Annotated in this window: 176 protein-coding genes, 2 tRNA genes, 1 pseudogene and 1 other annotated feature (1 of these 180 running past the window's edge); of the genes and pseudogenes, 173 read left to right on the top strand and 6 right to left on the bottom strand. The window is 33.5% G+C overall.

Features of this window, described 5'->3' with window-relative positions; translation table 11 throughout:
* Positions 1-352: 352 nt before the first annotated feature.
* Complete coding sequence (locus KQI85_RS04780; RefSeq protein ID WP_216574951.1) at positions 353-1480, bottom strand: glycoside hydrolase family 105 protein; 1128 nt, start codon at positions 1478-1480, stop codon at positions 353-355.
* A gap of 246 nt (positions 1481-1726) precedes the next feature.
* Here KQI85_RS04780 and KQI85_RS04775 point away from each other — a divergent pair, with 246 nt between their 5' ends.
* The 82 genes from KQI85_RS04775 to KQI85_RS04370 all read left to right on the top strand — a co-directional run bounded on the left by KQI85_RS04775 (position 1727) and on the right by KQI85_RS04370 (position 87168).
* Positions 1727-2806 (top strand): type IV pilus twitching motility protein PilT, encoded by a 1080-nt coding sequence (locus tag KQI85_RS04775; protein WP_216574950.1) that lies wholly within the window; start codon positions 1727-1729, stop codon positions 2804-2806.
* Positions 2807-3175: 369 nt separating this feature from the next.
* On the top strand, positions 3176-4711 hold the full coding sequence (locus KQI85_RS04770) for a YifB family Mg chelatase-like AAA ATPase (RefSeq protein ID WP_216574949.1): 1536 nt from the start codon (positions 3176-3178) through the stop codon (positions 4709-4711).
* Between the two features lie 14 nt (positions 4712-4725).
* Complete coding sequence (dprA, locus tag KQI85_RS04765) at positions 4726-5826, top strand: DNA-processing protein DprA (protein ID WP_216574948.1); 1101 nt, start codon at positions 4726-4728, stop codon at positions 5824-5826.
* 28 nt (positions 5827-5854) lie between these two features.
* Entirely contained in the window at positions 5855-7939 is a 2085-nt protein-coding gene (gene topA, locus KQI85_RS04760; RefSeq protein ID WP_216574947.1) for a type I DNA topoisomerase, read from the top strand.
* 178 nt (positions 7940-8117) lie between these two features.
* A complete protein-coding gene (codY, locus tag KQI85_RS04755) occupies positions 8118-8888 on the top strand; it encodes a GTP-sensing pleiotropic transcriptional regulator CodY (protein WP_216574946.1) in 771 nt (256 codons plus the stop codon).
* Positions 8889-9584: 696 nt separating this feature from the next.
* Positions 9585-9989: a flagellar basal body rod protein FlgB gene (gene flgB, locus KQI85_RS04750; RefSeq protein WP_216574945.1), complete on the top strand. Its 405-nt coding sequence runs from the start codon at positions 9585-9587 to the stop codon at positions 9987-9989.
* 77 nt (positions 9990-10066) lie between these two features.
* Positions 10067-10516, top strand: coding sequence for a flagellar basal body rod protein FlgC (flgC, locus tag KQI85_RS04745; RefSeq protein ID WP_216574944.1), 450 nt, complete (start codon positions 10067-10069; stop codon positions 10514-10516).
* 14 nt (positions 10517-10530) lie between these two features.
* Entirely contained in the window at positions 10531-10857 is a 327-nt protein-coding gene (locus KQI85_RS04740; protein WP_216574943.1) for a flagellar hook-basal body complex protein FliE, read from the top strand.
* 46 nt (positions 10858-10903) lie between these two features.
* Positions 10904-12502, top strand: coding sequence for a flagellar M-ring protein FliF C-terminal domain-containing protein (locus tag KQI85_RS04735; RefSeq protein WP_216574942.1), 1599 nt, complete (start codon positions 10904-10906; stop codon positions 12500-12502).
* A gap of 6 nt (positions 12503-12508) precedes the next feature.
* Complete coding sequence (gene fliG / locus KQI85_RS04730) at positions 12509-13516, top strand: flagellar motor switch protein FliG (RefSeq protein WP_216574941.1); 1008 nt, start codon at positions 12509-12511, stop codon at positions 13514-13516.
* Entirely contained in the window at positions 13509-14312 is an 804-nt protein-coding gene (locus KQI85_RS04725; protein WP_216574940.1) for a FliH/SctL family protein, read from the top strand. The genes fliG and KQI85_RS04725 overlap by 8 nt, the downstream gene beginning before the upstream one ends.
* A 28-nt stretch (positions 14313-14340) precedes the next feature.
* Positions 14341-15657 carry a flagellar protein export ATPase FliI gene (gene fliI, locus KQI85_RS04720; RefSeq protein ID WP_216574939.1) on the top strand — a complete coding sequence of 439 codons (1317 nt, stop codon included), beginning with the start codon at positions 14341-14343 and terminating at the stop codon, positions 15655-15657.
* Positions 15658-15667: 10 nt separating this feature from the next.
* Entirely contained in the window at positions 15668-16123 is a 456-nt protein-coding gene (gene fliJ / locus KQI85_RS04715) for a flagellar export protein FliJ (RefSeq protein WP_216574938.1), read from the top strand.
* Between the two features lie 2 nt (positions 16124-16125).
* Positions 16126-16893, top strand: coding sequence for a MotE family protein (locus KQI85_RS04710; protein ID WP_216574937.1), 768 nt, complete (start codon positions 16126-16128; stop codon positions 16891-16893).
* A 202-nt stretch (positions 16894-17095) separates the two neighbouring features.
* The gene (locus KQI85_RS04705) at positions 17096-18655 is read left to right on the top strand and encodes a flagellar hook-length control protein FliK (protein ID WP_216574936.1); all 1560 of its coding nucleotides are present in this window, start codon (positions 17096-17098) and stop codon (positions 18653-18655) included.
* A 27-nt stretch (positions 18656-18682) separates the two neighbouring features.
* Positions 18683-19141 carry a flagellar hook assembly protein FlgD gene (locus KQI85_RS04700; RefSeq protein ID WP_216574935.1) on the top strand — a complete coding sequence of 153 codons (459 nt, stop codon included), beginning with the start codon at positions 18683-18685 and terminating at the stop codon, positions 19139-19141.
* A gap of 29 nt (positions 19142-19170) precedes the next feature.
* A complete protein-coding gene (locus KQI85_RS04695) occupies positions 19171-19575 on the top strand; it encodes a TIGR02530 family flagellar biosynthesis protein (RefSeq protein ID WP_216574934.1) in 405 nt (134 codons plus the stop codon).
* Positions 19576-19673: 98 nt separating this feature from the next.
* Positions 19674-21020: a flagellar hook protein FlgE gene (locus tag KQI85_RS04690; protein ID WP_216574933.1), complete on the top strand. Its 1347-nt coding sequence runs from the start codon at positions 19674-19676 to the stop codon at positions 21018-21020.
* Positions 21021-21336: 316 nt separating this feature from the next.
* Positions 21337-21534 carry a flagellar FlbD family protein gene (locus tag KQI85_RS04685; protein ID WP_216574932.1) on the top strand — a complete coding sequence of 66 codons (198 nt, stop codon included), beginning with the start codon at positions 21337-21339 and terminating at the stop codon, positions 21532-21534.
* Between the two features lie 48 nt (positions 21535-21582).
* Positions 21583-22398, top strand: coding sequence for a motility protein A (locus KQI85_RS04680; protein ID WP_216574931.1), 816 nt, complete (start codon positions 21583-21585; stop codon positions 22396-22398).
* Entirely contained in the window at positions 22391-23188 is a 798-nt protein-coding gene (locus tag KQI85_RS04675) for a flagellar motor protein MotB (protein WP_216574930.1), read from the top strand. Before KQI85_RS04680 ends, KQI85_RS04675 begins: the two co-directional genes overlap by 8 nt.
* A gap of 16 nt (positions 23189-23204) precedes the next feature.
* Entirely contained in the window at positions 23205-23729 is a 525-nt protein-coding gene (locus KQI85_RS04670; protein ID WP_216574929.1) for a flagellar basal body-associated FliL family protein, read from the top strand.
* A 55-nt stretch (positions 23730-23784) separates the two neighbouring features.
* Positions 23785-24762, top strand: coding sequence for a flagellar motor switch protein FliM (gene fliM, locus KQI85_RS04665; RefSeq protein WP_216574928.1), 978 nt, complete (start codon positions 23785-23787; stop codon positions 24760-24762).
* A gap of 5 nt (positions 24763-24767) precedes the next feature.
* Positions 24768-25946, top strand: a complete 1179-nt coding sequence (fliY, locus tag KQI85_RS04660) for a flagellar motor switch phosphatase FliY (RefSeq protein ID WP_216574927.1) — start codon at positions 24768-24770, stop codon at positions 25944-25946.
* Positions 25947-26042: 96 nt separating this feature from the next.
* Positions 26043-26405 (top strand): response regulator, encoded by a 363-nt coding sequence (locus tag KQI85_RS04655; RefSeq protein WP_216574926.1) that lies wholly within the window; start codon positions 26043-26045, stop codon positions 26403-26405.
* Between the two features lie 5 nt (positions 26406-26410).
* Positions 26411-26776 (top strand): flagellar biosynthetic protein FliO, encoded by a 366-nt coding sequence (locus KQI85_RS04650; protein WP_253293741.1) that lies wholly within the window; start codon positions 26411-26413, stop codon positions 26774-26776.
* 16 nt (positions 26777-26792) lie between these two features.
* Positions 26793-27674 (top strand): flagellar type III secretion system pore protein FliP, encoded by an 882-nt coding sequence (fliP, locus tag KQI85_RS04645; RefSeq protein WP_253293740.1) that lies wholly within the window; start codon positions 26793-26795, stop codon positions 27672-27674.
* 17 nt (positions 27675-27691) lie between these two features.
* Positions 27692-27964: a flagellar biosynthesis protein FliQ gene (gene fliQ, locus KQI85_RS04640; RefSeq protein WP_216574925.1), complete on the top strand. Its 273-nt coding sequence runs from the start codon at positions 27692-27694 to the stop codon at positions 27962-27964.
* Positions 27965-27967: 3 nt separating this feature from the next.
* Entirely contained in the window at positions 27968-28699 is a 732-nt protein-coding gene (gene fliR / locus KQI85_RS04635; protein ID WP_216574924.1) for a flagellar biosynthetic protein FliR, read from the top strand.
* 43 nt (positions 28700-28742) lie between these two features.
* A complete protein-coding gene (gene flhB / locus KQI85_RS04630; RefSeq protein ID WP_216574923.1) occupies positions 28743-29930 on the top strand; it encodes a flagellar biosynthesis protein FlhB in 1188 nt (395 codons plus the stop codon).
* A gap of 25 nt (positions 29931-29955) precedes the next feature.
* Positions 29956-32007: a flagellar biosynthesis protein FlhA gene (gene flhA, locus KQI85_RS04625; RefSeq protein ID WP_216574922.1), complete on the top strand. Its 2052-nt coding sequence runs from the start codon at positions 29956-29958 to the stop codon at positions 32005-32007.
* The gene (gene flhF / locus KQI85_RS04620) at positions 32008-33195 is read left to right on the top strand and encodes a flagellar biosynthesis protein FlhF (protein WP_216574921.1); all 1188 of its coding nucleotides are present in this window, start codon (positions 32008-32010) and stop codon (positions 33193-33195) included.
* Position 33196: 1 nt separating this feature from the next.
* A complete protein-coding gene (locus KQI85_RS04615; protein ID WP_216574920.1) occupies positions 33197-34075 on the top strand; it encodes a MinD/ParA family protein in 879 nt (292 codons plus the stop codon).
* 33 nt (positions 34076-34108) lie between these two features.
* Positions 34109-34825 (top strand): flagellar brake protein, encoded by a 717-nt coding sequence (locus KQI85_RS04610; protein WP_216574919.1) that lies wholly within the window; start codon positions 34109-34111, stop codon positions 34823-34825.
* Positions 34826-34831: 6 nt separating this feature from the next.
* On the top strand, positions 34832-35968 hold the full coding sequence (locus tag KQI85_RS04605) for a chemotaxis response regulator protein-glutamate methylesterase (RefSeq protein ID WP_216574918.1): 1137 nt from the start codon (positions 34832-34834) through the stop codon (positions 35966-35968).
* Positions 35969-38047, top strand: a complete 2079-nt coding sequence (locus KQI85_RS04600) for a chemotaxis protein CheA (protein ID WP_216574917.1) — start codon at positions 35969-35971, stop codon at positions 38045-38047. It begins immediately after the preceding gene.
* Between the two features lie 16 nt (positions 38048-38063).
* A complete protein-coding gene (locus KQI85_RS04595; RefSeq protein WP_216574916.1) occupies positions 38064-38525 on the top strand; it encodes a chemotaxis protein CheW in 462 nt (153 codons plus the stop codon).
* 11 nt (positions 38526-38536) lie between these two features.
* A complete protein-coding gene (locus KQI85_RS04590; protein WP_216574915.1) occupies positions 38537-39151 on the top strand; it encodes a chemotaxis protein CheC in 615 nt (204 codons plus the stop codon).
* Between the two features lie 14 nt (positions 39152-39165).
* Positions 39166-39663, top strand: coding sequence for a chemotaxis protein CheD (locus tag KQI85_RS04585; protein ID WP_216574914.1), 498 nt, complete (start codon positions 39166-39168; stop codon positions 39661-39663).
* 14 nt (positions 39664-39677) lie between these two features.
* Positions 39678-39989 (top strand): hypothetical protein, encoded by a 312-nt coding sequence (locus KQI85_RS04580; RefSeq protein ID WP_216574913.1) that lies wholly within the window; start codon positions 39678-39680, stop codon positions 39987-39989.
* 32 nt (positions 39990-40021) lie between these two features.
* Positions 40022-40792, top strand: coding sequence for a FliA/WhiG family RNA polymerase sigma factor (locus KQI85_RS04575; RefSeq protein ID WP_216574912.1), 771 nt, complete (start codon positions 40022-40024; stop codon positions 40790-40792).
* A gap of 49 nt (positions 40793-40841) precedes the next feature.
* On the top strand, positions 40842-42440 hold the full coding sequence (locus KQI85_RS04570; protein ID WP_216574911.1) for a DUF342 domain-containing protein: 1599 nt from the start codon (positions 40842-40844) through the stop codon (positions 42438-42440).
* Between the two features lie 114 nt (positions 42441-42554).
* On the top strand, positions 42555-42878 hold the full coding sequence (locus tag KQI85_RS04565; RefSeq protein ID WP_216574910.1) for a hypothetical protein: 324 nt from the start codon (positions 42555-42557) through the stop codon (positions 42876-42878).
* 19 nt (positions 42879-42897) lie between these two features.
* Positions 42898-44106, top strand: a complete 1209-nt coding sequence (locus tag KQI85_RS04560; RefSeq protein WP_216574909.1) for a DUF6115 domain-containing protein — start codon at positions 42898-42900, stop codon at positions 44104-44106.
* Positions 44103-44705 (top strand): hypothetical protein, encoded by a 603-nt coding sequence (locus tag KQI85_RS04555; protein ID WP_216574908.1) that lies wholly within the window; start codon positions 44103-44105, stop codon positions 44703-44705. Before KQI85_RS04560 ends, KQI85_RS04555 begins: the two co-directional genes overlap by 4 nt.
* 153 nt (positions 44706-44858) lie before the next feature.
* Positions 44859-45593, top strand: coding sequence for a 30S ribosomal protein S2 (gene rpsB, locus KQI85_RS04550; RefSeq protein ID WP_216574907.1), 735 nt, complete (start codon positions 44859-44861; stop codon positions 45591-45593).
* A 98-nt stretch (positions 45594-45691) separates the two neighbouring features.
* On the top strand, positions 45692-46627 hold the full coding sequence (tsf, locus tag KQI85_RS04545) for a translation elongation factor Ts (RefSeq protein ID WP_216574906.1): 936 nt from the start codon (positions 45692-45694) through the stop codon (positions 46625-46627).
* A gap of 318 nt (positions 46628-46945) precedes the next feature.
* Positions 46946-47536, top strand: a complete 591-nt coding sequence (locus KQI85_RS04540) for a hypothetical protein (RefSeq protein WP_216574905.1) — start codon at positions 46946-46948, stop codon at positions 47534-47536.
* 195 nt (positions 47537-47731) lie between these two features.
* A complete protein-coding gene (locus tag KQI85_RS04535; RefSeq protein WP_216574904.1) occupies positions 47732-48100 on the top strand; it encodes a hypothetical protein in 369 nt (122 codons plus the stop codon).
* Positions 48101-48122: 22 nt separating this feature from the next.
* Positions 48123-49775 (top strand): HD domain-containing phosphohydrolase, encoded by a 1653-nt coding sequence (locus KQI85_RS04530; protein WP_216574903.1) that lies wholly within the window; start codon positions 48123-48125, stop codon positions 49773-49775.
* A 99-nt stretch (positions 49776-49874) separates the two neighbouring features.
* Positions 49875-50735: an adaptor protein MecA gene (locus KQI85_RS04525; RefSeq protein WP_216574902.1), complete on the top strand. Its 861-nt coding sequence runs from the start codon at positions 49875-49877 to the stop codon at positions 50733-50735.
* Positions 50736-50923: 188 nt separating this feature from the next.
* Entirely contained in the window at positions 50924-51898 is a 975-nt protein-coding gene (locus KQI85_RS04520; RefSeq protein ID WP_216574901.1) for a polysaccharide deacetylase family protein, read from the top strand.
* A 36-nt stretch (positions 51899-51934) separates the two neighbouring features.
* Positions 51935-53467, top strand: a complete 1533-nt coding sequence (locus KQI85_RS16490) for a polymer-forming cytoskeletal protein (protein WP_253293739.1) — start codon at positions 51935-51937, stop codon at positions 53465-53467.
* Positions 53468-53507: 40 nt separating this feature from the next.
* Entirely contained in the window at positions 53508-54212 is a 705-nt protein-coding gene (gene pyrH, locus KQI85_RS04510; protein WP_216574900.1) for a UMP kinase, read from the top strand.
* A 57-nt stretch (positions 54213-54269) separates the two neighbouring features.
* Positions 54270-54818: a ribosome recycling factor gene (frr, locus tag KQI85_RS04505; RefSeq protein ID WP_216574899.1), complete on the top strand. Its 549-nt coding sequence runs from the start codon at positions 54270-54272 to the stop codon at positions 54816-54818.
* A gap of 125 nt (positions 54819-54943) precedes the next feature.
* Positions 54944-55651 carry an isoprenyl transferase gene (locus KQI85_RS04500; RefSeq protein ID WP_216574958.1) on the top strand — a complete coding sequence of 236 codons (708 nt, stop codon included), beginning with the start codon at positions 54944-54946 and terminating at the stop codon, positions 55649-55651.
* 1 nt (position 55652) lies between these two features.
* On the top strand, positions 55653-56468 hold the full coding sequence (locus KQI85_RS04495; protein WP_216574898.1) for a phosphatidate cytidylyltransferase: 816 nt from the start codon (positions 55653-55655) through the stop codon (positions 56466-56468).
* A gap of 146 nt (positions 56469-56614) precedes the next feature.
* Positions 56615-57760 carry a 1-deoxy-D-xylulose-5-phosphate reductoisomerase gene (dxr, locus tag KQI85_RS04490; RefSeq protein ID WP_216574897.1) on the top strand — a complete coding sequence of 382 codons (1146 nt, stop codon included), beginning with the start codon at positions 56615-56617 and terminating at the stop codon, positions 57758-57760.
* A 1-nt stretch (position 57761) separates the two neighbouring features.
* Entirely contained in the window at positions 57762-59048 is a 1287-nt protein-coding gene (rseP, locus tag KQI85_RS04485) for an RIP metalloprotease RseP (protein ID WP_216574896.1), read from the top strand.
* A 71-nt stretch (positions 59049-59119) separates the two neighbouring features.
* Complete coding sequence (gene ispG, locus KQI85_RS04480; protein ID WP_216574895.1) at positions 59120-60178, top strand: flavodoxin-dependent (E)-4-hydroxy-3-methylbut-2-enyl-diphosphate synthase; 1059 nt, start codon at positions 59120-59122, stop codon at positions 60176-60178.
* Between the two features lie 16 nt (positions 60179-60194).
* Positions 60195-64721 (top strand): PolC-type DNA polymerase III, encoded by a 4527-nt coding sequence (locus KQI85_RS04475; RefSeq protein WP_216574894.1) that lies wholly within the window; start codon positions 60195-60197, stop codon positions 64719-64721.
* Between the two features lie 214 nt (positions 64722-64935).
* A complete protein-coding gene (locus KQI85_RS04470) occupies positions 64936-65241 on the top strand; it encodes a DUF3837 family protein (RefSeq protein WP_216574893.1) in 306 nt (101 codons plus the stop codon).
* Positions 65242-65355: 114 nt separating this feature from the next.
* Positions 65356-66273: a hypothetical protein gene (locus KQI85_RS04465; RefSeq protein ID WP_216574892.1), complete on the top strand. Its 918-nt coding sequence runs from the start codon at positions 65356-65358 to the stop codon at positions 66271-66273.
* 351 nt (positions 66274-66624) lie between these two features.
* Positions 66625-66696 (top strand) — tRNA-Glu (locus KQI85_RS04460).
* Between the two features lie 163 nt (positions 66697-66859).
* Entirely contained in the window at positions 66860-68071 is a 1212-nt protein-coding gene (locus KQI85_RS04455) for a DNA polymerase IV (RefSeq protein WP_216574891.1), read from the top strand.
* Between the two features lie 173 nt (positions 68072-68244).
* A complete protein-coding gene (locus KQI85_RS04450; RefSeq protein ID WP_216574890.1) occupies positions 68245-69858 on the top strand; it encodes a GGDEF domain-containing protein in 1614 nt (537 codons plus the stop codon).
* Positions 69859-69965: 107 nt separating this feature from the next.
* A complete protein-coding gene (rimP, locus tag KQI85_RS04445; RefSeq protein ID WP_216574889.1) occupies positions 69966-70433 on the top strand; it encodes a ribosome maturation factor RimP in 468 nt (155 codons plus the stop codon).
* A 28-nt stretch (positions 70434-70461) separates the two neighbouring features.
* The gene (nusA, locus tag KQI85_RS04440) at positions 70462-71511 is read left to right on the top strand and encodes a transcription termination factor NusA (protein WP_216574888.1); all 1050 of its coding nucleotides are present in this window, start codon (positions 70462-70464) and stop codon (positions 71509-71511) included.
* 11 nt (positions 71512-71522) lie between these two features.
* Positions 71523-71801 carry an RNase P modulator RnpM gene (rnpM, locus tag KQI85_RS04435; protein WP_216574887.1) on the top strand — a complete coding sequence of 93 codons (279 nt, stop codon included), beginning with the start codon at positions 71523-71525 and terminating at the stop codon, positions 71799-71801.
* Entirely contained in the window at positions 71788-72105 is a 318-nt protein-coding gene (locus tag KQI85_RS04430) for a ribosomal L7Ae/L30e/S12e/Gadd45 family protein (RefSeq protein WP_216574886.1), read from the top strand. The genes rnpM and KQI85_RS04430 overlap by 14 nt, the downstream gene beginning before the upstream one ends.
* A 25-nt stretch (positions 72106-72130) precedes the next feature.
* On the top strand, positions 72131-74326 hold the full coding sequence (gene infB / locus KQI85_RS04425; protein WP_216574885.1) for a translation initiation factor IF-2: 2196 nt from the start codon (positions 72131-72133) through the stop codon (positions 74324-74326).
* A 14-nt stretch (positions 74327-74340) separates the two neighbouring features.
* Positions 74341-74724 (top strand): 30S ribosome-binding factor RbfA, encoded by a 384-nt coding sequence (rbfA, locus tag KQI85_RS04420; protein ID WP_216574884.1) that lies wholly within the window; start codon positions 74341-74343, stop codon positions 74722-74724.
* A 1-nt stretch (position 74725) separates the two neighbouring features.
* Positions 74726-75682 (top strand): bifunctional oligoribonuclease/PAP phosphatase NrnA, encoded by a 957-nt coding sequence (locus KQI85_RS04415; RefSeq protein ID WP_216574883.1) that lies wholly within the window; start codon positions 74726-74728, stop codon positions 75680-75682.
* An 8-nt stretch (positions 75683-75690) separates the two neighbouring features.
* Positions 75691-76596 (top strand): tRNA pseudouridine(55) synthase TruB, encoded by a 906-nt coding sequence (gene truB / locus KQI85_RS04410; protein WP_216574882.1) that lies wholly within the window; start codon positions 75691-75693, stop codon positions 76594-76596.
* Positions 76597-76601: 5 nt separating this feature from the next.
* Positions 76602-77522, top strand: a complete 921-nt coding sequence (locus tag KQI85_RS04405; RefSeq protein WP_216574881.1) for a bifunctional riboflavin kinase/FAD synthetase — start codon at positions 76602-76604, stop codon at positions 77520-77522.
* Positions 77523-77625: 103 nt separating this feature from the next.
* Entirely contained in the window at positions 77626-78774 is a 1149-nt protein-coding gene (locus tag KQI85_RS04400) for an SH3 domain-containing C40 family peptidase (protein ID WP_216574880.1), read from the top strand.
* 227 nt (positions 78775-79001) lie between these two features.
* Positions 79002-80225: a CobW family GTP-binding protein gene (locus KQI85_RS04395; protein WP_216574879.1), complete on the top strand. Its 1224-nt coding sequence runs from the start codon at positions 79002-79004 to the stop codon at positions 80223-80225.
* A gap of 101 nt (positions 80226-80326) precedes the next feature.
* Positions 80327-81268 (top strand): GTP-binding protein, encoded by a 942-nt coding sequence (locus tag KQI85_RS04390; RefSeq protein ID WP_216574878.1) that lies wholly within the window; start codon positions 80327-80329, stop codon positions 81266-81268.
* 223 nt (positions 81269-81491) lie between these two features.
* A complete protein-coding gene (gene rpsO, locus KQI85_RS04385; RefSeq protein ID WP_216574877.1) occupies positions 81492-81758 on the top strand; it encodes a 30S ribosomal protein S15 in 267 nt (88 codons plus the stop codon).
* A 428-nt stretch (positions 81759-82186) separates the two neighbouring features.
* On the top strand, positions 82187-84271 hold the full coding sequence (locus tag KQI85_RS04380) for a polyribonucleotide nucleotidyltransferase (RefSeq protein WP_216574876.1): 2085 nt from the start codon (positions 82187-82189) through the stop codon (positions 84269-84271).
* A 382-nt stretch (positions 84272-84653) separates the two neighbouring features.
* Entirely contained in the window at positions 84654-85919 is a 1266-nt protein-coding gene (locus tag KQI85_RS04375; protein ID WP_216574875.1) for a pitrilysin family protein, read from the top strand.
* Between the two features lie 793 nt (positions 85920-86712).
* A complete protein-coding gene (locus KQI85_RS04370; protein ID WP_216574874.1) occupies positions 86713-87168 on the top strand; it encodes a hypothetical protein in 456 nt (151 codons plus the stop codon).
* A gap of 29 nt (positions 87169-87197) precedes the next feature.
* Here the strand turns inward: KQI85_RS04370 and KQI85_RS04365 are convergent, their stop codons facing one another.
* A complete protein-coding gene (locus KQI85_RS04365; RefSeq protein WP_216574873.1) occupies positions 87198-87704 on the bottom strand; it encodes a helix-turn-helix transcriptional regulator in 507 nt (168 codons plus the stop codon).
* A 399-nt stretch (positions 87705-88103) separates the two neighbouring features.
* On the opposite strand from KQI85_RS04365, the gene KQI85_RS04360 reads away from it, so the two are divergent.
* The 24 genes from KQI85_RS04360 to dtd all read left to right on the top strand — a co-directional run bounded on the left by KQI85_RS04360 (position 88104) and on the right by dtd (position 117506).
* On the top strand, positions 88104-88925 hold the full coding sequence (locus KQI85_RS04360; RefSeq protein ID WP_216574872.1) for an undecaprenyl-diphosphate phosphatase: 822 nt from the start codon (positions 88104-88106) through the stop codon (positions 88923-88925).
* A 282-nt stretch (positions 88926-89207) separates the two neighbouring features.
* Positions 89208-90935, top strand: a complete 1728-nt coding sequence (locus tag KQI85_RS04355; RefSeq protein ID WP_216574871.1) for a methyl-accepting chemotaxis protein — start codon at positions 89208-89210, stop codon at positions 90933-90935.
* A 161-nt stretch (positions 90936-91096) separates the two neighbouring features.
* Entirely contained in the window at positions 91097-91747 is a 651-nt protein-coding gene (locus KQI85_RS04350) for a ClpP family protease (RefSeq protein WP_216574870.1), read from the top strand.
* A 104-nt stretch (positions 91748-91851) separates the two neighbouring features.
* Positions 91852-92727 carry an undecaprenyl-diphosphate phosphatase gene (locus KQI85_RS04345; RefSeq protein WP_216574869.1) on the top strand — a complete coding sequence of 292 codons (876 nt, stop codon included), beginning with the start codon at positions 91852-91854 and terminating at the stop codon, positions 92725-92727.
* A 115-nt stretch (positions 92728-92842) separates the two neighbouring features.
* Positions 92843-95377: a DNA translocase FtsK gene (locus KQI85_RS04340; protein WP_216574868.1), complete on the top strand. Its 2535-nt coding sequence runs from the start codon at positions 92843-92845 to the stop codon at positions 95375-95377.
* A 59-nt stretch (positions 95378-95436) separates the two neighbouring features.
* The gene (locus tag KQI85_RS04335) at positions 95437-97107 is read left to right on the top strand and encodes a formate--tetrahydrofolate ligase (RefSeq protein ID WP_216574867.1); all 1671 of its coding nucleotides are present in this window, start codon (positions 95437-95439) and stop codon (positions 97105-97107) included.
* A gap of 59 nt (positions 97108-97166) precedes the next feature.
* Positions 97167-98585 carry a UDP-N-acetylmuramoyl-tripeptide--D-alanyl-D-alanine ligase gene (murF, locus tag KQI85_RS04330; protein ID WP_216574866.1) on the top strand — a complete coding sequence of 473 codons (1419 nt, stop codon included), beginning with the start codon at positions 97167-97169 and terminating at the stop codon, positions 98583-98585.
* Between the two features lie 7 nt (positions 98586-98592).
* Complete coding sequence (locus KQI85_RS04325; RefSeq protein ID WP_216574865.1) at positions 98593-99606, top strand: LacI family DNA-binding transcriptional regulator; 1014 nt, start codon at positions 98593-98595, stop codon at positions 99604-99606.
* A 108-nt stretch (positions 99607-99714) separates the two neighbouring features.
* Positions 99715-101472, top strand: coding sequence for a Na/Pi cotransporter family protein (locus KQI85_RS04320; RefSeq protein WP_216574864.1), 1758 nt, complete (start codon positions 99715-99717; stop codon positions 101470-101472).
* Between the two features lie 36 nt (positions 101473-101508).
* Complete coding sequence (locus KQI85_RS04315) at positions 101509-102183, top strand: response regulator transcription factor (protein ID WP_216574863.1); 675 nt, start codon at positions 101509-101511, stop codon at positions 102181-102183.
* Positions 102184-102186: 3 nt separating this feature from the next.
* Complete coding sequence (locus KQI85_RS04310; protein WP_216574862.1) at positions 102187-103515, top strand: ATP-binding protein; 1329 nt, start codon at positions 102187-102189, stop codon at positions 103513-103515.
* Between the two features lie 105 nt (positions 103516-103620).
* Positions 103621-105099 (top strand): UDP-N-acetylmuramoyl-L-alanyl-D-glutamate--2,6-diaminopimelate ligase, encoded by a 1479-nt coding sequence (locus tag KQI85_RS04305; protein WP_216574861.1) that lies wholly within the window; start codon positions 103621-103623, stop codon positions 105097-105099.
* 1 nt (position 105100) lies between these two features.
* Positions 105101-107314, top strand: coding sequence for a primosomal protein N' (gene priA / locus KQI85_RS04300; RefSeq protein ID WP_216574860.1), 2214 nt, complete (start codon positions 105101-105103; stop codon positions 107312-107314).
* A gap of 35 nt (positions 107315-107349) precedes the next feature.
* The gene (def, locus tag KQI85_RS04295) at positions 107350-107820 is read left to right on the top strand and encodes a peptide deformylase (RefSeq protein ID WP_216574859.1); all 471 of its coding nucleotides are present in this window, start codon (positions 107350-107352) and stop codon (positions 107818-107820) included.
* A gap of 5 nt (positions 107821-107825) precedes the next feature.
* The gene (gene fmt / locus KQI85_RS04290; RefSeq protein WP_216574858.1) at positions 107826-108755 is read left to right on the top strand and encodes a methionyl-tRNA formyltransferase; all 930 of its coding nucleotides are present in this window, start codon (positions 107826-107828) and stop codon (positions 108753-108755) included.
* A gap of 15 nt (positions 108756-108770) precedes the next feature.
* Positions 108771-109493 carry a zinc metallopeptidase gene (locus tag KQI85_RS04285; RefSeq protein WP_371820550.1) on the top strand — a complete coding sequence of 241 codons (723 nt, stop codon included), beginning with the start codon at positions 108771-108773 and terminating at the stop codon, positions 109491-109493.
* Positions 109486-110844 carry a 16S rRNA (cytosine(967)-C(5))-methyltransferase RsmB gene (gene rsmB, locus KQI85_RS04280; RefSeq protein WP_216574857.1) on the top strand — a complete coding sequence of 453 codons (1359 nt, stop codon included), beginning with the start codon at positions 109486-109488 and terminating at the stop codon, positions 110842-110844. Before KQI85_RS04285 ends, rsmB begins: the two co-directional genes overlap by 8 nt.
* Complete coding sequence (gene rlmN / locus KQI85_RS04275; RefSeq protein ID WP_216574856.1) at positions 110841-111884, top strand: 23S rRNA (adenine(2503)-C(2))-methyltransferase RlmN; 1044 nt, start codon at positions 110841-110843, stop codon at positions 111882-111884. The genes rsmB and rlmN overlap by 4 nt, the downstream gene beginning before the upstream one ends.
* Positions 111885-111905: 21 nt before the next feature.
* A complete protein-coding gene (locus KQI85_RS04270; protein ID WP_216574855.1) occupies positions 111906-112649 on the top strand; it encodes a Stp1/IreP family PP2C-type Ser/Thr phosphatase in 744 nt (247 codons plus the stop codon).
* A complete protein-coding gene (pknB, locus tag KQI85_RS04265; RefSeq protein WP_216574854.1) occupies positions 112643-114832 on the top strand; it encodes a Stk1 family PASTA domain-containing Ser/Thr kinase in 2190 nt (729 codons plus the stop codon). Before KQI85_RS04270 ends, pknB begins: the two co-directional genes overlap by 7 nt.
* Entirely contained in the window at positions 114832-115710 is an 879-nt protein-coding gene (rsgA, locus tag KQI85_RS04260) for a ribosome small subunit-dependent GTPase A (protein WP_216574853.1), read from the top strand. The genes pknB and rsgA overlap by 1 nt, the downstream gene beginning before the upstream one ends.
* A 3-nt stretch (positions 115711-115713) precedes the next feature.
* Positions 115714-116382: a ribulose-phosphate 3-epimerase gene (rpe, locus tag KQI85_RS04255; protein WP_216574852.1), complete on the top strand. Its 669-nt coding sequence runs from the start codon at positions 115714-115716 to the stop codon at positions 116380-116382.
* Positions 116383-116391: 9 nt separating this feature from the next.
* Positions 116392-117033: a thiamine diphosphokinase gene (locus tag KQI85_RS04250; RefSeq protein WP_216574851.1), complete on the top strand. Its 642-nt coding sequence runs from the start codon at positions 116392-116394 to the stop codon at positions 117031-117033.
* A gap of 20 nt (positions 117034-117053) precedes the next feature.
* Positions 117054-117506, top strand: a complete 453-nt coding sequence (gene dtd / locus KQI85_RS04245) for a D-aminoacyl-tRNA deacylase (RefSeq protein WP_216574850.1) — start codon at positions 117054-117056, stop codon at positions 117504-117506.
* A gap of 135 nt (positions 117507-117641) precedes the next feature.
* Here dtd and ychF read toward each other — a convergent pair whose 3' ends face one another.
* Complete coding sequence (gene ychF / locus KQI85_RS04240; RefSeq protein ID WP_216574849.1) at positions 117642-118745, bottom strand: redox-regulated ATPase YchF; 1104 nt, start codon at positions 118743-118745, stop codon at positions 117642-117644.
* A gap of 254 nt (positions 118746-118999) precedes the next feature.
* Between ychF and mraZ the strand changes: the two genes are divergently transcribed.
* From mraZ to KQI85_RS04185, 11 genes are all read left to right on the top strand, one after another.
* Positions 119000-119428 (top strand): division/cell wall cluster transcriptional repressor MraZ, encoded by a 429-nt coding sequence (gene mraZ, locus KQI85_RS04235; RefSeq protein ID WP_216574848.1) that lies wholly within the window; start codon positions 119000-119002, stop codon positions 119426-119428.
* 10 nt (positions 119429-119438) lie between these two features.
* A complete protein-coding gene (gene rsmH, locus KQI85_RS04230; RefSeq protein WP_216574847.1) occupies positions 119439-120377 on the top strand; it encodes a 16S rRNA (cytosine(1402)-N(4))-methyltransferase RsmH in 939 nt (312 codons plus the stop codon).
* A gap of 25 nt (positions 120378-120402) precedes the next feature.
* Complete coding sequence (locus KQI85_RS04225) at positions 120403-120939, top strand: hypothetical protein (protein ID WP_216574846.1); 537 nt, start codon at positions 120403-120405, stop codon at positions 120937-120939.
* A gap of 8 nt (positions 120940-120947) precedes the next feature.
* The gene (locus KQI85_RS04220) at positions 120948-123065 is read left to right on the top strand and encodes a penicillin-binding protein 2 (RefSeq protein ID WP_216574845.1); all 2118 of its coding nucleotides are present in this window, start codon (positions 120948-120950) and stop codon (positions 123063-123065) included.
* 190 nt (positions 123066-123255) lie between these two features.
* Positions 123256-125049, top strand: a complete 1794-nt coding sequence (locus KQI85_RS04215; protein ID WP_253293738.1) for a penicillin-binding protein 2 — start codon at positions 123256-123258, stop codon at positions 125047-125049.
* Positions 125050-125154: 105 nt separating this feature from the next.
* Complete coding sequence (murD, locus tag KQI85_RS04210) at positions 125155-126513, top strand: UDP-N-acetylmuramoyl-L-alanine--D-glutamate ligase (protein ID WP_216574843.1); 1359 nt, start codon at positions 125155-125157, stop codon at positions 126511-126513.
* Positions 126514-126544: 31 nt separating this feature from the next.
* The gene (locus KQI85_RS04205) at positions 126545-127759 is read left to right on the top strand and encodes an FtsW/RodA/SpoVE family cell cycle protein (protein ID WP_371820549.1); all 1215 of its coding nucleotides are present in this window, start codon (positions 126545-126547) and stop codon (positions 127757-127759) included.
* Between the two features lie 45 nt (positions 127760-127804).
* Complete coding sequence (locus tag KQI85_RS04200) at positions 127805-128545, top strand: cell division protein FtsQ/DivIB (RefSeq protein WP_216574842.1); 741 nt, start codon at positions 127805-127807, stop codon at positions 128543-128545.
* A gap of 184 nt (positions 128546-128729) precedes the next feature.
* The gene (ftsZ, locus tag KQI85_RS04195) at positions 128730-129950 is read left to right on the top strand and encodes a cell division protein FtsZ (protein ID WP_216574841.1); all 1221 of its coding nucleotides are present in this window, start codon (positions 128730-128732) and stop codon (positions 129948-129950) included.
* Positions 129951-130038: 88 nt separating this feature from the next.
* The gene (locus tag KQI85_RS04190) at positions 130039-131256 is read left to right on the top strand and encodes an AI-2E family transporter (RefSeq protein ID WP_216574840.1); all 1218 of its coding nucleotides are present in this window, start codon (positions 130039-130041) and stop codon (positions 131254-131256) included.
* Complete coding sequence (locus KQI85_RS04185; RefSeq protein ID WP_216574839.1) at positions 131228-132316, top strand: helix-turn-helix transcriptional regulator; 1089 nt, start codon at positions 131228-131230, stop codon at positions 132314-132316. The genes KQI85_RS04190 and KQI85_RS04185 overlap by 29 nt, the downstream gene beginning before the upstream one ends.
* A 125-nt stretch (positions 132317-132441) precedes the next feature.
* On the opposite strand, the gene KQI85_RS04180 is transcribed toward KQI85_RS04185, so the two are convergent.
* Entirely contained in the window at positions 132442-132741 is a 300-nt protein-coding gene (locus KQI85_RS04180; protein WP_216574838.1) for a hypothetical protein, read from the bottom strand.
* A gap of 250 nt (positions 132742-132991) precedes the next feature.
* Here KQI85_RS04180 and KQI85_RS04175 point away from each other — a divergent pair, with 250 nt between their 5' ends.
* The 31 genes and pseudogenes from KQI85_RS04175 (at position 132992) to KQI85_RS04030 (ending at position 161354) form a co-directional block, all read left to right on the top strand.
* Complete coding sequence (locus tag KQI85_RS04175) at positions 132992-133720, top strand: YebC/PmpR family DNA-binding transcriptional regulator (RefSeq protein WP_216574837.1); 729 nt, start codon at positions 132992-132994, stop codon at positions 133718-133720.
* 397 nt (positions 133721-134117) lie between these two features.
* Positions 134118-135233 carry an exonuclease SbcCD subunit D gene (locus tag KQI85_RS04170; RefSeq protein WP_216574836.1) on the top strand — a complete coding sequence of 372 codons (1116 nt, stop codon included), beginning with the start codon at positions 134118-134120 and terminating at the stop codon, positions 135231-135233.
* A 2-nt stretch (positions 135234-135235) separates the two neighbouring features.
* Positions 135236-138313 (top strand): AAA family ATPase, encoded by a 3078-nt coding sequence (locus KQI85_RS04165; protein ID WP_216574835.1) that lies wholly within the window; start codon positions 135236-135238, stop codon positions 138311-138313.
* A 34-nt stretch (positions 138314-138347) separates the two neighbouring features.
* A complete protein-coding gene (locus KQI85_RS04160; RefSeq protein WP_216574834.1) occupies positions 138348-139055 on the top strand; it encodes a peptidylprolyl isomerase in 708 nt (235 codons plus the stop codon).
* A gap of 272 nt (positions 139056-139327) precedes the next feature.
* Positions 139328-139585 carry a PRC-barrel domain-containing protein gene (locus KQI85_RS04155; RefSeq protein ID WP_216574833.1) on the top strand — a complete coding sequence of 86 codons (258 nt, stop codon included), beginning with the start codon at positions 139328-139330 and terminating at the stop codon, positions 139583-139585.
* Between the two features lie 111 nt (positions 139586-139696).
* A complete protein-coding gene (nrdR, locus tag KQI85_RS04150) occupies positions 139697-140152 on the top strand; it encodes a transcriptional regulator NrdR (protein WP_216574832.1) in 456 nt (151 codons plus the stop codon).
* Positions 140153-140355: 203 nt separating this feature from the next.
* Positions 140356-140868 (top strand): YqeG family HAD IIIA-type phosphatase, encoded by a 513-nt coding sequence (locus KQI85_RS04145; RefSeq protein ID WP_216574831.1) that lies wholly within the window; start codon positions 140356-140358, stop codon positions 140866-140868.
* 19 nt (positions 140869-140887) lie between these two features.
* Positions 140888-141760 carry a shikimate dehydrogenase gene (gene aroE / locus KQI85_RS04140; RefSeq protein WP_216574830.1) on the top strand — a complete coding sequence of 291 codons (873 nt, stop codon included), beginning with the start codon at positions 140888-140890 and terminating at the stop codon, positions 141758-141760.
* A pseudogene (locus KQI85_RS16480) lies at positions 141753-142241 on the top strand (shikimate kinase); the annotation flags it as partial. The gene aroE and the pseudogene KQI85_RS16480, both read left to right, overlap by 8 nt.
* 39 nt (positions 142242-142280) lie before the next feature.
* Positions 142281-142724, top strand: a complete 444-nt coding sequence (gene aroQ / locus KQI85_RS16475) for a type II 3-dehydroquinate dehydratase (protein ID WP_253293745.1) — start codon at positions 142281-142283, stop codon at positions 142722-142724.
* Positions 142725-142817: 93 nt separating this feature from the next.
* The gene (efp, locus tag KQI85_RS04130; RefSeq protein ID WP_216574828.1) at positions 142818-143375 is read left to right on the top strand and encodes an elongation factor P; all 558 of its coding nucleotides are present in this window, start codon (positions 142818-142820) and stop codon (positions 143373-143375) included.
* Between the two features lie 158 nt (positions 143376-143533).
* Positions 143534-143686: a hypothetical protein gene (locus tag KQI85_RS04125; protein ID WP_216574827.1), complete on the top strand. Its 153-nt coding sequence runs from the start codon at positions 143534-143536 to the stop codon at positions 143684-143686.
* 30 nt (positions 143687-143716) lie between these two features.
* On the top strand, positions 143717-144070 hold the full coding sequence (locus KQI85_RS04120; RefSeq protein ID WP_216574826.1) for a type II toxin-antitoxin system HicB family antitoxin: 354 nt from the start codon (positions 143717-143719) through the stop codon (positions 144068-144070).
* A complete protein-coding gene (locus tag KQI85_RS04115) occupies positions 144067-144297 on the top strand; it encodes a type II toxin-antitoxin system HicB family antitoxin (protein ID WP_216574825.1) in 231 nt (76 codons plus the stop codon). Before KQI85_RS04120 ends, KQI85_RS04115 begins: the two co-directional genes overlap by 4 nt.
* Positions 144298-144594: 297 nt before the next feature.
* Positions 144595-145536 carry a DUF5688 family protein gene (locus KQI85_RS04110; protein WP_216574824.1) on the top strand — a complete coding sequence of 314 codons (942 nt, stop codon included), beginning with the start codon at positions 144595-144597 and terminating at the stop codon, positions 145534-145536.
* 67 nt (positions 145537-145603) lie between these two features.
* Positions 145604-145675, top strand: a tRNA-Arg gene (locus KQI85_RS04105).
* A gap of 94 nt (positions 145676-145769) precedes the next feature.
* Positions 145770-146654, top strand: a complete 885-nt coding sequence (locus tag KQI85_RS04100; RefSeq protein ID WP_216574823.1) for a hypothetical protein — start codon at positions 145770-145772, stop codon at positions 146652-146654.
* Positions 146655-146763: 109 nt separating this feature from the next.
* Positions 146764-148101: a 30S ribosomal protein S12 methylthiotransferase RimO gene (rimO, locus tag KQI85_RS04095; RefSeq protein WP_216574822.1), complete on the top strand. Its 1338-nt coding sequence runs from the start codon at positions 146764-146766 to the stop codon at positions 148099-148101.
* The gene (gene pgsA / locus KQI85_RS04090; RefSeq protein ID WP_216574821.1) at positions 148085-148630 is read left to right on the top strand and encodes a CDP-diacylglycerol--glycerol-3-phosphate 3-phosphatidyltransferase; all 546 of its coding nucleotides are present in this window, start codon (positions 148085-148087) and stop codon (positions 148628-148630) included. Before rimO ends, pgsA begins: the two co-directional genes overlap by 17 nt.
* Position 148631: 1 nt before the next feature.
* A complete protein-coding gene (locus KQI85_RS04085) occupies positions 148632-149888 on the top strand; it encodes a competence/damage-inducible protein A (protein WP_216574820.1) in 1257 nt (418 codons plus the stop codon).
* Between the two features lie 255 nt (positions 149889-150143).
* On the top strand, positions 150144-150707 hold the full coding sequence (locus tag KQI85_RS04080; protein ID WP_216574819.1) for a YcxB family protein: 564 nt from the start codon (positions 150144-150146) through the stop codon (positions 150705-150707).
* A 284-nt stretch (positions 150708-150991) separates the two neighbouring features.
* Positions 150992-152074 (top strand): recombinase RecA, encoded by a 1083-nt coding sequence (recA, locus tag KQI85_RS04075; protein WP_216574818.1) that lies wholly within the window; start codon positions 150992-150994, stop codon positions 152072-152074.
* A 37-nt stretch (positions 152075-152111) separates the two neighbouring features.
* Complete coding sequence (locus KQI85_RS04070; RefSeq protein WP_216574817.1) at positions 152112-152720, top strand: regulatory protein RecX; 609 nt, start codon at positions 152112-152114, stop codon at positions 152718-152720.
* A gap of 170 nt (positions 152721-152890) precedes the next feature.
* Positions 152891-154447 carry a ribonuclease Y gene (gene rny, locus KQI85_RS04065; RefSeq protein ID WP_216574816.1) on the top strand — a complete coding sequence of 519 codons (1557 nt, stop codon included), beginning with the start codon at positions 152891-152893 and terminating at the stop codon, positions 154445-154447.
* A gap of 338 nt (positions 154448-154785) precedes the next feature.
* Positions 154786-155085 (top strand): hypothetical protein, encoded by a 300-nt coding sequence (locus tag KQI85_RS04060; RefSeq protein ID WP_216574815.1) that lies wholly within the window; start codon positions 154786-154788, stop codon positions 155083-155085.
* A gap of 16 nt (positions 155086-155101) precedes the next feature.
* Positions 155102-156529: a DUF2079 domain-containing protein gene (locus tag KQI85_RS04055; RefSeq protein ID WP_216574814.1), complete on the top strand. Its 1428-nt coding sequence runs from the start codon at positions 155102-155104 to the stop codon at positions 156527-156529.
* A gap of 186 nt (positions 156530-156715) precedes the next feature.
* Positions 156716-157912 (top strand): pyridoxal phosphate-dependent aminotransferase, encoded by a 1197-nt coding sequence (locus KQI85_RS04050; protein WP_216574813.1) that lies wholly within the window; start codon positions 156716-156718, stop codon positions 157910-157912.
* A 68-nt stretch (positions 157913-157980) separates the two neighbouring features.
* Entirely contained in the window at positions 157981-158778 is a 798-nt protein-coding gene (gene proC, locus KQI85_RS04045) for a pyrroline-5-carboxylate reductase (protein WP_216574812.1), read from the top strand.
* Positions 158779-159006: 228 nt separating this feature from the next.
* Complete coding sequence (locus KQI85_RS04040; RefSeq protein ID WP_216574811.1) at positions 159007-159546, top strand: NUDIX hydrolase; 540 nt, start codon at positions 159007-159009, stop codon at positions 159544-159546.
* A gap of 309 nt (positions 159547-159855) precedes the next feature.
* The gene (locus KQI85_RS04035) at positions 159856-160389 is read left to right on the top strand and encodes a hypothetical protein (protein WP_216574810.1); all 534 of its coding nucleotides are present in this window, start codon (positions 159856-159858) and stop codon (positions 160387-160389) included.
* Between the two features lie 86 nt (positions 160390-160475).
* Positions 160476-161354, top strand: coding sequence for a tyrosine recombinase (locus tag KQI85_RS04030; protein ID WP_216574809.1), 879 nt, complete (start codon positions 160476-160478; stop codon positions 161352-161354).
* Positions 161355-161628: 274 nt separating this feature from the next.
* Here KQI85_RS04030 and KQI85_RS04025 read toward each other — a convergent pair whose 3' ends face one another.
* Complete coding sequence (locus tag KQI85_RS04025; RefSeq protein ID WP_216574808.1) at positions 161629-162660, bottom strand: 3-deoxy-7-phosphoheptulonate synthase; 1032 nt, start codon at positions 162658-162660, stop codon at positions 161629-161631.
* 448 nt (positions 162661-163108) lie between these two features.
* Between KQI85_RS04025 and KQI85_RS04020 the strand changes: the two genes are divergently transcribed.
* From KQI85_RS04020 to KQI85_RS03990, 7 genes are all read left to right on the top strand, one after another.
* Positions 163109-164287 (top strand): phosphopentomutase, encoded by a 1179-nt coding sequence (locus KQI85_RS04020; protein WP_216574807.1) that lies wholly within the window; start codon positions 163109-163111, stop codon positions 164285-164287.
* 15 nt (positions 164288-164302) lie between these two features.
* Positions 164303-165610 carry a pyrimidine-nucleoside phosphorylase gene (locus tag KQI85_RS04015; protein ID WP_216574806.1) on the top strand — a complete coding sequence of 436 codons (1308 nt, stop codon included), beginning with the start codon at positions 164303-164305 and terminating at the stop codon, positions 165608-165610.
* Between the two features lie 355 nt (positions 165611-165965).
* Positions 165966-166730 (top strand): formate/nitrite transporter family protein, encoded by a 765-nt coding sequence (locus KQI85_RS04010; RefSeq protein ID WP_216574805.1) that lies wholly within the window; start codon positions 165966-165968, stop codon positions 166728-166730.
* Between the two features lie 174 nt (positions 166731-166904).
* Positions 166905-167169 (top strand) — a binding site (T-box leader).
* Between the two features lie 83 nt (positions 167170-167252).
* Positions 167253-168455 (top strand): tyrosine--tRNA ligase, encoded by a 1203-nt coding sequence (gene tyrS / locus KQI85_RS04005; protein WP_216574804.1) that lies wholly within the window; start codon positions 167253-167255, stop codon positions 168453-168455.
* Positions 168456-168593: 138 nt separating this feature from the next.
* Positions 168594-169358 carry an IclR family transcriptional regulator gene (locus KQI85_RS04000; RefSeq protein ID WP_216574803.1) on the top strand — a complete coding sequence of 255 codons (765 nt, stop codon included), beginning with the start codon at positions 168594-168596 and terminating at the stop codon, positions 169356-169358.
* A gap of 73 nt (positions 169359-169431) precedes the next feature.
* Complete coding sequence (gene kduI, locus KQI85_RS03995) at positions 169432-170274, top strand: 5-dehydro-4-deoxy-D-glucuronate isomerase (protein WP_216574802.1); 843 nt, start codon at positions 169432-169434, stop codon at positions 170272-170274.
* 181 nt (positions 170275-170455) lie between these two features.
* The gene (locus KQI85_RS03990) at positions 170456-171253 is read left to right on the top strand and encodes a gluconate 5-dehydrogenase (protein WP_216574801.1); all 798 of its coding nucleotides are present in this window, start codon (positions 170456-170458) and stop codon (positions 171251-171253) included.
* Positions 171254-171535: 282 nt separating this feature from the next.
* On the opposite strand, the gene KQI85_RS03985 is transcribed toward KQI85_RS03990, so the two are convergent.
* Positions 171536-172342, bottom strand: a complete 807-nt coding sequence (locus KQI85_RS03985) for a polysaccharide deacetylase family protein (RefSeq protein WP_216574800.1) — start codon at positions 172340-172342, stop codon at positions 171536-171538.
* Positions 172343-172531: 189 nt separating this feature from the next.
* Here KQI85_RS03985 and KQI85_RS03980 point away from each other — a divergent pair, with 189 nt between their 5' ends.
* The 18 genes from KQI85_RS03980 to KQI85_RS03895 all read left to right on the top strand — a co-directional run.
* The gene (locus tag KQI85_RS03980; protein ID WP_371820548.1) at positions 172532-174034 is read left to right on the top strand and encodes an amino acid adenylation domain-containing protein; all 1503 of its coding nucleotides are present in this window, start codon (positions 172532-172534) and stop codon (positions 174032-174034) included.
* A gap of 5 nt (positions 174035-174039) precedes the next feature.
* Positions 174040-175227 carry an alanine racemase gene (locus tag KQI85_RS03975; protein WP_216574799.1) on the top strand — a complete coding sequence of 396 codons (1188 nt, stop codon included), beginning with the start codon at positions 174040-174042 and terminating at the stop codon, positions 175225-175227.
* Between the two features lies 1 nt (position 175228).
* Positions 175229-175456, top strand: a complete 228-nt coding sequence (locus tag KQI85_RS03970; protein ID WP_216574798.1) for a phosphopantetheine-binding protein — start codon at positions 175229-175231, stop codon at positions 175454-175456.
* 9 nt (positions 175457-175465) lie between these two features.
* Positions 175466-176977, top strand: a complete 1512-nt coding sequence (locus KQI85_RS03965; protein WP_216574797.1) for an MBOAT family protein — start codon at positions 175466-175468, stop codon at positions 176975-176977.
* Positions 176964-177953, top strand: a complete 990-nt coding sequence (locus KQI85_RS03960) for a hypothetical protein (protein WP_216574796.1) — start codon at positions 176964-176966, stop codon at positions 177951-177953. The genes KQI85_RS03965 and KQI85_RS03960 overlap by 14 nt, the downstream gene beginning before the upstream one ends.
* A 324-nt stretch (positions 177954-178277) precedes the next feature.
* Positions 178278-179036 carry a CpsD/CapB family tyrosine-protein kinase gene (locus tag KQI85_RS03955; protein WP_216574795.1) on the top strand — a complete coding sequence of 253 codons (759 nt, stop codon included), beginning with the start codon at positions 178278-178280 and terminating at the stop codon, positions 179034-179036.
* A gap of 38 nt (positions 179037-179074) precedes the next feature.
* The gene (locus KQI85_RS03950; RefSeq protein ID WP_216574794.1) at positions 179075-179989 is read left to right on the top strand and encodes a hypothetical protein; all 915 of its coding nucleotides are present in this window, start codon (positions 179075-179077) and stop codon (positions 179987-179989) included.
* Between the two features lie 62 nt (positions 179990-180051).
* On the top strand, positions 180052-180723 hold the full coding sequence (locus KQI85_RS03945; RefSeq protein WP_216574793.1) for a Wzz/FepE/Etk N-terminal domain-containing protein: 672 nt from the start codon (positions 180052-180054) through the stop codon (positions 180721-180723).
* A 152-nt stretch (positions 180724-180875) separates the two neighbouring features.
* The gene (gene pssD, locus KQI85_RS03940; protein ID WP_216574792.1) at positions 180876-181337 is read left to right on the top strand and encodes a PssD/Cps14F family polysaccharide biosynthesis glycosyltransferase; all 462 of its coding nucleotides are present in this window, start codon (positions 180876-180878) and stop codon (positions 181335-181337) included.
* A gap of 12 nt (positions 181338-181349) precedes the next feature.
* Complete coding sequence (gene pssE / locus KQI85_RS03935) at positions 181350-181832, top strand: PssE/Cps14G family polysaccharide biosynthesis glycosyltransferase (RefSeq protein WP_216574791.1); 483 nt, start codon at positions 181350-181352, stop codon at positions 181830-181832.
* A gap of 18 nt (positions 181833-181850) precedes the next feature.
* Entirely contained in the window at positions 181851-182840 is a 990-nt protein-coding gene (locus tag KQI85_RS03930; protein ID WP_216574790.1) for a glycosyltransferase, read from the top strand.
* 17 nt (positions 182841-182857) lie between these two features.
* Entirely contained in the window at positions 182858-183865 is a 1008-nt protein-coding gene (locus tag KQI85_RS03925; RefSeq protein ID WP_216574789.1) for a glycosyltransferase family 2 protein, read from the top strand.
* Between the two features lie 145 nt (positions 183866-184010).
* Entirely contained in the window at positions 184011-185102 is a 1092-nt protein-coding gene (locus KQI85_RS03920) for a glycosyltransferase family 2 protein (RefSeq protein ID WP_216574788.1), read from the top strand.
* Positions 185103-185108: 6 nt separating this feature from the next.
* Positions 185109-186071 (top strand): beta-1,6-N-acetylglucosaminyltransferase, encoded by a 963-nt coding sequence (locus KQI85_RS03915; RefSeq protein ID WP_216574787.1) that lies wholly within the window; start codon positions 185109-185111, stop codon positions 186069-186071.
* On the top strand, positions 186059-187042 hold the full coding sequence (locus KQI85_RS03910; RefSeq protein ID WP_216574786.1) for a glycosyltransferase: 984 nt from the start codon (positions 186059-186061) through the stop codon (positions 187040-187042). Before KQI85_RS03915 ends, KQI85_RS03910 begins: the two co-directional genes overlap by 13 nt.
* A 99-nt stretch (positions 187043-187141) precedes the next feature.
* Positions 187142-188686 carry an MATE family efflux transporter gene (locus tag KQI85_RS03905; RefSeq protein ID WP_216574785.1) on the top strand — a complete coding sequence of 515 codons (1545 nt, stop codon included), beginning with the start codon at positions 187142-187144 and terminating at the stop codon, positions 188684-188686.
* 30 nt (positions 188687-188716) lie between these two features.
* Entirely contained in the window at positions 188717-189658 is a 942-nt protein-coding gene (locus KQI85_RS03900) for a glycosyltransferase (RefSeq protein WP_216574784.1), read from the top strand.
* Positions 189659-189677: 19 nt separating this feature from the next.
* Positions 189678-189952, top strand: partial view of a polysaccharide pyruvyl transferase family protein gene (locus tag KQI85_RS03895; RefSeq protein WP_216574783.1) — the beginning only. The gene runs 847 nt beyond the window's last position; the window shows 275 of its 1122 coding nt (coding positions 1-275); it begins with the start codon at positions 189678-189680; the stop codon falls past the right edge of the window.

Here is a 189952-nt window from a genome sequence, read left to right as displayed (position 1 = left end):
CCGTAACTTTGAGAATTTTAGAAATAGAATTTTGCTATCAACGACTTAGTTATATTAAAGAAACCTGATGCTTATGCACCAGGTTTCCAATATGGGATTTTACCCCCGCTCTTGACAAAGAGCCGAAAAATCGCTACAATATATGAAAATTCAACTATTGAATAAAAATCATATATTGTAGCATTTTTGCTTGATTAGACAACCCTTTTTAATATTGCTCTTGATAAAAAACTTTTATGTAAAGAACTTTTGTGTAAAAGACTTTTACCTAAAGAACTTTTATCTAAAAAACTTTTATCTATAGAACTTTTATGTAGACATATACATGACTAGTTAATAGTCTATATATGTTTTATTTTTTTAAACGTAAGACTTCTGTATATGCAAGAAGGAATGGACCAACACCTTTGGCATCATCTTTTACGACTGGCTCTGACATATAATAGTCAAATGTTCCGGAACGCATCTGCTTGCCACCAAGTCCGGCAACAAGACATATACCATCAAGGTGAAGACTTCCATCTTCATCAGTTGTAAGATATTTGTCACATATACCATTGAATGCTTTGAGTCCATATTCTGTATAACTCTCAGGAAGGAATCCAAGACGAACACCTTTTAATAAAGCATATGCAAGGATTGAACTTCCACTTGTCTCAAGATAGTTCTTCTCCATATTACCAAGGTTAACAACCTGATACCACATACCACTTTCGTCCTGATATTTTAAAAGTGAATCCATAAGGTCTACGAAGATAGATTTAAGTCTCTCGTATGGTTCACCAACAGAAGGATCACACTTATCAAGTGTATCAAGAAGAGCCATTGAATACCAGCCAAGAGCTCTTAACCAAAAGTTCTGACTAAGTCCTGTAACTGTATCACACCAGAACATCTGTCTTGAAGAATCATAAGCATGATAGTATAGACCTGTCTCAGAATCTCTCATAAGTCTGTTTACATTAAAGAATTGATTAAAGATATCATCATAATTCTTTTTATTATTAAAACGTGTCTCATATTCCATATAGAATGGCTGACACATATATAGACCATCAAGCCATACCTGATTAGGATAGATATTCTTGTGCCAGAAGTTACCTTCTTTGGTTCTTGGCATCTGACCAATCTGGCTATATACAAGATCAATAGCTTTTCTGTATTTTTCTTTGCCTGTAAGGTCATATAATTCAAATAAAGTCTTGCCGGCATTAACATTATCAATGTTAAGTTCCTCAACAGAATATCCGTCAATTGAACCATCTTCCATTACTTTGTGATCAATAAAATTATCAGCAAATTCAAAATACTTCTTATCGCCTGTAATTGAATACATCTCAAGGATAGCTTTAATCATGCATCCATCGATATAATTCCATTTTGATTTGATGCCCTGGAGAATTTTTTCAATATTCCAGATAGGTCTGTCTGGAGTACTTTTTTCCATAAGTTCATCAATATACCTAACAATAGTATCCATATTATAATCTCCTTTAAATAAAATCTACATTAATAATACCCAAACAATAATTTTTTGTAAATGATTTTGTTTAGATTATTTATAAAAAATTCGATAATATAATATAAAGACGTGTTTAGATATACATGAAAGTGGTAATTAGAAATAAAAGCAGGTATTTTTATTGAATTTCAAAAAATAGAACACGAAGCATAATAGCAACTATAGGATGATTACTGACAGTATTAACAAAAATGGGGGATTGAGATGGTAACAATAGAAGAATTACTTAGAACAGCAAAAGAACAGAATGCATCAGATGTACATATTACAGTAGGAATACCACCAAAGATGAGAATAAATGGGTCGCTTGTCAATATGAGTTATCCCTGTCTTTTACCAGAAGACACATCAAAGATAATAAGCGAATTTATGAATAAAAAACAGCAGGAACAGCTTGAAGAAAAAGGACAGGTTGATTTTTCTTTTGCAATTCCGTCACTAGGAAGATATAGAGTAAGTGTATTTAAGCAAAGAGGTTCTATTGCAGCCGCACTTCGAGTTGTTGGAAGTGACATTCCACAGCCGGCATCACTTGGACTTCCTAATGAGGCCATAGAGTTATATAAGAAAAACAGAGGACTCATTCTTATTACCGGACCTGCCGGTGGTGGTAAATCGACAACTCTTGCATCAATAATAGATATGGTTAATGAAAATCGTAATCTTCATGTTATTACAATTGAAGATCCTATTGAATATCTTCATACACATAAGTGTTCAATGGTTAATCAAAGAGAGATTGGTATGGATGCAAGCTCTTATAGCGAAGCACTTACAGCGGCATTAAGGGAAGATCCAGATGTACTATTCGTTGGAGAATTAAAAGATCCGGAGACAATTCTTCTTGCGATAACAGCAGCAGAGAGTGGACATCTTGTATTCTCAACATTATATACAATTGGAGCAGTAGATACAATTGAGAGAATAATAGAAGTGTTTCCAACTAATCAGCAGCAGCAGGTGCGAGTACAGTTTGCAGCAGTAATAAGAGCAATAGTATCACAGCAGCTTATTCCATCTAAAGATAAGACAAAGAGAATACCAGTATTTGAGATGATGTTTGCTAACAAAGAGATAAAGACGCTCATTAAGACTAACCAGTCAGAGAAGATAGAAGATGTGATAAAAAATGGTAAAAAATCAGGAATGAGAAGAATGGATGATTCAATACTTCTCTTATATGCAAGAGGAGAGATAACCAAAGACAGTGCCATTAATTTTGCAAAAGATCCACAGCTTATGGAGAAGACAATCGAGTTACTTGAACAAAAATATAAAAAATAAAAGATAAGACCTGACAGATAATTGGATGATTTAGGAAGTTCTATTATAGATTATAGAATTTCCTAAGTTGTCTTTAAGTCACAAAAAAGAGTTTTTAACCTGTGAAAATATGTATTATGTAAGATAAAAAGATATGATTATTCTAAGTTGTAAAATTATACTTGTTAAGAATGAAGTGGTATGATAGAATAGCAAAGGTATTTTTATAAGCCAGAGTATAAAACCCATACCTTCAGATGATGGGTAGTTCACAATTAACAGTATGTCATAAATATTATACCAAAACTGTTTTCTAAAATATTTCAACATTATCTAAGGATCAAAAATATTCCAAAAAAATAAAAAACAAAAGAACAGGAGAAAAAAATAATGTTATGCAGTGTATTTAGCAGCGTTTTACATGGCGTTGAAGCAATGATTATTAACGTAGAAGCTGACATAAGCACAGGTCTGCCATCATTTGATATGGTAGGATGTCTTGGAAGTGGCGTTAGAGAGGCAAAAGAGAGAGTGAGAACTGCTATCCGTAATTCAGGATATGTAATTCCACCATCGAGAATTACAATTAATATATCACCGGCAGATGTGAGAAAAGAAGGAGGAGGGTACGATCTGTCAATAGCAGTGGCACTTCTTGGTGCAATCGGAATAGTGCCAAAAGAAAGTCTTAAGGATACACTTTTTTTAGGTGAATTAAGTCTTAATGGCGAGATAAGACCGGTAAAAGGAGTATTACCAGTTACAGTAAAGGCACAGGAAAGTGGTATAATAAAATGCTTTGTTCCAAAGCAAAATGCAAATGAGGGAGCTGTTGTTGAAGGAGTTCGTGTAATAGGTGTGGACAGTCTTAAGATGTTAGTAGAAGTACTTAATAATCCATTACTTGAAGAACCGGAACTTATTAATACAGACAGATTGTTTGAAGATGGTATAAGAGATTATTTTGGCAATGGTGATTTTTCAGACATAATAGGTCAGGCTGGAGTAAAAAGAGCAGCAGAGATAGCAGCAACAGGAATGCATAATCTTCTTATAATCGGACCACCTGGTTCAGGAAAGACTATGGTGTCAAGAAGAATTCCGACAATACTTCCAAAACTTACGCTTAGTGAAAGCTTAGAGATTACAAGTATATATAGTGCTGTTGGTGAATCGATTGATGGACTTATAACACAGCGGCCATTCAGAGCACCACATCATACAACTTCGCCAACTGCGATGTCTGGAGGTGGAATTAATCCTAAACCGGGTGAGATAAGTCTTGCACATAAAGGAGTGCTTTTTCTTGATGAATTTGCAGAATTCAAACCGGTTACAATAGAGACACTAAGACAGCCGCTTGAAGACAGAACAATATTAATATCAAGAGTCAATGGTAATTATGTATTTCCTGCAGATATAATGCTTGTTGCAGCGATGAATCCATGCAGATGCGGATATTATCCTGACAGAGTAAAATGTCATTGCACACCGAATGAGATAGAACGCTATTATAATAGAATAAGCGGACCTATAATGGACAGAATAGATATCTGTGTCGAAGCACCGAAGATAGAAGTAACAGATCTTAGACATAATTCATCAGAAGAAGAGACATCAGAAGATATAAGAAAAAGAGTCGAGAAAGCTGTAGCAATTCAAAAGCAGCGGTATACAAACACATCATATAGCTTTAATTCCCAGATAAGTTCAAAAGATATTAAAAAATACTGTAAGATGGAAAAAGAAACAGAAGAGTTTCTTGATAATATTTTTGAAAAACTAAACCTTAGTGCGAGAGCATATTACAAGATAATAAGAGTAGCAAGGACAATTGCAGATCTTGATGAAAGCGAGATTATTAAGACAGAGCATATAAGCGAAGCAGCATGTTACAGACCTGTAGAAAATAATAAGATTAGATAGATGAGAGGACGATTATGACTAGAGAATTATTATGGTACTGGTTTTGCAATATTCGTGGAATCGGAATTGTAAAACAGAGAAATCTGCTTGAATATTTTGAAAATGTTGAAGCAATATTTAATGCAAAGATTAATGAATTATCAAAGGTTAGCAGGATAACAGAGAATGATGTGACCAATATTATTTTGAGCAAAGATATTAAGAAATTGGAGAAGTCATTCGAAAATATGAAAGATTTGGGAATCAGCTTCATTAATATAGAAGAAAAAGAATATCCAGAAAAATTAAAGCAGGTATATGACCATCCCTTTGGCATATACTGTAAAGGAAAAATAATCGACAATACCAGAAAAAGCATAGCAATAGTTGGTGCGAGAAATTGTACAGATTATGGAATATATATGGCAAAGACTATAGGAAAAGCAGTTTCTGATGCAGGCGGACAGGTTATAAGCGGCTTTGCAAGAGGAATAGATACATTCAGCCATATAGGTGCATTAAAAGGGCAGACAGATACATTTGCAGTATTTGGATGTGGGCCTGATATATGTTATCCGACAGAGAATATAGAATTGTATGAAGAACTCATCAATCATGGCGGAATTATATCAGAATATGCACCGGGTGTGCGACCGATAAAAGGCAACTTTCCTATGAGAAATCGTATAATAAGTGGCATATCTGATGCAGTGATAGTAGTTGAAGCGAGAAAGAAAAGCGGTTCACTTATAACTGTAGATCAGGCACTTGAACAAGGAAAAGACGTATATGCAGTTCCGGGGCGTATGACAGATCCACTAAGTTATGGATGTCTAAAACTTGTAAAAAGTGGAGCAGGGCTTGTCACATCTATTGAAGAACTTATAGAAGAACTGGGATTAGACGGGGGTTATAAGCCGGTAAGTGAAGCAGATAAAAACAAAAAAAATAATATTCCTCTTGAAAGCCATAAAAAAATGGTGTATTCTGATTTAGATTATTCAGAAACAAAGAATATTGAGAATATAATTGAAGATGTAGGACTTAAAGCCAAGGAAGTATCAGCAATACTTTTAGAACTTGAAGTAATGGGTCTTGTAAGAAAAGTATCAAATAATTATTATATTAAGATTTGAAATTGAAACAGATTTGGGAGGATTGAGTATGCCACATTATCTAGTAATAGTGGAATCACCTGCGAAGGTGAAGACAATTAAAAAGTTTTTAGGCTCCAATTATGAAGTGTTAGCATCGAATGGACATGTAAGAGATTTGCCAAAGAGTCAGATGGGAATAGATTTTGAGAACAACTTTGAACCAAAGTATATAACTATAAGGGGAAAGGGTGATATACTTGCAAAGTTGAGAAAAGAAGTAAAGAAAGCAGACAAAGTATATCTCGCAACTGACCCTGACCGTGAAGGAGAAGCTATATCATGGCATTTGTCAAAGGCACTAAAACTTGAAGATAAAGATATACACAGAATATCATTCAATGAGATTACTAAGAATGCTGTTAAAGCATCTATCAAACAGGCAAGAAAGATAGATATGAATCTTGTTGATGCACAACAGTCAAGACGAGTACTTGACAGAATGGTAGGATATAGTATAAGCCCTGTTCTATGGAGTAAAGTTAAAAGAGGATTAAGTGCCGGACGAGTACAGTCTGTTGCACTTAGGATAATATGTGACAGAGAAGATGAGATTAATTCATTTATTCCACAGGAGTATTGGACACTTGATGTACCTATAACACCTAAAGGAGAGAAAAAACCAGTAATAGCAAAGTTCTATGGTGATGAAAAAGGCAAGATTGCAATAAACAATGAAAAAGAGATGAATGACATATTAGAAGTTGTTGAAAAGTCAGAATTTAAAGTTGCTGATATTAAAAAAGGTGAGAGAATAAAAAAAGCACCACTTCCATTTACAACAAGTACATTGCAGCAGGAAGCATCAAAGACACTTAATTTTTCAACACAAAAGACAATGCGACTTGCACAACAGCTATATGAAGGTATAGATATTGAAGGAATGGGAACAATAGCTCTTATAACATATCTTCGTACAGATTCAACACGAGTAGCAGAAGAAGCAGATAAAGCTGCAAGAGAGTATGTATCGAACATATATGGTGAAAAATATGTATCAGAGACAGAACAGACAAAGTCTAAGAGTAAGAAGATACAGGATGCACATGAAGCTATAAGACCTACTGATATTACATTAACACCAGTTAAAGTAAAAGAATCATTATCAAGAGATCTATTCAGACTGTACCAGCTTATCTGGAAGAGATTTACAGCAAGCAGAATGGCTAATGCAGTCTATGAGACAACATCACTTAAGATTGCAGCAGACAGATATAGATTTACAGTATCAACATCAAAACTTGATTTTGAAGGCTTTATGTCAGTATATGTACAGGAAGACGAAGAAAAAGAGCAGAACAATGCACTTGTAAAGAGCATAGATAAGGATACAGAGCTTATACCGGGTGAATTCGATAAAAAACAGCATTTTACACAGCCACCTGCACATTATACAGAAGCTGCACTTGTAAAGACGCTTGAAGAACTTGGAATAGGAAGACCAAGTACTTATGCACCGACAATAACTACGATTATACAGAGAAGATATGTAATCAAGGAAGAAAAGTCATTATATGTTACAGAGCTTGGTGAAGCTATCAATACAATCATGAAGAAGGCATTTCCATCAATAGTTGATGTTAATTTCACAGCCAATATGGAATCACTTCTTGATAAAGTCGAAGAAGGAACAATTGATTGGAAGACAATAGTAAGCAACTTCTATCCAGACCTTGACGAAGCCGTTAAAAATGCAGAGAAAGAACTTGAGACAGTTAATATCGAAGATGAAGTTACAGATGTAGTCTGTGAAGAATGTGGAAGAAATATGGTTATAAAATATGGACCACATGGTAAGTTTTTAGCCTGTCCTGGATTCCCTGAGTGTCGCAATACCAAGACATATCTTGAGAAGATAGGCGTAAAATGTCCAAAGTGTCAAAAAGATATAGTCATAAGAAAGACTAAAAAAGGAAGAAGATATTATGGATGTGAAGGCTATCCGGACTGTGATTTTATGTCATGGCAAAAACCATACAAAGAAAAATGTCCTGTATGTGGAGGCTATATGGTTGAAAAAGGCAACAAAGTAATGTGTGCTGATGAGAAGTGTGGTTATGTAGGTAATAAGTCCGATAATGAAGAAAAAAAGTAGTACTTATTTCATAGAAACTAGTACAAAAGAAACAATATATAGTAAAAAAGTACAATTGTGTTTTAATTGTGAAAAAAAAAGAAAAAATGTATATAACTATTGCATAATTCCTTGATGTGTGTTAGTATTTCATAAGAGGAATAAAAAAACCTTTTTTGATATATTAAGGAGGAAAACAATGAGCGTTCAGTTATTGGATAAAACTAGGAAAATCAACAAATTATTACACAATAACAATTCCCACAAAGTGGTATTTAATGATATCTGTGAAGTTTTGAGTGATATTTTGGAATCAAACATTCTTGTCATTAGTAAGAAAGGAAAAGTACTTGGCGTAAGCATTCGTGAAGGTGTTGAAGAGATCAAAGAACTTATTGATGATGAAGTAGGCGGATATATAGACCATATGCTCAATGAAAGACTATTAGGTGTATTATCTACAAAAGAAAATGTTAATTTAGCAACTTTAGGATTTGAAGAAGAAGACATTAGAAAGTATCAGGCAATTATCACTCCTATTGATATTGCCGGAGAAAGACTTGGAACATTATTTATCTACAAATGTGACAGTCAGTATGAGATAGATGATATTATTCTTAGCGAATATGGTACAGCAGTTGTTGGTCTTGAGATGATGAGATCTGTAAAAGAAGAAAGTGCAGAAGAATCAAGAAAAGTTCATATTGTACGTTCTGCAATCAGTACATTATCATTCTCAGAATTAGAAGCAATTACTCATATCTTTGAGGAACTTGATGGTAATGAAGGAATTCTTGTAGCAAGCAAGATTGCAGATAGAGTAGGAATTACAAGATCAGTTATTGTTAATGCACTTCGTAAGTTCGAAAGTGCTGGAGTTATTGAATCAAGATCATCAGGAATGAAAGGAACATATATTAAAGTTCTTAATGATGTAGTATTTGATGAACTCAAAAAAGTAAGTAAATAATATACAGGATAAGATTCATAGAATATAATATGTCAGTCTTTTATAAAGAGATTAGAGAATGATTAATTCTTGAAGTAAACTGTAATAAGAGAGTCATACATAGCAATTATGTATGGCTCTTTTTTGTACATATTTGTAGGCTCTTTGCCAGCTCTTTGTCGACTCTTTGTCAGTTCTTTGCCAATATCAGTTATAAAGGTATCTGATAAATATCCGGCTGTCAGAATGAGGGTGTAATTTTGATTCTTTGTCAATACCAGGGCGAAAATTTTTGAATAGATTGAGGTTTTGCAAAACCTTGTTTTATAAAATTGAGATATGTATTTTATAAAACGTGCATAATAGTAAAAAGTATTAAATTTCTTTAAAAACTTCCATTAAATTAATTGATGCATCTGTCGAAATAGAAAAAGTATAAAAGTAACATAATACAAAAGTAACAGCATAAGGTACTAAAGTACTAGAAAGAAAAACAAAATTTAGTACATTTAACCGACATGAAACCTACAAATTATGATGAACTTATCAAAATTGTGTGAGAAAAACATAAAAAAACCTTGAAAAACAGAATAATTATTTTATAATTAGATTAGGGGTTTTTAAGGTCGAAAAAAGTGGTTTTGAATCGAAAGTGTATATAAAAATAAAAAATGAGAAGTGAAATCACATAAAAAACAAGATATGGAGGATGTTTGTATGATTGATTCAGGAGTATTTAGCTATATAAATGTATTGAATAAGGCGGCTGATGCGAGCTGGACGAGAAATGAAGTACTTGCAAATAATATGGCAAACAGTAGTACACCAAACTACAAAAGACAGGATGTTACATTTGAGACATATCTACAGTCAGCGTTGTTAGGTTCGAAAGCAGGAACTACGGATTATAATTCACTTGATAAGACAGTCAAGAATCTTAATCTTAATACTCTTAATTCAACAACTTATACAGATATGGCAACACTTTCATACAGACAGGATGGCAATAATGTATCAATGGAAACAGAGCAGGCAGAACTTGCATCCAATCAGATTAGATATCAGGCACTTACCGACAGCATGACAGCTGAATTTGATAGAATTAAGTCGGTATTAAGTTAAGAGTATATCTGATATAGAATGTTATATCGCAAAAGAATAATACATCAGTAGAAAAATAAAAGAATGGAGAGGGTAATATGTCAATATTTAATGCATTAAATATTAGCACATCGGGAATGACAGCACAAAGACTTAGAATGGACGTTATCTCAGAGAATATTGCTAACGTTAATACAACAAGGACATCCGATGGAACACCATATAGGAGAAAAGAAGTAGTATTTGCTGAAAAAGCTAATTATCCAACTTTTGCACAGGCATTAAGCGTGCAGATGGGAGCAGACGGAGCAGTTGGAAAAGGTGTAAAAGTATCACAGATAACAGAAGATACTACAACACCTGAAAAGATGGTATATGAACCATCACATCCTGATGCAGATGAGAATGGCTATGTATCATATCCTAATGTTAATACAGTAACAGAGATGACAGACCTTATAGATGCATCAAGAGCTTACGAAGCTAATACAACAGCTTTTAATGCAAGTAAGAGCATCGCATTACTGGGATTACAGATTGGTGAATAAGGGGGGAGATGGACATGAGTTTATTTAATACAGTATCAGGCACACAATTTGATAGTTTTAATCAGATTGTATCAGATATGAATTCTAAGACAACAGTTAATCCAAATAAAAATGATTCTTTTCAAAGCTTATTTAATTCAGCATTAGATATGCTTAATACCACTAATGATTATCAGATTGCAGCACAGGAAGCAGAGATGAACTTTGCAATGGGATTTGATACTAATACGCATACACTTCAGGCGGCACAGAATAAAGCCAACTTATCATTACAGTATACAGTAGCTGTTAAGAATAAAGTGATTGAAGCATATAATCAGATAATGAATTTATCAATATAAACAGAAAGGCATTATAAGTAACTAATTAATGTAAGGGAGAATCAGAATGGGCGATAGACTAAAAAAAATACCGAGTCAGCTTCTTGAAATATGGAATAAATATGAGAAGAAACAAAAAATCATAATAATAGCAGTTGCAGTGGTATTGGTTGCATCACTTAGTATATTGGGATTTGTATTGTCAAGACCATCATATACCCTTCTTGCTAAATGTGAGACGACTAGTGAAACATCAGAAGTAAAAACGCTCCTTGATGAAAATGGGATTAATAACAAAGTCGGTGATGGTGCAATGACCATATATGTAGAGAAAAAAGATCTGATAGATGCACAATTGTTATTAGGATATAATGATATTCCGTCAGCCGGATATACGCTAGAAGATGCGTTAAATGGCGGTTTCAGTGAAACTGAGGCGAATACAAATAGAAAGTATAAAAAATATCTGGAAGAAAAAATAGCAACACTGTTATGCCATATAGAGAATATCAAAGCGGCAACAGTGGAACTTACAATTCCTGATACAACTACATCTATACTTGCAAGTGATGAGGAGACATCAGTTGCAGTAACACTTACACTTAGTGCACCACTTGAAGAGAGTGCTAAGGCAGGTATAGGTAATCTTTTAAAAACAGCAGTTGGTAATGCTACAACTGAGAATATATTTGTAATTGACAGCAATGCCAATGTGATATTCTCTGGCAATGCCGATAATTCAGCAATTGGTAATGCTACAGGCAATCAGGCATACAAAGAAGAGATGGAATCAGCTGTTAATAACAATATAAGAAGTATTATATTAAGTTCGGAGATATATGATGATGTTAAGATAGTATCTAATCTTGATGTTAATTTTGATAAAGTTAATACACAAGAGATTAACTATTCAGTACCAGATGGAATGAAGCAGGGATATTATGATAGTTCATATACAATAGACCAGACAGGCGGAACTACAACAGGTGGAGTTCCTGGAACAACTTCTAATGATGAAGATACAGATTATATGATAACTGATGGTTCAAGCGATAGTACATATAAGCTTGCACAGTACAAATACCTTGTAAACCAGCTTGTTACAACAACAGATAAAGCAGCAGGAACTGTTACATGGAATAATTCAAATATCTCACTGATAGCTACATCATATAGATTATATAAAGAGGATGAAGTTAAAAAATCAGGAGCACTTGATAATATGACATGGGATGAATTCAAGGTAGCTAACAGAGATAAAGTTAAGCAGGATGTAGATGCCGAACTTATAAATGCTGTATCAATGGGATGTGGTATTCCAACTGCGAATATATCATTCTTAGCTTATGAGATACCAGTATTCCAGGATGCACAGTCAAGTGCAAGACCGATATCATTCTATATTCAGATAATACTTGCTGTACTTATAGTACTTATGCTTGGATTTGTAGTATTTAAGACAGCAACACCAGTAGCAGTTACAGAAGAAGAACCGGAGATATCAGTAGAGAACCTTCTTACAGCAACACAGGAAGCTGAGAAGATTGGTAACATAGATGTACAAGAAAAATCAGATACAAGAATTGCCATTGAGAAGTTTGTGGATGAGAATCCGGAAGCAGTGGCATTATTATTACGAAACTGGCTAAATGAAGGATGGGAGTGATAACATATGGCAAAGACTGAATTAGATGGGGTAGCAAAAGCAGCTATATTGCTAATCACATTAGGACCGGAGAAATCAGCAAAAATATTTAAACATCTTAAAGAAGAAGAGATAGAACAGTTAACACTTGAGATAGCTAATACAAATAGCGTATCGCCAAAATTAAAAGATGAAGTGTTAAATGAATTCTATGAGATATGTATCGCACAGCAGTATATTGCAGAAGGCGGTATTACATACGCAAAAGACCTTCTTGAAAAGGCACTTGGTATTGATAAAGCGATGGATGTTATATCAAAACTTACAGCCAGCTTACAAGTAAGACCATTTGAATTCTTAAGAAAAACAGATGCGTCACAGTTACTTAACTTTATACAGGATGAACATCCACAGACAATAGCACTTATATTATCATATCTGTCAGCAGGACAGGCATCTCAGGTAGTTGCAGCACTTCCACCTGAAAAACAGGCAGATGTTGCTAAGAGAATTGCCCAGATGGATAGAACATCACCAGACATTATCAAAGAGGTAGAGAAAGTCCTTGAGAGAAAACTTTCATCACTTGTTAATCAGGATTACACAATCATCGGTGGTGTTGATTCAATCGTTGAAATCCTCAATGCAGTTGACAGAAGTACAGAAAAACATATTATGGAAACTCTTGAAATTGATGAGCCAGAACTTGCAGATGAGATCAGAAAGAAGATGTTCGTATTCGAAGATATTCTTTCACTTGATGACAGAGCAATTCAGAGAGTACTTAGAGACGTTGATAACAATGAACTTGCAGTTGCACTTAAGAATGCTAATGAAGAAGTTCAAAATGTTATATTCAGAAACCTTTCAAAGCGTCTTGCCGCAATGATCAAAGAAGATATGGACTTTATGGGACCTGTTCGTATCAAGGATGTTGAAGAAGCACAGCAGAAGATTGTTAATATAATTAGAAAACTTGAAGATGCTGGTGAAATCGTTGTCGCAAGAGGTGGAGGTGATGATTTAGTTGTCTAATTTATTAAAATATAACAATGTAATTCAAAAATCAAATGCAAGAATTATAGACAGCAATGATCTTGTTAATGAAAAGATTGAATATTACAAGACTCATATGCAAGGACAAGGGTTTGTAGCAGGACTTAATATAAAACAAGTAGAAGTGCTAGACGAAAAACCAAAAGAAGAAATAGAAGCAACAAAGACTGAAGAAGAACTAAAAGAAGAAGCAGATGCCATAATTGAAGAAGCTAAGAAACAGGCAGAGCAGATATTAAAAGAAGCAAGACTTGAAGCAGACAAGCTAAAAGATCTTGCAAGAGAGAATGGCAGAATGGAAGGTTTTGACGAAGGATATAAGGAAGGCACTGAAAAAGTCAAACAGATGGAGTCAGAACTTACAGAAAAAGAAAAACAGTTAGAAGAAGATTACAGGCACAAAAGAGAACAGATGGAACCAGAACTTGTAGATGTGCTTGTAGACGTATTTGATAAGGTAACTCATACAATAGCTGAAGATAAAAAAGATATGATACTTACACTTGTAGACAGCGTAATGAGTCAGGTTGAACTTAGTCACAATTTTCTCATAAGAGTGTCAAAAGACGATTACCAGTTCCTTGTAGATAATAAAGAGAGAATAACAGCTTTAGCATCTGCAAGTGGTAATAGTGCTAACATAGACATATTCGAAGATGTAACACTAAAGAGAAATGAGTGCATAATTGAGACAGATGTAGGTATATTTGATTGCAGTCTTGATATTCAACTCGAGAATCTTATAAAAGATATTAAGCTGTTAAGCTGCGTATAATCATATACATAAGAAGGGTGTGAATAACTTGTCAAATGTAATAGACGTAGAAAAATACAGAACTTTGATAAATAAGTCATATATAAAGAGATTAGGAAAAGTTGTTAAGATAGTTGGACTTACAATAGAATCAGTTGGACCTGATGCCAAACTGAATGATATATGCAGGATAATATCTAACGAAGATCCTAATCAATTTATTTTAGCGGAAGTAGTAGGATTCAAAGATAGCAGAATACTTCTGATGCCTTATGATAATGTCGAAGGAATAGGACTTGGATGTCAGGTAGAGAATACTAACTCAAGCCTTAAAGTCAATGTAGGTGAGCAGATGTTAGGTAATGTTCTTGACGGACTTGGAGTACCAATAGATAATTCAACATTTGAATATGAGACAAGATATCCGGTTGATGCTATGCCACCGGATCCGATGACAAGAACGATAATTAGTGAAGTTCTTCCATTAGGTGTAAAAGCAGTAGATGGACTTATAACAGTAGGAAAGGGACAGAGAATAGGAATATTTGCCGGAAGTGGTGTAGGTAAAAGTACACTTCTTGGTATGTTTGCAAGAAATACTAAAGCAGATATTAATGTTATTGCACTTATCGGAGAACGAGGAAGGGAAGTAAGGGAGTTCATAGAACGAGATCTTGGCGAAGAAGGAATGAAGAGAAGTGTTGTAGTTGTTGCAACATCAGACAAGCCGGCACTTATTCGTAATAAAGCTGCCAAGACAGCAACAGCAATAGCAGAATATTTTAGAGACCAGGGAAAAGATGTACTACTTATGATGGATTCACTCACACGATTTTCCATGGCACAAAGAGAGATAGGACTTGCTTCCGGTGAACCACCGGTAACAAGAGGTTATCCACCAAGTGTATACAGTGAGATGCCAAAACTTCTTGAAAGAGCAGGAACTTCAGACACAGGTTCAATAACAGGACTATATACAGTACTTGTAGATGGCGATGATTTTAATGAACCTATTACAGATACGGCAAGAAGTATTCTTGATGGACATATAATGCTGTCAAGAAAACTTGCAAATAAAAATCATTATCCCGCAATAGATGTACTTCAGAGTATATCACGAGTAATGAGTCAGGTAGCAAAACCTGAACACAAACGATTGGCAGGTAAACTTAAAAATGCGCTTGCTACATATCAGGAAGCAGAAGATATCATTAACATTGGAGCATATAAGAGTGGTTCTAATAAGAGTATAGATTATGCGATTTCAAAGAATGAAGCAATTAACGAATTCCTCTTACAGGATGTTAATGAGAGATATACTTTTGATGAAGTTATAGAGCTTCTTGGAAAAATATTTGCTGAGTAGGTGATTGAAAATGGCAAAATTCGTATATAAGATGCAGAATATTCTTGATATCAAGTATCAGATGGAAGATCAGGCAAAGATAACATATAGTCTTGCAAGAAAGAAACTTGATGACGAAGAAGATAAGCTTAGAACTCTTATTAATAAAAAGAATGAGTACGAAGATAATTACAGAGAGCTTGCATCATCAGTCCTTGATGTTTTGTCAATTGTTAATTGCAAAAAAGCAATCGATGTTACTAAAGAAAAAATAAAACGCCAATATGTTGAAGTAAGAGTTGCAGAGAAAAATCTTGAAGCAGCAAGAATAAAACTTAATGACGTTATGGTTGACAGAAAGACATACGAAAAACTTAGGGAACATGCTTTTGATGATTTCCTTCGTGAATTAGAGGAACAGGAGAAAAAGGAAATAGACGAACTTGTAAGTTACAGATTTAATAAAAAGGATATGACGGGTGAATAAAAATGGCAAAGAAAAAGAATGATGAAGAATTAATTGAAGATGGAGAAAAAAAATCAAGCAAAGTCTTAATGGGAGTGATTGGTTTTATTGTAGTTCTTGTATGGCTCGCTATATTTGCCATGTTAATAAAGCTTGATGTTGGCGGTTTTGGAAGTAATGTAATGACACCAATACTTAAGAATGTACCGGTTCTTAACAAGATATTGCCAGAGTCGGTTACAGATGAAGATATTGCTGACAGTTCATACCCATATAAGACACTTGATGAGGCGATTGCCAAGATTAAAGAACTTGAAGTTGAGAATGCTAATCTTCAGACACAGAATGAAGACAGCCTTGCACAGATAGCTAATCTTACATCAGAGAATACAAGACTTAAAGTGTTTGAAGATAATCAAAATGCTTTCCAGCAAAGAGTTGCTGAGTTTGATAATGAGGTTGTATTTAATGATAAAGCTCCCGATATAGATGAATATAAGAAATTCTATGAAGGAATACAGCCTGAGAATGCTGCACAGATATACCAAAAAGTAATAGAGCAGCAGCAATATGATGAGAAGATTAAGAATTATGCTGAGACGTATGGCAATATGGACCCGGCAGCAGTAGCAAAAGTATTTGAAGAGATGACAGGTAATCTTGATACAGTACAAAAGATATTATGGAATCTTGATACAGACCTGCGAGCTGCGATATTAGACGAGATGGATCCACTACTTGCAGCCAAGATAACAGCACTTATGGAACCAATTCAGAATACTACGAATTAAATCCTGCAAAAGTGCAGTTGTGCAATATGAATGTGCTTATAGATTATATGTTATATAAGATAATTAATAAGTCTATTCATATTGTACAACTGCCATGCAGGTACAATAAAAAATACATTAGAGAGGCATAAAAACCAGACATTATATTGATGCGATATAAAAAGATAGTTTTTATGTAAAAAGTAAGAAAGGAGGAATGACAATGAATGTATCTAATGTAAAGAATACTAGTGTTAATGATATTCAAAAGAACATTATGCAAAGTATGAAAGGCAATAATAATATTACCGATTTTGCCGGATATCTTGGTAATATCAGTACTTCTGCTAATAGTAGTGCTAATAATAATATCAACAAGATAACACAGACACTTACTAATGGAAATAAAGATAATACAAAAGATATTATAAAATCCACTTCTGATGTAACATCTAACGAATCTATTAATAATACAAATAATCCTATTGCAGATAAAATAAAAAAAGCAGATTCAAAAGATAGAATTCCTACTGACATAGTTGAAGATACAGATGATGTAAAAGATATTGCAAAAGACATTAGTGAAGATACTAAACTTATGTCAAAACTTGCAGAGATAATACAGAATCTTTTAACAACTATTAATCAGACAATAGCAGATGACATGGAAGTATCAGCAGAAGATATTACTATGGTATTTGAAGAACTTGATATAAGTATAGAAGACTTATTCAATCCGGAAAAAGTAAAAGAAATACTTACAGAACTTACAGGAACAGATGAGATGGCATTAATAACAGATGAGAATATGACTAATCTGTTTAGTAATGTAATGGATAATATTAAGGATATTCTTACACAAGGTGCAGAAGAACTTGGAATATCAGATGAAGAACTTAAAAGGCTCTTGGCAGAACTTGATATCAAAGCAACAGATGTAACAGATAATACATTAGAAAAAGTGCAGACTGCATTAGAAGATATTAAGAACAATGCGGCAAAAGAGATAACAGACATACCAGTACATATAATCAGCGATAAGGCAGATGATGAAGAATCAGGAATAGAAAAGAATGATGATTATAGGTTAGATAATAATTCACAGACAGAAGAGATAGAGAATACAGATAAGAATGTGATTAAGACAGCCAAAGATAATGAGAATTCTTCAGATGCCGGTAAAGATAATCAAAGACATGGACATAATGATGACATAAAAGGTGATTTTGTAAGTAATCTTTCAGACCACCTTAACAATGTGATGACACAGGATATGTTAACAGGTACTAAAAGCACATACCAAAGTACACAGACATCTTTAGATATAATTAATCAGATACTTGAATCAGCCAAAGTAAAAGAACTTTCTAACGGAGGAAGCATTGAACTTACACTTACACCAGAGACTTTAGGTAAAGTTAATCTTACAGTAGCAGCTAAAAATGGTGTGATTACAGCGAACATAACAGCACAGACAGAAGCAGCCAAAGATGCAATCGCAGCTAATATAGAAGTGCTAAAAGAGAATCTTAATAATCAGGGAATCAAAGTTGAATCTGTAGAAGTAGCAGTAGCAAGTCATAACTTAGAGCAGAATCTTGAACAGAATGAACGAGGACATGAAGCTGATGAGAGTAAAAAAGACAAGACATCAAAGATAATATTTGATGAAAATGGTGAGAGAATCACAGGAGAAGGCGATGGAGTAGAACTAAGTACTGAAGAGATACGAAGACGTAATCCATTAGAACTTGATAATACAAAAGTTAACTATTTTGTATAAAACAAAAATATAAAGGAGTGATAAGATATGGCAATTATAGCACCGGTTGATAGTAATGGAGTAATATCTAATACAACTAATACTAAGAATTCAATATCATCAACAAAGTCATCAACTGCTAATTCACTTGATAAAGATGCTTTTTTACAGCTTCTTGTAGCAGAGATGCAATATCAGGATCCGCTTGAACCATCATCTAATACAGATTATATAGCACAGCTTGCAACATTCTCACAGGTAGAAGAGATGCAGAATATGGGTGATACATTACAGCAGAATCACGCAACAGAACTTGTAGGCAAGCAGGTTATTATGAAGACTCAGACAGCAGATGGTGAGACAGGATATATAGCAGGTAAAGTTGATTATGTAGTATCAGAAGAAGGTATTACATATCTTGGAATTAATGGCAAAGAATATGATGTTAAAGACCTTGATACAGTAATTGACAGTGATTATTGGGATAAGATAAAAGATAAATTCTAATAGTCTTATAAAAGATGGAGGCATTATATATGATTAATAATACTAATTTCCCTTCCATCGAGCAGGTGACAAGTCAATACCTGAATAATAGAAAAATTAATACAACGGATGTTAATGTCAACGAATCTGGCATGACTTTTAACGAAGTCTTAGATGAGTTAAAGAGTAGCAGAGAGAATACAACACTAAAATTCTCCAAACATGCAGATGCAAGACTTAACGAGCGTAATATTAGTTTATCCGGTGAACAGCTTAAAAGATTAGAGGATGGAACCTTACAGGCTTACAGGAAGGGAATCAAAGAATCACTGGTACTCTTAGATAACTACGCATTTATAGTTAATACAAAAAGCAATACAGTTATAACAGCAATGGATAATACAAAAGATACAGAGAATATATATACTAATATTGATGGAGCAGTAATTATATAAGAAGCCGGACCGATAAGGAAGCTTAGATCTCTGAATGACGGATGAGATCAGAATATATATAATTATCAGCCCCTAAGATAACAGGAGGGCGTTTTATTATGATGAGATCATTATATTCTGGTGTTTCTGGATTAAAAGTACACCAGACAAAGATGGATGTTATAGGTAACAATATTGCCAATGTTAATACAGTTGGTTTCAAATCAAGCACAGTTACATTCAAGGATGTATTCTATCAGACAACACAGAGTGCTTCAGGTCCTAATGAGACAACTGGAACAGGTGGACAGAATGCTAAGCAGATAGGTCTTGGTGTAAGTCTTGGTTCAATCTCTAAGAATATAACAAGTGAAGGTGGTTCACAAAGAACAGATAACCCATTCGATATGAAATTGTCAGGTGATGGATTCTTCATTGTTAACAAAGCAGGTGTTAACTACTTCACAAGAGCCGGTGCATTCACAACAGATGCCGCAGGTAACTTAGTTAATGGTGATGGATACAATGTAATGGGCTGGCAGGCAGATAAAGATGGTAATGTAATAAAAGATACAGTATCAAAACTTACTATTAAGACAGCAGACAAGTTACAGACAAAAGCAGCAAAGACAGAGAAGACATCATTTACAGGTAATATTAATGCGAGTGATTCAAGCTTTGTAGCAGATAATAATGCAGCTAATGGTTATACGGGTGGAATTACAATGTCTGCACAGATATATGATTCAGTAGGTCAGCAGTACTTATTAACATTCAATGTCTTAAAGACAAAAACAGCAAATGAGTATACTGTTACACCAACATCATTAAAATCAGCAGATGGTGAAGATTATTCAAAAGCATTAGGAATAGAAAAGGATGCAGATGGAAATGTAACAAAAGAAGCAGCAGCACTTACAACATTAAAGTTTGATGCTGATACAGGAGCAGTTAAAGAACCTACCGCTCCGGAAAAGTTGACTATTAAATGGAAAGATACAGCTATTTCAGATCTTACAGAACAGACAATCAGCTTTGATCTCTCAGGACTTACATCAGTAGCAACAGAGACAAGCACACATTCAACAAGTGATGGTAAAGCAGTTGGTAAAATGACAGGTGTTGGTGTTCAGACTGATGGACGTATCATCGCAGCATATAGTAATGGTGATAACGTATGTATAGGTCAGATAGCAGTAGCAACATTCGATAATCCGGCAGGTCTTGAAGCAGTTGGTAATACAATGTATCAGACAACAATGAACTCAGGAACATTCGATGGAATTGGTGAAGATGTATCAGCAGGTGGTGGTTCAATTACAACAGGTGTACTTGAGATGTCTAACGTAGACTTATCAACAGAGTTCACAGAGATGATTACAACACAGCGTGGTTTCCAGGCTAACTCAAGAATTATCACAGTATCAGATACGATGATAGAAGAACTTACTAACCTTAAGAGATAATCAAGACTGATGTAGTAAGTAAGTCGAATGGATAAGTTAGAATAATAAGATATATAGACAGGGTGCAGGATAGATAATAGACATACCTATAGGCATAATACATACAGTTTATAACACTTAGATGTTAATAATTGTAAAAAAGATATTCAAATCTTATGCAAATATGCCGAAACGTAACATAAGTTTAATAATGTGACTGTTACCTGTTAGTGATAACTTACAGGTAACAGTCTATATAAGGATAAGAGAGAATGTCGTTATACGGCATTAATATGAACTATGAGCCTTGCATAAGTGAGGAGAATTGGGGGTGCCTATGGTTGAATTAACACGATTTAATGATACCAGATTTTTAATTAACACAGAACTTATAGAGATGGTGGAAGAGACGCCGGATACAGTAGTCACACTGACTACAGGTAAAAAACTTATAGTAAAAGAGAGTAAGGAAGATATAAAAAACAAAGTAATTGCATATAAAAAAGAAATATTTTCAAATTTGTTAAAAGTATAGAAAACAATCAAAATTCAGATAGATAAAAAAGACGGGAAGGTGTTTTAAGTGGATTTAGCTACAATAATTGGTTTGATAGTATGTTTTGGTATGGTTATATTCGGTATTGTATCGGGTGATCTTGGTTTTGCCGCTCTTGGTAACTTCATCGATCCGGCATCAATACTTATCACAATCGGTGGTACATTCGCATCAGTTCTTGCGATGTATTCAATGAATGACTATATCTCTGGTCTTAAGAGTATAACACTTGCAATAAAAGGTGTTAAGAATAATGAGAATGAGACTATAAGTAATATAATCAATCTGTCTAATGTTGCAAGAAAAGAAGGTCTTCTTGCACTTGAAGATGCGGCAAGTGGAATAGAAGATAAGTTCCTTAAAAAAGGTATTCTTCTTGTAGTTGATGGTACAGATCCTGATCTTGTAAGAGCAATTCTGGAAACAGAGTTAACATGTATAGAAGGAAGACATAAGAAATACATAGCATTTTGGGAGAACATAGCTGCTATGGGTCCTGCCTGGGGTATGATCGGTACACTGATTGGACTTGTTAATATGTTAAAGAACCTTGAAGATTCATCAACGATCGGTCCTAATATGGCAGTTGCTCTTTTAACAACATTATATGGTTCAATGCTTGCTAACTGGATAGGTACACCTATCGCAACTAAATTAAAAGCTAATAATGAAGCTGAAGTTATGGTAAAGGAAGTTATGATAGAAGGTCTTTTATCAATACAGGCTGGTGAAAACCCACGAGTAATTGAAGAAAAACTGAAATCATTCTTGTCACCAAAGCAGCGTGAATCTATGGAAAATGGTGAAGGCGAAGAAGAAGGCGGAGGTGAGAACGTTGGCTAGAAAGAAACAGGAAGACGCACCTAAAGGTGCAGCAGCATGGATGTCAACATTTAGTGATCTTATGAATCTGCTTCTTTGTTTCTTTGTATTGCTTTTCTCAATGTCTACAGTTGAAGAAGAAAAGTTTCAGGAAATTGCAGCATCTCTTGCAGCCAGTTTTAGCATAATGTCAGGAGGAGCAACAGCTGTTGGTGATGGAATGTTAATCTCTAACGGTGTAAGTGAACTCAATGAATTAAGTGAGTTTTATACAGATATAGGTATGAATGAGATAACAGAAGATGCAACGGAATCTGATGAATGGGAAGAAGTAAAGAAACAGAAGGTAGAAGCATCTGAGAGTATGGCAGACGAGATTCAAAAAGAAGTTGACAGTCAGAATATAGGTGAAGAAGTTGGCGTTGAATTTGATTCACAGGGTGTAACATTGACATTAAAAGGTGGATTTTTATTTGATTCAGGAAGTGCATCATTAAAACCTGAAGCAGTACCACTGCTTGATAAGATTGCAGTAATTCTTACTAAATACAATGAGAGAATTATAGAGATTGAAGGACATACTGATAATGTGCCGATAGCTAATAGCCATTTTGCCGATAATATGGAATTATCATCAGTTAGAGCACTTAGTGTTGCCAGATATTTAATTGCTGATAAGGGATTTGATCCTTATTATATAAAATATTCAGGACGTGGTGAATATGTACCTATTGCATCAAACGATACTGTTGAAGGCAGACGTTTAAATCGTAGGGTTGAAATCAAAGTCTATAATGAATATTCAAATTAAAAGATAGGAGAGGCTTATGAAGAAAAGTATATTAAACGTATTAATACTGGCATTTGTCATTATTAATCTTGTTATGACAAGTATTCTCGCCTTTGCAGTTATTCCATCAATGAAGAAGACGAACAATCTTATTGATAAAATATGTGAGATGGTAGATCTTGAAGCCGGTGGTAAAGAAGAAGAGACAGGTCTTGCAATTGACCAGATTGCAACTGTGGATGTTACTGCAAGTGATGGTAATGCAATGACAGTAAACTTAAAGCCAAGTACAGATGGCAAAGACCATTATATGGTAGTAGTAATAACCTTGTCACTTAATAAGAATTCAGAAGATTATGCTAAGAAGAATACTCTTGTAACATCAGCAATGAGTCTTATTCAGGATAAGGTAATACAGGTTGCTTCTACATATACTAAGGAAGAACTTGTAGCTAATAATCAGGCATTCTTAGATGAACTGTTATCACAGATCAAAAATGAGCTGTTTGATGGTTCTGATATGATTTATAAAGTAACATTTAAGAGCTTTACATTACAGTAAGCTTAAAAGTTATAAGCACAGAAGTTAGAACTTGAGACAATGGAGGTGAGGACGAATGGGCGAGGTCTTATCGCAAAATGAGATTGATGATTTGCTGGCAGCTCTCAGCAAAGGTGAACTTGATGTTGAAGAAATGAATGATACAAAAGCGCAGCAAGTTAAAAATTATGACTTTGCAAGACCGGCAAAGTTCTCGAAGGAGCATTTAAGAACGCTTGAGATTATATTTGAACATTTTGGAAGACTGTTATCAACAACACTTCCGGCTTATCTTAGAAAAGCAGTTCAGGTTGAAGTTATGAATTCAGAGGCGGTTGCATATTCAGAATTCTCTAATGCACTTGCCAATCCCGTAATACTTGGTGTTGTTAATTTTTCACCATTAAAAGGCAATATAGTTATGGAGCTTGATTCAAATCTTGGCTTTGCAATCGTAGACAGGATGCTTGGTGGTCAGGGAAAGCCACTTGATAAGACGAGAGAATTTTCAGAGATTGAATTAACAATAATCGAAAGAGTGTATAATATATGGATTGATCTTTTGAGAGAACCATGGAAGAATGTTGTGGCAATTGAGCCACGACTTGAGAAAATAGAGACTAATTCACAGTTTGCACAGATTATATCACCTTCAGAGATGATTGCGATTATAACAGTTAATATTAAAGTTGGAGAAGTTGAAGGACTTATGAATGTCTGTCTCCCATTTATGTGTCTTGAACCTGTAATGGATAAACTGAATACCAAATATTGGTTCTCAACTATGCAGGAGAAAGATGATACCAATTATGAGGAAGCTATTGAGTCGATTATCAGTAAGGCTCAGATTCCGGTTAAAGCTGTTCTTGGTAAAAGCAGTATTGCAGTTAGTGATTTTGTTAATCTTCAGCCAGGAGACATTATTAAACTGGATAAAGATGTCGGAAGCGAATTAGATATTTTCGTAGGAAATATTCGTAAATTTGTTGCGTTACCAGGTTCTTATGACGATAATTACGCTGTACGACTTACATCAATAATCAGAGAGGAGTAGAGAAAATGGATGGTATGCTATCACAAGAAGAGATAAATGCATTACTTAATGGTGGCGCAGACTCATCATCTTCTGATTCGGCTGGAGTTTCAGATGAATTGTCTGAAGAAGAGAAAGACGCTGTCGGTGAGATATCTAACATTAGTATGGGAACTGCCGCTACAACATTGTATTCTCTTGTTAATCAGAAAGTAACAATTACGACACCAAAAGTATCTGTAACTAATTGGGAGGAATTAGCATCTTCTTATGACAGACCTTGCGTATTTCTTCAGATTAATTATAGAGAAGGTATAGAAGGTAATAATGTATTAGTACTTAGAGAACGTGATGTTAAGATAATCACAGATCTTATGATGGGTGGTATTGGTCAGGCAAGTGATGAACCTATTGGTGAACTTCACTTAAGTGCCATTGGAGAAGCAATGAACCAGATGATGGGTTCAGCAGCGACATCACTTTCTTCAATGTTAAAGAAAAAGATTGATATTAGTCCACCGGTTGCATCAGTAGTGGATCTTAATGAAGATATAGGTGACGGAATACCGGAATTTCTTAATAGCAAGTTTGTTAAGGTTGCATTCCGTATGGTCATTGGTGATTTGGTAGATAGTGAGATTATGCAGCTTTATCCTCTTGATTTTGCAAAGAGTCTGTTTGAAGTATTTACTGGAAGTCAGGAATCAGCGGCACCGGAACCAGCACCGGCTCCAGCACCAGCACCGGCTCCAGCACCAGCACCGGCTCAGAGTCAGCAGATGGCACAGCCACAGATGGGGCAGATGCCTATGGGTGGACAACCACAGATGAATCCACAGATGGGACAGCCTATGATGAATCCTTATATGGGAGCACCTTATATGGGTAATCCATATATGCCGATGGGAGATGTCAATGTACAGCAGGCACAGTTCCAATCATTTAACGCAGGTACATCACCACTTCAGCAGCAGGAGAATATAGGTCTTATTATGGATGTTCCTCTTGAAGTTGTAGTAGAACTTGGAAGAACAAGCAAATCTATAAAAGAGATTCTTGAATTTGCACCAGGTACGATTGTCGAACTTAATAAAATAGCAGGTGAAACAGTCGATGTTCTTGTCAATGGCAAGTATGTTGCAAAGGGCGAAGTAGTTGTTATTGAGGAGAGTTTTGGCGTTAGAATAACGGAAATTGTAAAATAATTAAAAAAATTAAAAGAAAAATATAGGAATTTAGTACCAAATGTAGTATAATAAGTACTATGAAAGTTGAAATTATAACACGATAGGAGAGATATTATGGCAAAGAACATATTAGTTTGTGATGATGCAGCTTTTATGAGAATGATGATTAAGGATATCCTGAGTAAGAATGGATATAACATCGTTGGCGAGGCAGAGAATGGAGCAAAAGCAGTTGAGAAATATGCAGAGACAAAACCAGACCTTGTACTCATGGACATCACAATGCCTGAGATGGATGGAATTCAGGCACTTAAAAAAATCAAAGAAAGTGATCCGGGAGCTAAGATTATTATGTGCTCAGCAATGGGTCAGCAGGCAATGGTTATAGAGTCAATTCAGTCAGGAGCTAAGGATTTCATAGTAAAACCTTTCCAGCCAGACAGAGTTCTTGAAGCAGTTAAGAAAGTAATTGGTTAATTAATATGATGATTAGTGCAGAACTTGTATATTCGTTTGATAGTATTCTCCAGCTAATCGGTGCAATAATAGTATTTATTATTGTGTTAGGGATAACTTATCTGACAACCCGGTTAGTTGGAAATTACCAGAAGAATCAGATGACTCAGGGCAATATTAAGTTGATTGAGTCAATGAGAATCAGCAATAACAAGTTCCTGCAGATAGTCCAGGTTGGCAGTAAATATTTTCTTATTGCGGTATGCAAGGATACCATTACAACTATAGGCGAACTTGATGCACAGGAACTTGTATTGCAGGAGAATGACCAGAAAAATGATAATTTTAAAGAGATACTAAACAAATTCAAAGATGTTAAATTAAAGAAATAGACAGGATGATAGAACGATGGTAAAAAAACACAAAATATTAAGACTAATTTCTAAAATGATATGTTTAATGTCAACAGTTCTCGTTCTTTTTCTGGCAACTGTTGGTGATGCGTATGCGTCTGAAACTGGCGTAACGGATGATGGGTTAACCAATGTAATAACTGATATATTAGGAGGGGCAACAGGTGAGACAGCGACTGATTCGGAGAATGAGACTAATGACTCCGGCGCTGGATTATCTATCGATATTAATACAGGTTCAAAAGGCAACAGCCTTACGAGTACTTTACAGATACTCCTTCTTTTAACAGTCATATCACTTGCACCTTCAATTCTTATAATGGTAACTTCATTTACAAGAATTGTAATAGTGATGCATTTTATCCGAACGGCGATAGGAACGCAGACAGCACCACCTAACCAGGTATTGGTGGGTCTTTCTTTATTTTTAACATTTTTTATTATGTCGCCGGTTTTTTCCCAGATTAATACAGAAGCGATAAAACCGCTTGAGGCGGGGACTATTACAACTGAACAGGCGATAGAGACAGGATTAGACCCAGTAAGAGAATTTATGTTTGACAATACGAGAGCAAAAGATCTTAATCTTTTCCTTGATATGGCTGATATTGATTCAGTTGAATCGTATAATGAGATTCCTACAACGGTTCTTATACCAGCATTTATGATAAGTGAATTAAGAACTGCATTTATTATTGGATTCCTTATATATCTGCCATTTATTGTGATTGATATGGTAGTCGCATCAACACTTATGTCGATGGGTATGATGATGCTGCCGCCAACGACAGTTTCTTTACCATTTAAGATACTGTTGTTTGTATTAGCAGATGGATGGAACCTTGTTATTGGCAGTCTTGTAAAGAGTTTTCACTAATGAATGGGGGCAGTTAGATGACAGAACAGTTAGTTATTGATATAACAAGGGAAGTATTATGGACAATAATCAAAACAGCAGCACCCTTACTTATAATCTCGTTAGTAGTTGGTCTGATTATAAGTCTTTTTCAGACTATTACATCAATTCAGGAACAGACACTTACATTTGTACCTAAGGTAATATGTGTATTTATTGGATTGATGATATTTGGCTCATGGATGCTTAATAATATTATTACTTTGATTAATCATCTGTGGACTGACTTTGGGGCATATGTGGGGAAGTAATGTATGAATTATTCATTTACATTATATGACCTGGAGTATTTTTTACTGCTGCTGGTAAGAATATTAAGTTTCATTGGTACAGCACCTTTTTTTGGAGCTAAGACAGTTCCTAAGAGAATTAAGATACTTATGGCGGTTGTTGTAAGTTTTCTTGTATTTCAAGTGACACAGGATACAAAGGTCGAGTATTCAGGCGTTATAGAATATGCTACTTTTGTAATAGAAGAAGCAGTAATTGGAATGCTTCTTGGGTTGATTAGTAATATCTGTGTGCAGGTTATATATTTTGCAGGTAACTTTATAGATATGGATATGGGCTTTGCAATGGCAACTCTACTTGATCCGGCAACAGGAATTAATATATCTGTAACAGGTAATCTATATTATTATCTTGTTATGGCAATGCTTCTTGTTACGGATATGCATCAATATCTTATAAAGGCAATAGTGGATACATATCAGGTTATACCAGTTGGCGGGCTTATAATAAGAGCTTCACTTTATGAACATCTTATAGATTTTGCGGCTAATTATTTTTTGATAGGTTTCCGTATAGCACTTCCGGTATTTGCAACAATTCTTCTTGTTAATTCAATACTTGGGATACTTGCTAAGATAGCACCACAGATGAATATGTTTGTAATAGGTTTACAGTTAAAAGTTCTTGCCGGACTTGTAATATTACTTGCTATGGCGGGAATGTTGCCTGTAATATCTGATTTTATATTTGACTAGATTAAAAAGATGATTATTTTTACAGTAGAGGGAATGCACTAGTATGGAAGATGAAGCAGATGTAAGAGAAGATATTTTACATAAGAATAATATTAAAGCCAGTGATATATTGCAGTATAAACTGTTAGTTCCTATGAATATACAGTTCTTTGCAAAAGATGGACCGGGTGGCGAGAAGACAGAAGAACCAACGAGTAAAAAGCTTGATGATGCCAGAAAAGAAGGTCAGGTTGCAAAGAGTAAGGATCTGGTACAGTCAATAGAGCTTATAGGCTTGTTCTTATTACTTAAAGTATATGCCGGAACACTTGGTGAAAAGTGTATGCAGATATTTAATTATGTATATGGAATGATTCCTAAGATACTGGATGATTATTACGGATTACTTACAGTTAAGACAAGCATGGCGATAATCAGGACTCTTACACTTAAGATGGCGATTATTATACTTCCGATATTTGCAGTAGGTTTTGCAATCGCATTTATAGGCAATTTGGTTCAGGTAAAGTGGAAAGTGACAGCCAAACCGATGATGCCTAAGCTTAGTAAAATAAGTCCGATTAATGGATTTAAGAGAATGTTTTCAATGAGAACACTTGTTGAAACAGCCAAATCAATTGCTCTTATTATTATAATAATGGCACTTGTATATACAACAATTAAAGATAAACTTATGATGATTAAGGGATTATATAATATATCTCTTAATCAGGCGATAGAAGCGATTGGCGATATGGTCATTACGCTTGGTCTTAAGATTTCAATGTTTTATCTTGTGATTGGTATAACTGATTTTGTATACCAGAAGAGAAAACATCATAAAGAGATGATGATGACAAAACAGGAGATCAAAGACGAATATAAGAATACAGAGGGTGATCCTCAGATTAAAGGTCAGATTAGGAGAAGAATGCAGGAAGCTTCTAACAGAAGAATGATGCAGGCAGTTCCTACAGCTGATGTAGTTATTACGAACCCTACACATTTTGCGGTTGCCTTAAGATATGATCCGGATAATGGCAATGCACCTGTTGTAGTAGCAAAAGGTGAAGATTATCTGGCACAGAAGATTAAAGATAAAGCCCGTGAAGCAGATGTAGAGATAGTTGAAAATAAACCTCTTGCAAGGATGCTCTATTTCAATGTTGATGTAGGAGCACAGATACCACCTGAATTATATCAGGCAGTTGCAGAGGTATTAGCATATGTATACAAGATTAAGAATAAGTAACCTGGGGAAAGGAGGGCGAATGCATATGGATAAATTCAATCTTAGAAAAACAGATCTGGCACTTGGTATATATCTGCTTGCAGCAGTATGTTTTCTTATCATTCCTATTCCATCATGGATGCTTGATATTATGCTTGCCATTAATCTTGGTATAGCACTTATGATTCTTTTTAATGTACTTTATTCAAAAGAAGTACTTAATATGTCTTCATTCCCTACATTATTGTTATTTACAACAATATTTAGAATATCATTGAATGTATCATCAACAAGACTTATTCTGTCAACGGGTGATCCTGGTAAAGTAGTTCTTGCATTTGGTCAGTTCGTTGGTGGCAATAATATGGTAATTGGTGTAGTAATATTCCTTATTCTCATAATAGTTCAGTTTGTTGTTATCAACAAAGGTTCTGAACGAGTTGCGGAAGTAACGGCAAGATTTACACTTGATGCTATGCCTGGTAAACAGATGGCGATTGATGCAGATCTTAATACCGGTGCTATTGACGATGCAGAAGCAAAGAGAAGACGAGAGAAGATACAGCAGGAATCAGCATTCTTTGGTTCTATGGATGGTGCTACCAAGTTTGTAAAAGGTGATGCTACAGCAGGTGTAATTATCACAGCAGTTAACATTATCGGCGGTATTATAATGGGAATGACAAGCATGGGGCTTTCAGCTAATGAAGCAATCGAGAAATTTACTATATTAACAATTGGTGATGGCCTTGTAAGCCAGATACCGTCACTTGTAATTTCATTATCAACAGGTATTCTTGTTACAAAGGCTGGCAACAAGGAAGAACTTGGAGATACAGTTGTGCAGGAAGTATTCAGCATACCTAAAGTTATGTTTGTTGTAGGTGGTGCTATGATATTCCTGGGTGTTGTTACACCTCTTCCACTTATGGTATTTCTTCCTCTTGGCGGTCTTATTATATTTTGTGGAGTACTTGTTAATAAGAGTCAGGCTATTGCGGCAATTGAGAGTGAAGCACAGGATAATGAGGAAGAAGAAGCTAATGAGATTCGAAGACCTGAGAATGTTGTATCACTTTTATCAGTTGATCCTATTGAACTTGAATTTGGATATGGAATACTTCCGCTTGCAGATGTTAATCAGGGAGGAGATCTTCTTGACAGAGTTGTAATGATAAGAAGACAGATAGCACTTGAACTTGGTACAGTTGTTCCGATTATCAGATTACGAGATAATATTCAGCTTAATCCTAATCAGTATGTAATTAAGATTAAGGGAGTACAGGTAAGTGAAGGTGAGATTTTGTTTGACCATTATATGGCGATGAATCCGGGATTCGTTGAAGAAGAGATAACAGGTATTCCAACTGTTGAACCATCATTCCATCTTCCGGCAATATGGATTACAGAGAGTCAGAGAGAGAGAGCAGAGTCACTTGGTTATACAGTTGTTGATCCACCTTCAATAATCGCAACACATCTGACAGAAGTTATAAGAAGCAATATTGCAGAACTTCTTACAAGACAGGATGTATCTAATCTTATTAATAATGTAAAAGAGAAAAATCAGGCACTTATTGATGAACTTGTGCCAAAACTTATGAGTATTGGTGAGATTCAAAAAGTATTGCAGAATCTTTTAAGTGAGGGAATATCAATAAGAGACCTTGTAACAATATTTGAGACACTTGCGGATCATGCAGCGATTACAAGAGATACCGATGTACTTACTGAATATGCAAGACAGAGCCTAAAGAGAGCAATATCAAGTAAATATTTTACAAGTAATGAGACAGTAAGCGTTGTTACGCTTGATCCACAGGTAGAGCAGGATATTATGTCGAGTGTTAAACAGACAGAACAGGGGGCATATCTTGCATTAGATCCTGAGAAGACACAAAAGATTATAAAATCAGTAGAGACCGAGACTCAAAAGCTTGAGAACCTTGGAAAAGTACCAATAGTAATAACTTCTCCAATAGTAAGAATGTACTTTAAAAAACTTACAGGAGATTATTTTAAAGATTTAATTGTAGTCTCATATAATGAGATTGAATCAGACGTAGAATTACAATCAGTGGGGATGGTGACAGCATAAATGATAGTTAAGAAATTTCAAGGTGCGACAGAAAATGATGCGATATTATTGGCAAAGGATGAACTTGGACCTGATGCAGTGGTTCTTAATATTAAGACCATGAAGCAAAGAGGCGTATTTCGAATGTTTAAGAAAGATTTTGTCGAGATTACCGCAGCTGTGGAGGAGAAAAAGGAAGAAAACACTTCTAATGAGAAGAAATTTGTTATTCAGGAGGCAGATAGTGATAAAGTAGATGCCATAGAAGAAAAGCTTGATAGTCTGCATAATATGTTAAGGAGCAGACTTGAGGAAGATAAAACGGTTAAGAATGTAGAAACTTTAGACAAAAAAGAAGAACCAGAGAGTGTGGCAGAGGATAAAGTGGTGAAAACAGAAAATAAAAACGAAAAGTATTTATCATTAATCAGAAAAGTTCTTGTAGAAAATGAAGTAACACCTGAATATGCCGAACAGATAATTAGTGAAGTTGGAACTTCTCTTAAGAAAGAGACAGTTATTGACAGTATATTAGCTGCGGTATATCAGAAGATTGTATTAAAACTAGGAGAACCAGAGAATATAATTCTTAACAAAGACAAACCGGTTGTAGCTTTTTTTGCGGGACCGACAGGTGTAGGAAAGACTACAACAATTGCAAAGATAGCTTCAACTTTTAAACTTACCAATCAGGCAAGAGTAGCTCTTATAACATCAGATACATATAGAATAGCAGCAGTAGAACAGCTTACAACGTATGCAAGTATTCTGAGCGTTCCTATAAAAGTTGTATATACGCCACTTGAGATGAAAGAAGCTATAGATGAGTTTGCAGATTATGATCTGATACTTGTAGATACAGCAGGGCGTTCACATAAGAATCTTGATCAGTGTAATGAACTTCTTGATTTATATAATGCGATTAAGCAGTCAGAGACAGAGACAGAACTTATTCCATTCCTTGTACTTAGTGCGACAACCAGGTTAAAGGATATGCGAAGTATAATAGAAGTTCATAAAGCACTTGGTGAGTTAAGACTTATATTTACAAAACTTGATGAGACTGGGTGCGTTGGAGATATTCTTAACATAGTTATGTATTCAAAACTTCCGGTAGCTTATACTACTTTTGGACAGAATGTTCCGGAAGATATTAAGAAGCTTGATGCACAGGCAATAGCAAAACAGTTACTTGGAGGAAATGAATAGTATGGATCAGGCTGAGAGATTAAGAACCCTTATTAAAGATAAAACAGACAGCAAAACAGGCTGTAAGATTATTGCAGTCACAAGTGGAAAAGGCGGTGCAGGAAAGACTGGTATTGCTCTTAATATGGCGATTAACTTTAGCAGAATGGGCAAGAAAGTTATCATACTTGATACCGACTTTGGACTATCTAATATAGAAGTAATGTTTGGAATATATCCACAATATACTATCTCGGATTTTTTATTTAAAGGAAAGAAACTCAGTGAAGTTATAACTAAAGGATATGAGAATGTAGGGTTTATCTCAGGTGGTTCAGCAATAGTCAAACTGTTAAATGTAGATAGTCATGAGAGAATGCTTATCTTAAATAGAATAAAAGAGTTAGAAGAAGCATGCGACATTCTTATGATTGATACAGGCGCAGGGATATCGGATGCAGTTGTTGATTTTCTGATTCCAAGTAATGAGATTGTACTGATAACAACACCTGAACCTACGTCAATAACAGATGCGTATGCACTTGTGAAGACACTTTCAATTAATGAGAATTATAATAAAGATAATGCCGATATAAAAGTATTATGTAATAAAGCAAATAGTGAAAAAGAAGGCAATCTTATATATGAAAAACTGAATTCAGTAACTGAGAGATTTCTTAAGATTAAGTTAAGTTATCTCGGATATATACCTTATGATAATCATATACCAAAAGCAATAATGAAACAGGTTCCGGTTACGATAGAATATCCGGAATCATTAGCTTCACGTTCATATAAGAGAGTGGCACAAAGGTTATCAGGAGAAGTGAAAGAGTCACAAAATAACAATAGAATGGAGATTCTGTTCTCTAAGTATTTTATGACAAAAAGAGGTTATTAGAATTAATTATTAACAGATACAGGAGGTGAGGATATGCTTTCAAAGGTCGTGTCAGTTGGAAACAGAATAGATATAGTAATTAAAAAAGCAAGGCTTGAGGACGCAGATGTATCCTATCCAAGTAAAATATATGACATTATAAGTAATGACAGATTAGTTTGTGCAATGCCTATACATAATAACAAACTGGTATTGCTTGCAACAGGAACGAGATTTGAACTGTATCTGTATTCAACGCTTGGAATGTACAGGTGCAAAGCAGTTATATCAGATAGATATAAGGAGAATAATGTATATCTGTTTGAAATTGAATTACTCTCAGAGCCAGAAAAGCATCAGAGAAGGCAATATTATAGAATGGAGACACTTTTAGACATAAAATATAAACCGTTTTCAGAAGAAGAATATGAAGAATATGAGCAAAATGGTATTATTTCAGGAACAATGGAAGAAAAAAATTATGTAAACGGAACAACTGTCGATATAAGTGGTGGTGGAATGAAATTTGTGTCGAAAGAACAGCTTGAACCTGGTGTACAACTTTATTGTATTTTGACAGTTAACTACCTTGGAATAGAATATAATATTGGAATAGTTGGTAATATTTTGACTTCAGTGTCTGTTATAAACAGATCAGGGTTTTATGAACACAGAATGGAATATATGACAATAAACGGTAATGAAAGAGAGATAATTATCAAATATATATTCGAAGAAGAGAGAAAAAAACGGAAAAATAGAAAGGTGTGATGCAAAATGTCTAAAAAACTTCTTATAATTGATGATTCTGCACTCATGAGAAGAGTAATATCTGATATAATAAAGTCAGATATTCGTTATGAGGTTGCTGATATAGCTTCGAATGGTCTTGAAGGTTTCGACCTTATTGTTGCAAATCCTAACAAATATGACGTAATTCTTCTGGATATTAATATGCCAAAGATGAATGGACTTGAATTGTTAGAACAGTTACAAAAGAGACGAATCCGACAGACAATTGTAGTAGTTAGTACTGTTGCTAAAAAAGATGCAAAAGAGACGATAAAAGCACTTGAACTTGGGGCGTTCGACTTTGTTACAAAACCAGAGAACTTCATCGAGACAAAAAGTGATTCGTTTAAAGAGAAGCTTTTGTCGATAATAGAAGTCGCTTCATCATCGTCTAACAGAACTAAGACATATACTACATACAAAGAAAGACCTCGTGACACAACGAAGAGTACTGAACAGACGGCACGAATATCATCACTTCAAAGACCAAGGACAGCTCCGGGAGCTTTTAAGGCAGAATCATATAGAGGAGTTAAGAGTAACCAAAATAAGATAGTTGCTCTTGCAACATCAACAGGAGGACCAAAATCACTGCAGGATGTTATTCCCTATCTGCCAGCTAATCTTGATGCGGCTGTTGTACTTGTACAACATATGCCAAAAGGATTTACAGCATCATTAGCATCAAGACTTAACGACCTTAGCAAGGTAAAAGTTAAAGAGGCGGCTCATGGAGATGTTATTGAAAAGGGGTGTGTATACATAGCACCTGGTGGATCACAGATGAGAATTGCAAAATCAGGTTCACTTCATAAGATAGTCATAACTGATGAGCCTGCAAGAGGCGGATTGAAACCATGCGCAGATATTATGTACGAATCTTTGACGGAATCAGGTTTTGATGATATAACCTGTGTTGTTCTTACGGGAATGGGAGCAGATGGAACATCAGGAATAAAGCAGCTTAAAAAAAGCAAGAATGTATATGTAATATCCCAGAATGAAGAAACATGTGTAGTTTATGGAATGCCAAAAAATGTTGCAGAAGCCGGTCTTTCTAATGAAGTTAGAGCATTAGGTGAGATTGCCGGTTCAATAACTAAGAACGTGGGGGTACGTTAAATGGATATTAGTCAGTATTTGGAGATTTTTTTAGATGAATCTAAAGAGCATTTACAGAATCTGAATGAGCAGATTCTTATTTTGGAAAAGGAACCTGAGAACACAGACACAATTAATGAGATATTCAGGGCAGCACATTCTCTAAAAGGTATGGCGGGAACCATGGGCTTTAAGCGAATGCAGCGACTTACTCATGACATGGAGAATGTATTCTCAGAAGTTCGTAATGGTAAACTTAAAGTAACAGCCGGAATGGTAGACGTATTGTTTCAGTGTCTTGATGCTATTGAAGGATATATTAGTATTATCCAGGAGACAGCAGATGAAGGAACTGAAGATAATGAAGCTATTATAAAAGAACTTAATGACACACTTGCAGGTAAAGAAGATGGAGATCCTATGGTATCTGATTCAGAACCTGCAAAAGAGAAAGAACCTGCAAAAGAAGATAAACAGGCAGTTGATCTTTCTAATATAGTAGTATCAGAATATGAAAAACACGCATTTGACGAAGCAACGGAAAAAGGTTTGAATGTCTATTCAATAGTTGTGCATGTAGATGAGACATGTGTACTAAAAGCAGCAAGAGCATTTTTAGTATTTAAAGCTCTTGAAGAATGTGGCGAGATTGTAAAATCAGTTCCATCAACACAGGATATTGAAGATGAAAAATTTGACTTTGACTTCTCAGTATTTTTTATCACATCAGAAAAGCTTGAAGATGTACTTGCAAAGATAAAAGAAGTATCAGAGATAAAATCAGCTGAAGGAGTTGTAATAGATCCTAAGACAGTTAAAGTTGAAGGAGAAGAAAAAGCAGAAGAAAAGCATGAAGAGACAAAACCTGCTGCAACACAGGCTAAAGAGACAAAGCCTGCAGCAAAGACAGCACAGACAGGAAAGCCTGCTACATCAAAACCTGTTGTTAACCGTTCAGTCAGAGTTGATATAGAAAAGCTTGATGTATTAATGAATCTTGTCAGTGAGCTTATTATAGCCAAGAATGGTCTTGTATCAGTAAGTGCATCAGACAGCGCACATAATACACAGGGCTTTAATGAACAGATAGAATATCTTGAAAGAGTAACAACTAACCTTCATGAATCAGTAATGAAAGTACGAATGGTTCCTATTGAAAGTGTTGTTAATCGTTTCCCTAGAATGATTCGTGACTTAAGTAAAAAACTTAATAAAAAAATGGAACTGTATATGAGTGGTGAAGATACAGAACTTGACAGAACAGTTATTGATGAGATTGGTGATCCACTTATGCATCTGTTAAGAAACTCAGCAGACCATGGACTTGAGAGTGCAGAGATAAGAGCAGAGAGAGGAAAACCTGAAGTTGGTTCAATCTTCTTAGATGCATATCAGGATGGTAACAATGTTGTTATTGAAGTAAGAGATGACGGTAACGGTATTGATATTGAAAAAGTAAGAAATAAAGCAATAGAAAAAGGAACAATTACACCGGAACAGGCAGAAGGAATGTCTGATAAAGAAATTGTAGACTTATTATTCAAACCTAGTTTCTCAACAGCAGAGAAGATATCAGATGTATCCGGACGAGGTGTAGGACTTGATGTTGTTAAGACTAAGATAGAGGCACTTGGTGGTGATGTTGAAGTTAAGACAACATACGGTGAAGGAAGTACATTCATTATAAGACTTCCACTTACACTTGCTATCATACAGGCACTTATGGTTGAAGTTGGTAATGAAAAATATGCAATTTCACTAGGTTCAATACAGACAATTGAAGATGTACCTGTAAGTGATATTAAGTATGTTCAGACTAAAGAGGTTATTCACCTTCGTGGTACAGTAATTCCATTAATAAGACTCGCAGATGTACTTGATGTACCTGATAAGAAAGAAGATGGAGAAAGTCTTACAGTTGTTATTGTTACAAAAGGTGACAAGCAGGCAGGTATTGTTGTAGACAGCTTAATTGGCCAGCAGGAGATAGTTATCAAGTCACTTGGTAAATTCATTAACATTAACAAGATTATCAGTGGTGCTACAATTCTTGGTGATGGTGAAGTCGCACTTATTGTAGATGCCAATGTATTAGTATAGATGGGGGTGGCTTAAGATGGAAGATAATAAGATTGCAGTATCATCAAAACAGTTTATTGTTGTAAAAATAGATAATGAACAGTTTGGTATTAATATTGAATATGTTGACAATATAGTTCGTATGCAAAAGATTACAAGAGTACCAAAAGCACAGCATTATTTTAAAGGTGTAATTAATCTTCGAGGCGAGATAATTCCGGTAATGAGTATACGTCTGAAGTCAAATCTTAAAGATGATGTATATACAGATAAGACAAGAATTATCATCTTAAAACCTGAACAGCAGGCAGTGATAGGAATGCTTGTGGATGAAGTAAAAGAAGTAGTTACTCTTGAAGAAAGCGAAATCGAGAAGATAGTAGCAGATAATAATGCAGATGAAAAGACATCATACATTAATGGTATTGGAAAGAGTAAAGGTGAGCTGATTTCTCTATTGAATATACAGGGAGTTATCTCAGACAAGGAAACTATGTAGGGGTGTAGAGTATGGCTAATATAAACCTTGAAGATATGAATTCAATGCAGTTTGATGTATTAAAAGAGATTGGAAATATTGGTGCAGGTAATGCAACATCAGCACTTGCACAGCTGCTTAATATTAAGATAGACATGAGCGTTCCAAATGTGGCACTGCTTCCATTCAAACAGGTAACACAAAGTATAGGAACAGAAGAGGATGTTGTAGTAGGAATACTTATTACACTTGACGGTGATGTCAATGGAATGATGATGTTTTTGATGGATTTGAAATCTGCACATCATCTGGTAAATCTTCTTATGGGTGCAGATGTCAATAAGCAGGATGAGTTCTCAGAGATTGAATTATCAGCACTTAATGAAGTGGGAAATATTATTTCAGGAGCCTACCTGTCATCATTATCAACATTGACAGGGCTTAGTATTATATCATCGATACCAAGTACAACAATAGATATGGCAGGAGCACTTCTTAGTGTTCCTGCAATAGAATTTGGAAAGATTGGAGATCAGGTACTGTTAATACAGACACAGTTTGGAGAAAACGATTTGGTAAAAGGTTTCTTCCTCTTGGTTCCAGAACTTGATTCCTATAATAAGATATTAAGTTCTTTGGGTTTGTAAGGTAAGGGAATATCATGGAGAATATGATTAAAGTAGGCATGGCGGATCTTGCAGTATGTAAATATCCGGATGCGTTGACGACACTTGGACTTGGTTCATGTGTGGGAATAGCATTATATGATCCTGTTACAAAAGTAAGTGGTCTTGCGCATATAATGCTTCCCGACAGTACCAAAATTAAGAATAATCAGAATATAGCTAAATTCGCTGATACAGGGATAGAAGAACTGATTAAACAAATGATTAAAATAGGAGCTTCAAAGACAAGACTCGTAGCAAAGATAGCAGGTGGAGCGCAGATGTTCGCATTTAAGACATCAACATCGCAGGCAAATGATATGATGCAGGTTGGTGCAAGAAATGTTGAAGCGGTTAAAGCTGTTTTGAAGAAAGAAGGAATAAGATTATTAGCAGAAGATACAGGACTTAATTATGGACGAACAATTGAATTCTATTCTGAGAATGGGCAGTTATTAATAAAGCGTGTTGGCAAGGAGTCGAAAACAATTTAGTTGGAGATGGTTAGATGAGATTCAGAAATTTACCGGCAATTGTTACATTAAGTGCCGCGCTTATAGCAAATATTATTTTGATGATTACAGGTAATAACGCTACCAATGCTATGTGGCAGTTGTTAATAGTAGTGATAGTGTTTTACATAATAGGGTTGATTGCAAGAAAAGTACTAAACGCTTTCTTTAAAGAAGAGGAGCAAGATGAAGAGAAAGCCGATGAAGACACAGAAGGAGATAACCTAGAAGAAAACGATGAGAAAGAGAAAGAGGAAAATGAATCAGAAGTTTCAGAGGTTTCAGAATCTTCAAATGAACAAGAATAAACTTATATTAAAGAAAACTGGAGGCGACCACAATGGATGAGACTGCAAGAGCAAAATTATGGGCAGAATACAGCAAAAACAATGATGCTGAGATAAGGGAACAGATTATTATTGAGTATTCATCACTTGTAAAAATAGTGGCAGGAAGACTTAGCATGTATCTTGGATACAATGTAGAGTATGAAGACCTTGTAAGTTATGGGGTATTTGGTCTTATTGATGCCATTGACAAGTTTGATTACGAAAAAGGCGTAAAATTCGAGACATATGCAAGTCTTAGAATCAGAGGAGCAATACTTGATCAGATTAGAAAGATGGACTGGATACCAAGATCATTAAGACAGAAGCAAAAGAAAATGGATGCAGCCCTTGCAAAGATTGAACTTGAAAAAGGAAGACTTGCAACAGATGAAGAACTTGCCGAAGAATTAAATCTTGAGATGGATGAGTTATATACATGGCAGGGACAGACTAAGATTAATAATCTCATATCACTTGATGAATATATAGATCAAGGCAGTGAGATGCGAATGGATTCAACTCATAATTCATATTTTGAACAGCCGGAATCCGTTATGGAAAAGCAGGAATTAAAAGAGATGATAACGCAGGCATTAGAAAGCCTCACAGAAAAAGAAAAGAAAGTAGTTCTTCTATATTATTATGAAGATATGACATTAAAAGAGATAAGTAAGGTTTTGGAAGTATCCGAATCAAGAATATCACAGTTACATACAAAAGCCTTACAGAAGATGAAAGGCAAATTGGGTAATTACGTTAATATGCTTGTTACAGTCAAATAAGCATAAGAGTACTTATATGTAAGCAATATAGAAAGAGAGGGCTAGTTGCATGCAGGATAGGAATGGGTATTTTAAAATTATTAACAAACCTGACGGAACATATATTAGAATTATACCACCTGACGGGAACGGAAGACCTGTCAGGTTTGAAGAGGTTACACGCTATATAGAGTCTAACAGAATAGGCGAGTATAATCAGCAGGCTTTATCAAAGATTCTAAAAACTGCCAGAACGATGACAGATATAAGACTTAATTCGATGGATGCACCAGTTGTTGATGAGACAGTAAAGATACTAGTCTCAGAAGATAAGATGCGTGCAGTGGCACGTTTTTATCCACCATCAGATGATGGAAAAGATCTTAATTATCAGAGTATAATTGATGCAATAGAAGCATGTGGAATAAGATATGGAATTGATAAAGAGAACATTGATAACTATATAAGCAATAGACTTTATTGTACAGATTATATTATCGCAAATGGGAAAAATGTGAGAGAAGGACATGATGCAAAGCTAATATATAATTTTAATACCAATCCTAATACAAAGCCAAAACATAACGAAGATGGAACTGTTAACTGGCATCAGCTTGATATAATTAACCATGTTAAGGCAGGAACAGTTGTAGCGACCATAATTCCCGAAGATCAAGGGGAAGAAGGAATTAATGTTCTTGGAATTGTAACGAAACCTAAAAAAGTTCAAAAGAAGAACTTTAAATATGGCAAAAATCTGTATGTATCAGAAGATGGGCTTAATCTTATAACCGAGATAAGCGGGCATGTAAGTCTTGAAACAGATAAAGTATTTGTATCAAATACTTATCAGGTTCCGGCAGATGTTGACAATTCAACCGGTGATATTGAGTATGATGGTAACGTTATTGTAACAGGAAATGTAATTGCGGGATTTTCAATTAAGGCAACTGGTGATATAATTGTAAATGGTGTAGTCGAAGGTGCCAATCTTGAAGCAGGTGGACAGATAATATTACAGCGTGGTGTGCAGGGCATGAGTAAAGGCAGACTTAAAGCTGGTGGTAATATTGTCTCAAAATTTATGGAGAATGCTAATGTTGTATCCGGAGGATTCATAGAAGCAGAAGCGATTCTACATAGTAATATTACAGCTAAGAGTGACATAGTAGTCAGTGGCAAAAAAGGTCTGATTATTGGCGGATATATACGCAGTGGTACGATGATTGAAGCAAAGACAATTGGTAATATGATGGAGACAGCAACAATAGTTGAAGTAGGTATTGATCCTGCAGTAAAAGACAAAGTTAACAGACTGAGAATTAAGATGCAGGAAGAAAGCGAAGAAAAGTTCAAGTTAAAACAGGTAATAACACTATTACAAAAAAAACAGCAGAATGAAGGAATATCAGAAGAAAAACTAAAAAAACTTCAGGCAGCAACAAAACAGGTAATAGTACTTGATCAGGCATTAAAAGCGCTTAGGAAAGATTATGATGAACTTTTAACAGAGCTTGATGAAAAAGAAGATGCATGTATCAGAGTTACAGGAACAATATATCCTGGAACAAAGATAATAGTATCAGACGTAAATAGATATCTAAAGACGCAGGAGAACTATTGTAAATTTGTCAAAGAAGCTGAAGAAGTAGTAAGAAAACCACTTTGATAAGATATTATACTTTTAAGTGATATAATGATATAATAGATATAACATTTAATAGATATAATGCTTAAAAGGCTTTGACAGAAGTTTTTTTCATAATATAGAGGAGGAGATAATATGCCTATCAATCCAATTGAGTTTCAGGGAAGCATACCAAGAACACAGGATGTTGCCCAGCAGAAGTACCATGAGAATATGAAGCCTCAAAATGATCAGATGAATTTTCAGACGCAGTTAGACCGTAACATATCTAATAAGCATCAGCAGGTTAGTAAACAGGATAATGCTGATAAAAAAGAAAAAAAGTATGATGCGAAAGAGAAAGGTAATGGAACATATTACAAACGTGACGGTGATAAAAAAGGGAAGGAGAAAAAACGAACTAAAGAGTCTGAAAAACTGAAAAATATGGAACATGGCATGTTTGACATAAAAATATAGGTATAGAGGAGCCTTGATAATGACAGCTTTAGAGATTTTTTTACTTATTATAGGAGTTGTACTGATATTTGGAAGTTTTTTCCTGACAGATAAAAAAAACAATAATGCAGTACAACAGACAGGAGAAATTAATGTGGAGATTACACAGGCACAGAAGCACAAGATAGAGCTTCAGGTCGAGAATATAATTGATGATACATTAAAAACATCTGTTGATAAGACAGAAGCAGAATTTGACAAGATATCAAATAAGAAGATGACAGAGCTTAGTGATTACAGCGAGAATATAATTAATGATATTAATAAGAATCATAATGAAGTTATGTTCTTGTATGATATGCTTGGAGAAAAAGAAAAAGAATTAAAATCAATACTTACAGAGATTGATGGAACAAAAAAGCGTGTAGCTGAGTTAAAAGAACAGTCCTATGCAGAAGTATCTAAAAAAGCAGAAGATACTTCACAGTTTTTTAATGCTAAGATTATGGAACTTAAATCCGAGATGGAAAATGTTGTGAATGCTATTGAAAAAGCAGCAACAGAAGCTACAGAAGCGATTGAAGAAGTTAAGAGTAGAAAAGATGAATTAACTAATACGAATATAGTTAGTAATGAACAGAAAGATTCTACTGATAATAAGTCAGATATTATAGTTAGTGAAGATGATAAAGAGACATCTTCATTAAGTGATAAAGATATCTCTTCAATAAGTGAAGATAAGAGTGATTCACATAATAATGCGATATCAGAAGATACAGATATAGCAGTTAATACATTATTAGAAGATAATAGGGATGATAATGGTAACAGCGAAGAAGATATACAGCCTAATAATGAGACAGACAGTAAGAATTCTGATAGTGAAAAATCAGATATAGATAAAGATAATACTGTGAAAGAAAAAGAATATAAAAAATCAAAGAATCAGGCATCACGCAGTTCATCAAGAAATAACGGACGTGGTGCACAAAAGAACCAGAAAGGCAGGAAAAATTCAAAAGATCATAGAGCCACAAGATATGGTAAATATGATAATGCAATAAGCAGTGAGTATGCTAAAAAAGCAGAAAATACAACGATTGAATTTGACGCAGGTTCTAATAATAATAAGCAGATTCTTGAATTACACAGTCAAGGAAAGACTAATATAGAGATTGCAAAAGAACTTGGACTTGGAATGGGAGAAGTAAAACTTGTAATTGACTTATTCAGAGGTGGTAAACGATGAAACTAAAATACTATGTAAGAGGACTAGGGATAGGAATTGTATTTGCCACACTCTTATGCGTGATTTCATTTAAGGTAAGTGGTAAGACTGATATGTCTGATACTGAAGTTATTAAAAGAGCTGAAGCACTTGGTATGATAATGAAAACAGATATATTAAAGGAAGAGACATCAGAAGAAGAGACATCAGAAAAAGAGACAACTACAGAGACTAAAGATAATAAAGAAGAAACAGAATCTGAAAGTGAGGCAGACACGAAAGAGACAGTCAATGAGTCTAAGGCAGAGACTATTGCAGAGACTTTACCTGCACAGACAGAACCGGTAACAGAAGCTATTATTCAGACGGAAGCTGTTACCGAACCGGTAACAGAACCGGTAAAAACTGTAATAGAGAATATATCAGTTGATGTTATTAGTGGAATGGATTCAGGTTCAGTGTCAAAGCTTTTATATGCAGCAGGTGTTGTGAATGACGCCGCTGAATTTGACAGATATCTGGTAAATAATAATTATGCCAATAATATAAGAACAGGCAATTATGTCATTCCTAAAGGAAGTTCCTATGACGAGATAGCGAAAATTCTTACAGGAAGATAAAAATAGAAAAATACTCTTGCAAAGCCATAAAAAATGTGGTAAAATGGCAAGCGGTGACTAAAAAACACATACGCGTTAAGACGGACCGGTGCTGTTTATACAGTAATCCGTTAATTGAACGTATGGAAGAAATTAACCAAATGGAGGTAAATTATGAGCGTAATTTCAATGAAACAATTACTTGAAGCAGGTGTTCATTTTGGACATCAGACAAGAAGATGGAACCCTAAGATGGCTGAATACATCTACACAGAGAGAAATGGTATTTATATCATCGACTTACAGAAATCTGTAGGTAAAGTAGATGAAGCTTACAAAGCAATTTCAGATGTAGTAGCAGAAGGTGGTACAATCCTTTTCGTTGGTACTAAGAAACAGGCTCAGGATGCTATCAAATCAGAAGCAGAACGTTGTGGTATGTTCTATGTTAACGAGAGATGGTTAGGTGGTATGTTAACTAACTTCAAGACAATCCAGAGCAGAATCGCAAAATTAAAAGAAATCGAAGCTATGCAGGAAGATGGAACATTCGATGTTCTTCCTAAAAAAGAAGTTATTAACTTAAAGAAAGAATTAGAAAAATTAGAGAAAAACCTTGGTGGTATCAAGAACATGAAGAAACTTCCAGATGCTATCTTTGTTGTAGATCCAAAGAAAGAAAGAATCTGTATTCAGGAAGCTCATACACTTGGAATTCCACTTATCGGTATTGCTGATACAAACTGTGATCCAGAAGAATTAGATTATGTAATTCCTGGTAACGATGATGCAATCAGAGCTGTAAAACTTATCGTTTCAAAGATGGCAGATGCTGTTATTGAAGCAAATCAGGGTGAACAGGTTACAGAAACTGAAGATGTAGTTGAAGAAGCACCTGTTGAAGCTTAATAAGTACAGTTTATAACTTATTGTAACTAATGCTTCAGCCTGTATGACAGGTTGAAGCATTTTTTGAGAAAAATATTTTTTTGATGGAGGAATTTACAATGGCAATCACAGCAGGAATGGTAAAAGAATTAAGAGAAATGACTGGCGCAGGTATGATGGATTGTAAGAAAGCATTATCTGCAACTGATGGAGATATGGACAAAGCAGTTGAGTTCTTAAGAGAAAAAGGACTTGCAGCAGCAGCTAAAAAAGCTGGTAGAATCGCAGCAGAAGGTCTTGTTAAGACAGTTGTTGATGGCGATAAGAGAGCAGCTATCGTAGAAGTTAACTCAGAGACAGACTTCGTTGCTAAGAATGCAGATTTCAATGCATATGTTGAAGCTGTAGCAGCTCAGGCATTAAGTACAACAGCAACAGATATCGAAGCTTTCCTTGAAGAGCCATGGGCACTTGATACAACTAAGACAGTAGCTCAGGAATTATCAAGCAAGATCGCTGTTATCGGTGAGAACTTAAGCATCAGAAGATTTGCTAAGATCGAAGCAGAAGATGGTTGTGTAGCATCATACATCCATGCTGGCGGTAAGATTGGTGTATTAGTTGAAGCTAAGACAGATGTAGTTAACGATGATATTAAAGAATGTTTAAGAAACGTAGCTATGCAGATCGCAGCTTTAAATCCAAAATATACATCAAGAGAAGAAGTAGAAGCAGAATTTATCGAGAAAGAAAAAGAAATCTTAAAAGCTCAGATTATGAACGATCCTAAAGAATCACAGAAACCTGAAAAAGTTATCGAAGGTATGATCGCAGGACGTATCAACAAAGAGTTAAAAGAATTCTGTCTTCTTGATCAGACATATGTTAAAGCAGAAGATGGAAAACAGTCAGTTGCTAGTTATGTAAAATCAGTTGCAACAGCAACAGGTGCTAACTTCTCAATCAAAGGATTCGTTCGTTTCGAAACTGGTGAAGGTATCGAGAAAAAAGAAGAAAACTTTGCAGAAGAAGTTGCAAAACAGATGGGTATGTAATTATAAGATAACACTAAGTCTATCAGACGTATGTTATTGATATAATTAATACAGAATCTAACATATTGCATATTGAGTAGAATAACGAGATATTGCATAATAACAAAATAAAAACAATAAAACAATAAAATTAGTAAAACAATAAAACATCAAAAACATCATTAAGAATACCCTTATATCAGGAAGGCCACAAATATATTTTCACTGATTAAGGGTATTCTTTTTTATAAAATTCTGCTATAATATCAATAATTCTGCTTGTATATACGATTAATATATATAAGGAGAATTTTGTAAAAAGCAGGAAGGTGAAGAAATATGAAAAAAAGAGTATTATTGTGTGCTATTGCACTTACAGGTGCACTTGCATTGTCAGCATGTGGTAACAGAGCGACAGTATCAGATGATAAGGAGACAACTGTAGAGAATACAACAGAAGAAAAGACTACTTCTGAAAAAGAAACCACAAAGGCAGCAGATGCTAAAGAAGATGTAAGTACATCACAATCGGGAGATATTAATTCATTTAATAAAAGTGCAGCACTTCTAGAGGTTGACGAAGCACTTACAGATGTTAAAGATAATGTACAGGCAGGTTCATCAGGAAGTTCATTAAGAGCAGTAAAATCAGCAGCTACATTGCTTAATATTGCAGTTGGAACAGAACTTACACCTGATGAGATAAAAGATGAAGCATCAAAGTGGTATGAAGCACTTACAGATGATGAAAAATCTGAATTTAAAGAGAATATTAAGGCTGTAGATAATTCTTATAAGGAACTTTTACTAGATGGTAAAGAAGAACTGCTTGAAGCAGCAGGATGTGCAGATGCACCTTATCCATGGACAACGAATAATGAACCAATTAAAAAAGTAGAAGTTATTATGGAAGCATTTGGACTTAGATAGTTGATTGTAATAATAAGATATAATTAATTAAGAATAAAAACACCTGGAATCAAGAATGAGAGAAGCTCTCATCTATATGCCAGGTGTTTTTGCATTTTGCTATATTTTTGGCAAGTTATCTAAGAATATGGATTCCTTGGTATCTGTCTGGTGCATGGTTGGTATTTGAAATTGCACAATTAGTAGTTATATGGAATGATAATTATAATAATATGTTTTTTAATGCTAATGATTGAGTCTATAGAAAGTGAATTTGAAGAAACATATGATTTATTTAGAAATTACAAAAAAGAACTAAAGTCTTTTGATAAGACTGACGAACTTTCTAAAAGAGAGATAACGTCAGAATATGCCATAAAGCTGTTTGACTGGCTGATAAATTCAGTTAATGAGTTTGATCTTGATAAGACAGATCAGATAATGAAAGAACTTGAGCAGTGCAGATTACCTGATGAATGTAGCAACAAGATGGAGCTATTAAGAGCATATGTTGCAGACGTTGCAATGGAAGACATAATTAGTACAGCGGGCGAGATAATAGAGCTGCTAAGAAATAATATATAAAATAATGCTTTAGGAGGAAAATATGATAGCTTTTTGTCAAATAGTACAGATGATTGGGCTGTTTGTGATTATAAATACTATGGTATATGTGGGAACTAGACGGGTATCAAAAGAAGGAATAATTATTGAGATATCACTTTTTGCAGTACTAGTATCTTCAGTTGCATATTTGATTCAGACAGATGCAAAGAATTATAATGAAGCAGTTGCATGTCTTAAGATGGTATATCTTGGAAAAGCATATATTGGTTTTGTGTATTTTATGTTTTATTTTGTATATATGAAGAAAAAATTAAAAAGACCAATACTCTATCTGTTATGTGCATTTCATACATTCATATATGCACTTGTTCTTGCTGGTGATAAAATACCATTGTTTTTTAAAGGGATAAGCTACTATGAGAACTACAAAGGATATATGTATCTTGAAGTTAAAAATGGAATCTTCTATTATATACATATATTTGTTGCACTTGTGTATAGTATAATAATGTTTTATAACGGAATAAAATATTATCATGAGCACAAAACTGATCCTGATAGTAAGATAATGCTTGGAATGATATATGCTGGTGCAATCTCAATTATTGGAGTAATGATACATCTTACAGGAGCAGATTATGAATATGATGTTACGACAATGATGCTTGAGATTGGAACAGTAATATTTGCTATAGCAACTATTAAAAATAGAGCATTTGAAACTGTAGAGATAGCGAAAGATAATGTAATTGAAAATCTGTCTGATGGTATAATAGTACTTAACTCAGATTTTGATATCTTGTATTTTAATAATGAAGCACAGAAGATATTCCCGAAAGTGAGTAATATTGAATCTAATGATGTAGGAATAATTAAGCAGTTTTGCGAGTTTATGGAGACAAGTTATGACAGGAATGGACGCTATTATGATGTTCAGATTAATGATCTTACTAATAATGATATAGTTACGGGATATACAGTATCACTTGTTGATATAACAACGCATATGGAATATTCTAAGATGCTTGAAAATGAGGTTGCTGAGAAAGCTAAGAAGATATCAAAGATACAGGAAAGATTCATTGTAAGCTTTGCAAATATGATTGAACTTAGAGATGATATCACAGGACAGCATGTTAAGAGAACAAGCAGATATGTAAGAATAATAGCTAATGCTCTTAAAAAACGTAATATATATCCCGGCATCATAACTGATGAATTTGTTGATGCTATATGCAAGGCAGCACCGCTTCATGATATAGGTAAGATTGCAATATCAGATAGTATTCTTAGAAAACCTGGTAAACTTACAGAGGAAGAGTTTGAGATTATAAAGACGCATCCAAAAGTTGGCGGAGATATGTTAAGAGAAGCATTAAAGATTGATGAAGCTGATGAATATCTTACATACGCATATGAGATGGCAATGTACCATCATGAAAAATGGAATGGTACAGGTTATCCGGAAGGACTTAAAGGCAATGAAATTCCACTTTCAGCAAGAATCATGGCAATAGCTGATGTTTTTGATGCACTCACATCAAAAAGAAGTTATAAGGATAAGATATCAGATGACAGAGCATTCGAGATAATTGAACAGTCAAGTGGAAGTCATTTTGATCCTATTCTTGTAAACGTTTTTGTTGATATAAAGGAAGAAATTCTTGAGACAAAGAATAAAAATTATGAATAATATAAAATATATGTTGAAAAAATTTCATCTTCTGATACAATAAGACTTATCAAACAGAAAGTAAGAATTTTATATACATAATGGAAAGAGTGGTAGCTTATGGAATTTAGAAGAATGAACAATGGTTCAGTGCGTTGTCTTATATCAGAAGAAGATATGCAGGAACATGGGCTTGAAGTGACTGATTTTTTAAATGACAGAGATAAAGTTCATGAGTTTTTAGGAATAGTGATAGAAAAAGCAAAAGAAGAAGTTGGATATGTTAATGAAACAGGCATTTTATCAATGCAGGTTATGCCATTATCAAAAGGAAGATTGTCTATTATTTTCTCAGAGAAGGAAGACTTTACAATGCTTAATGAGATGAAAAATATGTTTGATGGTGAAGTATCATATGAAGATCTTCAGAATATGCTTGATGACATGAATGATGAAGACGATGATGAATACGAAGATGAAGACGATGATTTTGAAGATGACGATCTGTGTGATGAACTTATGAGAAAAATTAATGGTTTTAAAGACTTTGTTGAAAGTGATATTGAGTCAGATAAAGCAGGGCTATTTAATAAAGATGATTATTGGACAAAAAAAGATAAGATGTTTGAAGATAAGATGAATAGCTGTAAAGATGATATTGCAAAATCTAAAAAGAATAAAAAAACTAATACTACAGCTATATATGAATTCTCATCACTTGATAATGTTATGGCTTATGCATCTAATTTTTCTGGTGAGAGTAAAGTGACAAGCCGACTTTATAGAAGTAGAGATAAGTATTATCTTGTTATAGAAAAAGGCAGACTTCCAAAATTTTGCTATGATGATATATGCGAAACAGCTCTTGAATATGCAGAACGTAAGAAGATTCCGGTAGGATACATGGAATATATACAGGAGCATTATAAGTGCATTGTGAAAAAGAATGCTCTTAATGTTTTGAGAAGTATAGTAAGATAGTATAAAAAAGACCGTTTCAGAGGTCTTTTTTATACGTCCTAAATAATTTTTAAAATTTTAATATTATGATTATTGTAAATAGAGCCGTTTATTATTATAATAGGTATGTTTGTTATCATAAAATAATTGTGTTTAAATTTTTTTGACTTTATGATACAATTAACATATAACTTTTTGGAGGTTTCAGAATGTCAGACAACAAAGATTTTCTAAGTGAGAAAGAACGAAGAAGATTGAGAGTAAAGAGAATGAAAAAGATGCTTATTATGACGCTTGTGATTTCCATTCTTATCCCAATAATTACATGTATAGTACTATGCGTGAAAGTCGCACATCTTGAGTCGGATATGAGAGATCTTATAGAAGCTAAGAATAGTAGTACATCTGTGGCAGAAGGAGGAACAGATTCGGAAAGTCCTAATGCTATACAGTCACAGCCTGATAGTGAGAATTATACAAAAGAAGATGAGACTTTGGCACAAGAAGAGACTTCTGTCGAAACTGTTACAGAGACAGAACCGCAGGTAATGAAAAAAGTATATCTTACATTTGATGATGGACCAAGTGTCAATACGCAGAATATAATAGATATTCTCGCAAGATATAATGTTAAGGCAACTTTTTTTGTAGTAGGTAAAACAGATGATGCATCGATAGCATTGTATAAACAGATTGTAGATTCTGGTAATTCAATAGGAATGCATTCATACAGTCACAGATATAGTACACTATATGAGAGTACAGACGCATTTGCACAGGATTTGGCACAGATAAGACAACTAATAACAGATGCTACGGGGGTAGAGCCTGTACTTTACAGATTTCCTGGTGGAAGCAGTAATACCGTAAGTGGTGAACCTATGACAGAATTTATTAAATATCTTAACGAACAGAATATTACATATTTTGATTGGAATGTATCATCACAGGATGCTACATCTAATGCAGTGTCAGTTGATGAGATATATAATAATGTTATGGCAGGAGTTGACAACAATGATGTTTCTGTTGTGCTTATGCATGATACAGAATATAAGAATACCACAGTTGAGGCATTGCCAAAGATTATAGAGGGATTGCAATCACAGGGAGCAGAGATATTACCACTTTCAGCCGATGTTTCGCCTATACAGCATGTAAAGGCATCAGAAGTTAATGAGTAAATAATAATGGCTACGGTCATAACAGGAGGATGCGATATGAGTTTTTTTAAAGATTTTAAAGAAGATTTAGCACAGGCGGTTAATGAACTTGTTCAGGACCCTGATACAAAAGAAGATGAAGTAACAATGCCTGATGATACAGATGACAGTGTTATAAATGATTCGGTTGATGATGCAATAGATCTTGATGCATTAGATTCAATTATGGCAGCAGCGGCTGAGGCAGATGATAGTGATACTACAGAAGAATCAGATCTTACAGATGAGCCGGATGTAACAGCAGAAGATTATACAGACATTGTGCCAGATGATGTGATTACAGCAGAAGATTATACAACTGAAGATAATATACAGACAGAAGAGAATGAGACAGAAGATGATATTGATTTTGATTCAATAGCAGATCTTGGCATTTTTAATATGGATAATGATGAGAATGAAAAAGAATCAGAAGAGAATGGAACAGTAGATGATTCTATAATTGAAGGATTGAATGATTTAGATTTCTTAGACGAACCAGATGTTGATATTAGTGATATTACAGCAGATGAACCTAATATAGTTAATGATACAGAGGATGAATCTAAAGATACAGATAGTGAAATAATAGACAATGTAGCAGAAGATATAGATGTATCAGCAGCAGAATATGCAGATGAGTTAAAAGATGATTCTATAGATACTAAGACAGAAGATATATTAGCAGATTCAGCAGATAATATAGTAGAAGAGAATAGTTATGAATTCACAGAAGATGACAGTAAGAATGATAATATTCTTACTGAAACAACAGATGATAATATAGAATTACCACAGGAAGAATTCGTAGAAGAAGTCAGTGATGAAGAAGCATTACAGCAGACAGAAGAAGTTAGTAATGAAGAAGCATTACAGCAGACAGAAAAAGTTAGTAATGAAGAAATATTACAACAGACAGAAGAAGCTATATCATTGGTAGAAGAAGAACATCTTACACCAGTTAAGGATAGTATTGAAGTAACAGAAGCAGAAGCAGAGCTTGATAAAAAGCTAACAGAAGATTATGGTAAAATATCAGAGGAGGATAAGAGAATGAGTGAAGCTATGGAAACAGAGGTTGGACAGGAGAGAACAGAAGAGGCAGCAGTATTTACAGCAGGAGTAAGAATTAAAGGTGATGTTGAATCAACAGGTTCAGTAGAAGTAATTGGTGAGATTGAAGGTAATATTACATGTCTTGGCAAGTTAGTTGTATCTGGTAAAGTAACAGGTGATTCACAGGCTGAGGAAGTATATGCTAATAAAGCTACAATAGAAGGTAATATCGAGAGCAGTGGTGCAGTTAAGATTGGTGCAGGCACAGTGATTGTTGGTAATATAAAAGGAACATCAGCAGTAATTGCCGGTGCAATAAAAGGTGACATAGATGTACACGGACCAGTTATTGTCGATACATCAGCAGTTGTTATGGGTAATATTAAGTCACGTTCAGTTCAGATTAACAGTGGTGCAGTAATAGAAGGTTTCTGTTCACAGTGTTACTCAGATATTAATGTAAAAGACTTTTTTGGTGACAAAAAAGCAGAATAATAATAGAATAACTAGAATATTTTAATGAGGTGTCCTTAAAATGGAAAAGAGAAAAAGAGTATTATTAAAACTTAGTGGAGAGGCTCTTGCCGGTGAGAAAAAGACAGGTTTTGATGAAGAAACTGTAAGAAAGATTGCAGTTCAGGTCAAGACTATTGTTGAAGACGGTAATGAAGTTGGTATTGTTATCGGAGGAGGTAACTTCTGGAGAGGACGTACAAGTGAGAGCATTGACAGAACAAAAGCCGATCAGATAGGAATGCTTGCAACAGTTATGAACTGTATATATGTTTCTGAGATATTCAGAACAGTAGGAATGTCAACAGAGATTCTTACACCATTTGCATGTGGAACAATGACAACAATGTTCTCAAAAGATAAAGCAAATGAATTATTTAAGAAAGGTACAGTTGTATTCCTTGCCGGCGGTACAGGACATCCTTATTTCTCAACAGATACAGGAATTGTATTAAGAGCAATTGAACTTGATGCTGACATGATTCTTCTTGCAAAAGCAATTGATGGTGTATATGACAGCGATCCTAAGATTAATCCATCAGCTAAAAAGTATGATGAGATATCAATTGATGATGTTGTAAAACAGAAGTTAGCAGTAGTTGATATGACAGCATCAGTTATGTGCATGGAGAACAAGATGCCTCTATGGGTATTCAGCCTTAATGAAGAGAATAGCATTGTTAATGCTATGAATGGCAAATTTAATGGTACAATAGTATCTGCATAATATATTGAGAGAATAAAAAACATTAAAATATAACACATATTAGGAGGAATTTATCATATGGATATTAAGATATATGAGGAAAAAATGTCAAAATCAGTAGATGCTTTAAATGGAGAACTTGCTACAATAAGAGCAGGACGTGCTAATCCACATCTTCTTGATAAATTTAAAGTAGATTACTATGGTTCACCTACTCCACTTCAGCAGGTAGCCAATATAACTGTTCCAGAAGCAAGAATGATTCAGATCCAGCCATGGGAAAGCAGTTTAATTAAAGAGATTGAAAAAGTAATAATGACATCAGAACTTGGAATTACACCAAGCAATGATGGTAAAGTTATCAGACTCGTATTCCCTGAATTAACAGAAGAACGTCGTAAAGAGTTAGTAAAAGACGTTAAGAAAAAAGGCGAAGGCGCAAAAGTAGCTGTTAGAAATATCAGACGTGATGCTAATGACGCTTTCAAGAAAGCTAATAAGGGTAATGAGATATCTGAAGATGAATTAAAAGAATTAGAAGATAAAGTTCAAAAAGCTACAGATAAATATATTGCTGAAATCGATAAATCAGTTGAAAGTAAATCAAAAGAGATTTTAACAGTATAGTTATTGCCCATATATTAAGACCTCCCCGTATTATTACAGTGGGGAGGTCTTTGCTTGATAATAATTATCTGGATAAATATATTAATCGGAGGTATAGTGTGGATACATATAATGAAGAATTAGGTATGAGAGTACCTGAACATATAGCTATTATACTTGATGGTAATGGAAGATGGGCGAAGAAGAGACTTATGCCCCGTAATTATGGTCATATGCAGGGAAGCAAGGCTGTCGAACTTGTATGTGAAGAAGCATATAATATTGGAGTAAAATATCTTACAGTATATGCGTTTTCTACAGAAAATTGGCAAAGACCTTCTGACGAAGTGCAGGCAATAATGAAGCTTTTAAGAAATTATCTTAAAGACTGCATTAAGACAACATCTAAGAATAATATGAAAGTAAGAATACTTGGTGATAAAGCAGGACTAGATGATGATATAAGAGAGCAGATAGACAAGCTGGAGAAAGAGTCATCTAAGAATACCGGACTTAATTTTCAGATTGCAATCAATTATGGAAGTCGTGATGAGATGGTTCGTGCCATGCGTAGAATGAGTGCAGATATTGCAAGTGGCATTATAAAAGAAAGTGATATTACAGAAGAGACATTTTCATCATACCTCGATACAAGAGGAATACCAGATCCGGATATGATTATAAGAACCAGTGGAGAGCAGAGACTTTCTAATTTCCTTATGTGGCAGTCGGCATATTCAGAATTCTATTTTCCGGAAGTTTTATGGCCTGATTTTAACAGAAAAGAATTGGTAAAAGCCATTGAAGCATATAATAAAAGAGACAGAAGATATGGAAAAGTGAAGGAGAAATAGAATGTTTGTTACAAGACTAATTAGTGGAATTATATTAATTATACTTACAATTGCAGCTGTATTTGCAGGTAATACAGTACTTATGGCAGCAATGTTATTTGTGTCACTTGTAGGTATGATGGAATTATATAGAATATTTAAGATTAATAAGGATATTATGGGAATTACAGGATATCTTGCAGCGGTTGCATATTATATGTGTCTGTATTTTAAGCGAGATGACTTGCTTATTATGGTGATAGTTGCAGAACTTGCATTGAGTATGGCAATATTTGTACTTACATTTCCAAAATATAAAGCAGAGCAGGCTATTATATCTAACTTTGGGCTTATATATGTTACAGCAATGTTATCATGTATATATAGAATTCGTATGTTAGATGGTGGTGCATATATTGTATGGCTTGCATTTATATGTGCATGGGGTAATGATACATGTGCTTATGTATTTGGTAAATTTATATTCAGTAAGATATTTGGAAAGCATAAGATGGCACCAGTATTAAGCCCTAACAAATCAATAGAAGGTGGCGTTGGTGGTGTTCTTGGAGCTGTTATCATAGGTGCTGTATATGCATATATTTTTAGAGATAAACTTACTATGTTCGCTAATCCATGTCTTGCATTCGCAGTTACTAGTGGTTTTGGTGCATTACTTGCAATAATTGGAGATCTTGCGGCATCAGGAATCAAGAGAAATTATGATATTAAAGATTATGGTAAATTAATACCAGGTCATGGTGGGATACTTGACAGATTTGACAGCGTAATATTTACTGCACCGGCAGTTTATTTTTTGATAACATTCCTGTTATAGGACTTTAACAGATAAGCAATTTATATAAATGTGTAACTTATATGAATATGATAGAAGTAGAGTAAAAATAGAAAAAAGTAAGAATAAAAAAAGCATGTCTTAATAATGTGATATATTATTAAGATAGAAAGAAGGGTAACTTTAAGATGAGAAATTTGACAGTCTTAGGTTCGACAGGTTCGATAGGAACACAGACACTTGATGTCGTGAGAAAAAATAGTAGTGAACTTAAAATTGTAGCATTGACTGCAGGATCTAATACAGAACTTTTAAAAAAGCAGATGGAAGAATTCAAGCCAGAGTTAGTATGTATTAGTGATGAGAAAAAAGTAAGTGAGCTTAGAGAAACAGCACTTTTATATAATATAAAAGTAGTAAGTGGTATGGATGGGCTTATTGAAGCAGCAACGTTAGAACATTGTGATACTGTTGTAACAGCAATTGTTGGAATGATAGGACTTCGACCAACAGTGGCAGCTATAAAAGCGAAGAAAGATATAGCACTTGCTAATAAAGAGACACTTGTAACAGCCGGACATATAATTATGCCACTTGCGAAAGAATATGGAGTAGATATTCTTCCGGTAGATAGTGAACATAGTGCTATATTCCAGGCACTTAATGGTGAAAACCATAATAGAATAGAGAAGATTCTTCTGACAGCATCAGGTGGGCCATTTAGAGGAAGAACTATAGAACAGATGAAGAATATACAAGTTGAAGATGCACTAAAACATCCAAACTGGGCAATGGGAAGAAAGATTACGATAGACTCTTCAACAATGGTTAATAAAGGTCTTGAAGTTATGGAAGCAAAGTGGCTCTTTGGAGTTACTTATGATCAAGTACAGGTAATTGTACAGCCAGAGAGTATAATTCATTCAATGGTGCAATTTAAAGATGGTGCAGTTATGGCACAGCTTGGTTCGCCGGATATGAGACTTCCAATTCAATATGCTTTATTTTATCCAGACAGACCATATCTTGATTCAAAGAGACTTGACTTTTATGAACTTGGTAAGATTACATTTGAAAAACCGGATATGGAGAACTTTAGAGGTCTAAAACTTGCATATCAGGCAGGTAATGCAGGTGGTAATCTGCCAACTGTATTCAATGCAGCAAATGAGCTTGCAGTAAGTAAGTTCCTTAATAGAAAGATAGGATATCTTGATATAACAGGAATAATAGAATATGCTATGAATAATGTTAAAAAGATAGAGAATCCTTCCTTACAGGAAGTATTAGACACAGAAAAGACAACATATGAATTAATTGAAAGCAGGTGGTAGTTTGAATATTATTATTGCACTTATTGTATTAAGCCTTATAGTGATTTTTCATGAATTTGGTCATTTTATTATAGCAAAATCAAATGGAATATGTGTTAAAGAGTTTACACTTGGACTTGGACCAACACTTATAAGCTTTGGAAAAGGAGAGACGAAATATTGTCTAAAGCTTCTTCCATTTGGTGGTTCATGTGTTATGCTTGGAGAAGATACAGAAGAGAATATCAATGAAGAGAGAGCATTTGTTAATAAGCCTGTATGGGCTAGAATATCAACGATAGCAGCAGGACCTATATTTAACTTTATACTTGCATTTGTGCTTGCACTTTTTGTAATAGGATATGTTGGATATGATCCATGTAAAGTTGCCGGTGTTACACAAGGGACTCCGGCATATGACTCAGGACTATCTGAAGGAGATATTATAACTAAAGTAAATGGTAAGAAGATTACTTTTTATAGAGATTATGCTCTTTACTTACAACTTAATATGGGCAAGACACTTGAACTTACATATACGACAGCAGATGGAGAGACAAAGACAACAATTATAGAGCCTGAATATGTAGAGAAAAAAGTATATCAGATGGGTATAAGCATGGGCGAGAATATAGAAGTATTGTCTGTTGCCAAAGATAGTGCAGCAGAGAGTGCAGGAATTATGACCGGTGATATAATCAAAGCTATTGATGGTAAAGAACTTACAAGTTATGAAGACGTCTCACCCATAGTTCAGGCATGCAATGGCAATGCACTTGAACTTACAATAGAACGTGATGGTAATACACAGACTGTAACGCTTACACCAAAGATGGTTGATCAATCAGGGTATGTATATGGTATATTACTTAGTGGTGCAAGAGAAAAAGTAAGTCCAATAAAAGTTATAGGATATGGTTTTAGCGAAGTAAGATATTGGATTGAAGTTACAATAAAGAGTCTTTCTATGTTAGTAACAGGTAAAGTTAGTGCCAATCAAGTATCAGGTCCGGTTGGAATTGTTAATATGATAGGTAATACTGTAGAACAGAGCAGATCAGAAGGAATACTAATGGTTCTTGTTAATCTTGCAGAATTATCAATACTATTAAGTGCTAACCTTGGTGTTATGAATCTGCTTCCTATACCGGCACTTGATGGAGGAAGACTTGTATTTTTACTAATTGAACTTGTAAGAGGTAAACCAATAAATAGAGAAAAAGAAGGACTTGTACATTTTATCGGAATGGTTATACTTATGATAATTATGGTATTAGTTCTGTTTAATGATGTGCGAAATCTTTTATAAGCTAGAACGTAAAACCCATTACCTATAGGTGATGGGTAGTTCACAATATCTAAGAGAGCAGGTAATTGAAGATGTATAGAGATAATACAAAAGTAATAAAAATTGGCAACAGAGTTATTGGCGGTGGTAATCCGATTCTGATTCAGTCAATGACTAATACTAAGACAGAAGATGTTGAAGCAACAGTTGCACAGATTAAAGAGTTAATGGTAGCAGGATGTGAGATTATAAGATGTGCAGTTCCTACTATGGAAGCTGCATGTGCAATTAAAGAGATCAAAAAACAGATATCAATACCACTTGTTGCAGATATTCATTTTGATTACAGACTTGCTATAGCTGCAATAGAGAATGGAGCAGATAAGATAAGAATTAATCCAGGCAATATAGGATCAATAGATAAGATAAAAGCAGTTGTTGATAAAGCTAAAGAGTACAATATTCCTATAAGAGTCGGAGTTAACAGTGGTTCTTTGGAAAAAGAACTTATAGAGAAGTATAATGGAGTTACAGCAAAAGGAATTGTAGAGAGTGCACTTGATAAAGTAAAGATAATAGAAGATCTTGGTTATGATAATCTTGTTATAAGTATAAAATCATCAGATGTAATGATGTGTGTTAAAGCACATGAACTTATAGCTGGAAAAACACCATATCCACTTCATGTTGGTATAACTGAGTCAGGAACAGTTACAAGTGGTAATATTAAATCTGCAATTGGACTTGGAATAATTCTTAACGAAGGAATTGGAGATACAATAAGAGTATCACTTACAGATAAACCGGCCGAAGAGATTAGAAGTGCTAAACTTATATTAAAGACACTTGGACTTAGAAAAGGTGGAATAGAAGTTGTATCATGTCCGACATGTGGAAGAACCAAGATAGATCTTATTGGACTTGCAAAAAAAGTAGAAGATATGGTTCAGAACTTTCAGGATCTTGACATTAAAGTTGCAGTAATGGGATGTGCAGTTAATGGACCGGGTGAAGCAAAAGAAGCTGATATAGGAATAGCAGGTGGTAATGGTGAAGGGCTGCTTATTAAAAAAGGACAGATAATACGAAAGATGAAAGAAGAAGAGCTTATTGATGCATTAAGAGAGGAACTTGCAAACTGGAAAAAGTAAAAAAGGGGTTATTACAATGGTAAACTTATTTTTTGATGTTTTTCCTACTTTAAAATTGACAGGCGATTCGAAAGGACTTTTAGCTGAGGCGGAAGTAACAAAAGTTACAACTACCTCGGCTAAAACTTTTATTCGAGTATATATTCACAGTAGGAGACTGATAACAAAAGATATCATATATAAAGTTGAAAATGAAATAGCGAATCAACTGTTTAAAGAGAGTAGAATTCGTGTAAAGATTATAGAGCGATTTACACTTTCATCACAATATACACCACAAAAACTTTATGATGCTTATAAAGAGAGTATATTGATGGAACTTAAGAATTATAGCATTATAGAATATAATATAATGAGACAGGCAGAAATTGAATTTACTAACGAATATACTATGAAGATGACTATTTCAGAGAGTATTGTCTCAGAGAAAAAGACGGATGAATTAAAGAGAATATTAGAGAAGATATTCCTTGATCGATGTGGCTTTGAAGTAAATGTTATATTTGAATATAAAGAGGCAAAAAAGAGTAAGTATGCAATTAACTCAGAGAAGGAAATAAAAGAAGAAGTAAGACAGATACTTAAAAATATTAATGCTAATAATGTGGCTAAGGGAGATAATGAACACTCTAATGCTGATGAGTATATTAATAATCAGTCAGATGTAGCATCAAAAGAGACAGTAAAAAAAGCAGATGTTATTGCAGATAAAGCAGTAAAAAATGAAGAACATATAGTTAAAGCAACAGCAAAAACTGATAATGATTCAGCAAAGAAACCATTTGAAAAAAGAGAGTTTCAAAAACGTTATTCATATAAAAAGTCTGATAATCCTGATGTATTATATGGAAGAGATTTTGAAGATGATGAAATAGTTGCTATTGAGACTATACAGTCTGAGATGGGCGAAGTGATTATTCGTGGACAGATTAGGACTGTAGAGAAAAGAGAACTTCGTAATGAAAAGACGATTATAACATTTGATGTTACAGATTTTACAGATACTATTACTGTTAAGATGTTTGCAAGAAATGAGCAGTTACCGGATATACTTCCAGCGATAACAGAAAAATCTTTTATCAAGTTAAAAGGTGTCACAACAGTTGACAGATTCGATGGAGAACTTACAATAGCATCAGTTGTAGGAATCAAAAAAGCAACAGACGCAAGAACAAAGAGACAGGATACATCTGTTGAGAAGAGAGTTGAGCTTCACTGCCATACGAAGATGAGTGATATGGATGGAGTATCTGATGTATCAGATATTATAAAACAGGCGGCAAAGTGGGGACATAATGCTATTGCAATAACAGATCATGGAGCAGTTCAGGCATTCCCGGATGCTAATCATACGCTTGATAAACTTGATAATAAAGACTTTAAAATTATATATGGTGTTGAAGGATATCTTGTTGATGATACCAAGTCAATAATTGTAGATTCAAAAGGTCAGACTTTTGATGATACTTATGTAATATTTGATATTGAGACAACAGGATTTTCACCAAAGTCGGATCGAATAATTGAAATCGGTGCAATTAAGATGCAGGGTGGAAAATATGTTGATGAATTCAGTACATTTGTTAATCCTGATATACCAATACCATTTAGAATCGAAGAATTAACTCATATTAATGATAGTATGGTTAAAGACGCACCTTTTATAGAAGATGTACTTCCAAAATTCCTTGAATTCTGTGAAGGTGCAGTACTTGTTGCACATAATGCCGAGTTTGATGTGAGCTTTATAGATACAAAAGCAAGAGATATACTTGGCATTGAACTTACACATACAGTAGTAGATACAGTTGCATTGTCAAGAGTACTTATATCAGGGCTTGCCAAATTTAAACTTGATACAGTAGCAAAGGCATTAGGTGTATCACTTGAGAATCATCATAGGGCAGTTGATGATGCAAAAGCATGTGCAGATATATTTGTTGCACTTATAGAAAGATTAAAATTAAGAAATATTAATAATCTTGATGAAGCGAATGAACTTAGTAAACTTGATGCTGAAGCAATAATGAAGATGAATACATATCATGTTATTATTCTGGCTAAGAATAACACCGGGAGAGTTAATATGTATCGCCTAATCTCAGATTCTAACCTTAAATATTACAGAAGAAGACCTAGAATACCAAAGAGTGAGATATTAAAGCATAGAGAGGGACTTATAATTGGAAGTGCATGTGAAGCAGGAGATCTGTATCAGGCAATATTAAGAAATCAACCGGAAGAAGAGATAGCAAGAATTGTCAAATTCTATGACTATCTTGAGATACAGCCACTTGGCAATAATAACTTTATGATAGAAAGTGATAATTATGCTGTTAATTCAGAAGAAGATCTTATAGAGATTAATAAAAAGATAGTAAAACTTGGAGAACAGTTTAATAAACCGGTAGTTGGAACGTGTGATGTGCATTTTCTTAATCCGGAAGATGAAGTATACAGAAGAATCATTATGGCTGGACAAGGATTTAAAGATAGTGATAATCAGGCACCATTATATCTTAGAACAACAGAAGAGATGCTAAAAGAGTTTGAGTATCTAGGAAGTGATAAAGCACATGAGATAGTAATTGAGAATACTAATCTTATTGCAGATATGTGTGATAAGATATCACCGGTAAGACCGGATAAATGTCCTCCTGTAATTGAAGATTCTGATAAGACACTAAGAAAGATATGCTATGATACTGCACATGCAATGTATGGTGAAGAACTGCCAGAGATAGTAACAGAGCGACTTGAGAGAGAACTTAATTCAATCATATCGAATGGATATTCGGTTATGTATATAATCGCACAGAAGCTGGTATGGAAGTCTAATGAAGATGGATATCTGGTTGGTTCACGAGGTTCAGTAGGTTCATCACTTGCAGCGACAATGTCAGGTATAACAGAAGTTAATCCATTAAGTCCGCATTATTATTGTGAAAAATGTCACTATAACGAGTTTGATTCAGAAGATGTCAAGAAATTTGCTGGTGGTGCAGGATGTGATATGCCTGATAAGAAGTGTCCTGTATGTGGAGAACAACTTATAAAAGCAGGATTTGATATTCCATTTGAGACATTCCTGGGATTTAAAGGTAATAAAGAGCCGGATATTGACCTTAACTTCTCAGGAGAATATCAGGCAAAAGCACATGCTTATGTAGAAGTTATCTTCGGTAAAGGGCAGACATTTAAAGCTGGTACAATAGGTACTCTTGCTGATAAAACAGCGTATGGTTATGTGAAAAAATATTATGAAGAAAGAGGCTGTAGTAAGCGTAATTCTGAGATTAACAGAATAGTTGAAGGCTGTGTAGGAGTCAGAAGAACAACCGGACAGCATCCTGGTGGAATTATAGTTCTTCCACTTGGAGAAGAGATCCATTCCTTTACACCAATCCAGCATCCGGCTAATGATATGACAAGCAATATTGTAACAACACACTTTGATTATCATAGTATTGATCATAACCTTTTAAAACTTGATATACTTGGACATGATGATCCTACGATGATACGAATGCTTGAAGATCTTACAGGAGTAAGTGCAAGAGATATACCATTAGATAGTAAAGAAGTAATGTCTTTATTTAAGGATACAAGTGCATTATCAATAGATCCTGAAGATATAGGAGGCTGTAAGCTTGGAGCACTTGGAATACCTGAATTCGGAACAGATTTTGCTATGCAAATGCTTATTGATACACAGCCAAAATATTTTTCAGATCTTGTACGAATAGCAGGACTTTCACATGGTACAGATGTATGGCTTGGTAATGCCCAGACACTTCTTCAGGAAGGAAAAGCAACGATCTCAACTGCAATATGTACACGAGATGATATTATGATATATCTAATCGGAAAAGGGCTTGATAAAGAACTTTCATTCACGATTATGGAGAGTGTACGAAAAGGAAAAGGACTTAAACCGGAGTGGGAAGAAGAGATGATATCTCATGGTGTTCCAGACTGGTATATATGGTCATGTAAAAAGATTAAATATATGTTTCCAAAAGCACATGCGGCAGCGTATGTTATGATGGCATGGAGAATAGCATATTTTAAAGTATTCTATCCACTTGCTTATTATGCAGCATATTTTAGTATAAGAGCTTCGGCATTCTCATACGAGATAATGTGTATGGGCAGAGACAGACTAGAATACTATCTTAATGATTATAAGAAGAGAAGTGATACACTTAGCAAGAAAGAGCAGGATACATTAAAAGATATGCGAATTGTTCAGGAGATGTATGCAAGAGGATTTGAATTTGTACCAATAGATCTTTTTACAGCGAAAGCACATCATTTTCAGATTATAGATGGAAAACTTATGCCGGCACTAAGTACAATAGATGGACTTGGAGACAAAGCAGCAGATGCTGTTGTTGAAGCAGCAAAAGATGGAATGTTCTTGTCAAAAGATGATTTTAGAGATAGGACAAAAGTAAGTAAAACAGTAATAGAACTTATGGATGACCTTGGAATTCTTGGCGATTTGCCAGATACTAATCAGTTATCACTTTTCGATTTATAATTGTAATAAAGACAAAGCGTATAACAAAAACACAATTATAATAGGGCTAAAATATGTAATAGAAACACAATTACAATAGAGCTAAAATATGTAATAGTGATAAAGACTACTGATAAAGAACAAAAGCTAATAATGCAAAATAGTAATAGAATTAGCATTATTAGCTGATGTATGCAATTGCAGATTAAAATAAGATATGAGGTGACGTGATAGTATGGTAATAGAACTTGCCGGAATGGCAGTTGAGAAAAAGTGTGATTTTCAAAAGATTACAGGTGGTTATCTGTCAGATTATGAATATGCTTATGCATGTGGAAAAATAGCACATATACTTGGAATACAGATTAATCCACAAGATGATCTTCATATAATAAGAGAAGCACTTATTGATGGCGTTAATAATTATGAACCAAAAGACAAAAGGGAAGCAGTTTTATTTGGGCTGTTTCCACATTATGTAATCAAGAATACAAAAGATGCTGATATAGAACTCATTGTTAAGATGGGAATGAACGCATAATGTGATGCATAAGGCATCAATAAAAAAAGTACCGAAATATAAGTTTCGTGTATAATTTAAATAGCTGTTTTTAATAACAACTTTGGTAATACAATAAAAAAAGCAGGTGTAAAAATGTTAGGAGCAATATTAGGATTAATGGCGTATGCCGCAATATTTTGGAGTGTGATTCCATGTGAGAACATTAAAGTGAGAGCTGTAATAGCATTAATGGCAGCAGTGATATGTATATTGATGTATAAGATACCTTTACTTGGATATCTTATGAAGATATGTCCGGGACCGGTTATTATGCATAAGTGGATTGTACCGATTAGTATATACTATGGAAGTCAATATGCACCAGAATATGCAGATAAGATGGAACTTATAGGGAAACTTTTGTTTCTAGCAGGCTCATGTATGTATGCATTGTTTTCTTTGCTATTTACAAGTTGGGGATTTTTTAAGACAGGAAGATTATTTAACAGGCATAGAGATAGAGATACCAGAGAGAATAAGAGTGCAAAGAGAAAAAAGACAACGGAATCTGATACTGATATTAAACCGAATGTTAAGAAGATATCAAGTGTGACTACTAAGCTGTTAAAGAGTATAAAAGAATTTTTTGCAAAGATTATATCTTCTTTAAAAAGAATTACCAGACATTCAAAACCTAAGAAAAAACAGTCTGCAAAGAGAAAAAAATCAAATGCTTCTGTTAAAAAGAATAAAACATACACTAACAATAATAATACTGTTAATGATAATAACTTTAATACAGACACAGATGAGTCTATTAACAACAATGATACTGATAAAGTATATAGAAAAAATAGCGGAAAAGAGAATAGCGAAATATTTTTCTTTAGAGGATGCAATGATATGGAATCATGTATACGCAGATATAATATGCTTATGAGAGAATATCATCCTAATAAAGAAAATGGTGATGATATAATCTGCAACAAGATTAATGAAGAATATGAAGCGATACGAAGAAAATATGCATCTGAATCAAAGAGCCAGACGGATAAAAGAGAATGTAGTTAGGATATTATCGAAAGAGAATACAGTTAGTATATTAACATTGACAATGAGCTATATGTATGATATCATCTCTAACAGACTATTATTTAAGAATAGCCCAACCCGATTAATACCTCTTATAGTAATATATAAGAGGTATTTTTTTGTCTATATGAGATGATAAAAGTATAGAACAAGATTGGAAGTTTCACAGTTGCTATAGTGATTATAGGAGCTTATGGAAGTTTTTTAAGATAGAATATGCATCAAAAGAATGGTTGATTTTATAGAAAAACAAAATGTAATCTATAAAATTTCAAAAAGTGCTTGCATTTTCTTTTGGCATGTTGTATTATAAGGAAGTCGCAAGGACATGGCTCATTGGTCAAGCGGTTAAGACGCCGCCCTCTCACGGCGGAATCAGGGGTTCGATTCCCCTATGAGCTACTTATTCTTAATATATAATTTATAATTGGGACTGGCTACTTATGTAGTTGGTCCCTTACTCTTTTACAATATCAATAATCAAAAATATGTTTTACACAATATGAGATGTGATACTATTTACAATAGTGGCAGATATTAAAATGTAGAGTTGGGGTGTGGCAGAATGAAGACAGTATACTATCATATAGATGTTAATTCGGCGTTTTTAAGTTGGGAAGCATTATATCTTCTTGAAACAGGGCAACTTGATTATGATCTTAGAGAGAAGTGTGCAATTATTGGTGGAGATGAGACTAAGAGACATGGAATCGTTCTTGCAAAATCAACCAGTGCCAAGAGATATGGAATACAGACGGCAGAACCTGTAATAAAAGCAAGGCAAAAATGTCCAAACCTTATAGTTGTGCCACCTCACTATGAGAATTATGTAAAAAGATCGTCCGAATTTATTACATTATTAAAAGAATATGCACCGGTAGTTGAACAGTATAGTATTGATGAAGCATTCTGCGATATGAGTGGTACGCAGAATCTGTATGGTAATCTTGATGAATTCGCATATATATTAAAAGAAAAAATATATAAGACACTTGGTTTTACAGTTAATATAGGAATATCTGATACAAAGTTTCTTGCAAAGATGGCATCAGACTTTGAAAAACCAGACAAAGTCCATACCTTGTATTCCGATGAGATAAGAGAAAAGTTATGGCCGCTTAAAGTTGATGATATGCTATTTGTAGGAAGGCAGACCGCATTAAAACTTCATAAGCTTGGAATCAATACAATTGGTGATATTGCTTTGATGGATAAGACATTGCTAGAGCAGAATTTTAAAAAGCAGGGCATTACAATGTGGAACTGTGCTAACGGAAAAGAGATGCCTGGAATAACAGGCAAAGAAGTAGCAAACAGAGGGTATAGTAATGAAGTTACACTTCCTCATGATATCTGTGATGCAGGAGTTGCAAAGACTGTAATATTGTCATTATGTGAGACTGTTAGTGCAAGAATACGAGTAGATAAAGCATATATAAGCGTTGTATCAGTAGGAATATTAGATTGTGAGTTTGAATATCATCAAAAGCAGGTGACGCTTTGTGAACCAACTAATATTACGGAGACGATATATGAAAATGCCGCAGAAATATTTGATAAATTGTGGAATAAAAGTCCTATAAGGCTTATAAGTGTAAGATGTGCAAAGGCTGTAAGAGAGAACTATATGCAATATACACTTTTTGGACAGGAGAAAAATGAAAAGCTATCTAAACTTGACAGTGCAATTGATTCTATACGTCAAAAATATGGTGATGATTCGATAAAACGAGCCTGTTTTGCTAAGAAAGCTAAAAAAGATGATAATTCTAAATAAAGAACAGTCTAAAAATAAAGAACAATAAAAAAAGAATAAAAAGTGGGAAAAAAGATATAAAGTTTGTAAAAAAAATATCCGATACACAACGATATAGAATTTTATGTAAAGTAAAATGGTGGGATGTGGATTGTTGAGATATATTGGTATCATTAAAAATGGGGTAATGTGGTATGAAGAATGAAGACAGAATGGATGTAATTAGAAAGATTATGTCAGAGATAATAAAAAGTAAATATGCGAATGTTGAAAAGACAAGAAAAATGTGTTACAGACTTATAGAAATGTCAGAAAAAGAACACTACAATTATGGCATAGCATTTGGTAATTACTATTTATGTGAACTTTGTATGTATGAAGATGATATTGATGGCATGATAAGTGGTGTAATTGATTTTATACCATATGTAACAGACAACAGATTTAATGATCTGCTTATGCGTTCATATAATATTCTCGGAATAGCATTCTATATGAAAGGCAACCTTATTACAGCAATGGACTATCTGCTAAAAGCAGCAGAGTGTAAGGAATGCGATGATTATGAAGCAATTCTTGCATTGGTATATGGAAACATATCATGTATATATGGATCAATAGATGCATATGAAGACCAGCTAAGATGTTGTAAAAAGACATATGAGTTATATAGAAAACAAACAGAAAGACCTGAACTTATAGTTCCAAAGATGCTTGCTGTAATTAATATGGCGGATGTATATCTCAAACTTGGTGAAATTGAAAAAGCAGGTAAATGTCTCAAAAAAATCGAAAATCATAAACAGCGGGATAAGATAAAAGAGGTGGCATGGTTTGATTACAGTGTTCTTATGTTCAAATATGAATTTTTATCAGGCAATTATGAAAAAGCATACGAATGTCTGGATACAATAAGTAATGCTGATGCCGGAATATTCGATCAGAGAATACGGTTTGAGGGATACATTGATGTATGCACGATGCTTATTGAACATGGAGAATATGCAAGAATAACAGGCATGATTGATTATCTTACACAGAAAGCAAAGACACCTGAGATAAGAAGACTAAAGATAGCTTTGGCAGAACTTGAAGTAAGTTACTATAAAGCAATAGAAGATAAAGAGAATCTGTTTAAAGCATATGAAAAGTTCTATGAATATAAGATGCAGCTTAGGGAAAAAGAAGCTGAAGATAATCTTGTAAGTCTCAAAGCAAGGATAGCACTAAAAAAAGCGATGGATGATAAAATTGAGATTATGAAAAATAATAGTGAGCTTAAGAATCTTGCAGAGATAGATGAACTTACAACATTGCCTAACAGAAGAAAATATGAGATAGTAATTAATGAGATGCATAGAGAAGCAGTATTAAAAAGAGTAAATCTTGGAGTTATACTTATTGATGTTGACTGCTTCAAACAATATAATGATACATATGGACATGTAAAAGGAGACAGCTGCCTTAGAAAAATCGGAAAACAGATAAAAAATGAGATGAATGAAAATATACTCTGTGCGAGGTATGGCGGAGATGAGTTTTGCGTAATATTGCTTAATAAGAGTAATGAGTTTGTTATAAAATGTGCAAAACGGATTGAAAATAGCATATCAAAGCTAGATATAAGGCATGAGACATCGACAAGACTTGATAAAGTCAGTATAACAACAGGAGTATGCAATTATGTGCCGGATGAATTAAGTACAATAGAAGAATTTATCAACAAGGCAGATGAGAATCTATACCATATAAAACATCAGTGGAAAACAGACAAAAATGATAAAACAAATAAAAGTCTTGCAATATAGCCATTTTGATGTTATACTGATAGTGATAGAAGTAATAGAAACGACGTAAAAGAAAGAGTGGATGCAAGTCCACTCTTTATATTTTGTTTGAAAGGTGGTGTTGTTAGATGACAAAGAGAGAAACTTATGAAATGAATACAGAAGAATTATTAAAACCGATAATAGCGGAGAATAATTTTGAACTTGTTGATGTTGAATTCGTAAAAGAAGGTTCTAACTGGTATCTAAGAGCTTATATTGACAAGGAAGGTGGAATTACAGTTGACGATTGTGAGCTTGTAAGCAGAGCATTAAGCGATTTGCTTGATGAAAAAGATTTTATTGATGAGGCATACATTCTGGAAGTTAGTTCACCCGGACTTGGACGTCCACTTAAGAAAGACAAAGATTTTGTCAGAAGTATTGGTGAAGAAGTAGAGATAAAGCTTTTTCGTGCAATTAATAAACAAAAAGATTACACCGGATATCTTAAAGCTTATGATAAAGATACTGTTACAATCGAAGATGAAGACGAAAATGAGATGGTATTTGAGAGAAGCAATATAGCGCTTATAAGATTGGCACTTGATTTTTAAAAGAGAGTGCATCTAAGGAGGAAGAAAAATGAATAAAGAATTAATAGAATCACTTAACATCATTGAAAAAGAGAAAGATATCAGCAAAGATATTCTTCTTGAAGCAATTGAGAACTCACTTATTACAGCATGTAAGAATCACTTTGGAAAATCAGATAATATAAAAGTATCAATCAACAGAGAAAATGGTGATTTTCATGTAATAGCTGAGAAAACAGTTGTAGAAAATGTTGAAGATGATCTTATGGAGATAAGTTTAGATGAAGCAAAACTTATAAATCCAAAGTTTGATCTTGGCGATATTGTTAATGTTGAGATTAAATCCAAAGAATTTGGACGTATTGCAACACAGAATGCAAAGAATGTTATACTTCAAAAGATTCGTGAAGAAGAGAGAAAAGTATTATATAGCCAGTACTACGAAAAAGAAAAAGACATAGTAACAGGTATTGTACAGAGATATGTTGGCAAAAATATAAGTATTAATCTTGGTAAAGTAGATGCAGTATTAACAGAAGCAGAACAAGTAAAAGGCGAAGTATTCATGCCAACAGAACGAGTTAAAGTATACATTGTTGAAGTAAAAGACACAACAAAAGGACCTAAAGTTGTTGTATCAAGAACACATCCTGAACTTGTAAAGAGATTATTCGAAGAAGAAGTATCAGAAGTAAAAGATGGTATAGTAGAGATTAAGAGTATCTCAAGAGAAGCCGGTTCAAGAACAAAGATTGCTGTATGGTCTAACAATCCTGATGTAGATCCAGTTGGTGCATGTGTAGGTCTTAATGGAGCAAGAGTCAATGCCATAGTTGCTGAACTTAGAGGAGAGAAGATTGATATAATTAACTGGAGCGAAGATCCTGCAGTATTAATTGAGAATGCATTAAGTCCTGCAAAAGTAGTATCAGTAGATGCTAATGAAGAAGAGAAGACAGCAAAAGTAGTAGTTCCTGATTATCAGTTATCACTCGCAATCGGTAAAGAAGGACAGAATGCAAGACTTGCAGCTAAACTTACAGGATATAAGATTGATATCAAGAGTGAGACACAGGCAAAAGAAAATCAGGAAATGTAGGATGTGATATCATGGGAACAACTAAGAAAATTCCAATGAGACAATGCATAGGATGTCAGGAGATGAAGAGCAAGAAAGAACTCATAAGAGTTCTAAAGACTTGTGATGAAGAGATTGTTGTAGATACAACAGGCAAGAAGAATGGAAGAGGTGCATATCTTTGTAAAAATGCGGAATGTCTTAAGAAAGCAAAAAAGACAAAAAGTCTTGAGCGTTCACTAAAAGTTGATATTCCAACAGACGTATTTGAGCAGTTAGAAAAGGAGCTTGATAATATTGAAACAAGATAGAATACTTTCACTTCTCGGCCTCACTACAAAAGCAGGAGCCGTTGTAAGTGGTGAATTTTCGACAGAAAAGGCAGTTAAGTCAGATAAAGCTTTTGCTGTTATTGTAGCAGATGATGCTTCAGATAATACGAAAAAAATGTTTACAAATATGTGTACTTACTATGATGTACCTATCTATTTTTATAGCGACAAAGAATCATTAGGTCATGCTATAGGAAAAGAAAAAAGAGCCTCATTAGCAATTACGAATGAAGGGTTTGCAAAATCAATAGAAAAATTGTTTGGCAACATGGGTAACGAATAAATTAAAAAAGCAGGAGGTAGTAAGTATGGCAAAACTAAGAGTTCATGAATTCGCAAAACAGATTGATGTAAGCAGTAAAGAGATTCTAAGAATACTAAAAGAACATAACATTGATATAAAAGCAGCAATGAGCATTATACCGGAGGAGGCAATGGATATAGTTAAGAAAGAGTTAAACATCAGTGACAAAACTGAAAATGTGGAGCATACAAAAGAAGAAACAAAGAAGAACAATAATGGTAATGCCAAGAATAAAGATGAGAAGAATAACAATGCCGGTTCTTCTAAGAATAATAGAGACAATAATGTAAAGAATAATAAAAATAATAGTAACAACAATAACAATAGCAACAATAATAAAAATAACAGGAACGGTAATAATAAGAATAGTAATATGAAGAATAAGAATATTAATAAACAACAGGAAGCTCCAAAGCAGCAGCCAAAAGAGCAAGAAGAGGAAGAAACAATCAAAGTGATTACACTTCCTGAGACATTAACAATTAAAGAACTAGCAGATAAACTTAAAATACAGGCTTCAGCACTTGTTAAGAAGATGTTTCTTGCAGGTAAGATAGTAACAATTAATCAGGAGATAGACTTTGATACAGCATCAGAGATAGCACTTGAATACAATTGCATAGCTGAAGAAGAAGTAAAAGTTAATGCGATTGAAGAATTATTAAAAGAAGATGAAGAGAACGAAGAAGATCTTGTACCAAGACCACCAGTTGTATGTGTTATGGGTCATGTTGACCATGGTAAGACATCACTTCTTGATGCAATTCGTTCAACTAATGTAATATCACAAGAAGCAGGTGGAATCACACAGCATATAGGTGCATATGTTGTTGAATGTAACGGACAGAAGATTACATTCCTTGATACACCAGGACATGAAGCATTTACAGCAATGAGAATGAGAGGTGCAATGTCAACAGATATTGCTATTCTTGTAGTTGCAGCTGATGATGGTGTAATGCCACAGACTGTAGAAGCGATAAGCCATGCAAAAGCAGCTGGTGTAGAGATAATTGTAGCAGTTAATAAGATGGATAAACCAAGTGCTAACATCGAGAGAGTTAAACAGGAACTTGTTGAACATGAGTTAGTAGCAGAAGACTGGGGCGGTGATACAATCTTTGTACCAGTATCTGCAAGAACAAGAGAAGGAATTGATACACTTCTTGAGATGATTCTTTTAACAGCAGAGATGAAAGAATTAAAAGCTAATCCTAATAGAAAAGCAAGAGGTCTTGTAATAGAAGCAAAACTTGATAAAGGAAAAGGTCCTGTAGCCAATATTCTCGTTCAAAAGGGTACATTACATGTTGGTGATACAGTAGCAGCAGGCTCATGTCATGGTAAGATTAGAGCAATGATGGATGATAAAGGCAGAAGACTTAAAGAAGCAGGTCCATCAACACCTGTTGAAGTATTAGGTCTTAATGATGTCCCTAATGCAGGTGAGATTATTATAGCAACTGAGAATGAAAAAGAAGCAAGAAACTTTGCAGAGACATTCATTCGTGAGAGCAGAGAGAGATTACTTGATGATACTAAGTCAAAACTATCACTTGATGATTTATTCTCACAGATTCAGGCTGGTAATGTAAAAGAACTTGGAATTATTGTAAAAGCAGATGTTCAGGGTTCAGTTGAAGCTGTAAAACAGAGTCTTGTGAAATTATCAAACGATGAAGTTGTTGTAAAGATAATCCATGGTGGTGTTGGTGCAATTAATGAATCAGATGTTTCACTTGCTTCAGCATCTAATGCAATTATCATTGGTTTTAACGTAAGACCGGATAATATGGCAAAACAGATGGCAGAGAGAGAAAAAGTTGATGTCAGACTTTACAGAGTTATATATAATGCAATTGAAGATGTAGAAGCAGCCATGAAAGGTATGTTAGATCCTGAATATGAAGAAAAAGTAATCGGACAGCTTGAAGTTCGTCAGATATACAAAGCATCAGGCGTAGGAACAATCGCAGGTTCTTATGTAGTAAAAGGTAAGATTACAAAAGCAAGTACAGTTAGAATCTTAAGAGATTCAGTTGTAATATATGAAGGTCCTTTAGCATCACTTAAGAGATTTAAAGATGATGTTAAAGAAGTAACAGAAGGATATGAATGTGGCCTTGTATTTGAAAAATTTAATGATGTAAAGGAAATGGATATCATCGAAGCATATATTATGGAAGAGATTCCAAGATAGTAGAGGTATTGATTATGAGAAAGAACAGCATTAAAAATACAAGAATAAATGGTGAAGTATTAAAAGAACTTAGCAATATTATTCGAGGTGAGATAAAAGATCCACGAATTAATCCTATGACTTCAGTTGTAGCAGTTGAAGTAGCACCGGATCTTAAGAGTTGTAAAGCATATATAAGTGTTCTTGGTGATGAAGAATCACAATTAAATACGATTGCAGGTCTTAAGAGTGCAGAAGGATTTATCCGTATGAAACTTGCAAAGAGTGTTAATCTTAGAAATACACCTGAGATTAAGTTTATTCTTGACCAGTCTATTGAGTATGGTGTTAATATGTCAAAGATGATAGATGAAGTCAACAAGAATATAAAACATGATGATGGAAAGGACGCCGAATAGAATGATTAAGCCTGAAAACTTATTAAGTAATGTTAAGACTATAGGCATTACAGGTCATATAAAACCGGACGGTGATTGTGTTGGCGCAAGTCTTGCGATATACAATTATATAAAAGATAATATGCCGGATATAGATGTTGACGTATATTTAGAAGAGTTTCCGGTTGTATTTAATTTTTTAAATGGTGCAGATTGTGTTAAGCGCAATTGTAATGAAGATAAAGTTTATGACTTGTTTATTACAGTAGATTCAAGTGATCTTGAGAGAATAGGTAAAGCGAAGAAGTATTACGACTGTGCAAAGAAGACACTTTGTATAGATCATCATATAACTAATAGTGGATTTGGCGATGAAAGATATATTCTTTCAGACGCCAGTTCATGTTGTGAAGTGCTATATGATCTTCTTGATGAAGATAAGATATCTAAGAATACTGCTGAATGTATATATACAGGTATTGTGCATGATACAGGAGTATTTAAGTATGAACAGACATCTGCAAAGACAATGCTTGTTGCATCAAAGATGATGGATAAGGGAATTGATTTTACTTCAATCATTGATGATACTTATTATAAAAAGACATACATACAGAATCAGATTCTTGGCAGAGCACTTCTTGAGAGTACTAAGATACTCGATGGTAAATGCATATTCTCAATACTTCACAGACGTGAGATGGAATTCTATAATGCACATCAGGAGGATCTTGAAGGGATTGTTGAGATGCTTCGTAATACAAAAGGTGTTGAAGTAGCAATATTTGCATACGAAATAGGATTTCAAAAATACAAAGTAAGTCTTAGAAGTAATGAATGTGTTGACGTAAGCCGTATAGCACTTAATTTTGGTGGCGGCGGTCATATAAGAGCAGCAGGATGTACGATTAATGGGCAGCAGTTTGATGTAATAAATAGTATTACTTATTATATAGAACAGCAGCTTGATAAGGAGTAATAATATAAATGATTAATGGTATAATTAACGTCTATAAAGAAAAAGATTTTACTTCACATGATGTTGTTGCAAAGTTAAGAGGTATTTTAAAACAGAAGAAGATTGGTCATACAGGAACCCTCGATCCACAAGCGACGGGGGTTCTTCCTGTGTGCCTTGGTAAAGGAACAAAACTTTGCGATATGTTAACAGATAGAGATAAAGAGTATGAAGCAGTAATGCTTCTTGGTAAAACGACAGATACTGAAGATACAACAGGAAAGATCTTAACAGAGAATGAAGTAGATGTAACTGATGAAGAGATCACACAGACTGTAATGAGTTTTCTTGGAAGCTATGATCAGATACCGCCTATGTACTCTGCACTTAAAGTAAATGGCAAAAAGCTCTATGATTATGCGAGAGCAGGAATTGAAATCGAAAGAAAAAGTCGTGAAGTTACAATATATGAGATAAAGATTGTATCAATAGAACAGCCAAGAGTAACATTCAGAGTAAGATGTTCAAAAGGTACTTATATAAGAACATTATGTAAAGATATAGGCGAGAAACTTGGATGTGGAGCATGTATGGATGAACTTAAGCGAACGATGGTTGGAAGATTTGAACTTAAAGATGCTCTTACACTTTCTCAGATAGAAGAGTATGTTAAGAATGGTAGTATTAATCAGATAGTTCATAATATAGATGAGATGTTTGAACATCTTAACAGATATATAGTATCTGAGAAGTATAATAAGTTTTTATATAATGGTAATGCTTTAAAAAAAGAGTGGTTTACAGATGATGAGAGTGTTGATTCACAGATAAGGATATATGATTGTAAAGGCGAATTTTATGGCATATATAGTTATAATAAAATAAGAGATGAATATAAACCAGATAAGATTTTTTATGACAATGAAGCTGGGTGATAAGCATGGAATATATTAGAGAAACAGCAGATTTTAAGATTGAAAAAGATACAGTACTTACGCTTGGCAAATTCGATGGTATACATAAAGGACATAGAAAACTTATAGATACAGTATTAAGTAAAGCTTATGAAAATAATATGTATTCAGCAGTTTTTACCTTTAATATAGCACCATCATTTGCTATAAAAGATGATAAGCACAGACTTCTCACGACAAATGAAGAAAAAAGAGAGGTATTTGAAAAGAAAGGTATAGACTATCTTATAGAATATCCTTTTTCAAAAGAAACAGCATCAATGGAGCCTGAAGATTTTATTAAAAAAGTTATAAAAGATAGAATTAATGCAAAAATAGTTGTTGCTGGAACAGATTTTCATTTCGGACATAATAGAGAAGGCGATGTAACACTTTTAGAAAAGTTACAGGATAAGTATGATTATAAACTTATAGTTGTTGAAAAAGCAAAGTATGATAAAGAAGAGATAAGCAGTACTCTTGTCAGGAGATTTTTACAGGCAGGCGATATAAGAATGGTCAATGAGCTTATGGGTGAACCATTTTTTATAAGAGAGAAGATTATACATGGCAATGAGATTGGAAGAACAATCAATATACCTACGATTAATATGAGACCTGCTAATATTAAATTACTTCCACCTAATGGAGTCTATGCATCAACCGTCAATATAGATGGAAAATGTTACAAAAGCGTTACTAATATAGGATACAAGCCAACTGTTGAGAATATAAAGGTTATGGGAGTGGAGACTTATATTATAGATTATGATGGAGATCTTTATGACAGGATACTTGATGTCTGTCTCTATGACAGAATAAGGGAAGAACGTAAGTTTAATTCGTTAGATGAACTTGCAAAACAAATGCAAAATGATATACAAAAGACAAAATTAATTGACATCTAAAAGTTATATGGTATAATTACTCTGTAATAAATTTAACATTTATGTAACAATTATAGGGTATACTACTAATACATTATGATGAATAGTTAATTGGAGGATAATTATGAATAAGAGAACTACTAATATAGGTGCAGCATGTTTAGTAGGTGTTGTACTTATTGGCAGCATGGTATTTACAATAAACGATAATAAGAATGATATAGACAGTGCCAATGCTAATGTTTTATCAAGCGAGATAGTAAAAGAAGAAACAGTAATCGAAGAAAGCGATGGAGCAATTAATACAAGCGGAGCAGAAGATTATAATGTAATGCTTGCTAATGAAGAGCAGGCTGTTGCAGAATCAGTTGAAGAGACAACAGAAGCAGCGACAGAAGCAGCGACAGAAGCACCTAAGACTATCCCAGGTTATACTAATCTTGGAATGGCTAATGTAGATGGCTATCTTAATGTAAGAGAACAGCCTACAACAGAATCATCTGTAGTAGGTAAGATACCGACTAATGGTGCATGTGAGATAATACAGACACTTGATGGATGGTATCAGATAACATCAGGAAGTGTATCAGGATATGTAAGTGCAGAATTTATCTTAACAGGTGATGATGCATATAATAAAGCACTTGAAGTACAGTCAGAAGTAGCGATTGTAACCTGTGATGTGCTTAATCTTAGAGAGCAGCCTAATACAGAAAGTGAGGTTATGGATCAAGTGGCAACAGGTCAGGAACTTGAGATTATCTCAAAAAGAGATGATAATTGGGTAGAGATAAAAGTCGATGATGCGACAACAGGATTTGCATGTACAGATTTCGTTGAATGTAAAGTTGTTCTTCCAACAGGATTTACAATGCAGGAGCTAGAAGTTCAGGTTGAACAAGGAATAACACAAAAGAGAGTTGATATATGCGAATATGCCAAACAGTTCCTTGGTAATCCTTATGTATGGGGTGGTACAAGCCTTACTAATGGTTGTGATTGTTCCGGTTTTGTAAAAGGTGTCTATGAACATTTTGGTTACTATTTAAGCAGAACATCAGCAGCACAGGCTAATAATGGAACAAGAGTATCATTAGATGAGTTAAAACCAGGAGATCTTGTATTCTATTCGAATGGTTCAAGAATTAACCATGTAGCTATGTATATAGGTAATGGTCAGATTATTCAGGCAAAAAGTGAAAAATATGGTATCGTAATCTCAGGATTCGATTATAGAAGTCCATATTGTGCAGTAAGAATTATCAATGATTAATAGTAGTTCACTAATGTGGCTAGATTAATTATATTCATATATTACTAGATTGATTATATTTATATGTTACTTGATATCAGGCAGTCATAAGCAGAACAGTTATGACTGCCTTGTTGTATAAGATGATAGTACTTTACAAAAACTTTTTTTGGAAGTATAATTAGACACAGTTTAAAGGAAATAATAATGTATATATATTACATTTTATAGAAAGAAGGATATTAGATATGACAAAAGTTGATATTATGTCAGGTTTTCTTGGAGCCGGAAAGACAACATTAATAAAAAAATTATTAAAAGAAGCATTTAAAGGTGAAAAAGTAGTACTTATTGAGAATGAATTTGGTGAGATTGGTATTGATGGCGGATTCTTAAAAGAAGCAGGAGTTCAGATTACAGAGATGAATTCAGGATGTATCTGCTGTTCATTAGTAGGCGATTTTGGCAAAGCATTAAAAGAAGTTGTTGAGACATATCATCCAGATAGAGTAATTATCGAACCATCAGGTGTAGGTAAACTTTCAGATGTTATTGTTGCTGTTAATAATGTACTTACACAAGATATGGTACTTAATAGCTTTACAGCTGTAGTTGATGGATTAAAATGTAAGATGTATATGAAGAATTTCGGTGAATTCTTCAATAATCAGGTTGAAAGTGCCAAGACAATTGTAATAAGCAGAAGCCAGAAGTTACCACAGGCAAAACTTGATGAATGTGTTGCAATGTTAAGAGAACATAATAGCGAAGCTGCAATTATTACAACACCATGGGAAGAACTTGATGGTAATAAGATTGTAGAAGCAATGGAGAAAAAAGAATCTTTTGAAGAAGAACTTTTAAAAGCTGCAATAGAATTACATGAAGAACATGAACATGAGCATCATCATCATTATGATGAAGACGGAGTATGCTCATGTGGACATCACCATGACGATGATGAAGAAGAACATGAACATCATCATCACGATGGCGAATGTTGTCATCACGATCATGAAGAAGAACACGAACATCATCATCACGATGGCGAATGTTGTCATCACGATCATGAAGAAGAACACGAACATCATCACGATGGTGGATGCTGCCATCACGATGATGAAGAAGAACATGAACATCATCACCATGATGGAGAATGTGGATGTGGACATCATCATGATCATCACCATGCAGATGATGTATTCACAAGCTGGGGTAAGGAGACACCTCGTAAATATACAAAAGAAGAGATTGAAGAAGCTCTTAAAGTACTTGCTGATACAACAGAAGTTGGTGCAATATTAAGAGCAAAAGGAATGGTACCTGATGTTAATGGAGAGTGGATCTTCTTTGACCTTGTACCAGGTGAATATGAGATTAGAAAAGGAACACCAGAATATACAGGAAGATTATGTGTAATCGGTACAGACCTTAAAGAAGACAAGATTATGGAATTATTCCATTTAAACTAATCAGATAATTAGATAATTATATACAATGTATATGCTTTAGCCTGATTATGATAAGTATATGCATTGTATATAGATCCAATTGAATTAATCGGAGGTAATATATGGATATACCAGTATTTTTGGTAAATGGATTTCTTGAAAGTGGTAAGACTCTTTTTATACAGGAAGTTATAAAAGAGGGTCAGTTTGATGAAGCAGGAAGTGTACTTTTAGTAGCTTGCGAAGAAGGTATAGAAGAATATGATATGGCGTTTTTGAAACAGAAAAAAGTTCATCTGGAGATCGTTGAGAATGAAGAAGATCTCAATGAGAATTTCTTCAGTGAATGTCAAAAAAGATACAGACCAGATGCAATTATGATAGAATATAATGGTATGTGGGATGCAGAGCGTGTATTTAATATAAAACTTCCAAGAAGATGGGGAATTGTACAGGTTATCGTAACAGTTGATACAACTACATTTACATCTTATTGGAACAATATGCGTTCACTTATGGTTAATCAGTTTAAGGAAGCTGATATGGTAGTATTTAACAGATGCGAAGGTCAGGTTAAAAAATCTTCATTAAGAGCCAGTGTAAGAGGTGTTAATCCTGGAGCACAGATAATATATGAATCAAGTGAAGGTGTAACAGATAAGATAGATGATGATGATCTTCCATTTGATATAAAAGCAGATGTAATAGAGATTGCAGATACAGATTTTGGACTTTGGTATGTTGATGCGATAGATAATCCTAAAAAATATGAAGGTAAGACAGTTAAATTCAAAGGACAGGCATATCGCAATCCTAAGATGGGTAAGACAGCATTTGTACCGGGAAGATTTGCTATGACATGTTGTGCAGATGATGTTGGATTTGTCGGTTTTTATTGTAATTATGAGAATGCCGGCTTACTCAAACAAAAAGACTGGGTTATGGTAACTGCAGATATTAAAGTTGAATATAAAGAAGATTATCAGGGCGAAGGACCTGTTTTATATGCTAAGAATGTTGAACCATGTGAAAAAGCAGAACAGGATCTTGTATACTTTAGTTAATATTATTAATATTATATCAGGCAGAATAATATAATAGAGTAGATATTATAATAAAATCTTCTATTAGGTATATGTCAAGATAATGATAAAAAAATTCTACTTGTAAAAATATATTATCTGTGATAGTATAGATAAGTATGATTTAGCCGGTATTCAGATTGTGGAGACTCCAACCTATTCTTAATATCAGGCGATATATATAATTTTAAGGAGGAATATCATTATGATATCAAAAGAAAAGAAAGCAGAACTTATTAAAGCATATGGTAGAACACCAGAAGATACAGGTTCACCAGAAGTTCAGATCGCAATCCTTACAGAGAGAATTGCTGAGTTAACAGAACATTTAAAAACACATCAGAAAGATCATCATTCAAGAAGAGGTCTTTTAAAGATGGTAGGTCAGAGAAGAGGTTTACTTGAATACTTAAAGAAAACTGATATCGAAGGATACCGTACTTTAATAGCTAAATTAGGAATCAGAAAATAATGATTTCTGTATGCTGCCACTTATGTGGCAGCATTTTGTTTAAGTAAGCAATTAACTGATTAATCAAAATATATGTCAAGATATACTTAATTATATATAAGACTAATCAACATGTTGCTTAGAATGTTATGATGGTCATAAAAGATATATAGTATGTCGATTATGAACCATACAGACAATATTATTATCTGTTGATTTTTAATTTTTAAATGTGTAGACAATAATAATAATATATTGTAAAATAAAGGATAGGTCAGAAGAATATTCCCGAGACCACTCAAAAGCATATTTTTTATAAAAAATTTGGATTGTGGATTGGTAAAGTATGTTTTTTAGTAGTTTCGGTGTCTTCTGAACAAAAATATTACAAAAATTTAGAAAGGAAAAGCAATAAAATCTGATTAGATAGTTTTTATTGCAGAGTGACTATGTACAAAAGTTATAGTATGGAACTTGCCGGAAGAACTCTTACATTAGACATCGGCAGAGTAGCAAAACAGGCTAATGGTGCAGTATTAATGCATTATGGTGATACTGTTGTATTATCAACAGCAACAGCATCAGAAAAACCAAGAGAAGGAATAGATTTCTTCCCTTTAAGTGTAGAATATGAAGAAAAGTTATATTCAGTAGGTAAGATACCTGGCGGATTTAATAAAAGAGAAGGTAAAGCATCAGAGAATGCAATTCTTACATCAAGAGTTATTGACCGTCCAATGAGACCACTTTTCCCAAAAGATTATAGAAATGATGTAACTATTAATAATATGGTTATGTCAGTTGATCCTGAATGTAGTCCGGAACTTACAGCAATGCTCGGATCAGCTATTGCAACTGCTATATCAGATATTCCATTTGATGGTCCATGTGCTACAACACAGGTTGGTTTAATTGATGGACAGTTTGTATTTAACCCTAATTCAGCACAGAATGCAAAATCAGATTTAAAACTTACAGTTGCATCAACAAGCGAGAAAGTAATTATGATCGAAGCAGGAGCTAATGAAGTTCCTGAAGATGTGATGATCGAAGCAATATATGCAGCTCATGAAGTTAATCAGCAGGTAATCGCATTCATCAACAAAGTAGTTGCTGAAGTTGGTAAGCCAAAACATTCTTATGAGAGTTGTGCAATTCCAGCTGAATTATTTGATGCAATGAAAGAAATCGTTACACCAGAAGAGATGGAAGTTGCTGTATTCACAGATGAGAAACAGCAAAGAGAAGAGAATATCAGAGTAATCAGAGAGAAGATGGAAGAAGCATTCGCTGAGAATGAAGAATGGCTTGCAGTTCTTGATGAAGCATTATATCAGTATCAGAAGAAGACTGTAAGAAAGATGATTCTTAGAGATCACAAGAGACCAGATGGACGTGATATTACAGAGATTAGACCTCTTGCAGCTGAAGTTGATCTAATTCCTAGAGTTCATGGTTCAGCTATGTTCACTCGTGGACAGACACAGATCTGTAATGTATGTACTCTTGCTCCATTATCAGAAGCACAGAAACTTGATGGTCTTGATGAAAACGAGACATCAAAGAGATATATGCATCATTATAACTTCCCTGCATATTCAGTAGGTGAGACAAAAGTATCAAGAGGTCCGGGACGTCGTGAGATTGGACATGGTGCATTAGCAGAGAGAGCATTACTTCCAGTACTTCCAAGTGAAGAAGAGTTCCCTTATGCTATTCGTACAGTATCTGAGACATTTGAGTCTAATGGTTCTACATCAATGGCATCAACATGTGCTTCATGTATGTCACTTATGGCAGCAGGTGTTCCTATTAAGAAGATGGTTGCAGGTATATCATGTGGACTTGTAACAGGAGATCATGATGATGATTATGTATTATTAACAGATATTCAGGGACTTGAAGATTTCTTCGGAGATATGGATTTCAAGGTAACTGGTACAGATGCAGGTATAACAGCAATTCAGATGGATATTAAGATTCATGGACTTACAAGAGATATTGTTGAAGGTGCTATTAAGAGATGTAGACAGGCTAGAATGTTTATCATGGAGAATTGTATGAGCAAAGCAATTGCTGAGCCAAGAAAAGAAGTTGGCAAGTATGCACCAAAGATTATCCAGATTAAGATTGATCCATCAAAGATTGGTGATGTTGTAGGACAGAAAGGTAAGACAATTAATGCAATTATTGATGCAACTGGTGTTAAGATAGATATCTCAGATGAAGGTGCAGTATCAATCTGTGGAGTTGACATTGATAAGATCAATGAAGCTAAGAGAATGATTGAGATTATAACAACAGATTTTGAAGAAGGACAGATCTTAGAAGGCAAAGTAATAAGCATTAAAGAATTTGGTGCATTCCTTGAATTTGCTCCAGGAAAAGAAGGTATGGTTCATATCTCAAAGATATCTAAAGACAGAGTTGAACATGTAGAAGATGTACTTACATTAGGCGATGTTGTAAAAGTTGTATGTCTTGGAAAAGATAAGATGGGAAGAATAAGCTTTAGTATAAAAGATGTAAAATAGTATAAATACAAAATTGTACTATATTATATCATTGTAGTTATAAGACGATATATAGAGAGTATCAATAGTGGTACTCTCTATTTTTGTATACAGAGATATTATATACATTTACATATTGTATATAATATCTCTGTATACAATATGTAAATGTATATAATATATTAGTGTATAGAAAAATGCATACAAAATAATAAAAAAGTAACATTATAGCTTAAAATATTAAATTTTCAGTAAAAAGTAAACTAATTATTAAAAAATATCACAAGGATTGTATTCTTTACTGAAATTTGATATAATCAAAAAGTACTTTTTGATTGCTTTATGAAGTTATATTTGAGTTATACCGGTTATAAAAATATGCGACAAAGGAAGGTGCATGTAAGTGACGGAGATACATGAACTCAGTAACGGAATAAAAGTTGTAATCGAGAACATTTCATTTTACAGATCAGTTTCGTTTGGCGTGTGGATAAAAGCAGGTTCTGTATATGAAAATGATACCAATAATGGTATATCACATATGATAGAGCATATGATGTTCAAAGGAACAAAAGTGCATAGTGCAAAAGACATAGCTGATACAATGACAGCAATTGGTGGCAATATGAATGCATTTACAAGCAAAGAATGTACATGCTTTTATGCACGAACACTTGATACACATCTTGATACGGCGATTGAACTGATAGGCGATATGTTATGTAATTCTCTTATTGATGATGAGAGCCTTGAGAAAGAGAAAAAAGTTGTAGTTGAAGAGATTGCAATGTATGAAGATTCTCCAGATGATATGGTACATGAGATGCTGCAATATAATATATGGAAGAATCATCCTCTAGGTTATATTATCTCAGGACCTAAGACCAATGTAAAAGGCTTTACAAGAGACGATCTAAGAAGATATATTGGAAAACATTATACAGGTGAGAATATAGTTATATCGATTGCAGGTAATGTTAACGTAAAGGCAGTTCTTAATAAACTTGAGAAGTGCTTTGGAAAGTTAAAAAGAGGTAAAAAAGTAGAGATAATTGAAAAGCCACTGTATAACAGATGCTTCTATTCGGATAACAAGGATGTTGAACAGGCACATTTAAATATAGCATTTGATGCAGTATCATATTATGATGAAGATAGGTTTTCAATGAGTATTATTAATTCAATACTTGGAGGCAGTATTAATTCAGTTCTGTTTCAAAGAATAAGAGAAGAACTAGGACTTACCTATTCAATATATTCTTATGGCAGTTCATTTAGTGATGCAGGACTTTTGCATATATATGCCTCATCTAATCCGACTCAGATCTATAGTGTATTTATGAAGATAAGCGAAGTATTAGAAGATTTTAAAAAAACCGGAATACCAAAGAAGCAGCTAGAACAGACAAAAGAGCAATTAAAAACCGAGTTAATAATTGGTTCAGAAAGTACTAACAGCAGAATGAATTCAAATGCAAGGTCACTTATGTTTAAGAATAGAATAGTTACAACTGAAGATACCTTAGAGCATATTGATTCAGTCGATGGAGACTCAATTAACAAATGCCTTAATAAATATTTGAACCAGGGTATGAATAGTGTATCATTAATAGGACGTCTAAAAGATATTAATGTTGATGAGATACGAACAGCCTGGTGTAATTACTAGAATTGTTAGAATTACTAGAGTGTGATAATTACTGGAATATGAGAATGAAAAATAGTGTTTTAAAAGCTTAGATAAGTAATAAAATTTAAAAAAAGATATATATAATGCAGGAATAAGAAAAATATATCAATTGTGAAGATGCGATATATGATTCTTATTCCTGCATTTGCTATTCCTACATTTTTTTGAAAAATATATATTCTAAGAAAAATATGCTTTGAGAAAAATATATTTCTTAGAGCATATATTAAAATTTGACTTCGCTTTTGATTCATATATAAAATTTTCGTTTGTCATAGGCGGAAACCCACTAACTTTAGGTGGTGGGAGTAACCTTGTAAATTTGTATCCGTAGTATTAGATAAATCAAGACAAAGAAAAAACCCAGAAGGCTTGGGGGAACCTTCCGGGTTAAGTACACTTTTCCGAACGTGTACATAATAGGGGATTGCGTATGCAATGGTCGTGTGGATTGAAAATTGTTTTTTCAACTTACGAGTATATAATATCATCTGAAAGAGTTAGTGACAATCGGACAAAAGTACATATTTTCTAGTACTATGTATCTATTTTTAACCTGTTTATAGGTAAAATGATATATTGGATATTAGTTTAATTGAAGATTATTACGATAATAAGATATATGGACGGATTTGAGTACGATATTGTATGTAATCCTTATTCGAAATTATAGATATACATGCAATAATTGTAGAAATCTTTGTAAAAATAATTGCAAAAATCTTTGTAAAAATCTTTGTAAAAATATGTAATAAGTGAGGCGGGTGTAAGTATGAAGGATTTAGATACTAAGATGGCATTTAGTAAAATGAAATATTGTCCGGATTGTGGAATTAAGATGATATATAAACATGCTGGAATATATGAATGTCCACAATGTGGCAAGATGGACAAAGACGATTTTGGTAAGGTTAAGACTTTTCTTGATGAGAATGGACCAACTCCGGCAGCGATAGTGTCTCAGGAGACAGGCGTTCCGATGATAACAATTAATGAATTCTTAAGACTTGGCAAAGTTGAGATACCTGAGAATTCAGATGTATTTATAAAGTGTGAAAAGTGTGGAACAGATATTAGATATGGAAGATATTGTCCGGAGTGTATTAAAAGTCTGTCAAATAAGATAAGGGGAGCACTTGCTGAAGATGTCGTTGGTGAAAAACCAAGACGCAAGCGAATTGGAGAACAAGATAATAATAAGATGTTTTTCTTAGATAAAAGAAGATAATCCGTTACAAGCGGATTATCTTCTTTTATCTATTTAGATGGTTTATGATGTTCAAGATCAACAATATATTTTTCTGCCCATAATTTTAAAGATTGTGCATTTTCAGATATCTTATCAAGAGAATCTAATACAGAGTTGAATTCTTCATATTCATCTTCCGTTACAACACCATCTTCAGCAATTGCAATAAGCCTTGCACGCAAAGAGTCTATATTTTTTAAAGAACCAAGGACTCGTAATGCAACACGATCAAATTCCTGAATGTCAAGTTCTTTGACTGTCTTTTTTCCTATAGGACATTCATGAGAACAATATTGATTACATAATTCTGGAGAATGATATGCATCAGCCAACATAAGTACTTCTTCAGGATAAGGAACGATATTGCCAAGTTCAATTCTTGCAAGTCTTGTTCGGTCTATACCAATAGCTTCAGCAGCACTTTCACGGCTTGAATATACGTCATCTTTTTCAGAAGCTTCATATCGTGCAATACAGAACACGTTATCAGCTGCTTTAGTTGCTTTTTTACCCATTTTTAACATTTCCTTTCTGTGGTAAAGTGATATATTTAGTACTGTACATTATTATAAGGGATTGTGAAATATTAATCAATAAGAAATATGGGAATATATGTCAAATATTGTATGTGGTAGCGACAAGAATATAAGTTGTGGGTAAATATGATAAGAAAATTGAAATAATTGCTTATTAACTATGTGGTTTTGTTAAAATGGATATTTTTTAAATATAGATATGTGTTGTAGTTTATTAAGTTCATTAAGATTAAGTTCATTAAGAAAAAGATAAGAAACATACTCTTGCGATTTTTGGTTCATACTAGTATAATTTAACGGTATTTAAGAATCGTATCGGGCATATTATAATATGATAAGGTTGTTAATTATAATAAAATGGTAATTTAGGAGGAGAAAATGGATTTTATCGAGTTTTTGAAAGTACTTGTGCTTGGAATTGTTGAAGGAATTACTGAATGGCTTCCAATAAGTAGTACAGGTCATATGATTTTAGTAGAACAATTTGTAAAGCTTAATGTATCAGATGCATTTATGGAGATGTTTAGAGTTGTAATACAGCTTGGTGCTATAATGGCTGTTGTGGTGTTGTATTTTAACAAGTTGTGGCCATTTACTACACCAAAAAAAGGATGGGTAAAAAAAGATACATGGAGTCTGTGGTTTAAAGTAATTGTAGCAGTACTTCCAGCACTAGTAATTGGACTTCCATTTGATGATATTTTAGATAAATATCTATACAAACCATCAGTAGTAGGGATAACTCTTATTCTATATGGTATATTATTCATTATCATTGAGAATCGCAATAAGACAAGAAAATTTACTGTTAATTCATTTGATGAACTTACATATAAGCATGCACTTATTATAGGTATGTTCCAGGTGCTTGCGTTAGTTCCGGGAACATCAAGATCCGGTTCAACAATCCTTGGAGCAATGTTAATAGGAACATCAAGATATATATCTGCTGAGTTTAGTTTTTATCTTGCTATACCTGTTATGTTTGGAGCAAGTCTTCTTAAGATTATAAAGTTTGGACTTAATTTTACAGGTACAGAAATAACAGTACTTCTCACAGGTATGATATCAGCATTTGTTGTATCTATAATTGCTATTAAGTTCTTTATGGGATATATTAAGACAAAAGACTTTAAAGCATTTGGATATTATAGAATTGTACTTGGTATTATAGTTATTCTGTATTTTATAATAAAATAATAAGATGCCAGAGTTAAAAGGTCTAAACCCACGTGAGCTTGCTCATAGATGAGTTTAGACCTTTTGCCCCTAACATCATAGGTATATATTAATGAAGATGTAGTCTAACTCATGTTACAATAAGAGAAAGCTCTTTTACAGATAATATATAGAGCAAATTACCTGTAAAAGAGCTTTGATATATTGTTAAAAAATCAGTATTACATATTACTTAATAAAAACAAAGTGCCTACCGATTAATACTTCAAATACTAATGTAATATTAAGGAGGCATTTGTTTTTATGAAAAACTTGAGTTTAAAAGTAAAAGTGCTTGCGCCTATTATCATACTTGCACTTATGATAAGCCTTTGCAGTGCCATTGCACTTATTAATACTGATGCAATGATGGATGCTAGTAAAGAGATATCAGATAAACATGCACAGAGTATTATACAGGTTAATACAATGTCTAATTCTGTGCGTTCAATGTTAAGGGTTATATTTGCACATTGTATGGCAGAAGATGATGCAACTATGAAAGAACTTGTAGAAGAGAGTAATGCATTAAAAAGTAAAATTGAGACAACGATGGCAGAGTTTGAGACTAGTCTTGACGAAGGTGAAGAGACTGAGCTATATAATAGTTTTAAGAGTGATTATGAAGAATATATAAAAGCACTTGAAGAAGCACTTGAGTATAGTTCTAGTAATGAAGAAGAGAAAGCATCAGCACTTGCTAATGGAACACTTACAACTATCGGCAAGAAGATGACAAAAGAACTTGAAGAACTCGAAAGCGTAAGTGAGACAGCACTTGCTAAAGGAATTGTTATTCAGAATAAGACGTATGATCTTACAAGAGATGCAGCTATAGGATTTATTTTTGTAGGAATTATTATTCTTGTGTTAGCAATTATAATATGTATAAGAACAATCACAGGACCGATACTTGGACTTACAAAAGATTTTAGTAACATAACACAAAAGATTAGAGAAAATAATGGTGACTTAACATTAAGAGTTAATGTTGTTACAGGTGATGAGATTGGAAAACTTGGTGATGAGATTAATATATTCCTTGATGAATTCCAGTATCTTATGAAAGAGACTATCGATAAGGCTGTGAATCTTGAAGAAATATCTGAGAATGTCAAGACAAGTATCAGTAAAGCTAATGAGAATGCATGTGATATATCAGCCGTTATGGAAGAACTTTCATCAGCAATGGAAGAAGTATCATCGACAGTTATTAATGTTAATGAGAATACTTCAGTTATAGATGGCAATGTTCAGAATATAAAAGATTCTTCAGAACATTTGTGTACATATTCAGAGGATATGGAAAAACGTGCAAGAGATATGGAGGATACAGCTGTTAAGAACAAAGAGAATACAGATGCGGTTGTAGGTGAGATTATAAGACAGTTAGAGATAGCAATTAAGAATAGTAGAAACGTTGACAAAGTTAATGCTCTTACAGATGAGATTCTTAATATATCAAGCCAGACTAATCTCCTTGCACTTAATGCTTCTATAGAAGCTGCAAGAGCTGGTGAAGCAGGAAAAGGATTCGCAGTTGTAGCAGATGAGATTAGACAGCTTGCTGATTCAAGCAGGGAAGCAGCTAATAACATTCAGTCAATAACAGGAATGGTTACAGATGCTGTTAAGGAATTAATAGAGAATTCAGATAAGATGGTTGGTTATGTTAATGAAACTGTACTTGTTGATTATGCAAAATTCGTTGAAACAGGTAAACAGTATATGGACGATGCAGTCTATGTTAATGAGATTGTATCAGAATTTAGTTCAAAGTCTAATGAACTTAAGAAACTTACAGGTGATATAAGTGAAGCTATTAATGGTATATCATCAGCTATCGAAGAAAGTGCTTCTGGAGTAGCTAATGCTGCTAATAATACGACAGAACTTGTATATAGTATAGAAGAAGTTTCAAAAGAGTCAGATAATAATAATGATGTTGCTATGAGTCTTAAGAAAGAAACAGAGAGATTTAAAAAATTTTAAAAAGTTAAATAATAGGGATTAATAATTAACTCACAAGAAGCGTTATTAAAAGATGGTAATCTATTGATAACAGTTTCTTGTGAGTTTTTTGTTTGGAATTAATATAAGAATAAAATATGTAAAACTGGAAATATTACTATATAAAAAAAGGAGTTATATTGATGGATGAAGATAAGATTAATGAGATTGAAAAAATGGGGCAGGTTAAACTTGATAAAGGGAAGATTTATCTGGTTAGTATTATTGGAGAGATTGAAGGCCATGAGAATCTTGCACAGAATGTGAAGACTACGAAGTATGAGCATATACTTCCTGTCCTTGCAGCAGTTGAAGATGATGCGGATATAGATGGAGTGCTTATTATATTGCAGACTAGTGGTGGCGATGTGGATGCTGGACTTGCAATAGCTGAGATGATCGCAGGAATGAGTAAGCCGACAGTATCGCTTGTTCTTGGAGGAAGTCATTCTATTGGTGTGCCGCTTGCAGTTTCGGCTGATTATTCATATATTGTCGAGACAGGTACTATGATAATACATCCTGTAAGAATGAATGGGATGATAATTGGTGCACCACAGACATTTGAATATTTTAAGAAGATACAGGCAAGAATAACATCATTTATAGAGAAACATTCAAATGTTGAGCCGGGAATGATAGATAGAATGATGGTATCAAAGAATGAATTTACAAGGGATCTTGGGACAATATTAATAGGTAGGGAAGCTGTTGAGTGTGGACTTATAGATGAAGTAGGAACAATAAGCAGTGCAATTAATAAGATATATGAATTATGCAAAAAGAATGTATAATTGCATTTTAGGTACTTGAAAGAAGTTAACTTTAATAGTACAATTAGAGGAAGTGGGCACAAATTTAAAAGTATTATAGTGTCATAAAGGGAGGAAAAATACAAATGAATTTACTGGAATCAATATTTTTAGGCTTTATACAAGGTATTACGGAATTTCTTCCAGTAAGCAGTTCAGGACATTTAGCAATTTTTGAAAATCTATTTCATATTGATACAGATACAGGAGTACTGTTTGATGTTATGCTTCATGTTGGAACACTTGCGGCAATATTTCTTGTCTATTGGCGTGATATTAAGAAGATGTTTTTAGCAGTTATTAATATAATTATAGATATATTTAGAAATCTTTTTATATTGCTAAAGAATGTATTTCGTAATGAACATATGCCATATAAGAGGATAGTAAGTACCAGTTATAGAAAATTTGTTGTTATGATAATAATATCAACAATACCTACTGGAATAATAGGATATGTGTTGAAAGATATAGTTGAGATCGCAAAGACGGAACTTTTGATTCCTGGGCTGTGTCTAATGATAACCGGTTGTGTGTTATTACTTGCATTGTTACTGCCAAGAGGCAATAAGACTCCAAAAGATGCAACTTATTCAGGCGCATTTACAATTGGAATGATACAAGCTATAGCGACACTTCCGGGGATCTCACGTTCTGGAGCGACAATTACAGCATGTCTTGCTAATGGTTATAGTCGTAAGTTCGCTGTTAAGTATTCATTTATATTATCAATACCTTCGATAGTTGGGGCAACAATATTATCAATAGCTAAATCTGATATTGGAGTAGTGTCGGCAGGAATGCTTGGTAATTATGCAGCAGGAATGATAACATCAGCAATTGTTGGATTTGTATGTATAAAGACGATGATGGTTGTTGTAAAGAATAATAAGTATGGATTTTTTGCAATATATTGCTTCCTTTTAGGAGCAGTTTCTATTGCAGGATATTTTTTACTGTAGAATATTATATAGCAGACATTAATACATAAGAATCCTATTGATAACAAATAGTGGATGATTGTGAAAATCTGATTTTATAATTGTCTTATAATAAACAGAATATGGAGGGATTAGAATGGCAGATAAAAAGGCTTCCGGTGGTAAAAAGGATAAAAAAGATTCCAAAAAAACAGGCGGTCTGGCTGTTAATTTATATGATGAGATTATATTGTTAATGATTCTTGCAGTAGCAATATTACTTCTACTTGGTCTGCTTGGTTTTGGAGGTAAGATTGGCAAATTTGTTGCAGCTTTTATGTATGGTATGTTTGGATGTACAGCATTTATATTGCCATTTATAGCTTTTTTCGGAACAGCATTTATATTATCAAACAGAACTAATGCAAAAGCACATATTAAGATAGCTGCGTGTGCATTTTTATTGATATTATGTTGTGGATTTGCACAGCTTATTGATGGAGGGTATATAAAAGGCCTTTCGGTTATGGGATATTATACCAATTCCATGAAGAGTCATTTTGGAGGCGGACTTATTGGTGGAATATTATGTATGATGCTATGTCCGGCACTTGGAGTTATATCTACATATGTATTGTTTATAATTCTTGGAATAATTGCAGTAATAGTGATAACAGAAAAATCTTTTTTAACAGGTGTTAAGAAAGGTAGTAAGAAAGTATATGATACAGCAAAGGTTCAGGGAGAAAAGTTTGAAAATGGAAGGAAGCAAAGACAGGCTGCCCGTGAAGAGAGACTTAGAAAGATAGAAGAACAGGAAGCAACAAATCCTTCTAAGAATATTAAAAAGACAAGACGTGTTGAGAAAAAAGTCAAAGGTGTAACGAGTAATGTTCAATTAGCAAGAGACATAACAGATGAAGAAGTTCATGAGATAACAGATGAGTATACTGCTAATGCAGATGAATTCACAGGAGTTATTAATAATCCTTATAATATAACAGATGAAGTGACAATGGTACATGAAAAACCGCTTAGAATGCGTGATGACGCAGCACAGGCTGATATTATGTCCAATACTCATAAGGAAGAGCTTAAGAAGAACAGACCTAATACAAGTAGTAATAAGGAACATTTAGAATCAGCGAATGGCAGCAGAGAAAAGATAAATAATGATAATACAAGTGGAACATCTGCTGAAGATAGTATAGTAGAGATAAGTACAGAAAGTATACCAGAAAAAGAATATGAGTTTCCATCTGTTGAACTTTTATATGAAGATAAGAATAGAAAAAAAGGAAATTCAGATAAAGAACTTAAAGAGACAGCAGTCAAATTGCAACAGACTCTACGTAATTTTGGCGTTAATGTGACTGTTACTAATATAAGTTGTGGACCATCTGTTACACGATATGAACTTCAACCGGAACAGGGAGTGAAAGTAAGCAAGATAGTATCATTATCAGATGATATCAAACTTAATCTTGCTGCATCTGATATAAGAATAGAGGCTCCAATTCCAGGTAAAGCAGCAGTCGGAATAGAAGTGCCTAACAAAGAGAATAGTACAGTAACATTTAGAGAGCTTGTCGATACGGATGAATTTAGAAATGCAAAATCAAAGCTTACATTTGCTGTAGGTAAAGATATTGGTGGTAAAGTTGTGATAACTGATATTGCCAAGATGCCACATCTTCTTATTGCAGGTGCAACAGGTTCAGGTAAATCTGTATGTATCAATACTCTTATAATGAGTATACTTTACAAAGCAAAACCATCAGAAGTAAGGCTTATAATGATAGATCCAAAAGTCGTTGAACTTAGTATATATAATGGAATACCACATCTTCTCATACCGGTTGTAACAGATCCTAAAAAGGCAGCTGGTGCACTTAATTGGGCAGTTGCAGAGATGACAGACAGGTATCACAAATTTGCTGATTTGAGTGTAAGAGATATAAAAGGTTATAATGAAAAAGTCTCTAAGATGAGTGAAGAAGACAGACCTGAGATTATGCCACAGATTGTAATTATAGTAGACGAACTTGCAGACCTTATGATGGTTGCACCAGGTGATGTAGAAGATGCAATATGTCGTCTTGCACAGCTTGCGAGAGCAGCGGGAATACATCTTGTAATAGCAACACAGAGACCATCCGTTAATGTTATTACAGGACTTATCAAAGCCAATGTACCTTCCAGAATAGCTTTTTCAGTATCATCAGGTGTAGATTCAAGAACTATTATTGATATGGTAGGTGCAGAAAAACTTCTTGGAAAAGGTGATATGCTTTTTTATCCGTCTGGATATCAAAAACCAGCCAGAGTGCAAGGCTCTTATGTATCTGATGATGAAGTGGGAAAAGTTGTTGAATTCCTGAATTCACAGGGAATTACGCATACATCTTCAGAAAATATAGAGAATAAGATTAATGAAGTTACAATGAATGACAGTCAGGCATTTGGCGGCGAAAGAGATACACATTTTGCAGAAGCAGGACGCTTTATAATAGAAAAAGATAAAGCATCAATAGGAATGATACAAAGAATGTATAAAGTAGGATTTAACAGAGCATCAAGAATAATGGATCAGCTTGCTGATGCCGGAGTGGTAGGTCCTGAAGAAGGAACAAAGCCAAGAAAAGTCCTTATGACAATAGAAGAATTTGAAGAATTAATTAATCAATCTTGATAGATTTGAAATTTACTGATATTATATATCATATCAATAAATTAGCAGGAGGACAAATTATGAAAACAGATATTGAAATTGCACAGGAAGTTGTAATGGAGCCAATTACAAAAGTGGCTAAAAGAGCAGGAATTGAAGAAGAGGATCTCGAACTTTATGGAAAGTATAAAGCAAAGCTTTCTAATGAACTTTTTAATAAAGTAAAAGACAGACCAGATGGAAAACTTATTCTTGTTACAGCTATTAACCCAACACCAGCAGGAGAAGGAAAGACAACAGTAAGTATCGGACTTAGTCAGGCACTTAACAAACTTGGAGTTAACACATTTGTTGCATTAAGAGAACCATCACTTGGACCATGTTTTGGTATCAAAGGTGGAGCAGCAGGTGGTGGATATTCACAGGTAGTACCTATGGATGAGATGAATCTTCATTTTACAGGTGATTTTCATGCAATAACTTCAGCTAATAACCTTCTTGCAGCTATGCTCGATAATCATATTCAGCAGGGTAATGAACTCAATATTGATACAAGACAGATTACATGGAAGAGATGTATTGATATGAATGACAGAGTTCTGCGTAATGTTGTAGTTGGTCTTGGAAGTAAAGCAGATGGTGTTGTAAGAGAAGATCATTTTGTTATAACAGTAGCATCAGAGATTATGGCTGTTTTATGTCTTGCTAATGATATGGCAGATCTTAAGAGTCGTCTTGCAAAGATAACAGTAGCATATAACTATGCAGGTGAACCTGTAACAGCAGGTGATTTAAAAGCAACAGGTGCGATGGCAGCACTTCTTAAAGATGCAATCAAGCCTAATCTTATCCAGACACTTGAACATACTCCTGCACTTGTTCATGGAGGACCTTTTGCTAATATAGCTCATGGATGTAATAGTGTAAGAGCAACAAAGATGGCACTTAAGCTTGCAGATTATGTTGTAACAGAGGCCGGATTTGGTGCAGATCTTGGAGCAGAGAAGTTCTTCGATATTAAATGCCGTAATTCAGGATTAAGACCTGATGCAGCAGTAATCGTAGCAACAGTAAAAGCTTTAAAATATAATGGTGGTGTTCCTAAGACAGAACTTGGAACAGAGAATCTTGAAGCATTGAAAAAAGGTATTGTTAATCTTGACAAACATATAGAGAATATTAAGACGTTTGGAGTACCTATTGTTGTTACACTTAATTCATTTGTTACAGATACAGAAGCTGAATATGAATTCATCAAGAAACATTGTGAAGAATTAGGTTGTGAATTTGCACTTGCTAATGTATGGAAAGATGGCGGTGAAGGCGGAATTGAACTTGCTAAAAAAGTTATTGATACAGTTAATAACAAAAAGAGTGATTTCAAATTCTTATATGAGAATGAGATGCCATTAAAAGACAAGATTGAGACTATTGCAAAGAATATATATGGTGCTGATGGAGTTACATATGCACCTGCAGCCAAGAAGATGCTTGCAAAGATTGAAGAGATGGGATATGGCAATCTGCCAATATGTATGGCAAAGAATCAATACTCACTTTCAGATGATGCAACTAAACTTGGAAGACCAACAGGATTTACAATTAATATTCGTGAAGTATATGTAAATACAGGAGCAGGATTTGTTGTAGCACTTACAGGAAATGTAATGACAATGCCTGGTTTATCTAAGACACCGGCTGCATTTAATATTGATGTAGATGATGATGGTAATATAACAGGATTATTTTAAATATTATATGCCCGGTCAGAGGATAAACTTTACCGGGCTTTTAGTAAGAAGGAGTAAAAATGTTTATTGAAGAAATTTTGGAAGCCACAGGAGGCAGACTTTTATGTGGCGATATAAAAACAGAAGTTCTCACAACATCGACCAACTCAAGAGAAATAGGCGAAAAATGTCTATTTGTGCCGGTTATAGGCGAAAATGTTGATGCACACAAATTCATAGACAGTGCATTTGCTAATGGAGCAGTTGCTTCATTCACTTCAGAACATGATACAGCAAAAGGTAATAATTGCCTGATACGTGTAGATGATACAATAAAGGCACTTCAGGATATGGGAGCATATTATGGAAGAAAGCTTAATATCCCAACAGTTGGGATTACAGGAAGTGTAGGAAAGACAACAACTAAAGAGATGGTTGCATGTGCACTTAGTGCAAAATATAATGTATTTAAAACATCAGGTAACCATAATAGCCAGATAGGTGTGCCGGTAACACTTCTTGAGATGAGAGAATCTGATGAATATGCTGTAATTGAGATGGGAATGAGCATGAAAGGTGAGATGAAAAGACTTGCCGAGCTTGTAGAACTTGATATGGCAGTTATGACTAATATAGGAGTTTCACATATTGAACAACTTGGAACAAGACAGGGAATATGCGATGAGAAGATGAATATCTGTAATGCACTTAAAGAAAATGGAAAACTGTTTTTAAATGGTGATGATGATATTTTATCAAAATATGACAATAAAAATGCAATATTCTATGGAATGTCAGAGAAGTGTGAATTCAGAGGAAAAAATGTAAAAGTTCATGAAGATGGCATAGATTTTGTGCTTATACATGATGGCAAAGAATATAATGTAAAACTTAATGTATTAGGTAAGCATAATGTTCTTAATGCCCTTGTTGCAATAGCAGTTGCTTATAACGCAGGAATAGAGATAGAAGATGCTATAAAAGCACTTGCAATGTATGGTGGAGTCAAGATGCGTCAGCAGATTATAAAAACTGATACAGCGGTAATAATTGATGATTCATATAATGCGAGTCCGGATTCGATGAGAGCAGGATTATCAGTACTATGTGATTATAATTCTACAGGAAGAAAAGTAGCAGTCCTTGCAGATATGCTTGAACTTGGCGAGAATTCAAAATCGTATCATTATGAAGTTGGCGAATATATAGTGAATAATCATATAGATGAACTTATTACTTTTGGTGAAGATTCAAAAGAAATAAAAAGAGCAGTAGAAGAACATACAGATATAGTAACAAAACACTTTGATAAGAGAGAAGATATAATAAAATATCTTGAAAATACACTAGAAAAAGATGATGTAGTCCTTTTAAAAGGATCAAGAGGAATGAAACTCAATGAAGTTGCTGATGCACTTGAAAAGACATTTAAGCCAGAAGATGTCTCTAAGAATACCCTGTATAATAACGATGATAGTGATAAATTGGGGAAAAGGTAATTAACAGGTGCTTAGAATAAAAGATATAGCGGAGATTGCAGGAGTAAGTCCTACAACTGTATCTAACGTAATTCATGGAAATACTAAAAAAGTATCGAAAGATACAATTGAAAAAATAAACAGGGTGATTAAAGAGAACAATTTTGTTCCAAATTCCGTTAGTGGAAAGTATGCATCAGAAAATGGCACAAGAATAATAGGTGTTATAATGAATAGCACCAGAGATGGTAATAAAGAGATGTTATCTGACCCTTTTGCATGTGAGATAATAGGCAGTATTGAGTCAGAGATATTTAAGGCAGGTTATTATATGCTTTTTCACATGTCAGAAGATACAGGGGAGAGTATTGAACTGGCATGTAAATGGCAAGTGGATGGATTAATTACAATAGGTCTTCCACCAGAGGATAATATTATTATAAAAAACAAAATTATGATACCAATGGTTTCGGTCGATACTTATTATAGTGGGACAGAGAGAGTTGCGAATGTTGGAGTTGATGACTATAGTGGCGGATATCAGATGACAAAATATCTTATGTCAATGGGCCATAAGTCAATTATGTTTGTAACAGACAGTACATCAGGCTATAGTATGGACAGGATAGAAGGCTTTAAACAGGCTCTTAAGGAAGAAAAAATTGACAGTTCAGATAAGGTACTTATTGTTAGTAGAGATAGCAAAGAGAGAATGAAGACATATGATAAAGAGATGAATAACATTCTTGCAAATACAGCAATTTTCTTTTCGGCAGATATATATGCATTCGAGGCAATAAGGTATTTTAAGGATTTGGGACTAAGAGTACCAGAAGACATCTCAGTTGCAGGATTTGATGATAATTATCTTGCAAAGATGTCAAGACCAAGAATAACTACAGTTTGTCAAGACATTAGAAAAAAAGGCAGTTTTGCAGTTAATATGTTAGACACTCTTATAAGAGGAGAAACATTACGATTTGACAATCTGCGACTTCCGGTTGAGATAGTAAAAAGAGAATCAGTTAGAGAAATATTATGAAAATGAGTGTGTATTATTGAAAAAGAAAAAAATGAATTTAAATGAGATGCAAAGAGGCATACAGGATACCTGGTTTGATTTGCAGACGAACATTTAGGAGGAAACGTAATGGATATTTTTGGCGTATTAACTATGATAGGTGGTCTTGCACTTTTTCTATACGGTATGAACATAATGGGAGATGGACTTGGTAAAGTATCTGGAGGTAGATTAGAGAAGATACTTGAGACACTTACATCTAACCCTATAAAAGCAGTTTTACTTGGTGCAGGAGTTACAGCAGTAATTCAGTCATCATCTGCAACAACAGTAATGGTAGTTGGTTTTGTTAATTCAGGAATTATGAAACTATCACAGGCAATAGGAATTATAATGGGAGCCAATGTTGGTACAACAATAACTTCATGGCTTTTAAGTCTTTCAGGTATAGAAAGTGGAAACATATTTGTTAATATGTTAAAACCGTCATCATTTTCGCCTATACTCGCGCTGGTTGGCATAATATTTATACTGTTTACAAAGAGTGAGAAGAAACATGATATAGGTAATATACTTCTTGGATTTACGATACTTATGTTTGGTATGGATACAATGAGCAATGCAGTAAAGCCACTTGCAGATGTTCCAGAGTTCACTAACATACTTATCAGATTTTCCAATCCGGTACTTGGTCTTATAGCAGGTGCAATTTTAACAGCAGTAATTCAAAGTTCATCAGCATCTGTAGGTATATTACAGGCACTTTGCAAGACAGGTGCAGTAACATTTGGAACAGCAATACCTATTATTATGGGACAGAATATCGGAACATGTATAACAGCAATTATATCAGGTATTGGAGCTAATAAGAATGCAAAAAGAGCTGCTATAGTTCATTTATATTTCAATATTATAGGAACTACATTATTCATGGTAGTGTTCTATCTGCTTAATGCAGTATTGAATTTCAGTTTTCTTGATGATTCAGCTAATGCATTTAATATAGCTGTAATACATAGTATATTCAATGTATCAGCTACATTTGTACTTCTGCCATTTACAAAACTTCTTGAGAAGCTTGCAACACTTACAATCAGAGATGATGAAGAAAAAGAAGTACAGAATAATGAATTCGGACTTCTTGATGTCAGATTCTTAGATACACCATCACTTGCGGTGGAACATTGTTCAGATCTTACAGAAAAGATGGCAGACATAACAAAAGAATGTGTATATAGAGCAATTGATTTAATTGATAATTATAGTAATGATGAAGCTACAGCAATCGAAGATCTTGAAGAGAGAATTGATAAATATGAAGATGAGATTGGTTCATATCTTGTATTGCTTAGTAAGAAGAGCATAACAGATAAAGATAGTAATACATTATCACTTTTGCTTCATGAGATTGGTGATTTTGAGAGAATGTCAGATCATGCAGTTAATATAGTGCAGGCAGCAAGAGAGATGAATTCAAAGAAACTTGAATTCTCCAAAAAAGCAACAAAAGAACTTGCAGTATTCTCAAGAGCAGTAAAAGATATTGTTGATCTTTCAGTTAATGTATTTAAGACAAGAGATGAAAATATGGCTTTGTCAGTAGAACCATTAGAGGAAGTTATCGATTATCTTAATAAAGAAGTAAAAGCAAGACATATTAAGAGACTTAGTAAAGGTAAGTGTACAATAGATATGGGATTCATTCTGTCAGATATAATTACTAATTATGAGAGAATAGCAGATCATTGTTCTAACATAGCAGTAGGTCTTATAGAGATTAATCATGACGGTTATGATGTACATGAATATCTTAATACATTAAAAGCTGATGGTAATGATGAGTTTAGAGAAAAGTACCTTGCTTGTAAAGAAAAATATCAATTATAAATGTATTAAAGAAATATAATAAAAAGGAGAATAATTATGCCACTGATTTATATTGTTGAAGATGATACCAATATTAGGGAGATAGAATCTTTTGCATTAAAAAACAGTGGCTATAATATTGTAGATTTTGAAAGTGCGCTTGAATTCAATAAAGCATTGCAAAATAAGATTCCGGATCTTATTTTGCTTGATATCATGCTTCCAGATGAAGATGGACTTATGATACTCAAAAGGCTTAGAAGTACACCTGAGACAAAGAAAATCCCAATTATTATGGTCACTGCCAAGACAACAGAAATAGATAAAGTAAAAGGACTTGATAGTGGAGCTGATGATTATATTACGAAGCCATTTGGAATAATGGAGCTTATATCAAGAGTAAAAGCACTTCTAAGAAGAAGTGGAGATTATGAAGAAAAAGTTATATCGGTTGGTGATATTATCATTGATGATAGCAAACATACAGTTACAGTTGATGGCGAACTATGTGAACTTACATACAAAGAATATGAACTCTTAAAACTTCTTATGAACAATATGGGAATAGTTCTTAAAAGAGAGGTTATTATGGAGAGAATATGGGGAATTGATTTTGAAGGAGAATCAAGAACTCTTGATATGCATATAAAAACTCTTCGCAAGAAGTTAGGTAGTGGTGGACAGTTTATAAAGACAGTTCGTAATGTAGGATATGTAATAAATGGTGATTAGAATATGAAGAAGAGAATTAATACAAGATTCATGTTAGTAGCTTCAGTAGCTATTATACTTACGATGTGCTTTGCGACATATATATTCTATGATACATATAAGATAGAAGTTATAGAAGAGATGAAAGCATTTGCACATATACTTAAAGATACGCAGGCATTTGAAGATAGTAATATAGAATATCAAAAAGGCAGTTTTGACGACAGCGATATACGAGTTACAGTTGTAGATAGTGAAGGTAATGTAATATATGATAGTCAGGTATTGTCGAAACAGCTTGATAACCATATGAGAAGACCAGAGATACAAAAAGCAGTAAAAAATGGTGAGAGTTATGAGATAAGAGAATCAAAGACACTTTCAAAGAATACATTTTATTATGCGATTCTTCTTGATAATGGAAGTATTCTAAGAATATCTAAAGATGTTGGAAGTCTTATCAATATAATTGGAAATATGATTCCATACATGATACTTGTTGCAGTCATATTAATATCAGTATGTTTTGCAGTATCACATTTTCTTACTAAGAGTATTCTTGAACCAATCAATAAGATGGCAGATAATATTAATGAGATTGATAATGTTGATGGATATAAAGAGCTTGCACCATTTATGACAACAATAAAAAGACAACATGCTGATATTATAAAGAATGCAATGATGCGACAGGAATTTACAGCCAATGTATCACATGAACTAAAAACTCCACTTACATCTATATCAGGTTATTCAGAACTTATATCAAGTGGAATGGCAGAAGATGAAGATGTTAAGAGATTTGCTATTGAGATTCATAATAGTGCAAAGAGATTGCTTACACTTATTAATGATATAATAAAATTATCCGAACTTGATTACATGGAGAGCGACATATATTTTGAAAAAGTGAATCTACATGAAGCAGCTAAAAAATGTGTAAACTCACTCAAAGTCAATGCTGATAAACATAATGTATCAATAGAATATGATGGCGAAGATGCGATTATAGATGCTAATAGTGATATGATAGATGAGCTTATATATAATCTTTGCGATAATGCGATAAGATATAATAAGCCTGAAGGAAAAGTATTCATTAGTGTAAAAAAAGATAAAGACAGTGTTATATTACGAGTGCAGGATACTGGAATTGGAATAGCTAAAGAGCATCAGGTTAGAGTTTTTGAGAGATTTTACAGAGTAGACAAGAGCCGTTCAAAATCAACAGGTGGAACAGGACTTGGACTTGCAATAGTAAAGCATATAGTAGCTAACCTTAGAGCTAATCTTATTCTTGAGAGCGAAGAAGGAGTAGGAACAACAATAACTATAAAATTCAAGGTTGAGTAATAAAGCAATTTGTGATATTCTTTCTATATAAATGTAAAAAACAGGAAAGGAAAGCTATATAGATGTATACACTGTGTATATGCTTTTAGTGAGAGGTGCAAGATAATGTTACTTAAACAGCTTATAAAAAGATTAAACTGCACAATTGTAAATGGAAATGATGAGATTGAGATAACAGATGTAATTTATGATTCAAGAAAGGTCATAAAAGACTCTGTTTTTATTTGTGTTACGGGAACAGTTGCCGATGGGCATGATTATGCAATAGCAGCCGTTGAAAAAGGTGCAACAGCACTTGTTGTTGAAAGAGAAATAGAACTTCCAGAAGAATATAGAGATAAAGTTACTATTGTAAAAACTGAAGATGCAAGATATGCACTTGCAATTATGTCAGCAGAATATTTTGGCAATCCGGCAGAAGAATTATATACAATAGGAATAACAGGAACTAAAGGTAAGACAACAACAACATATATGGTAAAAGGAATCCTTGAAGAATGTGGATACAAGACAGGACTTATTGGAACTATTGAGACAATAATAGGTGATAAGAGGATACCGGCAAGCAATACAACGCCAGAGTCATATATTGTTCAAAAATCATTCAGAGAGATGGTAGATGCAGGCATAAAAGCTGTTGTAATGGAAGTATCATCACAAGGACTTATGATGCACAGATGTGCAGGATTTACTTATGATATAGGTGTATTTACTAACCTTGAGCCAGATCATATCGGACCTGGTGAGCATGCAAGTCTTGAAGAATATATTGCATGTAAGGGCTTATTGTTCAAACAGTGTAAAGTAGGTATTGTCAACTGTGATGATGAACACATGAAGAAAGTAATAGAAGGTCATACATGTAAGATTGAGACATATGGACTGTCAGACAAAGCAGATACAAGAGCTACTGATATTGAACTTATAACAACACCTGGAAGCCTTGGAACTAAGTATAGAGTAAGCGGTCTTACTAATATGAATGTAACTCTTAATCTTCCGGGAATGTTTAGTGTATATAATTCATTATGTGCAATAGCAATATCAAGACATTTTGATAATATATCACTTGAAAAACTTGAAGATGCATTACTTAATGTAAAAGTAAAAGGCAGAATTGAAGTAGTTCCTGTATCAGATAAATTTACACTTATGATAGACTATGCACACAATGCAATGGCACTTGAGAGTATACTAAAGACACTTAAAGAGTATAACCCTAAGAGACTTGTATGTCTGTTTGGATGTGGAGGAAACCGTTCCAAATTAAGACGTTTCGAGATGGGAGAAGTGTCAGGTAATCTTGCAGATCTTACAATTATAACATCAGATAATCCAAGATTTGAAGAACCAAAAGATATTATTAATGATATCATAACAGGTATAAGCAAGACTGATGGAAAGCATATAGATATTGAAGATAGAAGAGAAGCTATCAAATATGCGATTACACATGGAGAAGAAGGTGATATCATAGTTCTTGCAGGTAAAGGACATGAGGATTATCAGGAGATAAAAGGTAAGAAGTATCCGATGGATGAGAGAGTTATAATAGCAGATATTTTAAAAGAAATAGGATGGTAGAATGTACGCAAATATAATTATTGATATTTCCTACGAAAAATTAGACAGACCTTTTCAATATATTATTCCAGATGAGATGTTAGCTGATGTTGCACCGGGAGTGCAGGTATTTATACCATTTGGTCAGGGAAACAGGCTGATAAAAGGATATGTCATAGAAGTTACAGATAAAGCAGAATATGATGTGACAAGGCTTAAGAGTATTAATAGCATAGTTACAGATAGTATTCAGGTTGAATCAAGACTTATAAAGATTGCCGCATGGATGAGAGATAATTATGGCGGAACTATGAATCAGGCGATAAAGACAGTTATACCGGTAAAGAGTGAGATAAGGCACAAAGAAGACAGATATTTAAGACTGATTATAGAGCCTGAAGAACAAAATAGACTTTTAGAATATTTTAAACAGAAGAATATGACAGCAAGATACAGACTCCTTAGAACACTCATTGATAATGATGGCAGTATAGAAGCAAAATTATCAAAAGCGGCTAATGAAGTCATACGTTATTTTGAACAACAAAATATAATAAAAGTAGAAAAAGAACGTATAATGCGTAATCCTATTAAGCTAAGTGATATAGACAATGAACGTAAGGAACTTAATAAGACACAGAGATATATCGCAGAGAGTATAGAAAGAGATTATGATAATGGAATAAGAGAGACATATCTTATTCATGGAGTTACCGGAAGTGGCAAGACTGAAGTCTATATGGAACTTATAGAACATGTTATTGCTAAAGGCAGAGAAGTTATAATGCTTATACCAGAGATATCGCTGACATACCAGACTGTTATGAGATTTTATAAGAGATTTGGAGATAACGTGTCAATAATTAATTCAAGACTCTCAAAAGGTGAAAAATATGATCAGTTCTGCAGAGCATCATCAGGAGAGATAAAGATAATGATAGGTCCACGTTCGGCATTATTCACACCATTTAATAATCTTGGACTTATTGTAATAGACGAAGAACATGAAGGATCATATAAGAGTGAGAATTCACCAAAGTATCATGCCAGAGAAACAGCGATCAAGATAGCACAGTTAAGTAATGCAAGTGTTATTCTAGGTTCAGCAACACCATCAGTTACATCATATTATAATGCACTTAATGGCAGATATAGACTCTTCAGACTTAATGAGCGTGCAATGAATGCAATTATGCCAAAAGTTGATATAGTAGATCTTAGAGAAGAATTAAAACAAGGTAATAAATCGGTTTTTAGCAGAAGATTGCAAGATCTTATGCGTGACAGAATAGAAAAAAAGGAACAGATAATGCTATTTCTTAACAGGCGTGGATATGCAGGATTTGTATCATGTCGTTCATGTGGAGAGGCAATGAAGTGTCCACATTGTGATATTACACTTACATATCATAATGAAGGAAAACTTGTATGTCATTATTGCGGATATGAGACACCTATGCCGAAGTTGTGTCCAAAATGTGGTTCAAAATATATTGCAACATTTGGTACAGGAACACAAAAGATAGAAGATATGGTTAAGAAGATGTTTCCTTATAGCAGAGTCGTTAGAATGGATGCAGATACAACAAAACATAAGAATGAACATGAGAAGATTCTCTCAGCTTATGCAAGAGGAGAAGCAGATATTCTTGTTGGTACTCAGATGATTGTAAAAGGACATGACTTTCCTAATGTTACCCTTGTTGGTATTCTTGCAGCAGATCTGTCATTGTATTCACAGGATTATGTTGCAGGTGAGAGAACATTTGACTTATTAACGCAGGCGGCAGGAAGGGCAGGCAGAGGTAATAAACCGGGAGAAGTTGTAATTCAGACATATTCACCGGATAATTATAGTATAATTGCAGCAGCAGGTAATGATTATGAGAGTTTTTATAATAGTGAGATAATGTACAGACAGCTTCTTGAGTATCCACCAGTAGCCAATATGCTTGCAATTCTTGTATTTTCTACAGAGGAAGATATAGCAGAACATAGTGCAGACAAGATAAGAGAATGTATAGGTAACGTTGCAGATGACACAGAGAAGATAATCGGACCATCGAAAGCGTCACTTTACAAGGCAAATGATTATTACAGATATATGATATATATAAAATGTAAAGATTATGAAAAACTTGTGAAAATAAAAAATATGGTTGAATTATATATGAATGATAATGTAAACTATTTCAAGAAGACAGGCATACAGTTTGACTTCAATCCAATTAATTAAAGGCGTAATAAAAATATAGAGTAAGGAGAAAAAATATGGCAATTAGAAATATTAGAATATTAGGTGATGAGGTATTAAGAAAAAAATCAAAAGAAGTAAAAGAAAACAATGAAAAACTTCAGATACTTATTGATGATATGTTTGATACAATGTATGAAGCTAACGGAGTTGGACTTGCAGCACCACAGGTCGGTATATTAAAGAGACTTGTAGTAATTGATGTAGATGGAACACCATATACACTTATTAATCCCGTGATTGTTGAATCAGATGGAACACAGACAGGTGATGAAGGATGCTTAAGTGTACCTAACAAATCAGGTATAGTAACAAGACCTAATCATGTTATATGTAAAGCACTTGACAGAGATTTTAATGAGATTACAGTTGAAGGAACAGAACTTCTTGCAAGATGTATCTGCCATGAACTTGATCATCTTGATGGAGTTGTATATGTAGATAAAGTAGAAGGTGACTTAGTAGAAGTATCATATGAGGAGGAATAGACTGAATGAAAGCAGTATTTATGGGAACTCCTGATTTTTCAGTAGGTACACTTAATGCAATGTACGAAGCAGGACATGAGATAGCAGCAGTTTTTACACAGCCTGACAAACAAAAAGGAAGAGGAAAAAGTGTTCTTATGACTCCGGTAAAAGAAAAAGCATTAGAGCTTGGTATACCGGTATATCAGCCTGTAAAACTGAGAGAACAGGAAAATTATGAATTGTTAAAAAGTATTAATCCTGATGTTATAGTTGTAGTTGCTTATGGACAGCTTATATCAAAAGAAATATTAGATCTTCCACGTTACGGATGCATCAATGTTCATGCATCGCTTCTCCCTAAGTATAGAGGAGCAGCACCGATACAGTGGGCTGTAATAGATGGAGAGCATGAGAGTGGCGTTACAACAATGAAGATGGATGAGAAGCTCGATACCGGAGATATGATAATGAAGACCGTTGTTGAACTAGACAGCAATGAAACAGGTGGTTCACTTCATGATAAACTTGCAGATGAAGGTGCAAAGCTTTTAGTTAAGACTCTAAAAGCTATAGAAGATGGAACAGCAATATATACTAAGCAGGATGATTCACAGATGACATATGCAAAGAAACTTACCAAAGAACTTGGTCATATTGATTTTTCAATGGATGCAAAGCAGATAGAACGCCTTATAAGAGGACTTAATCCATGGCCAAGTGCATATACATCTTTTGAAGGAAAGACTTTAAAGATATGGGCAGCTAAAGTATCAGATGAACAATATGATGCTTTAGATGGCACAATAGTTGAAGTATCTAAGAATGATTTTACAGTAAAGACAGCACAGGGAAGCCTTATCATTAAGGAAGTTCAGCTTGAAGGTAAAAAGAGAATGGATGCAGGATCATTTCTTAGAGGAACTAAAGTAGAGACAGGCACTATATTAAGATAGCGAGGAGTGTTTAATATGATAATGGCATTAATTTATGGATATGGTTATAGATATTATTATGATCCAACATATATTCTGGTTCTTATAGGTGTTGTTATATCACTTATTGCATCTGCAAAAGTAAAGTCAACATTTGCCAGATATAATAAGAGACAGTCAGCATCGGGAATGACCGGAGCACAGGCAGCCGAAAGACTTTTGTATGCAGCTGGAATACAAGGCGTTGGGGTAACTCATATAGCAGGTAATCTTACTGACAATTATAATCCATCAACAGGCATGGTAAGCCTGTCTGATTCAGTTTACAATAATTCGTCAATAGCGGCACTTGGAGTTGCAGCACATGAGATTGGACATGCTATTCAGCATGATGAAGGATATGGCCCATTAAAGCTTAGAAGTACTATGGTACCAGTTGTTAACTTTGGATCAAGTCTTTCATGGATACTTATTGTTGCAGGACTTGTATTTGGAAGATATCAGTTTCTTCTGAACCTTGGAATTCTTATGTTTTGTCTTGTAGTTGCTTTTCATCTTATTACGCTTCCTGTAGAGTTTGATGCATCAAGAAGAGCGATTGAACTGTTAGATAGATCAGGAATACTTTATGGAGATGAACTTAAAGGCTCAAAGAAAGTATTAAAAGCAGCCGGATTCACGTATGTTGCAGGTGCACTTACAGCAATACTTCAGTTACTTAGATTAATAATATTGTTTGGAGGAAGAGACCGTGACTAAATCGGTAAACACAAGAGAGATAATACTTGATATATTAATGCAGGTTATGGAACAGGGCGATTTTTGTCATATAACAATAAGCCAGGCATTAAAAAAATATCAATATCTCGAAAAACAGGAACGTTCATTTATAAAAAGAACAGCAGAAGGTACAATTGAAGAACAGATATATCTGGATTATGTTATTAATAAATTCTCAAGTATTGCAGTAAAAAAGATGAAACCGGTAATAAGAAATATATTGCGAATGGCTGTATATCAGATTATTTTTATGGATTCAGTACCAAATAGTGCGGCATGTGATGAAGCAGTAAAACTTACAAAAAAACGTGGATTTTTTACACTAAAAGGTTTTGTAAATGGACTGTTAAGGAATATAGACAGACATCTTATAGAGATAGAACTTCCGGCTAAAAAAGAGGATGTAACATATTATTATTCAATAAAATATTCAATGCCTGAATGGCTTGTAAAAAAATGGATAAAATCTTATGGAGAAGAGCAGACAGATAATATGCTTTCAGAATTCTTAAAAGAATCAAAAGTATCTGTAAGATGCAATACTTCACTAAAAAGTGAAGAAGATATAAGACGTATGCTTGAAGAAGAGAATGTGATATGTGAACCGGCAGATATAGGAGTACCGGCATATTATATCTCAGGATATGACTATATAGAAAGCCTAAGTGCATTTCGTGAAGGATATATTCAAGTGCAGGATATAAGTTCAATGCTTGTTGGCAAGATAGCGGATCCTGCACAGGATAACTATGTAATAGATGTATGTGCAGCTCCAGGAGGAAAGAGTCTTCATATAGCAGATCTTTTAAAAGACACAGGCTGCGTAGAAGCAAGAGATCTTACGATGCAAAAAGTTATGCTTATAAAGGAAAATATAGAAAGATGTCATGCTAATAATGTAGTTGCAGTTGTAAAAGACGCATTAGAGCTTGATGAGACAGCAATAGATAGGGCAGATATTGTTATATGTGATCTGCCATGTTCCGGGCTTGGAATAATAGGAAGAAAAGCAGATATAAAATACAAAGTTGATGAAGAAAAAATAGAACAGCTTGCTAATCTTCAAAGAGAGATACTAAAAGTTGTCCAAAATTATGTAAAACCCGGTGGATGTCTTATCTTTAGTACATGTACAGTTAATCAGACGGAAAATGATGAAAATGTAAGATGGTTTGAAGAAAATTATGGATTTGAACTTGAGAGCATAGAAGAATATCTTCCGGAAAAATTTAGAAATAGAACAGGAGATAGAGGATATATTCAGATATTCCCAAAAGCAGGAGAAAATGATGGATTCTTTATATCAAAGTTCAGAAGGAAAAAAGTATGAGTAGTGAATTAACAGATATAAAATCTTTGTCTATTGATGAACTTACAAAGGAACTTACAGACAGATTGGAAGTTCAAAAATTCAGAGCAAAGCAGATATATGAGTGGCTTCATAAAAAACTTGTTACAGATTTTGATGATATGAGTAATATCTCTAAGGAGCTTAAGAATAAGTTAAAAGAGAATTATTACATTACAAAGTTAGAACCAGTGCAAGTGCTTACATCAAAGATTGATGGTACACAAAAATATCTTTTCAAATTGTCAGATGGCAATGTGATAGAAAGTGTTCTTATGAAGTACAAATTTGGTAATTCTGTATGTATATCATCACAAGTCGGCTGTAGAATGGGATGTCGCTTCTGTGCATCAACGCTTGATGGGCTAGAGAGAAGTCTTAGACCATCGGAGATGCTTGATGAGATATATAGAATACAGAGTTTGACAGGCGAGAGAGTGTCTAATGTTGTAATAATGGGAAGTGGAGAACCATTTGATAATTATGATAATATAGTGAAGTTTCTTGACTTATTAACTGATGAGAATGGCCTTAATATAAGTCAGAGAAATGTAACAGTATCGACATGTGGTCTGGTACCAAGAATACTTGAACTTGCTAAGAGACAGTTGCAAATAACACTTGCAATATCGCTTCATGCACCTAATGATGAACTTAGAAGAACAATGATGCCAATAGCTAACAAATATTCAATAGATGAGATACTTCATGCATGTAAAGTATATTATGAGAATACAAAAAGAAGAATAACATTTGAATATAGCCTGGTTCAGGGCGTGAATGATACAATGGAATGTGCAGAAGAACTTATACATCGTCTACGAGGAATGAATTGTCATGTTAATCTTATTCCGGTTAATCCAATTAAGGAGAGAGATTATAAGCAGTCATTTGCAAAAGATATCGAAAAGTTTAAAAATAGACTTGAAAAAAATGGGATTAATGTTACTATTAGAAGAGAAATGGGCAGAGATATTCAAGGTGCCTGTGGTCAGTTAAGAAAAAGCTATTTAGAAAGTTAATATTAATGTGGAGGTATTGGGATGAAAGCAGTAGCGATTACGGATACCGGCTTAAAACGAAGTATTAATCAGGACTATGTTTTTTGCAGGGATACCAAAGTAGGCAATCTTCCTAATCTCTTTGTCGTAGCAGATGGAATGGGAGGTCACAAAGCTGGTGATCTTGCATCAAGATTTACGGTTGATACATTAGTATCTGAGATTGAAAAGTCAGATTCAGATAATCCAATATCAGTAATAGGGGATGCAATCAAGACTACTAATACAAAACTCATTGCAAAAGCTGCAGAGTCAGAAGACTATGCAGGAATGGGAACAACTCTGGTTGTAGCATGTGTAGTGGATAATTCAATGTATGTGGCAAATATTGGGGATAGCAGATTATATGTGATTGATAACCAGATAAGACAGATAACCAGAGATCATTCTTATGTAGAAGAGATGGTAAGTCTTGGTAAGATGAGCAGAGATGCCAAAGAATATTCTGCAAAGAAGAATATAATAACAAGAGCAATGGGAGCATCAGACAGAGTTATACCAGATTTTTTTGAGGTAGATATATGTGATGATGATGTGATTCTTATGTGTTCAGATGGCCTTACCAATATGGTAGATGACGAGGAGATAAAAGATATTATTAAGATGCCGGAAGGAATAAAGCATAAAGCCGAGATGTTGGTTGATGAAGCTAATAATAACGGTGGCAGGGATAATATAGCAATAATTATTATAGAACCAAATATAGACGAGGTGAGCTTATGTTAAGAAATGGAATGTTTATCGCAGACCGTTATGAGATTATAGAACATATAGGATCAGGCGGAATGTCAGATGTATATAAAGCAAAAGATCACAAGCTTAACAGATTCGTAGCAGTTAAAGTACTTAAGCATGAATTTAGCGAAGATCAGAGCTTTGTGTCAAAATTTAGAGTAGAGGCACAGTCAGCAGCAGGACTTACACATCCTAATATTGTTAATGTGTTTGATGTTGGAGATGAAGATGGAATTCATTACATAGTAATGGAGCTTGTAGAAGGAATTGTACTTAAAAAATATATTGAGAAAAAAGGAAAACTCAATGTAAGAGAAGCGACAAGTATTCTTATACAGGTAGCACAGGGAATAGAATGTGCACATAATCATCATATAATACACAGAGATATAAAACCACAGAATATAATTATCTCAAAAGAAGGAAAAGTTAAAGTTGCAGACTTTGGAATAGCAAGAGCAGCATCAACTAATACAATCAACTCAAGTGCGATGGGATCTGTTCATTATATATCACCAGAGCAGGCGAGAGGTGGTTATAGTGATGAAAAGAGTGATATATATTCACTTGGTATAACCTTCTATGAGATGGTAACAGGAACTTTACCATTTGATGGAGATAATACAGTGAGTGTTGCATTACAGCATATTCAGGAGAAGATGATATCGCCAAGAGAATATGTTGAAGATCTTCCTATCAGTACAGAGAAGATTATATTAAAATGTACACTTAAAAAACCGGATAGACGATATGCCAAAGTCAGCGATCTTATAGCAGACCTTAAGAGATCACTTGTGTCACCGGATGTCGATTTTGTAAAAATAATTGATAATTCCGATATTGATACACCACAGACAGTGATACTTACACAGGAACAGATGCGTGAGATAAGTGAAAAATCAGCTGGTAATGTATATGATGATGACGATGATTATAACAATAGTTATGATGACGAAGATGAAGAATATGATGAGGACGAAGACGAAGAAGGCATTCAGGAAGAAGGAGATGTTAATCCTAAGTTTGATAAAGCGATGACAGGTCTTTTAATAGGAGTTGCAGTAATAATCGTATTCATAACTATCTTTTTAATTGTTAAGATGATAGGAATATTTAATACATCTAAGCCTGATAAGGAAGAGACATCTGCGAATACAACAACAGAATCACAGGATATGGTAGAAGTACCAAAACTTATAGGATATACAGAAGAAGAAGCAACTAAAAAATTAAAGAGCATGGGACTTAATGTAAAAGTTAAGAAAGAGCAGTCAGATGAATATGACGAAGGAATTGTATTCAAACAGAGTGAAGAACAGGGAAAAATGGTTGAGAAAAACACATCTATTGTTATAACAATAAGCTCTGGAGTAGCTACATTTGAATTAAAAGATTACTCAGGAATGTCAGAAGATGATGCTACAAGTGCATTAAAGAAACTTAATCTTGAAGTTGTTAATGATTATCAATATGATAGTTCTGTAGAACAAGGAACAGTAATTAAGACACAGCCTGCAGCAGGAAGTGATGTATCAGAAGGTGATACAATTACAATTATAGTAAGTAAAGGTTCTGAGAACGTTAAGATGATTAATGTACTTGGCAAGACAGAAGGAGAAGCAAGACAGGAACTTGAAGCTATTGGTCTTAAAGTTGCAGATAATATAACTAAAGATTATAGTAAAGAGTATGGTGCAGGACAGGTAATGAATCAAAGCTATGCTGCCGGAACAGAACTTGCACCGGGAACAGAAGTAAGTATTGCAATAAGTCTTGGTGAGGAAGCCAAATATACATATAGAGCTAAAGAATTTACTATCTCAAACAGCGACAGCAATAATAGTTATGATAGTGAAGTGGCAGGCAAGCAGAATGTTTCAAAAGAGCATATAAAAGTAGTTCTTGAACAGGATGGAGCTCAGTCAGTAGTACTAAAAGATACTGATTTTTCTAATAACTTCAACTTTACTTTTAGTAATATTGAAGGTGCAGAAGGCTTAACAAGTGGAACAGTAAAAGTATATCTTTCATATACGTATGAAGTTGAAAGCGAGATTAGTGAAACTACAGGTGAGTCTGAAGAAGCAACAGCTAAACCTACAGTAGAGACAAAGACAGTTACAGATGTGCTTATTCAGACAAAGGCAATCACATTTGATAAGGTACAACAATAATGAATGGTAAGATAATAAAAGGTATCGCAGGTTTTTATTATGTACACGTTCCTAACGAAGGATTGTATGAATGTAAAGCAAAAGGGAGCTTTAGAAATAAGAAAATAAAGCCTCTTGTAGGTGACAATGTTATAATAGATGTAGTAGACAAAGATAAGTTTCTTGGCAATATAGTAGATATATTGCCAAGAAAAAATGAGCTTATAAGACCTGCTACAGCTAATATTGATCAGGCAATACTAATATTTGCAGTTAATGAGCCAGCACCAAATATCAATCTTTTAAGCAGATTTCTTATAACAATGGAACTTAGACATATTGAGACAATAATATGCTTTAACAAGACAGATATAGCAACAGACGAAGAAAAGAAGAATCTATATGACATACTTTCAGGATGTGGCTGCAGGATTGTATTCGCAAGCACTTATGATGAGAGTGGGATAGAAGAGATAAGAGCGATAATAAAAGGAAAGACAACAGCATTTGCCGGTCCTTCAGGCGTAGGCAAATCATCTATGCTTAATCTTATTGATGGCAATCATAACATGGATACAGGTGAGATAAGTCAAAAGATAAAGAGAGGTAAGCATACGACAAGACATTCAGAGATATTCAACATTGATGAAGATACTTATATTATTGATACACCGGGATTTACTTCGCTATATGTGAATGAGATTGACAAAGATGATTTAAAATATTATTTTGCAGAATTTGAGCAATATGAGAATCAGTGCAGATTTAATGGATGTATACACATTAATGAACCGGATTGTGCTGTTAAAAATGCATTGAATGAAGGCAGAATAAGTAAAGTAAGATATAATAATTATATCGAAATGTATAAAGAATTAAAAGAACAAAGGAGATATTAGAAAATGCATCACATTTTATCACCGTCAATATTGGCAGCTGATTTTAGTAAATTAGGAGAGGACATAAAAACGATTGATTTGGCAGGTGCTGAATATATTCATATAGATGTAATGGATGGGCTTTTTGTTCCAAGTATTTCTTTTGGTATGCCTGTAATAGAATCAATAAGAAAAGATACAGATAAAGTATTTGATGTACACCTTATGATTACAGAACCAGAACGTTATGTTGAGACATTTGCAAAGATAGGTGCAGATATTATCAATATTCACGTTGAAGCAACAGATAGAGTAGAAGAGACATTAAAGAAGATTAAAGAACTAGGTAAAAAAGCAGCAATTACACTTAATCCTGAGACAGAGCCAGAGGCAATATATCCATACATACCACTTGTTGATATGATTCTTGTGATGAGTGTGCATCCTGGATTTGGTGGACAGAAGTTTATCGAGACATCAACAGAAAAAGTAAGAACAATAAGAAATAAATGCATTGAGATGGGCTATGCAGATATGGATATTGAGATTGATGGTGGAATTAACTTTAATAATGTTGAAGAAGTTGTTGAAGCCGGAGCTAATATAATTGTAGCAGGTTCAAGTGTATTCAGAGGCAATGCACAAGAGAATACTAAGAGATTTAATGAGATAATAAAAAAATATGATAAGTAGGTGGTTCTTATGAGAACACTTATTATAAATGGAGGCAATATCAGTAATGATTTTGCCTCAGTTTATATTAAGAATAATAGATTTGACAAAATTATAGCTGTAGATGGAGGACTTAGTTTCGCAAATAGTATGGATATTATTCCAGACTATATAGTAGGTGACTTTGATACAGTTCCAAAGTTCATTCTCGATCAGTATGAAGGCAAATCAGAGATAATTAGATTTAATCCGGAAAAAGATAATACAGATTCAGATCTTGCAATACGACTTGCCTGCGATATAGGCAGTAGTGAGATAGTGATAATTGGTGCAACCGGAAGAAGAATAGATCATACAATTGCCAATATTGAACTTCTCACGATTCCACTAAAAGCCGGAATACAGGCATATATTATAGACGAATATAATAAGCTATATCTTATAGATGGAATTCATTGCATAGAGAGACAAGATATGTATGGTAAATATATATCACTTATACCATTGACAGAGTATGTAAAAGGACTTACACTCACAGGCTTTAAATATTTGCTTAAAGATTATACATATAAGTATGGTTCAAGCCTTGGAGTAAGCAATGAGCTTAAGGATGAACATGGATATATAGAATTATCAGAAGGAATACTTATAGTGATGGAGACAAAAGACTGAAAAGGGTAGAGGAAATATATATGAAGATAGTAATACAAAGAGTGCAAAGAGCAGACGTTACAGTTGAAGAAAAAGTAATAGGAAAGATTGGAAAAGGATATCTGATTCTATTTGGAGTCGGAGAAGACGATACAGAAGAAAAATTGCAAAGATATGTAGATAAAATAGTAAAGATGAGAATATTTGCTGATGAGAATGGTAAGACAAATCTGTCTATAAAAGATGTTAAAGGTGAAATGCTTATTGTATCACAGTTTACATTATATGCAGACTGTAAAAAAGGAAATCGCCCAAGTTTTGTACATGCAGGAGAACCAATTAAGGCAAATAAGTTATATGAGCGATTTGTAGAACTCATGAAAGAACAGATAGAAGTTGTCGAAACTGGTGAATTCGGTGCAGATATGCAAGTATCACTCGTAAATGATGGACCATTTACAATAATTCTCGATGATGAGACAGTAGGAGCATAACATAATCGGATAAAAAAATTAATTATACTAAAAAGCAGCTATGAATCATATCAATTATATGAATTATATGAATTTCATAGCTGCTTTTTACTTTTTTTACTTTTTAAGGGATTTCTACAATCTCTTTTCTATTAATTATACATTAAATCTAAAGAGAACGACATCTCCATCTTTTACAACATAATCTTTACCTTCAAGACCTACAAGTCCTTTTTCTTTGGCAACAGTATATGATTGACAATCAAGAAGATCCTGATAATTAACAACTTCAGCACGAATGAAACCACGCTCAAAATCACTATGGATCTTACCGGCAGCCTGAGGTGCTTTAGTTCCTTTTTTAATTGTCCATGCTCTTGTCTCAGTAGGACCTGCTGTTAAGTAACTTATAAGTCCAAGAAGAGAATAACTTGCTTTGATTAACTTATCAAGACCAGATTCGCTAAGACCAAGATCTTCAAGGAACATCTTCTTTTCATCATCATCAAGTTCGGCAATCTCCTGTTCAATCTGAGCACAGATTACGAATACTTCACAATCATTCTCAGCAGCGAAAGAACGAACAGCCTTGACATAATCATTAGAAGCACCATCATCAGCAAGATCATCTTCACATACGTTAGCAGCGAAGATAACAGGCTTCCATGTAAGAAGATTATATTCACTCATCCATTTTAATTCATCTTCATCATTCTCATCAAGTTCAAAACTTCTTGCAAGTTTACCATCTTCAAGATGAGTTTTGATTCTTGTAAGGAAATCAAGTTCTTTTGCGAGAGCTTTGTCATTTCTTGCACCTTTTGATGTCTTTGCAATTCTACGTTCGAGAATCTCTATGTCAGAGAAGATAAGTTCAAGATTGATAGTCTCAATATCTCTTAGAGGATCAACACTTCCATCAACATGAACGATGTTAGAATCGTCAAAACATCTTACAACGTGAACGATAGCATCAACTTCACGAATGTTTGAAAGGAATTGGTTACCAAGACCTTCACCTTTTGATGCACCTTTTACAAGACCTGCAATATCAACAAATTCGATAACAGCAGGAACTATTTTCTGTGAATTATATAAAGCAGCGAGCTTGTTAAGTCTCTCGTCTGGTACGCTTACAACACCAACATTAGGATCGATGGTACAGAATGGATAGTTTGCTGATTCTGCACCCGCTTTAGTTAAAGAGTTAAATAGGGTACTTTTTCCAACATTTGGAAGACCCACAATACCAAGTTTCATATTTTTCTTCCTTCCTTTATATATAATAAACCTAAGACATTTTATCACATTGACATTCAAAAATAAAGACAAAAAATGTAGAAGAAGAGAAATGTATTGACATTTTGAAAAAAAACGGACGAATAGTGCTAAAGTACTAAAAGTACTTGATAAAGATGCCGAAATGGGGTAATATGATACTAGGTGGTGGTAAGTGGTAGAGAATGGTAAAAAGTGGTTCCGTTGTGGTACACTTATAAGGTGGGTGAGTATAGATGTTCATGAGTGAGTATAACCATACAATTGATATAAAAGGTCGTCTTATAGTACCTGCAAAGTTCAGGGAAGAATTAGGTGACACATTTATAGTAACAAAAGGATTCGATGAATGTCTGCTTGCATATCCAAAGAGTGAATGGACACTTTTTGAAGAAAAGCTATTACAATTACCGCAAAATAACAAAAATGCCCGTGCACTTGTAAGGCATTTTATGGCTGGGGCAGTAGAATGTGAGATAGATAAGCAGGGTAGGATACTTATACCACAGGTATTAAGAAATTTTGCAAAGTTAAATAAGGATGTTTTGTTAGTAGGTGTTGGTACAAAAATTGAGATTTGGGACAAGGATATATGGGAACAGAATGAGACCAATGACATCGAACAGATTGCAGAAAGTCTTGAAGAATTTAACATCAGGCTATAAGGAGGCTATAATGGAATTTAAACACAAGTCGGTTTTACTTAATGAAACCATAGACAATCTTAACATTAAACCTGATGGAATCTATGTGGATGGTACACTAGGAGGCGGAGGCCACTCATACGAAATCTGCAAGAGATTATCACCAGAGGGAAGATTAATAGGGATTGATCAGGACGAAGATGCTATAAGGGCAGCATCAGAGAGACTGAGCGAATTTAAGGACAGAGTGACAATAGTTAGAAGTAACTACTGTGAGATAGCACAAGTACTTAAAGATTTGGGCATTGAAGGTGTGGATGGAATAATACTTGATCTTGGAGTATCATCATTTCAATTAGATACTGCGAGTCGAGGATTTACATACAGAGAGGACGCACCACTAGATATGAGGATGGATCAGCGTCAGGAGACAACAGCAGCAACAATAGTGAATACTTACAGTGAATTTGATTTATACAGAATCATAAGAGACTATGGTGAAGACAAGTTTGCAAAGAATATAGCAAAGCACATAGTTATGGCAAGAGAAGAACAACCAATTGAGACAACCGGGCAGCTTATAGAGATAATAAAAGCTGCAATACCGATGAAAGTAAGGGCAGTTGGTGGACATCCTGCCAAAAAAACATTTCAGGCAATAAGAATTGAACTTAATAAAGAGTTAGAAGTTCTTAATGATTCTGTGGAGACGATGATTGATTTGCTCAATGATAAAGGCAGGATATGTATAATAACATTCCATTCTTTAGAAGACAGAATAGTAAAGACAAAATTTAAAAATTGTGAGGATACATGTACATGTCCTCCATCATTTCCAGTATGTGTGTGTGGAAATAAACCAAAAGGTAAGGTGATAACAAGAAAACCTATAATACCAACGGAAGAAGAGATTGTTGCAAATAAGAGATCTAAAAGCTCAAAACTAAGAGTATTTGAGCGAATTAGATAATCTGGTTAAAAAGGGGGAATACCGGATGCAGAACAATAGTAAGAAGAAAAAAATATATGTTTACAGCGATGGCAATACACTAAGATATGCGGAAGCTGAAGCACTACCAAAGAAAAAAGAACAAAAAGTTGTACAACCAGAGAAACCAAAGAAGAAAAAAGTCAGTGAACAGACAAGACGTAACAGAGAAAAAGCCCAGCATATGGGAAGAGGAATGGCATTATTCTTGACAACTGCAGTGTGTGCAACACTATTTGTAAGTTTCAGGTATCTTAATCTGATGTCAGATATGAAATCTAATCAGGGCGAGATAACAGAACTTCAGAATCAGTTAGATGAACTAAAAACAGAAAACAGTGTTACATATTCAAGATTAAATAGTAGTATTGATCTTGAAGATATATACAAAAGAGCGACACAGGAATTAGGCATGGTATATGCTGTAGATGGACAGATTGTGACATATACAGCACCAGCAAGTGAGTATGTTGAACAGTATGCTAACGTTCCACAGGCAAATAGTAATAATCTGTTAGACGAGATAATTGAGATAATGAAGTAGGTGTAAAAATGGCATTAGAGCGCAAGAAAAGGACAAAACCGCTTACATTCAACCGAAGAATGAAACAGAAACTAATGATAGTCTTTGCCGGAGTTATGTGTGCATTAATCGGACTTACTGTTGTTCTTGCGAGAATAAACATAATAAGTGGACGAGAATATGAGAGAATAGTTCTCTCAAACAGGCAGTACAATACTACTGTTGTGCCTTATAAGAGAGGCGATATAGTAGACCGTAATGGTACAGTACTTGCTACAAGTGAAGAAGTATATAATGTAATAATCGATGCATCTGAATTATTAGCAAAAAATGGTAAGTATCGAGAAGCATCAGTTGAGAGTCTTGTGAAATATCTGGGTATAGATATAAATACAATTAATGAATACCTTGATAATGAAGAGAATAAAGATGCCCATTATAAACGAATTGCAAGGAAAGTGCCTTATAAACAGATAAAAGAATACATGCAGGTACTTGAAGAGTCCAATAAGATAAAAGGAATATGGCTTGAAAAAGAATACAAAAGAACATACCCACAGAATGCACTTGCGGGTGATTTGATTGGATTTACAGTCCTTGGTGATGATGGAGAAGACCAGGGAAATTGGGGGATAGAACAGTACTATAATGATGAATTGTCAGGGAAAAACGGTGTGCAATATGGATATGTGGATAGTGAACTTAATTATGAGACAGTTGTAAAATCGGCAACAGACGGTTATACAATTGTCTCAACAATAGATGCTAATCTGCAATCAATAGTTCAAAAAGATATAGAAGCATATTATGCAGAAAAAGGTGCAAAAAATCTTGCAGTAATAATAGCAGATCCTAATAATGGCGAGATACTTGCCGAAGCAAGTTATCCATTTTATGATCTTAATAATCCACAGGATCTAAGTGTCTATCTTCCACAAGATCAGATAGATACTCTTTCTGATGAAGAAAAACTTACAAAGATGTCAGAGATGTGGAGAAACTTCTGTATAAGTGATACATACGAACCAGGTTCGACATTTAAACCTTTTACTATAGCAGCAGCATTAGAAGAGAATATCGTAACTGATAATCAGTCATTTTACTGTGATGGATTTCAAGATATATATGGAACTAAGATAAAGTGCCATAAAACAGCCGGACATGGAATGCTTACACTTGAAGAATCACTTATGAATTCATGTAATGATGCACTTATGCAGATAGGAGCATCACTTGGAACAGAGAAGTTTTGCAAGTATGTATCCGACTTTGGATTTGGTCTTAAGACTAATATAGATCTTCCTGGAGAAACATACGGAATTATACATACAGCAGATACAATGGGACCAGTTGATTTGGCAGTTAACTCATTTGGACAAGGTATTAATGTTACCATGACACAGATGGTGGCGGCATTTTCGTCACTAATCAATGGTGGTAATTTTTATGAACCAAGTGTAGTAAAACGAATAGAGACACAAAATGGCAATATAGTTGATAATAAAGAGCCTGTAGTATTAAGACAGACTGTAACAGCTAAGACATCAGAACTATTAAGACGCTATCTATATAGCACAGTTGCTGAAGGAACAGCTAAGACAGCCGGAGTTGAAGGATATGCTATTGGTGGTAAGACAGGAACAGCAGAAAAATATCCACGAGGCAATGAAAAATACATAGTCTCATTCATAGGATTTGCACCAGTTGACAATCCAAAATATGTAATATATGTAGTCATTGATGAGCCTAATGTAGAGAAACAATCAGATTCAACACAGGCAACAACACTTGCACAGAAGATTATGTCAGATATTATGCCATATATGAACATATATCCTACTAATAATACGGGTGACAATGGACAGCCTGCAGAGAATGAAGAATATGAATCAGGTGGTTTTATAGAAGGCGAGAATGTTACAGATCCTATAGCTGAGCAGGCGGGAACACATGTTGAAGGTGCATCACAGGGAATAGATCCTGAACCTGCGACTGTAGCACCAACTGAACCAGAATCACAATCAGATGCGGCACCATCTGAGCCTGCCCAGGCATCACCAGAGGATGTGGCACCATCTGAGCCTGCCCAGGCATCACCAGAGGATGCGACACAACTAGACCAGGCACCATCTGAACCGGCAGGATAAAAGCTGCCTCACAGGCATTAAAGAAGCATGATGTGTTACGTATAATATGTTATAAATTAATGGCGAAAAAATCACAGGCTTGCCTGTGGAAGTAGTCAGAGAACAATAGAATATATTAGAAGAATGATTGCATAACCTCATAATAGCAGAATAGAATATATAAACTGCTATTATGAGGTTATATGTAAGAATGGAAAAAGAAAAGACATATAACAGAAAAAAAATCTTTATATTTTCGTTAGCTACAATAACAGTACTTATATTGCTTATTGCAAGATTATTCTATGTAATGATAATAGAACATGATTATTATACAAAGCTTGCTACAGAGCTTCACGAGAGAGAACGTGCAATAAAAGCACTAAGAGGTGAGATAATAGATCGTAATAATATTCCACTTGCAACTAATATAACTGTATGTACAGTATCAGTGATCCATAACCAGATAACTGATGAAGAACAGACAGCATCTATGTTGTCATCTGAACTTGGTATATCCTATGAAGATGTATTAAAAAAAGTAAAGAAGAAGTCTTCTATAGAAAGAATAAAAACTAATGTAGAAAAGACAATTGGTGACAGAATAAGAGAATATGGATATTCTGGTGTAAAAGTCGATGAAGATTATAAAAGATATTATCCGTATGATGAACTTGCATCAAAAGTAATAGGATTCACAGGCAGTGATAATCAGGGAATAGTAGGGCTTGAAGTATATTATGATGAATATCTTACCGGCAAAAGTGGCAATATTCTTACAGTAACAGATGCTAAAGGAATAGAACTTGAAGGATATAGAGAGAATAGAGAAGAACCAATTGCAGGTAATACACTTAAGATAAGCATTGATTATAATATTCAAAGGTACTGTGAACAGGCAGCATATAAAGTTATGACAGAGAAAAATGCCAAAAATGTTATTATAATAGTTATGAATCCGGTTAATGGAGAGATATATGCGATGGTTAATACACCAGAGTATAATCTTAATCAACCTTTTGAACTTACAAGTGAGTATCTAAGCGAGATGCAGTCAGAGACAACATCAGAAAGTGAGACTATTGACCAGAATAAGACTGATGAAACAGCAGAGACTATGACCAAACAGGATATGCTCAACCAGATGTGGCGTTGCATGGCGATTAATGATACTTATGAACCGGGAAGTACATTTAAGATGATAACAGCAGCAGGTGCATTAGAAGACGGTGTTGTAAGCATAACAGATACATTTACATGTGGCGGATATGCAACAGTTGAAGACAGGCGAATACGATGTCACAAGACGACAGGACATGGAACAGAGACATTTACAGAGACAGTGATGAACTCATGCAATCCGGCATTCATTGAATGGGGAAGAAGACTTGGAACAGACCGTTTTTATGAATATTTTAAGATATTTGGATTGATGGAAAAGACAGGGATAGACTTACCGGGTGAAGCATCAGGGATAATGCATAAAAAAGAGAATATTGGAGCAGTTGAACTTGCGACAATATCGTTTGGGCAGTCATTTCAGATAACTCCAATGCAATTATTAGGTGCAGCAGCATCAATAGTTAATGGCGGACATAAGATAATACCACATTTTGGAATAGATATACTTAATGAAGATGGTAAAGTAATACAGAATCTTAATTATACTACAGATAAACAGACGATTTCTAAAGAGACATCTGATACAATGAAAGAGATATTGTGGCAGGTAGTGGAAAACGGAGGAGGTAACAAGGCATATATTGAAGGATATGAGATAGGTGGTAAGACAGCTACGAGCCAGAAACTTCCAAGAGGTTCTGGTAAATACATAGCATCATTTGTAGGATTTGTACCATATAACGATCCGAAAGTTATGGCGATGTGTATAATTAATGAGCCACAAGGTGTATATTATGGTGGTACGATAGCTGCACCTGTAATACAGAATGTATTCGACAATATTCTTCCATATCTTGGAATGGAAAAAAATAACAACAGTTAAGTATATAGAAAATATATGAATAAATAGTTGAAAAGTAAAATGAAAAGCAATATAATGTTAGGGTTATAATTGCCATTAAGGCGATAAATTTGGAGGAAAAATATTATGGATTTAAAAGGCGATAAAGTAGTAGTAGTAGGCACTGGTATAAGCGGAATTGGAGCAGCAAGACTTCTTGCTAAGACACAGGCTAAAGTTGTACTTTATGATAGCAATGAAAAAGTAAACGAAAAAGATGTATATGCAAAACTTCCGGATGTACAGGTAGAAGTAGTAATAGGTACAGATTTTGCAAAAGTTTTAGAAGGTGCAAAACTTTTAGTAATAAGTCCGGGTGTACCAATTGACAGTGAAGCAGTATTAGAAGCTAACAGACAGAACATACCTGTATGGGGTGAGATAGAACTTGCTTATAATTACGAAAAAGGAACTGTTGCGGCAATTACAGGTACTAATGGTAAGACAACAACAACAGCACTTGTTGGTGAGATAATTAAGAATCATATTAAGAATACATACGTAGTTGGTAATATTGGTAACTCTTATACAGGTGAAGTATTAAAAACAGATGAAGATTCAGTTACAGTAGCTGAGATTTCAAGTTTTCAGCTTGAGACAACACATGATTTCAGACCACATGTAAGTGCAATACTTAACATAACACCTGATCATCTTAACAGACATAAGACAATGGAGAATTATATCAAAGTAAAAGAGAGTATCACAAAGAATCAGACACAGGAAGATGTATGTGTACTTAATTATGATGATGAAGTGTTAAGAGCATTTGGTGCAAAAGAATGTAGTGCATCTGTACTATTTTTTAGCAGATTATACAAGATAGAGAATGGTATCTGCATGAATAATGATGATATTGTTCTTGTAAAAGATGGTAAAGAGACAGCATTAATGAATGTTAATGATATGAAATTAATTGGAAAACATAACTATGAAAATGTAATGGCAGCTATAGGCGTAGCAATGTCAATGGGAATTCCAATGGATATAATCATATCAACAGTAAAAGAATTCAAAGCTGTTGAGCATAGAATAGAATATGTAAGAGAACTAAATGGAGTTGTATATTACAATGACTCAAAAGGAACTAATACAGATGCTGCAATCAAAGCTATAGAAGCTATGACAAGACCAACAATATTAATTGGTGGTGGATATGACAAACATTCAGAATATGACGATTGGGTTCTTGCATTCAAAGATAGAGCTAAACACCTTATATTACTTGGAGCAACACGTAATAAGATAGCAGAATGTGCTAAGAAGCATGGATATGATAAGATTACATTTGTATCAACACTTAGTGAAGCAGTAAGCCTTAGTGCTAAGATAGCAGAGAGTGGAGATGCAGTTCTTCTGTCACCTGCATGTGCAAGCTGGGATATGTTTGAAAGCTACGAGCAAAGAGGCAAGATGTTCAAAGAGTATGTTAATCAATTGAATTAGAAGATAAAATATAAAATAAGGTGGGGATATAGTGGAACTAAGAAAGAAAAGAAGAACAACACAAGTGAGCAAAAGCGAAGAGAAAGATACAGCACCTGTTAAGAGACGTGAAATAACCAAATATTTTGATTATAGTCTTGTTGTAATAGTAATATTTCTTATTGGATTCGGACTTGTAATGCTATATAGCACAAGTTCATATAATGCATTGTCAGAACATAATGATTCATGCTATTTCCTAAAGAGGCAGGCGACATTTTCGGTACTGGGGCTTTTTGTAATGTTTGTAGTTTCATTTATCCCTTATCAAGTGTGGAGAAGACCATCAGCGATATTTTTTATAATATCATTGATAACAGTTTTTCTTGTATTAACACCACTTGGAATATCGAGCCATAATGCAAGAAGATGGATAGGTCATGGCAGTATACGAATTCAGCCTGCTGAGATTGTTAAAGTAGCGACAATTCTTCTCGTAGCATCACTTATATGCAAGTTTGGAAGAAGAATAAAATACATAAAGTCAATATTATTTATTGGAATTATAGGCTTTATAGGAGCAGTGCCATTATATATTGTAACAGATAACTTAAGTTCATGTATAATTGTATTTGGAATAACAGTTATAATGACATTTGTAGCATATCCAAAATATTGGCCATATATTCTTGGTGTAAGTGCAGTAGCAGCAGTTGTGATTATCTATCTATATCACCTGTTTACAACATATGATATTAATCAGATAGATGATACTGTACCATTTAGAATACGAAGAATGCTTATATGGAAGAATCCTGAAAGCTCAAGTGATAATTATGGCTATCAGACATTACAGGCATTATATGCAATAGGTTCAGGTGGTTTCTTTGGTAAAGGGCTAGGAAATAGTATTCAGAAATTAGGCTTTATACCCGAAGCACAAAATGATATGATATTTTCAATTATCTGTGAAGAACTTGGACTCTTTGGAGCAATATGTGTAATTCTACTATTTATAATGATGATATGGCGATTTATGATAATAGCCAACAATGCACCGGATCTTTTTGGTGCTATGATAGTTGTAGGTGTAATGTCGCATGTAGCGATTCAGGTAATACTTAATATAGCAGTTGTTACCAATACGATTCCTAATACGGGAATATCACTTCCATTCATCAGTTATGGTGGTTCATCGGTTGTATTTTTACTTATAGAAATAGGACTTGTGCTTAATGTATCAAGACAGATTAGTTTTGAAAAATAATGGTAGTATATTAGCGATACACTCTAACGGATTAGGAGGGGTTGTATGAAGAATGTGAAACAGGGAGACAAAAAAAGAAATATATCTATTATTATTATTGCATCAATAGTTGCACTAATAATAATAGTATCAATATTTGCATTCTATTTTTTTAAAATAGAATCTTATGAAATTACTGGTAATAAAAATTATACAGAAGAAGAAATACAGAATATTATATTTGAAAAAGCTTACGAAAAGAATGCGATTGGAGTATATATTAATAATATATTTGGGAAAAAGAAGACAATACCCTTCGTTGAGACATACGATGTGGATGTTGTATGGCCAAATCATGTTAAAGTTACTATATATGAAAAAGCAATGACTGCATATATAGAATATATGGGAGTTAATATGTTCTTTGATAAAGATGGCATAATAGTCGAAAGTTCAACTAAACTTCCAGAGGGAATACCACTTGTATGTGGTTTGCAATTTGATTCTATGCAATTATATAGTAAGCTGGCTGTAAAAGATGATAAAGTATTTAATACAATATTAAGTATTACACAGTTCCTTGACAAGTATAGTGTTGATGTAGACAAAATACAGTTTGATAAGAATTATAATATAATCCTTTATAAAGGTGATATTAAAATACTTTTGGGTGATGGCTCTAATATTGGAGAGCGAATATACCGATTAAGTTTAGTAATGAATAAGTTTGAAGGATTAAAAGGTACGTTATATCTGGATGATTTTGATGAAAATAATGGTGATATCTTATTTAAAAAAGAAAATTGACGATTAAGATTATAAACATTATATAAATCACAATATCTTGAAAAAAAATAACAAATATAGAAAATACATATTGAAATTTTTCTTATTTAATTATATTATATATAGTATATAAGGTTTTTTTTAAGATTTTAGGATTTAAAGATTTTTTTTAGAAGAAATAGAAAATATAAGAGGAGGTAACACCTTGTTAGAGATTAAGACAAATGAATCTGACTCCGCTGCAAAGATAATCGTAGTAGGTGTAGGTGGAGCTGGTAATAATGCAGTAAACAGAATGGTTGATGAGAATATAGGTGGAGTTGAGTTTATTGGTATCAATACTGATAAACAGGCGTTACAGCTTTGCAAAGCTCCAACAGCTTTACAAATAGGTGAGAAGTTAACCAAAGGATTAGGTGCCGGAGCACAGCCGGAAGTAGGACAAAAGGCTGCGGAAGAAAGCGCAGAAGAGATATCAGCTGCTTTAGAAGGTGCTGATATGGTATTTGTAACATGTGGTATGGGCGGCGGAACAGGAACAGGTGCTGCTCCTGTTGTTGCACAACTTTCTAAAGAAAAAGGAATACTTACAGTTGGTGTAGTTACAAAGCCTTTTAGATTTGAAGCAAAAGCAAGAATGAATAATGCGTTAAGTGGTATTGAAAGACTTAAACAGAATGTTGATACATTAATTGTAATACCTAATGATAAATTACTAGAGATAGTAGATAGAAGAACTACAATGCCAGAAGCTTTAAGAAAAGCTGATGAAGTACTTCAGCAGGCTGTTCAGGGTATTACAGATCTTATTAATGTGCCAGGACTTATCAATCTTGACTTTGCTGATGTTCAGACAGTTATGACGAATAAAGGCATTGCACATATTGGTATTGGTAAAGCAAAAGGTGATGAAAAAGCAATTGAAGCTGTTAAACAGGCTGTTACAAGCCCACTTCTCGAGACAACAATCGAAGGTGCATCACATGTAATTATTAATATTTCAGGTGATATTGGACTTATGGAAGCTAATGAAGCAGCAAGCTATGTTCAGGAATTATCAGGAGATAATGCTAATATTATCTTTGGTGCAATGTATGATGATACATATCCTGATGAAGCAACAATCACAGTTATCGCAACAGGACTTGATGATTCTAATTCAGGTAAGAAGAAGTCAATAGGTGATGTTGTTAATGGATTCAATGCAAGACCTAATGGTACAACTAATGTATTTGGTAATGGAACAGCATCATTCCAGACAGGTGCATATGGACAGACAGCAGGTCATGTTGAACAGGAAGCAGCGAAAGTTCCACCTATTGCTTTTAATAACATTCCAAAGCCAGATGCAAAATCAATAATTGAAGAACGTCAGGAACAGCGACCATCAATTAAGATACCGGAATTTTTACAGAAACGTAAATAGAATATCTTATAATACATAGAATAGAGATATACCCTTCGCAATGCGAAGGGTATGCTTATATTATGAAATATCGAAAAGGAGAAATACTATGGAAGAGAATAAAAACCAAAGATTTTCACAGATAATATCAAAAAGTATGTCTCAACTTATAGTAATACTGTTAGCGATAATCATATTTTTCGCTTTTTACCGTTTCTCGGAGATTATGTCAGTATTTAAATTGATACTTGGAACAATACAGCCAATACTCATTGGATTGTGTCTTGGGTATGTATTAAAGCGTCCACAGAAGTTCTTTCATAAGAAGATATACAAGTTGTTTACAAAATACAAAATTATAAAAAAAGAAAAGAAGAGAGAAAGTATCAGCAAAGGATTATCAATATTCATTGCTATGGTAATGTTCTTAGTTACAATATACATTCTGATAATAATGGCAGTTCCTGAGATTGTTGAGAACATATTCAAAGTGACAGATACACTTCCGGAGCAGGTAAACAGACTGATAAAATGGGTGTCTGAGAGAATGAAAGAGAATAGCAAATATGCAGATATGTTTGAAAAGATATTAAAAGAAGCAACAGATTATATAACAAGATGGGTTAAGAATGATATGATGACACAGATTGGACAGCTTGCATCAGGAATAATATCAGCAGTATCAGTATTTGTTAATGCTGTTGTCGGTGTGATTGTTGCAGTATATGTATTATCAAGTAAAGAGACATTTGCCAAACAAGGTAAAAAAATTATATATGCGATATTTAAAGAAAAACATGCAGAGAAGATATTAAAAGAGTTTAAAAAGAGTGATGATATATTCGGTGGATTTATAAGTGGTAAGATTATCGATTCACTTATAATAGGTGCATTGTGTTTTGTAGGGCTGACAATTCTTGATATGCCTTATACAATGCTTGTAAGTACAATAGTAGGTGTAACTAATGTAATACCATTTTTTGGACCATATATTGGAGCTGTTCCAAGTGCGATACTTATTCTGCTTGCAGATCCTAAAAAAGGTCTTATATTTATTGTATTTATAATACTATTACAACAGCTTGATGGTAATATTATTGGACCTAAGATTCTTGGAGAATCAACAGGACTTACACCATTTTGGGTAGTATTTTCGATACTGCTTGGAGGCGGTTTGTTTGGTATTGTTGGAATGCTCTTTGGTGTACCAACATTTGCTGTAATATACAATCTTATAGCAGAGATTGTTAATTACAGAATAAAGGATAAGAATATATCTCCGGATAGATATGATAATTATGATACTACAGAAAGGAATGGACAGTGACATAATGATTAAGCTTAACAGGAGTCCATATTGGGGACTGGAATGTATAGAGTGTTTTAATGACAAGACTAATGAGAGAATTGATAATCTGTATAAATCAAGAGAAAGTTTTGGAATGAGTCGTACAGAGATAAAAGAATACATTAGAAATATTTTTTATCTAAAGAGAACACTTGAAGAAGAGATGAGCAGGTTACTTACCAAATATCCATACATTAATAAGTATATACGCCCAAAATATAGTGAGAAAAAACGAAAAATATATCTGTTGTATAATCTGGTAAATGGTTTTTATGAAGAGCAGAATACAATAGAGAATATTTTAAAAAAATATGTATTATCCGGATTTGATTTTTTTATTGATAAAGATAAGTTTAATGAACTTGATATGGAAGATTCAAAAAAAGTAATGGAATTATTAAACGAAAGCTGTATTGAGAGTGAGATAAAAGAAAAATTTATGTCGATGTACCTAGACAGAGAGAGTTTATATATAGAAACCAAACTTTTTATAATGGAATGTGAGATAATTGGAAGAAGACATTTTGAAATTATAAAAAATGAGTTTAATGAAGTATATGATAGATTAAATAATATGGAACCGGAAGAACTTAAGAAGTATATTATGGTATGTAATGAAGATACAAAAATATATGAGAATATAGAATATGTAATTCAGATAATGCCATTTAATTCTATAAGTTACTATACAGATAAGCATAAAAAAATTGTATTTGAGATAGGTTTTCTCTTTTTTGAACTTGTAAAAAGAGAGAAAAAACATTCTGAGAATTATATGAGATTGTCAGGAAATCTCTCAGTCTTAAGCGATGAAAAAAGATTAGAGATATTAAAAATGATAAAAGAAAAAAAGAATACAATTAATGCGATATCAGAAGCACTTCAAATGTCTAAGAATGAAGTAATAGTTCATATAGATAATCTTGTTCATAATGAGATAATAAGAATAAAATCAGATGTGGAAGGTAATGAGACTTTTTCTATTAATAATGAGGCACTTAAAGTTCTTGGAGCAGAGATTATAGCTATGTGTGAATAGATTATAGAATAATTATATATTATACAAAAGCCACTTAGTGAACGATAACAAAGATTTTGAGGTTATAGTTCATTAAGTGGCTTTTGTGTAGATGTGATTATGTATTATGAAGAATGAATATAATATTACCAGTTAATAATGCTTCCTGATTTTTGAATTTTTTTACGCAGAGTATAAGCAAGCCCTTCAAGTTCATCATCATTCATATCAGCATAGCCAATACATTGTTTAATCTCTGATACAGGCTTTAATAAAAACTCAGTAATCTCATCAGGTTCATATCCTTTAACAGCGGAAACACCTTTTTTATCACACAAATAGATAGTGACATCTTTTAAAAGCTGGCGTTCTTTTTCAATAGTTGTTTCTTCAGCTTTTTGCTCTTCACGTTCAAAAGCTTTTTTTAAATCGTTTAAATCGACCATATGGACACTCCTTCCAATATATAAAGATGCACAGACATATAAAATATCCTATACTTAAGATAATATTTTACAGTTTATTATACTGTTAATATATCGGAGAGATACGAAGGCATAATAAGACTTGTAGACAGATTGTTAAGAAAATATATTATGCTATAATAAAACATACTTGCGAAGATACATTAAAAGTGGTAAAATGAAGAATAGTGGTCATTTGACCGGAAGATAATTATAAAAAAGGAGCGTTATTATGTCAGGACATTCAAAGTTTGCCAACATAAAACATAAAAAAGAGAAAAACGATGCCGCTAAGGGTAAGATTTTCACAAGAATCGGAAAAGAAATAGTTGTTGCTGTTAAAGAAGGTGGACCAGATCCAGCAAATAACAGCAAGTTAAAGGATGTTATAGCAAAAGCAAAATCAAACAACATGCCTAATGATACAATCGAACGTAGTATTAAGAAGGCAGCAGGTGATGCTAATGCTGTTAACTATGAATCAATTACATATGAAGGATACGGACCAAGTGGAACAGCAATTATTGTTGAGACATTAACAGATAATAAGAATAGAACAGCTTCTAACGTTCGTAATGCATTTACAAAAGGAAGCGGTAATGTAGGAACACCAGGATGTGTATCATTTATGTTCGATAAAAAAGGACAGATTATCATTGATAAAGAAGAATGTGATATGGATCCGGATGAACTTATGATGATAGCATTAGATGCAGGTGCAGAAGATTTTGCAGATGAAGAAGACAGCTACGAAGTAACAACAGCACCAGAAGATTTCAGTGCAGTAAGAGAGAATCTTGAGAATGCAGGTATTACAATGGCTTCAGCAGAAGTTACAATGATTCCACAGACATGGGTTGAATTAACTGATGAACAGGATATCAAGTTAATGAATAGAATTCTTGATTTACTTGATGAAGATGATGATGTTCAGGAAGTATATCATAACTGGGATGAATAATTATATCTGATTATATTGATTGATTTAATATAATATGAAAGATACAATTTAATAGATATGTAGAAGTATATATCGAATCCATCATATAACTTATATGAGTTACTTAATGCGAGTAATTAATATGAGCTGTATGATGGATTTTTGGCTCTTTGTCAAGAGCGGGGGTAAAATCCCATATTGGAAACCTGGTGCATAAGCATCAGGTTTCTTTAATATACTATTAGATTAAGCGATATTTAAATGGAATCTTTTGTTAGAACGAAGAGTGTTTTTTATGTATGAGATGAGACAGTTGATAATAAAGTATCTTGAATAAAAATAGATAATGTGATAGATTAGAAATATTGAAATTAACGAAAGAACGTGTGTTTTTGGGATTGAGGAGGCAATAATTTAGATGAAAATATTTCACTTATCAGATTTGCATATAGGAAAAAGTGTTCATGAATATAGCATGAAAGAAGAACAGATACATATTCTTGATGAGATATTATCTTATATAGAAGAAGAACATCCACAGGCAGTTATATTTGCAGGAGATATATATGACAAGTCGGTTCCGTCTATTGAGGCTGTGAATATTCTTGATGAGTTTTTTACAAAAATATCAAAAACGGGAGCGAAGATTCTTATAATTAGTGGTAACCATGATTCTTCACATAGACTCAATTTTGCGAGCAGACTGCTTGAGAGTAATAATATATATATTGAAAGTGTATTTGATGGGAAAGTAAGAGTAGTAACACTTGATGACGAATATGGTGAAGTTAATTTTTATATGCTTCCATTTATAAAACCTATGGATGTAAGAGGATATTATGAAGATAGAGATATAGAGAGTTATAATGATGCTATTAAAGCGGTAATTGAATCAACTTATGTTGACAAATCAAAGAGGAATGTTATGATTGCCCATCAGTTTGTTACAGGAGCTATTAGAACTGAATCAGAGATAACAGTTGGAACAGTTGATAATGTTGATGGAACGATATTTGATGATTATGATTATGTTGCACTTGGACATATTCACAGGCCACAGAAAGTGCTTCGTGAGACTATGAGATATAGTGGAACACCACTTAGTTATTCTTTTTCAGAAAAGGATGATAAAAAGAGCATAACAGTGATAGATTTTGATGAAGGCAAAGTTCCAAAGATTACTTTTCTTCCACTTCTGCCACTACATAGAATGGTAGAAGTAAGAGGTAGTCTTGAAGAACTATTAACAAGAGAAGAGGCAACAGATGATTATGTAAAAGTAATTCTTACAGATGATGTTGCGATTGATGCTATGGCAAAACTTCAAAAGATATATCCGAATATTATGCAGATTGTCTTTGAAGACAAGAAGGCAATAGATATATTAGATGGTATTGCCGGTGATAATGTACTTAATAAAGATAAATACGAACTATTCTCTGATTTTTATAAAGAGATTACAGGTGAAGATATGAATGAACAGGATAAGGCTTATCTTGTTAGATGTATGGAAAGTGGCAACGGGGAGGATTAGTGATGAGACCTATAAGACTTACGATGGAAGCATTTGGAACATATCTTAAGAAGACAGAGATTCCATTTGATGAATTTGGTAAAAAAGGTCTGGTGCTTATAACAGGAAGTACCGGTTCTGGAAAGACAACGATATTTGACGCAATTACATTTGCATTATATGGTGAGAATAGTAAAGATACAGTTGGTAACGGTAAGAGAAAAGATGCAAGAACGCCGGAGATGCTAAGAAGTGATTATGCTGAACCTAAAGTTAAGACGTATGTAGAACTTGAGTTTGAGCATAATAATGAAGTATATATAATAAGACGTAATCCGTCTTATGAACGACCAGGATATAAGACAAAGATTCCACATAGTGTTGCACTTACACTTCCGGATGGAACAGTTCTTACATCAACAAGAGATATTGATGGTGAGAAAGGCAAGATAAAAGAGATTCTTGGAATTAATGTATCACAATTTAGACAGATTGCCATGATTGCACAAGGTGAGTTCCAAAAGCTTTTATTGGCATCAACAGATGACAGAGTTGAGTTATTTCGTTCTATTTTTGATACATATAGGTTTAATGACATACAGGAACGAATAAGAGATATCAACAATAAAAATGCGATAGAATATAAAAAGATAAAAGAGAAAGTAATAGAACTTACAGGTGAAAAAGATGTATTTGATTGTGAAGATATGTCACAGGAACTAGGTAAGAGTATAGAAGCAGCAACACGAAAACTTGAAGAATATGATGCAGCTATTAAGAAAAAAGAGAAAGAAAAGATAGCAGTGAATAATGCTCTTATGGCTGCAGATGAGATTAATAAGAAGATTGACATGTATGAAGCATGTATTATCAAAAAAAATAATCTGAAAGAGAATAGCAATGTTATAGAGTTATATAAAAATAATGTAAGAAAATATGACAAAGCTGTTAAGATAAAACCGTATGATGACAGATGGCAGATGCTCACCAAACAGTATATGGATAAGATTACTAAAAATGAAGAACTTAAAAAGACAATAGAAGTTGAACAAAAATCAGCCAATATTGTAAAAGGAAAGCTTGATGAAGAACTACAAGTTGATCAGACTCCATATATTAATAAAATAAATGAGTTGTCAAAACAACTTGAAAAATATAAACAATTTGATGAGATTAAAAGCCTATATGCAAAAGAAAAAAGCATAATTACAGATGCAAGTGCAAAAAAAGAAGAATTTAAGACAAAACTTGATTCTTTGGATGGGAAGATAAGAGAGAATGATAAACTCCTAAAATTCCTTGCCAGTGCAGGAACAGAGAAACAGCGTTGTGAATATGAGATTAATAATATTAATGCTGTTGTAGAAGCATTCAGACAACTTGATACAAAGGCAAAACAGCTTGCAGGCTTAATGAAAGAACTTAATAATGCCTATGGAGAACAAAAGATACTTCTTGCAGAACGTAATAGACTTAATAGCAGATATCTTGATGTTGACACAGCATATTATGATCATATAGCCGGAAGACTTGCTATTGGTCTTACAGAAGGAATGCCATGTAAAGTATGTGGTTCACTTATACATCCTAAGATCGCAACACTTCCAGAGAATGCACCTGATGAAGAAGATGTAAAGAAAGCAAGAAAAGAATTCGATGAAGCAGAAAGCATATATAGAAATCATAATGAACATATAGCATCGCTTAAAGGTAAGATAGAGACAGACAAGATTAATCTGCTTAATAATCTTAATAATTATCTCTCAGATAACCTTGAGACAGAATCATTTGAACATATAGTAGAAGTTATTGAGAATGTGATAGCAAAATATTCAAAAGATCTTGCACTTCTTAAGAAAAATCTTGATTTTCTTGAAAAACAGGTTGTTCGTAGAGATAATGCAGATGTAGAGAATGAAAAATTGAAAATACAAAGAGAAGAATGTAATGATGCATATAACAGATATGCAGATATATATCATACAGAGAATGAGAACTTTATAAAAACTGAAGCTAAGTATGAAGAATTGAAAAAAGAACTTATAAAGAGTGAAGAAGATGTTACAGACGAGTTATATAAGACAAAAGATATTCTTAATGTACTTCAGACTGAGATAAGAGAATTTACAGCTAAATATGAAGAAAAGAAGACTAAGATTGATAGTCTTAATGGTGCATTTAAAGAAAATGAAGATTTCATAAATGATACTAAAATAAAAGCTGATGATACTTGCAAAAAGTTTGAAGAAATATTGAAAGAGCAGGAATTCTATGATAAAGAAGAGTATAAAAAAGCTCTTTTGGATGAACATGAGATAGATGAAATGAGACAAGCTATATCAGAGTATGATAAGACTGTAACAGAGAATGAGACAAGACTAAGTGATTTAGAACAACAGGGAATAGATACAAAAGAGCGAGAAGATGTTACAGAATATAAAGAAACTCTAAAAAAGACTGTCGATGAGATTGAAGAGATCAGAAAAAAACGTGATGAACTTCATGAGAGAATAACTCTTGACAAAAATAAGGAGATGCTTCTTAAAAAATATGGCAAAGAACTTCAAAAAGCAGATAGTGAGTATAAGAAGAGTAAGAAACTTAATGATGTTGCCAATGGTAATTATAAATTTGAGACTTATGTTCAGGGAGTTTTCTTTGAGCAGATCTTAAGTCAGGCTAATATGCGACTTAAGAATATGATGAATAATCAATTTGAATTAAGAAGAGGAGCAAGGACTAAAGGTAACAGAGGTCTTGATATTATGGTATTTGACAGAAGCACAGGCAAAGAAAGAGATGTAAGAACTCTTTCAGGAGGCGAGTCATTCGTTACGTCTCTCTCTATGGCACTTGGTTTGTCAGATATTGTAAAATATAATAATGGTGGCATAAAACTTGATACAATGTTTATAGACGAAGGCTTTGGAACACTTGATCAGGATACGCTAGAGACATCTATTAATGTACTTAATTCGATGTCTGAAAGCGACTGCCTTATTGGAATTATCTCTCATGTAGCTGAACTTAGAGAACGAATTGACAAGAAGATAGTTGTGACAAAGTCAAATAAAGGAAGTACTGTTACAATAGAAAAATAACAATGTGTAATTTGTAGATAATGGAGGAATGAAAATGAAGAAATTTAGAATAATAACAATATGCATTGCATGCATGATAATGGGTTTGATGTCAGGATGTGGTAATAATAAGCAGAATACATCAAATAAAGAGACTACGTTAAGTGATGGCAATAATAAAGAGACAACAGACAGTAAGTCAGATAACCAAAAAGATAATACAGATAATAGCAATAACTCAGATACTAATACTGATAGTGATTATAAAGTAACTAACCATGTTGAGATTGATGTAAAAGATTATGGTACTATTAAAGTAGAATTATATGGAGAAGTTGCACCTATAACAGTTGCAAACTTTGTAAAACTTTGCAATGAAGGTTTTTACGATGGACTTACATTTCATAGGATTATATCTGGATTTATGATTCAGGGAGGAGATCCTCTTGGAACAGGAATGGGTGGTTCAGATGAGAAGATAAAAGGTGAATTCTCATCTAATGGAATTGAGAATCCGATTTCCCACAAAAGAGGTGTCATATCAATGGCAAGATCAAGTGCTAATGACAGTGCAAGTTCACAATTTTTTATAATGCATGAAGATGCAGATTATCTTGATGGTAATTATGCGGCATTTGGAATGGTTACAGACGGAATGGATATAGTTGATAAGATATGTGAAGATACAAAGGTTGAAGATAGTAATGGTACAGTTAAAAAAGAAAATCAGCCGGTTATTAACAGTATAAAAGTTGTAGATTAACAACAGTATAAGAGTTGTAGATTAATAACAGATATACAATAACAGACTATAAATTTACAATAACTTCTCTAAGTTTGGATAATATATTTAAGATAAGCAGTATATTATAGTGATATAATAATATAAAACAAGTAAGTAGTAGACTATATAGTATATAAACATACATTATAGCAAGAAGAAAGTCTATCATTAATATACTATAACATGTGAGTCATGCACTATGGAGATATACTAAAGTCTGCTGTTAATATGTTTTAGAATAGGTGGTTTCTATGAGAGTATGCGAGCTAAGGGAAAAAGAAGTTATTAATACCTGTGACTGTAAGATAATCGGTAATGTATCAGACGTTGACTTTGATATTAACACAGGTGTCATAAAAGCACTTATAGTCCCCGGACCATGTAAACTGTTTGGAATTACAGGCAGAGAGATAGAATATATAATTCCTTACAGATGTGTTAATCAGATAGGTTCGGATATAATACTTGTGAGTGTAGATCTAAAAGAAGTGACTAAAAAAGTTGTATAAAATATTAAAATAATGATTAATAATAACGTATATGCTTGACCGACAGATATTTTTTACCTATAATCAGTTATAGAAATTCAATAAATGGTGAAGTGGAGGTAAAAATAGAATATGAAGTGTCCTTTTTGTGGAAAAGAAAATACAAGAGTAATAGATTCAAGACCGGCAGAAGATAATAGTGCAATCAGGCGCCGACGTCAGTGTGATAAATGTGGAAAAAGATTTACTACATACGAGAAAGTTGAAGTAATACCACTTATAGTTATCAAAAAAGACCGAAACAGAGAACCGTTTGACAGAGATAAAGTGGCAGCAGGAGTATATGGAGCATGTCATAAAAGACCTATTCCGGCAGAGAAGATTAATAAGCTTATTGATGATATTGAGACGATAGTCTTTAACCGTGAGGAAAAAGAGATTGAAAGTTCAGAGATAGGCAATATTGTTATGGATAAACTTAATGAACTTGATCAGGTTGCGTATGTTAGATTTGCATCTGTATATAGAGAGTTCAAAGATGTTAATACATTTATAGACGAACTTAAGAAGATACTTGATAAGAAATAATTATATTGAATCTGACAAGTAGACTGAATAAGATAATATATATTGAATCTGACAGGTAGACTGAATAAGATAATATATAGTTAATATGACAGATAGACAGAATAATATATAGTTAATATACTATGCAAATAGTGAATACTTACTGCTTTGTGGCAGGTATACATCTTAGAATTACATAAAGATAATACAGAAAGAGGGATGATATGTTTAAGAAATTTTATCCAAAAGCACAGATGGATTCGACTTATAATATAGATTTTGACCTTCTATGGAAAAAAGGTTATAGAGGTGTTATGTTTGACATTGATAATACACTTGTTATGCATGGAGCACCAGCTACTAAGCAGGCAGTAGATTTTTTTGAACAACTTAGAGAAAAAGGCTTTGATACATGTCTTATATCTAATAATAAGATTGGCAGAGTTGAGAGTTTTGCAAAACAGGTTAATTCGAAATATATCTATGATGCACACAAACCTTCGACCAGGAATTATATAAAAGCTATGGAACTTATGAATACAGATCGTAATACAACAGTTTTTGTTGGTGACCAGTTATTTACAGATGTATATGGTGCTAACAGAGCCGGAATTAAGACCATTCTTGTATCACCGATTAATCCAAAAGAAGAGATTCAGATTGTGCTAAAAAGATATCTTGAGAAGATAGTAATGCATTTTTATAAAGGAAAGGAAGGAAGCCTGGATAATTTTTAATGAAATACAGGTAAAAAATATGAGGAAAATAGACGGAAAGACAAGAACACTTGGACTTATTGGCAATCCAGTAGAACATTCACTGTCACCATTTATTCATAATTATATAGCAGACAAGATGGATATTAATACAGTATATACGACTTTTAAAGTTGAAAAAGATGATGTGCTGACAGCAGTAAAAGGAGCTTATGCACTTAATATACTCGGAATGAATGTTACAGTTCCACATAAGAGTGCTGTTATTGAAGCACTTAGTGATATAGAACCACTTGCTAAAGCGATAGGAGCTGTTAATACACTTGTAAGAACAAAAGAAGGCTACAAGGGATACAATACAGATATATTAGGACTAAAGAGGGAACTTGATGATGAAGGTATATGTCTTAAGGATGAACATATTGTTATTCTTGGAGCAGGTGGAGCAAGCAGAGCAATAGCATTTCTATGTGCAGATGAACAGGCGGGAGAGATTATTATACTTAACAGAACACTTGAAAAAGCACAGGATATAGCTGATAATGTTAACAACTATTATGGTAAAAATATTGCAAGTGCAGGAACACTTGATAGTTATGATACAATAATGACAGATAATAAATATATAGCAATTCAGACATCGAGTGTTGGATTGTATCCTAATAATAATCAGGCAGTTATAGAAGATGAGGAATTCTATACGAAGTTAAAATGTGCAGTTGACATTATATATAATCCACTAGAGACACAATTTATGAAGCTTGCAAAAGCTAAAGGTGTTGTAGCTTATAATGGACTTAAGATGCTTATGTATCAGGGAATTAGTGCTTATGAGCTGTGGAATGATATTAAAGTCAGTGAAGAACTTATAAAAGAATTATATTCATGTTTGGAAAGGCAGTTTAATGAATAAGATAATATTAATAGGTTTTATGGGATGTGGTAAGAGCAGTGTAGGAAGAAATCTTGCCCAAAAGCTTGGTTATGTATTAATAGATACAGATAAATATATAGAAGAAAGAGAAGCAAGAAGCATAAGTAGTATATTTGCAAAAGAAGGCGAACCTTTTTTCAGAGAATTAGAGACAGAAGTACTTGGTGAATTAGCTATAGCAAAAGAAGATATGGTATTATCAGCCGGAGGTGGGCTTGCACTTAAAGAAAAAAACAGAGAACTGTTTAAGCAAATGGGAACTACTATATATCTTAAAGCATCACCACAGACAATATATTCACATGTAAAAGGTGATACAAAGCGACCACTTCTTCAATGTGATGATCCAAGAAAAAGAATAAGCGAACTTATGAAAGAGCGAGAAGAATTCTATCAAAAAGCTGCAGATATTGTGATTGATACTAATGATAAGAACATTGAGAAGATTGCAGATGAGATTGTTAAGAAAGTAAATATAATAAGAAAGCAGGAAGATAAGATGAAAGTACTTGTATTAAATGGACCAAATATTAATTTTCTTGGGATAAGAGAAAAAGGCATATATGGCAAGGAGAATTATGATACACTTGTTAAAATGATAGAAGAAGCTGCTGAAGAAAGAGATATCGATATTGAAGTCTATCAGTCTAATTATGAAGGAGCAATTATTGATAAGATTCAGCAGGCATATTATGACAAGACAGATGCTATTATAATAAATCCGGGAGCATTTACACATTATAGTTATGCAATTAGAGACGCCTTGGCATCAGTTGAGATGCCGAAGATAGAAGTTCATATATCCAATGTTCATAAAAGAGAAGAATTTCGTCATACATCTGTAACAGCTCCTGTATGTACAGGGCAGATTGTCGGAATGGGATTATATGGTTATATTATGGCACTTGATGCAGTATGTAATATGTTAAAAAAAGATAAATAATATATTATTATTACAGAATATGAAAAAAAAGGTTGAAAAATATTACCTTTTATTATAAACTAGTAGAAGATGATTTAAGGAGGTATACCAAGTATGGTACAAGCAGGCGATTTTAGAAATGGTCTAACAATTGAAATGGACGGTAACATCTATCAGGTTATCGAGTTCCAGCATGTAAAACCTGGTAAAGGTGCAGCTTTCGTAAGAACAAAGTTAAAAAATATTAAGAATGGTGGCGTTGTTGAAAAAACTTTCAGACCAACTGAAAAGTGTCCACAGGCGCACATTGATAGATCAGATTATCAGTATTTATACAATGATGGTGATTTATATAACTTCATGAATACAGAGACATTTGAGCAGATTGCATTAAGCGAGGATAATGTTGGTGATTCATTAAAATTTGTTAAAGAGAACGAAATGGTTAAGTTATGTTCACACAATGGTAATGTATTTGCTATTGAACCACCTCTTTTTGTTGAGCTTGAGATTACTCATGCAGAACCAGGTGTTAAAGGTGATACAGCTACAGGTGCTACAAAGCCAGCTGTAGTTGAAACAGGAGCAACAGTATATGTTCCATTATTTGTTAACCAGGGAGATAAGATCAAGATTGATACAAGAACTGGTGAATATTTGTCAAGAGTCTAATATTGAGCAAATATAGTATAGTATACTAATATAGTGTAGCCGCAGAGTTATTGTAAGTGATTGCAAGGCTTTGCGGTTATTTGCGTTTAATACACAGCTTGTTAAGCTCGCAGAAATGAGCATAGGATGCAAATGGGTGTCAGAGAAAGGAGAAAATCATGGAAGATATGAAAGAATTTGTGGCATATAGCAGAAAACTTTTAAGAATACTTAACAAACTAGAAAATGCTTTGGAAAATAAGGAATATGAAAAAGCATTGGAAATGGTAAGAGAATTAAAAGAAGATACACAAAAAGATATTGAAGCTTAAATAGGAATAATATTTTTGAGGAGAATAAGAATGCAAGAAGTATATCCGGTATTATTTACAATAACAGAAGAATGTATATTAGTAGAAGTTCCAGATCTAGAAGTTTTGACAGAAGGTAAAAATATGTTTGATGCTGTGAAAATGGCAAGAGATGCAATACAATTAAAGCTAGTAGTACTTGAAGATGAAAAAGCAAAAATACCAAGACCTACAGAATTAGAAAATATTGAATTATCTAAAGGAGAATTTGCAGAGGAAGGAAAGACAATAGTATCGTTGGTTGATGCTGATTCTGAAGAATATAGAAGACAATTAGAAGATTGTTCTAAGTTCAATATTAAGAAGTTAAAAGATATTATAGCATATAAGAAGAAAAAAGCATGAATGCTAGAGATTATATGAGGTTGCCTTATACAAGATTGGTAGAGAAGATAGATGATGAGAGTGGACATTATTTTTGGGGGAGAATATTAGAGCTGGATGGCTGCCAAAGTACAGGTGACACTTTAGAAGAGTTATATGAAAGTCTTGATGAAGCAATGGAAGGATATATAGAAGCTAAATTACAGAATAATATGATAATACCTTTACCAAAAGGGGTAGATATGTAAGGTACATAAAATGGGCTGTTTTTACGGTCCATTTTTTAATAGAGATTTTTTGAGGCTTTTTGATATAGTTTTTTTGGATAGAGATAGTATATTTTAATAAAACATATTGAAAAATAGAATGAAATGTGTTACCATTCTAGAGTTGTCGGACTATGAGTATCAGACAATGTCATATCATTATGCACAACATTCGTTGTGATATTTTCAACATCAATTAAAAATAATATTAAAAAAGTACAAAAGAGAAAGAGATTCTGTTTTAGTGCAAGAAAAACAGGATTAGAATGAGAGGAAAAAATGAATTATTCAGAATTTATTGAAGCAGTGCGTTGCGAGGTTATGGAGATATTAAGCAGAGAAGGAAAAGTGTCTGTAAAAGTTCAAAGGATTACAAAAAATAATGGAGTTGAACTTGATGGACTTATGGTATTAAGACCAGACAGTAATGTATCACCTACAATATATCTTAATGATTTTTATAACCAGTATCAGAATGGCAGAAAGTTTGGAATAGTGGTTAATGACATAATAGAGATATATAACAAAAACAAAGATTCACTAAAAGTATCAGAAGATTTTTTTGTTGATTTTAATCTGATTAAAGACAGAATAATATATAAAACAATTAACTATGAACAGAATTTGAGATTGTTAAAAGATGTGCCACATATAAAGATAATGGATTTGGCAATAGCTTTTTACTGCATAGTAGAAGCTAATGAAGAGATAAGAGCAACAACACTTATACATAATTGTCATATTGAAAAATGGAATATAAGCAAAGACGAATTATACAAGACAGCATTCTACAATACACAGCGACTTTATGAACCTGAGATAAGAGATATGTATGAGATAATAATGGAGATGATGAATTCAGTAAGTGATAATTCAGATGACAGCAATGATATCGACAGGCTTGCTAATGAGTATAGAGAAGTACCTGAAAGTGAGATTAAGATGTATGTACTTACTAATAAAAAGAAAACTAATGGTGCATCATGCATCTTTTACGAAGATGTTTTATCAAGATTTTCAAAGAAGATAGACAGAGATCTTTTTGTACTGCCAAGCAGCATACATGAAGTTATAATAGTACCGAAGACAGATTTTATAACAAAGGATGAATTAAAGACGATGGTATGTGAAGTTAATGCATCAGAAGTCGATGAGTGTGACAGACTTTCAGATAATGTATACATATTTGAAAAAAATGGGAATACACTATCTATAGCATAATATTTTCCTTTAACAAAAGATGGTTATGTGCTATAATAGACAACAGGCGTAAAAAGCCTGTTGATGTACACCTGTAGCTCAGTGGATAGAGCAATAGCCTCCGGAGCTGTGTGCGAGGGTTCGATTCCCTTCAGGTGTATTTATTAAAAAGACAATAAATCCAATATCATTTATTGCAATTTTATAATAAATTTGTTAAAATAAACAAGGTTGAGAAAGGCAAGGAGGAGAATGTGAAGGCAAAAATTATAGAATTTCTTAACAGAGATTTTGTCAAGAATTACGGGAAATATATTCTTGCAGGAATATTATTAGTTATATTTATAATATTATTTGCTATTGGAATACTTAATGGCAGAGAGAGCAGGATTAATACAGGTGAGCTTGATACACCGGATAATGAGACTGGTTCAGTGGTAGCAGTACCATCAGGAGAGAAAGCTACTACAAAAGATGGCGAGACAGTAAGTGCAGAAGAATTTGAGAGCGGTAAATATCCATTTATAGATACGCTTGTTAAGAATTATTATACGGCACTTGCCAATAATGATGTTGATTCGTTATCTAAAGTTGTTGATTCAATGGATTCAATACCATTAGATGAGCTTACAACAGAGAGTCAGTATATCGAAAGTTACAATAACATTGAGTGCTATACAAAAGAGGGGCTGCTTGATAATACTTATATTGTACTGGTGTATTATGAAATTAAATTTCTCAACGTTGAAACATTAGCGCCAGGTTCTACATGTCTATATGTAGAAGTAGATGAAAGCAATAACCCATACATCTATACACAGGCTCTTAGTGATGATGTAAAAGCATATAGAGATTTAGTGCTTAATGATGATTTCGTTAAGACATTATACTCTACTACTGAAAGAAAGCTAGAAGAAGCAATGTCAAAGGATGAGCAGCTTAAAGAACTTATTAAAGCTATTAATACATCGACAGAAAAAGAGACAACAGCAGATGGTAGTAAGCCTGCCAATGAAGCGACAACTGCTGCAGAGACAACAACAGCGGCTGGTCAGGAGACAACTAAAGCGCAACCGGAGACAACTAAGGCAGCTGTAACAGAGACGACAGCAGCTACACAGCCTGCACAGGCTAATTAGAGGCGATACAATGTAAGAAAACCATTTGGAAGAGTCCGAATGGTTTTCTTTGCTAAGGTGAAAATTTTAGATAGCATTAAGAAATATTAAGTAATGAATGGAGAAAAAAATGAAAATATTATTTATTTCCCTTGGATGTGATAAGAATCTTGTTGATACAGAAGTTATGCTTGGACTTCTTAGTAAGAGTGGTTATACTTTTACAGATGATGAGACACAAGCAGATATAATTGCAATTAATACATGCTGTTTCATAGGAGATGCTAAGGAAGAAAGTATTAATACAATTCTTGAGATGGCAGAGTATAAGAAAAATGGCAAATGCAAAGCGTTAGTAGTAGCTGGATGCCTTGCACAGCGTTATAAGGATGAGATAGAAAAAGAGATACCTGAAGTTGATGCGATTGTAGGAACATCAAGTTTTGATAAGATTGTAGAAGTAGTTGATGAAGTTATAAAGGGAAAGAAAAAAGATATTGTTCTAGATCCTAGCAGACTACCTGAAGTTATCAATGGTCGTGTGATTACTACAGGCGGATATTATTCATATCTTAAGATTGCTGAAGGCTGTGACAAATATTGTACATACTGTATTATTCCAAAGGTAAGGGGACACTATAGAAGTATACCAATGGAGAAGATTATAGAATCAGCAAAAGAACTTGTATCAAAGGGTGTAAAAGAGATTAATCTTGTTGCACAAGAAACAACACTTTATGGTACAGATATCTATGGTAAAAAAGCATTGCCGGATCTATTAAGAGAATTATGTAAGATAGATGGATTGTATTGGATAAGAATTCTATACTGTTACCCTGAAGAGATAACAGATGAACTTGTACAGGTAATAAAAGAAGAGGATAAAGTATGTAATTATCTTGATCTTCCAATTCAGCATGCTTCAGATGCGATTCTTAAGAAGATGGGACGTAAGACTAATAAGCAGGAATTAAAAGAAAAGATAGCAATGTTAAGACGTGAGATACCAGACATAGCATTGAGAACAACACTTATAGCAGGATTTCCTGGAGAAACCGATGAGCAGCATGAAGAAGTGCTTGATTTTATTGATGAGATAGAATTTGACAGATTAGGAGCATTTACATATTCTCCTGAAGAAGATACAAAAGCGGCAGTTATGCCGGATCAGATACCTGAGGAAGTAAAAGAAGACAGAAGAGACGCAATTATGGAACTTCAGCAGGAGATAGCAATTGATAAAGGGCAGGATAGAATTGGCAAGACATATCTTGTTATGATAGAAGGAAAAGTCTCTAATGAGAATGCTTATGTTGGACGTACATATATGGATGCACCTAATGTTGATGGATATATATTTGTCAATACAGATGAAGAACTTATGTCAGGCGACTTTGTATATGTTAAAGTTACAGGAGCACAGGAATATGATTTGATAGGAGAGATTGACTATGAATTTACCAAATAAACTTACATTAGCACGAGTAATAATGATTGTTCCATTTTTGTTTTTTTTATTAACTGATTTTGCAGGAGGAGCAAGTAAGTATATTGCACTTGCGATTTTTATAATAGCAAGTCTTACAGATATGCTTGATGGCAAGATAGCAAGAAAGAGAAATCTTGTAACTAATTTTGGAAAGTTTATGGATCCGCTTGCAGATAAACTTCTTGTATCATCAGCACTTATATGTTTTGTTGAGATGAACAAACTTCCGGCATGGATAGTTGTTATAATTATCAGCCGAGAATTTGTAATAAGTGGATTCAGACTTATCGCTTCAGATAATGGAGTTGTAATTGCAGCAAGTTATTGGGGCAAGATTAAGACAACATGTCAGATGATAATGGTTATATTACTTATAGCAGATATCAATCTTGCAGTGTTTGAAGTATTAGAACAAGTATTTATATATGCATCACTTGCACTTACAGTTATATCACTTGTTGATTATCTTGTAAAAAATAAAAATGTACTTGCAGATGGAGGAAAATAATATGATTGTTGAGCTTGTTTCAGTTGGTACAGAGATACTTTTAGGAAATATAGTCAATACAAATGCAGCATATTTAGCTACAAAATGTGCAGCACTAGGATTGTCTATGTATAATCAGTCAGTTGTAGGAGATAATGAAGAACGACTTGATAATACAATCAAGCAGGCACTCTCAAGATCTGATATAGTCATAATTACTGGTGGACTCGGACCAACACAGGATGATTTGACAAAAGAGACAGCAGCAAGACATATGGGCTTTCGATTGGTAGAAGATATGCATACAAGAAAGAAAATTGAAGAATTCTTTAAAGATAGTATATATACAGAGATCCCTGAAAATAATTGGAAACAGGCTATTGTGCCGGAAGGTGCGACAGTCATTGATAATAATAATGGTATGGCTCCGGGACTTATTATGGAGAAGAATAGTAAGATTCTTATAATGCTTCCTGGACCACCGAACGAACTCTATCCTATGTTTGAACATGATATATATCCATATCTTGCAAGTCTTAATAATGAGACAATATACTCTGAGACAGTGAAGATTGCGGCATTTGGAGAGAGTCAGGTTGAGGATAGGATAATTGATCTGATAGATAGTCAGACTAATCCGACAATAGCAACTTATGCGAAGACATCAGAAGTTCATATAAGAATAACTGCAAAGAATGATAGTGAAGAAGATTGCAAGAGAATTATAGAACCTGTGAAGAATGAGATTATAAGCAGATTTGGAGAAGATGTTCTTACATGTAATGAAAAAGAGACATTAGAAGAATGTCTTGTAAATATGTTAAAAGAAAGACATTATACAGTTACAACAGCAGAATCATGTACAGGAGGTAAGATAGCTTCGAATATTGTTAATGTAAGTGGAGCATCATCAGTACTTAATTCAGCATTTGTAACATATTCTGCAGAAGCAAAGATGGAATTTGCACATGTAGAAAAAGAGACAATAGATAAGTATACAGTAGTAAGTGAACAGACTGCATATGAGATGGCAAAAGGAGCAGCCGAAACTGCACATTCTAATGCAGCTATGTCGGTTACAGGTATAGCAGGTCCACTTGGCGGAACAAAAGAACAGCCGGTAGGACTTGTATATATAGGCTGTTATCTTAATGGTAAAGTATCTGTCGCTAGATATGTATTCAAAGGCAATAGAGAAAAAGTAAGAGAACAGGCAGTATATCATGCTATGAATAATCTAAGAAAAATGATTATAAGTGAAGATAGTTCAAAGAATTAGTAATCTGAGAACATAATCATAGTATTATAGAAAAACCAAAATTATGAGAGCATAATTATGACATTATAGAGAAAATGAAAGCATAAAAATGTGATTATAACATTACCAGAAACTGGAATTATAAGAGAATGATTATGGTATTATAGAAAACTGGAATTATAAAGAATATACAGGCATAGTTAGGATATTGTTAGAATGTCTTGATTATGCCTGCTTTTGATTAAAATATATCTTACCTTGTTCACCAGGTTGGTAATGAATATAGGTAGAATAATGGATTTGGAGAGTGAGAAAAATTATATGAAGATTAATTTTAATGAAGAGATATCACTAGAAGAATATACAGATATACAAAAATGGTTTTTTATGAAAAAAAAGAAAATGGATTATTATCTTACGGCAGTAGTATTACTTGGAATAGCAATAATGCTATATAGTATCTTTGTACGCAATACATATTATGGAACTCAGTGGGCGATAATATTAGCTCCATTTGTATACCGTCCATTTTGTATAGCTAAGATTAAGCGTCTTGCTAAGAAGTCATATGAGAAGGATATAACAAACTGGGAGATAGATATAGAGAATAATATGATAAAAGCCAGACCAAAGGATGAGACAACATATACAAGTTCAAGAATAAGAGACATATATATGGTGTATGAATTAAAAAGTGTATTACTTATATATTTTAACAGAGATTTATTCATAACAATTTCAAAGAAAGCATGTAAAGATGATGATTATATGAAGATCAGAGCTATGTTATATGATGGAATGGATAGCAGACGTGTGCATCTTAGACGGATTAGTAAGTAATAGAAATGAAGCGGGATATGTTTTGGCAGTCAGACGATTATATTAAAGAAAGCAATAATGACTATTAAAGAAAATAATAAATAACTTTACAAATAAAAGTTATTATGATAGACTAGAGAAGCTTTAGAATTTTAAAAATCTTTAATTGGCGTTCGCCAAAATCTATTCCACAATATTTTAATATAGAATGAATGTAAAATGTTATTGACAAAAGAGAACATTTGTACTAAAATTGTAAACAGTTGGCGAACGTTAGTTCATATGTGAGAAGGAGGATATTAATAATGGGAAAAGAAGAAAAGACAAAAGCATTAGAAGCGGCATTATCACAGATAGAAAGACAGTTTGGTAAAGGTTCAGTAATGAAACTTGGTGATTCCAATGCCAATATGAATGTTGAGACAGTTCCAACAGGTTCATTAAGCCTTGATATTGCGTTAGGACTCGGTGGTGTTCCAAGAGGAAGAATTGTTGAGATATATGGACCTGAATCAAGTGGTAAGACAACAGTAGCACTTCATATGGTTGCAGAAGTTCAGAAGAATGGTGGAATTGCCGGATTCATAGATGCTGAGCATGCACTTGATCCTGCATACGCAAGGAACATTGGTGTAGATATTGATAATCTATATATATCACAGCCGGATAATGGAGAACAGGCTCTTGAGATTACAGAGACTATGGTTCGTTCAGGTGCAGTAGATATAATTATTGTCGATTCAGTTGCGGCACTTGTACCAAAGGCAGAGATTGATGGCGATATGGGAGATTCTCATGTAGGTCTTCAGGCAAGACTTATGTCACAGGCACTTAGAAAGCTTACAGCTGTTGTAAGTAAGACGAACTGTATTGTAATATTTATTAACCAGTTAAGAGAAAAAGTTGGTGTTATGTTTGGTAATCCTGAGACAACAACAGGTGGACGTGCACTTAAGTTCTATTCATCAATACGTATGGATGTAAGAAGAATTGAATCACTTAAGCAAGGCGGAGAAGTTATTGGTAACAGAACAAGAGTAAAAGTAGTTAAGAATAAGATTGCTCCACCTTTTAAAGAAGCAGAATTTGATATTATGTTCGGTCAGGGTATATCAACAGAGGGTGATGTACTTGATCTTGCATCAGAACTTGGAATTATAGTTAAGAGTGGTGCATGGTATGCATACAATGATGCCAAGATTGGACAGGGACGTGAGAATGCTAAGACATATCTTAAGGAACATCCTGAAGTTATGGAAGAAGTAGAGAAGAAAGTTCGTACACATTATGGACTTAATGGTGGAGAAGAGCCTGCCAAAGATAATACAGACTCTAAGACAAAGAAAACAGCTGAGACTAAAGATGCTGCAGAAAAGACAGACAAATAATAAGAACTATAAGTAGTAGAAAGATGAGGAAAGGTATATGATTATAACAGATATTTTACCAATAGATAAGAAAAGATCGAAGGTATATATTGATGAGGAATATGCCTTTCCTTTATATCTTGGTGAGATGCGAAGGTATAAGATAAAAGTTGGTGAAGAGATAACAGAAGAAGTATATGACGAGATACTTAATAAAGTTATTGATAAGCGTTGCAAATTAAGAGCAATGAATATATTAAAAAAGGTAGATAAGACAGAAAAACAGTTAAGAGATAAGTTAAAGCAAGGTTTTTATCCCGAAGATACTATTGATAATACCATAGAATATCTTAAGTCATACAGATATATTGATGATAGCAGATATGCAGATAGCTATGTTGAATATAGAATGAAAAATAAGAGCAGAAAACAGGTTGTTAATGAACTTCTTCAAAAAGGAATTGATAAAGAACAGGCGCTTGAATCGATACCAGATGATTATGATGAATTAGAAGCAATTAGGAATCTTATAGCTAAGAAGAAGTATAATGATGAAACAGCAGATATTAATGAACGAAGAAAAATGTATCAATATCTATTAAGAAAAGGCTTTAATTATAACGACATAAGTCATATAATTCATGATAGTGATTATAGAGAAAATTGATATATATTTTTGTGCAATTTAAATAAAAATCAAATAATACATAAAAAACATAGAAAAATGTTAGTTATCAAAGTGGAAAAATGTTAGCCACTACTTGACACTTTAACGAAAAAAGTATAAAATTTATATGTTGTATTTGTACAATGAAAACTAAATAAGGAGGTGCTCCTGTGCCAGTTATTATTATTATTATTTTAGCTGTAGTTATTACACTTTTGGTAGTTGTTCCTATTACTTGGGTTGTCGCTTCATCCAATCAGAAGAAGACTTTTGAAGCAAAGATTGGTAATGCAGATGACAAAGCAAGAGAAATAATAGATGAGGCGCTTAAGACCGCTGAGACTAAGAAAAGAGAAGCTCTTTTGGAAGCAAAAGAAGAGTCTCTTAAGACTAAAAATGAGCTTGAGAGAGAGACTAAAGAAAGAAGAGCTGAGATACAGCGATATGAGAGACGAGTTTTATCTAAGGAAGAATCTTTAGACAGAAAGTCAGAAGCGATTGAGAAGAAAGAATCATTCTTATCTAAGAGAGAAGATGAGCTTAATCGTAAGAAGGCTGAAGTTGAAGAACTTAGTGAAAAGAGAGTACAGGAATTAGAGAGAATCTCAGGATTAACCTCCGAACAGGCAAAAGATTTTCTTTTGAAGACTGTTGAAGATGAAGTGAAGCATGATACTGCCGTTCTTATTAAAGAGATGGAGAATCAGGCAAAAGAAGAAGCTAGTAAAAAAGCGAAAGAATATGTTGTTACAGCAATACAGAAATGTGCTGCTGATCATGTAGCCGAGACAACAATTTCTGTTGTTCAGCTTCCTAATGATGAGATGAAAGGCAGAATTATTGGTAGAGAAGGACGTAACATCAGAACACTTGAGACTATGACAGGTGTTGATTTGATTATTGATGATACTCCAGAGGCAGTAATTTTGTCAGCATTTGATCCAATTAGACGTGAGATCGCAAGAATTGCACTCGAAAAGCTTATTGTTGATGGAAGAATTCATCCAGCCAGAATCGAAGAGATGGTTGAGAAAGCTCAAAAAGAAGTTGAAGTAATGATTAGAGAAGAAGGAGAGAATGCCACTTTAGAAGTTGGCGTACATGGAATTCATCCGGAATTAGTAAAACTTCTTGGTAAGATGAAATTCAGAACAAGCTATGGTCAAAATGCATTAAAACATTCTATCGAAGTTGCACAGTTATCAGGATTACTTGCAGCAGAAGTTGGTGTTGATGTAAGACTTGCAAAGAGAGCAGGTCTATTACATGACATTGGTAAGTCTGTGGATCATGAGATGGAAGGCTCACATATTCAGATAGGTGTAGATCTTTGTCGTAAGTATAAAGAGTCACCTATTATTATTAACGCTGTTGAAGCACATCACGGTGATGTAGAACCAGAAAGTTTAATTGCCTGTATAGTTCAGGCTGCCGATACAATATCAGCAGCAAGACCAGGCGCACGTCGTGAAACACTTGAAACTTATACTAACAGATTAACACAGTTAGAAGATATTACTAACTCTTTTAAAGGAGTTGATAAATCTTTTGCTATCCAGGCAGGTAGAGAGATTCGTATTATGGTAGTTCCAGAGATGATCAGTGATACTGATATGGTATTACTTGCAAGAGATATTTCTAAACAGATTGAGAATGAATTAGAATATCCAGGTCAGATTAAAGTGAATGTTATAAGAGAGTCACGAGTAGTAGACTACGCTAAATAAAATCATAATAAAAACAGAGAAAGGCTTATCTCAGATACATCATAACTGATGTATCTGGTGTTAAGCCTTTTTAGTTAATATGCCGGTAAATCAATGAATAGAATAATATATTGACAATTAGATATCATATCTATCATTGATGATTATATAATAAAAAGCTTAGAAAATACGAAAGTATGAAAAAGTAAAAGTATAAGAAATACGAAAGTATGAAAAGTAAAAGCTTAGAAAATACGAAAGTATGAAAAAAGTAAAAGTATAAAAAATACGAAAGTATGAAAAGTTAAAGTATAAAAAAACGAAAGCATGAAAAGTAGAAACATAGAAAGGAATGTATTATGGTGAAAATAAAAGATAATATTATTCGCTTTATCAAGGAAGATGAATATCAGACACGAATTATATATATGATGATTGCATCGTGGTTTATAGATAATATGCTATATGTTATAGTTTCTGATGCAACAGCAATTACGCTTGAATTTGTTGAAAGTGTTAATTTTGCAATGTATCTTATATGCTTTGTATTGATTAATATTATAATGTTTAGAATTGACAGAATGAAGCGGATTAACGAAAAAAAACTGCTTGCATTTGTGAGTATATTATATTGCATAATTGTATTTGTTAACAGATAGGAGAGAAGACAGAAGTATGAATGAAAAGGATACTAAGATTAATATTCGTATGACATCATTGACAATTAAGATGTTTATTACAATTCAGATTATATTGTGGCTTTTGTTTGTTGCTGGTCTTACAGTATTAAGATACCTGTGTAATTATAGTGGAACATTTGATTTTGGACTGTTTTCACAGATGTATTATTATATGGATAAGACTTTTTTGCCGGTAACAACAGCTGAACGTAATATGTATATGTCACATTTTGCAGTACATGTGTCACCAATATTCTATACGATACTGCCGGTCTATAAGATATTTGCCTCTCAGATTACACTCTTAGTGTGTCAGGCAATAATTGTTATAAGTGGAATAATTCCGCTTTATAAGATATGCAGAAAATATAATATGACAGATAAAGAGATATGGATCTTTTCACTTATGTACTGCTTGTTTCCAGCATTTATCGGAGGATGTTTTTATGATTTTCACGAGAATAAATTCCTTACAGTTATAATACTGTGGATGATATATTTCCTTGAGATGAGAAAATACAAAGCATCAATGTTATTTGCAATATTATTATGTATGGTAAAGGAAGATGCGCCGGTATATGCAGCTTGTTTAGGTCTGTTTTTTATTTTTTATAAAAAAGAATACAAATATGGGATGACAGTATTTATAATGTCAGTTGTCTATTTTATGACAGTGACAACATTAATGAAAAAATATGGAATAGGAATAATGACTAACAGATTCAGTAATCTTATGTATGATGATTCACTTGGACTTGTTGGTGTCATAAAAACTGTTATGGTCAATCCGGTATATGCAGTTAAAGAGATGATTACAGAAGATAAGATAGTATTCCTGCTACAGGTAATGATGCCACTTGGATTTTTGCCACTTATTAATAATAAATGGTCAAAATGGATTCTTGTTATACCATTTGTGCTTGTTAATATGCTTTCAGACTATAAGTATCAACATTCAATATATTTTCAATATACATACGGAAGCTGTGCAATGCTATTTTATCTGGCTGTTATTAATTATTGTGAATATAAGGAAAGACGGAGAGATATTATGCATGGCGTAATTATTCTTGCTATTATTGCATCAGTGTTAATAACAGATTCAACAATGAGTTCTAAGTTAAGATATCTTGATATGTACATAAGTGATTATGATATTTTGCAAGAAGTAGATGACGTTCTTGCAAAAATTCCGGAAGAAGCATCAGTGGAGAGTCATTCAGGATATGTTCCAAAATTATCGCTCAGACGGCAGATTTACAAATTCGATAACAGATATAAGGAAGATTATATAGTTGTTGATCTTAGAAAAAGCTGGGAAAAAAATGGTGATGAAGTTATCGAACAGGCACAGAAAAAGGGATACGTGCTTACAGATTATATAGATAGATATGTTGCAGTGTTAAAAAAATCAACCATTTAAGAAGAATAACTAATAAATATTAATTAAAAGTTGTAATATAGTTACGATTATTAGGCAACAAATGAAAAAATAAAATGAATTTTTTTCATTTAAAACTTGCAAAAATGTGTAACCTGTATTACAATGATAAAAGCTTTATTAGAGTAAAGAATTATTGAAAATATTATTAAGGTGGTGCAATTAGTAATGTCATTAACATTATCAAACAAAGCAAAGAAGGTTAAACCTTCATCAACATTAGCTATTACTGCAAAGGCAAAGGAACTTAAGGCACAGGGACTTGACGTTGTAGGTTTTGGAGCAGGTGAACCTGACTTTAATACTCCTGAGAATATTAATAAAGTTGCAATTGAAGCAATTGAATCAGGTTTTACTAAATATACTCCTGCATCAGGAACTAATGAACTTAAGGAAGCTGTATGCAGAAAATTTAAAGAATTCAACAAACTTAACTATGAACCTAATCAGATCGTAATCAGCAATGGCGGTAAACATTCACTTACTAATGTATTTTCTGCTATTTTAAACCCAGGTGACGAAGTTATTATTCCAGCACCATATTGGTTAAGCTATCCTGAGATAGTTAAACTTGCTGATGGTGTTCCAGTATTCGTTCGTGGTGGTAAGGAACAGGGATACAAAGTTACAGTTGAACAGCTTCAGGCAGTTACAACTGACAAGACAAAAGCTCTTATACTTAACACACCTAACAATCCAACAGGTATGATATATACAAGAGAAGAACTTGAAGCAATTGCAAAATATGTTGTAGATAATGACATCTATGTTGTATCAGATGAGATGTATGAACATCTTGTTTATAATGGTAATGAACATGTAAGTATAGCATCACTTGGCGAAGAGATATATAAGAGAACAATTACTGTAAGTGGAGTATCTAAGAGTTATGCTATGACTGGATGGAGAATTGGTTATACTGGTTCTAGTGCTGAGATTGCTAAGCTTATGAGCAGTATTCAGAGTCACCAGACATCTAATCCTAACTCAATAGCACAGAAAGCTACAACAGAAGCTTTAAATGGTCCACAGGATACAGTTTTAGCTATGGTTAAGGAATTTGACAAGAGAAGACAGTATATGTATAACAGAATCAGCAAGATGCCACTTGTAGATGCATTAGAACCACTTGGTGCTTTCTATGTATTCATAGATCTTGGTGAAGCTCTTAAAAAAGAATATAAGGGTAAAGTAATTGGAACAAGTGCAGAATTTGCAAGAATTCTTATTGAAGATTATAATGTTGCTGTAATTCCATGTGCAGATTTTGGATTCGATGATCATATAAGACTTTCATATGCTATCTCACTTGAGCAGATTGAAAAAGGATTAGACAGAATAGAAAGTTTCTTAAAATCTTTATAAGTTAGAGCGTAAAACTCACTACCTTTAGGTGATGGTAGTTCATAAAATATACGAAAAGAGATGACATAATGGCTTCTATAGGATTTATTGGAATGGGTAATATGGGTTATGCAATGCTTTTAGGTGCTTTAAAAGTATTTGACAGAGCCGAGATAGTGTTCTCATGTGCAACCCCTGAGAAGAAAGCTGCTGTATATGAGAAGACAGGTGTCAGATTTGTTGACAGTAATGCTGAATGTGCCAATTCGGCAAAATATATTGTACTTGCTGTAAAACCACAGGTATATGATACAGTAATTAAGAACATTCGTAATATAATTACACCGGATAATATTATTATATCATTAGCACCGGGTGTATCAATTGAACATTTAAGAGATGCTCTTGGAGTACCAGCAAGAATAGTAAGAGCAATGCCTAATACACCGGCAATGTTAGGTGCAGGAATGACAGGAATATCATATAATAGAGCTGAATTTTCCAGAGAAGAGATAGAAGTGCTTAATAAGTTCTTTAATTCTTTTGGAATGGTTGCTGAAGTTCCGGAGAAGCTTATGGGAGCTGTTACATGTGCAAGTGGAAGTTCACCAGCGTATGTATATATGTTCATTGAAGCATTAGCAGACAGTGTTGTTAAACTTGGAATTCCAAGAGATAAAGCATACGTTATGGTAGCAAAGACTGTGGAGGGTGCAGCTAAGATGGTATTAGAGACAAGAGAACATCCTGCAGTTTTAAAAGATAAAGTATGTTCACCAGGTGGAACAACAATATGTGGAGTTGAAGCACTTGAAGAATATGGTTTTAGAAATGCCATAATGAAAGCGACAGAAGCTTGCAATAACAAATCAGAGAATATGAAATAGAATTATTATATAAAATGTCAACGTGGCAAATTGAGTTATCACTCAGATTATTGCCTGCGTTGACATTTTTGCATAAAAAATATAATATTACTAGTGTTGTAGACTTATAAGCAATTCGTAGGCATCAAAGTCGGGGCTTTTGACCCTGACATCATAATTATATAATTGTTAGAGAATATAAGTTTACAATTAGTTGTGCGATAATAATGCAAAAGGGAGATAATTATAATGAATGGATTTGAAAGAATGAACAGAGAACTTGTCTATAAGGCTAATGTGATTGATATCTATGAAGATACAATAAAGTGTCCTGATGGAAAAATAGTAAAATATGATTATATTGATCATATTGGAGCAGTAGCAGTTGTTCCGGTACTTGATGATGGAAGAATACTTATGGTAAAACAGTATCGTAATGCACTTGATAGAGATACTCTTGAGATACCGGCAGGAAAGCTTGATTCAAAAGAGGAGAAACCGATTGATGCAGCAATGAGAGAACTTGAAGAAGAAACAGGATATAAATCTACTAATCTTGAATTACTTATAACTCTTAGAACGACTGTAGCTTTTTGTAATGAGAAGATAGAAGTATATGTTGCACATGATTTTGTAAAGACAGCGCAGAATCTTGATGATGATGAAGATATAGATGTATATGCTTATACAATTGAAGAATTGTGTGAACTTATCTATGAGTCAAAGATTCAGGATGCTAAGACAATCGCAGCAATAATGGCATACAAAGATAGATATTGTTGTCGATAATGTGCAATTATTAGTAATACTTGAAGTAGGAATATTCATAATATTAATGATAACTTTTGACCCGCACCACACCGAGAAAGTAGCAATTTACTAAGCAAGCTAGTAAATTAGCGGATTTCGAGGTGGGATCAGATTATGGGAATGCGAAGCATGTAGTAATCTGATTAATTATTAATGAGAGGCAAAATACCTTTTGACCCTCATTAATGATAAAAGACGTATGTATAATCTATATTTGTTGATAGGCAGTTCGCATATTATAGTTTTGCAACAGATTAATACTTATTGATTATGACAGGAGGTTGATGTATGAATATTCAAAGTACATTAAAGAGCAGAGCATTGAAGATAGTAATATGTATTATAGCAATAGTTTTTGTTCTTATTAGCAGTAATGTTATATATAGTAAAATCTATGCCAACAACAAAGAACTGGCATATAGAATATATCAGACTATAAGCGAAGGCACTGATACAGATATTGGCATTATAGTTGAAAAAATCAGGATTGCGCTTATAGTTTTGCTTATTCTATTATCAAGACATAGCAGAATTCTATTTAATATCTTTGTTATATATGAGATATTGGCTAAAGAGATATCGATTATACTTATCTATTTTTCTATGGGAATCAAAGGTGTGGTAGAGAATATTATTGGTATGTATCCACAACATATTCTATATCTTACAGCAATATTAATAGTATGGAATAACTTTGTTAATATAGATAACAAACAAACCATAAAGAGTAAGAAAATTCGGAAAAAGAGAGTTGCAAATGTGATTTTGACACTTATATTAACAACCATAGGTATAGTGTTGGAAGTAATTACAAAAAAATAAAAAATTGTTTGCTTTTACGATAAAATAAATATATAATTAACAATGTAGCGAGTTAATGACTAAAAATATCGGGGGCTGAGAAAGATATGGAATGGGAAATACATAGATTTATTCAATATTTACATTTAGTTAAGAAAACTACATATAACACAGAAGTGTCATATGAAAGGGATTTGAGAAAACTTGCATTGTATCTTAAGGAACACAATATTGAGACATTTGCTGATGTTACAAGTGAAGAACTTAGGAAATATGTAAAATATCTGACAGACGAAGGTAACGCACCGTCTTCAGTTTCGAGAACAGTGTCATCAATCAAGACATTTTATAACTACTTACTTAATATTGGAGTTATTAACAGAGATCCTGCACAATTTATAAAAGCACCAAAGATAGTGAAAAAGGTGCCGGATACTCTTACTTATGCCGAGGTTGAATTATTCCTGTCACAACCTGAAGGAAATTCGCCTAAAGATATAAGAGATAAAGCAATTGTAGAATTAATGTATTCTACAGGTCTTAGAGTGTCTGAAGTTATTAATCTGAAATTGTCAGACATTAATCTGGCGGATAGATGCCTGACTTGTAATGATACAAATAAACAGAGAATAGTTCCTTTTTCAGAAAAAGCAAAAAAGTGGTTAGAGAGATATCTTGATGAATCACGAGAGATATTGGTTAAGAAAAAGGAAACAGGAATGTTATTCGTAAATTGTCATGGAACGCCTATGAGCAGACAGGGATTGTGGAAGATAATTAAATATTATGCACAGATGGCTGACATTGACAAAGATATAACACCACACATGTTGAGACATTCTTTTGCGGCTCATATGGCAGAATGTGGTACAGATCTTAAAGATATACAGAAGATACTTGGACATTCTGACATAACAACAACGCAGATATATCGTGATATTACAGAGACTTCGCATAAAGAAGGCTTTTTACTTAATGAAAAATAGATAGAATAATAATGAATAATTATAGAGATATAATGAAGCGATATAGAGTATAATATAACAATAATAGGGCAAGAACACTATTAGAATGATAGTAAAACAGTAATATAAATCATAGAAGAACGGTAATATAAAACATAGAAGAATAGTAATATAAATCATAGTAAAATAGTAATATAAATCATAGAAGAACCGTAATTAAAATGCCATCAGAAGTACATATAACTTAAAATGATTTTTAAGTATATAGTACATGTCTGATGGCATTTTTTATAATTTATCCTACATGATCTGCAATATAGTAGAGTAATTCTTCAGATTCTTTCCATCCAAGGCAAGGATCTGTAATTGATTTTCCATAGATATGTTCACCAATCTTTTGATTACCTGGTTCTATATAGCTTTCAATCATAACACCTTTTACAAAGTTCTCGATGTCTTTTGAATGACTTCTGCTATGAAGAACTTCTTTTACAATACGAATCTGTTCGATATACTGCTTATTACTGTTGCTGTGGTTAGCATCTACGATAACAGCAGGATTCTTAAGATTTCTCTCATTATATAGATCTAATAAGAGATTAAGATCTTCATAATGATAGTTAGGTATACATTGACCATGCTTGTTGACAGCACCACGAAGAATTGTATGTGCAAGTTCATTACCTGTAGTCTTAACTTCCCAGCCACGATATATGAATGTATGACCATGCTGTGCAGCAAGAACAGAATTAAGCATTATAGAGAAATGTCCACTTGTCGGATTCTTCATACCGGCAGGTACATCCATTCCACTTACAGTAAGTCTATGCTGCTGATCTTCAACTGAACGAGCACCAACAGCTACATAAGAGAGGATATCGCTAAAATATCTATAATTTTCAGGATATAACATCTCATCAGCAGGAGTAAGACCTGTCTCTTCAATAATTCTAAGATGCATTTTTCTTATTGCGATAAGACCTGCTAAAAGATCAGGTTTTTTCTCAGGATCAGGCTGATGTAACATACCTTTGTAACCCTCGCCTGTTGTTCTTGGCTTGTTAGTATATACACGTGGTATAAGAATAAGTTTATCAGCAACTTTTTCCTGTACTTTTGCAAGACGACTTACATAATCAGCAACGGAATCTTCATTGTCTGCTGAACATGGTCCTATAATTACAAGAAACTTATCTGACTTGCCTGTGATAACATCTCGGATTTCCTTATCACGTTTTTCTTTTAATTCTGTAAGCTCTGTAGAAAGAGGATACATCTCTTTAATTTCTGCCGGTGTAGGCAATTTTGTTATAAATTCAAAACTCATAATAATTACTCCTCATCTAATAGTATTTTCGTGCTTTAAAGCAAAAAACAAATAAATTATAATATAAAAAAGTGATTTTGTCGACACCAAAATGAAAAATTGTGAAAAAATATAAATTTATAATATATTAAGAAATTGTTTAAAAAATGAATTAATTCTATTTGTGCAAAATGACGAAAAAATTGAAAGAAATATACGCCAAGAGATAGGTAAGGAGGACTTTTTATGAACAAAAGAAATTATAGGAGTTTAAAAAGTAAGTGAGCAGGTTGATGCAATGCATGTAGAGATTGAAGGACTTAAGACATGTTCTGCGAAACTGGAAGATAATGTTAACAGATTCAAATTATAGTGTGCATTTATCTCAAATATATATTAATATTGATAAGTACTGCTAATTGGAGTATAATCTTTGTGTGAAAATATAAAGAAAAGGATGCGTGACAATATGATAAACAGAGTAATATGGATAGTATTAGACAGCGTTGGCATGGGAGAATTACCTGATGCAGATAGATTTGGAGATGTAGGAAGTAATACAATTGGTAATGTATCAGCTAAAGTTGGCGGATTAAAAGTTCCTAATATGGTAAAACTTGGACTCGGCAACATAGAAGGAATGAAGAATATAGATAGATGTGAATCACCAAAAGGTGTATATGCAAGACTTGCAGAGATATCTAATGGTAAAGATACAACTATAGGACATTGGGAGATGATTGGTATATATTCACCAAAAGCTTTTCCAACATATCCTAATGGTTTTCCTAAAGAGGTTATTGATGAATTTGTAAAGAGAACAGGAGTTCCTGGAGTGCTTGGCAATTGTACAGCGTCAGGAACTGAGATTATAGCAAGACTTGGCGATGAACATGTTAAGACAAAATGTCCGATAGTCTATACTTCAGCAGACAGCGTATTTCAGATAGCATGCCATGAAGATGTATATTCTCCTGAAGAATTATGGAAGATGTGTAAGACAGCAAGAGAGATGCTTACAGGAGAACATGCACTTGCAAGAGTTATAGCAAGACCATTTGTAGGAGAGAGTGGCAATTATACAAGAACAGCCAACAGAAGAGATTTTTCATGGCTTCCGGACAATGATAACTTGCTTGTAAGAATGAAAGAGGCAGGTCTTGATGTAATTGGAGTTGGTAAGATTGAAGACATCTTCGCAGGAGTCGGAATAACAGAAGCAGTTCATACAAAAGATAATATGGATGGAATGGATAAGACTCTTGAATATATGGATAGACACAACAGAGGACTTATTTTTACAAATCTTGTTGAATTCGACTCTAAGTGGGGACATCGTAATGATTACAAAGGATATGCACAGGGACTTGAAGAATTCGATGTAAGATTAAAAGAAGTATTAGATAAGATGAGAGATGATGATCTTCTTGTAATAACAGCAGATCATGGATGTGATCCAACTATGACACAGAGTACAGATCATTCAAGAGAATATGTTCCAATGCTTATGTATGGCAGACAATTAAAAGAAGGAACAGATCTTAAGACTGGCAAAACTTATGCTAATATCGGTCAGACAGTTGCAGATATATTTGATTTAAAACCACTTGCAATCGGAGAAAGCTATCTAAAAGAAATACTTAAATAATGGAGGAATATCAGCATGAGAATGTATGATTTGATAATGAAAAAAAGAAATGGTGGAGAACTTTCCACTGAAGAGATTAACCAGATGATTATAGAATATACTAAAGGTAATATTCCGGATTATCAGATGTCAGCGTTTCTTATGGCGGTATTTTTTGTAGGAATGAGTGAAAAAGAGACAATAGCTCTTACAATGGCTATGGCTAATAGTGGAGAGATGGTAGATTTGTCAGCAATCCATGGGCTTAAAGCTGATAAACATAGTACAGGCGGAGTTGGCGATAAGACATCGCTAGTGCTTGGACCTATGGTTGCGTCACTCGGTATTCCAGTAGCAAAGATGTCAGGACGTGGGCTTGGACATACAGGTGGAACGATTGATAAGTTAGAGAGTTTTGATGGCTTTTCAACATCACTTACAACAGAACAATTCATAAATAATGTAAATAATATTAAGATGGCAATTATTGGTCAGACAGGTGAACTTGCACCGGCTGATAAAAAATTATATGCCTTAAGAGATGTTACAGCAACAGTTGATAATATCTCACTTATTGCGAGCAGTATTATGAGTAAAAAAATAGCAGCAGGAGCAGATACAATAGTTCTTGATGTAAAATGTGGCAGTGGGGCATTTATGAAGACTGAAGAAGATGCAGTAAAGCTTGGTACAGAGATGGTTAAGATTGGAAGAGGTATAGGGCGTGAGACTTATGCGATTGTATCTGATATGGATCAGCCACTTGGATATGCAGTAGGTAATGCACTTGAAGTAAAAGAAGCTATTGATACACTTAATGGTAATGGTCCAAAAGATCTTCTTGAACTATGTCTTACACTTGGTTCATATATGCTTATTGGAACTAAAAAAGCATCAGATGCAGATGAAGCGAGAGCAATGCTTAAAGATACAATTACAAGCAAGAAGGCTTTGAATAAATTTGCAGAATTTGTAAAGGCACAAGGTGGAGATGAAAGAGCAGTATATGATACAAGCCTGCTTCCAAAAGCATCACTAACACAGGATTGTTATGCGGCAAGTGAAGGCTATATAAGCAGTATCCATTCAGATGAGGTTGGCATGGTATCGCTTACACTTGGTGGAGGAAGAGAGACTAAAGAGAGTAAGATAGATCTTTCAGTAGGTGTTGTTCTTAAGAAAAAAGTAGGCGACTATGTTAAAAAAGGCGATGTTATAGCTACATTATATGCTAATTCAGAAGAAAAACTAAAAGCTGCTAAGGAGAGATTTGACAAGACTTATAGTTATTCTGATAACGAAGTAAAAAAACCTGTATTTATAAAAAGAATAATAGATAATTAATATGATGCCAGGGTCAAAAGGCCTAAACCCACGTGAGCTTGCTCATAGGTGGGTGAAAGGCTTTGGGACCCGCCCCGATATGAGCATAAAAGTGGGATGATAATCCCACGATATGCGAATATGGGGTAGAATTGTGGGAGTGCGTAGCACGGAGCAATTCGTAGGCATCAAAGTCGGGGCTTTTGACCCCGACATCTTAATATAAACCAGTATAAAAATTAAATTAATTAAGTAAATGTGACAGCTAACTTCACAAAAAAATAACGTACTTGAAAAAAAACTTGATGATTATTTCGATAAATGATATAATCTTTAGGTTAAAAAAATAAGTTGAAATTATGGAAGAAGGTAGGTTATGAATCAGTCAGATATTGATAAGGTATCAGCTTCAGCAGTGAGCAAATATGAATGCCTTACAAAATCACCATTTACTTACATGATGAGAGCGATAATGGCAGGTTTCTTTATTATAGTTGCCGTTATTTTATCAAATGTATCAGCAGCAGTTTTATATCCAACATTCCCACAGTTTGGGAAGATACTTGGATCTATATTGTTCCCTACAGCAATTATCCTGATAGTATTTATCGGTGGAGAATTGTTTACAGGCAATAATATGACAATGGCACTTGGATTCTATGAGAAAAAAGTGAGTGCAAAAGGAATGATAGCTGTATGGGCTATGAGTTACATAGGCAATTTCATCGGAGCATTTATACTTGGATATATATATGTTAAGAGCGGAAGTTCAATTCCGGTGCTTACAGAGTATCTTAATGCTATTGTAATGCCAAAGCTTACAATTACACCTGTTGAGATGATATTAAGAGGAATGCTTTGTAACTTTATGGTATGTCTTGCAGTATATACTAATTCAAAGATGCAGACAGAGAGTGGAAAACTTGTAATTATGTTTATGGTAATTATGGCATTCGTTGTAGCAGGATTTGAACATAGTATTGCTAATATGGGATTGTATTCAATAGCAGCTTTCCTTGTAGATGGAATGACATTTTCACTTGTTATGAAGAGTATGCTCTTTGTTACAATCGGTAATATATTAGGTGGAGCAGTACTCTTAGCATTACCACTTAAACTTATGGTATTAAAAGAAAAATAATTATTATTGAGTATATATATAACTTAATATAGTTAAGATATATTTGAATATATCAGATAGAAGATGATTATGTTATGCTGATATGTAATGACGTCACAATATATATAACAGAACATATATTTAAAAGGGTTGACAGATTATATATCGAATGATAGCATACAACAAACAGAAGAAATAAAAGCGATGATAAGAAGAAGTAATATTCAAAAGTTCAACAGAAAGTAACCGGGTGATGAGAGGTGCAGGAACAATGTATATGAAATACATCTTTGAGCTTCACACCGAACGCATAAGCAAGTAGGCTGTGACGTATGCCTAGACACGTTATAGTCTTAGAGTATAACCCAATCTGGAATTGGAGTACTTGATAAGGTAAGTAATGTGAATTACTTATAAAAAAAGGTGGTAACACGGAGATTATTATATCCTCGTCCTTTAATAGGACGAGGATTTTTTTTATGTTTTATTGCTTTATTTCGAATGTTTAGAACATATAAAAAGCATTGCGAAAGGAAGATTAATATGATTAGTGCAAAAGAACAATTAAGAATTATTACAAAAGGAGCAAGTATGGTAGTGAACGAAGAAGAACTACTTAAAAAACTTGAAAACAGTGTAGCAAATGACAGACCGCTTAATGTCAAGTTTGGTATGGATCCAAGTGCACCGGATATACATCTTGGACATGCAGTTTTACTTAGAAAAGTTAGGCAGATGCAAGAACTTGGACATAGAGTAACCATTGTTATAGGCGATTTTACAGGAAAAATAGGAGATCCTACCGGAAAATCAAAGACAAGAAATGCATTATCTAGCGAGCAGGTAATGGAGAATGCTAAGACATACTGTGATCAGATATTCAATATCATAGATCGAGATAAGTGCGATGTAAGATTTAACAGCGAATGGTTATCAAAACTGAATTTTGAAGACGTTATCAAATTGGCATCAACAACAACTGTTGCAAGAATGCTTGAAAGAGATGATTTTACTAATAGATATGACAATAATATACCAATAAGCCTTCATGAATTTTTTTACCCACTTATGCAGGCATACGATTCAGTTGCAATCAATGCGGATATTGAACTTGGCGGAACAGATCAGACATTCAATGTCCTTATGGGAAGAAATCTACAGAAACATTTTGGAAAAGAACAACAAGTTGCAATCTTTATGCCGCTTCTTGAAGGTATTGACGGAGTTGAGAAGATGAGCAAGAGTCTTGGTAACTATATAGGAATCGATGAGCCGGCAAAAGTATGCTTTAAAAAAGTCATGGAGATACCGGATAATATGATAATTAAGTACTTTGAGCTTGCCACAGATGTTCATCCTGACGATATATGCAAGATAAAAGAGAGAATGGCGGATGGAGAAAATCCTAAGAATATAAAACTTGAACTTGCACGAGAGATAACTAATCTCTACCATAGTGCTGATGAGACAAAAGCAGCAGAAGAATTTTTCGTTCAGGCATTTACTAATAAAGATATTCCAGACGATATAGATGAACTTAAGATAGAAGAAGAAGCAATCTTGTTAAGAGATATAATACACAATCTTGTAGATATGCAACTTGTTGCAAGTGCGAGTGAATTAAGAAGAATGATTGAACAAGGCGGAGTTAGAGTTAATAATGAGAAAATAGACAGTATAGGTAAGATTGTTAAGAAAAGTGACGTAATTCGCATTGGCAAGAAGAAATTTATCAGAATCTCTTAAAAAAAGATTAAAATGACTTAAACTTATTAAGCAGAGAAAAAACAAATGATAATTGTTTTAATTGCATTTTTTATATAATAGTGATATAATATATGATATAAGGTTTCACATAGTGGAACAGGGATGAGAGGTAATTGTATGTCAGAAAAAGGTGTTCAGGTAATTGACAGAGTATTTGATATTCTCGAATTACTTGCAGTTGAGAGCAGAGGACTTGGAGTCACTGAGATTGCAAAGCGACTTGCACTTAATAAGAGTACAGTCCACAGAATTCTGGGTGGCATTATGGATAGAGGATATGTAGAGAAAACAGAAGATGGGATATACAGACTTGGAATACAGTTTGTAAAACTTGCAAGTGAGAGACTTAGCAATATTGAACTGACAACAGAAGCGAGACCGTACCTGTCTGAATTGACTAATATAATTGGTCAGTCAAGCCATCTTGCAATTCTTGATGGAAGTGATGCCGTATATATTGACAAAGTAGAAGTTGTAAGAAATCTAAGACTCTATTCACAGATTGGAAAGCGAATTCCTGTATATTGTTCAGCACTTGGTAAGAGCCTTCTTATGGATGAATCAGATAAAGTCATACTTGATACGCTTAATGAGTGTACATTTATCAAGATGACAGATACAACTAAGATGACACCAGAAGAAGTTCTTAAAGAGATTAGGCAGTCAAAGAGTAGAGGATGGACAATTGATGATGAAGAACATGATGTTGGAATAAGGTGTATAGCGGCTCCGGTATATGATTATAGAGACAAGATTACAGCGACTATAAGTGTCGCAGGTCCTTCAACTGTCATATCGAAGGAACGTGATGAAGAGATAGGAAGTCTTGTTGTTAAATATGCCAGGATGATTTCAGAGAAGCTTGGTTATTTTGTAAGATAGAATATACTTTGTCTTAAGATGAACATAACGCTTAATAGCGGTGTTATAGATTATATTTAAAAGGAGAATAACTATGGAAGTAAGACCAGGAGCAAATCCAAGAGACGTAAAATTATATGATACAGACAGATTAAGAAATGATTTTCTTATTCAGGATGTATTCGTAGAAGATGCAATTAAAACAGTATATAGCCAGATTGACAGAATTATTGTTGGTGCAGCAACTCCTGTAAGCAAAGTTTTAAAACTTGAAGCAGGTGATGAATTAAGAGCAAAATATTTCCTTGAGAGAAGAGAAATGGGAATCATCAACATTGGTGGTAAAGGTACTGTAACAGTTGATGGAAAGGCATATGAATTCGAATACAAAGATGGTATGTATATTGGAATGGGTTCAAAAGAGATCACATTTGCAAGTGCAGATCCTAAGAATCCAGCTAAGTTCTATTTTAACAGTGCACCGGCACATAAGACATATCCAACAGTATTCATTAATCCTGAAAGAGATATTCTTCCGGAAAACAAAAAAGAATTAGGTACACTTGAGAATGCTAACCACAGAGTTATCAGAAAATACATATTACCAGGACAGGTAGAGAGCTGTCAGTTAGAGATGGGTATGACAGCACTTGAACCAGGCAGCGTATGGAACACAATGCCATGTCATACACATGACAGAAGAATGGAAGTATATCTTTATTTCGAAGTGCCAGAGAACGATGTAGTATTCCATTATATGGGCGAACCTACAGAGACAAGACATATCATTATGAGAAATGAAGAAGCTGTAATCTCACCTAGCTGGTCAATTCATTCAGCTTCAGCAACACATGCTTATACATTTATCTGGGGCATGGTTGGTGAAAACCAGGATTTCGATGATATGGATGATGTAGATATGAAAGATTTAAGATAATTAGGAATCTATTATATTCATTAATAAGATAACATGATAATAACAGCTTATAATACACATTGTAGATGTGATATTGACATTGTGGTTATATACATATTGTAAGATAATAGCTATATGAAGTTATATATAATCATAATATCTAGTTGTTAGTAAATATATTTATTTAAAGGAGATTAGAAAAATGGCAGTTAGTTTTTCACTTGAAGGAAAAGTTGCTTTAGTAACAGGTGCTTCATATGGTATCGGTTTTGCTATCGCATCAGCTTATGCTCAGGCAGGCGCAACAATTTGTTTCAACGACATTAAACAGGAATTAGTAGATAAGGGTATTGCAGCATACAAAGAATTAGGAATCGAAGCACATGGTTATGTATGCGACGTTACTAATGAAGATGCTGTTAATGAATTAGTTGCTACAATTGAAAAAGAAGTTGGTACTATTGATATCTTAGTTAACAACGCAGGTATCATTAAGAGAATTCCAATGTGCGATATGACAGCAGCAGAATTCAGACAGGTTATCGATGTTGACTTAAATGCACCTTTCATCGTATCAAAAGCAGTTATCCCAGCTATGATCAAAAAAGGTGGCGGAAAGATCATTAACATCTGTTCAATGATGTCAGAATTAGGACGTGAGACAGTATCAGCTTATGCTGCTGCTAAGGGTGGTCTTAAGATGTTAACAAAGAATATCTGTTCAGAATATGGTGAATATAATATTCAGTGTAATGGTATTGGACCTGGATACATTGAGACACCACAGACAGCTCCACTTAGAGAGATTCAGCCAGATGGTTCAAGACATCCATTTGATCAGTTTATCATCGCTAAGACTCCAGCTGCAAGATGGTTAAAACCGGAAGAATTAACAGGACCAGCTATCTTCCTTGCATCAAGTGCATCAGATGCTGTTAATGGACATATTCTTTACGTTGATGGTGGTATCCTTGCATACATCGGAAAACAGCCTAAATAATTAATAATTAAGTTGTTAATTATTACAAACATTAAAAAGTAGAATTTGTGATTATAAAAATCCCAGGAATGGTGTCTATTGATATTATTCCTGGGATTTGTTTATATAAATGTTCTTAATAGATTCTTTATATAAAAGTTTTTAATGTATTGTTTGCATAAATGCCTTCATATATAAGAATATTTATCTATTAGTGTAATGATATGCGAAAATTCAGCAATATCTATCCATTGAGGTAATAGTATGTAGAAATGAATATACTATTATATAGATAATTAACTTTTAAAAAAGTTTTACTGTTTCGCCACCTTTTACTTCAACAATCTTCTCAGCATTATTGATACTTAACCAGGCACTTTTAGCTGATGGATTATAGCATATACTTGCATCTGCTGAGAATTCAAGTCTGTCAAGAACTTCAAAGTATTCAACAATCTCTATATTAGTAGCATACCAGATATCATCTCTGTGACCAAGTCGCTTACAGAATTCTTCCATTACTTCCCAATTATTATCTCTGTCAAATTCATAGCTGTGTCCCCATACATACATCATATATAAGTACTGTTTTTTGGTAAGAGCAGCAAATTCATCACCTAATTGTAATAAGTTATGATTGTGATGGCAGGTTGCTTTCCATTCATAAAAATCAGTAGGAAGATCAAAGCTGTCACTATTACCAACTATTCTTGCATATTTTATGCCATGAAGTCTGAGAAGAGTTTTGACATCATCACTATAAGAACCATTAGGATAAGCCATTCCACGAATCATTCTTCCGGTTACTTTTTCAAGCCCTTTTCTATCTTCAAATATCTGGACAGTAGCTTGTTCAAGTGGACATCTTGCTATTGTTGGATGTGTAAGAGTATGGCAAGCAATCTCATGACCCTTGTATAGTTCTTCATATTCGGATTGAGGAATTCGTATAGGATCACCTTCCATGCCATAATTTACATTAAAAGTTCCTTTAATACCATTGTCATTAAAGATTTTGACAAGACGGCGGTCGGCGTGTTTGCCATCATCATAGCTCATTGTAAGAACTTTGAATTTGCCATCAGGGAAACATTTGTATACATTTATCATATTGTTATCCTCCTAAAAAGTGTAAGAGATAAGTATTTTTTGATAATTCCGGACAAAAAAATACTCACTCACTTAAATTATACAACTTTTGTAAAGAAAAATTAAGAAAAAATTAAATAAAAGTAGAGTCAAAACTGCGGAATATATGTTATACTACTTTAAGAAAAAAGAGGATTGGTGGTAATAATTGTGAATAATGTTTTAGAAATGCTTGAAAAGTCAGCTGATAGAAATCCTGACAAGATACTTTTTGAAGATGAAAATACACAGATAACATATAAAGATTTTGTGATAAAAGCTAAGCAGGCTGCTACGGCGATAAAAAATGAATTTGTTAGTGGCAAAGCTGTTCCAATATATATGGATAAGAGTGTGGATACGCTTATATGGATGTTTGGTACAATATATGCAGGAAGTTTCTATACAATAGTAGATATAGCACATCCTCTTACAAGAATTGAGAGCATATTAGCAACGCTTGATGTTAACAAGATGCTGACATCACAGGTATATGTAGCAAAACTTGAAAAGGCTGGATATACAGGTGATTATATTCTTAGTGAAGATATAGCAACAGGGGAGATAGATGAAGAATTTATTAATAGTATTAGAACTAGACATAATGCACTTAGTCCTTTGTATTGCAATTTTACATCAGGTTCAACAGGGATTCCAAAAGGTGTTGTTGTTGGACATGCATCAGTAATTGATTTTATAACATATTTTACTGAACTTTTTAATATAACAGAGAATGATATTATTGGTAATCAGGCTCCATTTGATTTTGATGTATCTGTAAAAGATATATATTCAACAATATATACAGGTGCAACAATGGCTATAATACCAAAGAAAAAGTTTTCATTTCCTATGGAACTTATGGATTATCTTATAGATAAGAACATAACAACGCTTATATGGGCTGTATCAGCACTTTGTATTATATCAACTCTAAAAGGATTTACATACAAAGTTCCGGATAAGATTAATAAAGTGATTTTTTCCGGCGAAGTAATGCCTATAAAACAGTTAAAAATATGGAAAGAATATATTCCTGATGCTATGTATGTCAACGTATATGGACCAACAGAAGTTACATGTAATTGCACATATCATATTGTTGATGAGATTGATGACAATAAGAATATTCCAATCGGAAAGCCATTCCCTAATGAGAAGGTAATTCTTCTTGATGAAGATGATAATCTGGTTACACAAGCAGGTGCAGACGGAGAGATATGCGTTCTTGGACAGTGTCTTTCTCTTGGATATTATAATAATGAAGTACAGACTAAGAAAGCTTTTGTCAATAATCCACTTAACAAAGCATATAATGAGCTTATGTATAGAACAGGTGATCTTGCATATTATGGAGAAGATGGACTTTTATATTACAAAGGTCGTATAGATTTTCAGATAAAACATATGGGACACAGAATAGAACTTGGTGAGATTGAGAATGCGATGGAGTCGGTTGAGAACGTTGAGAGAGCATGCTGTATCTTTAACAAAGATATTAATAATATAGTTGCATATTATAAAGGGGAAGCACAAGTAAAAGAAGTAAAAAGAGCTTTGCGAGCTAAGCTTCCGGCATATATGGTGCCAATTAAGATGCATGCAGTTGAAGAATTTCCACTTACTAAGAATGGAAAGATTGACAGAAATGAATTATTAAAATTGGGGGATTAGATAAGATGGATGAAAGAGTAATTGCTGAATTTGGAAAAGAAAAAACTACACCGGCATTTGTATTTGATACAGATGTATTAAGAGACAATGTCTCTAAACTTAAAAACACATTTGAACATACAGCAAAATTGTGTTATGCTATGAAAGCCAATCCATTTATTATTAAAGAGATTGAAGATTTAGTGCCATATTTTGAAGTATGTTCACCAGGAGAACATAAGATATGTAAAAGAGCAGGTATTGATGTATCAAAGATAGTCATATCAGGAGTTAATAAAGAATATAGCGATATTGAGGAAGCAATCTGCGATGGAATTACAATATTTACAATTGAGTCAATTGCACACTTTGAACTTTTACAGAAGCTTACAAGAAAGCATAATAAGATAATAAAAGTGCTTATAAGAATTACAAGTGGCAATCAGTTTGGCGTTGATGAAGAAGTATTATATAATTTTTCAGACAGACTTAAAACAGACAGCCATATGATTCTTGCAGGAATTCAATTATATTCTGGAACGCAGAAGAAGAAGACAGAAGATGTAGTTGCAGAACTTGAGTATCTTGATGGTATATATAAGACATTAAGAGATGAGCATGGAGTCAAAATTAACAAGATAGAATATGGTCCGGGACTTTTTGTGCCATACTTCGTTAACGATAAAGATATAAGCGATAAGATGATTCCGGCTATTAAAGGTTCAGTTGCAAATATGGAATTTGACGGTGAACTTGTATTTGAGATGGGAAGATATATAGCAGCAGAATGTGGTTCTTATGTAACTTCAATTGCTGATATAAAAAAAAACAGACAGAATAACTATTGTATAGTTGATGGTGGTATTAATCATCTTAATTATTATGGTCAGACAATGGCTATGAAGCAGATGTTCTATACACAATATAAGAATGGACAGGCAATAGATAATACTGATATAGATGAAAAATATACGGTATGTGGTTCGTTATGCACAGTTGCAGATGTTATTCTTCGTAATATGCCACTTACAGAACCAAAGATTGGGGATATAATTGTATTTGATAAAACGGGGGCTTATTCAGTTACAGAAGGAATATATATGTTTTTAAGCAGAAATATGCCGGCTATATATTTTTATTCAAAAAAGAGAGGATTAGAGCTTGTCAGAGACGAGTTTGAAACTAATAGATTAAATTATTTAAAGGAGAATTAAGATGGATAAATTAATTGAAATTTTAGAGGAGATCTGTCCTGATGCAGATTATGAAACATGTGAGACTTTAATTGATGATGGTATATTGGATTCATTTGCAATATTATCAATAGTAAGTGAGATTCAGGACGAATTTGACGTTACAATAACACCAGCAGAGATTATTCCTGAGAACTTCAATTCAGCAGGAGCATTATGGAGTATGATTGAAAGATTAAAAGAAGCATAGGAGAATATTATGTCACTAACATCACTACAATTAATTGGACTGGTGGCGGTAGGCGTATTTCTCTATTATACAGTATGTAGAAAATATCAGTGGCAGTTGCTGCTGGTATTAAGCTACATATACTATCTGGCTTCTGGTGCAAAGAATATTATTTTTATAATAACGACAACTGTTGTAACATATCTTGCAGCAGTTTTTATAGAAAAATCAGAACAAAAGAATAAGAAAAAAATACTAATTGCAGCTTTATTTGTTGATTTTGGAATACTTGCAGTACTTAAGTATACTAATTTCGCAATAGATATTATTAATAATATATCAGGCGGCAATATTTCTTTTGTCAATCTGCTGCTGCCTCTTGGAATATCATTTTATACATTTCAGTCAACAGGATATATTCTGGATGTATACTGGAAGAGAACTCCGGCTGAAAAAAATATATTCAAACTTGCGTTATTTGTATCATATTTTCCACAGATAATGCAGGGACCAATAAGCAGGTTTAATAGTCTTAGTGACGAATTGTTCAAAAAACATACAGCTAAGTTTGAAGAGATAGAAAAAGCTCTTGTGCTTATATTATATGGTCTGTTTAAGAAGATGATAATTGCTGATAATGCAGCGATGTATGTTAATACAATATTTAATAAATATGAACAGTTTGATGGCCTTGTAATTGTTGGCGTTCTTGCATATTCACTTCAGCTATATGGAGATTTCTCAGGTGGAATAGATGTTGTAAGAGGAATATCAGAACTATTTGGAGTAAGACTCGTTGAGAACTTTAAACAGCCTTATTTTGCAAAATCTATAACAGATTTTTGGCATAGATGGCATATAACACTTGGAACATGGATGAAAGATTATGTATTTTATCCGGTGACTTTGTCAAAATGGATGGGAAGATTTCAAAAGTTTGCAAAACGTAAATTCGGCAAGAAACTTGGACGTTCATTACCAATATGTATTGCCAATATAATCGTATTCATTGTTGTTGGTATATGGCATGGTGCAGCTTGCAAATATATTGTATATGGATTATATAATGGTATAATAATTGGCTTTAGTGGTATTATGGCAGATAGATATAGAGCTGCTAAGAAGAAACTTAATATCAATGATAAATCAAAAGGTTTTGTGCTATTCCAGATTATAAGAACATTCATTCTTGTTAATATAAGCTGGCTGTTTGATATGTCAGCAGATGTAAAACAGGCATTTATAATGTTTAAGAATATGTTTACAAAGTTTGACTGGACACCACTTTTTGACGGAAGCATATTTGCAGATAATCCAGGATATATAAGCTATATGGATATTCAGTTTATAGCGATAGCGATTGGCATTATAGTAGTATTCATAATAAGTGTCCTGAAAGAAAAGAAGGTAGATGTGGCACAAAAAGTTATATCATTGCCATGGCAAGTGAGAGGACTTATCTATCTCGCAGTTATATTTATGCTGCCAATGATAGGAATGCCACCTGATAGTGTAGGAGGATTTATATATGCGCAATTCTAATGAACAAAAGCATCCTTATGTAAGACGTGCATTAATAATCGCACTTTTTATGGCTTGTATTGTGCTTGGCAATGTAATTCTTAACTATGCATTTATTCCTTACAGTTATGTGAAAGTTGATTACAATACAGCATATAATGACTCACATGATATAGTATTCATAGGAACTTCACATGGAAAATGTGGAATACAGACTGATGTAATAGATGAGATAACAGGAAGTAAGAGCGTTAATATGTGCCTCGGAGGTGAATATCTGTCAGATTCTTATTATATGTTAAAGAGTATAATAGAACAACATAAGCCTAAAAAAGTTGTCTATGAACTTGATTATGGATATTGGGTTACAAACGAATATACAGGAACAGATAGTACACTTATATATAGAAATATGAGATTTTCACCTGCAAAACTCGAATGTTTTATGGACAAAGAGGTTAATAAAGATTTTAGGGCGATATGTTTTCCATGGTATGTATTTAGAAAAGAATATAAGATGATTCCAAAGAATATTGAGAACAAATGGAATGGAATTGAGAAAGCTTGTGATATAAGTGCGTTCGCATCAGAAGCACAATATTATAAAGTTGGTGGTTCAATATATCGTAATCCGGTAGCAGACTCAGCGAAGAACTGGACTAACTTTATAGTATGGAACAGAGATAAAGTAGTGAAAGATACCAAAAAGTACTTTGGAAAGCTTGTGAAACTCTGCAAAGATAATAATATAGAATTATCTGTAGTTATAACACCGGTACCTAATGATACAATTGAAAAGTATAGTACAGAATATAAAGATTGTGATGAGTATTTTAGAAAACTTTCTGAAAGTTATAATGTAGACTATATTAATTATAATTATGAAGAAGTTGAAGGACTTGACAGAAGTATTAAAGGTTATTGTGATTATGAAGGACATCTTACAGGTGAGAATGCAATGATATTTAGTAAAGTACTTGGTGAGTATCTAAGATAACTACTGTATGATTAATACGAATCAGTATTATATAGGTAAAGAGAATAAGGCAGTGTATTATAACTTGTGAGCATATTATATGTGCTTATGGTTATATACACTGCCTTTTTGTATAGTTTAATAATGGACTGATTATATAAAATTATCACTTATACAGATACGATTATGTAAAATTTGGAAAAAAATATTAAAAAACAGGTACTAAAGACATATTTTTTAGTTCCTTTGATGGATTTGATTTTGTTGATTTATATATATGAACGTGTTATAATACGAAAGTCTTGGCTTTAAACAAAGCAACATGAAAAGGAGTAATAGAGGGTAATGAAGAAGAAAAAAGTAATTGAATTCTACAGAAGCGAAAGTCTTCTTATTGATGATGCAATTGACAGAATTGTTGTTGAGATTCATCAGCGAAAGAAACTATATGGTAAAAATACGGTTCTTTTTACTGGATGTAGTGCTGCAACCGGAACAACTGCTACAGTTATTAATCTTGCAATAGCACTTTCACAGTCAGGATGGAAGACTTTACTAATAGATTGTGACTTAAGAAAAAAGAACGAATACAAAAGGTTTAATCAGGATAATGAAACAGGTCTTTCAGATTATCTTAGTGGTAATGCGGCTAAAGATGATATAATATATGATACTAATTATGATAACATGCAATTCATACCTGGCGGCAAGATGTCAGGAAGTGCGGTAAGACTTTTGTGTTCATCAGAGATGGAAGAACTTATAAAACAATTTAAAGATGAATATGATTATGTAATACTTGATCTGCCATCAATTAATATTGTATCAGATGCTGATATTCTAGTGCCATATGTTGATGGCATAGTACTTATGACAGCACTTAATCAGACAACTAAGCCACAGCTTAGAGATGCAAAGCGTAAGATGGCAAAATATGAGGACAAATTCTATGGAATTATCATTAATAAAGTTGAATTATCACAGTATAAGAAGGTAATAAAAGACTATGATTATTTCAGAAGCAAGAATATGTCCAAAAAATATGAAAAGAATCTTGAAAAGAAGAAAAAACAGAATAAGAATAAAACTCAAAATGAAATATAAAAAAGAACGGAATTAAGAGAAAGGAAAGTAACAAAAACATGAAGAATAACAAAGTTTTTATTTTTTTAGCTTCTATAGTAGTGTGTGCAGTTGTAATGTTTGGCTATAACAAACCGGAGAAGATAGAAGCTGCGCAGTCACTTCCAAGAGTTATTGTGTCATCATACAATGTATCATCAGATGGAATAACAGCAGGCTCTACTTTTGACCTGACATATACACTTAAGAATACAAGTGCAACTAATGAAGTAACAAGTGTACTTGTAACATGTACAAGCAATTCAGAGACAATCTATCCAGTATATACAACATCTGATCAGATGTATATTGAGCAGATGGCACCAGGTGAGGAGATTCCTGTAACTGTTAAGTTTAATTCAGCATCTGAGATAGATGTAGCTTCAATTGACTTGACAATGAATATCTCATATTATGATGACCTTGTAGGACAGGGAGTTAACCAGACAGTACTTCAGATTCCGGTTAAACAGGACAGTGTGCTTGTTATTCAGTCATATTCAATACCAATTAATGCAATAACAGGTACTAAAGCACGAGTTAATGCAACACTTGAGAATACAGGTATTGATGAACTATATAATGTTAAGATGACAATCACAGGCGATGGTATGGACAATGTTGTCTCAGATATCGGAACAATGGGAGCTAATAGTAAGAAACAGCAGGAAGCATATATTGAATTTAATGAAGCTGGAACACATAATGTTACAATTACATATACATACGAGGACAGCAAAGGGCAGCAGTTTGAAGTGGTTACAGATCCATCAGCAGTAGAGGTAACAAAATCACAGCTTCAGTCTACAGAACAGAATAATAATGTTGTGAATAACTCAGCAAATGGTATTGAGATGTGGCAGATTGTAGTCATTGCAGCTATTATAATTGTTGGTGCATTTATTATTGTAATTGTAAAGAAACAAAAGAGATAGTCAGTGATACATATATGCGATTAAGCAAGAATTAAAAAGAATGAAGGGAAGAAAAGATAACAATGAATGAGGAAATTCAATTTGAGGATATAAAAATTGCATTTATTGCATTATGGAAGAACAAGCTTCTTATAGTAGCAGTTACACTGCTTGGAGCACTGCTTGGCTTACTTCTTACATCGAATAAGACTAATGAAGAGACATATAGAGCTACAGCAACTGTATATTGTGCAACATATTCATCACAACGAGATGCAGATGCAGATGTATATGCAATGATTAATTATTCAGATGTTGTTACTAGTAAAAAAGTATGTCAGAGAGCAGAAGCGATAATTGGTAATTCATCAATCAATGCATCAATGATTCAGTATATGATAAGTACAGGATTCAGTTCAAGTTCATATATTATGAAGATATATGCAGATACTAATGATCCGGATATTGCAATTGAAGTAGCTAATGCAGTAGCAGAAGCATTTGTAATAGAGATTAGTTCAATTACAGGAAGTGATTCTATCCAGCTTCTTGATAAGGCAGAAGGATGTTACAGATATGCAAGTAATTCATTAACAAAGACGAGAATAATATATGCTTTGGCAGCATGTTTTGTAATATGTGCAGCAATAATGTGCAAAGAGTTATTTTCTAATAATGTTAAGTCAATTGCACAATGCATAGGCAAGGATGATGCAGATATAATTATAGGAATTATTCCTGATTCAGATAAATAACAAAACGTAGATTAAGGACAGTACATCGCAGATTATATATTTGCGATGTACTGTTATAAAAAGGTAAAAATTATAAAAAGATAAGAATTATAAAAGGGAAAATTTATAAAAAGGAAAATTTATAAAAAAGAAAAAATAGTGAGGAAGATGTTATGATTAAGAAAATTTGTTTTGCGGCTTCATCAGGTGGACACTTAGAAGAAATATCCAGACTTAAAGATATAGCATCACAGTATGATTCCTTCCTTTTAACAGAAAAAGGTGGATTCAATGAGATTAATTTTTGTGATAAGACAATATATGTATCTCAGATTAATAGAAAAGAGCCATTATTCCTATTCAAATTTATTGGACTTTTTGCAAGATCCTTACATATTCTGATTAAGGAAAAGCCTGATTGTATAATATCAACAGGTGCACTTGCAACATATCCAATATGTTTACTTGGTAAGTTTGCTAAAAAAAAGATAATATACATTGAATCATTCGCAAGAGTTGATTCACCTTCACTTACAGGTAAGTTAATGTATAAAGTTGCAGATATATTCATAATACAGTGGGAAGAACTTAAACAGTTTTTTCCAAATGCTATATATGGTGGCGGAATTTTTTAGGAGGATTGAGTAATGATATTTGTTACGCTTGGAACACAAAAATTTCAATTAAACAGATTGCTTAAGCTTATTGATGAATATATAGAAAAAGGAATAATAAAAGATGAAGTATTTGCTCAGATTGGTAATTCAGACTATATTCCCGTTAATTATAATTATAAGCAGTTTATTGATAAAGAAGAATTTGACAGATGTATAAAAGATGCCGGCCTGATCATTACACATAGTGGAGTCGGAACGATAATTACAGCTATTAATCTTAACAAACCGGTAATTGTATATCCACGACTTGCAAAATATAAAGAACATGTTGATGATCATCAGATTGAGATAGCAGAAGCTTTTGCTAAGAAACGGTATGTGCTTGCATGCAAAGAAAATGATAATCTGAGCGAGCTTATAGAGAAAGCATATAGTTACAGATTTGAAAAATATGTATCTCAAAAAGAAAAGATAATAAAGATTGTTAATGACTTTTTAAAGAGTCAGCAATAAATTATATGGAGGAAGATGATGGTGAAAGTAAGTGTAATTGTTCCAGTTTACAATGTAGAGCCTTATCTTGATAAATGTCTTAATGGTCTTGTTAATCAGACATTAAAAGACATAGAGATAATAGTTGTTAATGATGGGGCAACAGATAATTCACAACAGATAATAGACAGATATGCTAAGCAGTATGATAACGTGATTAGTCTTGTAAAACAAAATGGAGGACTGTCTGATGCAAGAAACTATGGAATACCTTATGCAACAGGAGAATATATAGGATTCATAGATTCGGACGATTTCATGGAATATGATATGTTTGAAGTGCTTTATAAAAAAGCCAAAGAAGATGATTCAGATATAGTTGAGTGTAATCTCAGACATACATATTCAGATAGCGAAGATATAGAGATTGGTAAAGAGATATACGACAAAAAAGAGATGATAATGTTTGGAAGAAGTGTCGTATGGAATAAAATATACAAAAGAGAATGGCTTATTAATAGTAAGGTTTTATTTCCAAAGGGACTTATTTATGAAGATGTTAATTTCTTTGTAAAACTGGTTCCTTTTATTAACAGATATTCTTATGTTGAGCCGGCACCAATACACTATGTTCAAAGAGGAAGTTCAATTAATAATAAATCATCATTAAAGACACTACAGATATTAGATATTCTTAATGACATAGTTGAATTCTATAAGAAAAATGGATTCTATGATGAATATGAAGATGCACTTGAGTTCTTATTTACAAGAATTCTTTTATGTAGTTCTTTTTCAAGAATAGCAAGAATACCTGATAAAAAAGACAGAAAAATGGCATTAGCTAAGAATTATGAATTACTAAAGACAACTTTTCCGGATTATAGCAAGAATGAGACACTTAAGAAGACAAAGAGCCATCAGGCAATGTTTATGAGAACAGTTAATGATTTTACATATAGAATATATAGTGCTATATTCCCACTATTATTTAGAATAAAGGGAATGTTTTCAGGCAAAAAATATTAAAGGAGTGGCAGCTGACTATGGAATTAAGTATAATAATTCCCGTATATAATGCTGAAAAGTATATAAGGGAATGTCTCGATTCAGTAATAAATAAAAAGTATGACTGCGAAGTTATTCTTGTAAATGACGGAAGTAGTGATTCATCACTTACAATATGTGAAGAGTATAGCCGCAAAGACAATAGAATCAAGATAATTAATAAGAATAATGGCGGTGTGTCTTCAGCAAGGAATGCCGGCCTCTTACATGCAACAGGAAGATATGTGATGTTTCTTGATGCAGATGATTACTTTACAGAAGATGCATTTGAATATATTGACAAATATATAAAATGTAATAAGTATGATTTTGTAGCAATGTCATATTCTTCACTTTTTGAAGATATGACAACTGATCTGTATGAGTATAATATAGAAGAACAAGTAACGAATCAGAAGAGCAAGATAGATGAGATTCTATATACATCATCTGATCTTAACACTTGTTGGGGCAAATTATTCTTAAGAGAGAAGATAATAGATAATAATATAACATTCAGAACAGATCTTCCAATAGGCGAAGATTATATATTTGTAGCAGATTACTATAAATATTGTAAGAATGTACTATTATCTAATGAATCAATATTATTCTACAGACAGCATAGTGAGAGTGCAATGAGAAGATATGATATTGACAGAAGAATTGATTATACAGGAATACTTCTTGAATATAACAAGAATGCGATAAAAGAGAATGGTAATATGGAACTTATACCGAAGATGAACAGATATTATCTTAGTGTAATAACTAACATATTCTTTGAATTCGCAAAAAGTGTTGAAGATAAAAAAGAACTGCGTAAGATGTATACAAGAGCAGTAAGAAGTAGTGTTGTAGAGAGTATTGTAAATGAATTATCAAAAAGTGAGATTAAGGAACTATATAAGAAAATAGAGTATTCACTTATAAAATCAGGTAATGTTACAATGCTTATAGCATATTTTAGATTTAAAGCAGCTTATGCAAGAAGAACTAAGAATTAGATAATATAGAGTAATTATTGGAAAACTAATGGGAATGAAAAATTGTTAAAAGTAAATGAACATTGCAGGAATGTTATATTATTATCTATTATATGGATTATGAAAATATAGTAGTAGTAAGACTGACTGTAGGAAAGGAAAATGTATGAAATTTAGTATAGTTATTCCGGCATATAACATAGAAGACTATATTGGTAAGTGCCTAGACAGTATACTTAGTCAGACATATAGTGATTATGAGATAATAGTAGTTAATGACGGATCAACAGATAACACAGGCAGAGTGCTTGATGAATATAAGAAAAAGGACTCAAGAATTACTGTAATTCATAAAGAAAATGAAGGTGTATCAATAGCTCGTAATACAGGTATGGAACTTGCAACAGGAGAATATTTTCTATTCTTTGATGGGGATGACTTTGTTGAGCCATATTGCCTTGCAGATCTTGCAAAAATTGTTGAAAGAGGAGAATATGATACTGTTATATATGGTTATCATAGATTTGAAGATGGTAAGATCAAAGAGACATGCCCACCAATATTCGAGAAAAGACATTATATAGGCAATGAGATAATGAGTGAACTTTTTCCAAAGTTCATAGGAATATCAGATCATGCTATTAATGATTGGCTTAATCATAAAGACAGGGCACTATATGTTGAAAATCCCGCATTATGGCATGTTATGACAAAAGTATCAGTTATTAAAGACAACGGACTTAAATTCAATAAGAACCTTAGAGTTGGTGAAGATACAATGTTTGTATCAGAATATTTAAGTTATGCAGAAAGTGTATATGTTGAGAAGAAATGTTATTATTATCTTGTAACAAGAACGACATCGACAATCTTTGTATATGAGAAAAAGCCTCTTCAAAAACTTGAAGGAAAGATTAGACTCCTTACAGCCAGAAAAGAACTTACTAGCAAGATTGATGGAAGGTTCAATATAGATGTTACAAAAGAATGGGCAGGAACAGTTATAATGTCATGTATAGAACTTGCATTTTTGCTATCAGCACCTAATAAGGAATATGGATATTTTAAGCGTTACAGAGAATTCTTAAAATATATAAAACTTCCTGGAGTAGAGAAGATGATATCAGATTATAAGGTAGATGCAAAATTCTCTGTTAATGTGATACCATTCTGGTTCTTAAAAGGCAAGATGTATTTTATACTATTCCTTGCAACAACAGTTCTTAATATTGCAGGTTACAAATTTAAAAGGAGTTAATGAATTATGAGGATTGCATTCTTAAACTTATGTCATTGTGATAGTGATGTTGTTAAAAGAGTAGCAGATAGACTTACAGCACATCCGGACTTTGATATGTATATACACGTTGATGCCAAAGCAGATATTACTCCATTTAAGGAGAAACTTAGTGACAATAAGCAGGTACACTTTGTAAAAAACAGACATAAAGTGTATTGGGGTGGATATAATGCAATTTTGGCAACAATGGAACTTATAAATGAAGCACTTAAAAGTGCCAAAAAATATGACTATTTCATATTGCTTCAAAATCTTGATTATCCAATCAAGTCTAATGAATATATAGAACAGTTTTTTGCTAAGAATCCTGATATAGAATATATAAGAGGATGTAAGATAGCATGCACGAAAGATTGGCACTATGCCAGAAAATACAGACTGTATAATAGTAGAGATAAAGAATATTATCTAAAAAAGCATAGTAAATTGAATAGAATGTTTCATAATGCAATTAATCTTGTGAAAAGTATATCAACTATTGGATTTAATGGAATTGTAAAAGATTCAGGCGATGTGCTATATATGCATTATGGAGCAGCACAATGGGCAGTTACAAGAGAGTGTGCAGAGTATTTTGCAAAATTTTATGATACTCATAAAAAGTTCAACAAAAAAATGATGCATGTACAGTTTCCTGATGAAGAGTATTTTCATACAATTGTGCATAGTAATGACAAGTTTAGATTAAGATGTATTAAGCATGATGAACCGGAGAAGAGATGGCTTGTTAATTGGCGTAATATACATTACTTTGAATTTCCTAAAGCAGTGACAGTATTTGAAAAAAAAGACTATGAGAAACTTATAACCAGAGAAGAACTCTTTATAAGAAAAGTAAAAACTGGTATATCAGATGAACTTATGGATATGATTGATGCGGCAACAAAAACTGATACGAAGGATGGAGAGGGATTATGGAAAAATTGATAAGTGTAATTGTGCCGGTTTATAAGGTTGAAGACTACATTGGTAAGTGTATAGAAAGTCTTATAGCTCAGACATATAAGAATATAGAGATAATACTTGTTGATGACGGTTCACCGGATTCATCAGGTGATATATGCGAAGAGTATGCTAAAAAAGATAATAGAATAGTTGTACTTCATAAAGAAAATGGAGGACTATCTGATGCAAGAAATTATGGATTAGAAAGAGCACATGGAGAGCTTATTGGCTTTGTAGATTCAGATGATTATATTAATGAGAATATGTATAAGATTCTTATAGATACAATGAATAAGACAAATGCTGATATAGTAATATCTAATCTTGAGGAAGTGGCAGAAGGTGATATGCCTTCAACAATAGTAGAACCACAAAAAGAGTATACAACAAAGGTTATGACTAATATAGAGGCACAGAATGTATATTATGACAGAACTGATCTTAGAATAGCATTTACAGTAGCATGGAATAAGCTATATAAGAGGGAAGTGATGGGAGATATTATATATCCTAAAGGATATATACATGAGGATGAGTTTACAACATTTAAATATCTATATAATGCCAAAAATATTGCATTTGTAGACGTTCCGTTATATTATTACCTTCGCAGGGATTCTGGTATTATGGGTTCAGCATTTAATATTAAGAAATTTAATCTATTACAGGCGTATGAACACAGAATATGTTTTTACGAAGAGAAGAACGAATGGGAACTTTGGAAAAAAGCTATGAAGCAGTATATTCACATGACTGCAAGAATTAATAAGTGGATGAAAGAAGCCCATGCGAGTGATGATGTTGAGATAGAAAAGAGTAGGCAATTCTATTTAAAACATTATAGAGAGAACAAGAATAAGTGCACACTGGGGGCAGGAGCAAAGGTTGAAAGTTTTCTCTTTGGAATGAGTTTTAAACTATACTATCTAATATGGAACTGTATTAGAGGATAGTTGAATTTTGAAGTAAGAAACACCGAAACTTTAGCTTAGTGCATAGTTCACTGATTGAAAGAAAACATATAAAAGCATGATAATAGGAGACTACTAATAATGGGAAATGGAAAAAGAACAACAATTAATATAATAGCACAGATATTTTCGTTCATTGTAAGCCTTGGTGTAAGTTTTGTACTTACCCCATATATATCAGGAAAATGTGGTAAAGATGTATATGGATTTGTTGGAATGGCATATCAGGTAACAAGTTATATATCTGTATTTACAGTTGCATTTAATAATATGCTTGGTATATTCGTTGCAACAGAATATCATAAAGGAAAGTTTGATGAAGCTAATAAATATTATTCATCTGTATTTATGGCAGATGTGATAGTGGCCATAGTATTGTTTATTCCAATGATGCTTATATCATTCTATATGGATAAGATTCTCAACGTTCCAGCGAGCTCAATGTCGGATATAAAAGGATTATGGATGTTCATATTTATAACATTCTTAATTAATCTTGCATTCGGCCCATGGGGAATATCAACATTCATTAAGAATAGACTTGAACTTGCAGCAAAGAGAAACTTTGAGAGTAATGTAATAAAAGCAATAATTCTTGTTGGAATGTTTGGATTCATGGCTCCAAAAGTATGGTATATAGGTTTTGCAGCATTTGTATGTGCAGTATTTCTTCTTATAACTAATAAACAGTATATGAAGAGCCTTGTTCCGGAGATTAAGTTTAGCAGAAAAAAATTTGACTTTGAGTCAATGAAAAAATTATTAAGTGTTGGTATATGGAATACAGTTAATCAGCTTACAAACATACTTGTAAGTGGACTTGATCTTATAATCAGTAATAAGTTTATAAGTTCAATGGCAATGGGATACATATCATATGCACAGACAGTACCAATTCAGATGCTAAATCTAATATCAATGATTAGTAATGCATTTTCACCACAGCTTACCAAATCATACGCAACAGGAGATATGGATTTATTTGAAAAAGATGTTAAATCATCAATAAAAGTATGTGGATTTATATGTTCAATTCCAATACTTGGATTCATTGCATTTGGAACAGATTTTTATAGACTATGGATACCATCACTTACTGGTGAAGAAGTAAAGACAATTAACATTTTGTCATTTTTAATATTGTTCCATACAATATTTGAGGTATATATATATCCACTTAGTACAGTAAATAGTATAACCAAGAAAGTAAAGATACCTGTACTTGTATCTTTTATAACAAGTATACTTAATATCATATTTGAATTAGTATTGTTAGAGACAACAGACCTTGGTGTATATGCAATTGAGATAGCAACAGCAGCACTTATGTTCCTTAGAGTATTTTTCTTTATACCAATATATTCAGCAAAGATACTAAAGAAGAGCTGGTATACATTCTATCCACCAATGTTAAGAGGAACAGTATCATCAGTAATTATTCTTGCTATCTATTTTACAATACAGAGAAATGTTCCAGTCAATTCATGGGGAATGTTAATTGTAGTTGCAGCAGGATGTGGAATCATAGGATATGCAGTTAATTACATGATTGTACTTGGTAAAAATGAACGTATCATGGTAAAAAACATGATAAGAAAAAAATTAAAGAAAAAAACCGTTAGATGAAAATAACATAGTATTATGGGGAGGTATTTCATGAATAATAGATATATTGTGAGTATAGTTATTCCTGTATACAACAGTGAAAAATATATAAGACGATGCCTTGATAGTATAGTTAAACAGACTGTAAAGAATTATAAAGTGATCATAGTAGATGATGGTTCTACTGATAATTCATTTTCAATATGTAAAGAATATGCAGATATGTATGATAACTTAGAATGTTATTCAATAAAAGAGGCAGGCGTTTCAAAAGCAAGAAATTATGGAATATCAAAAGTAAAGACAAAGTATATTATGTTTATGGATTCAGATGATGTTGTGTCAGAAAGATTCGTAGAAGTATTGTTAAAGACAATAGAAGATACAAAATGCAATATAGCAGAGTGTAGATTTAAGCGAATAAGCAAGATGGAACAGATAGATTTTTGTGATGACATTATAGAATATACTGTCTTAGATAAAGAGAATGCTATTGAAAAACTTACAAAAAATGAATATACACATTATGTTTGGAATAAGATTTTTAAAACAGCTATATTTAATGGGATAAGATTTATTCCCGGAAGATATTACGAGGATATTGCAATTATGTACAAGTTGTTTGAAAGAGCTGAACGTATAGCTTATGTGGATGCTGAATTATATGGATATTGCATAAATCCAGATTCAATAACTAATACACATGATGATAAAAAGCGTGAAGATATATTATTGTGCTGGATAGAACAATATGAATATTTTAAAGAAAAACATCCACAGCTTATGGAAAGATGTTTAGAGAAAATCAGTCACTATTATCTTAATGCATTTGATTATGCACAAAGATATGATCAGCGATTAAGGCGAATAAACCACTACATGATAAGATATTACAGTAAGATTATGAAAAGTAATATAACAAAGAAAAATAAGGTAAAGATAACAGTTGCAAAAATGATACCAAGAGTATACATTTTGAAGAACAAAAATTAAAGAAAGAGGCTAGAAGTATATGAAAGTTGGAATAATATCAATGCAGCGAGTGTTCAATTATGGTTCGTTTATGCAGGCATATAGTCTTAAAAAAAATATAGAGATGCTTGGAGATGAAACGGAATTTGTAGATTATCATACAGGAGAACCACTTATTACAGAGAATGTTAGTGGTAATTCAAAACTTGATATAAAAGAAGCAATAGGAAAGCTTATTCCACCTTATATTAATTCAAAAAAAGTTATGAATGAATATTGGAATAATATGGGAAGATGCGAGGAGCGATATGTAGG

The sequence above is a fragment of the Falcatimonas sp. MSJ-15 genome, from assembly GCF_018918265.1.
In the GTDB taxonomy this organism is placed as follows: domain Bacteria; phylum Bacillota; class Clostridia; order Lachnospirales; family Lachnospiraceae; genus Falcatimonas.
The sequence above is the reverse complement of the archived record's forward strand: the minus strand, read 5'-3'. Positions and strand labels throughout refer to the sequence as shown.

What these genes read in the sequence shown, in the direction of transcription:
- KQI85_RS04780 (WP_216574951.1), bottom strand. Translation starts at nt 1,480, where the DNA reads ATGGATACTATTGTTAGGTATATTGATGAACTTATGGAAAAAAGTACT.
- KQI85_RS04775 (WP_216574950.1), top strand. Translation starts at nt 1,727, where the DNA reads ATGGTAACAATAGAAGAATTACTTAGAACAGCAAAAGAACAGAATGCA.
- KQI85_RS04770 (WP_216574949.1), top strand. Translation starts at nt 3,176, where the DNA reads ATGTTATGCAGTGTATTTAGCAGCGTTTTACATGGCGTTGAAGCAATG.
- dprA (WP_216574948.1), top strand. Translation starts at nt 4,726, where the DNA reads ATGACTAGAGAATTATTATGGTACTGGTTTTGCAATATTCGTGGAATC.
- topA (WP_216574947.1), top strand. Translation starts at nt 5,855, where the DNA reads ATGCCACATTATCTAGTAATAGTGGAATCACCTGCGAAGGTGAAGACA.
- codY (WP_216574946.1), top strand. Translation starts at nt 8,118, where the DNA reads ATGAGCGTTCAGTTATTGGATAAAACTAGGAAAATCAACAAATTATTA.
- flgB (WP_216574945.1), top strand. Translation starts at nt 9,585, where the DNA reads ATGATTGATTCAGGAGTATTTAGCTATATAAATGTATTGAATAAGGCG.
- flgC (WP_216574944.1), top strand. Translation starts at nt 10,067, where the DNA reads ATGTCAATATTTAATGCATTAAATATTAGCACATCGGGAATGACAGCA.
- KQI85_RS04740 (WP_216574943.1), top strand. Translation starts at nt 10,531, where the DNA reads ATGAGTTTATTTAATACAGTATCAGGCACACAATTTGATAGTTTTAAT.
- KQI85_RS04735 (WP_216574942.1), top strand. Translation starts at nt 10,904, where the DNA reads ATGGGCGATAGACTAAAAAAAATACCGAGTCAGCTTCTTGAAATATGG.
- fliG (WP_216574941.1), top strand. Translation starts at nt 12,509, where the DNA reads ATGGCAAAGACTGAATTAGATGGGGTAGCAAAAGCAGCTATATTGCTA.
- fliJ (WP_216574938.1), top strand. Translation starts at nt 15,668, where the DNA reads ATGGCAAAATTCGTATATAAGATGCAGAATATTCTTGATATCAAGTAT.
- KQI85_RS04710 (WP_216574937.1), top strand. Translation starts at nt 16,126, where the DNA reads ATGGCAAAGAAAAAGAATGATGAAGAATTAATTGAAGATGGAGAAAAA.
- KQI85_RS04705 (WP_216574936.1), top strand. Translation starts at nt 17,096, where the DNA reads ATGAATGTATCTAATGTAAAGAATACTAGTGTTAATGATATTCAAAAG.
- KQI85_RS04700 (WP_216574935.1), top strand. Translation starts at nt 18,683, where the DNA reads ATGGCAATTATAGCACCGGTTGATAGTAATGGAGTAATATCTAATACA.
- KQI85_RS04695 (WP_216574934.1), top strand. Translation starts at nt 19,171, where the DNA reads ATGATTAATAATACTAATTTCCCTTCCATCGAGCAGGTGACAAGTCAA.
- KQI85_RS04690 (WP_216574933.1), top strand. Translation starts at nt 19,674, where the DNA reads ATGATGAGATCATTATATTCTGGTGTTTCTGGATTAAAAGTACACCAG.
- KQI85_RS04685 (WP_216574932.1), top strand. Translation starts at nt 21,337, where the DNA reads ATGGTTGAATTAACACGATTTAATGATACCAGATTTTTAATTAACACA.
- KQI85_RS04670 (WP_216574929.1), top strand. Translation starts at nt 23,205, where the DNA reads ATGAAGAAAAGTATATTAAACGTATTAATACTGGCATTTGTCATTATT.
- fliM (WP_216574928.1), top strand. Translation starts at nt 23,785, where the DNA reads ATGGGCGAGGTCTTATCGCAAAATGAGATTGATGATTTGCTGGCAGCT.
- fliY (WP_216574927.1), top strand. Translation starts at nt 24,768, where the DNA reads ATGGATGGTATGCTATCACAAGAAGAGATAAATGCATTACTTAATGGT.
- KQI85_RS04655 (WP_216574926.1), top strand. Translation starts at nt 26,043, where the DNA reads ATGGCAAAGAACATATTAGTTTGTGATGATGCAGCTTTTATGAGAATG.
- KQI85_RS04650 (WP_253293741.1), top strand. Translation starts at nt 26,411, where the DNA reads ATGATGATTAGTGCAGAACTTGTATATTCGTTTGATAGTATTCTCCAG.
- fliP (WP_253293740.1), top strand. Translation starts at nt 26,793, where the DNA reads ATGGTAAAAAAACACAAAATATTAAGACTAATTTCTAAAATGATATGT.
- fliQ (WP_216574925.1), top strand. Translation starts at nt 27,692, where the DNA reads ATGACAGAACAGTTAGTTATTGATATAACAAGGGAAGTATTATGGACA.
- fliR (WP_216574924.1), top strand. Translation starts at nt 27,968, where the DNA reads ATGAATTATTCATTTACATTATATGACCTGGAGTATTTTTTACTGCTG.
- flhB (WP_216574923.1), top strand. Translation starts at nt 28,743, where the DNA reads ATGGAAGATGAAGCAGATGTAAGAGAAGATATTTTACATAAGAATAAT.
- flhA (WP_216574922.1), top strand. Translation starts at nt 29,956, where the DNA reads ATGGATAAATTCAATCTTAGAAAAACAGATCTGGCACTTGGTATATAT.
- flhF (WP_216574921.1), top strand. Translation starts at nt 32,008, where the DNA reads ATGATAGTTAAGAAATTTCAAGGTGCGACAGAAAATGATGCGATATTA.
- KQI85_RS04615 (WP_216574920.1), top strand. Translation starts at nt 33,197, where the DNA reads ATGGATCAGGCTGAGAGATTAAGAACCCTTATTAAAGATAAAACAGAC.
- KQI85_RS04610 (WP_216574919.1), top strand. Translation starts at nt 34,109, where the DNA reads ATGCTTTCAAAGGTCGTGTCAGTTGGAAACAGAATAGATATAGTAATT.
- KQI85_RS04605 (WP_216574918.1), top strand. Translation starts at nt 34,832, where the DNA reads ATGTCTAAAAAACTTCTTATAATTGATGATTCTGCACTCATGAGAAGA.
- KQI85_RS04600 (WP_216574917.1), top strand. Translation starts at nt 35,969, where the DNA reads ATGGATATTAGTCAGTATTTGGAGATTTTTTTAGATGAATCTAAAGAG.
- KQI85_RS04595 (WP_216574916.1), top strand. Translation starts at nt 38,064, where the DNA reads ATGGAAGATAATAAGATTGCAGTATCATCAAAACAGTTTATTGTTGTA.
- KQI85_RS04590 (WP_216574915.1), top strand. Translation starts at nt 38,537, where the DNA reads ATGGCTAATATAAACCTTGAAGATATGAATTCAATGCAGTTTGATGTA.
- KQI85_RS04585 (WP_216574914.1), top strand. Translation starts at nt 39,166, where the DNA reads ATGGAGAATATGATTAAAGTAGGCATGGCGGATCTTGCAGTATGTAAA.
- KQI85_RS04580 (WP_216574913.1), top strand. Translation starts at nt 39,678, where the DNA reads ATGAGATTCAGAAATTTACCGGCAATTGTTACATTAAGTGCCGCGCTT.
- KQI85_RS04575 (WP_216574912.1), top strand. Translation starts at nt 40,022, where the DNA reads ATGGATGAGACTGCAAGAGCAAAATTATGGGCAGAATACAGCAAAAAC.
- KQI85_RS04570 (WP_216574911.1), top strand. Translation starts at nt 40,842, where the DNA reads ATGCAGGATAGGAATGGGTATTTTAAAATTATTAACAAACCTGACGGA.
- KQI85_RS04565 (WP_216574910.1), top strand. Translation starts at nt 42,555, where the DNA reads ATGCCTATCAATCCAATTGAGTTTCAGGGAAGCATACCAAGAACACAG.
- KQI85_RS04560 (WP_216574909.1), top strand. Translation starts at nt 42,898, where the DNA reads ATGACAGCTTTAGAGATTTTTTTACTTATTATAGGAGTTGTACTGATA.
- KQI85_RS04555 (WP_216574908.1), top strand. Translation starts at nt 44,103, where the DNA reads ATGAAACTAAAATACTATGTAAGAGGACTAGGGATAGGAATTGTATTT.
- rpsB (WP_216574907.1), top strand. Translation starts at nt 44,859, where the DNA reads ATGAGCGTAATTTCAATGAAACAATTACTTGAAGCAGGTGTTCATTTT.
- tsf (WP_216574906.1), top strand. Translation starts at nt 45,692, where the DNA reads ATGGCAATCACAGCAGGAATGGTAAAAGAATTAAGAGAAATGACTGGC.
- KQI85_RS04540 (WP_216574905.1), top strand. Translation starts at nt 46,946, where the DNA reads ATGAAAAAAAGAGTATTATTGTGTGCTATTGCACTTACAGGTGCACTT.
- KQI85_RS04535 (WP_216574904.1), top strand. Translation starts at nt 47,732, where the DNA reads ATGATAATTATAATAATATGTTTTTTAATGCTAATGATTGAGTCTATA.
- KQI85_RS04530 (WP_216574903.1), top strand. Translation starts at nt 48,123, where the DNA reads ATGATAGCTTTTTGTCAAATAGTACAGATGATTGGGCTGTTTGTGATT.
- KQI85_RS04525 (WP_216574902.1), top strand. Translation starts at nt 49,875, where the DNA reads ATGGAATTTAGAAGAATGAACAATGGTTCAGTGCGTTGTCTTATATCA.
- KQI85_RS04520 (WP_216574901.1), top strand. Translation starts at nt 50,924, where the DNA reads ATGTCAGACAACAAAGATTTTCTAAGTGAGAAAGAACGAAGAAGATTG.
- KQI85_RS16490 (WP_253293739.1), top strand. Translation starts at nt 51,935, where the DNA reads ATGAGTTTTTTTAAAGATTTTAAAGAAGATTTAGCACAGGCGGTTAAT.
- pyrH (WP_216574900.1), top strand. Translation starts at nt 53,508, where the DNA reads ATGGAAAAGAGAAAAAGAGTATTATTAAAACTTAGTGGAGAGGCTCTT.
- frr (WP_216574899.1), top strand. Translation starts at nt 54,270, where the DNA reads ATGGATATTAAGATATATGAGGAAAAAATGTCAAAATCAGTAGATGCT.
- KQI85_RS04500 (WP_216574958.1), top strand. Translation starts at nt 54,944, where the DNA reads ATGAGAGTACCTGAACATATAGCTATTATACTTGATGGTAATGGAAGA.
- KQI85_RS04495 (WP_216574898.1), top strand. Translation starts at nt 55,653, where the DNA reads ATGTTTGTTACAAGACTAATTAGTGGAATTATATTAATTATACTTACA.
- dxr (WP_216574897.1), top strand. Translation starts at nt 56,615, where the DNA reads ATGAGAAATTTGACAGTCTTAGGTTCGACAGGTTCGATAGGAACACAG.
- ispG (WP_216574895.1), top strand. Translation starts at nt 59,120, where the DNA reads ATGTATAGAGATAATACAAAAGTAATAAAAATTGGCAACAGAGTTATT.
- KQI85_RS04475 (WP_216574894.1), top strand. Translation starts at nt 60,195, where the DNA reads ATGGTAAACTTATTTTTTGATGTTTTTCCTACTTTAAAATTGACAGGC.
- KQI85_RS04470 (WP_216574893.1), top strand. Translation starts at nt 64,936, where the DNA reads ATGGTAATAGAACTTGCCGGAATGGCAGTTGAGAAAAAGTGTGATTTT.
- KQI85_RS04465 (WP_216574892.1), top strand. Translation starts at nt 65,356, where the DNA reads ATGTTAGGAGCAATATTAGGATTAATGGCGTATGCCGCAATATTTTGG.
- KQI85_RS04455 (WP_216574891.1), top strand. Translation starts at nt 66,860, where the DNA reads ATGAAGACAGTATACTATCATATAGATGTTAATTCGGCGTTTTTAAGT.
- KQI85_RS04450 (WP_216574890.1), top strand. Translation starts at nt 68,245, where the DNA reads ATGAAGAATGAAGACAGAATGGATGTAATTAGAAAGATTATGTCAGAG.
- rimP (WP_216574889.1), top strand. Translation starts at nt 69,966, where the DNA reads ATGACAAAGAGAGAAACTTATGAAATGAATACAGAAGAATTATTAAAA.
- nusA (WP_216574888.1), top strand. Translation starts at nt 70,462, where the DNA reads ATGAATAAAGAATTAATAGAATCACTTAACATCATTGAAAAAGAGAAA.
- rnpM (WP_216574887.1), top strand. Translation starts at nt 71,523, where the DNA reads ATGGGAACAACTAAGAAAATTCCAATGAGACAATGCATAGGATGTCAG.
- infB (WP_216574885.1), top strand. Translation starts at nt 72,131, where the DNA reads ATGGCAAAACTAAGAGTTCATGAATTCGCAAAACAGATTGATGTAAGC.
- rbfA (WP_216574884.1), top strand. Translation starts at nt 74,341, where the DNA reads ATGAGAAAGAACAGCATTAAAAATACAAGAATAAATGGTGAAGTATTA.
- KQI85_RS04415 (WP_216574883.1), top strand. Translation starts at nt 74,726, where the DNA reads ATGATTAAGCCTGAAAACTTATTAAGTAATGTTAAGACTATAGGCATT.
- truB (WP_216574882.1), top strand. Translation starts at nt 75,691, where the DNA reads ATGATTAATGGTATAATTAACGTCTATAAAGAAAAAGATTTTACTTCA.
- KQI85_RS04405 (WP_216574881.1), top strand. Translation starts at nt 76,602, where the DNA reads ATGGAATATATTAGAGAAACAGCAGATTTTAAGATTGAAAAAGATACA.
- KQI85_RS04400 (WP_216574880.1), top strand. Translation starts at nt 77,626, where the DNA reads ATGAATAAGAGAACTACTAATATAGGTGCAGCATGTTTAGTAGGTGTT.
- KQI85_RS04395 (WP_216574879.1), top strand. Translation starts at nt 79,002, where the DNA reads ATGACAAAAGTTGATATTATGTCAGGTTTTCTTGGAGCCGGAAAGACA.
- KQI85_RS04390 (WP_216574878.1), top strand. Translation starts at nt 80,327, where the DNA reads ATGGATATACCAGTATTTTTGGTAAATGGATTTCTTGAAAGTGGTAAG.
- rpsO (WP_216574877.1), top strand. Translation starts at nt 81,492, where the DNA reads ATGATATCAAAAGAAAAGAAAGCAGAACTTATTAAAGCATATGGTAGA.
- KQI85_RS04380 (WP_216574876.1), top strand. Translation starts at nt 82,187, where the DNA reads ATGTACAAAAGTTATAGTATGGAACTTGCCGGAAGAACTCTTACATTA.
- KQI85_RS04370 (WP_216574874.1), top strand. Translation starts at nt 86,713, where the DNA reads ATGAAGGATTTAGATACTAAGATGGCATTTAGTAAAATGAAATATTGT.
- KQI85_RS04365 (WP_216574873.1), bottom strand. Translation starts at nt 87,704, where the DNA reads ATGGGTAAAAAAGCAACTAAAGCAGCTGATAACGTGTTCTGTATTGCA.
- KQI85_RS04360 (WP_216574872.1), top strand. Translation starts at nt 88,104, where the DNA reads ATGGATTTTATCGAGTTTTTGAAAGTACTTGTGCTTGGAATTGTTGAA.
- KQI85_RS04355 (WP_216574871.1), top strand. Translation starts at nt 89,208, where the DNA reads ATGAAAAACTTGAGTTTAAAAGTAAAAGTGCTTGCGCCTATTATCATA.
- KQI85_RS04350 (WP_216574870.1), top strand. Translation starts at nt 91,097, where the DNA reads ATGGATGAAGATAAGATTAATGAGATTGAAAAAATGGGGCAGGTTAAA.
- KQI85_RS04345 (WP_216574869.1), top strand. Translation starts at nt 91,852, where the DNA reads ATGAATTTACTGGAATCAATATTTTTAGGCTTTATACAAGGTATTACG.
- KQI85_RS04340 (WP_216574868.1), top strand. Translation starts at nt 92,843, where the DNA reads ATGGCAGATAAAAAGGCTTCCGGTGGTAAAAAGGATAAAAAAGATTCC.
- KQI85_RS04335 (WP_216574867.1), top strand. Translation starts at nt 95,437, where the DNA reads ATGAAAACAGATATTGAAATTGCACAGGAAGTTGTAATGGAGCCAATT.
- murF (WP_216574866.1), top strand. Translation starts at nt 97,167, where the DNA reads ATGTTTATTGAAGAAATTTTGGAAGCCACAGGAGGCAGACTTTTATGT.
- KQI85_RS04320 (WP_216574864.1), top strand. Translation starts at nt 99,715, where the DNA reads ATGGATATTTTTGGCGTATTAACTATGATAGGTGGTCTTGCACTTTTT.
- KQI85_RS04315 (WP_216574863.1), top strand. Translation starts at nt 101,509, where the DNA reads ATGCCACTGATTTATATTGTTGAAGATGATACCAATATTAGGGAGATA.
- KQI85_RS04310 (WP_216574862.1), top strand. Translation starts at nt 102,187, where the DNA reads ATGAAGAAGAGAATTAATACAAGATTCATGTTAGTAGCTTCAGTAGCT.
- KQI85_RS04305 (WP_216574861.1), top strand. Translation starts at nt 103,621, where the DNA reads ATGTTACTTAAACAGCTTATAAAAAGATTAAACTGCACAATTGTAAAT.
- priA (WP_216574860.1), top strand. Translation starts at nt 105,101, where the DNA reads ATGTACGCAAATATAATTATTGATATTTCCTACGAAAAATTAGACAGA.
- def (WP_216574859.1), top strand. Translation starts at nt 107,350, where the DNA reads ATGGCAATTAGAAATATTAGAATATTAGGTGATGAGGTATTAAGAAAA.
- fmt (WP_216574858.1), top strand. Translation starts at nt 107,826, where the DNA reads ATGAAAGCAGTATTTATGGGAACTCCTGATTTTTCAGTAGGTACACTT.
- KQI85_RS04285 (WP_371820550.1), top strand. Translation starts at nt 108,771, where the DNA reads ATGATAATGGCATTAATTTATGGATATGGTTATAGATATTATTATGAT.
- rlmN (WP_216574856.1), top strand. Translation starts at nt 110,841, where the DNA reads ATGAGTAGTGAATTAACAGATATAAAATCTTTGTCTATTGATGAACTT.
- KQI85_RS04270 (WP_216574855.1), top strand. Translation starts at nt 111,906, where the DNA reads ATGAAAGCAGTAGCGATTACGGATACCGGCTTAAAACGAAGTATTAAT.
- pknB (WP_216574854.1), top strand. Translation starts at nt 112,643, where the DNA reads ATGTTAAGAAATGGAATGTTTATCGCAGACCGTTATGAGATTATAGAA.
- rsgA (WP_216574853.1), top strand. Translation starts at nt 114,832, where the DNA reads ATGAATGGTAAGATAATAAAAGGTATCGCAGGTTTTTATTATGTACAC.
- rpe (WP_216574852.1), top strand. Translation starts at nt 115,714, where the DNA reads ATGCATCACATTTTATCACCGTCAATATTGGCAGCTGATTTTAGTAAA.
- KQI85_RS04250 (WP_216574851.1), top strand. Translation starts at nt 116,392, where the DNA reads ATGAGAACACTTATTATAAATGGAGGCAATATCAGTAATGATTTTGCC.
- dtd (WP_216574850.1), top strand. Translation starts at nt 117,054, where the DNA reads ATGAAGATAGTAATACAAAGAGTGCAAAGAGCAGACGTTACAGTTGAA.
- ychF (WP_216574849.1), bottom strand. Translation starts at nt 118,745, where the DNA reads ATGAAACTTGGTATTGTGGGTCTTCCAAATGTTGGAAAAAGTACCCTA.
- mraZ (WP_216574848.1), top strand. Translation starts at nt 119,000, where the DNA reads ATGTTCATGAGTGAGTATAACCATACAATTGATATAAAAGGTCGTCTT.
- rsmH (WP_216574847.1), top strand. Translation starts at nt 119,439, where the DNA reads ATGGAATTTAAACACAAGTCGGTTTTACTTAATGAAACCATAGACAAT.
- KQI85_RS04225 (WP_216574846.1), top strand. Translation starts at nt 120,403, where the DNA reads ATGCAGAACAATAGTAAGAAGAAAAAAATATATGTTTACAGCGATGGC.
- KQI85_RS04220 (WP_216574845.1), top strand. Translation starts at nt 120,948, where the DNA reads ATGGCATTAGAGCGCAAGAAAAGGACAAAACCGCTTACATTCAACCGA.
- KQI85_RS04215 (WP_253293738.1), top strand. Translation starts at nt 123,256, where the DNA reads ATGGAAAAAGAAAAGACATATAACAGAAAAAAAATCTTTATATTTTCG.
- murD (WP_216574843.1), top strand. Translation starts at nt 125,155, where the DNA reads ATGGATTTAAAAGGCGATAAAGTAGTAGTAGTAGGCACTGGTATAAGC.
- KQI85_RS04200 (WP_216574842.1), top strand. Translation starts at nt 127,805, where the DNA reads ATGAAGAATGTGAAACAGGGAGACAAAAAAAGAAATATATCTATTATT.
- KQI85_RS04190 (WP_216574840.1), top strand. Translation starts at nt 130,039, where the DNA reads ATGGAAGAGAATAAAAACCAAAGATTTTCACAGATAATATCAAAAAGT.
- KQI85_RS04185 (WP_216574839.1), top strand. Translation starts at nt 131,228, where the DNA reads ATGATACTACAGAAAGGAATGGACAGTGACATAATGATTAAGCTTAAC.
- KQI85_RS04180 (WP_216574838.1), bottom strand. Translation starts at nt 132,741, where the DNA reads ATGGTCGATTTAAACGATTTAAAAAAAGCTTTTGAACGTGAAGAGCAA.
- KQI85_RS04175 (WP_216574837.1), top strand. Translation starts at nt 132,992, where the DNA reads ATGTCAGGACATTCAAAGTTTGCCAACATAAAACATAAAAAAGAGAAA.
- KQI85_RS04170 (WP_216574836.1), top strand. Translation starts at nt 134,118, where the DNA reads ATGAAAATATTTCACTTATCAGATTTGCATATAGGAAAAAGTGTTCAT.
- KQI85_RS04165 (WP_216574835.1), top strand. Translation starts at nt 135,236, where the DNA reads ATGAGACCTATAAGACTTACGATGGAAGCATTTGGAACATATCTTAAG.
- KQI85_RS04160 (WP_216574834.1), top strand. Translation starts at nt 138,348, where the DNA reads ATGAAGAAATTTAGAATAATAACAATATGCATTGCATGCATGATAATG.
- KQI85_RS04155 (WP_216574833.1), top strand. Translation starts at nt 139,328, where the DNA reads ATGAGAGTATGCGAGCTAAGGGAAAAAGAAGTTATTAATACCTGTGAC.
- nrdR (WP_216574832.1), top strand. Translation starts at nt 139,697, where the DNA reads ATGAAGTGTCCTTTTTGTGGAAAAGAAAATACAAGAGTAATAGATTCA.
- KQI85_RS04145 (WP_216574831.1), top strand. Translation starts at nt 140,356, where the DNA reads ATGTTTAAGAAATTTTATCCAAAAGCACAGATGGATTCGACTTATAAT.
- aroE (WP_216574830.1), top strand. Translation starts at nt 140,888, where the DNA reads ATGAGGAAAATAGACGGAAAGACAAGAACACTTGGACTTATTGGCAAT.
- aroQ (WP_253293745.1), top strand. Translation starts at nt 142,281, where the DNA reads ATGAAAGTACTTGTATTAAATGGACCAAATATTAATTTTCTTGGGATA.
- efp (WP_216574828.1), top strand. Translation starts at nt 142,818, where the DNA reads ATGGTACAAGCAGGCGATTTTAGAAATGGTCTAACAATTGAAATGGAC.
- KQI85_RS04125 (WP_216574827.1), top strand. Translation starts at nt 143,534, where the DNA reads ATGGAAGATATGAAAGAATTTGTGGCATATAGCAGAAAACTTTTAAGA.
- KQI85_RS04120 (WP_216574826.1), top strand. Translation starts at nt 143,717, where the DNA reads ATGCAAGAAGTATATCCGGTATTATTTACAATAACAGAAGAATGTATA.
- KQI85_RS04115 (WP_216574825.1), top strand. Translation starts at nt 144,067, where the DNA reads ATGAATGCTAGAGATTATATGAGGTTGCCTTATACAAGATTGGTAGAG.
- KQI85_RS04110 (WP_216574824.1), top strand. Translation starts at nt 144,595, where the DNA reads ATGAATTATTCAGAATTTATTGAAGCAGTGCGTTGCGAGGTTATGGAG.
- rimO (WP_216574822.1), top strand. Translation starts at nt 146,764, where the DNA reads ATGAAAATATTATTTATTTCCCTTGGATGTGATAAGAATCTTGTTGAT.
- pgsA (WP_216574821.1), top strand. Translation starts at nt 148,085, where the DNA reads ATGAATTTACCAAATAAACTTACATTAGCACGAGTAATAATGATTGTT.
- KQI85_RS04085 (WP_216574820.1), top strand. Translation starts at nt 148,632, where the DNA reads ATGATTGTTGAGCTTGTTTCAGTTGGTACAGAGATACTTTTAGGAAAT.
- KQI85_RS04080 (WP_216574819.1), top strand. Translation starts at nt 150,144, where the DNA reads ATGAATATAGGTAGAATAATGGATTTGGAGAGTGAGAAAAATTATATG.
- recA (WP_216574818.1), top strand. Translation starts at nt 150,992, where the DNA reads ATGGGAAAAGAAGAAAAGACAAAAGCATTAGAAGCGGCATTATCACAG.
- KQI85_RS04070 (WP_216574817.1), top strand. Translation starts at nt 152,112, where the DNA reads ATGATTATAACAGATATTTTACCAATAGATAAGAAAAGATCGAAGGTA.
- KQI85_RS04060 (WP_216574815.1), top strand. Translation starts at nt 154,786, where the DNA reads ATGGTGAAAATAAAAGATAATATTATTCGCTTTATCAAGGAAGATGAA.
- KQI85_RS04055 (WP_216574814.1), top strand. Translation starts at nt 155,102, where the DNA reads ATGAATGAAAAGGATACTAAGATTAATATTCGTATGACATCATTGACA.
- KQI85_RS04050 (WP_216574813.1), top strand. Translation starts at nt 156,716, where the DNA reads ATGTCATTAACATTATCAAACAAAGCAAAGAAGGTTAAACCTTCATCA.
- proC (WP_216574812.1), top strand. Translation starts at nt 157,981, where the DNA reads ATGGCTTCTATAGGATTTATTGGAATGGGTAATATGGGTTATGCAATG.
- KQI85_RS04040 (WP_216574811.1), top strand. Translation starts at nt 159,007, where the DNA reads ATGAATGGATTTGAAAGAATGAACAGAGAACTTGTCTATAAGGCTAAT.
- KQI85_RS04035 (WP_216574810.1), top strand. Translation starts at nt 159,856, where the DNA reads ATGAATATTCAAAGTACATTAAAGAGCAGAGCATTGAAGATAGTAATA.
- KQI85_RS04030 (WP_216574809.1), top strand. Translation starts at nt 160,476, where the DNA reads ATGGAATGGGAAATACATAGATTTATTCAATATTTACATTTAGTTAAG.
- KQI85_RS04025 (WP_216574808.1), bottom strand. Translation starts at nt 162,660, where the DNA reads ATGAGTTTTGAATTTATAACAAAATTGCCTACACCGGCAGAAATTAAA.
- KQI85_RS04020 (WP_216574807.1), top strand. Translation starts at nt 163,109, where the DNA reads ATGATAAACAGAGTAATATGGATAGTATTAGACAGCGTTGGCATGGGA.
- KQI85_RS04015 (WP_216574806.1), top strand. Translation starts at nt 164,303, where the DNA reads ATGAGAATGTATGATTTGATAATGAAAAAAAGAAATGGTGGAGAACTT.
- KQI85_RS04010 (WP_216574805.1), top strand. Translation starts at nt 165,966, where the DNA reads ATGAATCAGTCAGATATTGATAAGGTATCAGCTTCAGCAGTGAGCAAA.
- tyrS (WP_216574804.1), top strand. Translation starts at nt 167,253, where the DNA reads ATGATTAGTGCAAAAGAACAATTAAGAATTATTACAAAAGGAGCAAGT.
- KQI85_RS04000 (WP_216574803.1), top strand. Translation starts at nt 168,594, where the DNA reads ATGTCAGAAAAAGGTGTTCAGGTAATTGACAGAGTATTTGATATTCTC.
- kduI (WP_216574802.1), top strand. Translation starts at nt 169,432, where the DNA reads ATGGAAGTAAGACCAGGAGCAAATCCAAGAGACGTAAAATTATATGAT.
- KQI85_RS03990 (WP_216574801.1), top strand. Translation starts at nt 170,456, where the DNA reads ATGGCAGTTAGTTTTTCACTTGAAGGAAAAGTTGCTTTAGTAACAGGT.
- KQI85_RS03985 (WP_216574800.1), bottom strand. Translation starts at nt 172,342, where the DNA reads ATGATAAATGTATACAAATGTTTCCCTGATGGCAAATTCAAAGTTCTT.
- KQI85_RS03975 (WP_216574799.1), top strand. Translation starts at nt 174,040, where the DNA reads ATGGATGAAAGAGTAATTGCTGAATTTGGAAAAGAAAAAACTACACCG.
- KQI85_RS03970 (WP_216574798.1), top strand. Translation starts at nt 175,229, where the DNA reads ATGGATAAATTAATTGAAATTTTAGAGGAGATCTGTCCTGATGCAGAT.
- KQI85_RS03965 (WP_216574797.1), top strand. Translation starts at nt 175,466, where the DNA reads ATGTCACTAACATCACTACAATTAATTGGACTGGTGGCGGTAGGCGTA.
- KQI85_RS03960 (WP_216574796.1), top strand. Translation starts at nt 176,964, where the DNA reads ATGCGCAATTCTAATGAACAAAAGCATCCTTATGTAAGACGTGCATTA.
- KQI85_RS03955 (WP_216574795.1), top strand. Translation starts at nt 178,278, where the DNA reads ATGAAGAAGAAAAAAGTAATTGAATTCTACAGAAGCGAAAGTCTTCTT.
- KQI85_RS03950 (WP_216574794.1), top strand. Translation starts at nt 179,075, where the DNA reads ATGAAGAATAACAAAGTTTTTATTTTTTTAGCTTCTATAGTAGTGTGT.
- KQI85_RS03945 (WP_216574793.1), top strand. Translation starts at nt 180,052, where the DNA reads ATGAATGAGGAAATTCAATTTGAGGATATAAAAATTGCATTTATTGCA.
- pssD (WP_216574792.1), top strand. Translation starts at nt 180,876, where the DNA reads ATGATTAAGAAAATTTGTTTTGCGGCTTCATCAGGTGGACACTTAGAA.
- pssE (WP_216574791.1), top strand. Translation starts at nt 181,350, where the DNA reads ATGATATTTGTTACGCTTGGAACACAAAAATTTCAATTAAACAGATTG.
- KQI85_RS03930 (WP_216574790.1), top strand. Translation starts at nt 181,851, where the DNA reads ATGGTGAAAGTAAGTGTAATTGTTCCAGTTTACAATGTAGAGCCTTAT.
- KQI85_RS03925 (WP_216574789.1), top strand. Translation starts at nt 182,858, where the DNA reads ATGGAATTAAGTATAATAATTCCCGTATATAATGCTGAAAAGTATATA.
- KQI85_RS03920 (WP_216574788.1), top strand. Translation starts at nt 184,011, where the DNA reads ATGAAATTTAGTATAGTTATTCCGGCATATAACATAGAAGACTATATT.
- KQI85_RS03915 (WP_216574787.1), top strand. Translation starts at nt 185,109, where the DNA reads ATGAGGATTGCATTCTTAAACTTATGTCATTGTGATAGTGATGTTGTT.
- KQI85_RS03910 (WP_216574786.1), top strand. Translation starts at nt 186,059, where the DNA reads ATGGAAAAATTGATAAGTGTAATTGTGCCGGTTTATAAGGTTGAAGAC.
- KQI85_RS03905 (WP_216574785.1), top strand. Translation starts at nt 187,142, where the DNA reads ATGGGAAATGGAAAAAGAACAACAATTAATATAATAGCACAGATATTT.
- KQI85_RS03900 (WP_216574784.1), top strand. Translation starts at nt 188,717, where the DNA reads ATGAATAATAGATATATTGTGAGTATAGTTATTCCTGTATACAACAGT.